This is a genomic window from Sphingopyxis sp. DBS4 (assembly GCF_024628865.1).
GTDB lineage: Bacteria > Pseudomonadota > Alphaproteobacteria > Sphingomonadales > Sphingomonadaceae > Sphingopyxis.
This window is the reverse complement of sequence record NZ_CP102384.1, coordinates 3,743,588-3,966,365: the sequence shown is the minus strand read 5'-3', so window position 1 is coordinate 3,966,365 and position 222,778 is coordinate 3,743,588. Positions and strand designations below refer to the sequence as shown.

Here is a 222,778-nt window from a genome sequence, read left to right as displayed (position 1 = left end):
ACATTGCTTTTGCCGGTGATGCTGCCGCCGACAAGGCCGATCCGAGCGATCGCGCCGCCGCCCTGCCAGCCGAACAGGCCGACAAAATAGGCCGAGGGCCGATTGATAGTAAGCCCGCTGATCACATGCCCCTGGCCATCGAACTGGCCGGTAAACCCGGTGTTGCCGTTGAGCCGGTTGCTCTCCCCATCGGTCCCCAGCGGCACGAACCCCGCGCCGCCGTTCCAATATGCGGTGCCCGCGGCGTCGATGTCGGCGCCCAGCGCGAAGCTGCCGGTCAGAAAGCCGTTGATCCCCTGCACGCCATAGATGTCGGTGAGCAGATAGGGGTCGGCGGCGGCGCCCGTGCCGCCGGTGGCGCGCAGGAAGGTCGCGCCGCCGGTCGCGACGCTGAAATCGCCGGCGGCGAAGGCGGGGAGCGCCGCGCCGACCTGCGACCAGTCGCCGGCGGCGAGGCGGAAGCGCGCGACCGACAGCGTGGCGCTGTCGGTGATCGCGCCCCCGGCGTCGAGCGTCAGCCCGCCCGCCGCGGCGTCGATCTCGCCGTTCAGCGCGATGTCGCCCGCGGCTTGCAGCGTCAGCGTCGCGCTCGACGTCCAGTCCAGCGGCGCGGCGAGCGTGATGTCGCCCGCCTGCCCGCCCGCCGATCCCGCCGCGCCGGTCGAGACGGTGACGTTGGCGAGCGCGAGCGCGTTCGTCAGCGTCGTGACGTTGATGACGCTGTCGGCGCCGGTTGGGGTGAAGCCATCGGGATTGCTGTCGGCCCCGCTGGAGATGGTGATGTTATAGGGATCGAGCAGCAGCGTGCCGAACGCCGCGCCGGTCAGGTCGGCGGCGCCGCGATAGTCGAGCAAGCCCGCCGACGACACCTCCGCCTCGCCGCCGCTTCCCTCGCGCGCGCCCCTGGCTGAGATCGCGCCCGCGAAGCGCGTCGCCTCGTCCGACCAGATGGTGACGTCGCCGCCGTCGCCGCTGCCGATCGCGTCGGCGCGGATGCGGGTCGCTGCGTCGATCTCGACCGTGCGCGCATGGGCCAGCGCGCCCCGGCCCTGCCGGTCGCCGCCGATGCGGACGCTGCCGCCGCCGCCCGCGCCCGATACGTCGATCGCCGCGCCGGTCAGGCGGATGTCGCCGCCGGTCAGCGTCACCGCGCCGTCGGTGCCGCCGACCCCGCGCGCCTCGATCACGCCGGTCAGGTTGACGATGTGCCGCGCGGCGTCGACCGCGCTCGCCGCCGACAGGATCACGCTGCCGCCGTCGGCGCTGATCCGCCCGGACATCGCGATCCCGCCCGCGTCCGCCGCCGGCAGCGCGACCTGCAAGAAACCGTCGCCCGCGAGGTCGAGCGTCGCGCGCGTCCCCGCGCCGAGCATCACCCGGCCCAGCGGCGCATGGATCAGCCCGCTGTTGTCGACCTCGCCGCCGATCAGCGCGGCATAGCCGCCGCGCACGATCGCGATCGTCCCGGCATTGGCGACGCGCCCGCCGCGCCCGGTGACGACGATGTCGCCTCGCATGAAATCATCGTCGCCGATATCGAGCGTCGAGGCGACGAACCCCGCCGCGCGGACGGTGCCGGTCGATGTGATCTGGATGCCGTTGGGGTTGATCAGAAACACCTGCCCATTGGCGTTCAGCGACCCGGCGATGGTCGAGGTCGTCTCGCCCGTCACGCGGTTGAGCAGAACCGAGCGCGCATCGGGTTGGCGGATGTCGACGCGATTGCCGTCGCCGATCGAAAAGCTCTGCCAGTTGATGATCGCGCGGTCACTCGACTGGGTGACCGTCATCGCGCCATCCGCCGGGGTGCCGATCGTCGCGCTGCCGCGGGCGACGCTGCCGCCGGTGGGCAGCGCCTGCGCCTGCGCCGCAACCGGGATCAGCGCGCTCGAGGCGAGCAGGAGAAGGGTGAGGGGACGGACGGCAGGGCGGATCATGGCGATGCTCCTCGCAATCGGATCAGAAATGCGTGACGATGGTGAAGTTGAAGCGGTCGCTGCCTCCCGCCCCCTCGATATGCGCGCGGCCCCATTCGAGGCCGATTGAATCGCCCGGCGACCCGTCCTGCGCGGCGCCCGCGAGGCGCAATCCGGCGCCGAAATCGCTCGCCCCGGTCTCGCGCCGTTCGAGCACGGTCGGCCGTTCGTAGCGCACGCCTCCCGCCGCTCCGAACAGATAGGGGGCGATGCTGAACCGCGCGTCGGCCAGGGCAAAGGGACGGGCGATCTCGGCGCGCACGACATAGCCGGCATCGCCCTGCAAGCGGCTCGACGGCAGCGACGACAGGCCGTCGGCCGCCGCGATGCCGATCTGTTCGGCGTTGATCAGCGGCTTACCGAACGCGGTCTGCGCGCGCGCGGCGAGCATGATCTGCACGCCGGTGCCGACCGGCTGAACCAGCGTCGCCTCGACCGTCAGCTTCCGAAAGCTGGCTTCGGCGCCCTGGCGCGACAGCGGGAGCAGCGCGGTCGCATCGGCGCGCGACCGCGCGCCCAGCCCGTCGATCCCGAACGAAACCTCCCCTCGCGCCGCCAGCCTGCCACTGCCCGGGGTTGCCGCGATCAGCGAGCCGTCCACCCGCAGGATGCGCAGGTCGTCGAGGGACAGCGGCAGGGGCAGCGGATCGATCACCGACACGCGCTCGCGCTGCGCCTCGAAAGATAGTCCGCCGCTTACGGTGAGCGCGCGCGTCCGCACAAACGGCCAGGCGATCCGCGCGCTGATCCGATTGAACCGGCTGCCCCTGCCCAGCAGGAAACTGCGATGACGCGGCGCGGTGCGCGCGTCGACGGCCTCCAGATTGAGCGTCAGCCCGTCGTTTCCGATCGGCAGAATCACGCCGCCTGCGAGCGCGCGGTTGCGCGGGGTCGGGTCGAGGATGCTGGTCTCGCGCCCCCCGTTGGGAAAGCCGCTCGCGCGCAGATAGATGGCCTCACCGAGGCCGAGCGCGCCATTGACGTCGAGCCCCAGCCCGATCGCGTAACGCCCGAGCGACGACGGCAATGTGTTGTCGACGGTCGTGAAGCCGGTGACGACGCGGTGGCGGGCCTCGATCACCAGCACGGTCCCGCCGCGCTGTTCGCCCGCGGCCAAGGCCGAATGCAGCGTGACCCCCGGCGTGTCGCCAGCCAGCAGCAAGCGCCGCTCGATCATCGGCAGCGTCACGTCCGTCCGCCCGACAAGCGGAGTGAGCAGTGCCGCCACGCGCTTTCGCACCAGCAGCGGCACCTGGTCGGTGTCGAGGCGCTCGATGAACCCCCGGATGACCACGAGCCGCAACGTCGCGCCATCGCGCAGGTCCTGCGCCGGCACCAGCACGCGGGTCAACATGTGGCCGGCGCGCGCCGCGCGCGCCTCCATCGCGCGCGCGGCGGCGAATATCTCCGCGACCTTGATCCGATGACCGACGAGCGCCGCGCGCAACGCTGCCGCTGCCTGCGGATCGTCCGCGCCTTCGACGGTAACGTCGCCCAGCGTCACCTCCAGCGCCTCAGCGCCCGGCGGCACGGCCACCCCCGGTCCCTCGGGCAGGGTAATTGGTTCGGCGGGCTGCACCGTCGGCGGCGCATAGGTCGGCGGCGTCACCTGACTTGCCGTCTGCGCAGCGGCCCCCTGCGGCATCGCGGCGGCCAGCGCGGTGAGCGCAAGCGGCCCCGCCCATCTCCGGGCTGCCGTCTCGCGGTCGCATCCGTCCAGCCGGTCCATGGTGTCGCCCCTCTTCTTCCGCGCTCCCGCCGGCGCCGGCCTATCATCGGGCCGAAGGGGACCGTTAGGCCGACAGTCTCACCGATTGGGCCAGGCGTCTCACGATCGATTGACCCATGGGGCGAACCACATTAGCGTTCCGGGCCAAGAGGGGATCGGGAGTGGGGCAGGACCATCGCTCGCACTGGCAGGACGCGCGTTTCACCGGCGTCTCCACCGACGCTGCGCCGATGACGGAGCGGTTCGATTTCTGGCACGCACTCTTCCCCGAAATCGACATGCGGCGCACCACCGACGATCGCGGCTATCGCGCCGCGGCGCTCGCCTGCACCGGCGACGACGGCATCGCCTTCACCGACCTGGTCTGTGCCCCCACCGCGTCGCGTTTCCAGGACGGGCGGCTCGACCATATGCAGCTTTGCGTCATCGCAGAGGGTCAGTTCGGCGTCACCCATGGGCAGGACGAGCGTCTGTGGCTCGGCCCGGGCACCGGGCTGCAACTGCTCGATTGCCATCGTGCGGCGCAGACCCATTCCGAAACAAGCTATCGCGCCTATCATATCACGCTGCCGCGTGCCGCCGTCTATCGCGCGATGGGCGGCGATCCGATCGCGGGGATCGGGGCGCTGCGCACCTTGCCCGACACGCCGCTTGCCTTGCTGCTCAAGGACCAGCTCGGTGCGCTTGCCCGCCACGGCCCCGACATGAGCGCCGCCGAAGCGGCGGCGGCGATGAAATTGCTCAGCGGCCTTGCCTTGACCTACCTCGAAGGGTTCAACCCGGCCACCAAGGATGACGGGCGGCGCATCGGCGATGCACATTTCGCCAGCGCCTGCCGGCTGATCGAGGCGCGGCGCGAGGAGGCGGGCCTGACCGCCGATGCCGTCGCGCGGGCGGTCGGCTGCTCACGCGCCAGCCTGTATCGCCTGTTCGAACAACGCGGCCTTTCGGTCGCGGATCACATCCGCGCGGTGCGGCTCAATCACGGCCGCGCCCTGCTGCGCGACCCGCGGCTCGGCATCGGGGACATCGCGCTACGCTGCGGCTATGACGATCTTTCCGCCTTCGGCAAGGCGTTCCGCCGCCGCTTCGGCATGACCCCGCGTGACTGGCGAATGGCCGCGCAATGATATTTCGGTGCTCGCCGCCATTTATGCCGCCCTTCACGGCTCGCTCGTGGGCCTTCTCGACTTCGCGAATGACAACCCAAGGCCCGATGCGAACCGAGTTATAATATCGGTGTCCCGCGTTCGCGGGAATGGCAAGAAGATGGGGAATCCGCTTTCAACCCCGAACCGTGTCGGGGTCTGTCGGTTCCTAGGCCGCCTTGCCGTGGAGCGTGTCCATGCTCACCGCGCTGCCGGCGTCGATCTCGGCCGCCTTGGCTTCGACCAGCCTGACGATATGCGCGATCATGTCGGCGTCCTCGACATGATGGTCGGTGACGCCCGAGAGATAGACCATATGCTTGCCGTTGCCGCCGCCGGTGATGCCGATATCGGTCTCGCGCGCCTCGCCGGGGCCGTTGACGACGCAGCCGAGGACCGAGAGCGACATCGGGGTCTTGATGTGCTGGAGCGCATCCTCGAGCGCCTGGACGGTGCGGATGACGTCGAAGCCCTGGCGCGCGCAGCTCGGGCACGAAACGACGCGGACGCCGCGGGTGCGGAGGCCGAGGGTCTTGAGGATCTCGTAGCCGACGCGGACTTCCTCTTCGGGTTCGGCCGAGAGCGAGACGCGGATCGTGTCGCCGATCCCGGCCCAGAGCAGGTTGCCGATGCCGAGCGCCGACTTGACGGTGCCGCCGATCAGCCCGCCCGCCTCGGTAATGCCGAGGTGCAGCGGGCAGTCGACCGCGTCGGCAAGCTGCATATAGGAGGCGACGGCAAGGAAGACGTCGCTCGCCTTCACCGCGACCTTATAGTCGTGGAAGTCGTGATCCTGGAGCAGCTTGATATGATCGAGCGCGCTTTCGACGAGCGCTTCGGGGCAGGGCTCGCCATATTTTTCGAGCAAATCCTTTTCGAGGCTGCCCGCGTTGACGCCGATGCGGATCGCGCAGCCGTTCGCCTTGGCGGCGCGCACCACCTCGCCGACGCGTTCCGACGAGCCGATGTTGCCGGGGTTGATGCGCAGGCACGCGGCCCCAGCGTCGGCGGCTTCGAGCGCGCGCTTGTAGTGGAAATGGATGTCGGCGATGATCGGGATACGCGCGGCGCGGACGATTGCCCCAAGCGCCGCGGTGCTGTCGGTATCGGGGCAGGAAACGCGGATCAGGTCGGCGCCCGCATCCTCGCAGCGGCGGATCTGGTCGATCGTCGCCACCGGATCGGCGGTCGGCGTGTTCGTCATCGTCTGCACCGTGATCGGCGCGCCGCCGCCGACGGGGACGGTGCCGACCATGATCTGGCGGCTGGTCCGCCGCGCGATGTCGCGCCAGGGGCGCAGGCCAGGATTGTGATCGCTCATCGATTCAGGCTCGATACCAAGGAAGAAACCGGGCGCTCTTTAGCCCTCCGGCGCCGACTTGGCAAAGCCAAGCGTGAAGCCGATGGCTGTTGCGCGAAAGACACAGGCCGTCCTTCAATCGCGACTTACACGCAATTTTCATTTGTGCGTTGCAACAACATCGGCAATTTTCCGCCCGTTCGTGGTATCGGGCCCGGTCAGAGGTATGGACATGCAGGGCAGGCGGGACGATCCGGTAGCCATCAACGAGGGGGATCAACCCATGAAGTTTCTCGGCAAAGCCTGTTTCGGCATGCTGCTCGCGGCATCGGCGATGTCGACTCCGGCCTTTGGGCAGGATGACGAAAACAAGGGCGGTCCGTTCACCCTGTCGGGCGGCGTCGATATCGTGTCCGACTATCGCTATCGCGGCATTTCGCTCTCGAACGAGAAGGTCGAGATCCAGCCCAGCCTGACGCTGACCCACGACAGCGGCTTCTATGTCGGCACATGGGGATCGGGGCTTCCGAACAGCCCGCTCTACGGCAAGTTCGAGCTCGATCTGATCGCGGGTTTTTCGACCGAGGTCGCGCCGGGGACGACGATCGACCTCAACACCACCTATTATGCCTATCCGGGGCATCATAACGGTGCGGGGCCCGCCGACTATGTCGAGTTCATCGGTTCGCTGTCGCACGATATCGGCCCGCTTTCGGCGACCGGGCTCGTCGCTTATGCCCCCAGCCAGAAATCGCTGGGAAGCGAGGACAACCTCTATCTGAACCTCGGCCTTGGCTTCGGGATTCCGAACACGCCGGTCACGCTGAATGCCGGGCTCGGCTATACCGACGGGTCGCTGGGCACCGCGGCGGCCGACGGCAATTATCTCGACTGGTCGATCGGCGCCTCCTACAGCGCCGGGCCCGCGACGCTGTCGGTTGCCTATATCGATACCGACATCAAAAAGACGGGCGTCAAGGCCGACGACACGCTTTACGATCCGACCGTGGTCTTCACGCTGGGCGTGGCTTTCTAAGCCCCCGGCAGGTCAGCGACCACGCGCTTGGGAGGGGGCGGCTTTCGGGGGAAGGCCGTCCCCTTTTTTATGGGCGGCGTTCGGACGAAAGCCATCCTCCCGCCTTCGCGGGAACGCGCAGATTTTTTCACCTAAATCCAGGCCGTTCGTCGTATCAAAATTTCAACCGCCGGGGCGTTCGCGCAACCTCCTGTTGCATAAAAGTCGCACGATGATGCCGATTTCGCGCAGGCGGCGCATTTTTCGTTTGTGCGACGCAGCAAATTCGACGACATATCGGGCACGCGAGATGTGACCGGCCCGAAAAAGAGGCTGGCGGTCGCGCGGCAGGCAGGGACGATCCGACAACCTTCAAGGGATCAGTCCATGAAAAATCTCTCCCGCGCATGCCTCGGCATGCTCTTCGCCGTTTCCCTGGCTCCCGCTGCGGCCCACGCTCAGGAAGAAGCGGCCTCCGAACCGATCACGATCACCGGCAGCGTGACCCTGGTCTCGGATTATCGTTTCCGCGGTTTCAGCCAGAGCAGCGAGGACCCCGCGATCCAGGGCGGAATCACCGTTACCCATGAGAGCGGGCTTTACGCCGGCACCTGGGCATCGAGCGTCAGTTTTGCGGGCAATACCGAAGTCGACCTCTTTGCCGGCTATAGCAAGGATGTCGGCGGCGTGACGGTCGACGGCGGCCTGCTCTACTATCTTTACCCCCAGCATGGCGGTTCGGGTGCCGATTTCTTCGAACCCTATCTGAACCTGTCGACCGATGTCGGCCCGGTGAACGCCAAAGTCGGCGTCAACTATGCATGGAAGCAGTCGGCGCTTGGCAACACCCAGGATCCGAGCCGTCCGATCGGGGCGAAATCGTCGGCCTTTTATCTGCACGGCGAACTGGCCGCCCAAATTCCCGATACGCCGTTCGCGCTGAACGCCCATGCCGGACAGGCGTGGAGCGATGCGTTCCCCGGCGGCTTCGACGGCAAGGTTTTCGACTGGTCGGTCGGCGCGACCGCCTCCTACAAGATGCTCACCTTCGGCATCAGCTATGTGAACACCGACGAACCGAAAGCGCTTGGCTACAAGAGCGCGATCGGCGCCGACGGAGCGGTGGTCTTTTCGCTCGGCGCGTCTTTCTGACGCCGGGCCGGGGCGGCATCCGGGGGGAAGCCGCCCCCTTCCCAACCAGCGCTAGGGTTTCGCGGCGGCGGGAGCGGCCAGCGCATCGCGCGCGCCGCGGAATCCCATATATTGTTCGGCGAGCATCCAGTCCTGCCGCGCGAGCTGCGGGTCCGACAGGCTGATCGCCTTCGCCTGGTCGAGCAGGCGTCCCGCCTTCGCCGCCGCGTCGCCGTCCAGCAGCGGATAGCTTTCGGCGAGCGCGCGGATTTCCCAGCCCGCCGGCACATGGCGATAGGTGTCGACATAGGTCTCGCCATTCGCGCGGGTGACCATGATGTCGGCCGAGAAATTGCTGTCGATCGGCGACAGCTTGTCGATCCCCGCGACGAAGCCCGCCGCGATGTCCTTTGCTTCGGTCTTGCTCACCTCGGGTAGCAGCGCGACCGTCGCCATCGCCGAGATCGAGGAAGCTTCGGTGCGCAGGCTGTTGTCGGGATAGTCGGCCCAGTTCACGCCGGTCTTGGGTCGCCGCCGCTTGAGCCATTCGACCGCGCGTTCGCGCGCGGCGCGCACTTTCGCGCGGAGCGCCGGGTCGCCGGTCAGCGCCGGGTCGAGCTCGCGCAGCGCGATGACCGCGAAGGCGGTGACATAGGCGGCGGCATTGTCGGGCCGGTTGGCGGCGTCCATCGCGCTCGACCACCAGCCTTCGCCATTCTGCGCCGCGAGCAGCGATTCCACCACCATCGCGGGCGGCGCCCGCTTGACCGCGCCATAGGCCTTGAGCGTCCAGAGCGAGACGATGGTGAAGGGCGCCCCCTCGACGGGCACACAGTGGCAGGGATCGCCGAAGAATTTCGCGACGTCGGCATCGAACCGCGCGAGTTCGCTCGCGCTGGGCGTGGTCTCGACCGCGATGAGCTGCGCGAGGCCCCAGAAGATCTTGCCGTTGGTCGACCCCTCGGTGTCGCGGAGCGCGCTGTCGACCGCGTTGGCGATGACCGGGGCGGCGGTATCGACCGACCGGTCGAGGCTCGCTTCGACCGCCGCCTTGTCGAAAGCGCCCGCGCTCGCGGCATAATACCAGCCGCCTCCGCCGATGACGGCGACCGCCAGAAGCGCGGCGCCGCCGAGCGCGAGCGGCGAAAAGCGTCGGCGCGGGGCGGCGGCGCGCGCCGCCGCGGCCGGGCGGGGCACCGCGGCGCCCTCGCGGCCGAGGCGGCGGTCGATGGCGGCGAGAACGCGCTGCCACGCGGGATGCGCTTCGCTGCCGCCGTCGAAGCCCGACAGGTCGAGGACGTTGACGTTGTAGAATTCGGCCGGCAGCGCCTCGGGGTCCATCTTTTCGAGCCCGATCGCGACGAGCGAGCCGCGGTCGAGGCCGATGCGGCTTTCGATGCGGACCCAGCGCCGCTGGATCGCGGCGGGGGTCCAGCAGCCGAGCACGACCTTCGCGCCCTTGACCGCGCGGTCGATGACGTCGGGAAATTCGGCGCCGGCGTCGATCCCCTCGGCATCGAAGAAGATATGATGGCCGCGCGCGAGCAGCAGGTCGCGCAGCCGCATCGCCTTGTCGGCGTCGGCGCGGCTGTAGCTGATGAAGATGTCGTAGGGGCGCTCGGGCGGCGCGTCGCTCGCTTCTGTCGTCATTGCTGCCCCGGCCTCGGCCCTGTCCCCATTTTCCTGCCGGTAGCGATAGCAGTCCCGCGAGGCTTGGCAAGCGCCGCGCGGCGAACGGTCAGCGCCAGCGCAGATTGCCGCGCGACAGATCGGCGAGGCTTTTCGCGCCCATCAGCTTCATGCCGCGCTCGATTTCGGCGCGCAGCAGGCCGACCGCGCGGCCGACGCCGTCCTCGCCCGCCGCCGCGAGCGCGTAGAGATAGAGGCGGCCGCCCGAACAGGCCTTCGCGCCGACCGACAGAGCTTTGAGCACATGGGTGCCGCGGGTGATGCCGCCGTCGCAGATCACTTCCAGCCGGTCGCCGACCGCATCGACGATCTCCGCGAGCGCGTCGAAGGGTGCGCGGCTGCCGTCGAGCTGGCGGCCGCCGTGGTTCGACACCATGATCGCGGTCGCGCCGATATCGGCCGCGCGCTTCGCATCCTCGACCGCGACGATGCCTTTCAGGCAGAAGGGGCCGTCCCATTGCTTGCGGATCGCCTCGGCGCGCTTCCAGTCGAGGCTCTGGTCGAGCATCGTGGTGAAATATTCGGCGACGGACTTCGGCACGCTCGAGCCCTCGGAGACGTGCGTCGCGAGGTTGGGGAGGCTGAATTTCTCGCGGCAAACGTAGTTCAGGCCCCAGCCGGGCTTGATCGCATAGCTCAGCATGTTGCTTGGCGTGAAGCGCGGCGGCGAGGTGAAGCCCGAGCGCAGGCAGCGCTCGCGGTTGCCGCCAACGATCGTGTCGACGGTGAGCGCGACGGCATCGAATTTGGCGTCGCGCGCCGCGTCGAGCATCGCCTTGTTGAGCCCTTCGTCGTGGTGGACGTAGAGCTGGAAGAGTTTCGGGCCGTCGGTCAGCGCGCCCGCTTCGGCGAGGCCGATCGTCGCGAGGCTGGAGATGCCGGCGACGGTGCCCGCGTTCGCCGCGGCGCGTAGCACCGCACGCTCGCCCTGCCAGTGGAAGAGGCGCTGGAGCGCGGTCGGCGAGAGAAAGAGCGGCATCGCGATCTCGCGCCCGAACAGCGTCGTCTTCATGTCGACATTCTCGACCCCGGCAAGGACGCGCGGGATGAGGTCGCATTGGTCGAAGGCGTCGCGGTTGCGGCGGCGGGTGATCTCATCGTCGGCGGCGCCGTCGATATAGTCGAACACCGGCCAGGGCAGGCGGCGCTTCGCCAGCGCGCGGAAATCGTCGATATTGTGGCAGTCGGTCAGGCGCACCCCATTCCCCCGTTCGTCCTGAGCTTGTCGAAGGACAGTCCTTCTTTGTCACCTATGAAGGAAAATACGGCCCTTCGACAAGCTCAGGGCGAACGGGAAGGGTTAAGGCGTCCCACCACCCGTCAGCCGTGCCAGCGCCCAGCGCGGCTCGATCGGCCGCGCGGCGTCCTGGACGTGTGCGGCTACGCGCGCGCCGATCGCGGGGGCGAGCGCGAAAGCGCGGCCCGCGGCGCCGCCGACGACCCAGACGCGGTCCTGTCCGGGCAGGCGGTCGAGCAACAGGTCGCCGGTCGATGTGCGGCAGTCGTGCGCCGCCGCGCTCGCGACCACGGGGGCGTCGGCCAGGCGCGGCAGGCGCGCGGCGATCCACTGGCGCGCGTCGGCGAGCGCGCGCGCTCCCGCATCGATGTCGGCGCGGCGATCGAAGCTGTCGGGGTCGACGCTGGCGTCGGGCGCGCTTTTCCAGACGCGCACCCCGACCCCCTCGACGTCGGGGAGCAGGTTGAAGCCATAGGCGCGGTCGACGAAGGCGGGCATCGCGGGCGGGCGGAACTGCGTATCGCCCTGACCGGCGCCGAAGTGGAAGACCTGCTGGCGCACCGCCGACAGGCGCGCGGGCGTCAATATCTGCGGGAACAGTTCGGTCAGCCAGGCGCCGGTCGCATAGACGAGATTCTGCGCGGTGCCGCCGTCGGGGAGCAGGTAGAGACCCTGTTTCTTGTCGCGCAGCGGCGCGGGCATCACGATGTCCTCGCATTCGATCTGCGCGTCGAGAATCGTTTCGAGCACCCCGCGGCGACCCGCGATCATCGCGCCTTTAGTGGCGTGCAACACCGCTTCCTCGGGATGCCAGGCGATCTGGGTGAAGCGGCTCCGCAGCCGCTCGCCGGTGGTGCGGTCGGCGCCGCGCGGCTCGGCGACGGCATCGCCCGCGGCGAGCGCGGTCACCGCCTCGCACGGGGTCAGGATCGGCAGGCTCGCGCTGTCGGACAGCCGCTCCCACGCGGTGCGGCTGTCGTCGATGAGCGCCGCGTAAAGCGCATCGCCGCCCTGCACCGGATCGAGCATCATCGACGGCAGGTTCGACGCGGCGCGGCCGTTGCCGGCGCCATAGGCGTCGAACAGCCGGACGCTGAGCCCCGCGCGGACGAGGTGCCACGCGGTCCACGCGCCGATCGCCCCCGCGCCGACCACCGCGACGTCGACATGCTGAACCCTGGGTCGCGCGGGCTTGCGCTTTTTCGACTTGCGTTCCTTGCGTTCGGTCGCGGCAGCCGCGGTTGCGATGGGCAGCGCGGCGAATCCGGCAAGGATGGCGCGGCGCGACGGATTGCTCATGACGGGCAATCCTCCACCCCCGATTCCCCGAGCGAAGCCGAGGGGCTTGTTCGAGCGGAGCGAGAAGCTGCACCGTCGCGGCCTCGACTTCGCTCGGCATAGCCCCTCGGCTTCGCTCGGGGAATCGGGGGATATTGCATTCTGCCTTTCCTCACCGGCCGGCGTCGGCGGCGCCCTGTTTCTTGTAATAGCGATAGCCGCCGATCCAGGTTTCGAGCGGGGTCATCTTGCGGATGTCGTCGGGGCTCGCGAGCAGCGGGTCGTCGGCGAGGATCACGAAATCGGCGCGCATTCCGGGCATCAGCGTGCCGAGCCGATCCTCGGCGAAGGCGGCGAAAGCTGCGGTGCGGGTGAAGCCGTCGAGTGCGGTCTCGCGGCTGACCGTCTCTTCGGGATGCCAGCCGCCGACCGGCTGGCCGTCGGCGCCGGTGCGCGAGATGGCGGCGGCGATGCCGGGGAAGGGGTTCGAGCTTTCGACCGGCACGTCGGACCCGAAGGCAAGGCGGACCCCCGCTTTCTCCATGCTGCGCCACGCATAAGCGCCCTTCAGCCGATCGGGGCCGAGCCGCGCCTCGGCCATCAGCCGGTCGGACGGCTGGTGGATCGGCTGCATCGAGGCGATCACCTTCATCTCGGCAAAGCGCGCGATGTCGGCGGGGTCGACGATCTGCGCATGTTCGATGCGCCAGCGGCGCTCGCCCGGCAGGTCGCGGGAGAGATCGGCGATCGCGTCGAGCGCTTCGGCATTGGCGGCGTCGCCGATCGCGTGGATCGCGACCTGGAACTTGTCCATCGAGGCGCGCACCATCTTGTTGCGAAGCTGCGCGGGGGTCAGCAGCGGCAGGCCCTTCTGCCCCGGCGCGTCGCTGTAGGGCGCCTTCAGCCACGCGCCGCGCGAGCCGAGCGCGCCGTCGAGATAGAGCTTCACCCCGACCATGCGCAGCTTGTCGTCGTAGAGCCAGGGGGTCGGCTCGCCGCCCGCGATCAGCGCCATATTGTCGACGTCGCGGCCATAGCTCAGGATACGGATCGCGAGCTGTTTCTTGTCGCCGGCGCGGCGATAGGCCTGCCAGTCCTGGATCGTCGTCCCCATGTCGGCGATGCCGGTGATGCCCTGCGACAGCAGTTTCTGCTGCGCGAGCAGGAAGGCGCGGTCGAGGTCGCGCGCGAGCGGCTTGGGCTTGGCGGCATCGACGAGCGCGACCGCGGCATCGACGAAGATTCCGCTCGGCTTGCCGCCCGCCATTTCGATCCGGCCGCCCTCGGGCGCCTTGGTCGTCGCGCTGATCTTCGCGGCGTTCATCGCCGCCGTGTTCGCCCAGCCGGCGTGACCGTCGACGCGTTCGAGCCACACCGGACGGTCGGGGACGGCGGCGTCGAGGTCGGCAGCGGTCGGGAAGCGGCCGAGCCCCCATTTCTCCTGATTCCAGCCCGACCCGATGATCCACGGCATTTCGGGGTTGTCGGCGGCATATTTGCGGATCGCCGCCTGCGCTTCGGCGAGGCTGGTCGTGTCCGAAAGGTCGAGGAGCATCAGCGAGAAGCCGAGCCCCATGACATGGCCGTGCGCGTCGATCAGCCCGGGGATGAGGGTGCGGCCCTTGCCGTCCTCCTTGAAATCGGGGCGTTCGGGGCGCTTGTCCTTGCGGTCGAGCAATTGCTTGACCTTGCCGTCGGTGCCGACGAGCAGGCCGGTGAAGCGCACGACCTTGCCGTCCTTGTCGAGGGTGATGCCGTTGACGTTATCGACGAGGGTGTCGGCATGGGCGGGGGCGGCGAGGAGGAAGGCGGCGAGCACCAGCAACCCCCTCCCGCTTGCGGGAGGGGCAGCGAGACTTGCGAGCTTGCTCGCTAGTCGCAGCGGGGTGGGCAGCAGGTTGCGGGCCGTAAGTGCCCACCCCGCTGCAACTAGGCCCGGCTGCGCCGGACCAAGTTTCGCTGCCCCTCCCGCTTGCGGGAGGGGATGGGTGTGTTCCCCACTCACTTCGGCAGCCTCGTCACGAGCGAACTCGTATCCTTGCGCCCGCCGCCGGCCTTCTGCACGTCAGCATAGAATTGATCGACGAGGCTCGCCACGGGAAGCGTCGCGCCGTTTACCCGCGCTTCGTCGAGCGCGAGGCCCAGATCCTTGCGCATCCAGTCGACCGCGAAGCCGAAATCGAACTCGTCCTTCGCCATCGTGCCCCAGCGGTTGAGCATCTGCCAGCTCGCCGCGGCGCCGCCCGATACCGCCTCGAACACCTTGTCGGTGTCGAGCTTCGACGCCTGCGCGAAGCGCACCGCCTCGGACAGCCCTTGGAGCACCCCGGCGATCGCGATCTGGTTGACCATCTTGGTCGTCTGCCCCGCGCCGGGGCCGCCGATGTGGGTGATGCGCGCTGCATAGGCGCGCATGATCGGCTCGGCGGCGTCGAACGCCGCCTGCGCGCCGCCGCACATCGCCGACAGCGTTCCCGCCTGCGCGCCCGACTCGCCGCCCGAGACGGGCGCGTCGACACAGAGCAGGCCCAGCCCCTCGGCCTCGACCGAAAGCTGGCGGGCGATGCGCGCCGAAACGGTGGTGTGGTCGATGAACAGCGCGCCTTTCCGCATCGCCCTGAAGGCACCGTCGCGGCCGAGCGTGACCTGCGCAAGGTCGTCGTCGTTGCCGACGCAGCTCAACACGACATCGGCGTCTTGCGCGGCCTCGGCGGGCGTCGCCGCCGCCGTGCCGCCATATTCGGCGACCCAGGCGTCGGCCTTGGCGCGGGTGCGGTTGTAGACGGTGAGGGCGTGCCCCGCCTTGACGAGATGCCCCGCCATCGGCCCGCCCATGACGCCGGTGCCGATGAAAGTGACGCGCAATTTCTGTTCGCTCATACCCGGTCCATAGCATTGTTTGCTTCGTGCGCCAGATGGGCTAGGGCGCCTATCGCTATGACCGATCAACTCACGCTGACCTCCGCCGCCGATTTTCCGGCGATCACATTGGACGATGTGCGCGCGGCGGCGGGGCGAATTAACGGGGCGGTCGTGCGGACGCCGACGCTGAAGTCGCAGACATTGTCCGAGATGGTCGGCGCCGACGTGTGGTTGAAGTTCGAGAATCTGCAATTCACCGCGGCGTACAAGGAACGCGGCGCGTTGAACGCGCTGCTGCTGCTCGACGACGAGGCCCGGGCGCGCGGCGTGATCGCGGCGTCGGCGGGCAATCACGCACAGGGGCTTGCCTATCACGGCAAGCGGCTCGGCGTGCCGGTCACCATCGTGATGCCGAGCACGACGCCGCAGGTGAAGGTGTCGCAGACCGCGAGCCACGGCGCGACGATCGTTCTCCATGGCGAGAAGTTCGACGACGCCTATGCCCATGCCCGCGAGCTGGAGGTCGAGCGCGGCCTGACTTTCGTCCATCCCTTTGACCATCCGCATGTCGCGGCGGGACAGGGGACGGTGGCGCTCGAAATGCTCGAGGACGTGCCCGAGCTCGACACGCTGATCGTGCCGATCGGCGGCGGCGGGCTGCTCAGCGGCATGGGCACCGCGGCGCGCGGGATCAAGAACGACATGCGCCTCGTCGGGGTGCAGGCCGAGCTGTATCCGTCGATGTATGCCGAACTCAACGGCGTCGACATGGCGTGCGAGGGCGACACGCTGGCCGAGGGCATCGCGGTCAAGGAACCGGGCGCCTATACGCGCAAGATTGTCGCCGAACTCAATGACGACATCGTGCTGGTGGCCGAGCGCCACCTCGAACGCGCGGTCAGCCTGCTGCTCCAGATCGAGAAGACGGTGGTCGAGGGCGCGGGCGCCGCGGGGCTCGCGGCGATGCTTGCGCACCCCGAGGAGTTTGCCGGGCGCAAGGTCGGACTCGTGCTCACCGGCGGCAATATCGACACGCGGCTGCTCGCGAACGTGCTGCTGCGCGACCTTGCACGCTCGGGCCGCATCGCGCGCCTGCGCATCCGGCTGCAGGACCGGCCCGGCGCGCTGTTCAAGGTGATGAAGCTGTTCGACGAGAAGCAGGTCAACATCATCGAAATCTATCACCAGCGCATCTTCACGACGCTGCCCGCCAAGGGGCTGATCACCGACATCGAATGCGAGGCGCGCGACCGCGAGCATCTCGACAGCCTCGTCGCCTCGTTGCGCGACGCGGGCTATATGGTGACGACCGTCGAGCTGGCATGAGGGAATATACGCACGAATTCGTCGCGACGCCTGAGAGCATCGACGAGCTCGGCCACGTCAACAATGCCGTCTGGGTCCAGTGGATTCAGCAGGTCGCGACCGGCCATTGGGACGCCGCCGCGCCGCAGAGCCACAAGGATGCCTATATCTGGGTCGTGGTGCGGCACGAGATCGATTATCTGCGCGCGCTCGGCCCCGGCGAGACGGTGACGGCGCGGACCTGGGTGGCCGACAAGCCGCAGGGCGCGAAGTTCGACCGCTTCATGGAATTCACCGGCGAGGGCGGCAAGGTGCATGTCCGCGCGCGCACGGTGTGGGCGCTGCTTGACAAGGCGAGCGGGCGGCCGCTGCGGGTCACCGACGCGGTGGTGGCGCCGTTTATCGGCTAGCTATTCCTCGGTGCGGATCAGGATCATCTCGCCGATCAGCGCGAAGAGGATGAACGGCCCCCAGGCGGCGAGGAAGGGCGAATAGGCGCCGAGGTCGCCCATCGCGAGCGCGAAATTGTCGGCGACGAAGTAGGCGAAGCCGAGCGCCATGCCGAGGATCGCGCGCACGAACAGCTTGCCCGAGCGCGCGAGGCCGAACGCCGCGACGGCGCCGAGCAGCGGCATCAATATCGCCGACAGCGGCCCCGAAATCTTGTGCCACAGCACGCCCTTCAGCGAATCGACCGGCCGTCCCGCGGCTTCCAGATCGGCGATGGCGGAGGCGAGCTGCGGGAAGGGGAGTTCGTCGCCGTCTACCTGCGCCAGCGTGAACTGGTCGGGACGCACGCCCTTCATCGCGATGACGGTGCCGAGCGGTTCGAGCGTGCCCGAGCGGCGGAGGAAACGCCGGGCATTGGTCAGTTCCCAGCCGCCCGCGACCGGACGCGCGCTGTCGGCCTTGAGCATCGACGACAGCACGCCCTGCGTCCGTTCATAGATGGTGATGGTCCGCAGGATGAGCACCGGTCCGCCGGTTTCGACCGTCGCGGCGTTGATCAGGTCGCTACCCTCGCGGACCCAGATGTTGGTGCGGATGCCGCTGTCCTTCGGCACCTTGGCATATTCGACCTTCTGCCAGGCGCTGAGCGTCGCGGTCGCGCGGGTGACGATGCGTTCGTTGAAGGCGAAGCTGATCCCCGCGACGAGCAGCGCGGCGAGGAACAGCGGCGCGAGCACCTGATGCGCCGACATCCCCGCCGCCTTCATCGCGATCACCTCGCTGTTCTGATTGAGCGTCATCAGCGTCAGGATCGTCCCGAGCAGGACCGAAAAGGGCAGGAATGTCTCGATGATCTGCGGCATCCGCATCCCGACATAGCGCCAGACGTCGCTGTCGCCGTTGCCCGCAACGGCCAGGATCTTGCCGCTTTCGCCGAGCAGGTCGAGCGTCTGCAGCACCAGCACCAGCGCGAACAGAATCGCGAAGGACCGGATCAGGAACATCCGCCCGACATAGATCGCCATCGTGCGCGACGGGAAAAAGTGAAACTGGTGCATCTGGTCCTAGGCCGTCTGTTGCTTGCGCTGGAAGATGCGGATCAGGCCGCGGATGCGCGCGCCGGCCTTGGCCGCGACGCGTTCGAGCGCGCCGATCGGCTGGCCGCCGGGGACGTGCGCGAGCGTATAATACATCCAGATCGCCAGCCCCGCGAACAGCAGGAAGGGAACCCACAGCGCGAGCAGCGGGTCGATGACGCCGCGCGCGCCGAGGTCTTCGGCATATTGGTTGATCTTGTGCTGGGTCACCAGCAGCACGATCGACAGGAAGACGCCGAGCGCCGAGGTCGATCGCTTGGGCGGTATGGCGAGCGCAATCGCGATCAGCGGGACGAGGAACATCGACATGACCTCGACGATGCGGAAATGGAAATTCGCCCGCGATTCGAGCCGCGTCTTGAGCGGCTCGCTCTTGTCCTTGCCGACGACGAACAGTTCAGGGATCGTGAGTTCGCGGTCGGCGCCGCCGCGCAGGCGGAAGGCCTCGATCTTCGGCAGCGGGATCGGCAGATCGTGATTGTCGAAGGTCAGGACGCGCGGCACCGCGAATTTGGGCGATTCGTGGATCAGCACGCCCTGCGACAGGCGCAGGATGATCGTGTTCGGATCGTCGGTCGCAAGGAACTGGCCGCGCGCGGCGGTCGCGGAGACGGTCTGCCCGTCCTTGTTCTCGCCGCGCACGAAAATGCCGCGCAGCGACTTGCCGTCGTTATAGCTTTCCTCGATCCTGAGCGTCATCCGCTGGCCGAGCTTGGTGAATTCGCCGACCTTGATCGACGCCCCGAGCGCGCCCGAGCGCAGATCGAACTGCAAGCCTTCATAGGCATAGCGCGCATAGGGCTGGATGAATCCGACGATTGCGAGGTTGAGCAAAGCGAGCGCGAAAGCAAAGACATAGGGGATGCGGAGCAGCCGCCCGAAGCTCATCCCGACGCCGCGCAGCACGTCGAGCTCGCTCGACGTCGCGAGGCGGCGAAAGGCGAGCAGGATGCCGAGCATAAGCCCGATCGGAATGCCGAGCGACAGATATTCGGGGATCAGATTGGCGAGCATCCGCCACACGACGCTGACCGGACCGCCCTCGGTCGCGACGAAATCGAAAAGGCGCAGCATCTTCTCGAGCACCAGCAGCATCGCCGAGAGGACGAGAGTGCCGAGCATGGGAAAGAAGATGAGCCGCGCGATGTAGCGATCGATGGCGGGTAGCTTATTCAAGTTTCGGTCGCCCCATCACCATGATTTGGCCGCAAATGTTTCCGATATGCCGATTCAAGGGCGACAGGGGCCCATACCAGCCTGGCTGGCATGGCTATAACCACTGGGAGCTATTGCGTCATGTCGAAATTTGTATCGACGTCCCTCTGTCTGGCTTTGCTGTTCGTCGCGGGAGCGGCGAATGCAGAGGGGCAGGTCATGTCGAACGACCTGTCGAAGTGCCGAAGCGGACCGTCCACGCTGGTCCAGATCAACGGATTGAAAGGCGGCACGGGCAAAGTGCGCGTGCAAAGCTATCGCGCGACCGCAGCCGACTGGCTCACCAAGGGCCGCTGGATCAACCGGATCGAAGTGCCCGTGCGCGCGGGGTCGATGACCGTGTGCGTGCCGCTTCCCGAAGCGGGCAGCTATGGCATCGCGGTGCGCCACGACGTCAACGGCAACGGCAAGACCGATCTGACCTCGGACGGCGGCGGCATGTCGAACAATCCGAGCATCAACATCTTCAACCTCGGCAAGCCGAGCTACAAGAAGACCGCCTTTGCGGTCGGCAACGCGCCGCGGACGATCACCATCACCATGAAATATATGTAGGGACGAATGGCGAGCGTCGCGCTTCTTTCCAATCCACGCTCGACGGGCAACCGGGCCCTGTTGCCGCGGGTGCGCGAATATTGCGCGGCGCACCCCGACATTTTCCATTACGAGGTCGAGGATGTCGACCAGATCGGCGAGGCGATCCGCACCATCGCGATGGTCTCCCCGCGCATCGTCGCGATCAACGGCGGCGACGGCACCGTCCAGGCGGCGCTGACCGAGCTCTATTCAGGCGGCCATTTCGGCGGCTCGCCGCCGCCGGTCGCGGTGCTGCCCAACGGCAAGACCAATTTGATCGCGCTCGACCTGGGCGCCGAGGGCGATCCGATCAAGGCGTTGCAACGCGTCGTCGAGCTGGTCCACGATGGCCGGCTCGAGGATCATGTCGTCGAGCGCCAGCTCATCGCGCTCGACCGTGACGGGGGTCGGCCGGTGCTCGGCATGTTCCTCGGCGGCGCCTATCTCGCCGACGTCATGCTCTATTGCCGCCATCGCATCTATCCGCTCGGGCTGCCGAACGGCGTGTCGCACGTCCTCGCCGCGATCCTCGGCCTGTTCGCGATGATCCTGGGGATCGGCGGCGGGCGCCTGCCGCCGAAGCCCGAACCGATGACGGTGTCGCTCGTCCGCCAGGGCGAGTTCCAGGGTAAATTCTCGCTGCTGATCGTCACGACGCTCGAAAAATTGCTGCTCAGCATCCGCACCGGCGACGGCCCCGGGCCGAATGGCCATATGAAGCTGCTCGCGACCGAAAGCAGCGTCGGGGCGCTGTTCCGGATGCTCGGCGCGACGTGGCGCGGGACGCTGGGGCAGAAGCCGCTCGACGGCGTGCATTTCCAGCAGGGTGACGAAATCCGCATCGAAGGCGAACGCTCGAATGTCATCCTCGACGGCGAGATTTTCGAGGCGACGGGCGGCAAGCCGATCATCCTGACCTCGACACAGCCGGTGCCTTTCCTGCGCCTTGCCGCCTGAGCCGGGCATTTCGGCAATGCGCGATTCCACCCATCCCGATTCCCCGAGCGAAGCCGAGGGGGCAGGCCGAGCGCAGTCGAGGCCCATGAGCGGTTCTCGCTTCGCTCGAACGAGCCCCTCGGCTTCGCTCGGGGAGCCGGACAGGCTGGCGCAACTCGTCCGCGAAGAATTGTCGCTCCCCGTCGATCCGCGCGTTGCCGCGATGGCGGCGGCGATCGCCGCCGACTATCCGGGCAGCGCGCGCGCGGTGCTTTTTTACGGGAGCTGCCTGCGCGAGCGCGAACTCGACGGGCTGATGCTCGATTTCTATCTGATCGTCTCCGACTATGGCGACGCCTATCCACGGCGCTGGCTGGCGCTCGCGAACCGGCTGATCCCGCCCAATGTCTTTCCGTTCCAGCACGGCGGACTGATCGCCAAATATGCGGTGCTGAGCGAAGCCGACTTCGACCGGCTGAACGGGCCGGAGACGCGCAATGTGTCGGTCTGGGCGCGCTTCGCGCAGCCGTCGCGGCTCGTCTGGGCGGTCGACGACACCGCGGCGGGGCGGGCCGTCGCGGCGGTGTCGCGCGCCGCGCCGACGCTGCTCGCCGCCGCGGGCTCGCGCGCCGGCGAGGAGCCGCTCGACTGGTGGCGCCGTGCTTTTTCACTGACCTATTCGGTCGAGCTGCGCGCCGAACGCGCGAACCGCGCGCAGTCGGTCGTCGATGCCGATCCCGGCCGCTATCGGCGCTTCAGCGAGCCGGTGATCGCCGCGATTTCCACCGGCGCACCGAGCGGCGGCTGGGCGCGCCGCCGCATCGAGGGCAAGCTGCTCAGCATCGTACGACTGGCGAAAGCGAGCCTCACCTATGCCGGCGGGATCGATTATCTGGCGTGGAAGATCAATCGCCACGCAGGTACGAAGATCGAGATCAAGCCCTGGCAGCGCCGCTGGCCGCTGCTCGCGGCGGTGACGCTGGTGCCGCGCCTGATGAAGAGCGGCGCTATCCGCTGAGCGGCGTGCCAAAGCCGCCTCCCTTTCCCGCTCGTGTCGAGCGAAGTCGAGACACCCATCGACCTTGCGCTGCCGCGATGGGTGTCTCGACTTCGCTCGACACGAACGGAATATGGATGTTGGTCCATAATCGCGCTGTAAACCCTTAAATCAGCCCGCCAGCCGCCGCCCCTCCGCCGGGGCATTGCTGCGCCGGATCGCCTGGTCGAGCGCGGTCAGGGTGAAGGGTTTGCGCAGCACGTCGTGGTCGCCGAATGCCTCGTCCTCGCTCGCATCGCCGGCGTAGCCGGTGACGAACAGCACCGGCAGGTCGGGCCAGCGCTGCTTCAGCCCGGCGATCATTTCGGGGCCGGTGAGTTCGGGCATCAGTACATCCGAGAGGATGAGGTCGAACCCGCCGTGCGTGTCGACGAGCGCCTCGGCGTCGAGCGGATTGCCGCATGCGACCGCCTTATGCCCCAGTTCCTCGACCGCATCGACCGTCGCTGCGAGGACGCGCTGGTCGTCCTCGACGACAAGGATGGTGAGCGCGTCGCCCGGCGCTGCCTCGTCGGCCGCCTCGTTCGCATTTGTCAGCGCCGCGCCTGCTTCCTCGGGCCGCGCGACGGGGAGGAGCATCGCGACGCTCGTCCCTTCGCCTTCGGTCGACGACACCTGCACCTCGCCGCCCGACTGGCGACAGAAGGCGAAGACCTGGCTCATGCCGAGGCCGGTGCCCTGGCCGGCGGGCTTGGTGGTGTAGAAGGGATCGAAGACGCGTTCGAGCACTTCGGGCGACATGCCGCAGCCGGTGTCGATGACCTGCACCGCCAGCGCCGCCGCTTCTTCCTCTTCATCGCGCAGCGTGCGGATCGTCAGCGAGCCATGGCCGTCCATCGCATCGCGCGCGTTGACCGCGAGATTGAGCAGCGCATTCTCGAACTGCTGGCGGTCGACCCAGCAGGCCAGGTCGGGTGCATGCAGATCGAGCGTCAGCGCGATGCGGTCGCCGATCGTCCGTTCGATCAGCTCGGCGAAGCTGGTGATGCACTCGTCGACCGGCATCATTTCGGGGCGCGCGGGTTCCGATCGCGCGAAGGTGAGCAGGCGGCGCGTCAGGTCGGCGGCGCGGTTGGCGCCGTCCATCGCATTGCTCAGGTGCCGTTGCGCCTTGTCGGGCGCGGTCGCGACGAGCCGCTGCGCGAGTTCGAGCCCGCCGACGACGACCGCGAGCATATTGTTGAAATCATGCGCAATGCCGCCGGTCAATTGGCCGACGGCTTCCATCTTCTGCGCCTGACGAAGCTGCGCCTCGGCCGCTTCGCGCTCGCCCATCTCGCTGCGCAGCGCGTCGTTGGCCTGCGCAAGCTCGGCGGTGCGCGCCTCGACCGCGGCCTCGAGCTGCATCGCGCGGTCGCTCTCGAACAAGGTTTCGCGCCGCGCCGCGCGGCGTTCGCCCTCGGCGCGGACGAGCGAGACGGTGGCGGCGATCGCGATCACCGCGGCGGCGGCGCCGAGCAGCGAAAAGAGCAGGATCGCCTGGTTGAGGCTGGCGCGGTCCGACGCCGCGACGCGATTGCGCTCGAACAATATCCGGCGCTCGTTGCGAATGAGGCTGGACAACAGCCGGTCGATGCGGATCAGCGCGGCGTCGTGGCCGGCGGCATTATATTTGGATATGGCGGCGACGGTCTGGCGATAATTGGCGCTGAGTGCGGCGTCGCCGAGCTGGGCGCCGCGCGCGTCGAGTTCGGCGGTCAGTTTGCGGACGAGCTCGGCCTGCTCAGGATTGTCGCGGACGTTGCGCTGGAGCAGCGTCAGATATTGCTGCGACAGCCCCCATTGCTGTTGATAGACGCGGCCATCCTCTTTCTGCAGCCCGACCGCGAAGCGACCGAGCGCGGCTTCGGCGCGGGCCAGTGCCGCGTCGAGGCTGCGCGTCTGCGAGATGATTTCCAGGCTGTGCGCCTGCCAGCCGAGCGAGCGGTCGTAATCGTCGTTGGCGCGGCTGAGCAGCAGGACGAGCGCCCCGACCACGCAGGTCAGGATCGCGCCCAGTCCGACGGTCAGCCAGAAGCGAAACCGCTCCCGCCGTTCCTCGGTTTCATCGTCCAGATCCCGCTCGAACACGCGTGCGTTCTACCGGACAAGCGGCGCGGGGCAAAGGTGCGAAGGACGCAGGCGCCGCGCGCCGGCTCGATTCGCCGCGAAAAGGAATCCGCTGGTCGGCGCGGGTGCCCGGCTCAGCCCAAAATCCCGGCGCGTCGGCCCGCGCGTTCGAAGCGGGCGAGAATCTCGCCGACCTGATCGCTCGAATGTTCGGCGCAGAGCGAGCAGCGCAGCAGGGTCATGCCCGCGGGAGTCGCCGGCGGGCGCGCGAGGTTGACGTAGAGGCCTTCCTCGAGCAGCGCTTCCCACATCATTGCGCCCTTTTCGAGGTCGGGCATGATGACGGCGATGATCGCCGACTGCGGCTCCTCGGTGCCGAGCGTGAAGCCCAGATCCTTGAGCCCCTTGTGCAGCGTCTTCGAATTTTCCCAAAGGTGCGCGCGCTTGTTCGATCCGTGCATCAGCTTGCGGATGCTCGTCGCGGCGGTCGCGACGACGCTCGGCGGCAGCGAGGCGGTGAAGACGTAAGGCCGGCAGACCAGCCGCATGATTTCGAACTTCGGATGGTTCGAGACGCAGAAGCCGCCGACGGTGCCGACGCTCTTCGAAAAGGTGCCGATGATGAAATCGACGTCGTCGATCACGCCCTGCGCCTCGGCGACGCCGCGGCCATGCTCGCCGATGAAGCCCATCGAATGCGCTTCGTCGACCAGCACCATCGCGCCATTTTCCTTGGCGATGCGGATCATGTCCTTCAGCGGCGCGACGTCGCCGAGCATCGAATAGACGCCCTCAAGCACGACGAGCTTGCCCGCCTCGGGCGGCAGGCGCTTCAGGCGCTTTTCCAAGGCTTCGATGTCGTTGTGGCGAAAGGCGACGATTTCGGCGTCGCCCATCTTGCAGCCGTCGTAGATCGAGGCGTGGCTGTCGATGTCGAGGATGACATAGTCGCCCTTGCCCGCGATCGTCGAGATGATGCCGAGGTTTGCCTGATAGCCGGTCGAGAAGACCATGGCATGATCCATGGCGTAAAACTCTTTCAGCGCGTCCTCGCACGCCTTGTGACCCTGATAGGTGCCGTTGAGGACGCGGCTGCCGGTCGTGCCGCTGCCGAAGCGGTCGAGCGCGTCCTTGCCCGCGGCGATGACGTCCTCGTCGAAGGTCATCCCCATATAATTATAGGTGCCGAGCAGGATCGTCTCGCGCCCGTTGCAGATCGCGACGGTGGGGGAGAGGACTTTCTCCATCACCAGGCTGAACGGATCGGTGACGCCGGTCGCGAGCAGATCTTCGCGCTGCTTGATCAGCGGGTCGAATTTGGAGAAGAGGTCGGTCATCGGCGGGTCAGCCCTGCAGCTTTTCGACCGCGGCGATCAACTGGCCGACAGTCTCGATCTCGGCCTGCTGGTTCATGCTGATGATGATGTCGAACGTGTCCTCGACCTCGGCGACGAAATCCATCACCGTCAGGCTGTCCCATTCAAGGTCGCCGGCAAAGGTCGTCGCGTCGGTAAGGTCGACGCCCTTCTTGTTGAAAGGGGTGATCAGGCCGTAAATCTGGTCCTTGAGGGCGGTGCTCATCGGGTGCGTCCCATATAGATAGAATGTTGCGCGCGGGAATGCCGCGATGCGTCCCGCATGGCAAGCGAATGCGGCGGGAATCGGGCAGCATCTTGCCGTTCCCGACGCTTCATGCCATCCCCGCAAAAGGTCGCGGACAGGGACGGGACTTATATGGACAGCGAAAAATCGGATGCGACGCCGGACCGGCCGGCGATTTCCTTCCCGCCCAATGCGGTGCATCTCGTGCGCACCAACCAGCAGATCACGATGCAATTGTCGCAGATGGCGGACCAAAAGGCGTCGATCCTGATGGGCGCGACCTTCGTCGTCTTCACGCTTGCGGTCGGACAGGCGCGCAGCGGCCCGGGGGCATTCGCGCTGCCGCTGACGGTGCTCGCGACCTTTTCGTTTCTCTCGGCGCTGCTCGCGATCTCGGCGGTGCTGCCGCGTGTCGGCAAGGCGCCGCCCGCCGTCTATCGCGACGGCAAGGATCACAGCAACATCCTCTTCTTCGGCCGCTTCGCGCAGATGGACGAGGATGAGTTCATCGACGCGGTCAAGGCGCGGATGCGGACCGAGGAGGACCTTTACGAGACGATCCTGCGCGATACCTATCAGAACGGCCTGATCCTCGCGCGGCGCAAATATCGGTTTCTGGCCTATGCCTATCGGCTGTTCGTGGTGGGGCTGACGCTGACCTTTCTCGCCTTCGCCTATGAGATGACGGCGATGTGGGTTGGGTAAAAGCCGCGTCATTGCGAGCGAAGCGAAGCAATCCAGAGCGGTTTACGCCACTCTGGATTGCTTCGCTTCGCTCGCAATGACGAAATGAGGGAGCGGCTGTTGCCTTTTTATCACCCCCGCCCCTGAAACCGCGCGCGGCGCTTCACCGCTATTGAACGCCGGAAACCCCGCGCCTATCCGGGCCGGCTATGCTGGAGCAGGCCCACCCCCTGACCGCGGCGCCGCCGCAGAATTTCCGCGCCGAATTTCGCGCGACGCTGGCGCTCGCCTGGCCGCTGGCGGCCGCGAACCTGCTCCAGATGCTCGTCTATGCGATCGACGTCATCTTCGTGGCGCGGCTTGGCGATGCGGCGCTCGCGGCGTCGTCGCTCGGCGTTTCGATCTATGGCCTCTTGCTGTGGACCGGCACCGGACTCGTCGGAGCGTCGGCGCCGCTGATCGCCGCCGAACTCGGGCGGCGCAAGCATAGCGTGCGCGAGGTGCGGCGCACCGTCCGCATGGCGCTGTGGCTCAGCCTGCTCGTCTCGCTCGTCTTCATGGGTGTCTGCGCGGCGGGCGGGCCGATCATGCGCGCGACGGGGCAGGAGCCCGAACTGACCCACCGTGCCGCCAGCTTCCTGCTGCTGCTCATGTGGTGCATGTTTCCGTCGATCGCGGCGAGCGTGCTGCGCATCTTCGTTTCCGCGCTCGGCCGGCCGACGATCGCGACCGCGATCACCTTCCTGGCGCTGTTCGTCAACGGGTTCGGCAATTGGGTATTGGTGTTCGGCCATCTCGGTATGCCCGCGCTCGGCCTCCACGGTTCGGCGCTGTCGAGCATCCTCACCAGCACCGCGATGCTGATCGCTTATGTCGTCGTGATCCAGAGCGACCGGCGGTTGCGGCGCTATCATCTGTTCGGCAACTGGTGGCGCAGCGAATGGAGCCGCTTCACCGAAATCCTGCGCATCGGCACGCCGATCGGGCTGACGATCCTCGCCGAGGCGGGGCTGTTCACCGGCGCGGCTTTCCTGATGGGGCGGATCGGCGAGGCGCAGCTTGCCGGGCATACGATCGCGCTCCAGATCGCGGCGCTTGCCTTTCAGATTCCGTTCGGGGTCGCGCAGGCGGCGACGATCCGCGTCGGGCTCGCATACGGCGCGGGCGACCGCCGCGGCATCGCGCTCGCGGGTCGCGCCTCGCTGGGGCTCGGCATCGGCTTCATGGCGCTCACCGCGCTGTCGATGTGGCTGTTTCCGAGTCTTTTCCTGTCGATCTATGTCGATGTCGGCGATCCGAAGAACGCGCTGCTCGTCGGCTTTGCGATGCAGTTCCTCGTCGTCGCCGCGGCCTTCCAGCTCTTCGACGGTGCGCAGACGGTCGCGGCGGGGGTGCTGCGCGGGCTGCAGGACACGCGCATCCCGATGCTGATCGCGGTCTGCGGCTATTGGCTCGCGGGCTATGGCACCGCCATCTACCTCGGCTTCTGGACGCCGATGGCGGGGGTCGGCGTGTGGATCGGCCTCGCGGTCGGGCTGGTCGTCGTCGCGGCGCTGCTGCTCACGCGGTGGCGGCTGCGGGGGCGGTTGGGGCTGTTGCCTTCATCGGCTGATCGCTGAGTTGTTTTGCTGCGGTCTTTACGCGGCTGATCAGCGCCTTGAACTCTTCACTCGTGATGGCTCGTAGCTGCCGTCCTGTGCAGTCCGGTAGCGCCGAGACATTGCGGAACACGAAATAGCTGTTGGAATCGCTGCTCAGTTCGGCAACCGCCAAGATAGAATGCACCATGTCGTTCCGGCACTCTACCAAAGCGCGAATTTCCGCGATCCGCTGTTTGGCCTTGATGGGATGACGAAATGAAGCCTTCTCTAAAGCGTTGAGCTTCTGGGTCAGCGATTGGGCGGCCGTTCCTTTTGCATCGTGATCGAGCTTCTTGCAGACAACCTCTTCGAGGCGGGCAAAGGCATCGAGCAAATCGCTTCGTAAACGCGCTCCGCGCTCCAGCAACTCCAGTTGGCTGGGCGGTTCAACGTCCTTGATGATAGGAACTTCGCACCCCATCTGGATGCCATAGCCGAGCAGGCGTAAAATTTTCGTTGGACTCCGCTTGACGCCCCACGGGGTGCGACCCATATGCCCGCCTGTTAGCACTCGCCCCGCGTGAGTGCTAAGTGACATCATTTGCACCTCTGGAGGGATATCCATGCAATTTCGTCCGCTGCACGACCGCGTGCTCGTCCGCCGTATCGAAGCCGAGGAAAAGACGGCCGGCGGCATCATCATCCCCGACACCGCCAAGGAAAAGCCGCAGGAAGGCGAAGTCGTCTCGGTCGGTTCGGGCACCCGCGCCGACGACGGCAAGGTCACCCCGCTCGACGTCAAGGCCGGTGACCGCATCCTGTTCGGCAAATGGTCGGGCACCGAAGTCAAGGTCGACGGCGAAGAGCTGCTGATCATGAAGGAATCGGACATCCTCGGCGTCATCGCCTGAGTCCATCCGTCGAATTGAGAGTGAAGTTGCGCAGTTTTCTGCGCCTTTGAAAGGAATGAGCCAATGGCTGCCAAGGACGTTAAATTTTCGCGCGACGCGCGCGAGCGCATCCTGAAGGGCGTCGACATCCTCGCCGACGCCGTCAAGGTCACGCTGGGCCCCAAGGGGCGCAACGTCGTGATCGACAAGAGCTTCGGCGCCCCCCGCATCACCAAGGACGGTGTGTCGGTCGCCAAGGAAATCGAGCTCAAGGACAAGTTCGAGAATATGGGTGCGCAGATGCTGCGCGAAGTCGCCAGCAAGGCGAACGACAAGGCCGGTGACGGCACCACCACCGCGACCGTTCTCGCCCAGGCGATCGTTCGCGAGGGCATGAAGTCGGTTGCCGCCGGCATGAACCCGATGGACCTCAAGCGCGGCATCGACCTCGCGGTCGGCAAGGTCGTCGCCGATCTCGCCGCGCGTTCGACCCCGGTCGCCGGCAATTCGGAAATCGCCCAGGTCGGCATCATCTCGGCCAACGGCGACACCGAAGTCGGCGAGAAGATCGCCGAAGCGATGGACAAGGTCGGCAAGGAAGGCGTGATCACCGTCGAGGAAGCCAAGGGCCTCGAGTTCGAACTCGACGTCGTCGAAGGCATGCAGTTCGACCGCGGCTACCTGTCGCCTTACTTCATTACCAACCCCGAAAAGATGACGGTCGAACTCGCCGATCCCTACATCCTGATCTTCGAGAAGAAGCTGTCGAACCTCCAGTCGATGCTTCCGATCCTCGAAGCCGTGGTGCAGTCGGGCCGTCCGCTGCTGATCATCGCCGAGGATATCGAAGGCGAAGCGCTCGCGACCCTCGTCGTCAACCGTCTGCGCGGCGGCCTGAAGGTCGCGGCCGTCAAGGCGCCGGGCTTCGGCGATCGCCGCAAGGCGATGCTGCAGGACATCGCGATCCTGACCGCCGGCGAAATGATCAGCGAAGACCTGGGCATCAAGCTCGAGTCGGTCACGCTGAACATGCTCGGTCAGGCGAAGCGCGTCACCATCGACAAGGACAACACCACCATCGTCGACGGTGCGGGTGAAGCCGAAGCGATCAAGGGCCGCGTCGAACAGATCCGCGCGCAGATCGAAACCACGACCAGCGACTATGACCGCGAAAAGCTGCAGGAACGTCTGGCGAAGCTCGCCGGCGGCGTTGCGGTGATCAAGGTCGGCGGCGCGACCGAGGTCGAGGTCAAGGAACGCAAGGACCGCGTCGACGACGCGCTGCACGCGACCCGCGCTGCGGTCGAGGAAGGCATCGTCCCCGGTGGCGGCACCGCGCTCCTCTACGCGACCAAGGCTCTCGATGGCCTCAAGGGCGCCAACGACGACCAGACCCGCGGCATCGACATCGTCCGCAAGGCGATCGAAGCGCCGCTGCGCCAGATCGCGGCCAACGCCGGCCACGATGGTGCGGTCGTCGCGGGCAATTTGCTGCGCGAAAACAACCAGGACCAGGGCTTCAACGCCGCGACCGACGTCTATGAAAATCTGAAGGCCGCCGGCGTCATCGACCCGACCAAGGTCGTGCGCACCGCGCTTCAGGACGCTGCGTCGGTGTCGGGCCTGCTGATCACTACCGAAGCGGCGGTCAGCGAGCTTCCCGAAGACAAGCCGGCGATGCCGATGGGCGGCGGCGGCATGGGCGGCATGGGCGGCATGGACTTCTAAGTCCGAACCGTTCGGCGCTCAGTCGAAGAAACGGGGCCGGGGGAGCGATCCTCCGGCCCTTTTCTTGCGCGTCGTGCCCCTGCGAAGGCAGGGGCCCATCATCTGCCGTTGCCCTCATAGCCGCCGGTCGCGGGGAAACGCGTCGTCCGGTGATGGGCCCCTGCCTTCGCAGGGGCACGGTGGCTCTCTCATTGCCAGTTCGTGCTGTCCGGCATAGCTAGACGCTATGAGTCTTCTTCTTGCCTTCGTTCTGCTCGCCGAACCGGCGGTCGCCGATCCCGTACCGCCGCCGGTCGAGCGCTGCGGCTATCGCGTCGTCCAAAGCTATCCGCACGACAGCGCGTCCTTCACCCAGGGCCTGTTCTGGGACGGCGGGCATCTTTACGAAGCCACTGGCCAATATGGCCATTCGCGCATCGCGCGGCTCGACCTCGAAACCGGCAAGGCGCTGGCCGAGACGAAGCTGCCCGACGATCAGTTCGGCGAGGGGATCACGCGCTGGGGCCATCAGATCATCGGTGTGACGTGGCAGAACGGCGTCGGCCATCGCTGGTCGATCAAGGATCTGAAACCGCTCGGCGATTTTGCCTATGATGGCGAAGGGTGGGGCGTCGCCATGGTCGGGGATCGCCTAGTGCTCAGCGATGGTTCGTCCGATCTTCGCTTCCTCGACCCCGCGACGATGAAGGAGCAAGGCCGCGTCACCGTCCGCTTCGGCGGCCGGCCATTGCGCATGATCAACGAGCTCGAAACGATCGACGGACAAATCTGGGCCAATATCTGGATGACCGACCTGATCGTCCGCATCGACCCCGCGAGCGGCGACGTCGTGTCGCTCGTCGACCTTTCGGGGCTGAAGGCGGATGCGGGGGCGCGCGGGTCCGACAGCGTGCTCAACGGCATCGCGTGGGACGCGAAGAAGAAGCGGCTGTTCGTCACCGGCAAATATTGGCCGAAGCTCTACGAGATCGCGCTCGCCGATTGCGGGTAGAGGGCAGATATATTGCGACCCTCATCCCCGCCTTCGTGGGAACGGCGCAGGTAGGAGGCGCCGGACGCCGCCAATCTTTTAGAGTGCTTTCAAGTCAGGTGGAACCAGCTGACGACTCGGAAAACACGGTAAGACAAGAATCTAGAGTGCCGGTTTTGATGCCATCAAAATCGGCACTCTAGAGCAGCACCCGCTCGCCCGTCTGTGCCGACTGCGCCGCCGCCTCGGCCAGCGCCAGCGCCGCGACGCCATCGCGAAAATCGACGAGCGGCGCGGCGCCGTCCAGAATGTCGGCGAAATGCTCGGCCTCGCGGGCGTAGGCAACGGCATAGCGATCGAGGAAGAAATTCTGGAAGCGATCGGCGGCGGCGCCCTTCTCGCCCCACGTCTCGACCGTCGTTTCGAGCTGGTTCTGCGCGCGGATCATGCCTTTCGATCCGAACGCCTCGATCCGCTGGTCGTAGCCATAGCCGCTGCGGCGGCTCGACGAGATCACGCAGAGGCGGCCCGATGCGGTGCGCAGGATCGTCTTCGCGGTATCGGCATCACCCGCCTCGCCGATCGCAGGGTCAACGAGCACCGAGGCGCTGGCGAAGACCTCGGTCACCTCTTCGCCGAGCAGCCAGCGCGCCATGTCGAAATCGTGGATCACCATGTCCTTGAAGATGCCGCCCGACACTTTGACATAATCGACCGGCGGTGGTGCGGGATCGTGGCTGATGATGTGCAGCGTTTCGAGCGCGCCGACCGCGCCGTCCGCCAGCCGCGCCTGCAGGGCCGCGAAATTCGGGTCGAAGCGGCGATTGAAGGCGAGGAAGAGCCGCGCTTTGAGCGCCGCGAACCGCGCCGCCGAATCGCGCGCGGCGGTCAGATCCTGATCGAGCGGCTTTTCGCAGAAGATCGCCTTGCCGGCCTCCGCGGCCGCGAGGCTGTAGGGCAGATGGGTGTCGGTCGAACTGGCGACGACGACGCCGGCGATGGTCGGATCAGCGAGGGCGTCCTCGATCGTCGAAACCTGTGCGCCATATTGGGCCGCAATCTCCGCCGCCGCCTCGGGAAAGGGATCGACGACCCGCGTCAGCCGCAGGCGCGGGTTGGCGGCGAGGTTCGCCGCATGGATTTTGCCGATCCTGCCGGCGCCGATCAGGGCGATGTCGTGCATATTATCCTCTTCCGGTTGAAACCATGTTCCATATCTATATCATATGGAACATATATTCCATAGCTTCGAACAAGCCGCAGGGCGACAGTTGCGTTACAAGTTTTGAACAGATATTCCGTTTTTCCGACCAACGGGGGAGAATGATTTTGACCGACGTCCCGACCGCCCCCGCCTCGGCGGAAGAATTGCGCGCCGAGATCGTGAGCCGATACGAGACGCTGAGCAAGCGGCTCAAGCAGATCGCGCGTTATATCCTCGACGAGCCCAACGACATCGCGCTCGAAACGCTTGCGGTGATCGCCGACCGCTGCGGCGTCCAGCCCTCGGCGATCGTGCGCTTCGCCAAAAGTTTCGGCTTCGAGGGCGCGAGTCAGATGCAGCGTCTGTTCCGCGACGGGCTGCTCAGCAACAATGCCGCGCTCGGCTATTCGGAGCGCGTCCGCCAGCTCGACCAGACGACCAGCGCGCAGGATGCGGAACCCGCGAATCTCCTCTCCGAATTCGTCGAGGGCAACAGCCTTGCGATCCAGAATCTGTTGCAGACGGTCAGCGGTGCCGACATGCGCGCGGCGGTCGACCTGTTGATGGCGGCCGACACCGTGCATGTCGCGGGGTTCCGCCGCTCGTTCCCCGTCGCGTCCTATATCGCCTATTCGCTGCTCCAGGCGGGCAAGCGCGCGGTGTTCATCGACGGAGTCGGGGGGCTGGGGCTGCAGCAGGTGCACGCGATGGGCCCCGACGACCTGCTGATCGCGATCAGCTTTCACCCCTATTCCGAAGAGACGATCGCGGTCGTCAACGCTGCCAAGGCGAGCGGCGGCCGCGTCCTCGCGATCAGCGACAGCCTAGTCAGCCCGGTCGCCAAGCCCGCCGAACATGTCCTGCAGATTCGCGAGGCGGAGGTGCGGAAATTCCGCTCGCTGTCGGCATCGATGTGTCTCGCGCAGGCGCTCGTCATCAATTTCGCCTTCGAAGCAACACGCGCCGACGGCAAGGCGCGCGAGGACGGACCGGCATAGCTATTTCATTGCCACCCCAACATGAAACATATGTTGCAAACATTCTAAAAGTGGAATAAGCGTTTCAGACCAAGGAAGGATGGTCTCGAAAGCGATGACGCAACAAGGGCAGGAACGGGGCGGAGAGGGCCGGCTGGATGTCGTCACGCTGGGGCGCGCGGGGATCGACCTATACGGCGAACAGATTGGCGGGCGGCTCGAGGATATGGCGAGCTTTGCCAAATATATCGGCGGCAGCCCGACCAACACCGCGGTCGGCGCCGCGCGCCTCGGCCTGCGCGCCGGGCTGATCACGCGTGTCGGCGCCGATCATTTCGGTCGCTTCATCGTCGAGGAGCTCGAACGCGAAGGGGTGTCGACGCGCGGCGTCCGCTCCGACCCCGACCGGCTGACCGCGCTCGTTTTCCTCGGTATCCGCGATCCCGATACCTTTCCGCTGATCTTCTACCGTGAGAATTGCGCCGACATGGCGCTGGCCGCCGACGATATCGACCCCGATTTCATCGCTTCGGCCGGCGCGCTGCTGATCAACGGCACGCACCTGTCGCAACCGGGCGTGTTCGCGGCGAGCCTCAAGGCGGCGACGCTGATGAAGGCGGCCGGCGGTCGCGTCGTTTTCGACATCGATTACCGGCCGGTGCTGTGGGGGCTCGCGGGCAAGGACAATGGCGAGGACCGCTTCGTCGCGGATAGCGGCGTGACCGAAGCGCTCCAGCGCGTACTGCCGCTCTGCGACCTGATCGTCGGCACCGAGGAGGAGATTCATATCCTTGGCGGCTCGACCGACACGCTCGCCGCGCTCCGTGCGATCCGCGCGAAGAGTGCGGCGCTGCTCGTCTGCAAGCGCGGCGCTGACGGCTGCATAGCCTTTCCCGGCGATATCCCCGCATCGCTCGACGCCGGGGTCGTCGGCCGCGGCTTTCCGATCGAGGTGTTCAACGTGCTCGGTGCGGGCGACGCTTTCATGGCCGGCTTCCTGCGCGGCTGGCTGAAGGACATGCCGCTCGAAAAATGCTGCGAGATCGCCAATGCGTGCGGTGCGCTCGTCGTGTCGCGGCACGGCTGCGCCCCGGCAATGGCGTCGTGGGACGAATTGCAGCATTTCCTCAGCCGCGAATGGCCGCACCGCTTGCGTGAAAGTGCCGAGCTCGAACAGCTCCACTGGTCGACCAACCGCCACGGCGAGCGCGATGAACTGACGGTCCTTGCGATCGATCACCGCAGCCAGTTCGACGATCTGCTCGCCGAACTCGGCGAAAGCGACGAGGCGCGGGTCCATCATTTCAAGAATCTGGCGCTCGAGGCGCTGCACCGCATGGGCGCGGGCGATCCCAATTACGGCGTGCTGCTCGATGGGCGCTTCGGTGCGCGCGCGCTCGAGGCGGCGGCCGATCATCCCTATTGGATCGGGCGGCCGATCGAGGTGCCGGGGTCGCGTCCGCTGCGCTTCGAAGGTTCGCCCGATGTCGGCATGACGCTGCGCGACTGGCCGACCAACCATGTCGTCAAATGCCTCGTCTTCTATCATCCGGACGATGATGCCGAGATGCGCGCGCGGCAGGACCGGCAGATAGCGCGGCTGTTCGACGCGTGTCGCCGCACGCGTCACGAATTTCTGCTCGAAATCATCGCCTCGAAACATGGGCCGGTCGACAGCGGCACGATCGCCTCGGTGATCGACCATATCTATTCGCTCGGCATCTATCCCGACTGGTGGAAGCTCGAACCGACGACCGATGCCGCCGCCTGGGCCGCGAGCGAGGCCGCGATCCTGCGCCACGATCCGCTGTGCCGCGGCATTGTTCTGCTCGGCCTGTCGGCGCCGCAGGACGAAGTGCTCGCGGGCATCGTCGCCGCCGCCGCCTTTCCGCTGGTCAAGGGCTTCGCGGTCGGCCGGACGATCTTCCACGACGTCGCGCAGCAATGGCTGACCGGCGCGATCGACGACGAGGCGGCGATTGCCGCGCTCGGCGCCAATCTGCGTGTTCTTGCCGATGGCTGGCGCGCGGCGCGCCGTGCTAAGGTGGCGGCATGAGCAGGACTGTCAGATTAACGATGGCGCAGGCGCTGTCGCGCTGGCTCGCGGCGCAGCGGGTCGAGATCGATGGCGTCGAACTGCCCTATTTCGCGGGCATGTGGGCGATCTTCGGCCATGGTAATGTCGCGGGGATGGGCGAAGCGCTCGCCGGGATGGAAGACACGCTTCCGACGTATCGCGCGCATAACGAACAGGGGATGGCGCACGCGGCGATCGCCTTTGCCAAGGCGAGCCGTCGTCGCCGCGCGATGGCGTGCACGACCTCGATCGGCCCCGGCGCGACCAACATGGTGACCGCGGCGGCACTCGCGCACGTCAACCGGCTGCCCGTGCTGTTCCTGCCCGGTGACGTCTATGCCAGTCGCCGTCCCGATCCCGTGCTCCAGCAGATCGAGGATTTTGCTGACGCGACGGTCAGCGCAAACGACTGCTTCCGCCCGGTCTCGCGCTATTTCGACCGTATCACGCGGCCCGAACAGATCATCGATGCGCTGCCGCGCGCGATGGGTGTGCTGACCGATCCGGCGCTGTGCGGGCCGGTGACGCTGGCGCTTTGTCAGGACGTGCAGGCCGAGGCTTATGACTATCCCGAGAGCTTCTTTGCTCCGCGCCTTTGGCGTCAGCGCCGTTCGCGCGCAGACCGCGCGGAATTTGACCGTCTCGTCGAAGCGGTCCGCACCGCAAAGGCGCCGCTGATCGTCGCGGGCGGCGGCGTGCTTTATTCCGGGGCTGAGGCGGTGCTGGCCGACCTCGCGGCGCAGACCGGCATCCCGGTCGCCGAGACGCAGGCGGGGAAGGGTGCGCTGGCGTGGGATCACCGCCAGGCGCTCGGCAGCATCGGCGTCACCGGGACGAGTGCGGCGAATGCCGCGGCCGAGGCCGCCGACCTGATTATCGGCGTCGGTACCCGGCTGCAGGATTTTACCACCGGATCGCGTACGCTCTTCGCGGGCAAGCGGCTGATCCAGGTCAACATCGCCGTGCCCGACGCGATCAAGCAGGGCGCCGAAGCGGTCGTCGGCGATGCGCGCGAAACGCTCGAAGCCCTGACCGAAGCGCTCGCCGATTGGCGGGTCGAGGCGGCATGGGGCGACGCGAACCGCGCTGCAGTTGCTGAATGGAACGCCGCATGGGACGCCGCGACCACGCCCGGTACCGCGCTGCCCTCCGACGCGCAGGTGATCGGCGCGGTGTGGCGGCAGGCGGGCGAGGACGCCACTGTTGTGTGCGCCGCGGGCGGGCTGCCCGGCGAACTCCACAAGCTTTGGCGGAGCCACCGCCCGGGCGGCTATCATGTCGAATATGGCTTTTCGTGCATGGGTTACGAGGTCGCAGGCGGACTTGGGGTCAAGATGGCCGACCCGGCGCGCGACGTCATCGTGATGGTCGGCGACGGCAGTTATCTGATGCTCAACTCCGAACTCGCAACCTCGGTGATGCTCGGGCACAAGATCATAGTCGTGCTGCTCGACAACCGCGGCTACGGCTGCATCAACCGGCTGCAGCAGGGAACGGGCGGGCGTCCGTTCAACAATCTGCTCGCCGACGCGGCGCATGCCGTGCTGCCTGAGATCGATTTCGCGGCCCATGCCCGTAGCCTCGGTGCGGGGGCCGAGAAGGTCGGCGGCCTCGCAGACCTCGACGCCGCGCTCGGCCGCGCCAAGGCGTCGGCCAAAAGCTACGTGATCGTCATCGACACCGATCCCGCGATCACCACCGAGGCGGGCGGCCATTGGTGGGACGTCGCCGTACCCGAAGTGTCGACGCGGGCCGAAGTGCAGGCCGCGCGGCGCGACTATGAACATCGAATTGACGGAGAGAGGCAATGACGATCCGCTGGGGCGTGAGCCCGATCGCCTGGTGCAACGACGACATGCGCGAACTGGGCGGTGATACGACGCTCGACGAACTGCTAACCGATGTTCGCGACATCGGCTTCGACGGGGTCGAGCTGGGCAATAAATTCCCGCGCGATCCCGAAACGCTCGCGCCGATCATGTCGAGCTATGGCCTCGACATCGTCAGCGGCTGGTATTCGTCGAATCTTCTGGTGCGCGACGCCGATGCCGAGATTGCGGCGCTGGCGAAGCATCTCGCGCTGCTCGAATATATGGATTCGAGCGTCTTCATCCTCGCCGAGACGTCGAACGCGGTCCACGGTGACCGCTATGGCAGCCGGCTCGACACGCATCCGGTGCTGCCCGCCGCCGACTGGAAGCAGTTCGGCGAGCGGTTGAACACCGTCGCGCGCTTCATCACCGATCGCGGACTGCGTTTCGCCTATCACCATCATCTCGGCACCCTCGTCGAGACGAAGGACGAGCTCGAGCGCTTCTTCGATGCGACCGGCGATCATGTCGGGCTGGTGCTCGACACGGGCCACGCGCTGTTCGGCGGGATCGAGCCGATCGACGTGATCAAGGCGCGCCCCGAGCGCGTCGCCCACGTCCATTGCAAGGATGTGCGGACCGCGAAATATGACGAATTTCTCGCGAATGGGACGAGCTTCCTCAATGGCGTCGTCGGCGGCATGTTCACCGCGCCCGGCGACGGCGACTATGATTATGCGCCCTTCATGCGCGCGCTCGCCGACATGGATTATTCGGGCTGGATCGTGATCGAGGCCGAACAGGACCCGGCGATTGCCAATCCGCGCGAATACAGCCAGCTCGGCCTCGACACGCTGAAGCGGCTCGCGCGCGAGGAGGCGCTGGTCTGATGTCGCTGCTCGTCCGCCCGCACGCCCCCGACGACGATGGCACGCTGCTCGACATCACGCCCGAAAGCGCGGGCTGGACATATGTCGGTTTCCGCGTTGTCCGGCTGGCCGCGGGTGCGCGTTACAATCATGTCGAGGACGGGCGCGAGGCGTGTCTCGTGATCCTGACCGGAACGGTGTCGGTCGATGCGGGCGGCGAGCATTTCGGCGATATCGGCGGGCGCGAGACGGTGTTCGATGGCGCCGCGACCTCGGTCTATGTCCCCGCCGGTCATCGCTATACGATAGGGGCGGCGTCCGATGCCGAAGTTGCGATCTGCACCGCGCCGGGAACCGGCGCCGGCGCGGTGCGGTTGATCCGCTCCGACGCGGTCGAGGTGCGCGGGCAGGGCACCAACACGCGCCACGTCCGCAACATCCTGTCCGATGCCGATGAGGCCGAAAGCCTGCTCGTCGTCGAGGTGATCACGCCCGGCGGCCACTGGTCGAGCTATCCGCCGCACAAGCACGACCGCGACGCCTTTCCCGAGGAGACCTTCCTCGAGGAAACCTATTACCACCGCCTGTCGCCGCCGCAGGGCTTCGCCTTCCAGCGCGTCTATACCGACGAACGCGACATCGACGAGACGATGGCGGTCGAGGACGGCGACGTCGTGATGGTGCCGCGCGGTTATCATCCGGTCGGCGCGCCGCACGGATATGATCTTTATTATCTGAACGTGATGGCGGGACCCCGGCGCAACTGGGTGTTCCGCAACGACCCCGCGCACGAGTGGATCGTGCGCCAGTAAGGAAGAGCGATGAGACAGATTGACCCCTTCATCGCCGGCGACGCCGCCGGCGGCGGTTCCGTGCGTGCGGGCGAGGTTTTCAACCCGAGCACGGGGCAGGTTCAGGCGCGCGTCGCCTTTTCGACCCCTGCCGATCTCGATCGCGCCGTCGCGACGGCAGCGGCCGCGCAGCCCGGCTGGGCGGCGACCAATCCGCAGCGCCGTTCGCGCGTGTTGTTCCGCTTCCGCGAACTGCTCGAGGCGAACATGCAGGACCTCGCCGAGCTGCTCGCGAGCGAGCATGGCAAGGTCGTCGCCGACGCAAGGGGCGACATCCTGCGCGGGCTGGAAGTCATCGAATTTTCGTGCGGCATCCCGCACGCGCTGAAGGGCGAATATACGCAGGGCGCGGGGCCGGGAATCGACGTCTATGCCATGCGGCAGGCGCTCGGCGTCGTCGCGGGCATCACCCCGTTCAATTTTCCCGCGATGATCCCGATGTGGATGTTCGGCCCCGCGATCGCGGCGGGCAACGCCTTCATCCTCAAGCCCAGCGAGCGCGATCCGTCGGTGCCGGTGCGCCTCGCCGAGCTGATGCGCGAGGCGGGGCTGCCCGAGGGGATCCTGCAAGTCGTCCATGGCGACAAGGAGATGGTCGACGCGATCCTCGACCATCCGGCGATCGCGGCGGTCAGCTTCGTCGGCTCGTCGGATATCGCGCACTATGTCTATGGGCGCGGCACCGCAGCGGGGAAGCGCGTGCAGGCGATGGGCGGCGCGAAGAACCACGGCATCGTCATGCCCGACGCCGACCTCGACCAGGTCGTCAGCGACCTTTGCGGCGCCGCTTTCGGTTCGGCGGGCGAGCGCTGCATGGCGCTGCCGGTCGTGGTGCCGGTGGGCGACAAGACCGCCGATGCGCTGCGCGAACGGCTGATCCCGGCGATCGCCGCGCTCAAGGTCGGGGTGTCGAGCGATCCCGACGCGCATTACGGCCCGGTCGTCAACGCCGCGCACAAGGCGCGCATCGAGCAATGGATCCAGGCCGGGGTCGACGAGGGCGCCGAGCTGGTCGTCGATGGCCGCGGGCTGGTGCTGCAAGGGCATGAGCAGGGCTTCTTCGTCGGCCCGACTTTGTTCGACCGGGTGACGACCGACATGCGCGCCTATCGCGAGGAAATTTTCGGCCCGGTGCTGCAGATCGTCCGCGCCCCCGATTTCGAAACGGCGCTGCGCCTGCCGAGCGATCATCAGTACGGCAATGGCGTCGCGATCTTCACGCGCAACGGCCACGCCGCGCGCGAATTCGCGCAGCGCGTCAACGTCGGCATGGTCGGCATCAACGTGCCGATCCCGGTGCCCGTCGCCTATCACAGCTTCGGCGGCTGGAAGCGCTCGGGGTTCGGCGATACCAACCAATATGGAATGGAAGGCGTGCGCTTCTGGACCAAGGTCAAGACAGTGACCCAGCGCTGGCCCGATGGCGGCGCCGGCGACAATGCGTTCCTTATTCCGACGTCATAGAGCTGATCGCTCGGGATTACTCATCCGTCATTGCGAGCGGAGCGAAGCAATCCAGAGCGGCTTGTCACACCCTGGATTGCCGCGTCGCTTCGCTCCTCGCAATGACGATTCATAGATATGAAACAAATCTTCCATTTTATTGAATAATGAAATAGTCTCGCAACAGAGGACTGGCAATGGCCGGCGAGGGAGAGAGGCGATGCTCAGATATTTCGCGACGGGGCCGGACCTGCCGGTCAGGACCGACGACGGCGTCGATGGCGCTTTCAAGAGCTATCGGATGCGGATCATCATGGCGATCACGCTCGCCTACGCCGTCAGCTATACCTGTCGGCTCGCGATCAACATCGTCAAGAAACCGCTGATCGATCAGGGCATCTTCACGCCGCTCGAACTCGGGATGATCGGCTCGGCGCTCTTCTACACCTATGCCGCGGGCAAACTGATCAACGGCTTCGTCGCCGATCACAGCAATGTGAAGCGGCTGTTCGCGGCGGGGATGATCCTGTCGGCGCTGTGCAATATTGCGATGGGCTTCTCGACGCTCTTCTGGGCGACGCTGCTGATCTGGGGCCTCAACGGCTGGTTCCAGAGCTATGGCGCGCCCGCCTGCGTCGTCGCGCTGGCGAGCTGGTTCTCGAACCGCGAGCGCGGGCGCTATTACGGCATCTGGTCAACTGCGCATTCGATCGGCGAGGGGCTGACCTTCGCCGCCGTCTCGGCGCTCGTCGCGTTCGGCGGCTGGCGCTGGGGCTTCTGGGGGCCGGGCGTCGCGGCGATTCTTGCGGGGATCGCCGCCTTTTACGCGATGGCCGACCGTCCGCGCGCGCTGGGCCTGCCGACCGTCGCCGACTGGCGGAACGATCATTATGCCCCGCCCGCCGAAGGCGCGCCCGAGCGCGGGGTGTTCGCGACCCAGCTTTCGATCCTCAAAATCCCGGCGGTCTGGATTCTCGCGCTGGCAAGCGCCGCCAACTATGTGACGCGCTACGCGATCAACAGCTGGGGCATCCTTTATCTCCAGGAAGCGCGGGGCTATTCGCTGGCGGAAGCGGGCGCGGTGCTCACCGCGAGTACGCTCGCGGGGGTCGCGGGGGCGGTCGCCTTTGGCTTCGTTTCCGATAAATTCTTCGGCGCGCGGCGTCCGCCAGCCAATCTGCTGTTCGGCGTCGTCGAGCTTGTCGGGCTGCTGCTGCTCTTCTTCGGCCCGAACAATCCGGCCGTCGTTCTGGTCGCGGTGATCCTGTTCGGGCTCGGCATGACCGGCCTTGTCACCTCGCTCGGCGGGCTGTTCGCGATCGATATCTGTCCGAAGCGCGTCGCGGGCGCCGCGCTCGGCCTCGTCGGCGTCTTCTCCTATCTCGGTGCCGCGATCCAGGAACAGGTGTCGGGGGCGCTGATCGACGCCAACATGCATATGGCGAACGGCGCGAACGTCTATGATTTCGGGCCGGTGATCTGGTTCTGGATCGGCAGTTCGGTGCTGGCGACGATCCTCGCCACGACGCTCTGGAACACGAAGCTGCGCGACTGAAGGACATGACGATGCATCGCCGCAATCTTCTGCGCGGGGGCGCCGCGCTTGCCTTTCTCGCTGCGTTGCCGCGCCGGCTTTATGCCGCCGCGATCGGCTATCCGCGGCTGCTCGATGGCCCGATGGTGGGTGCGACGACGCCGGAGAGCTTCTCCGTCTGGTCGCGCGCGAGCGGCGCCTTCGGGGTCGCGGTCGAATATGCGACACGCCGCGATTTCGCCGATGCGAAGACGACCGCGCCGGTCGCCGCGACGCAGGAGAATGATCTCTGCACCGCGATCGAAGTGAAAGGGCTTCGGCCCGACACCGACTATTATTACCGCATCAAGACCGACGGAATCGACGACCGGCACCAGCCGCTCGCTTTCCGCACCCGCACCGCGCCCGACCGCCCGCGCCCGATCCGCATCGCCTTCGGCTCGTGCGCGCGCGTCCAGCTCTACCCCGAGCAACCGGTGTTCGAAGCGGTCGCGGCGATGGAGCCCGACCTCTTCCTGTGGCTCGGTGACAATATCTACGCCGACAGCGACAGCGAGACCGCCTTTTCGGCGCTCTATTCGCGCCAGCGCAATGTGCCGGCGCTCGTCCCGCTGCTCCGTTCGGTGCCGCAACTCGCGATCTGGGACGATCATGATTTCGGCTATAATGATTCGGACCGCCGCAACGGCGCGAAGGCGATGACGCGCCGCCTGTTCGACCGCTGGTGGGCGAATCCGGCGTCGGGGCTGCCCGATACGCCGGGCATCTTCTTTCGCCACAGCTTCGGCCCCGTCGATATCTTCATGCTCGACGGGCGCTACCATCGCGACCCGCCGTCGGACCCCGACAGTCCGGCCAAGACGATGCTCGGCGCGGGACAAAAGGCGTGGCTGAAACGCGAACTCAAGGCATCGAAGGCGGCGTTCAAGATCCTCGCGTCGGGCACCGGCTGGACGCTCGCCGAAAAGGACGGCGATAGCTGGGCCGCCTACCTCCACGAGCGGAACGAGATCCTCGATTTTATCCGCGACGAAAGGATTGGCGGTTGCCTCGGTATTTCGGGCGACGTGCATCAGGGCGAACTCAACTGTGTGCCCTGGTCCGAGCAGGGCGGCTATGATTTCTACGATCTGGTGAGTTCGGGCCTTGCCCAATATCTCGCGCCGAAATTCGTCGATCAGCATCCCGAGGTGCGATTGCGTGCGCCGTGGGTGCGGAGCGCCAATTTCGGCCTGCTCGAGTTCAGCTTCGATCCCGAGCCGCGCGTCGAATTGAGCATTCGCGACGTGATCGGGGCTTCGGCGTCGGGCAAACCCGTCGTCCTGCGCGCCGCAGACCTCGTCAACGGCAAGCAGAGCTGGCGCGCAGCGATCGACCCGCATGAACTCGAACGCCGCGAGCGCGTGGAGCGCGGCGGCAGCTATTATGGAGGTGAATGAGAATGCGTTTCGAGATGGAGACGATCGCGCGCGACGAGTTCGAGGCGCTGAAGGCGCATCTGCCGTGCGCGACGCGGGAAGGCCTGTTCGAGACCTATCGGATCAGCCAGAATAGCTGGTACAAGCTGCGCGACGGTCAGCCGGTCAAGCGCAAGACGATCGAGCGGCTGCGCGAACGCTTTCATCAGGTCGCGGGCGGATGAGCGGCGCCCCCCTCCATATCGCGCTGATCGGCAGCGGCTTCATGGGCCGCGCCCATGCGCTCGCCTTCGCGGCGGCGGACCGGACCTTCGACCTGCCGCGTGCGCCGCGCGTCACGATCCTCGCCGACCGCGATCTGCCGACGGCGGCCGCTGCGGCTGCCTCGCTCGGTATCCCGCAGGCAAGCGGCGACTGGCGCGAGGCGATCGCCGACGCATCGATCGACATGGTCGCGATCGCCACCCCGAACCTGCTCCACGCCCCGATCGCGATCGCCGCGCTTCAGGCCGGCAAGGCGGTCTATTGCGAAAAGCCGCTGGCGACGACGATTGCGGAGTCCGAAGCGATGACCGCGGCCGCCGCAGCAACGGGGCGGCCGACCGCAGTCGGCTTCACCTATCTCTACAATCCGATGATCGTCCTCGCGCGCGACCTGATCGCCAGCGGCGAGATCGGCGAGGTGACCGCCTTTCGCGGTATCCATGCCGAGGATTTCATGGCGTCGGCCGACGCGCCGTTCAATTGGCGCTGCGAGCCCGAGCAAGCGGGCGGCGCGCTCGCCGACATCGGCAGCCATATCATCGCGATGGCGCAGCATCTGATCGGCGACATCGCGTCGGTGTCGGGCCGGCTGCATACCGCTTACCCGACGCGCCGCGACGCAGCGGGCACCGACCGCGCGGTGACGGTCGACGACCAGATGGACGCGGTCGTCGAATTTGCCGGCGGCGCGACCGGCACTCTCGCGGCGAGTTGGATCGCGAGCGGGCACAAGATGGGGCTGGCGTTCGAGGTCAGCGGCACGAAGGGCTCGATCGCCTTCACGCAGGAGCAGTTCAACGAACTGCAACTCTATCGTTCCGGGCCGGGCCGCACCAATGGCTTCACGACGATCTGCGCCGGGCCCGAGCATGGCGACTATGGCGCCTTCTGCCCCGCATCGGGCCATCAGATCGGCTACAATGATTTGAAGACGATCGAGGTCAAGGCCGCGGTCGAGGCCGCGGCGGGACTGCCGTCGGCGGCAAAGAGCTTCGCCGATGCGCTGGCGGTGGAGAAGGTCGCCGACGCGATCCGGCGGTCGCATCGCGAGGGGGGGTGGGTGAAGCCCTAAGGGGAAGCCGTAACGGAGAATTGGCGGATTTCGACCGAACTCCGTCATCCCGGCGAAGGCCGGGATCTCGCCAGTGCCTCGTGGCGATAGGGTGAGATCCCGGCCTTCGCCGGGATGACGGGAGTGGTTGGGCATCGTCCGCTCACCACCCCAAAGCCGCCTCCAAACCTAAACCCGTGTCAGCGCCGTCAGCAGTTCCTTGTGGATCGCCGGCGTTGAGGCCAGCACCGTGCCGTTCATCAGGTCAAGCGCGTTGCCGAGCGTGTCGGTGACGATTCCGCCCGCCTCGCGGACGATCGCAACCCCTGCGGCCATGTCCCAGGCGCTGACGCTCTGTTCCCAATAGGCGTCGTGTCGGCCGCAGGCGACCCACGCCATGTCGATCGCGCCCGCGCCAAGGCGGCGGATGCCAGTGACGCGCGGGGTCAGCCGCTCCATCTCGGCGTAAAATTGTTCGTGATCCGGCTTGGTCGCAAAGGGAATACCGACCCCGAGCACGGCCTCCTCGATCGTCGAGCGCGGCGAAATCCGGATGCGCTGCTCACCGAGCCAGGCGCCGCGGCCGGTTTCGGCCCAGAACAGCTCGGCCATTGCGGGAACGTAGGTGACGCCCGCAATCACCTCACCCTGTCGCGCCAGTGCAATATTCACAGCGAAGAGTGGGGATCCTGTCAGGAAGTTGGTCGTACCGTCCAGCGGATCGACCACCCACACATGGTCGGTGTCGCGACCGGGGGTCAATCCACCTTCCTCGCCGAGGAAGCCATAGTCGGGGGCATGGGCCATCAAGTGTTCGCGGACGGTCGCCTCGGCCTTGAGGTCGGCCTCGGTGAACATGTCGGCGGCGCCGGCCTTGCTGTGGATCGTCAGCGTGGCGATGCGCTCGCGGTCGGCGATCAATCCTTCGCCCGCGGCGTGAGCGGCGGCGATCATGGCGGAAATAAGGGATGACATCGGCATGGAATGAATATACGTTCTGTTTTATAAGAAAGATAGAAAAATTATTCTGAATTTGAGAGCGGGCCATCACATCCAGACGGCCGTCGCTTTTCCGGATGAATGAGGGAGGGTTGAGTGAAAACCAGTCTGTTTGCAATCGCCGCCGCGCTGACGGCCGTTCCCGCCGCCGCAGCGGCCCCCGATGACGCCGCGATCCCTGCCGTCGCCGCATCGGCGGAAACGCAGGCGACGCAAGGGTCGGGGGCCGATGGCGCCGCCGTGATCGCCGATCCCGGCGATCCGTCGCGCACGCTGATTCTCGCGGGCGCCGAATCGGCGGGAATCGAAGTTTTCGATTTGAAGGGACAGCGCGTCGCGACGCACAAGGTCGGCAATATCCGCGCGCTCGATCTTCGCGCCGACGCCGCGCCGGGCGGTGCGCCGTTGCTTGCCGCGCTCGACGGCAAGGCGAACGCGCCCAAGCTTTTCCGCGTCGGCGCCGGCGGCGTTCCGACCCCGCTGAGCCTGACCGGAATCAAACCCGATATGACGGTCGCGGGCCTCTGTTTCTCGCGCAGCCATCGCGACGGCACCCTCTATCTCTTCCTCGTCGGCGACAAGGGCGAGATCGAGCAATGGGGGCTTGCCGCCGACGCCTCGGGCGCGATGAGCGGTCGCATCGCGCGGCGCTGGTCGCTGGGATCGGAAATCGGCTATTGCGCCGCCGACGATCGCGGCGCGGTCTATGTCTCGCAGGAAGCCGTCGGCGTCTGGCGCTTCGCCGCCGAGCCCGAGGCCGAGATCAAGCCGGAAATCGTCGACATCGTCCGCCTCGGCCATATCACCGACGAAGCGAAGGGCGTCGCCATCGCCGCCGATGGACGGCTGCTCGTTTCGGATGCCAAGGCGAACCGCCTGAACATCTACGACCCCACCGACGACTATGCCTATCAGGGGTCGGTGACGCTGGCGGCGGGTGCCGACAAGGTCGAGGACGCGGGCAGCATCACGATCGCGGGTCCGGTCGTGGTCGTCGCCGACGACGACAATGCGCCCGAACAGCCCAATTTCAAGATCGCGAGCTGGCCGGCGCTGCTCGCCGCGGCAGGGCTTCCCGAACGGCCCGCCGCTCCGGCGCCCGCGACGATGCCGCTGGCGCTCGCCACGGTCGAGACCGCGCCGGTCGAAACCGGGGGGGACGCCGCCGACGATCCGGCGATCTGGATCAATCCCGCCGACCCCGCGCAAAGCGTGGTGATCGGGACGCAGAAACAGTCGGGGCTCTATGTCTATGGCCTCGACGGCAAGGTGCTCCAATATCTGCCCGACGGACGCATGAACAATGTCGACCTGCGCAGCGGTTTCCGTCTCGGCGGACGCGATGTCGCGCTGGTGACGGCAAGCAACCGCACGACGAAGGGCATATCGATCTATGCGCTCGACCCCGCGACGCGCCGGCTGACCGATGTCGCGGACGGGCTGCAGAATACCGGCTTTGAAGACCCCTATGGCCTGTGCATGTATCGCAGCGCGAAGACGAAAAAGACCTATGTCTTCGTCAACCAGACCGACGGCAAGATGCGCCAGTGGGAACTGGTCGCGACCCCCGCGGGCAAAGTGCGCGCGAAGCTGGTGCGCGACCTGCCCTTCGCGAGCCAGGTCGAAGGCTGCGTCGCCGATGATGAGACGGGGATGCTCTATACTGGCGAGGAAGATGTCGGCATCTGGCGCGAGGGCGCCGAACCGCGCGGCGGTCCCGCGCGCACGATGCTGGCGAAGATCACCGACAATCCGGCGCTCAAGGACGATATGGAGGGGATGGGCCTCTATGCGATGGCGGGCGGCAAGGGCTATCTGGTCGTCTCGAGCCAGGGCAACGACAGCTATGCGGTCTTCCGCCGCGAGGGCGACAACGCCTATGTCGGCTCGTTCCGCATCGGCGCCGACATGGCGGCGGGGATCGACGGTGTTTCCGAAACCGACGGCCTCGACGTCAGCAGCCTCGCGGCCGGTCCGAACTTCCCGCACGGCCTGATGGTCGCGCAGGACGGCCGCAACGTCTCGCCGCCCGAGAATCAGAATTTCAAGCTGGTGCCGTGGGAACGGGTGGCAAAGGCGCTCGGCCTCGATCTTTGATCGCATCTCGCCGTGCGCTCACGGGCGCGCAGCGGGCCAAAGCCGATCTTTCGTTCGACTGGTGACCCCTACGGGAATCGAACCCGTGTTTCAGCCGTGAGAGGGCCGCGTCCTGACCGCTAGACGAAGGGGCCTTATGGTCGGATGTCTAGATGGGCGAGCCGACCGCCCGCTACACCGTGGTGACCCCTACGGGACTCGAACCCGTGTTTTCGCCGTGAAAGGGCGACGTCCTAGACCGCTAGACGAAGGGGCCGTCAAACCGGTGAAGCGGCGCCTTAGACGGGCGTTTCCATGCGGTCAAGCGCCGATTGGCGCGGGAACGTCCGCCGGTTCCTGGAGTGTTTTCAAGTCAGGTGGAATCACCGGACGATTCGAAAAACACGGCAACACAAGAATCTGGAGTGCCGGTTTTGATTCCATCAAAACCGAACGCACTCTAGTCGGCCCAGGCGGCATCTTCGAGGTGAAGTTCGGCGGCGGGACGGCTGCCCCAGTCGTCGCGTTTCGCGCGCCCCGCGAGCCACAGCTTGCGCCCGCGCGCGTTCAGCAGCGATTGCCCCAGCTCGCTCTCGGCGCTGCGAAAGGCGATCGCCTTGAACCGCGCGCCATCGTCCCCCGCCACGATCAGCCGGACATGATCGGTGCCGACGATCCCCGATTCGACGACCCGCACCGGCCCCGTCGCGACGCGCGGCGCGGGCCAGCCGGCACCATAAGGCCCTGCGCTCTCGATCGCCTCGCACCACAGCGGATTGATCCCGCGCGGCGCCAGCACCGCGTCGATCAGCAGCGACCTGTCGCCGCTCGCGCGCTCGACGTCGGCGGCGAGCCGGTCATTGAGGAAGGCGCCGAGCGCATCGACCTTGCCCGCCTCGACGGTCAGTCCCGCCGCCATCGCATGGCCGCCACCCGCGACGAGCAACCCGGTCTCCTTCGCGGCGAGGATCGCGGCGCCAAGGTCGACGCCCGAGATCGAGCGCCCCGATCCCTTGCCGACGCCATCCTCGTCGACCGCGATGACGATTGCGGGGCGATGCAGCTTCTCTTTCAGGCGCCCGGCGACGATTCCGATCACGCCGGGATGCCAGCCTTGCCCGGCAACGATCGCGACGGGCGCGTTCGCGCACGACAGGCTCGCCGCCATCGCCTCATCGAGCACCGCCGCCTCGATCGCGCGGCGCTCTTCGTTCAGCCGACCCAACTCCTGCGCGATCTCTATCGCCTCCTGCGGATCGCTCGTGGTGAGCAGCCGCACGCCGAGGTCGGACTTGCCGACGCGTCCGCCCGCGTTGATCCGCGGGCCGAGCGCGAAACCCATGTCGCTCGCGGTCGGTGGCTTGGTCAGTCGCGCCGCGTCCATCAGCGCCGCCATGCCGATATTGCCGCGCCGTGCCATCACCTTGAGGCCCTGCGTGACAAGCGCACGATTGAAGCCGGTGAGCCGCGCGACGTCGGCAACGGTTCCGAGCGCGACGAGGTCGAGCAGGTCGATCAGGGCGGGCTCGGCGCGGCCGCCGAAATGCCCGCGCGCGCGCAATGTGCGGAGCAGCGCGGCGCCGAGCAGGAAGGCGACGCCGACCGCGGCGAGGTTGCCGTGGATCGCGGCTGCCGCTTCTTCGTCAAGGCGGTTCGGGTTCACGACCGCGAAGGCATCGGGAAGAATGGTCGCGCATTGGTGATGATCGACGACGATCACCTCGACTCCCGCAGCCTTCGCTTCGGCGATCGCGTCGAACGCCTGCGCGCCGCAATCGACCGTGACGACGAGCCGCGACCCCGCCTCGCCGATCTTCACCAGCGCGGCGCCCGACGGCCCATAGCCCTCCATCAGCCGGTCGGGGATATAGGCGCCGACCGGAACGTCGAGTGCGCGGAGCAGGCGGACGAGCAGCGCCGCCGAGGTGGCGCCGTCGACGTCGTAATCGCCGAAGATCGTCACCGCCTCTTGGCGCTCGACCGCATCGGCGAGCCGCGCGGCGGCGGCGTCCATGCCCTTGAACAGCGACGGGTTGGGCATGAAGCCGCGCAGGGTCGGTACGCGCTGGCGCTCCAGATCGTCGCGTTCGACCCCGCGCGCGAGCAGCAATTGGGTGACGAGATCGTCGGGGGCGAGGCTCTCCCCGTCCCTTTTGGCGTCTCCCATCTCTGCACTCGTCCGCCGCCAGTGCCACGGCTGACCGAGGATCGAGCGCGTGATCCCGAGCGCGGCGGTCATGCGCGCGCTCCGGCGGCGAGAATGCGCGCGCGCAGGTCCTTCGCTGTGCCGAGCGGGATGGCCGGAATCTCATGCGCGCCGAGCGCGCTTCCGCCCGGCACGCCGAAAACGAGCGTCGCGAGGCCGAGCGGGCGGAGGATGAAGTCGGTCTTGAGGTCGACGCTCTGCACCGAGGCGTGCGGGAGCAGCGTCGTCTTGGGCTTCCAGAAGCCGCTGCGGATCGCGACCATGTCGCCGGTATCGATCCATTGGTGAAAGCGCGCGCCGATCAAGGCAAAAGCCGCGATCAGCAGCGCCGCGATGATGGCGATCCAACCGATCGGCTGGCCGAAGAAGACCGCCAGGCTGCCGCCAATCGCCGCACAGGCGCCGCCGACAAGCCCGCCGAGCGCGATGATCCGGTGGCTGTGCGACCAGGGGCCACCGGGCGCGGGGCGATCGATCGCGACCTCGCCCAGCACCGGGTCGATCTCGGCGAGCGTGCCGAAGGGAATGATCTGATGGTCCTTTTCCTTCTCGCCGTCGCTCGCGAGACTTTGCAGGCGCAGCTCGTGCCAGCCGAAGCGCTGCCGCAGCCAGCCGGTGACGAGGATCGCCGCCTGCACGCGCTTCACCGGCACCGCGACGTCGGTCCGCGTCGTCAGGCCGCGCGTGCGACGCAGCGCGCGGGGCTCGCGTATCAGGCGGAAATTCCAGTTGGCGAACAGCATCGTCGCGATGCCGCTCGCGAAACCGATGAAGAGAAGCGAGATCGCGGCGCCGAGACCGGCGATCCAGCGATGCGCGAGCAGCCAGCTATCGAGGCCACAGCGTTCGGTCAGGTCGATCCAGTCGACGGGATTGAAGATGTTGAAGTCGAAAGGCAGCAGCCCGTCGAAAAACTGCATCGCGGCGCCGACGATCGCGAGCGCGGCGAGCGAGAAATTGAACAGGCCGGCGATCAGCAGCCGGCGCGGCCCCATCGCGAAGAGCAGCCGGTCTTCGGCAGGAACGGCCGCGGGCGCGTCGGGCGTCGCGACGGCCGCCGGGATGCTGCGGTGTGCGCGGATCGTCGCGCGCAGCGCTTCGGCGGCGTCGAGGCCGATCGCGTCGAGCGTCGCGTCATTCTCCTTGCCGCCGCCCGCGCCAGTCTCCAGTCCCACCTTGGCGATGCCGAGTGCGCGCGACACGAGCCCCTGCTCGATGCCGACGTCCTGGATGCGGTCGAAGGGGATCGTGCGGTGCTGGCGCGACAGCACGCCGCTTTCGATGACGATCTCGTCCGCGCCGACCGCGAAGCGGAAGCGCAGCCAGTGGAGCCAGGCGAAGACGAGCGAGACCGCGAGGAAGAGAAGCAGCGCGGGGGCGACATAGGCCCATTTGCCCGCGATCCCGATCGCCGCGAGCGCGGGAATGAAATTGAGCGTGCGCGGCCCGAGCTGAACGATCGACAGCGCGAGCGTCGCGGGATGAAGCCGCTGCCAGTGCGGCTCGGCGTCGTCGATTGCGCGCAGGGCGGCGGCGTCGCTCATGCGAAATCGGTCTGGATGTGGCGCCGGATCGTCTCGCGCATCGCGGCGGCGAGATCAGCGTGCAGGCCGGGTAACGTCACCATCGAGTTATGGGTGCCCGAGGTGTGGACGACGAGATGCGACAGGCCGAACAGGCGCTCGACCGGCCCCTGCCCGACGTCGATATGCTGGACGCGCACGAAGGGGACGATCGTGTCGGTGCGAAACAGCCAGCCGCGCGCGACGCGGAGCTGTCCCTCGCCGATCTTGAAGCCCCAGCGCGTGACGCGCCGCGCCGGAAAGCTGACGATCATGACGATCGCGATCAGCCACGCCGCGACGCTGAGCAGCCCGAACGGCCCGCCGATCCGCGGCATCACGAGGATATCGACGAGCGTCGCCACGACCGCGAGCGGCAGCAGAGTCAGCGCGGTTGTCACGCGCAGCACGTGCACGAAGGCTGGGTCGACCGGATCGAGCCCCTCGCGCGCGTTGAGTGCGTCGGGCGCGAAGGGGTCGGTGGGCGCTGCGGGGGTTTCGGTCATGCGTAGGTATTTAGGGGGATCGCCGCAGACTGAAACCTCTAATTCGGTCTCGGTCTCGGCCGAACTTTCAGCCATCCTCCTTCGTCATCCCCGCGAAGGCGGGGATCCAGCTATTTTCCTCCTCTTTGCGCCTTCGTTCCTTTGTGCGAGATCATGAAGTCTCGCACAAAGGCGCGAAGAAAGCAGGACCCCCGCCTTCGCGGGGGTGACGAAGACAGGGTCGGCCTCTTCTTCCTTCTTACGGCTCCACCACATGAAAGCGCGGGTCGGCGGGCGGATGGAGCGCGAACCACGACAGGAAGGCCATTTTGTCGCCGTCGATGCGGATCGCGCCCGACTGGAGCAGCGCCGGGAACTGCGCCTGCCCCAGCATTACATCGTCGAGTATCTTGCGGTCGATGGTGATGGTCGCGGTCGGCGCGGGGTCGGTCACGCCGTAGCGGGGAAACTCGACCCCGCCCTCGACGACCACCGCAACCGCTTCCTTGCTGTCGGGGAGCACGAACTGGAACGTCCCTTTCAGCGCCGCTCCCTTCGCGGCATCGAACCGCGTCGCAAGCGCATCGAAAAAGACGCCGGTCGGGATCGCGCTGACGAAGCTGCGGCTCTGCCCGTTGCTCGTCGACGCCGCGACCTCGGTACCGCGCAAAGTCGCGGCGGCGGCGAGGTAATAGTTGCGCCACGCGCCCGACTCCGCCTGATAGCCCATCTGGTCATAGGCCGAGGCGAGCGCATCGCGCGCCGCCTTGTTGGCGGGCTCGGCAAAGACGAGCTTGTTCAAGAGCTCGGCCGCCCAGCGATAATCGCCCGCCGCGAGCGCCGCCTGACCCGCCGCGAGCAGCTTGTCGGCACCGCCCGCGAGCGCGACATATTTGGGCGCCGACTGTTCGGGCGGCAGCGGGTTGAAATTGGCGGGATTGCCGTCCCACCAGCCGAAATAGCGCTGATAGGTCGCCTTCATGTCGTGATTGAGCGTGCCGTAATAGCCGCGCGTCGAGAAATCGCCCGCCTGCACCGGCGCCTCGGGCGTCTGGTCGGCGAGCTCGTGCAGTGTCGCGCCGCGATTGGCGAGAAAGAGCGTGCGGTCGTGGACATAGCGATAGGCGTCGCGCTGATGGGTGAGCAATTCGCTCACCTCGCCCGTCCCCCAGGTCGGCCAATGGTGCGATCCCATCGCGACCTCGGCGCTGCCGCCCCATTTGAGCAGCATCGCGTCGATCACCTTCGACCAGCGCAGCGCGTCGCGCACCTGCGCCCCGCGCAGGGTCAGGATATTGTGGAGATTGTGCGTCACCACCTCGGTGGTATGTAAGGCCTTATACGCAGGGATGTAGAAGACGCATTCGGCGGGCGCTTCGGTGCCGCCGGCGTCCATGAAGTCGAACGCCAGCCCGTCGATGGTCAGCGTGCCGCCCTTGTCGCTCAGCGTCTCGGTCGGCTCCATATAGCCGATCGTTCCCGACGACAGCTTGGGGCCGAGCCCGGTATCGACCTGTCCCGCCGGGCCGGGGGGCAGGATCGCGCCGAACATATAGAGCGCGCGCCGTCCCATCGCGGCGCCGGCGAGGACATTCTCCGCCGTTGCCTCCTCCGAAAAGCCGTGCGGCGCGATGATCCGGACCTTGCCCGCCTTGACGTCGGCCGCGTTGACGATCCCGCCGACGCCGCCGAAATGGTCGCTGTGGCTGTGGCTGAAGATCACCGCCTTGATCGGCCGCTTGCCTTCCTTTGCCTCGACCGTGTCGGCGAACAATTTCCATCCTGCGGCGGCGGCCTCTTCGGAGAGCAGTGGATCGACAACGATCCAGCCGCTCTTGCCGCGGATGATCGTCATCACCGAGATATCATAGCCGCGAAGCTGCCAGATCTTGCCCGGCACCACCTCGAACAGCCCATGAATCGCGTTGAGCCGCGCCTGCCGCCACAGGGAGGGGTTCACCGTGTCGGGCGCCTTGGTCTGATTGAGGAAATCATAGGGGCGACGGTCCCACACCGTCTTGCCGTCCTTGCCCAGGATCACCCCGCCCGGAATCTCGGCGAGCTTGCCGCGCATCACATTGGCCTCGTCGCGCGGGTCATCGAGCGGCAGGCGCTTCGCCAGTTCGGCCTGCGCGGAGCGGGTCGCCTCGCTCGCGGCGTCATGTGCGAAGGCGGTGGTGGGCAGGGCGGCGGTCAGCAGCAATAGGATCAGTCGGCGCATGTCTCTCTCCCCTGATGTCGTCCTGCTTGCGCCGCGCGCCGCGGCTTGGCAAGCGAAGGCCCTGCAGCGCGGGCAAGCGCAGCATAGAGGATCGGCCGATGGAAGAATGCAAACTTCTTGTCATTTGGCATAGTCGCACCGGCGGTAGCCATGCGCTTGCCGAAGCGGCCGTCGCGGGGGCGAAGGACGCGAGCCTCGTCGCGGCGGACGACGTCACCCCCGACTGCTTGCTCAAGGCGGGCGGCTATCTCTTCGTCGGACCCGAAAATCTCGCCGCGCTGTCGGGCGCGATGAAGGAGATGTTCGACCGCTGTTACTATCCCTGCCTCGGCCGGATCGAGGGGCGCCCTTATGCGACGATCATCTGCGCGGGCTCCGACGGGGAAAATGCCCAGCGCCAGCTCGACCGCATCGCGACCGGCTGGCGGTTGCGGCGCGTCGCCGATCCGGTGATCGTCAACACCGCCGCGCAGACACCGGAGGCGATATTGGCGCCGAAGACGATCCCGGCGGACCGCCTCGCCGAAGCGCGCGGCCTGGGCGCGGCGCTGGCGGAGGGACTGGCGGCGGGGATTTTCTGAAAGAGGCCGGGCCACTGTAGGGTCCGCTTTGGGGTGGAGAGCGGACACTCCCCACTTTCGTCATTCCCGCGAAAGTGGGAACCCAGTGTGGGGTTAGCCGACGCACGCTCTGGGTCCCCGCTTTCGCGGGGATGACAAAGTTAGGAGATGCCGGGCGTCCTCAATCGGTCGCTAGCGGCCGGACTGGCAGAGCCCGGTGGCTCTATTGCCCCTCTTCGCTCCCCAGCGAGGCGCGCTGCGAATCGAGGACGATGATACGTTGGCGCATCGCGTCGGCGACGCAGGCGGCGTCGCCGCAGGTGTCGCGCTGGCCGATGCGCCAGCCGCGCTGCTCGGCGGCGATCTGCTCGCGTAGCGGTCCCGCGGTGCGGTCGAGCTGCTTGTAGGCGCGGTTGAGTTCGCGATCGAGCGCGGCGAGCTCGTCGTCGCTGCAGATCAGCTTCTCGGCGCGCGTCGTGGCAAATTTGCAGTTGAAGCTCGGCGGAATCTTCGCTGTCGGCGTAGTTTCCACCGGTGCAGCGGGCGTCGTCGATGGTGGCGCCGCGGTGGCAGGGGCAGGCGCGGCCGGTGAAGCGGCCGCGGGCGCCGCCGCTGTCGCAAGCTCGGCCTTCTTTTCCTCGCCGCCGCGCAGGAACAGCATGGCGCCCAGCACCGCGACCAGAACGAGCAGCGCGCCGATCATCAGCGTCTTGGCCGACCCGCCCGAGGATGCGGCGGGTTCCGGCGCGGACGCCTGCGTCAGGATCGCGGCGTGAAGATTGTCGGCAGCGGCTGCAGCCGCCGGCGCTGCGACGGCGGGCTCCGTCCTGTCGGGAGCGAGGGTGCCGGCAAGCTGATGAGCTTTCGCCGCGATGCGCGCGATCGAATCGTCGCGCTTTTCCAGCCAGTCGATCCACTGCGCGCTCGCGAGATGATAGGCGAGGTCGTCGGGAACGATCTCCTCGAGCCGCAGCGGAATGATCGCCTTGTGCGCGCTGTCGGCGAGGATCAGCTCGCGCTTCACATGCGGACTCTTGTCCGACTGGCTGCAGAAGAGGAGGAGGACGCCCGCCGAATCGCGGATCGCCTGCAGGATCGCGGTGTCGAAGGCCTCGCCCGGCCCGACATCGCGTGGCGCGATCCAGCAATCGACGCCGTGGCGCGCGAGCGCCTTCTCGACGTGGAGCGCGACGTCATATTTGCTCGAATGATGGCTGACGAACAGCTTCGGACGCTTTGCTTCTTCCATTTCGCAGTCCCCTCATTCCAACCGTCGCCTTCGCGGGGCGACGGGGATTTGTCACCCCGCGCGGTGTTCGCCCTTGACCCAGCGCACGGTGCCCGACGAGGCGCGCATCACGACGCTTTCGGTGGTCAGCACGCCGCCGCGGCGATGCTTGACGCCGCGCAGCAGCGACCCGTCGGTGACCCCGGTCGCGGCGAAGATCACGTCGCCCTTGGCGAGGTCTTCGAGGTCGTAGACGCGGCCCAGATCCTCGATCCCCCATTTCTTCGCGCGCAGCCGCTCGTCGTCGTTGCGGAACAGCAGGCGGCCCTTGAACTGGCCGCCGACGCAGCGCAGCGCCGCGGCGGCGAGAACGCCCTCGGGCGCGCCGCCCGACCCCATATAGATGTCGACATTGGTGTCGGGATTGGTGGTCGCGATCACCCCGGCGACGTCGCCGTCGGGGATCAGCGCGACGCCGCAGCCGATGCTGCGCAGCTCGCTGATGATCGCTTCGTGGCGCGGCCGGTCGAGGACGCAGACGATGATGTCCTGCGGCGATACGCCCTTTTCGCGCGCGACCGCTTCGACATTCTCGCGCACGCTGTTGTCGAAATGGACGATGTCCGGCGAAAAGCCGGGACCAACCGCGAGCTTGTCCATATAGACGTCGGGGGCGTTGAGCAGGCAGCCCTCCTCGGCGATCGCGAGCACCGCGAGCGCGTTGGGGCCTGCCTTGGCGGTGATCGTCGTGCCTTCGAGCGGGTCGACCGCGATATCGATCTTGGGCCCCTTGCCCGGCGCGTTGCCGACCTTTTCGCCGATATAGAGCATCGGCGCCTCGTCGCGCTCGCCCTCACCGATGACGATGGTGCCGTCCATGTAGAGGGTGTTGAACGCATCGCGCATCGCCTCGACCGCGGCGGCGTCGGCGGCCTTTTCGTCGCCGCGCCCGATCAGCTTGGCGGCGGCGATCGCCGCGGCTTCGGTCACGCGCACCATTTCGAGCACGAGCACCCGGTCGAGGTTGCTGCCGCTGCTGTTCGTCATCGTCCTGACTCTCCGTCTTTACTTGTTCCGCCCCGTCGGCATGTTGGGCGCCATATGGCCCGCCGCCCCGCTTGTCGAGAATCCTTCGCCCGATTCGGAGCCGCTTTTGCGCTCTATTGCGTCATCGGCGTGGCCGCAGCGCCCGCGGCGGCGCAGTCCATCGGCCCGCCTGCACCGCGACCAGCCGATGCGGCCATCGCGCGGGCGAAGGAGATGACCGATCCGGTGCGGCGCTGCACGCCGTCGGACGACGGCTCGATCACCGTGTGCGGCAGCGACACCGAAAGGCACCGGCTGTCGCCCGAACTGCGTGCGATCGCCAACGAAGGCCGCGAGGCGCCGCCGAAGCTCCCGCGGGCCGAGGCCAAGGCGATGAGCCTCGACCGGCTACCCTATAACTGGATGCCGATCGGCGGCCGCTATCCGCGCGGCCCCGAATATAATCCGCTCTACGAAATGGCGAAACGCGCGACCGACCCCGAGAACGGCGTGCCGGCGCCGCCGGAGAATTAGAGCGCCAGGATCGGCATCCGCACCGGCGAGCCGACGACATGGTCCGACGCGGCGAGCGTAGCGAGCGCCGCCTCGATTGCGCGCGCCGGCCCCTCGTGGGTAACGAGGACGATGACGACGCCGTCATTTTCCCCGGAGCCGCGCTGGATGAAGCTTTCGATCGAGACGCCCGCATCGCGCATCGCGGTCGCGATCTCGGCGAGGACGCCGATGCGATCCTCGACGATCAGGCGGACATAATGTTTGCCGACGCGCGCGCCGGCGTCGGCGACCGGCGCCGCGTCGAGCGCGTCGACCGGCATCGCGAAGGCGGGGCCATATTCGTCGCGCGCGATGTCGATGATGTCGGCGACGATCGCCGATGCGGTCGGCCCCGCGCCCGCACCCGCGCCCTCGAAGAAGAGGCGGCCGACGAAATTCCCCTCGGCGACTACGGCGTTGAGCGCGCCGGGGACATAGGCGAGCGGATGGTCGGCGGGGACGAGGCACGGCTGGACATGCTGGTAAAGACCGGTTTCGTCGCGCTCGGCCATGCCGATCAGGCGGACGCGATGGCCGAGCGCTTCCGCCTCGCGGATATCGGCGGCGATCAGGTCGCGGATGCCCGCCGCCGTCACCGCGTCGATGTCGAGCTTCGTCCCGAAGCAGAGCGCGGCGAGGATCGACAATTTATGCGCGGCGTCGATCCCGTCGACGTCGAAAGTCGGGTCGGCCTCGGCATAGCCCTCCGCCTGCGCGGCGGCGAGGGCATCGGCGAAGCCCCAGCCATCGCGTTCCATCCGCGTCAGGATATAATTGCAGGTGCCGTTGAGAATGCCATAGACGCGTGCGATCTGATTCGCGGATGCGCCTTCGCGGATCGCCTTGATGACGGGGATGCCGCCCGCGACCGCGGCTTCATATTTGAGCGGCGTGTCCTTCGCCTCGGCGAGCTGCGCGAGGCCCAGCCCGTGATGCGCGATCATCGCCTTGTTCGCGGTGACCAGCGCCTTGCCGGCGCCGAGCGCGCGGCGCGCGAGGGTCAGCGCCGATCCGTCGGCGCCGCCGATCATCTCGACGACGACGTCGACATCGCCCGCTTCGACGAGCGCGTCCATATCGTCTTCCCAGCGATAGGGCGACAGGTCGACGCCGCGATCCTTGTGGCGATCGCGTGCCGACACGGCAACGATCTCGATCGGCCGGCCAGCGCGGCGCGCGATCAGCGCGCGGTTCGCCTCGAGCAGCCGCACGACGCCGCCGCCGACGACGCCGATCCCCGCGAGCGCGACGCGAAGCGGCGGGCGGGGCGCGGCGGGGGCAGGGGACGGCGACATCGGACACTCCATCGAGACGCGGGATGATCCGCAGGATGCGAGGCCCCCTATCGGCTTTTGGCGTGGAGGCAAGCCCGGACGAAGGTGGAGTCCATATGGTTCACGCGGAGACGCGGAGACGCGGAGAAGAAAAATGCGCGCAGCGGTGCCAAGATCGCAAGGTCAAAGAGGAAGGGTGGCGAAGCCGCCAATCTTCTTTCTCTCCGCGTCTCCGCGTGAACCAATAGCTCGCCCTTTTCCTCATTTGCGACGACCGTCTAATTCGCGGCCGGCGGCGTCCGCGTCCGAGTGCATTCGCCGAGCGCGCCGAGGACGACGGCATAATCCGCTGCCGCTTTCTTGCGGTCCTCGGGCGCGGTGCCGGCGAGCTTGCTGAGCGGCAATTGATGCGGCAGGCCGCAGGCAAGGCGATACCAGGCCAGCGTATCGCGCGCCGGAACCGCCGCCGACCCGTCGACGATCTCGCCGAACGCCGCGGCCCAGCGACGCGATCCGTCGGGGGCGGTCAGGATGGTCAGCGACACCGGCTCGCCGGTCTTCGTATCGAGAAACAATTGCGTCTCGCCTTCTCCCGGCAGCGTGCCGGGGACGTGGAAGCCGTTGGCGACGCCGGTGATCGCGGGCGGCGCGCCGGGCTTGACCAGCTCGGTCAGGATCGCGCGGAGCTGCGCCTCGGTCGCCGGATCCCACGGCAATTGTGCGTCGGGGGCGACGAGCTGGACGCTGCCGGTGTTCTTGGCGCCCGGCGCGGCGCCCGCGACGGGGCGGGCGAAGAGCAGGACCGGCTGCTTCTTTTTGAGCTTCACCGGCTTGCCCCTGGCGTCGAGCGGCAGGTCGACGAGATAGGAGATTCGCGCCGCGAGCGGACCCGCGCCGCGAATCAGGCTGACCACGTCGGCTTCGACATAGAATCGCGCCTGACCCGCTTTCAGCCCTGGCGCCCGCTCGGCTTTCAGCGGCGTTGCGCGAAAGATCCGGGCGTGGATCGCCATCGGCGCGATCGTCGCCAGATCGGCGATATCGGCATAGCTATAGGGTGAGGATGTTGCCGCCGGTGTCGGCGCCTGCATGGCAGAAGCGCTGATAAAACAGCCGCTTACAACAGAAAAACCCAAAGCGGCAGCCGGCAGGAGCGCGCGCATGATCGAACCACCTTCCATTGTTCGAGGCGCCGTACGGGCGCCAAAACCCCATCATGGGGAAGCGGACATTAACCGCTGATAAAGGGTTTGCGAACTTGTCGCCACCGCGATAGGACGAGCGACGAAGCGTCCGGCGACAACATAAAAGGCCGGCTGCGACGCCGCCGGGTCTGTGAAAGCGCATCGGAAATTATCCGAGCATTTGGCAACCGCACCCGTCGGTGATGGATTTGGTGTCAGGATGATCTAGCAAGGAGCGTCGTCCCTGAATGGCTTATGGTGATAATGTCGACCCTAAAAACAGGGTAGTGGCGATTGTCTTGGTGGGCTTGTTCACGGCTTTGCTGGGCTACGGCTTGGTAAATGGTCTGAACATCAGCATCGTCAAGAAGCTCGCCGAGAAATTGGACGTGGTGGACGTCGAAGAGCCGCCGCCGCCGGAGGAGCCCCCGCCGCCGCCGCCGCCGGATAACAAGCTGCCGCCGCCGCCGCCGGTGGTGACGCCGCCGTCGCCGATTCCGCCGCCGAACACGTCGAACCAGGTGTCGTCGGTGCCCGAGGCGCCCCCGCGTCCGCCGCTGCCGATCCCCCCGATCGCGGCTCCGCCGGCGCCTCCGCCGGCTCCGGACATGAGCGCGCCCGGCAAGCCGAAGGGCAATCCCGGCAACTGGGCCAGCCCCGACGACTATCCGGCGCGCGCGCTCCGCGAAGAGCGGCAGGGCACGACGGGTTTCCGCGTTTCCTATGACGCGGGCGGCAAGCCCACGGGCTGCGACGTCACCTCGTCGAGCGGCCATGCCGATCTCGACGATCTGACCTGTAAGCTGATCATGCGGCGTGCGCGCTTCTCGCCGGGCAAGGATCGCGCGGGCAATCCCTCTGGCGGGAGCTACAGCAGCCGCGTCAAGTGGCAGATCCCGAAGTGATCGGCTGCCCGGCCAGCCTCTATATTTTCAGTCTTTTCATACCGTTTTGAATATTTTGAGAGGGAATAACCACCATGTTTAACCTGATTGCAAACGCTGCCGCGGGCGCTGCGGCTCCGGCCCACGAAGCGGGGATGTCGCTCCTTCCCGCGTCGGTCTGCGTCGTGAAGGAAGGCCAGAACCCCTACGGCCTGCTGCCCGCCCTGTGCGAAGGCGGCATCGTGTCGCAGGTCACCTTCCTGGTCCTGCTGATCATGTTCGTCGGCACGCTCTATATCCTGTTCACCAAGCTGTTCGAACAGAATAAGGTGATCAACCAGGGCAAGGCGGTCGACGCGAACTTCTGGCGCGCCCCGACGCTCGCCGACGGCGTATCGAAGCTCGAAAAGAACAGCGCCTATCGCCAGGTCGTCGAAGACGGTCTGCGCGCCAACGAAGAGCATAACAAGCTGACCGATCCCGTCGAATCGCACGACTGGATGCACGGCACGCTCGAGCGTTCGCAGAACCACATCAACTCGAAGCTCAACGGCGGCCTCGCGTTCCTCGCGACCGTCGGCTCGACCGCGCCGTTCGTCGGTCTGTTCGGGACTGTTATCGGCATTCTGCGCGCCCTCGTGAAGATCGGCGCGTCGGGCCAGGCCTCGATCGACACCGTTGCCGGCCCGGTCGGTGAAGCGCTCATCATGACCGCCATCGGTCTGATCGTGGCGGTTCCCGCGGTGCTCGCGTTCAACTGGCTTCAGAGCCGCAACAAGTCGATCGCGCGTCGCCTGTCGACCTTCTCGAACGATGTGCTCGGCTCGATCATGTCGGGTGGCCAGGTGAAGCCGGCCGTGGTGGCTGCTCCGGCCAAGGCCGCTCCGGCTGCCGCGCCGAAGAAGGCGTAAGTCTGCGGGCCCCGCGTCGTCGCCCTCGGGCGGCGGCACGGGGCCGCTGGACGAAGCGGGCGCCAGGCGGCCTCCGCTTCGCTCCATGACAGTAATTTTGTGACAGGATGCTAATCCTATGGCGATGAGTGTAGGCGACAAGGGCGAAGATGCCCCGATGTCGGACATCAACACGACCCCGCTCGTGGACATCATGCTTGTGCTGCTCATCATCTTCCTCATCACGGTTCCCGTGGTGCTGAAGACGGTGGAGCTCAAGCTGCCCGACGTGGTCTTTGAGCCGACGACGACGAAGCCCGAAAACGTCAACCTGTCGGTCCGCTCGGCGGATACCGATGGCGATGGCTTGCCCAATGCCGACAGTTCGGCATGTGAAGTTTACTGGGGCCAGACGCCCGTCGATTCCAAGCAACTGCTCGATCTCGGGCAGAAGAAGCTCGAAAAGCTGATCGCGGATATCGGCGGCGTGCAGAATATCACCGAAGATAACTTCCCCGAAGTGCATATCCGCGGCGACGTCAACACGCCGTACCAGTGCATCGGCGGCGTGATCTATACGATGCAATATGCCGGTTTCCAGAAGATCGGGTTCATTTCCGAACCGGTTGCTGGCTCGGGCACGCTGGGCCGCCTGTAAGGGCGCCCGGCGAGAATGAAGGAATAGACCTCTATGTCTATGGCAGTTGGAGATCGGGACGAAAACGAACCGATGATGGACATGAACACGACGCCGCTGATCGACGTCATGCTCGTGCTCCTCATCATGTTCATCATCACCCTCCCGGTCCAGACCCACGCGGTGAAGATCGACTTGCCGGTTCCGACCGACGCGAAGAACAACGTCGATCCGGAAAAGAACAAGATCACCATCGATCCCGCGGGGACGATCGCGTGGAACGGTTCGCCGGTCGATCTGGCGCAGCTCGCGCAATTTCTGGAACAGACCAAGGCGCTGCCGGTCGAACCCGAATTGCAGGTTCAGCCCGATCCCTATGCGCGGTATATCACCGTCGATCGCGTGATGGCGGTCGTGAAGCGCAGCGGCGTCGGCAAGCTGGGCTTCGTCGGCAACGAACAATATGCGCGCGTCTTCTGATCCTTGATCCGAAGCGTAAGCTCAAGGAAGGGCCGCGAAGCGATTCGCGGCCCTTTCCTTTTGGGGTGATGGGGATGAAGTCCCGGTTTCGACCGGAAGCGGCCGCCCGGCCTCTCCTAACTTTGTCATCCCCGCGAAAGCGGGGACCCAGAGCGTGCGTCGGCTAACCCCACACTGGGTTCCCGCTTTCGCGGGAATGACGAAGGTGAGGAGGGGCAGCTCCCCCACCCCAACGCTGACACAGGGACTTTATCCCGGCGCAAGCTGCCTATACCAAGGCACGTGATGAACGGGCGCTTCCCATTTTCCTCCATGGCTCTGGCCCCGGCGCTGTTGCTGTCCGCCTGCGCCGGGGGCAATTTTCGCCCCGTCAGCGACGTGCCGGTGCGGATCGGCCCTGCCTATACGGTGCGCGGCGCCACCTATGTGCCCGCTGCGGCGCCCGGCTATGACGCGATCGGCACGGCGAGTTGGTACGGCAACGAATCGGGCAACCGCACCGCGAACGGCGAGCAGTTCCGGCCGGGCTGGATCACCGCCGCGCATACGACGCTTCCGCTCCCGACCTATGTCGAAGTGACCGCGCTCGACACCGGGCGGCGGATCATCGTGCGCGTCAACGATCGCGGGCCGTTTGCCGGCGGCGGGCGGATCATCGACCTGTCGCGCGGCGCCGCCGAACAGCTCGGCATCCGCGCGCAGGGCCACGCGCCGGTGCGCGTCCGCCGCGTCGAACCGGCTGAAAAAGACCGCAAGCGGCTGCGCGAAGGCAAGCCCGCCGCAGCGCTGCCGCCCGTCCCGCCGCAGGAGCTCAAAAGGCTGCGGATGCGGCTTTCGGCGGGCGGTCGCTGACGCCTTGGGCTTATCTGCTTGGAAGCGGCGGAATTTGCGGGCATCCTCGTGGGGGTCGCAGGGCGCGGTGCTCGCGCCGGATTCGCAAAAGAAATGGAGACGAGAGATGATCCTTGCTTCACGTCACGGACGCACGCTTGCGGCGGTGCTGGGCACGGCAGGCGCGCTGGCGCTCGCCGGCTGCGCGACCACGGGCGGCAAGCCGGTGCAGAAGCTTCCGGCGGCGGACGCCTCGGCCCAGCTGACCGATGCGCGCGGGGCCGATCGCGGCCGCGCCGATTTCTACAAGACCGACTCCGGCCTTCGCGTCGAACTCGTCGCGCGCGGCTTTGCTCCGGGCACCTATGGGATGCATATCCACGCCGTCGGGCAGTGCACACCGCCCGGTTTCACCAGCGCGGGTCCGCACTGGAACCCGACCGGCGCCCAGCACGGCCGCGACAACCCGATGGGCGCGCATCACGGCGATTTGCCGAATCTCGTGATCGAACCCGATGCGATCGGCCGTGCGACGCTGAACCTCGTCGGCACGCGGCTGACCGGCGAGGGCGGGCTGATCGACGCCGACGGCGCCGCTTTCGTCATCCACGCCGGTCCCGATGACATGAAGACCGACCCCGCCGGCAACAGCGGCGCACGCGTCGCCTGCGGTGTGATCGAGCTTCCCGCCGCCGAATGACGGCGACGCGGGCGGGTCAGACGGACTCGCCCGCGTCCCGCGCGCGCTCGACCACCGAAGCGGCCGCGATGGGGACGCTGCGATAGGCGACGAACAACGCGGCCAACCCGACCGGCACGATGACCAGCGTCGACAGCACCCCGGTCGCGAGATTGCCGGTCATCGCCGAGACCTGTCCCGCCATATAAGGCCCCAGTGCGAGCCCGACCAGCGTCGTCGCGAGGAAGAAGGTCGCGGTCGCGGTGCCGCGCATCCGCGGCAGCACCAGATCCTGCGTCGTCGCCGCCGCCGCGCCGAGCGCGCTCGACGCGAGCAGCCCCGCGAGCGCCGCGAAGAAGACGAAGCGGACGAAGTCGCCGCTCCCCGGGGTGGACGGGGTGGTGAAGGCGATGACGATCGGCAGGATCGGCGCGATCAGGCCGAAGATCACGACCAGGATACGCCCCGCCTCGTTCCGTTGTCGCAGCCAGTCGGACATCCGTCCGCCGAGGATCACCCCCAGAAAACCCGCGAGGGCGCCGCAGCCGCCGACCCACAGGCCGACGGTGCCTGCGTCCTCGCCCAGCACCTCGAGTGCATAGATCGGCGCGAACGCGCTCGACGCATAGGAGAGGAAGGCGACGGTGCCATAGCCGAGGATCGTTGCGAGAAAGGCCTTCGATTCCCAGATTAGCCCAAAGGTCGGGCGGTCGCGGCTTTTCAGCGAACTCGCCCAGGAAAAAACGGCATAATAGCCGAAGGCGACGCATACCCATTGCAGCGACGCGCCGGTGAGCGAAATCATCGCCGCCGCGACGAGCCCCAGAATCGCAATCGCGCCGGCGTTGATCAGAAAGGCCCGCGAACCGCGCAACGCTGCCGAGATCAGCGTGAACGGCGGAATGATCGCGAACAATTCCTCGAAAAAGCCTTTGAAGGGCGTCGGCGATGCCTGGGTCGGAATGCCGTCGACAAGACCGCGCACCGGCTCGCGCAGCGTCGCGACCCACGCCGCGAGCAACAGGCCGGGGATGCCGACCGCCATGAACGCCGCCTGCCAGCCGACGAGGCCGAAGGGGCCGCCGTCCGGCCAGGCCTCGTTCCAGCCCTCGACGATGAAGCCGCCGATCATCAGCGAGATGCCGCCGCCGAAATAGAGGCCGGCGGAATAAATGGCGAGCGCGGTTCCGCGCATATTCTTGGGAAACAGGTCGGAGATCAGCGAATAGGCCGAGGGGCCCGCGGTCGCCTCGCCGACCCCGACCCCCATTCGCGCCGCCGCGAGCTGATAGCGATTCGCGGCGAGCCCCGAGACCGCGGTCATCGCCGACCAGATCGCAAGCCCGACGGTCAGCAGCCGGACACGGTGCCAGGCATCGGCGAGGCGGCCGAGCGGAATGCCGAACAGCGCATAGAAGACCGCGAATGCCGTGCCGTAGAGAAAGCCGATGTCGGCATCGTCGAGCCCGAGGTCGCGCTTCAGGTCGGGCGCGAGGATCGTGATGATCTGCCGGTCGATGAAATTGAGGACATAGACGAGGAACAGGATGCCGAGCGCATACCAGGCATAGGGCGACGCCTTGGTCGGCGGGGTAATCGCGTCGTCGCTCGCGCTATTGCTATCGGCCATCTGGCAAGTCGCTCCCTCTTCTCTTATCGTTTGTGCCATGGCTAGCAGAGCCGGGAGAAGGCGCAAGTTGAAAGTCGGTTCACCTTTGCGCGCGAGGAGCGACATGCACGACGATCGAGGACAATCCCCTGCCATTCTTTTCCTTTGCCTCGGCAACATCTGCCGTTCGCCGCTGGCGGAGGGCGCAGCGCGCGCGGCCTTCGCCGACGCCGGGATCGACGCGACACTCGATTCGGCGGGCACCGGCGACTGGCACGTCGGCCATCCCCCCGACGCCCGCGCGCAGGCCGAGGCGCGGCGGCGCGGCGTCGATATCTCGGACCTGCGCGCGCGCCAGCTTTCGGCGGACGATTTCCGCCGCTTCGACCTGATCCTCGCCGCCGACGCGGCCAATCTGCGCGACGCGCGGGCGATCCGGCCCGCCGATGCGACCGCGACGCTGGCGCTGATGCTCGATCGCGTGCCCGGCCGCGCGGGCGAGAGCGTCGCCGATCCCTATTATGGCGACGACGGCGGCTTCGCGGCGACGTGGGACGACGTCAGCGCGGTCGCGTCGGCGCTCGTCGCCTCAGCCTCGAGCGGATAGCGCGCGACGGGGTGATAACGCGATCCGCCGTGGCCCATCTCGCTTTCATAGAGGGTGACATGGTCGAACAGGAACGGCGGGCTGGCGAGGTCGCTGCTCTGCGCGAGGAAGGGTGCGACCGGACCCGATGCGCGGTTCAACCGCGCGAGCGTGATATGCGGAACGAAGGCGCGTGTCTCGGGCGCGACCCCGACGCGCGCGAGCGCCTGGTCGACCTTGCGGTGCAGCGCCGCGAGCGGTGCGGGCGGCTCGACCCCGGCCCAGACCATGTGCGGCCGCCCCTGTCGCTCGAACAACCCGACCCCGGCGATGCGCGCGGGAATCGCGGGCGCGTGAAGGCCGCCGAGCGCCGCGGCGATGTCTTCGGCACGGTGCCGGTCGACCTCGCCGATGAAGCGCAGCGTCAGGTGAAGCTGCTCGTCGTCCTGCCAGCGCGCGCCCGAAATGCCGTGCATCGCGGCGATCAGCGCCGCGCGGATCGGACGGGGCGGGCGCAGCGCGACGAACAGGCGGTGAGTGGACATGGCGCGGACAGCATAAGCGGTCCGCGCGAGAAGAACCAGCGGGGGCCGGCCAGGGGAATATGGTGATGCGTGCAGAGGCGCGGCGATATTTGGTTCACGCGGAGACGCGGAGGATGACGGATATTGAATGAGCAATTTGCGTGTCCCCGCGAAGGCGGGGACCCATCTCCGACCGGTTCGATATGGCGCCGACCGGAGATGGACTCCCGCCTTCGCGGGAGTACACGGCTCTTTTTGATGAATCCTCCGCGTGACCCAAAACGTCTTCGATCTCCGCGCGCATTCTCCCGGCTTTCGCGCCGCGTTTCGCCGCCCAACCCGGTTTTGCTTGAAACACAGGCCGATTATACCGATATTGCCGCTACGGCTGGTATCGTCCGGCCGGTGATGGAGATTTGAAATGGCGAATTGGAACGACCCCAATATGGCGGCGTCCGGCTTCCCTGGCAGCGCGAGCGCGATGGATCAGGCCGTCGATGCTGGCCTGCGGTCGTACATGCTGTCGGTTTACAACTATATGGGCTCGGGCGTGCTGCTGACCGGCATCGTCGCGATGCTCGCCTATAATTCGGGCTTCACCCTGTCGCTGGTCGGCAGCCCGCTGATGTGGGTGGTGATGCTGGCGCCGCTGGCGTTCGTGCTGGTACTGAGCTTCGGGATCAACAAGCTGTCGACGACCGCCGCGCAGATGCTCTTCTGGGCTTATGCCGCGGTGATGGGCCTGTCGATGTCGACGATCTTCCTGGCCTTTACCCAGACCTCGATCGCCACGACCTTTTTCGCGACCGCGGCCGCCTTCCTCGGCCTCAGCCTCTATGGCTATACGACCAAGAAGGATTTGTCGGGTTTCGGCACCTTCCTGATCATGGGCGTCGTCGGCATCCTCGTCGCGCTGCTCATCAACATGTTCGTGCAGTCGGCGGCGCTGAACCTCGCGATCAGCATCATCGGCGTTCTGCTGTTCGCAGGCCTGACCGCCTATGACACGCAGAAGATCAAGAGCATGTATTTCTATGTCCGCGGGACCGACTTCGTCGGCAAGTCGGTGGTGATGGGCGCGCTGACGCTCTACCTCGACTTCGTCAACATGTTCACCTTCCTGCTCAACCTGCTCGGCAGCCGCGACTGAGCGGACGGACGGCAAGCAAAACAAGAGCCCGGCGGAGCGATTCGCCGGGCTTTTTCTTTGAGAGAGGGCCGACACCCTTGATCGCTGCGAGTGGATGGCCTGCCGCTTTCCGCCGAATGACCCCGAGGCAGCTTTTTCAAGAGGAATATGCGGATGAAACGCGCCTTGAAATGGATGGGCGGAATCGTCGCGATCATCCTGATCTCATTGGCGATAGTGCTATTCTGGCTCTTCTACAGCAATCAGGCGACGCCCGAATCCCGATTCCCACTCGATCTTGGCGAGTTGCGACGCGTCTCCGGCACGATTCCGGGTGCAGGGCCCGACCGTATCGAGATTGAGCGCCTGTCGCATACGATGGTGCCCAGGATCGCGATCGTTTCCGGGACGGGCTGGGGAAAAGTCGATATGGTGCGGGCCAGCTACCGCCTTGTGTTCCCGGATCGAACCATTCTCATCGACACCGCCAATTCGGCGGACCTGGCAAAGAGATTCAAGGCGGCCAGCTATGATTCTGCGGCATGGGAACGTCTGGTCCCGGCCATGGAAAGCGCATCCGCGATTGTCGTGACGCACGAACATGCCGATCATATCGGTGGCCTGCTCGAGAGTCCGCATCGCGATGCGCTCTTCGGCCGGGCCGTTCTGACCAGCGAGCAGGCGGCGGATGTGGCCGGCAGCCTACCGTTGCATTGGCCCGACCTTGCGGCGCTGAACTTTCATCCCCTCTCCTATGACCGGCTTCATGCGCTGGCGCCGGGCGTGGTTCTCATCAAGGCCCCGGGCCACACCAGCGGGTCGCAGATGGTATATGTCCGGCGCGCCGATGGCCGCGAATATCTGTTCACTGGCGATACGACCTCGCTTCTGGACAACGTCACGCTGAAACGAATCCGGTCGCGATATGTCACGGATTGGTATGGCGACCAGACCCACGACGATCGCCCGGCCGTGATGGCCCAGACGATAGCCATCCATGATTTGGCGCGGCAGAATCCGGATTTGATAATCGTGCCTGGCCACGACGGACGGCAAATGCTCCGCCTGATCCATGAAGGTCTTCTGACCCCCCGATTTACCCCTTGAGAGCATCTTGCTCCACTCGCCGCCGGGCTTTTTCTTTGGGCGCGGGTCGCAGTTTCAACCGCGATCGGACATCCTTGCTCTCGGCCAATGCGCGCAGAAAGCGCGGTCACGGGTCAAGCCCCGAGCGGCGAATGGCTGGAACTGCCCGATTGCCGACACGGGGTTAACAAGCCAGAATGCGCGGATGGCGGATACCGATCTCCTGTTCCGTTTGGCCGATGCCGCGGAGGAAGGCGGCAACTTCGATCTGGCGCGTGCTTCGTTCGAGCGCGGCGCGGATTTGGGAAGCGTCGAGTGCTTGACGCGCCTGGCCTATATCTACGACCAGGGCTTGGGGGTCGCGCCCGACAAGCCGCGAGCCATGAAGCTCTATCGGAGAGCATGGCGTCGAAGCCATTCATGCGTTGCGGCCAACAATATCGCCATTCTCTACAGAGAGGCAGGCAATAGACGTTTGACGTTCCGGTGGTTCCAGCGAGCCGCACAAGCCGGCGATGGAAGCGCGCAACTGGATTTGGCGAAATGCTATATCGACGGCGAGGGCGTAAGGGCCAATCCGTTCTTGGCATTACGGTGCCTTGTGTCAGCCGTGGGATCGACCTTCATTTCCGAGGATGAAAGGGACGAAGCGCGAAAATTGATCGCCGCGCTTGCTCCCCGGCTTGTTTGAACGGCAGTTTCTCATCTCATCGCCGTCCCCTTCGCCTCCGGCCTCTTGCCTTTGACCGCTCAGGCCGGGTTCGCCGCCTGCATCTCGGCGATCAGCGCATTGTCGATCGCCTTCGCGCGCTTGTAGCCTGCGCGCTCGCGCAAGGGGGCGACATAGGCCTCGAACGCCGGGCGCGAGGGGATGGTGCCGAACTGCAGGCCCCAGTCGATCTGGCTGCCGACATAGACGTCGGCGGCGCTGAAGCGATCGCCGGCGACGAACGCCTTGCCCGCGACCGCGCCTTCCAGCGCGTCGAGCACGGCGGGGAGCGAACCGAAGCCCGCCATCCGCTGCTGGTCGGCGTCGGGTTCGATGCCGAAGGATTTCGCGGTGATCGCCTGCTCGACCGGTCCCGCGGCAAAGAACATCCAGCGGTAATAATCGGCGCGGTCGGCTGCCGCCGGTGCGAGGCCCGCGGCCGGAAACGCATCGGCCAGATAGGCGCAGATCGCCGCGCATTCGGTGACGATGCGGCCATCGTGGACGATCGCTGGAACCTTGCCCATCGGATTGATCGCCAGATAGGCGGCGTCCTTCATCGACGTGCCATAGCCCAATATCTGCGTTTCATAGGGTGCGCCGACCTCTTCGAGCATCCAGCGGACGATCTGCCCGCGCGACATGGGGTTGGTATAGAAAATCAGCTCGTCGGCCATCACGGCTCTCCCAAGGTTGCGATTCGGATTGGAACATAACAGGAACGATAGCCTGCTTCCAGCACCCTTGTTTTGTCATGCCAGCAGGCTAAGGCAAGGCGATGAGCGACGAACGCATCTGGACCGCCGCCGTGCTGGTGATCGGCGACGAGATTCTCTCGGGCCGCACGCAGGACAAGAATGTGTCGCAAATCGCGACCTGGCTCGATGTGCAGGGGATTCGCCTCCGCGAAGTGCGCATCGTCCCCGATGTCGAGGCGGAGATCGTCGATGCGCTGAACGCGATCCGCGCGCGCTACGACTATGTCTTCACCACCGGCGGCATCGGCCCGACCCACGACGACATCACCGTCGACGCGGTCGCCAAGGCGCTCGGCGTCGGGGTCGTGATCCATCCACAGGCGCGCGCGATCCTCGAAGGCTATTACAGCAAGCGCGGCGGCGAGCTTACCGAGGCCCGGCTGCGCATGGCACGCGTGCCTGACGGCGCCGACCTGATCCCGAACCGCATGTCGGGCGCACCCGGCATTCGCATCGGCAATCTCTTCGTCATGGCGGGCGTGCCGCACATCACCGCGGGGATGCTCGACGCGCTGACCGGCGAGCTCGAGGGCGGGGCGCCGCTGATCGCGCATACGATCGGCGCCTGGGCCCCCGAAAGCGAGATCGCCGACCTGCTCCGCCTCGGCGAAAAGGAGCATCCGGGGGTCGCGATCGGCAGCTATCCCTTCTTCCGCGATGGGAAAGTCGGCGCAAATTTCGTCATCCGTTCGACCGACGGCGCCTCGGTCGCCGCCTGCGTGGCGATGCTGACCACCGGGTTCGAGGCGATCGGCTATGCGGTGACCGACGGCGGCATCTGATCGCTCGCCGGCACCGCGCGCGGCAGACGGCGGAGCATCGCAATCGCGAGCAGGCCAAAGATCGCCGCAACGATGAAGGCCGCGCCGGGGAAATGCACCGGCGCGCCTTTCGCGGTAAACCAGGCCATCGTCCCCGTGAGCAGGATCGGCGCCGCGAGCTGGCCGAGCCCCATCGCCATCGCCGAAATCCCCTGCACCTCGCCCTGCGTTTCGGAAGTTGCGCGGCGCGACATCATCGCCATCAGCGACGGCTGCACCGGCGCCTGCAGCGCGACGGGGATCAGCAGCAGGAAGGCGCCGATCGTCGAGGTGGTGAAGGCATAGCCGACATAGACCGCCACCGCGACGAGGATGCCGAAGGTCGCGGCGTCGCGCTCGCCGAAGCGCGCGACCATCGGCCCGACGACGAGCATCTGCCCCAGCGCGATCGCGACCCCGACCGCCGCCAGGCTGGCGCCGATCATCCCCGGCGTCCAGCCGAGCTGCGCGATGCAATAGAAGCTCCACGTCATCGGATAGACGAGGCTCGCGATCTGCCACAGCACCAGCACCGCCGCGACCCCACCCATGCCCGGCAGGCCGCGCAAGGTGCGGAAGGCGCCGAGCGGGTTGGCGCGCCGCCAGTCGAAGGCGCGGCGGCGCCCGGCGTCCAGCGTCTCGGGAAAGACGATCAGGCCGTAGAGCATGTTCGCCGCGGCGAGAATCGCTGCCGCGACGAACGGCGCGCGCGGGCTGAACTCGCCGAGGAAGCCGCCGATCGCCGGGCCGACGACGAAGCCGACCCCGAAGGCCGCGCCGACGAAGCCGAAGTTGCGCGCGCGTTCCTCGGGCCTGGTGATGTCGGCGATCGCCGCCTGCGCCGCGGCATAGCTGCCGCCGAAGATGCCCGACAGCGCCCGCGCGACGAACAGCCAGGGCAGCGTGCCGACGATGGTGAGCAGCACATAGTCTGCGGTGAGTCCGCCGAGCGAGAGCAGCAGCACTCGCCGCCGCCCGAAGCGGTCGGAGAGGTTGCCGAGCAGCGGCGAGGCGAGGAAGGTCGCGACCGCCATCACCAGCCCGATCCACGCGCCGACCTCGATCGCGTGGGGCAGGTCGATCCGCCCGACCTCCATCACGAGCTGCGGCAGCACCGGCATGATGATGCCGAAGCCGATCGCGTCGATGAAGATGGTGACGACGATGAAGGCGATGGTGCGCGCCGACGTCATTTGTGCTTTTCTCCGCCTGTCATTCGCGACCGATCCTTCCCCTGAGCGTTGCCCGATAGATGAAACTCGAAATCTCCGCCTCCCTAAATTACCGCCTTTCCGAGCCGGTCGACCTGATGCTGCAGATCGAGGCCGCGAATGGCGGCGGCCAGCATGTCGAAAGTGCGTCGCTCGACCTTGGCGCGCCCGAGGTCGTCGCGCGGGTTCGCGCGGGCGACGGCATCTGCGAGCCGATCTGGGTGCGCGCTTCGGGAATGCTGCGCGCCGCCTATCGCGCGACCGTCGCGATCGACCGCCCCGCCGTCGATGTGCGCACTCTGGCCGAAGTCCCGCTCCACCGCCTGCCCGCGGCGGCGGTCCCTTATCTCAACGAATCGCGCTATTGCCCGTCGAACAAGTTCCACGCCTTCGTCGAGCGGCGTTTCGGCGAACTTGCGGGCGGCGCGAAGGTCGCCGCGATGCGTGACTGGATCGAAAGCCGCTTCACTTACGTGGCGGGAACCAGCGATGCGGAGACCGGCGCACTCGACAGCTTCGTCGAGCGGCGTGGCGTGTGCCGCGACTATGCGCATGTCATGATCGCGCTCGCGCGTTCGGCGCATATCCCCGCGCGCATGGCGAGCGTCTATGCGCCCGGCGTGCAGCCGATGGATTTTCACGCGGTCGCCGAGGTCTATCTGGGCGGCGACTGGCACATGGTCGACGCAACCGGCATGTCGTGTCCCGCCGAAACCGCGCGCATCTGCGTCGGCCGCGACGCCGCCGATATCGCCTTCCTCACCGCCTATCGCGAGATCGAATTGGTCGAGCAGCAGGTGCGGGTGGAGCGCTATCCGGACTGATAGGGGCCGGCGTGGCAAAGCCACGCCGTCAGTCCCTGCTGCGAAAGTCTGGAGCGGGCGAAGGGATTCGAACCCTCGACCCCAACCTTGGCAAGAAATTACGACAACTACGCCAGAACTTCTTTTTCTACGCCAAGGCACTAAAAAGCAAGCTTTTGTTGACTTCAACCTGCGATATTCTATCCTCGACCTACCCTGCGAAGCGGTGAATTTCTATTACGTCCTTATTACTTTTCGAATCTGCCACCCTCGCGTAATATGATGGAGGAACTTGTGGCGCTTGCAAAGCTCAATAAGCGGACGGTCGATGCGCTGGCTGCACCAGCGACAGGCCAGGCATTTCTTTGGGATACCGAGATCAAGGGTTTCGGTGTCCGTGTCGGCGCAACCGGGACGAAAACCTTCGTCATCCAGTATATGAATGAGGAAGGCCGGGTTCGGCGAGTGAAGATCGGGCGCTTCGGCGTCATGACGGTTGAACAAGCCCGCGAGCTGGCGAAGATTCAGTTGGGCAAGGTCGCCTCTGGCGAAGATCCCGCAGAGGAGTCACGCCGGGTCCGGAAAGATCTTAATGTCGCCGAGATGTGCGAATGGTATCTCGTCGAAGCGCGGGCCGGCCGCATTCTTGGACGGAAGAACCGCCCGATCAAGAACACCTCGCTCAACATGGACGAGAGCCGCATCCGGACGCACATCATCCCGCTGATGGGCAAACGCCTCGTGCGAAAGCTGACGATCGCCGACGTCGAGGCCATGCAGAATGACATCGCCACCGGTCAGACACGAAAGCCTCCTTCGGGCGGGCGCGGCGGCCGCCCGACCGGCGGCGCCGGCGTTGCCGGGAGGAGCCTCGGCACCCTTCAGGCCATTCTCGGCCATGCAAAGCATAAGGGACTGATTGCGGAACATCCCACGAAGGGCGCGAAGAAGCTCGCGACAAAGAAAAAGACCCGGCGTCTCAGCATCGCCGAGATCGAGCTGCTTGGGCGCGCAATCGGCCGGGCCGAACTGGGTTCCGAGAACCCCGTTGCGCTCGCTATCGTGAGGACGCTCCTTCTGACCGGCTATCGGCGCGAAGAGGCGCAGGCGCTGCAGCGGCAGTGGGTCAACCCCATGGGCGGTTACGTCGCGTTCCCCGACACGAAGAGCGACGCGCAATATCGGGCGATCGGTCCCGAGGCGATCAAGATCGTCGTCGCTCAAACCGAAATTGCCGGCTGCCCCTACGTCTTTCCCGCGTCGAATGGCGAAGGCCCTTTTACCGCCGTCAGCGACTGCCTCGCCCGGCTATGCCGCTCGGCCGGCATCAAGGGTGTAACGCCGCATACGCTGCGCCACACCTTCGGGAGCATGGCTGGCGAACTCGGCTTCTCCGAGCTCACGATCCGCGCGATGCTCGGCCACGCGTCGCAAAGCGTGACGCAGGACTATGTACATATCGACGAAGCCGTGAAGCTGGCGGTAAGCCGGACCTCGGACGAGATCGCGAAACATCTCGAGACTGGCGTGCGGAAGGCGGCGCAGATGAAATTCGCCGCCTGATCAGGGCGGCGTCGCGCGCTCGCCCGGCGTTACAGCCGGCAACCGGAGGAAAACGGTCTGGTGGTCATACGTCCGCGTCATGCAGAAAACGATCGCCTCTAGCAGTTCCAGACAGTTTCCTTTTGGGCAGACATGAGGATGAGCGGATCACGAATTGCGCCCCATTGCGCTCCGTTTCGCTGTCAGATGCGGGTAGGCGCACGATATTTACAAAAGCATCTTGCAATACGCACAGATTCGTGACAGAAATCCCTTGTTGCTAAACGGGGACACTGCTCCATGGATATTCGCCGCACCATTCTCGACACCGTTCCGAAGGAACTGTGGATCGACCTCGAAGACCGTCACCGCGCTGAGGCGTTCAAAGCGCACGATGTCGTGAAGACGAACATCCCGCTGAACGCCAAGCGCAGCCGCGAGGTCGAAGGTCAGATCCGCTTCCGCCTGCAGGAGCAGGGCTATGAAGAGGTCGTCCAGCTTCATGGCGGCCACCTCGTCGAAGATGGCATCATGCCCGGCACCGATTTGCGCGTATATCAGCCCTTCGCCCGCTTTCAGGGTCCGAAGGTCGGGGTCATCCTCGGTTTTGCGGCGATGCCCGAACGGCGCAAGATGCCCGCGAAGAACATGTCGCGTGCCGCCGGCGTCACGTTGAACTGGCATCTTCAGCCGAGCATGTTCGACGATCCGAAGAGCTTGCGCGCGAATGATATCTTCGTTCTCTTTCTCACCGCTCGCGACCGCAACAAAGCCGGCATGATTGAGGAAATAGCGGTCGGCGTCATCGGCGCCGACTACAAGGACTTCATCTTTTACGAGTCGCTCGAAGACTTCTTGCGCGGCTACGGCGAAGACAGCGATGCTCCGGATGGCCCCGATGGTTCCGACGATCGCGGTGCCGAGGTCAAACTCCGCAAGACTCGCAAGCTGTTCTTGCCTCCGGAGAATCGTCCGGATAGCGACGCCGAGGACGGCTCGAACGAATAAGTCGGTCGCACCGACAAACGCTGATTTTTCTCCGCTTCGCACCCCTCAAAGGGTGCGAAGCCGCAAGGACTCCGGCCATGAGAATTGGTACTCTAGGGTTCATCCCGGCACGGCTGACCGAGATTCGTCATGCGCGGCGTATCCCGTCTCGCGCTGCGTTGGCGCGGCGCCTCAATTCGAGCGCCAGCACCGTGTCGCGATGGGAAGATGAGGATTCAGACCAGACCCCAGACCCGGCCGCGCTTCTTCAGCTCGCCGGCGAGATGCAGGTCCGTCCGGAATATTTCCTGCGCGAAACGTATGAGAGCGACCGACCGACCTTCTTGCGTTCGCTGTCGAGCACCCTTGTACGCGACCTCGCGTATCAGAAGGCCCAGATGCAGTGGCTGCACGAGGCCAGCTTTATCATCAGCCATTATGTCGACCTGCCGGAAGTCGACATTCCCGACGTATTGGCGGGTGCCGACTATACCCAGCTTCGCGATGCTGACATCGAACAGATCGCCCTCGACCTTCGCAAGCACTGGAACCTCGGCGAAGGACCGAGCGGCGACATGGTCACTTTGATGGAGCGCATCGGCATCGTCGTTGCGACGATACCGATGAATACGACCAAGCTTGATGGTCTTTGCAGTTGGTCCCCTATCGACGGCCGGCCGCATGTACTTCTTGCGACCGACAAGATGTCCTTCCCTCGCAGGCAGATGGACGCAGCTCACGAGCTAGCGCACGCCATCCTCCATAGAGCGGTGCCAGAAGAGGAGTTCGAGGCTAATCTCCGCGTAATCGAGCGGCAGGCCTTTCGGCTCGGCAGCGCCTTTCTCATGCCTTCGACAAGCTATCCCCATGAGGTCCGGCGCTGCTCGCTTGCTGTGTTGGCCAGCCTCAAGGAAAGGTGGCGGGTATCGATCAAGGCGCAGATCAAGCGCCTTTCGGATCTCGACATCATTCCCGAGGACTTGTCGCGGCAGCTTTACAAACTTTACTCGGCAAAAGGCTGGTCAAAAGGCGAACCGCTCGACCAGCACTGGCCAGTCCAGCAACCACGAGCGCTGCGTGACAGCCTCAACCTGATCGTCGACAACGGCGTTCGCAGCAAGGCTGACCTGCTGGCGACCGAGTTCACAATCTCGGCGACCGATGTCGAACTGCTTTGCGGCCTGTCGCCAGGATGGTTCGATCGCGATGCGGCTGAGGTTGTTACGCTGAAGCTCGCATCGTCCGATCGTGACGCTTCCCTGCGAGGTGAAGGTCAAGTCATCGCATTTCCGGACCGCCATCACCGCTGACGTTGAGAGGCTCAAGATAGCGCGAGAATATCTCCCACGGCGATAAGGGCCCAGCTTACAAGAGACTTTCAGCCGCCTAATGCCGCGCCCTCGCAAAACCGCGATCGGTCGCGACGAACCGTTCCAGCATCGGCGGTATGAGCCGTTCGATCGACAACGGCTCCGACAGGCCATTTTCCTTCGCATGTGCCGCAGCATAGTCGGCGAGATCGCGCGCAAGCTTGCCCGTGAGTTCAACAGTAGCCTTGACCGGCTTCTCCTCAACGATCGGCCCAAGTCGCAGCCGACTCATCGCCAATCCGCCTGCGGCTCGAGAATGAGGTCGCGGGTGACGATCACACGGAGCGCGAAACCCGGTCGGATGGTGAGCGTCGGACGCACCGCCAGTTCGCGCTCGACGATGCGGCGCCCGGCCTGGCTCGTGCTGTCCTGCATCCCGTAGCGGAGCGCCCGGGCGAGTTCGTCGTCGCCGCCGACGCTGAGCTCGCTCCCGACCCCGAGCAGGGTCGAGACGAGCGCGGCGCGAACCATCCGGCCCCAATGATTGTTCACCCGATCCTCCAGCCCCGACATGCCTGCGGCGTCGGCGCCGGGCTGCCGTTCGAGGCGGATCGATCGTCCGCCGGGCAAGATGAGGCGATCCCATGCGAGGAGCACCCGGCTCTGTCCCGCCGCGATCTCGCTGTCATATTCGCCGATCAACCGCGACCCTTGCGGGATGAGCAGGATACGCCCGGTCGGACTGTCATAGATGTTCTGCGTCACCTGCGCGCTGATCTGGCCCGGCAGGTCCGAGCGTATGCCCGTGATGAGCGCTGCCGGAATGACAGTCCCGGCCTGGACGACCAGCGCGGAACTCGGGGCGATCAGGCGCTCGCCACTTTCGAGGGGCCTTTTCGAACCCGACGCCAGAAACTGACGCCGCCCCTCATTGGCCGTGCGAGGCTCCGCCGCCTGTTCGGGTGCGGCCGCCTCGGCGGGCACAATATCTGTTGCTGCGGAACTTGCGGTTCCGCCCCCCAGAAAGAGCCGGCTCGTCTGGGCGCTCTCGCGCTCCTGCAGTGCCCGCTGCCGCGCCTGTTCGGCGGCCGCCACGCGCGGATCGGGAGGATTGCCCCCTTCCGCGCCGATCGGCGGGACGGGGATGGCTTCGCCGCTGCCCTGCGCCGCAACGATCGGCCGGCCGAGGTCGCCGGGGAGCGGCGGACCGAGCTTCGGCACGGCGCCATAATCGGCGGGCGCTCCGGTGACCGCATCGGGCCTCGCATTGTTGCTCGCTTCATAGAGTTCCTGCCGCTCGGCCGGGGCCGGGGTGCGCAGCGCCCACATGAGCGATGCCGCGATCGCGATGCCGCCGGCCCCGCCGATAACCGCCAGCGTTTTCCGCGACAGACGCATGACCCGCGGCGTCTCACCCGCCAAGCGGAACGCATCGGGGCTCGCAGGGGCGATCGGCGCAACCTCGGCCTCGGCGGGCACAGCTTCTGTGCCCGGCTGTTCGGGCGCCGTCACGACCGGCCTCGCGGGCGCGGCGTTTCGCGTTCGATCCGCACGGCCTTGGCGCCGCGCCCGCTCCCCAGCCGGAGTTCGGCGCGATCGAAAAGGCTGTCGACGATCATGTAACGGCCGTCGACCCGGTAGTTGAGCAGCTCCGCCGCGCCCTTCTCGCCGATCGCGAACAGCGGGGGCATGTCTGCGGTTGCGATCGCAGCGCCGAACTCGACGAAGAGCTGGCGCCCATCGTCGAAAACGCGCACCGGCCGCCAGGGGACCTTCGCGCCGGAGATGCGATAGGCAAAGCTCAACGCCGCGAAATCGATCCCGCCTGCAACCGGAGCGAGCCGCGCCTGTTCACTCTCGGCGGCGCGAAGCGCGATCAGCTCGTCCTGCGGATAGGACCAGGAGACCGCCGCCATAGCCGCGCACGGCGAGACGCGCCGCGACCGCCTCGGGCGGGTGGAAGAGGATGAGGTCGCCGACCGCGGGCTTGGCGCCGACATCGACGCGGTAGAAGCCGATCGGGACGCTCGGGCTCGCGTTCCAGATGAGGCGCGGTTGCGGCGCGAGCGCAGTCGCGGCGACGAACAGCGCCGCGAAGAGCGTAGCGCTCGCCGCGGTCGCGCGGAGCCAGCGGCGGTTCATGGCGCGATCGCCTGGCGCTGGAGCCAGGCCCGGTGCCGCTCCGGACCATAGGGCCGGAACGGCAGGCCGGCGGCGATGTGGCTGCCGATGTGGCGCCAATGATCCGGCGCCGTCTCGCACGGATCGAGCCCGGCGGCCTCGATCGCATCGATCGCCGAGAGCACCTGCTGGACCCTCGGCCACCAGCACCTCAACATAAATAGCCGCGCTGGAAGTTGGACGAGCATGGTAAGTCCGAATAGGCGCATAAGGTCTCCGTCGATTGCGAAGACGATGCTGAGCGTTGGAGACTATGTCCGATAGATGATATCAGGACATAATGAATTCACTATCCGACAAGAATGCTCCTTCGGTCTCGATCGAGGTGGAACGAGCCACATTCCATGCACGAAGCATCGGGGAGTGGCACCGGCACCCAGTAGTCCAACTGATATACCCGAGCAGGGGGGTCATGATATTGCACACCCGTGAGGGACAATGGGTCGTTCCGCCCCAGCAGGGCGTTTGGCTGCCCGCGGACCATGAGCATCGCGTCGAGACCTCGGGCGGTTTCGAGATGTACAGCATATATTGTTTCGGCAGCATTCTACGGAGGCTGCCGAAAGAAGCCGGGCTAACTTCCGTGAGCCCCTTGATGCGCGAGATCATTTTTGCGGCCGCAGGCACGGGCGCAGGGGCGCGTCAGCGGCATCTGGCCTTCCTCTTCGCCGACGAGATGGCGTTGAAAATATCGCCTGCCCTGACGATCCCGTCGGTCACAGCGCCCCGTATCGCGCAAATCGCCGCGGCACTCGATCGCAATCCCGGCGACCGGAGGAGCCTCGAAGCCTGGTCGGAGCAACTCCATATCTCGAGCCGAAGCCTTGCGCGGCTGTTCCAACGCGATACCGGAACAGGCTTTACCGCGTTTCGGAACCAGATTCGGCTCAAGGCCGCGCTCTTGCGGCTGGCGCAGGGCGAGGCGGTCACATCGATCGCGCTCGAACTCGGTTTTGGGACGGCGAGTAACTTTATCCGCTCGTTTCGCGAACTGACCGGTGTAACGCCGGCACGCTACTTTCCCGATCGCAAGCGGAATCGAGACAATTAGTCTCCCGCTCTCACCGAGAGTGGCTTGGCGCGCAAGTTTTTGCGCAATCGGCGCGTGACATTCTGTTTTACCTAGCTGGGAGTCGGCGAAGTTGTATAGACGACTTATGAACCCTTCGCTCACTCGAAAATCCCCCGCTTCAGAATCTCGGCCCCGCGAGGCAACCCGGCCGCCCGAAGAGACGGGAGGCGAGGTGATGCCCCGGTACGTCGCCATCAAGCAAAGCATTTGCGATGCAGTGCGGGACGGCCGCCTCAACCCAGGAGACCGGGTGCCGTCGGAAGCGGAGCTGGTTCAGCAGTTCGACGTTTCGCGGATGACCGCGAACCGCGCTCTACGCGAGTTGCAGGCGGCGGGCGTCGTCGTGCGGCGCGCCGGCAGCGGATCGTTCATCGCAGAGCCAAAGCCGATCGGCCAGATGATTGAAATCCGCAACATCGCCGAGGAAATCCGGGAGCGCGGTCATGCGTACCGCGCCCGCGTGATCCAGAACCGCGAAGAGCGCGCCAATGTAGAGACGGCGCCGCTGCTCGAGGTGTCCGTGGGCACGAAATTGTTCCATTCGATCATCGTCCATCACGAAGCCGAATTTCCGATACAGATAGAAGAGAGGTTCGTTCTCGCGTCGATCGCCCCCGACTATGGCACGCTCGACTTCACGCGGATGACACCAAATGAATATCTGACGCGCATTGCACCGCTCGAACGGGTCGAGCATCGCGTTTGCTCGACGATGCCCGACGAGCGGATGCGCGGCATGCTGGGATTGTCCGACGGCGAACCGGTGCTCCAGATGACGCGCCGGACTTGGAGCCGCTCGCGCCTTGTGTCGCATGCCTGGCTGACACACCCCGGAACACGCTTCGAGCTGTCAGCCGCCTTTTCGATCGACGATTGAGGCCGGTCAGCCGGTGCGGGTGACCACGACCGGCTTGCGGCGCCGGCGCAGCCAACGGAAGTCGGCTTTGCTGAAGCTTTTGAACAGCAGGTAGAAGCCGGTTCCCGACAGCCATAGTACACCGAAGGCGACGAAGATGATCAGCGGGTGGTTGAAGCTCGACCGGTTGATATAGTCCATATTGTGGAGCATCCAGAAGAAGTCCCATGTGCGCCAGGTATCGCCGCGCATCACGAGAAAGCGGGCGGTATCGAGCGAGACATAGGCGCTGCTGTTCTCGTCGTCCGCGAAATCGACGCGCCACATCGCCCCCTCATGATCGCGCGATTCGAGGTTCGGCTTGGCGATTACGCTCACCTCTCGGATCGGCGCCTCGTTCATCATGGAGGCGACTTCGCGCGCCATGGCCTCGTCGACCCGGATGTGCTCGCCGCTTGTCGCGTCGACGAGACGGACGCCTTTTGCGGAGCGCACTTCATAGACCGGCCGGGTTCCGAGATCGCGAAGGATCACGCCCGTGACAGGTTCGCCGCGCGGCAGGGCCGCCACGTCGAAATATTCCCCCGGTGGCAGTGGATGCGCATGCGACATCCCGCCGCCGTGCCCGCCGACCTTATCCTTGTCGAGCAGCGCCATCACCGATCCGCTGAGCGCCCAGAGCAGGAACTGGAGACCCAGGATCAGCCCGACCCATTTGTGGATGCGCCGGAAGAAGAGCGGCGTCAGTCGGATGCGTTTCATGCCTGCTTCCTCTTGCGGCGTTTGAAGGACCAGATCAGCAACCACGCCCCGCTGATCGCCATCGCGAAGACGCTCCAGGTCGCGACGCGGAGCAACGGGTTGTTGACGTCGGTCCGCTCATCATAGTCCATGATGTGGAGCATCCACGCGAAGTCGAACACGCGCCACAATGCGTGCCGGCGCGAGATAAGCTCACCGGTCGTCGGCGACAGATAGAGCGTCGGGCGGTTCCAGCCCTCGAACTCGACCTGCCAATAGGGCGGCTTGCGCGACTGCATTTCCTGTGGCGCTTCGGTCAACAGCCGCACCGACACGATCTTGCCGTCGCCGGTGTAGATGCGCCGCGCCTGCTCGCGGACCTGGGACTCGGTAAGCGCAGGCAGCGGCGCACCCGAGCGGGCATCGAACAGCCGCGCCCCTTCGGGAGTTTCAGCGCGCCAGACGGGGCGATCGAAGAACCGCTGCAAGCGAACCTCGGACGCACCGGGCGCGGCCGCAACGATCCGCGACGGCGGCGCGAGGCCCGCGAGGTCGAAGGGCTGAACCATCGGCGCGCGCACGAGATGGTCGCCATGGATGGTGTCGATATGCACGACCACCATGTAGAAGCCGGTCAGCGTCCAGAGCAGCGCCTGGACGCCGACCACCAAGGCCAGCCATTTATGCGTTCGCCGGACGAGCAGCGGCCAACGGATCGCCATATCGATTACCCTCAGAACGCGGTGCGGAAGCCGACGTAGAAACGCCGTCCGAGCAGGTCATAGGTCATCGTGTCGGTGTTCGCATCGGTGAAGCTCTGGATATAGGGCGCCTTGCGATCGAAAAGATTGTCGACACCGACCTGGAACCGGGTCTTCTCGTCGATTTCGAAAGCGACCTGGAGATTGTGGTAGAAGACATTCGGCGTGCTGTAGCCGATGTCGCCGGGGGCCGCATTGAAGTCGGTCGCCTTGCCGATCCACTGGGTCGACCAGGTCGCGCTGACCCCGTCCTTTTCAGCGGTCAGCACGCCATAGCCGCGCCATTTCGGATAGCCGCCATTGCCGCCGCCGATAAAGCCGTCGAAGTCGATCGGCGCGCCGCCGGGGAAAGGCAGGACCACATATTTGTTGAGATAGGTCACGTTGACGTCGAGCGAGACGTTCACGCTGCCGATGTCATTGTTGTAAACGAGACCCAGATCGAGGCCGTTCATTTCTTCGCGGCCCGTGTTGATCGGTTGCGCGGAGAGGAAGGTAACCTCGCCGGTCAACGGGCTGCGGGTAAAATCTTCGCAGAAGGGATGCGAAAGATTCTGGCTCGCATAACAAATGCTGAGCTTTGTCGAGCCCGGAATAGCACGGATCGCATCCTTGATCTTGATGTCGAACCAGTCGGCAGTGAGCGAGAGTCCCGGAACCAGTCCCTTCGGTGAAATCACCGTCCCGACGGTCCAGGTCGTCGAGCTTTCGGGTTTCAGATTCTCGTTGCCGCCGACCGTTGTCAGGATCGTTGTACCGAGCTGAACATAATTGGCCGGCACGCCCGACGCCTGACAATTGGCGATCAGTGTCGCATTGCCGCTGGTCGAATAGCGCGAGCAGGGGTCGGTGGTCGTCAGATTGCCCTCGGAGACGCCGCCGAACAATTCGGGGACGTTCGGAATGCGAAAGCCGGTGCCGTAGGTGCCGCGCAGGCGGAAGCTGTCATTGATGACCCAGTCGACGCTCCCCTTGTAGTTCCAGTCGCTGCCGAACAGGTCGTAGTTCGAGTAGCGAACCGCGCCGTCGAGGGTAAGCGACTGGAAGAAGGGTGTGTCGGCCAGAACGGGCACCGACAGTTCGAGATAGGCTTCCTTCGCCGTGCTCGTTCCGGAGATCGGATCCTGCTGGTTGGTGTTGGCAATACCGAGCACCGTCAGCGGATCGGGATCGCGCCAACCCTTTTCCTTGCGATAGACGACACCCGCCGCGAAGGAGACGGGGCCTGCGGGCAGCTTGAAGAGATCGCCGTTGATATCGGCGGTGACCGTCGCAAGCTCGTTGCCGCCGCGGTCGCGCGACGTGAACAGGATATAGTCGAGAACCTCCGGGGTCAGGTCGCCGAACCCGAGATAGTCGGCGCAGGGGATCGTGGCACCGGCAGCAAGACTGCACTTGGTCGTATCGAGGGAATTCGCCACTCGCTCGAGATTGGCGATGTTGGTCGAACCATCGACCGCGGTGTTGCGGCCGAAGGCGCCCGCGATTTCCCATCCCCAATCGTTAGAGAGCTTGCCGCGGAGGCCAAACGTACCCTGCCAGGTATCGGTTTCCTGGAAGAATTGGCGCGGGCCGGGCTCGGCGAGGCGGCGCTGGATGAGGACGATATTCTGCCCCGTCGGATTGGTGGGATTGCTCGCCGCGATCGAGAGGTTGCGCAGCGTTCCGGGCGTCGCGATCTGATTCGACTTGCGGAAGGTGTAAAGGAATTCGCCGAACGCCTCGATATTGTCAGTGATGTCATAGTCGGCGAAAAACGCCGTGCTCACGCGCTCGACCGGGCTCACCGCGTTGAGGAACGGGTTCGAGTTGAAGTTGTGCTTGGCAGCGCTGTACGGCTCGAAGAAGTTGCCGTTACCGCCCAGCACCTGATTGAAGTTGATCTGCTGGCCGTTCGGCAGCACCGCGCGGCCGCCGATCGTCGAGGCGCTGTTCACGCAGCTCAGCATGCCGGGCGTGGTTTCGGCAAGCGAGCAAGGCGCGCGCGTTGCCATATTGACCGCGCTCGTCTTCTGATAGGTGACCGCCGCCATGAAACCGCCGCGATCGTTGCGGACGCCCCACAGGAGGTCGGCGGTGAAGTCCGAGCCATCGCCCTTTTCGGTGATGCCTTGGCGCACGCTGAGGCCGAGGCCTTCATAGTCAGTGCGGGTCACGAGGTTGACCACGCCCGCCATCGCGTCGGCGCCATAGATCGCCGAGGCGCCGTCCTTGAGCACATCGGTGCGCGCGAGCGCCGCGACCGGGATCATGTTAAGATCGGGCGAGGAGTTCGCGCCGGTGCCGCCCGCGACGAGGCGGCGGCCGTTGAGCAGAACAAGCGTGCGCTTGATGCCGAGACCGCGCAGGTTCACCTGCGCCGTGCCATATCCATTGTTCGCCCAATAGGCGGAGGTCTGGTTGCCTGCGAAGCCGGCGTTGGCGGGAAGGCGCTGCAGCACCGTCTCGATATTGACGACGCCGGTGTTCTCGATCTGCTCGGCCGACACGACGGTCGCGGGGCCGACGCCCGCGAGATCCTGGCGACGAATGCGCGAGCCGGTCACGACGATGTCCGATCCGTTCGGAGCATCCTCCGCGGCGGGTGACTGCGTCGCAGCATCGCTCTGCGCGAGCGCTGGCGTTGCAAAGGTCGCGACCGCTGCGGCGCTGGCGAGCAAAATTGTCCTGGTCATCATAGCGAAACCCCCTGATGGTTGGCTGATTCCCCTCAGAGAGCATCAAATGTATATACAGGTCAATAGGAATTTATTGAATCATATCAATTGGTTATGAAGTAAATTCCGGGCGCACGATACCTACTAGATACGCACCCCAAAGCTCTACCCCTCATCAATTTTGAAATTTTTTCCGGCCTGAGCCTTTTCGCGCAAGGAGCCGGCGGGCCCCTCCCTCGGCTTGCTTATGAAATGACATGATTAAGTGGGTCGGCACAGCTTGGGGGCGCGACCGACTTGAGCCGCTCAATGCGAAAGTATCTGTTCGAGAAAGGTCCGTGCGCGTTCGCTTTTCGGCGCGGCGAAAAAATCTGCCGGCCTTGCGTCTTCGATGATCTGGCCCTGATCCATGAAAAGCATGCGATCGGCCGCCTCGCGCGCGAATCCCATTTCGTGCGTCACGCACACCATCGTCCGTCCTTCGCCGGCAAGGGACGTCATCACATCGAGTACCTCCTTGATCATCTCGGGATCGAGCGCCGATGTCGGCTCGTCGAAGAGAAGAATCCGGGGCTCCATCGCCAGAGCGCGGGCTATCGCGGCCCGCTGTTGCTGCCCTCCCGAGAGCTGCCCCGGATATTTGCCCGCCTGGTCGCCAATCCTCACCTTGTCCAAATAGGATATGGCGCGCGCCTCCGCCTCCGGAAGAGACAAGCCGCCGAGCAGGACGGGCGCGAGGGTGCAATTCTCCAGCACCGTCTTGTGCGGGAACAGATTGAACTGCTGAAAAACCATGCCAATGGCGCGGAGCGCCGCAACGGCCTCTCGCGACGCGTCGGTTATCCTGGTTCCCTCGATCAGGACGGCACCGGAGTCGGGCACCTCGAGCCTGTTCATGCAGCGAATGAGCGTCGATTTGCCGGAGCCTGAAGGGCCGCAAATCACGATCCGCTCGCGCGGGGCGATTTCGAGGTCGATCGAGCGGAGGGCATGATAGGCGCCATAATATTTGTCGACCTGCCGCAAGCTGACGGCCGCGTGGCCCGAGGCATCGGTCATGACGCCTGCCCCCGGCCGCGTATCGCCCGTACCCGCGCGAAGGCTGCGGCGAGGTCGGCGATCAGATCCTGCGGCGCTTCGAGGCCGGCGTGAATACGGATCAGCGCCCCATCTGCCTCGCCATTGGGAAAATCGCGGATCGGAGCGGGCCACGCCGGAACCGCGAGGCTTTCGAAGCCGCCCCAACTCGAACCGAGCTGGAACAGCGAGAATTCGTTGAAAAAGGCGCTGGTTTCCGGAGGGGTAAGACCATCGAGCTGAACACCGAACAATCCGGACGCTCCGGTGAAATCCCGCTTCCAGATCGCATGGCCGGGATCGGAAGGATGGGCCGGATAGCGGACCGCGACCACTTCGGGTTGCTGGGCGAACCATTCGATCAGCGTCGCCGCGGTACGCTGGTGGCGTTCAAGGCGGGCATCGAGCGTCCTGATGCCCCGGTGGACGAGATAGCAATTGTCGGGACTCGCGCAGTTGCCCCAGCGCGCCGCCGCATCCTTGAGCTGGCGGTAGACGGCATCGCTGGCGGCGGTCATCGTGCCGAGCAGACAGTCGGAGTGCCCCGAGAGATATTTGGTTGCCGAAGCAAGCGAGATGTCGACCCCATGGGCCAACGGTTTGAAGAAAAGCGGCGTCGCCCAGGTGTTGTCGAGAGCGGTCAATATGCCCCGGCTGCGTGCAACCGCCGTGATCGCGGGGACGTCGATCATATCGAATGTCTGCGAGCCCGGGGTCTCCATGTAGATGAGCCGGGTGTTGCTGCGGCACAGCCCGGCAATCTCCGCTCCGATATCGGGCCGGAAATATTCCACCTCGACCCCGAAGCGCGCGAGAACGTCGGTCAGAAACTTGCGGGTCGGCCCATAGACGCAATCCGCAACGAGCAGATGATCGCCCCCGGCCACGAAAGCCGTGAGGGCTAGCGCGATCGCGCTGGTTCCAGACGAGGTGATGACGGTGGCGCAGCCGCCTTCGAGTTCGCTGACGGCCTCGGCGAGCGCAAAGGTCGTTCGCGTTCCGTACAGGCCATAGATGACCTCATCGTAGAGACCCTGGTGCCGGTCCATATAGGCCTCGACGCTGCCGTAGATAATGGTGGAGGCTCGATCGACGGGCGGATTGATGAGGCCCCGCTGATCGCGCGGGCGGGGACCGCCGTGAACGGCACGCGTCGGGTCCTGCCAGGCGTGCCCTTTCGGGCTTGCCGGCTCCCCGGGCCATTTTCTGTCGTGATTATCCTGCATAGTTTAGTTTCCGTTCGATCTTCATGCTGAGCCGGGACAGGGAGAAACAGAGGAGGAAAAAGATTGTCCCGGTAAAAAGATAGGCTTCGGCGAAATAGGGTCGCCATTGCGCCTCGACGTAGGAGAGGCGGGTCGTCTGCAACAAATCGAAGACGCCGACGATGAGGACGAGCGTCGTGTTCTTGACCTCGCTGATCGAAGTGTTGACCAGCCCCGGCACGCTGACTTTCAGCGCCTGCGGCAACAGGATATGGCGCCGCGCCTGCCATTTGGTGAGGCCAAGAGCATGCGCGGCCTCGGCTTGCCCGACGGGAACCGCCAGCAGGCCGCCCCGGATGACCTCGGCCATATAGGCGGCAGTGAAGAATATGAGCGCGAGCTGGACGCGCGGCAGGCTGTCGATCGAGAGATAGGAGGGCACGAACAGCGGGAACAGGACCGCAGCGAGGAAGAGCACTCCGATCAGCGGCGTTCCGCGAACCAGCTCGATGAAGGCGACGCTCGGCCAGCGAATGCCGCGCCGCGCCGACCTGCGGCCGAACGCGAGGAGTATAGCCAATGGAAAAGCGCCGACCACCGCAAGGCTCGCGAGCAGCAATGTGACCGGCAGGCCGCTCCACTTCTCCATCGGGACATAGGAAAGGCCCGCGAATCCTCCTCGTAGCAGAAGTACCGCCACGGCGATTGCGCCGAGCCAGACAAGCCCGAGGCGGCTGCGCCAGAATCGCGGGACGAAGGAGAAGGCAAGGCATGAAAGCAGCGCGGCCGCCGCTGCTGCGGACCGCCACTGCTCGGCTTCGGGATAGGTGCCAAACAATATCAGCCGCGCATTTTCGCGGAGGAATGGCCAGCAAGCACCGCTGGCCAAACGGCAATCGGCCGCGCCCCCGGCGAAGGTCGCGTCGAACAGCAGCCACGAGAGCCCCTTGCCGGCGAAAGCCGCGGTCATGGCGAGGATCGCGATGGTGAGTATCGACTGGCGTCCTCCTCTGAACAGATTGCGCCGTATCCACGACGGCCAGGCGGTCGCCGAGCGCAGCGGAAAGGGTTCGAGGGGCGCCGACTGGATGCTCCGGCCGGGCTGCCCGGCGACGCTCCAGCCCAACTGGCGGGCATAGAGGCCGGTGACGAACGACAAGGATAGCGAAAGCAGCAGGAAGGTCGCGACGATCAGGCCGACGCCCTCGATCGCCTGCCCTGTCTGACTGATGACGGTATCGACCACCGAGACAAATTCGGGATATCCGATCGCGACCCCCAGGGAGCTGTTCTTGATCGTGTTGAGATGCCAGCTCGTCATCGGCGGTATGGCGATGCGCAGCGCTTGCGGCATCACGATCCGTCCCATTGTTTGCGCGGGCGACAGGCCGAGCGCTTTGGCGGCCTCGCTCTGCCCTGCGGGAACGGCGAGGATCGCGCCGCGGAATATCTCGGCCAGATAGGCCGAGGCATAGACCGAAAGGCTGGCGACCAGCGTCAGAAACTCCGTGGAGAGCGACAATCCGCCGACGGTTCCGAAGCGCCCCGCCCGCGGCAGATCGATCCCGCCCCACAGCAAGAGCGGCACCAGGGAGATGCCGGCGAAGGCCAGCGCAGTGCGCGTGCGAACGGCTCCTCGCCGCACGGCACCCAGCAGGATCGCACAGGCGACGATCGCGATGAGAAAGACCGGCCGTCCCGGATCGGCCAAGGAGAGCGCGGGGAGGTGCAATCCCCGATTATCGAGGTCGAACGGTCCGACGGCGCCCGGGCCGGGTCCGGGCAGACCGAACAGCAGCGCGGCGTACCAGACGAACATCTGGAGCAGCAGCGGAATATTGCGAACCAGCTCGATATAAAGGCCGGAGAGCCTCGCAAGCAGCCAGTTGGACGACAGGCGCGCCATGCAGACCGCGAGGCCGAGCAAGGTCGAGAAGATGATGCCGAGCGCCGATATCAGGAGCGTGTTGAGAAGACCCACCGCCAGCGCCGCGGCATAGGAATCGCCCGGCGCGTAAGCAATCAGCGTTTCGCCAATCGCGAAACCCGCCCGGTCGAACAGGAAACCGAACCCCGTCCGGATGTTTCGGTCCGCGAGATTGTCCGCCAATGTCGCAAACAGGCCGTAGGCGACCACAAGCCCGCCCGCGATCAGCAGCCAGGGTAACGCAGCGATGGCAAGCCGCCTGTGTTTATGAGTCATCGCATCGGCAACGGGTAGATCAGCCCGCCGTCCCGATAGAGCTTATTCTGTCCGCGTTCGACGCCGAGCGGCGTAATGTGCCGGTCGAAGATTTCGCCATAATTGCCGGTCGCCTCGATTGCCCGGTACGCCCAGTCATCGTCAAGGCCGAGCGACTTGCCGAATCCGGGCAAGCCGCCGAGCATCTTGCGCACTTCAGGGTCGCGCGAGGCCATCCGCATGCGCGCGGCATTCGCGCGGGTGACCCCCATTTCCTCGGCAGCGAAGAGCGCGTTCAGCACCCATTTGTTGATCTCGTACCATTGCTCGTCGTCGCTGCGCACGACTGGGCCGACCGGTTCTTTGGTGAGCCGCTCGGGCAGCACCACATAATCGTCGGGATGCGCGGTGTCGGCCAGGCGGATCACCGTCAGCGTGAAGGCATCGGTGGTCATTGCGTCGCACCGCCCGGCAAAGAAGGCGAGCTTGGCTTCCTCGGGATTCTCGAACACGACGGACTGGAAACGCAGCCCCTTGCGCTCGAAATATTCGGCGGTGTTGAGTTCGGAGGTCGTCCCCTTGGTGATGCAGATCGATGCGCCATCGAGATCCGTCGGAAGCCGCACACCCGATCGCCGGGGCACCAGGAAGCTCTGCCCGTCATAATACATGGTGCCGACGAAATTCACCCCGAGGTCGGTGTCGCGCGTCAGCGTCCATGTCGTCGTCCGCGACAGGACGTCGGCCTCGCCCGTCTGCACGATCGTGAAGCGCTTGTTCGAGGCGACCGGCATGAACCGGACCTTGCGGGCATCGCCGAGGACCGCAGCGGCGAGCGCCCGGCAGTAATCGACGAAGAAGCCCTGCCAGCGTCCGCGTTTGTCGAGATAGGACATGCCGAGCTGCCCCGTATGAATTGCGCAATTGAGCGTTCCGCGCGCGCGAATCCGCGCAAGCGTCGATCCCTTCGCCGCGGCGATTTCATGCCCACCGGTGCCGGCGGGCTCGCGGCCGCAGCCGCCGAGTAACAGGGCGCCTGCGGCGAGCAGCGCCGGTAACCAGCGGCGCGATGCGTGCGACCTATTCATAAACGAGGCTTTCAATGCTAGCGCCATAAGAAATAGCTATAGGGAGCGATGTCCGATGAACCTGCGTCACCTCGAAGCCTTCAGGGCCGTGATGCTCTCGGGATCGGTCACCCAGGCCGCGCAGTCGCTCAACCTGTCGCAACCCGCGGTGAGCAAGATGCTTGCCGAGCTCGAGCATCAGCTGGGCTTTCAGCTCTTCCTGCGTTCGCGCGGCAGCGCGCTCACCGTGACGCCCGAAGCCGACGCCTTTTTCTACGAAGTCGAGCGGAGCTTCTCGGGCATTGCGGCCCTGAAGCGGGTAGCGGAAGACATCCGCAACATGGCGACCGGCACGCTCCGGATCGCCGCCCTTCCGGCGCTCGCGGTCAGTTTCCTGCCGCGTGTGATCGCGGCCTTTCGCGAGACACATCCCGGCGTCACCGTTCAGCTCCAGACCCGCAGTTCCTCGACGGTGCGGCAATGGATGGCGAACCAGCAGTTCGACATCGGGCTCGCGACGCCGGCGCGCGAATTGCCCGGCATAAGGATGGAGCGCTTCCTGCGCTGCCCCGGCGCCTGCGTTCTCCCTGCCGGCCACCGCTTGGCCGTCAAGGACGTCATCCGGCCGGCCGATCTCGAGGGCGAGCCCTTCATTTCGCTCGCGCTCGAGGACGGCGTGCGTCACCGCATCGACCGCATTTTCGAGGACGCGGGCGTCCACCGCGAGATGGTCATCGAAACCCAATATGCGATGACCATCTGCGCGCTTGTCATGCAGGGGGTCGGATGTTCGATTCTCAACCCCGTGACCGCAGCGGATTATGCCGAGCGGGGCCTTACGGTCCGTGATTTCGCGCCGGAGGTCCATTTCGAATATATGCTCTTCACGCCGAAGTTGAGGCCGATGTCCCAAGTCGCTGCGGCCTTTATCGCGGTGCTCGAATCCCACCGCGACGCGATGTTCGGCTCCGACGCCAGCTGAAGACACAAGACGCCGCACGGCCCTCACGGCCACCGATCAGAAGGAGGCGGTCGCGCGGACGTACCAGAAGCCCCCGTTGAACCCCGTCGGCGCGAAGCGGAGATATCGGATCCCGTTGTTGATCTGGGATTGCCGCGCCTCGACGTCGGGGTAATTGTCGAAGATATTCTCGCCGCCGACCGCGAGCTTGAGCATGTCGCTAACCTTGTAGGACAGCTCGAGATCGACCAGCAGTTCGGCGCCGCCCGTCTGGTCGGCAGCCGGTGCGGCGCCATAGTCGGTCCATTTGCCATAATAGTTCGCGCGCGCGACGAAGCCGAAGCGCTCGCCCGCATAAGTGAAGGACGCATTGCCCTTCCACTTCGGAACGAAGCCCTCGAGTTCGAGCAGCCGCTCGCGGTCCGCAGTGATCACCGGCGAGGCCTTGATGACATCGGTTTTGGTATAGTTGCCGTTGAGGCCGAGCGTGGCCTTGCCGTCGCCGAGGTCGAAGCCCACGGTGAGCACCGCATCGACGCCCTGGGTGCGGCTGTCGAAGGAATTGGTGAAGAAGCTCACCTGCTGGAAGGAATCCCCACCGGGAATGCCAAGCGCCGCGAGCTGCGCACGCTGCGCCGGGGTGAGATTGAAATTGCCCGATACGGCGATCCGGTCTTCGACCTTGATGTTGAAATAGTCGAGCGTGAAGGTGATGCGATTGGAGGGCTTCACCACGATGCCGCCGGCGACGTTGAACGAATTCTCGGGCCGAAGCGGCGTCGCGCCGAAGAATTGCGCCACCGGATTGTTGGGCGCGATAATGCCTGCGGTCAGCGGCGCCCCGGTTATCGAGTCGATGTTGGTCTGGACCTGCGAGGCGTTCGACTGGCCCGGCGTCGGCGCCCGAAAGCCGGTGTTGACCGATCCGCGCACCGCGAAGACGTCCGAGAAATCATATCGCCCGTTGATCTTCCAGGTGAATTTCGAGCCGAAGTCCGAGTAATTCTCGTAGCGGCCGGCAAGGCCGAACTGGAGCGCGTCGGTGAGATTGCCTTCGAGCGACGTATAGGCGGCCCAGTTGCTGCGCGCGAACTCGCCCGCCTGGATGGGACTGAAGCCCGGGAAGCCGTTCGAGCCGACCGGCAGTCCGACGCGGTTTCCGGTATCGGGATCGATGACCGACGCGAAAGGACCAACCTGCCATGATGCGATGTCGCCGGCCGTGATCTCATATGTCTCGCGCCGATACTCGAGACCGCCTGCAAGCGTCAGCGGATCGGAGGTGCCGATCGCGATGGGGTAAGTGAGATCGAGATTGAAAGCGAGTTCGCGCTGCTCGAGCTGCCCCGGCTTGAAGGAGGTCGGCGACGCGAGGCCAAGCGACGGATTGACCGTATTTTCGATCCGGTAGGAAGCATGGTTCTGACCATAGGAAGCGCTGAGGTCATAGGTCAGGCCCGAGGAGAATTCGCCCTTGAGGCCGGCCGCCAGCGCCGCATCGGTCACCGTGGCACCGAAATCCGGGGTGAAACCGCCGGGAAAGAGCTGGCGGAAGCTGAACCGCTGTCCTCCGGGCGTATTGGTGAGCGGAATCGAGGTGGAAATGAAGCTGGCATCGGGGTTGCGGTAAAAGAAGGCCGTCGTGCCGCGGCTCCAGCTATAGTTGCCGAAGGTGTAGAATTCCATCTCGTCCGACAGTTCGATGCCGGCATTGACGAAGATGCGCGCCGCCTCGGATTCGGGATTTCCCCAGCGCTGCGCCGGGACCGGGACATCCTGAACGCCGGCATCGATGAGCGCCTGCGCGTCGGGACGCTGAATGCCGCGCGACGTCGTGCTGGCGTTCACATATTCGCCGCTGATGTTGACGAAACCGGCGTCGGTGAAGGGAAGCCCGACATTGCCCTGGACGAGGAAATCCTCGCCGTCGCCCTTATAGAATTGGCCATAGCGGGCGATCAGCAATCCGCCTTCGCGGTCGCGGCGCAGACCGAAATTGAGGACGCCGGCGATCGCATCCGATCCATAGAGCGCCGACGCGCCGTCACGCAGAACCTCGAGCTGGCCGATCGCGATCGACGGGATCGCCGAAAGATCGGGTCCCTGCGATCCCCGGATATAGGGAACATTGGTGAACTGGACCGTCGCGCCGCGATGGCGCCGCTTGCCATTCACGAGCACCAGCGTCTGGTCCGGCGGCAGGCCGCGCAGCGAGAAAGGCCGGGTAAAAACGGCGCCGTCGTTGCTGACGAGGCGCTGGACATTGAGCGACGGGACCTCGGTGCGCAGGAGATCATTCATGTCGGCCGTGCCCTTTTCGAGCAGTTCGGCACCGGTGATGATGTCGATCGGCTGAGCGGAATCGGCCGCCTTGAGATCGTTCCGCCGCGTACCCGTCACGACGATTTCGCCCTGCGACGCGCCTGGCCCCGGCGCCTCTTTGGCGTTATCCTGCGCGAAGGCGGCGGCGGCCGACATGCCTGCCAGGACGGCGATAATCGAGCCACTCGTGCGAAGCAATTTTCTCATGGTCCCCTCCCATTTGCGAAAGCTCTCGGCTTCGCCACCGAGCTATCTTCGCGGCCTTGGCATGACCAGAAATAATCACCACTCATCGCTATAAACGAGATGGTTATTCCATATGGTTATATCTCTCGCTGCGGCATCGAGCAGCGCCCGACCGCGCGGCATGCCGGGCGCGGCGATGCCGGACACTTCGCGCAGCTTGTCCTCGACCGCCCGGGCGACATGCCGCGTCGGCACATGCTCCTTATTTTTTGTCCATATCGTGCCCGGCATGAGGATCGGGTTCGGGTTCGACAGGTTTCGGCGCTTCCGGCGCGGCCTTTGCCCGCGGCGGCACAGCGGCCTTCGCGGCGGGTTCTTGCTTGGGGCGGGATTTCTCCGGAGGCATCGCTTCTTCGGTCGGCGCCGCCGGGGCAGACGCGGCGGGCGGCTCGTCCGCTACGGGCATGGTCTCGACCATTGCGGGCGGCTCACCGGCAGTGACCTCACTCTGTTCCGGTGTGACGTCGCTCTGCTGCGCGGGCTCAGTGCCGCATCCTGCCAGAGCAAATATCAGCGCGGCGGCGCTCGCTAGGGGAATGAATCTCGTCATATCTGTCTCCTCTTCGTGTCGGCAGGTCATGCGCGGAATTCAGAAACCTTGCCGTCGCTGCCGAATGCCATCACTTCGAATGCGTCCGCGCTTCCGTCCGGCATTTCCATTCCCGGAGAACCGCGCGGCATGCCGGGCACGGCGATTCCGCGAATGTCGCGTGGCTTGTCGTGGAGGAGTCTCGCAACATGCCGCATCGGCACATGACCCTCGATCGCATAGCCGCCGATCACGGCCGTGTGGCACGACGCCAGCTGGCCAGGCACACCATATCGCGTCTTTACGGCGGCCATGTCAGCGCGGTTCTCGACAGTCACATCATAACCGGCCTTGCGTGCGATATCCGCCCAAGCTTCGCAGCAGCCGCATTCGGGATCGCGATAAACGAGCATTCGCTTGGGGCTGGACGTCTCGGCGCCCGGCGCGGGCGCCGCGCCATTCTTATCGCTGGTCGCCGCCGGGCCCGAGGCAGAATTGCATGCCGCAAGCGCCATCCCCGATCCGACCGCAATCAGGCCGAAAAGATGACGGCGCGTCATCAGATTTTTCATGTCATTTCCTCGCGAGAATGGATTTCATCTGTTCGATTTCGGCCGCCTGCCCCGCGATGATGCCGCGGCAGAGTTCGCGTATCTCGGCATCTTTGAGAGAAGCCTGTTCACACATGAGGATCGCGCCCGAGTGATGCGGGATCATCGAACGCAAGAAGGCCGTGTCGCCGATCGTCGTCTGTGTCCGGATGAGCCCGAAGCTCCCGAAGAAGGCAACTGCCGATCCCAGCAGCAGGAACGTATTGAGACGTTTCGACGGGAACATGCCCGGCATTGCGACGATCATCAGCACGACCATCGGCGAGACCATCATCAGCGTCATGTAGAGCATGTTGAGATTATTGTAGAAGCTCGAGAGGCGGTCGATCATGACGAACATCACCAGATACATGATGACGCCGCTGACGATCGTCTGCAGCGCGAGGCTGCGATAGGCTGGTTTCACGGCATTTCTCCTCGACGTGTCGCCACCCCGCGAAACTTCTAGAACCAGGCCCGCACCCCCATCACGAAGCTGACGCCGCTCGCATCCTCGCCCGCGGCGCGGGCAAAACGCGCGGTATCGCCGACCTTGCGCGCCCATTCGACGCCGACATAAGGCGCGAATTCCTTCACGACCTCGTAACGCAGGCGAAGCCCGAGCTCGAAATCCGAAAGCCCCGAACCAACGCCGGTCTCGGGGACATCCTGGAGCGCAAAATTGACCTCCGCCATCGGCTGGAGGATCAGTTTCTGGGTGATGCGCTGGTCGTAATAGCCTTCGAGCCGGGCGAGCAGATCACCCTTGTTCGAAAGAAACAGCGCGCCCTCGACTTCGAACCAATAGGGGGCGAGCCCCTCGAAGCCGATCGTCGCATAGGTGCGGTCGGGGCCGGGCCCAAGATCCTGCCTGATACCCGCCTGCGCGTTGAAATAGGGTCCGATCGCCCGGCTGTAGAGCGCCTGTACCTCGGCGCTCTCGATGCCTTCGCCGAACACGCCCTCGCCTTCGCTCTTGATCGTCAGCCGGTTAATGTCGCCGCCGTACCAAGCCTCACCGTCCCAGCGGAACCCGTCGCGGCCCTTGCGCGCCTGATATTCGGCAAGGTTGAAGCTGATGAAAGCGATGGTCTGCGCACCATTCTCTTTCATCATGTCGTGGCGCGAATGCTCCATTTCGGCTTGGGGATAAATGCGATCGGCATACCAGTCGCCGGGAGGCGCAGGCGCGGTAGCATCGCCCGGCGGCAAATCGGTGCCGCTAGCGCTGCTCGTGGTCGCCATGCCTTCCATTCCCGCCATCGCGTCCGCAGATCCGCCCTTCGGGGTGCAATGGCCCATTTTGGCATGTTCGGGCGGGCAATCGGGATCGGACGGCTGCGGTGCGCCATGATCCATCGCACCCATGTCCGAAGCGCCCTTGCCTGGAGCTTCCGCCTCAGGCGTACAATGACCCATCGCCGCATGTTCGGGCGGGCAGCTTGAAGCCTCGGGTTCCATGTCCATGCCCTGCATGTTCCCATGGTCCATCTGCTCCATCGACCCTTCGGCGGGCGCTTCGGGCGCGGACTGCGCTACGGGTGCTGGCGTTGGCGAGGGAGCGGGTGTCGGCGCGGGCGCCGCACCATGCATCGAATGATCCATCGACTGCGCCGCGGCGGGCACAGCAAAGGCCAGCGGGGCGATACCCGCGAGGAGAAGCGCGACCCGGGTCATTCGCCGTCTCCCTTCGGACGGACGCTGACGACGCGCATCATCCCCGCGTGCATGTGATAGAGAAGGTGGCAATGGAACGCCCAGTCGCCGAGCGCGTCGGCGGTGAAATCGAAGCTCGCGATGCCGCCCGGCTGGACAAGCACCGTATGCTTGCGCGGCGACCGGTCGCCCTTGCCCGTCACCAGTTCGAAAAAATGGCCGTGGAGGTGGATGGGGTGGCTCATCATCGAATCGTTGATGAGGTTGATCCGCACGCGCTCTCCCTCGATGAAGGGGATGGGCTCGTGATAGTCGGACATCTTGATGCCGTCGAACGACCACATGAAGCGTTCCATATTGCCGGTCAGATGGATGTCGAGCGAGCGCGAGGCGGCGCGGGTATCGGGGTTGCGCTCGAGCGCGACAAGGTCATGGTAGGTCAGCACCTTGTGCCCGACATTCTCCAGTCCCTGCCCCGGCTCGCCCATGCGATCCATCGGCATCGGCGAGATCGTCTGAACGCTGGGATCGCGCTTGACCTGCGGCGCGACACTGAAGTCGCGCATGCTGTGCTGCATGCCTCCGCCAGATCCATGATCCATGCCCGCCATCGCGCCGCTTTCCCCCGCTGGCGTACAATGGCCCATCTTGGCATGTTCGGGAGGACAAGAAGGGTCGCTCGCCGGCATGGGCATGGCGCCCATATCGCCGCCCGAATGGTCCATACCCGCCATCGCGCCGCCCGACATGTCGCCCATGCCCATGTCCTTCATGGTCGCGAGCGGCCGTTCGCGGAGCGGCGGCACCTCGGCGACCATGCCAGCGCGCGGTGCGAGCGTCGCGCGTCCCATGCCCGAGCGGTCATTGGCCTCGGCAACGAGCGTATAAGCACGGTCCTCGACCGGGGTCACGATGACGTCATAGGTTTCGGCGACCGCGATCTGGAACTCGTCGATTTCGGTCGGCACGACATTGAGCCCATCAGCCTGGACGACGGTCATCCTGAGGCCCGGGATACGGACGTTGAAGATCGTCATCGCCGACGCATTGACGATGCGCAGGCGTACCCGCTCGCCGGGGCTGAAGAGCGCGGTCCAGTTGTCGCGCGGACCATGGCCGTTGACGAGGAAGGTGTAGGTCGAACCATTGACGTCGGCGACGTCGGTCGGGTCCATCCGCATCTTGCCCCAATCGATCCGCTCCTTGAGCGGTTGATCCTTGCCGGCAAGCAGGCCCGCCAGCGTCTGGCGCTGCATGTTGAAATGGCCGGGATTGACCTTGAGCTTGCGGAAGATCGCCTCGGGCGACAATTGACTGTGGTCGGACAGGACGACGACATGCTCGCGGTCGTAGCCGATCGGGTCGGCGCCCGCGGGATCGATGACGATCGGGCCATAATGGCCGAGCTGTTCCTGAAGCCCCGAATGGCTGTGATACCAATAGGTCCCCGATTGAACGACCGGGAATTCATAGACAAACTTCGAGCGCGGCTTGATCCCGGGGAAGCTGACGCCGGGCACGCCGTCCATCTGGAACGGCAGGATCAGGCCGTGCCAGTGAATCGAGCTGTCCTCGTCGAGATCGTTGACGACGGTGAGGCGCGCGTTTTGTCCCTCCTTCAGCCGGACGAGCGGCGCGGGCACGGTGCCGTTGATCCCGATCGCGCGACTGACCTTGCCGTCGATGCGCATCGTCTGGCGCGCGATGCGCAGCGTTATGTCATTGCCGGATACGGTCGGAAGCGGCGCGGTGATGCCGGACGACACCGGCTGGGCCCAGGCCGGGAACCATGCGGCCATCGCCGCAGCAGCCCCTCCACCCAAAGCTCCACTGACGAACCGACGCCTTTCCATCTGCATATTCTTTCCGACCGTTACTGACTGTTCCTAAAGCTATACGCAGGCGGCACGCCTGCCCCTCAATAAAAATGCCGGACGATGAGGAGATGCCGCCTGAACGAGCGGTCGAACCCTCAACCCTCGGCGCTCGCAGATGTTCCCGCGAGCAATTCCCGGAGCCTGGTCCGCGCTCGATAGAGGCGCGTTTCGACTGTTTTCTCGCTGACCCGCAAAATGACCGCTGTTTCGGCCTGGCTGACCTCGTCGACACCGCGGAGGAGCAACACTTCGCGCAAATTCTGCGGCAGCTGATCGATCGCCCCGCGAACCCTGGCGAGCTCTCGCCTGTCGGTCGCCGCGGAATCGGGCCCAGGACCATCGCTTGCTACGTGATGCGCATTTTCGAGCGGGAGCGCGCGGGAGAAAAAGGCGCGCACCTTTCGCCGTCGTGCCCAGTCGCGACATTTGTTGAGCGCGATACGGGCGATCCATGTGCGGAAGGGGCGTTCGCCATCATAGCGATCGAGCGCCGAAAAGCCGGAGACGAACGTCTCCTGCGTCAAATCCATCGCCTCGTCGGCATCGCCGATCTGCTTTACGATGAGCCGGTAGACGCCCGTTTTGTAACGGCGCAGCAACTCGCGATAGGCGTCTTCGCGGTGCGCGCGCGCAAAGGCCGCCAGATCCTGGTCGCTACATTGCGATAGGTCGGCGCTCACCGCGCATCGGCGGTCAGCGCCTTGACCACGCTTTTGTCGAACATTTCCGCTTGATCGGGGTTGAGAACCCCGCGCATCGCGAAGAGATGCTGGAGCGTTTCCTTCTGCAATGTCCCCATCACCTCATGCGTCTCGTCGATCGCCTCGGTGACGCGCGGTCCATAGCCATGCTCGGCTTCGATCGCCTGCGCGAGCCGGACATTGGCGGCGCGCATCTCGAGTTCGAGCGCCTGGCGGCGACCGGCGAAGTCGGCTTCGATCCGCTCGAGTTTCTTTTCCTGCTCCGGGGTCAGGTCGAGTTGGCCGTGGAGAAGCGCATGAAGTTCGGTTTCGCTGGCTTTGGGCGCATCGGCTACCAGACGGCCGATGAACACGCCGGCAATCGCCGCGGCGAAGGCAATGAGCCCCAAGAGAAGAAGACGGCGCGACGGCATCGCTACTGTACATCCAGCAAGGTGGAAGGCACCAATGCGCTAGGCGGGCCGAATGGGGTCAGGGGGCTTGCCGCGACCGCCGGCTGGGAAATCGCACTCCCCGCAAAGACACCGCCGCCGAGCGAGACAAAGGCCGCGAGCGCCATCAGGCGGCGCATCGCTACCGCTTCGCGCCGGCGGATCGCCAATGCGCCCATGATGCGATCATCGAGCGCATCGAGCGCTGCGGGCAGATCGATCCTGTTCAAAATGCGAAGCTCCTTATCCATCGATCGTCTCTTCAAACCTTTCCATCATTGTACATACGCGCCGAAGCGCCTCACCCCTCACACCAGAATATTATTCCGGAATATTTGAGGGCCATGCCGATATCCTGCGTATTAGCAGGACAGACACGCATTTGGAGGTGTTCATGTTCAAGTCTCTTCTCCCCTCTGCAGCGGCGGCTTTCGCTCTGCTTCTCATGCCGGCCACGGCAAGCGCGCACACCAAGCTCGTCAGCTCGACGCCCGCCGCCAATTCGACCGTTTCGAAGGTCACGTCGGTCAATCTTCAGTTCAACGAAAAGATCGTCGCCTCGACCCTCAAGACCGAGCTGGTCATGACCGGCATGCCCGGCATGGCCAATCATGCCCCGATGAAGGTGCCTTACTCGTCGATGATGGGCAAAGAGGGCAAGTCGGCGATGCTGATGCTCAAGCGGCCGCTGACAGCCGGAACCTACAAGGTCACATGGTCGGCGGCGGGCGCTGATACCCACCGCATGGGCAGCGAATTCAGCTTCACCGTAAAGTAAAAGACGGTGGGGGACCCCGTTCTGATCGGCATCAGGTTCGCACTTTATGCGGACCTGATGCTCATCGCCGGCCTTGCTGCGTTCCCGCTTTTTGCGCTGACACGGAGCGAACGCCTTGCGCCGCAGTCGATGATGGCCTCGATCTGGCGCGCAGAGCGATGGCTCTGCGCCGCCGGACTGCTTCTCTCCATCTTGGGGATGGGCGTGCTCGCGGCTTCGATGCAGGGTGTGGGGCTCCTCTCCCTGGAACTCCAGCCTTTTTGGGACCTTGTTCGCGAGACCGAGGTCGGCACAGCCTGGGTCTACCGGAGCGCAGCGCTGCTGCTCGCGCTGGGAGTCGCGATCTGGATGGTCCGCTGGCCGACAACTTCGGCCGCCGTACTCGCGGCCGCGGGCTCGGTGGCCGTCGCGAGTCTGGTCTGGTCCGGCCACGCCGGCGCGACCGAAGGCGCCGCAGGCACCGTGCACCGGATCAGCGACATCTTGCACCTGATTGCAGCGGCGGTCTGGATCGGCGCGATCGGCGCCTTCCTGATCCTGATCTCACCACGTCGTGTCCGCGAATGGCCGGGCGGACTCCAAATTGCGGCGCGGAGCCTCGATCAATTCTCGCGCGTCGGTACGATCTGCGTCCTCGTCATCGCCGCCACCGGCCTCGTCAACAGCCAGATGATCGTCGGCGCCGAGAATCTCGGCCGTTCCCTCGGCTCGCCCTATGGACAATTGCTTCTCGCCAAGCTTGCGCTGTTCGGACTGATGCTGGCGCTCGCGGCGGCGAACCGCTGGCGGCTGACCCCGGCGCTCGCGGCCGCCGTCCCGGGGACCGATACCGACAATGTCGACGCCGACCCCGACCTCGCGATTGCAGCCATGCGCAGAAGCCTCATCATCGAAGCGTCGGCCGCGCTCGCCATACTCGCGCTGGTTGCCTGGTTCGGTACGCTCGAACCCTTCGTCACCGCCGATCCGGTTTGACCCCAAGCACCGCCTCTTGGTCGGGTTCGATCATGCTCGGGACCGGCTGGGCGCTCATTGACGCGCGCATCGGGAGCAGCCGTCCCCATAACCATGTGGCGCACCAGATCAGCCTCGCCATCGAACGCGACCTCGAAATTTCCGGTGATGCCGACCTGATAGTTCCCGCCGGACACGCCATTGCGATAGCGTCGCATGTCCGGCACCGCCTCGGGCCGCCGGGCGCCCTCGTGCGGTCATTTTATCTCGACCCGCTTTTTCGTGCCGGCACCCGGCTGTCCGCCGGATCGGCGCCTGTCCTGTTGACGCCGATAGAGACAGCCGGACTAGGTGACATCGCAAGCGGCGCGGACGCGAAGCGCTGGGCGTCCGACTATCTCGACCGCTCGCAGGCGCGTCCGGTGGATGCCCGCCTGTCCGAAGTGCTCGCGGCCCCTGACGATTTGTCGACCGCGCGCGCCTTGGCCGACGTCGCCTGCCTTTCGCCCTCGCGCCTCCGCGAAATCGTCAGCCGCGACTTCGGCGTGCCTCCGGCCAAATTGCTGCAATGGCTCCAGCTTCAACGCGCCGTGCGGACGCTGGTCGGCGGCGGAGGTCTTGCCGACGCCGCGGCGGCGGGAGGCTTCGCCGATCAGTCGCACTTCACGCGCCGCTGCGCTCAATGGCTAGGCGTGACGCCTTCGGCCGGCCTTAGTGCCTTCGCGTTCGAAATCGTGCCCTGAGCCGGATGCGCCTCGCACCGCGTCGCCCCGGCGAAACATTCAAGACTGCCGCGCCTGTTTGCCCTTAAGCGTCTCGTCGAGACCGGCGATTGCGGCCGCAATCCGGCGGCAAGCCAAAGCGTCGAAAGGAGACGGCCATGCCCGACCCGAAACCCGTAGCAAGATCCTACACGCCAGCGGCAGGATATCACTTCCTGACGCCCTTTTATGATTTCGGCGTCGCGGTGACAACGCGCGAGCGCGTGTGGCGCGACCGTCTCGTTCGCCATATGGCGCTCGGCGAGGGTGACGTCATTCTCGATATCGGCTCGGGTACGGGAAATCTTGCGCTGGCGATCGCTCGCCATAGCCGGGACGTCCGCTATCTTGGTTTCGACCCCGACGAGGCAGCGACGCGAATTGCCCGAACGAAGACCGCGCAGATTGTTCCACCGCCGGAGTTTCGAGTTGGCTTTTTCGCGGCTTCGGCGATCGATGACTGGCCCCCGCCTGCCAAGATTGCGATCTGCCTCGTCCTTCATCAGGTCGGGCTTGAGGAAAAGGCACGTCTGCTACGCGAGGCCCGGCAGGTGCTCGCGCCGGGCGGCAAACTCTATGTTGCCGACTATGGGGAACAGCGCAGCCGCCTCATGCGGTTGTTGTTCCGCCTCACGATCCAGCAGCTCGACGGCGTCCAGGACACCCAGCCCAACGCCGATGGATTGCTCCCGGTGCTGATGAGAGAGGCAGGCTTTTGCGATGTTCGCGAGCTTGAGACGTTCCGCACGCCAACCGGTGCGATCGGGATCATCGAGGCCCGAAAGCCCGGGACCTGACGGCACGGGGCAAAGAAAATCCAAGGGATAACCGCTCTTCTTGCGTATCGATAGAAGCGGCTCCATTCTGGAACCGCCAGGAACGACGCCAACGGCGAACTCGACCGGTGGCGTTTGGACCGCCCCGCCGCGAGGCGGGCATCCGACACATACGGGAGCGGCGGCGATGCACGATCATCAGGGCGCAGAAAAAGGCAGCGGGAGCACGACTGATCCGGTCTGCGGCATGATGGTCGATCCGGCCACCACACCTCATATCGCGACGCATAGCGGCAAGCATCACTATTTCTGCAGCGCAGGCTGCCTCGCCAAATTCGAGGCCGATCCCGATCTTTATGCCGCAAAACGCGAGCCGGCCGCAGCCGATGCACCCGAAGGCGCCATCTGGACCTGCCCGATGCATCCCGAGATCCAGCGCGCCGGCCCCGGAAGCTGCCCGATCTGCGGCATGGCACTCGAGCCCGTCATGCCGACAGCATCGGGCGGCCCCAGCGAAGAATATCGCGATATGCGGCGGCGCTTCTGGATCGGGCTCCTTCTCGCACTCCCGGTGGTTGCGCTCGAAATGGGCGGCCATCTGACAGGCCTCCACCAATATGTCGGCCGCCAGACGAACAACTGGGTCCAGATGCTGCTCGCGACCCCCGTCGTTCTATGGGCGGGCTGGCCCTTCTTCGAGCGCGCCTGGCTCTCGATCCGCAACAAGAGCCTCAACATGTTCACCCTCATTGCGATGGGGACGGGCGTTGCCTGGGGCTACAGCATGATCGCGGCGATTCTCCCGCAAATCTTCCCGGCAGCCTTCCGCGCCGCCGATGGCTCGGTCGCGGTCTATTTCGAGGCCGCCGCGGTCATCACGGTGCTGGTGCTACTCGGGCAGGTGCTCGAACTCAGGGCCCGCGAGACGACGAGCGGCGCGATCCGCGCGCTCCTTGACCTGACACCGAAGCTCGCCCGGCGCGTCCGCAGCGATGGAAGCGACGAGGAGGTAGCGCTCGAGGAAGTCGCGGTCGGCGACATGCTGCGCATCCGTCCGGGCGAAAAAGTCCCCGTCGATGGCATCGTCGTAGAAGGCCGCGGCACGGTCGACGAATCGATGGTCACGGGCGAATCGATGCCGGTGACCAAGGCGGCCGGCGCGGCGCTGATCGGCGGAACGATCAACCAGACGGGCGGCCTGCTCATGCGCAGCGAGAAGGTCGGGCGCGACACGATGCTCGCGCGGATCGTACAAATGGTCGCCGACGCGCAGCGCAGCCGGGCGCCGATCCAGCGTCTCGCCGATACCGTTTCGGGCTGGTTCGTGCCCGGCGTCATCGTCGTCGCCATTGTCGCTTTCGTTGTTTGGTCGCTTCTGGGGCCCGCGCCCGCCATGGCCTATGGCCTTATCGCCGCCGTCTCGGTGCTCATCATCGCCTGTCCCTGCGCGCTCGGCCTCGCGACGCCAATGTCAATCATGGTCGGCGTGGGGCGCGGCGCCGAAGCCGGCGTGCTGATCAAAAATGCCGAGGCGCTTGAGCGGATGGAGAAGGTCGACACGCTCGTCGTCGATAAGACCGGGACGCTGACCGAAGGCAGACCCTCGGTCGTCGCCATCGAAGTCGCCGGCGGCTTCGAGGAGCAGGATCTGCTCCGGATTGCCGCGAGCCTCGAGCGCAGCAGCGAACATCCATTGGCGGCCGCGATCGTCAAGGCCGCCGAGGACCGGGGCCTCGCGCTGGTCGAGCCATCGGGGGTCGACCAGCCGGTCGGCAAGGGTATCGTCGGGGTCGTCGACGACAAGGCGATAGTCCTCGGCAATGCGAGCTTTCTTGAAGAATATGACGTCGATCTGGGCGCGCTCACCGAGGCAGCCGACCGCCTTCGCACAGACGGCGCGACGGCGATTTACATCGCGGTCAATGGCAAGGCGGCCGGGGTCATCGCCATCGCCGACCCCGTCAAGGAAACGACGGGCGACGCGCTCGCTGCGCTGCGCGAAGCCGGAATCAAGGTCATCATGCTCACCGGCGACAATCGCGTCACCGCCGAGGCGATCGCGCGGCGCCTCGGCATCGACGACGTCGAGGCCGATGTCCTCCCCGACCAGAAGAGCGCGGTCGTGCAGCGGCTGCGCGAAGAGGGCCGGATCGTCGCCATGGCCGGCGACGGGGTCAACGACGCCCCCGCGCTCGCCGCCGCCGACGTCGGCATCGCGATGGGCTCGGGAACCGATGTCGCCATCGAAAGCGCGGGTGTGACGCTACTGCGCGGCGACCTTCTGGGCATCGTGCGGGCGCGGCATCTCAGCCATGCGACGATGGCGAACATCCGTCAGAATCTCTTCTTCGCTTTCGCCTATAATGTCGCCGGGATTCCCGTCGCTGCGGGCGTGCTCTATCCGATTTTCGGACTATTGCTCTCGCCGGTCATTGCCGCCGCTGCAATGGCACTCTCGTCCGTCAGCGTCATTGCCAATTCTTTGCGGCTGCGCTTTGCCAGAATCTGATCGAAACCACGGGAGGCACTCGTGAAGTGTCGGCACAACAAGGGGAAATGATATGAGACGACTGACGATTACAGCAATCGCATTGGCCATGCTGGTGGCCGTCCCGGCTCAGGCGACCGAGCCTGCGGATTTTCAGGGCGCGGCGGCAGCGCTCGCGCAGTATAAATCGGCGATGGAGAAACTGGACCTGACCGGCGTCGAGGCCCTCTTTTCGCCAGACGCCCAGATATTCGAATCCGGCGGCGTTGAAGGGAATTTCGCCCACTATCGCGACCATCACCTGGGTCCCGAACTCAAGGAATTCAAATCCTTCACCTTCCGCAATTACAAGATTTCGGTTCGCGGCGAAGGAAATATCGCGATCGCAACCGAGACCTACAGCTTCTCGATTGTGCTCGCGAGCGGCGAGACCATCGAACGGGATGGCGTCGCTACGAGTGTCCTCAAACAGGACAACGGAAAGTGGCAGATCTTCAATCTCCACAGCTCCTCACGCAAGCCGAAGGTGCGACCGGCGGGTGGCAGCTGAGCGGGCAAAAAAGGGGCTAGTCCTCACGATCTCTCCGAACCCACACCTAGCAGGACGCATGAGCCCGAGCGGGTGTGGGCACCCTGAAATGGCTCGTCGCGGCAAGTACGGAAACGCCTGCCTCGTCTGTGACAAGGGCAAAGCTGTTGGGGTGCGTATCATCTGTTGAACAGCCGCCGCATTGCGTTCGGCTGCAAAGCTCAAGGCCTGTTATGCGGGAGATAGATAATGGAGCGATTTCGAACTTTCGATTTCCGAAAGCATATGCCGAGCGTGACGTTCACGCTGCTGGCGGTGGCCCTGATAGCGGGCGCGGGTGCGATCACCGTCTATCTCGGCCTATATAATATAGCGGCCGATGCCCCCCATAACCGGCTGACTTACAGCGTCATCGAAACATTCAGGGAGAAGTCCATCGCAGCGCGATCCGGATCGATCGCGGTGCCGGCAGATTTGGCGGCTCCGGCGCGGATCGCGTCGGGCGCAGGTCTCTATACCGAGATGTGCAGCGGCTGCCATCTCGCGCCCGGGATGGAAAAGACCGAAATGAGTCAAGGGCTGTATCCGCAAGCGCCCGTCTTGTTCAAAGGTTCGGAACGTTCGGCTGCGGAGCAATTCTGGATCATCAAGCATGGCATCAAGATGACCGCCATGCCGGCCTGGGGGAAAACGCATGATGATCGTCTCATCTGGGATATGGTCGCGTTTGTCCGAAAACTCCCTGGCCTGTCGCCGGCACAATATCAGGCTATTACGCAGAATGCGCCAATGGACCATGACGCGATGATGAAGGGCATGACAGAGGCGGAAGGCGCGAGTCAGAAACCAAGCGGAGCGGGCGAACACGCAGGGCACTGAGGTCGTCGACAATTATGCAGCGCCGGGCGTGAACGGGCTCGTTTCGACCTTCCATTCCCGCCCACCTTGCCGGTGGGACGGAAGGTTTCGCCTTTCGCTAAGGGCCGAATCGAGCGAACTGTCTTGGCCGGCAAGCCGCAGGTGGAAAACAGCAATTCGGAATGGATCAAGCGGGGGCTATAAACATGAAGCGCGACCTTGTTCGCGAACTGATCGAGCGCTGGCGCGGCGATTCCGGCTCGACCTATCAAAGCTGGTTCCTGTGGGAGGAGCGACTGAAGAATTTTCGGTCGATCAGAAGAGGCATCTCGCAGGTCGTCGCCGAAATTGAGGCCGGCACCTTCGGAGCGGCATATCGGGGCTCGTCATTGGAGATCATTGTTCATTCAATCGCCGAGCAACGACAGATTTTCAAAGGTGCGGATCATGCTTTCTTGTGGAAGCCCAAACTCCGAATCCCGGACATCTACGAGAACGCCGACAATCAACGAGCTTTTGGCAGACTTCTTCACCATTGCTCCTGTTGCGATACCGCCGAGGAGGTCGTCGCCGGGATCCTCGCAATCGATAGACAGAAGATCAAGGGGTTGGGTCCTGCGGTGGCCAACATTCTCTATTTTCTGCATCCCACTCTTGTGCCTCCGTTCAATACGGCAATCGTAAAGGGCTACAACGCGCTAACGGGTGCGAATGTGAAGCTTGGCAGTTGGGAGCATTTTCTCGCGATGCGCGCGGGCATTCTGGATCTCAACGATCGCTACCGGGATCTTCTTTCCAACGATTTGGGGGCGATAGGAGGGCTGCTGTTCGATATCGGATCGGGACGGTTTCCAGCCCCACCGCTCAGCGGTTCGAGCGAAAATGCGCGCGATTGGATGGCCTTGCTGAATGAAACGCGCTCACAGTCCGACAAGTTCGATAAGGGGCTTGCAAATCAGAAAGAGACCGACCGGACGCATAGCGAAGTCCAATCCTGGCTTCGGGACCTCGGGCTTGCACTTGGATATGACGTCTGGGTAGCGGCAAATGACCGGGGGCGCCTTCATGAGGGTGTGCCGCTCGGGTCTCGATGCCTCGATAGCTTGCCGCATGCCATCGCAACCGCTCAAGGAAGCGATGCCATAAGACTGATCGACATCTTATGGCTCGAGCAATCGACGGCTACGGTCGCGGCGGCATTCGAAGTGGAGCATTCGACATCCATTTATTCCGGAATTGTCCGCATGCTTGATCTCGCGCTGAGCAGCGAGAATCTTCATTTGTCGACGCCACTTTTCCTGGTTGCACCCGATGCGCGAGAAGCCGATGTCCGCGCTCAGCTCCGACGCCCGGCTTTCAGCCGGATCGGTGATCTCGACATTTCCTACCTGCCCTACGCCGAGCTCGAACAGAACAGGGTCGCCATTGCCCGCTTCGGTACGGGCCTGAAGGCGATCAAGGCGATCTCCCATCCATTGCCGTGAGGCAGCCGACGACGCGTAGGCCTCCGAAAGCAGTTGGTCTTTGCATCCTCGCGGCGTCACAGGGAAAGCCGGGCATCGAAATCGCGCGCGCTACCGACGTTCAGGATGGGACTAGCCCGTATCTGTTCGTGCCATCTTACTGCCCGGCTCATCGTGCCATCAGCAGGGCCGTTCAAGTAACGGCGCCGGTGAGAACAGGGACATATCATGTCCTGCGTTCAGAGGAAGTATTCCCCCCGGGCGCAAGCGCCCAGGGGGACCGACGACCGTAGGGGAGTCGCCGGGGGACCTCGCAGGACGAGGAACCTCAGAAAAAGTAGCGCAGCTGCAGTCCATACTGGCGCGGCTCGCCGTAGATGTAGAGCGGAAGAGTAGGGTTCGAGACACCCGTCGCGTCCGTCCCGATCGTACTATAGCTCACATAGCGCTCGTTGGTGAGATTTCGGCCATAAAGCGCAATTTCCCACGCTTCGCTCGCCGGCTGCCATGTGACACGCCCATTTATAAGGGTCGTGGCGTTTCCGGAAAAAAGCGGATTGTTGCTGGGCTTGAAAAAGACGCTGTCGCGCCAGGAGATATCGGTCCGTAATGTCAGCATTCCGCCGCCCAGGGAGGCCTTATATTCTCCGCCGAAAGTGATGTTCCACTTCGGCGCGTTCGGCAGCCGCTTGCCCTTGAGGCTTGCGCCGACGTCGTCAAAATAGACATCGTAGCGCGCATCGAGATAAGCGATCGTGGATGTAAGCGTCAGGCGATCGAACGGCCGTGCCATCAGTTCCGCTTCAACGCCCTTGATCGTCGCCTTGCCGGCGTTGGTGGTACTGGCAACGCCATTATTATACTCGACCACCTGAAGATTGGTGTAATCATAATAGAAGGCGGAAAAATTAGCTCGAAGCCGGCGATCGAGGAGCGTCGACTTCAGGCCGACTTCGTAGCTCCAGACATACTCCGGGAGGAAAGGCCGCCCGTCTCCCAGCTGGAATCCACCCGATTTGAACCCGCGGGTTGCCGACGCATAAGCCATGACGTCATCGGCAAGGTCGTAATCGATCCCAATTTTCGGAGTCCAGGCGGTCCAGGATGATTTGGGCTGACCGTGACGTGACCCCCAGCTTTCCTCCAGCTGAGATTAGAGCCGGGCGGTTGTTTTGCGCATCAGCGCGGTTGAAGCAATGGGCTGCGTAGCGGAGCCCGGAGGGCGTAGCGAAGCAGGCCATTGCTTATTCAGTTCAGCGGCGAACGCCGCCGGGGTTGCGTAGCCAAGGGACGAGTGTGGTCTCTCCCGGTTGTAATCCTCGACCCAGGCAGCGATCTCGACCCGAGCATGGGCAAGACTCATGAACAGGGTCTCATTCAGCAGCTCGTCGCGCATGCGACCGTTAAAGCTTTCCACGTAGCCGTTCTGCATCGGCTTGCCCGGGGCGATGTAATGCCACTCCACGCCGCTCTGGCCGCACCATGCGAGCACGGCATTGCTGGTGAGCTCGGTGCCATTATCGCTGACGATCATCCCCGGCTTGCCGCGCTGTGCGATCAGCTCGGTCAGCTCGCGCACGACACGGCGCCCCGAGATCGAGGTGTCGGGCACCGCTGCCAGGCACTCCCGGGTCACGTCATCGACCACGTTGAGAACGCGGAATCGCCTGCCCGACGCCATCTGGTCATGAACGAAGTCGAGGCTCCAGCGCTGGTTCGCCAGTGCCAGCACCGGAGCAGGTGCCCTCGTGCCGACAGCACGCTTGCGGCTGCGTCGCCGCCTCACCGCCAGACCTTCTTCCTTGTAGAGCCGCTGGGTCTTCTTCCGGTTGATCATCACGCCTTCCCGGCGCAGCAGGATATGCAAACGGCGATAGCCGAACCGTCGACGCTGGTTGGCCAGCCCGCGCAGCTTCTCGCGCAGAGCAGTGTCATCGTCCCGGGTGGAACGATAGCGCACGCTCTTGCGATCGGCATCGATGACACGGCACGCCCGCCGTTCGCTCATCCCGTGGCACGCCTGCAGATGAGCGACAGCTTCCCGCTTCGCGGCGGGCGTCAAAACTTTTTTGCCAGAAGATCCTTCAACGCAGCCTGGTCCAGCATTGCATCGGCCAGAAGCCGCTTGAGCCTGGCGTTCTCGCTCTCGAGCTCTCGCAGGCGCCGGGCCTCGGATACCTCTAGGCCGCCATACTTGGCCTTCCAGTTATAGATCGTCGCTTCAGACACACCGTGCCGCCGGGCGAGATCAGCGGTCTTCGCGCCCGCTTCTGCCTCCTTCAGCACCCCAATGATCTGCTCTTCTGAAAACCTTGCACGCTTCATCGTCTGTCCTTCCTTCAGGCCAGACTCTAATCGTTCGTGGAGGAAAATCAGGGGGTCACGTCAACCGGCATCGACCTGATTTCCGTTCAGCAGGACACGATATCCGAAATCCTTTTTTTCGTATGAGTATCGAAGCCCTCCGGTCAATCGCAGGCGGTCGATGAGTTCGTAGCTTGCTTGTCCGAAGAGCGCGAATGCATTCGTCGTATTGTTTTCCGGGATCGCGAGCCGACGACCCGGTTCGATGATCCGTATTTCGTCGTTGCCCTTTTCATTCAGATAGAATGCTCCGACGATCCAGCGCAGCTTGTCCGCATCGTTGTTGAGAAGTTGGAACTCTTGCGTGAAACTGCGGGAACGTTCGTAAAATTCGATATCGCGGAGGAAGAGGTCAGTCGAGTCAACGTCGAGCGCCTGGACGACCTTGCTCTTGCGCAGCGCCGTAATCGAGCGGAGCGTGACCGGGCCGCCGTCCCAGTTCATGGTCGAGGACACGCCCCAGGCATCGACATCGTAACGCGGCAGGCGGTCGAGTGCGGCCTCTTTGTCATTGGCCGGGATCGTCGCCCCCGCATCGACGAAGCCTTGCGGATAAAAGGGCCGAACAGACCGCGCGCCGGTCTCGCGATCACGGCTGGCATCCGCCCGCAACACGATCTCAAGACGGTCGCTCGCGTCAATCGCAAGCGTCAGTCGTCCAGCGAGATTATCTTCGTTTTGGTATCGCCGTCCCGAGACGACGTCGCGGTAGATGCCGTCGCGCTGGTTGGCAAGCAAGGTGAGGCGGCCTCGGACGCCCGCTCCAAGCGGTCCAGAAATCGTGCCGCTCAGCGAGCGCTTCTCGTAATTTCCGACGGTGAGCCCCAGCGCGCCAGTCAAATCCTCCGTAGGCATTTTGGAAATGATGTTGAGTGTGCCGCCGGCGGAGTTGCGACCGAAGAGAACGCCTTGCGGTCCGCGCAGCACCTCGATGCGTTCGACGTCGAACAAATCCTGATAGCTTGTGGTCGGGCGCGAGATGTAGACGCCGTCATAATGGACTGTCGTGCTGGGGTCGGTCGCAACGCCGAACGCCGAGGTGCCAATTCCACGAATATTGATGATCGCCATGGAATCGTTGGTGATCGACACGCCCGGCACAAAAAATTGGAGGTCTTCGACGTTTGATATGCCCGTTGCCGTAAGCGCCTCGCCGGTCATCGCTGTCACCGAGACGGGAACGGACTGCAGATTTTCCTCGCGCTTCTCCGCCGTTACGATGATCTCGGCGAGGCCGTCCGACTGGGCTTCCTGAGCCTGCGCGGGAAACGCGACCGCCACCGCAATCGCCGCCATCGAGCTTCGCTGCATTGCGCGCTTCGTCGACGAATAACAGTATAATTTGTTCATTATGCTTCCCCTGTTTCGAAGAACTGCCCTTTCGCGCAGCCCAAATGAGTTTCGGGGAAGTCGAGGACAAAAACATGCATGCCCGGAAACCGCTGCTTACGGCTTCCGAGTTCAAGCACCCAACATCCCCTACTGACATTGATTACGCACCAGAACGACTCATCCCTCAAAAATGGTTCGGGCGACGTAAAACCATTGGAATTGGGCTCCCCGATTTGTTCAGATCGCCAGGATGAAGTTGATCCGGAACGCCCAAAGGCTCCTACCTTCATCCAGAAGCGGCGCTTTTCGCTTCTGCCCCTCGTCGGAGCCTTGGTCGGCGCCGTGCACGTGACGCAATCGCTCGCTTGACCCTATGGTCAGGTCTTCCCCGTGGAAGCCTATTTGTTCGCTCTGATGCCGGTCCTAGCCGCGGAGATTCGATGGCGCCTGACCCAGGCACTTCGGACGGCCGTCGCAACTCCGGACGCGGCAGCGGCGAGACCTGCGGCTGCGATCCGCGCTAGCCTTCTGCTCGATGTCGCAGCCGGAATTACCATCCCATCGCTTGTAGCCGGGATGCTGGAACCATTTGCGACCGATTGACACCAGTTGGGAGGTGAGACCGGCCGTCAGCACCATCCGCCGCCAAGGCCAGTCGGGCTAGACCTGCTCGAACGCCGCTATGATCGGGCAGTGGAGCGTGTCGGCGGCAGCGCATTGGCGCGACAGGCCCATGAGCGCGCGCCGCGCCGCATCGAGTTCGGCGATCGTCTTTTCGATCGCCGCGATGCGCGCATCGGCCAGTTCGCGCGCTCGCGCGCGATCGCTCGACGCGTCGAGTTCGAGCAGTTCGGCGATCTCGGTGAGCGTAAATCCCGCTGCTTGTGCCGATTTGATGAAGCGCAGACGGCGCAGAACCGCCTCGTCGTAACGCCGGACTCGGCCTTCCGACGGGGCGCTGGCCGACTGAGGCGGAACGGGCAACAGGCCGCGGCGTTGGTAATAGCGGATCGTCTCGACATTGACGCCGCCCTGCCGGGCAAGCTGGCCGATGGTCATGTCACGCAAGGCCTTGACTCCGTACTATGGTACGGAGCCTATATAGCGGGAAGCGATCGGGAATCAAGAAAGGCGAATCGATGAATATGCAGGTTCAGCGCGCGAACGAAAGCGCGCCAGCGCACACTGGTGCGGCGGTTTCGGGCAAGCCGCGGGCGACCATCTATCGCATGGTGATGGAGCAGCATATCTGCCCCTATGGCCTGAAGGCGCTGCATCTGTTGCGCAGCCGCGGCTATGACGTCGAGGATGTCTGGCTGACGACCCGCGAGGAAACCGACGCATTCAAGGCGAAACATGGCGTCGCGACGACGCCGCAGACCTTCATCGAAGGCGAGCGGATCGGCGGTCTTGACGATCTGAGGCGCCATCTCGGTCTGAAAGTCCGCGATCCTAAGGCGCTTACCTATAAGCCCGTCATCGCGCTCTTCTCTATCACCGCGCTGATGGCGCTGGCCGCCAGCCAAGCGGTGTCGGGCACGCCCTTCACAATCCGTGCCGCCGAATGGTTTATCGGGTTCAGCATGGCGTTGCTTGCCTTCCTCAAGCTCCGCGACATCGAGAGCTTCTCGAGCATGTTCCTGAACTATGACTTGCTCGCCAAACGCTGGGTACCCTATGCTACCATCTATCCCTTTGCGGAGGGTCTTGCCGGCATCCTGATGATTTCTGGCGCGCTGAACTGGATATCGATTCCGGTGGCGCTGTTCATCGGGATCATCGGCGCCGTGTCGGTGTTCAAGGCGGTGTATATCGACAAGCGCGAACTCAAATGCGCCTGCGTCGGCGGCGACAGCAATGTGCCGCTGGGTTTCATCTCACTGACCGAAAATCTGATGATGATCGCCATGGCGCTGTGGATGCTGGTCGCGCCCGCCGCCATGACAATGGGCCATTCTTAACGGGTCCGGCGTAACCACGACGGGACAGTCGGCGAACAAGTGAGCGGGATCTCCACCCCGGTTTAGATTGACGCCAAGTTTGACAAGGATCATGCTTCGACCGTGAAACGCTGGCTCACCTTTCTACTTCTTGTCGGAGCCTTACTCGGCCTTCTGGCGCAGGAGACCGCATTCGCCTCGGCGCCCGCGCTCCCGTCGGCCGAGACGGCGTTCGCGGCGGCGATGAGCGACGAATGCGCGGAGATGATGGGGATTAAAAAATCCCAGAAGAGCGCTCCGTGCAAGGGCCTCACGCTCGACTGCATCGCCAAGATGGGCTGCGCGCTACCGCCCGCCGTCGTCTCTCCGGCTACCCCCCTTGCCGAAAAGACATTTGTCGCCGGCTCTTTCGATCCGCTTCCTGTCCGGCGCCTCGCCGGAAGAACATTCGGCCCCGAACCCGACCCGCCCCTATTTCTTGCCTGAATTGCCGACGCGCACCGGCTCGTCCCGGCGCGCGGTTTCACGCTTTTCAATCAAGGAATTCAACATGAAACCGTTTTTTGCCGTTGCCGCGCTCGCGGCAGCAACGCTTGCCGCTCCCGTCCTCGCCCAAGAACCGTCCGGCGGCCATCATGAATGGCAGACCCGCCAGGTGCCAGGGCCGAACAAGTCCAATACCACCTCGCGAGTCCGCGTCTGGGTCAAGGACAAGCCGGGACAGATGGCGCATTGCGACTGCGACATGATGAAGGTGAGTCCGGCGGACTGCATGAAGAATATGTCCGGCGACCAAAGGATGCCCCCGCAAGGGTAACGGTCTTTCTTCCCCGGCGTACAGACGCCGGGGAGGCTTTCGCCCAGTCCACAGCAGGGGGACATCATGCGCCCATATTTTACGGCAGCCTTGCTTGCGCTGCCCTCGGCTCTTCACGCCGAGCCGATGACGCTCGATTCGGCGCTCAGCCGAGCAGCATCGGAGGCACCCGAACTGCAAAGCCGCGAAGCGGGCGTCGACGCCGCCCAATCGGCGGCGATCGCCGCCGACCGGCTGCCCGACCCGAAACTCAATATCGTCCTCCAGGATTTCCCGGTGACCGGACCCGACGCGGGCCGGTTCAATCGCGACGATTTCACGATGCAGGTCATCGGCGTCAGCCAGGATTTTCCGAACCCCGCCAAACGCCGCGCGCGCGCGACCCGCGCGCAGGCCGACATTGGAATCGCCCGCGCCGACGAAGCGGTCACCGCGCAGGACATCAGGCTCGCGACCGCGCTCGCCTGGGTCGATCTCTATTATGCCAAGAAGGAGCTGAAGGAACTCGACCTGCTCGATAGCGGCCTCGAGGACCTTCAATCGACCGTGACGGCGCGGCTTGCCAGCGGTGCGGCGCGCCCGGCGCAGGCGCTCGAACCCGATCAGCTTCGCGCCGCGATCAACGATCGCCGCAGCGCGCTCGCCGCCGAGATCGCCCGCGCCCGCGCGCAGCTCGCCCGCTTCACCGGCGACCCCGCCGCCGACACGCTCGGCGACTTGCCGCCGCAGTCGATCGACGAACAAGGATTGCGCGCCGGCATCGACGCCCTGCCAAAGCTCAGAGCACTCGATGCCCGCGCCCTCGCCGCCGACGCCGAGACCGGTCTCGCACGCGCCGACAAGCGACCCGACTGGAGCGTCAACGCGGCCTATGGGCGCCGCGAGCCCAATTACGGTGATCTCGTCACGGTCGGGGTCACCGTCGACCTGCCCTTCTTCTCGAAAAAGCGGCAGGACCCCAAGATCGCCGCGCGCGCCAGCGAGGCGATGCGCGCCCGGCTCGACCGCGAGGCTGCCAAGCGCGACATCGCGGCAGCGCTCGACGCCGATCTCGCCGATCACCGCATGCATCATGAGCAGCTCGCCAATGCACGTACGCGGCTCGTGCCGCTCGCGAAGAAGCGCGCCGAGCTCGATCTTGCAAGCTACGCCGCCGGAAAGCTCGACCTCGGGACCGCGCTCCTGTCGACTCTCGCGCTTGCCGAGGCCGAAGTCGATGCGCTGGCGCGCGAAGCCGAGGTCGCGCGCGACGCGATCCGGATCAATTATATTTATGGGGAGGCAGGTCGATGACCGATGCAACATCAGCGGCGCGCTGGCGCGTCGCAATCCTGGCCACGGTGCTGATCGCGGGCGGCGGCGGTTATTGGTTGGGACAGAGCGGCAAGAGCGATGCACCAACCGAGACGGCAAGCGGCGGGCGCAAGATCCTCTACTATTATGATCCGATGTTCCCGAACCAGAAGTTCGACAAGCCCGGCAAGTCGCCCTTCATGGACATGCAGCTCGAGCCCAAATATGCCGACGAGGGTGGCGGCGCGGCGCCCGGCGTGTCGATTGACCCGTCGGCGCGTCAGAGCCTCGGCATAAGAGTGGTCGCGGCCGAAATGGGGAGCCTTGCCGCAACCTTCGACGTCAACGGCAGTATCGATTTCAACCAGCGCGATGTCGCGATCGTCCAGGCGCGCTCGGGCGGCTTCGTCGAACGCGTCTATCGCCTCGCGCCTGGCGATGTCATCGGCGCCGGTGCGCCGATCGCCGAATTGCAATTGCCTGAATGGGGCAGCGCCCAGACCGAATATCTGAGCGTCAAGAAGCTCGGCAAACCTGAACTCACGGCGGCCGCGCGGCAGCGGCTGCGGCTGATGGGCATGCCCGAAGGCGTGATCGCCGAGGTCGACCGGAGCGGACGGACCGGCGGCAGACTGACGGTGCGCGCGCCGATCGGCGGCGTGGTCCAGACGCTCAATGCCCGTGCAGGCGTGACTCTCGCCTCGGGGCAGACACTTGCCGAAATCTCGGGACTTGGAACGGTGTGGCTCAATGCCGCGCTCCCCGAAGCGCAGGCCGGACTGGTGAAGATCGGCCAACCTGCCACCGCGAACCTCACCGCCTTTCCCGGCGAGGCTTTTACCGGGCGGGTCGTCGCGATCCTGCCGACCGCAGCGGCGGACAGCCGGACGCTGACAGTGCGCATCGAGCTCGCCAACCGCGGCGGTCGCCTACGCCCCGGCATGTTCGCCGTCGTCGCGCTCGGCGGGGACGCCAAGCCAACGCTGCTGGTGCCAAGCGAAGCGGTGATCCGCACCGGCACGCGCAGCATCGTGATGCTCGAGAAGGGCGACGGACGCTACCATCCCGCCGAAGTGGTCGCCGGACGCGAAGGCGGCGGCAAGACCGAGATATTGCGAGGGCTCGCCCCCGGCGAGAAGGTCGTCGCGTCGGGCCAGTTCCTGCTCGATTCCGAGGCGAGCCTGACCGGTCTCACGGTTCGTCCGCTGGAGCCAGCGCAATGATCGCACGCATTATTCGCGCCTCGGTCGCGGCGCGCGGGCTTGTCGTCGCTTCGGCGCTGATCCTGACCTTGCTCGGGATCGCCGCGGTGCGCACGACTCCGGTCGACGCCCTGCCCGACCTGTCGGACGTCCAGGTCATCGTCCGCACCAGCTATGCGGGACAGGCACCGCGGATCGTCGAGGACCAGGTCACCTATCCGATCACGACGACTATGCTCTCGGTGCCGGGCGCGCGCGTGGTGCGCGGCTACAGCTTCGTCGGCGACAGCTTCGTCTATGTCCTGTTCGACGACGGCACCGATCCCTATTGGGCGCGCAGCCGCGTGCTCGAATATCTGAGCCAGGTGCAAAGCCGTCTCCCCGAGGGCGCGCGCGCGAGCATCGGTCCCGACGCGACCGGGGTTGGCTGGATCTATGAATATGCGCTCGTCGACAAAAGCGGCCGCCACGATCTTGCCGAACTCCGCAGTCTTCAGGACTGGTTCCTCCGCTTCGAGCTTAAATCGGTTCCCGGCGTCGCCGAGGTCGCGAGCATCGGCGGCATGGTGCGCCAGTATCAGATCATCGTCGATCCGCAGAAGCTCGCCGCGTTCGGGGTGACTGCAACCGACGTCGCCGACGCCCTCAAGCGCGCCAACCAGGAAAGCGGCGGCGGCTCCCTAGAACTCGCTGAGGCTGAATATATCGTCCGCGCGAGCGGCTATCTGGAGTCGCTCGACGACTTCCGCGCCGTCCCGATCCGCACCGCCGCGGGCGGACTCCCGGTAACGGTCGGCGATGTCGCGACGGTGCAGATCGGTCCCGACACAAGGCGGGGCATCGCCGAACTCAACGGCGAGGGCGAAGTCGCGGGCGGCGTGATCGTCATGCGCGAGGGCAAGAATGCCCGCGAAGTCATCGACGGCGTGCGCACCAAGCTCGCCGAGCTCAAGCGCAGCCTGCCGCCCGGGGTCGAGATCATCACCACTTATGACCGCTCGGGGTTGATCGACCGCGCGGTCGACAATCTTACCTCGAAGCTCGTCGAAGAGTTCATCATCGTCGGGCTCGTCTGCGCGCTCTTCCTCTGGCACGCGCGCTCGGCACTGGTCGCGATCCTGACGCTGCCGCTCGGCATCCTCATCGCCTTCATCGTGATGCGGCTGCAGGGACTCAACGCCAATATATTGTCGCTCGGCGGCATCGCCATCGCGGTCGGTGCGATGGTCGACGCTGCGGTGGTGATGATCGAAAATGCCCATAAGCATCTCGAACATTGGGAGCGCGATCATCCGGGCGAGGAACTGAAAGGCGCCGAACGCTGGCGCGTCATCACCGACGCCGCCGCCGAGGTTGGGCCCGCCCTCTTCCTCAGCCTCCTCATCATCACCTTCTCCTTCCTCCCCATCTTCACGCTCGAAGGCCAGGAGGGACGGCTCTTCTCGCCGCTCGCCTTCACCAAAACCTATGCGATGGCGGCCGCCGCGATCCTCTCGATCACGCTCATCCCGGTGCTGATGGGCTGGCTGATCCGCGGTAAGATACCCGCCGAACAGAGTAATCCGGTCAACCGCTGGCTGACCCGCATCTATCGCCCGGCACTCGACTGGGTGCTCGAACGGCCGAAAAAAGCGCTCGTGATCGCCGGCCTCGTCTTCGCCACCAGCCTGTGGCCGATGACCCAGATCGGCGGCGAGTTCATGCCGCAGATGCACGAAGGCGACCTCCTTTACATGCCCTCGGCGCTACCCGGCATCTCGGCCGCAAGGGCATCGAGCCTGCTCCAGCAGACGGACCGACTGATCAAGACCGTGCCCGAGGTCGAGAGCGTGTTCGGCAAGGCGGGGCGGGCCGACAGCGCGACCGACCCCGCGCCGCTCGAGATGTTCGAGACGACGATCCGCTTCAAGCCGAAGGACCGTTGGCGCCCCGGCATGACCGAGGAGAAATTGATCGAGGAGCTCGACGCGCGGGTCCGGGTTCCGGGGCTCGCCAATTTCTGGATTCCCCCGATCCGCAATCGCATCGACATGCTTGCGACCGGGATCAAGAGCCCGGTCGGCATCAAGGTCGCGGGCTCGGATCTTGCCGGGATCGATCGCACCGCCAAGCGCATCGAAGCGGTCGTCAAGACCGTACCCGGCGTAGCGTCGGCGCTGGCCGAGCGGCTGACTGGTGGGCGCTATATCGATGTCGACATCGATCGCGCCGCCGCAGCACGCTACGGCCTCAATGTCGCCGACGTGCAAGCGATCGTCTCGGGCGCGATCGGCGGCGAGACGATCGGCCAGACGGTCGAGGGGCTCGCCCGCTATCCGATCAGCGTCCGCTACCCGCGCGAGCTGCGCGACAGTATCGGCGAGCTCGCGAGCCTTCCGGTCCTGACGCCGTCGCGCCAGCAGATCACGCTCGGCACGGTGGCCAGAGTCAAGGTCAGCGACGGGCCGCCGATGCTGCGCAGCGAGAATGGCCGCCCGGTGACCTGGATCTACGTCGACAGCCGCGGCCGCGATTTGCAGGGCCTCGTGCAGGACATCCAGCGGGCGATCGCGCGCGATGTCGATCTGCCGCCCGGCGTCAGCGTTTCCTACACCGGGCAGTTCGAGTTCCTCGTTCGTGCGACCGAGCGGATGAAGGTCGTCGTGCCGGTCACGCTCGCGATCATCTTCCTGCTGCTCTACCTGACCTTCCGCCGCTGGGACGAGGCGCTGCTCATCATGGCGACCCTGCCCTTTGCGCTCACCGGCGGGCTCTGGCTCCTCTATCTGCTTGGCTATAACCAGTCGGTCGCGAGCGCGGTCGGGTTCATCGCGCTTGCGGGCGTTGCCGCCGAGTTCGGGGTCGTCATGCTCATCTATCTCAAGCATGCGCTCGCCGATCGCAGCGACGGCCACATATTGGCCGCGGTTCGCGAAGGCGCGCTGCTCCGCGTCCGCCCGAAGGCGATGACCGTTGCGGTTATCCTCGCGGGCCTGTTCCCGATCCTCGTCGGGACCGGCACCGGCTCCGAAGTGATGAGCCGCATCGCCGCGCCGATGATCGGCGGCATGCTCACCGCGCCGCTGCTGTCGATGCTTATCATTCCCGCCGCCTATCTGCTGATGCGAAGGCGTGCGGCTCATCCCGTCCAACCCGAAGGAGAAACGACATGAATAAACTCACTGCGATTACGCTCAGCCTTGCGCTCGGCGCTGGACTTGTCGCCTGCGGCAAGCAAGGCGAAGCACCGAAGACGGAAGAAAAGGCCGCGATGGCCGATGACACAGGGACCATGGCGGCCCCGGCCGAAACGAAGCATGGCAAGGGCACGGCGACCGTGACCGCGATCGATACGGCAAAAGGCCAGGTCACGCTCGATCATGGCGCGATCGCCGAACTCGAATGGCCGCCGATGACGATGGGTTTTGCGGCGAAACCCGAGCTGCTGAAGGACATCAAGGTCGGCGACAAGGTCGCGTTCGAGCTCAATTGGGACGGCAAGGCCGGGACGATCACCAAGCTCGACAAGGCGCCGTAACGCGCCGCCATTGCGCGCGGTGGCCCTAGTTGCCGCGCGCAATGGCTGCTTTGGGGCGCTGGCGGAAGACGGCTGTACTCGAACCTAGTCGGACAGCGCCTCCAGAAGCGGGCAGCCCCCGGCATCGCCGGCGCCGCACGCCTCGACAAGATCGCCCAAGACAGCGGCCATCCGGTCGAGGTCGGCGCGCTTGGCGAGGACGTCGGCAAGCTGGCTCTCGGCCATATGGCGCGCCTGATCGCAGCTATGGCCGCCGCCTTCGGCAAGAAGGAGCAAAGTCCGGACCGTATCGAGGGGAAACCCCAGTTCGCGCGCGCGGCGCACAAATGCAAGGCGCCGCACACCAGCTGAATCATAACGGCGAAATCGCCCGTACCGGACCGGCGCGGGCAGAATGCCGATGCGCTCATAATAGCGGATCGTCTCGATATTGCAGCCGGTAAGCCGAGAAAGCTCGCCGATGGGGATGGTGCTTGAGGGGGCCATTGCGATTCCGCTTGCATCTGTAGTCACTACAGATGGTAGACTTGCCGCTACCGCGAAACAAGGAGTTTGAATTTGGCTGGAGATGCAAGGCGTCCAAAAGGATTTGGGGCCATTTCGCTGGCGCTTGGCGGGATCGCATCGGGCTTTCTCGCAGCCACCTGCTGCGCCCTCCCCATGCTGCTGGCCTCGGCGGGGCTCGGGTCCGCCTGGCTCGTCGGCATAGCGGTCCCGGCCGCGCCCTACCGGCTCTGGTTCGTCGCATTCGGCGCAATTTCGCTCGTCGCCGGTGGCGTCCTGCTGGCGCGCCAGCAGATGCGCGCGGCGCGCTGCGGCGCCGATGGCCTGTGCGTGCCCGCGTCGCTGCGCTTTGTGACCCTGATCGGACTGCTCCTCGCCGCCGTCCTCCTCTGGCTCGGCTATCGCTATGCTTGATCCCTCGCCGGTCCTGCAATCGACGCTGACGTGTCCGCTCTGCGGTCAAATCGCCGACGAAATCATGCCCACCGATGCGTGTCAGTATTTCTACGACTGCAAGGGATGCGGCGCGCTGCTCAAGCCGCTGCCAGGAGACTGCTGTGTCTTCTGTTCCTATGGCACGGTACCCTGCCCGCCAATACAGGTTGACGGCGGCAAGGGCAGTTGCTGCGGCTGAGCCGCAAGCCGCCGACAGTCCCGATAGCGCGGCGGCTAGGCATTTCCGGCGGCGATGGCCTCGATGACCCGGCAATCCGACACCGGCCCGCCATCGCAGAGCTGGACGATACGGGCAAGTTCAGCACGGAGCCGCGCCATCCGTTCCAGCTTTTCATCGACATCGAGCAGGTGACGCGCCGCAACTGCGCGGATTTCGGCGCAGTCCTGCCCCGGCCCCAAGGCCAGCGCCGTCAACGACCGGATTTCATCGATCGAAAAGCCGAGGCCGCGGGCATTGCGGATGAATGCGAGGCGCCCGACATCCTCATCCCCGTAGGTGCGCCGGCCAGAGGCTGTGCGCGCTGCGCAAGGCAGCAATCCGATATCCTCATAGAAGCGGATCGTGTTTACCTTGGTGCCGGTGCGTTTCGCCAGGCCGCCGATCGGCAGCCGCGTGTCGCGCGCCATCTCCCTTCCTCTCAGTCTCGTTTCGATTTCAGCTTGCTTCTACAGTTACTGTAGAATGTAGAACAGGGGAATGAGCAACGACAGCAATTGCGGCTGCACGGGCGACACCGTCAGGGCCGAACGCGATCCCGCCTATCGAAGGGCCTTGTGGATCGTCGTAATTCTCAATCTCGGCTTCGGCGCGATCGAGATCGTCGGCGGGTTCATCGCCAACAGCCAGGCGCTGAAAGCCGACTCGCTCGACTTTATCGGCGACGGCACGATCACGTTGGCCGGCCTCGTCGCGATAGGCTGGACTGCGCTCGCCCGCACGCGTATCGCCTTAACCCAAGGCCTGTTCCTGCTGTCGCTTGGCATAGGGGTCATCGGCGTCGCGCTGTGGCGTGCCCTGACCGCGGTTCCGCCCGAAGCCGAGCTGATGGGCGGCATCGGCGCCGCCGCCCTCCTCGTCAACCTCACCTCGGCCGCGGTCCTCTCGCGGTTCCGCGAAGGCGACGCCAATGTCCGGGCGGTGTGGCTGTTCAGCCGCAACGACGCGATCGCCAATGTGGCGGTGATCATCGCCGCCGGCCTCGTCGCATGGACCGGGCAAGCCTGGCCCGACCTTGCAGTCGCCGCCATCATTGCCACGCTTTTCCTGCATTCGGCCTATGAGATTCTACGCAGCGCGCGGACCGAATTGCGCGAACTGTCGACTGTGCCCGGACAATAGGGCCAATGCCCCCCGCCCGCCGCTTTCTCTCTCTGCTGATCGCGCTCGCTGCAATCTGCGGCCTCGTCGTGCCGACGGCACAGGCCCGCACTGATGCCGGCGAAGTCCAGACCATCTGGCGCCTGCTGGACTATGTTGCGGTCGACTATGGTGGAGCGGTCTCGAATGGCGCGGTGACGAGCACGGTCGAATATGCCGAGATGACCGAGTTTTCCGCCACCGTTCGCAAGGGGATCGAAGCGCTTCCGGTATCCCCGGCGCGGGCTCGCCTTGTCAGTGAAGCGGGACAACTCCAGACGGCGATCGCATCGAAGGCGGACCCCGGCAAGGTGGCTGGCCAGGCGCGCGGACTCGCGGCGGACCTCCTCGCCGCCTACCCTGTGCCCCTCGCGCCGCGCAACGCTCCAGATCCCCGGCGCGGAGCCCAAGTCTATCTGGAAAATTGCGCCAGCTGTCACGGCGCGCGCGGCGATGGCAATGGACCTCAGGCCAAGGGGCTCGACCCGGCACCTATCGATTTCACCGACGCCGGACGCGCTCGCAAGCGCAGTCTGTTCGCGCTCTATCAGGTGATAGGACAGGGGCTCGAAGGCACGTCCATGCCCAGTTTTGCCCATTTGCCCTCCGACGACCGCTGGGCGGTAGCAGCCTATGCCGGTGGATTTGCCTTTCGCGACGTCGCAGCCGGCCGGCGTGTCTGGAACCAGACCCCTGCGGCGCGCGAACTGGTCCCCGACCTGCAAGCCTTCACGAGTCTCAGCCCGGAAGTGCTTGGTCGTGGGCTGGGATCGGAGCAGGCCGACGCGCTTACCGCCTATTTGCGCTCAGATCCCCAAGCATTGACAACCGCTTCGCCCGCGACGCTTGCGGTTGCCCGTGACAAATTGGCGCAAAGCCTTGCCGCGTACCGCAAGGGAAATCGGAGCGAGGCAGAGCGTCTCGCGCTGTCCGCCTATCTCGACGGTTTCGAACCGATTGAGCCGATCCTGACGACGCGCGATTCCGCCCTTATGGCGCAAATCGAATCCGCGATGTCCGATTATCGCGTGTCCATCGCGCGAGGTGTGCCGGTCGATGCGGTCGCGGGTAAAGCCGCCGCAGTCGAAACCCTTTTCGCCGATGCCGAAGCTGCACTGTCTCCCGATGCAGCCAGCGACGCATCGACCTTTGTCGGGGCGCTTACCATCTTGCTGCGCGAGGGTCTCGAAGCGCTTCTGATCATCGTGGCGATGATCGCTTTCTTACGAAAGGCCGAACGGCCTGAGGTCCTACCCTATGTCCATGGCGGCTGGATCGCAGCCCTGGCAGCCGGCGGCGCAACCTGGGCAGTCGCGACCTATGCAATCTCGATCAGCGGAGCGAACCGCGAGTTGACAGAGGGATTTGGCTCGCTTTTCGCCGCAGTCGTTCTCGTCTGGGTCGGCATCTGGATGCACGGAAAGTCACATGCGGAGAGCTGGCAGCGCTATATTCGCGAAGCGATGGGCAAAGCGCTTTCACGTCGCTCGGCCTGGTTCCTGTTCGGGCTCGCTTTCCTCGTGGTCTATCGGGAAGTCTTTGAGACCATCCTGTTTTTCGCAGCTCTCGCCGCGCAAGGAAGCCGCAGCGCGATCGCCGCCGGAGCCGGAACCGCAGTGGTGATCCTGGCAGCAATCGCATGGGTCATGCTTCGTTACAGCCGGGTCCTGCCGATCGGAAGATTTTTCGCTTACAGCTCTTCGCTCATCGCTATCCTCGCGGTTGTCCTGGCCGGCAAGGGCGCGGGCGCGCTACAGGAAGCCGGCCTCCTCGGCATCACCCCGCTAGCTCATTTTCCCCGCTTCCCGGCGATGGGGATATTTCCTTCGCTCGAACCGTTGTTGCTCCAGCTTCTCGCGCTTGCAATCCTCTGGATCGGCTATCGTTACAACAGTCGGCAACATCGCCGCATCGAGACAGCGCCCGGTCGATGAGGGGAATCATCACGGGGTCGGCGCACTCCTCCTTGGCCGTAAGACGGCTTCCGAAAAGAGCCTCCGAGCCAGAGTGCTTACCCGGCGCCCGTTACGCACACGAGTTAGGCCTGCTATTGCGACCCGATGCCCGAAACGTCCAACTGGAACGGCCGACTTAGCCTCGGCGACTATCATGCTCTCTGGTCGGGTTCGGTTGGCGATGCCGCCGCGCACCGCCATTTTGCGGCGCAGGCAGTGTTTTGTGCCGAGCCGCTTACCGTGGTCGATGCTGATGGCGCGCGCCTGTCGGGGCGTTGCTTGCTCATCGAACCCGATACCGTGCACCGGCTGCTCCCCGCGCCCACGGCTGAATTATGGTTCGTCGAGCCGACAGTGGTCTTCGGTCCGCCGGTAGATCTGAAAGACCGGCTGATCTGCTCCGATCCGATTCATGTCGCGCTGCCGGGACAGCGGTCCTTCTGGAAAAACTGGCTCACGCGAGGCGCCCGACCCCCGCTCGATCCGCGCATCACCCGCGCCGCCGCCTCGATTGACCGCCTGATCCCCATGGGCTCTGTCCGTCTCGCGGCTGTGGCGGAGGAGAGCCGCCTTTCGCTCGGCCGCTTCCGGCATCTCTTTGCCGCCGAGATCGGCATGCCCTTCCAGCGCTTTGTGCTCTGGCGAAGGTTGATTATCGCCTTCGACGAATTGGGAATGCGCCGCAGCGCGACCGAGGCCGCACACATGGCAGGGTTCAGCGACAGCGCGCATTTCGCCCGCACGATCAAGGCGATGTTCGGTATCCGGGCAAGCGACCTTTTCATCGAATCATAGCCTCTCCGTTCAAGCCGGTGCGTGATCGCGCCTGGTAGAGGCGCATCATGTCAGACGCACACAGAGACTTCGTCCCGGCACTCGGCAAGAGCGGATCGCTCGACCGCTACGATGCCGCCATAGCCCTCATGACCAGAGAGAAAAGATGGCGAAGCGACTTGCTGCGCTTCGCCGAACCGCGGCCGGGCGAGCGGATCGTCGATATCGGGTGCGGCACGGGAACCTTTGCGATCGCCCTCAAGCAGGCGGCGCCGGAGAGCATCGTTCTGGCGGTCGATCCCGACCCCGCCGTGCTGGAAATCGCGCGCGCCAAGGCTGAGGTTGCCGATGCCGAGATTCGATGGTTCGAGGCTATGGGCGACGAGCTGGACGGCATCGACGCACTCCGGCAATGCGACAAGATCGTATCGAGCCTGGTCCTTCACCAGTGCCCGATGGCCGTTAAGGAAGCGATTGCCGCGCAGATGTTCAGGCTCCTGAGGCCGGGCGGGACCCTTTTCATAGCCGACTATGGCGAGCAGCGCTCGCTGCTGATGCGCATGCTTTTTCGACAGATCCAGCTGCTCGACGGGTTCGAATATACCGAACCCAACGCTAAGGGCTGCGTCCCGGTGATCCTTAAAGCCGCGGGTTTCGAGGCGGTCGAAGAGATGAGAGTCATCCCGACGCCGACCGGCTCGATTTCAATCTATGGGGCGAAGCGGTAGTTTCTCGCCCGGCCCGCGCGGTCGCGGCTAGCCGCGCCAGTGACGCCCGCGGTGATGGTGGTGCATCCGGCGCTTCTGATAGCGCCGCTCGTAGCGGTCCCGCCGTTCATAGCGGCGATCATGGCCGCGGTAGTAGGGATCGTAGCCACGATAGCCACGATCATAGCCATAATTGGGCACGCCGTGGCGTGAGGAACGATAGTCGCGGTCATGACCACGTGGCGCGTCATGTCCGCGGCTATATCCCCCGCGATCGCCATGGTGCTGGGCAAGCGCTGTTCCGGGGAGCGCGAAGGCGAGCATCGCGGCCGCGATCGTCATCAGTTTTCGCATGTCAGTCTCTCCTTTTCGTGGCGTTCAAAATCCCCCTTCATGTTTGAATGCGCTGTGAATATTGGCTCCGATGCTGCCGATCGGACGGTGACCCGGCGTCTCCATGCGACAGGCCGATGGCGGGAGAGACAGTATCGCGCCGCATGGTGGGCACCCGTCCCGCGTGGACGAAGCGGGACGGGTGCGGGCCCTCATTTGCCCTTTGCCGCTACCGCGGCCTGGACTCGGGCCTCGACCTGTTCGGGGCTCGGCTGGACGAGCATCTCGCCATTGACGAAGAAGGTCGGCGTGCCCCGGACGCCGACCGCACGCGCGTCGGCGATGTCCTGCTCCATCCAGGCCATCGCATCGGTTGTCGGCATCGCGCGCGCCTTCGCGACATTGAGGCCGGCCTTCTCGGCGGCCGCCCAGGCACCGTCCATCTTGCCGTCGTGCCATTCGGGCTGCGCTTCGAGCAGGGCGGCCGTCACCGGCTCGAGCTTGCCCTGGACGCGGGCGGCTTCGAGGATCACGATCGCCTCGGCCGAGCCGGGGTGCAGCGGCAGGTAGCGCATAACGAGACGCACATCCTTGGGATATTTGGCAACGATGCCCTTCACCGTGGGATAGAAGGCGCGGCAGGCCTCGCACGACGGGTCGAAAAATTCGACGATGGTGACCGGGGCATTTTTCGGTCCGATGATCGGCGAATGCGGACGAATGAGGCTGTCGACCGGCCCCGCCACGACCTTCTTCGTGGGTTCGCCCTCGGCGGTTCCGCTGTAGAGCATCGCGCCGCCGGTGAAGGCGAGTGCCGAGAGGACAAGCGTGGCAACGACACCGATACGTCTGTTCATGATTTCAGTCTCCTTTGGAAGTTGAGCAAGAGGATAAGGATGAGCGCAAACGCGGCCAGCGACAGGAGGGGCAGCGGCACGCCTCCGATTGCCATGCTCTCTCCCGAGCATGACGGGCCGCCGGTACAGGGGACGATCTGGGCCGGAATGACGCCGACGTAGAGCAGGCTGTGATAGAAAGCGACGAGACCGCCGCCGAAAGCCAGCGCCAGCCCATAAGGAACGACGGCGCGGTCCGACATGAACGCCGCGATGCCGAGAATGATCGCGAGCGGAAACATGAAAGCGCGCTGGAACCAGCAGAGATCGCACGGCGCCTGGCCCATGACCTCACCGACGAAGAGGACAGCTAGGCTCGACAGGAGGGCAATTGCCCAGGCCGCGCCGAGCGGACGCCATTTGTGCGGCGCGAGCATCGGAAAGCTCGTCATCGCCGACCACCTTTGAACTTCGACTTGGGCCGCCGCGGCGGCGATTGCGGCTTGCTGTACTTGGACTTGAGGTAGCTGAGCAGGATGCCGTCGATCGATGCGAGCATCCTTTGAAAGCTCGTCTGGATGCCGGGAAGCCGGAGCCAGGCAAAAGGTCCGCGGCAGCGATAGCGATGGAGGAATTTGGTCCCTTCCGGCGTCCGGGTCAGGATATAGCTCTCCTCGAACTGGAGGATGAAGCTCGGCTTTACGTCGAGAATCAGTTCCTCGCCGGAGCGCGCGGAAAGGACCGTCGCGGAGACTTCGAGAAACTTGGGCTTGTTGGGATCCATTCGCATCGAATAGCGGATCGCGATCGGGTCCTCGGCAAGCCGCTCGATCCGGACATAGGGATTCCAGATCCGGTGGTTCTCGAAATCGCCGAGGACCGCCCATATCTGTTCCGGACTATAGGGGAGGTCATGCTCCCGCTCGAACTCCATCAACTTCACTCCTCTATCGATCGGCCGCCGGGCTTTGCCCCGCGCCGATGTCGGTGACGCCCGCAGGCGATGGGTCGGCGTGCGCGCCGCCGGTCGTGAACCAGCGGCGCAGGCGCGGGGCCATCCGGCGCTCGAAGCCCGCCGCAAGGCTGAAGGACGCCGGTACGATCAGCAGCGTCAGCATCGTCGAAAGGATGAGACCGCCGATCACCGTGACCGCCATCGGCGCGCGCCATGCACCGTCGCCGGTGAGCGACAGCGCGGTCGGGATCATGCCCGCGACCATCGCGACCGTGGTCATCAGGATCGGCTGCGCGCGCTTGTGCCCCGCGTCGACGATCGCCTCGTCGCGCGGCACGCCGGACGCCATTTCCTCGATCGCAAAATCGACGAGCAGAATGCTGTTCTTGCCGACGATACCGAGCAGCATCAGCACCCCGATGAAGACGGGGAGCGACAGCGGATAGCCGGTCAAGAGCAACGCGATCGCACCGCCGAGCGGGGCGAGCAGCAGCGAACCCATGTTGACGAAGGGCGGGATGATCTTGCGATAGAGCAGGATCAGAACGGCGAGCACGAGGAAGATGCCCGACACCACCGCGATTGCGAAGTTACGCAGCATCTCGGCCTGCCATTTGGCGCTGCCGAGCACGAGCCGCGTGACGCCGGCGGGAAGCTGCTTGAGCGCGGGCAGCGCCTCGACTTTTTCCATCGCCTGACCCGTCACCAGACCCGGGGCGAGGTCGGCCCCGATGGTGAGCTGGCGCACCTGATTGGTGCGATTGATCTGGGTCGGGCCGGCGCCAAAGCCGATCTCAGCGACGACCGAGAGCGGCACCGTTCCGCCGTTGCGGGTCGGGACCGGCATATTGCGGAGCGTATCGAGCCGCTCGCGCGCGGTTTCCGCGAGCGCGACGCGAACCGGGATTTGCCGATCGGATAGCGAGAATTTCGCGCTGTTCTGGTCAATCTCACCAAGCGTCGCGACGCGGATCGACTGGCTGAGGGCCTGTGTCGTCACCCCGAGCTGCGCGGCGAGCGCAAAGCGCGGGCGAATGACGATCTCGGGGCGCTGAAGATTGCCCTCGACGCGCGGCGAGCGGATTTCCTTCACCTTGGCCATTTCGGCAAGCAGCCGGTTGCCGACATCTTCAAGCTTCTTCGGGTCGTCGCTGCCGAGTGTGATCGAGATGTCGCGGCTGCTGCCGCCACCGCCGCCATGCTGCGACTGGAAGTTGATGCGCGCATCGGGAACCGCAGCCAGCCGCGGCGCGCGGTCCTTTTCGAACTCGGTCGAGGTGAGTTCGCGGTCCTTGCGCAATTTCAGATAGACCGTCGCCGTGCCGACATCGATCCGCGACAAGGCGGATTCGACGAGCGGGTCGCGCTTCATGAGATCGGTCACCTCGTCGGCCACTGCCTCGGTTTGTTCGAGCGTTGCACCCGGAGCGAGCTGGATTGCGACGCGGCTCGTGTCGGAATCGATCGACGGCTGGAAGGTCATCGGGAGCAGCGAGAAGCTGAAGATGGTCGCGAAGAGCGCGAGTACCCCGATACCGACGACCCAGAGCCGGTGATCCTTGATGTAGGCGAGCCATTTCCAGCGATCGCCTCGGGCGCGGGCCGCATCGGCGGCCCTGGCATCGAGGCTCCAGCGCAGCACGCGCATATAGGTGTCGATCAGCGGGCCTTCGCCATGCTTCTGCGGACCCTGCGCGGAGAGAAAATAAGCGGCGAGCATCGGCGTGATCATGCGCGCGACCGCGAGGCTCATCAGCACCGCCGCGACGACGGTCAGCCCGAAATTCTTGAAATATTGTCCGGCGACCCCCGGCATCAGCCCGACGGGCAGGAAGACCGCGACGATCGTCATGGTGGTCGCGAGCACGGCCAGGCCAATCTCGTCGGCGGCGTCGATCGAGGCCTGGTAAGCGGATTTGCCCATCCGCATGTGGCGGACGATATTCTCGATCTCGACGATCGCGTCGTCGACGAGGACGCCGGCGACAAGGCTGAGCGCGAGCAGGGTCATCATGTTGAGCGAGAAGCCCATCAGGTCCATGAAGAGGAAGGTCGGGACCGCCGAGAGCGGGATTGCGAGCGCCGAGATAAGGGTCGCGCGCCAGTCGCGCAGGAACAGGAAGACGACGATGACCGCGAGGATCGCGCCCTCGACCATCGCGTTGATCGCCGAATGATATTGGCCCTTGGTATATTCGATATCGCTGAACAGCTCGGTGAACTTGATCTTGGGGTTTTCCTTCTCGAGCTTGCGCAACTCCTCGACCGCCGCGTCATAGACGGTGACGTCGGAGGCGCCCTTCGCGCGCTCGAACCCGAAGGTCAGCACCTGCCGTCCGTCCTGCTTCGAGACCGAGCGCTGCTCGGCGTAGAGGTCCTTGACCTCGGCGATGTCCGCGAGGCGCACGGTGCGGTTGGTGCCGACCGAGATCAGGGTTTCGCCGAGCGCGTTCGCGCTACTGGCATTGCCGAGGATGCGCACCGCCTGTTCCGATCCAGCGACCTCCATCCGGCCGCCCGCGGCGTTGACGTTGAGCTGGACGAGCTGGGTGTTCACCGCGGCGGCAGTCAGGCCGTAAGCGCGCATGCGTTCGGGGTTGAGGATGACGCGGATTTCGCGGCTGACGCCGCCCCGTCGATAGGCGTCGCCCATGCCGGGGACGGCAATCAGCCGCTTGGCGACGACATTATCGACATACCAGCTCAATTCCTCGAGCGTCATGTCGGTGGCCGAAGCCGACCAATAAGCCAGCGTATTGCCCGAGGTCGACAGGCGGATGACCTGCGGTTCGAGGATGCCGTTCGGCAGGTTGCTCCTTATCTGGGTGATCTTGTCGCGGATATCGGTGACCGCCCGGTCGATCGGCGTCCCGATCGCGAACTGGACGAAGGTCTGCGACTGGCCCTCGGTGACGGTCGAGTTGAGCTCGTCGATCCCCTCGATCGTGCGCACCGCCGCTTCGACGCGCTGGGTGACCTGCGTTTCGAGTTCGGTGGGTGCGGCGCCCGGCTGCGCGATGATGACGATCGCGCCCGGAAAATCGATGTCGGGATCGCTTTGGACCCCCATCATGAGGAAGGAGACGATCCCCGCGACCGTCAGGCCGAAGAACATGACGAGCGGCGGGATCGGGTTCCGGATGGACCAGGCCGAGATATTCTTGAAGTTCATCCGCTCTCCCCTTTCCGGTCTCGCCTCGCCGCCGCGTTGGCCTCTCAGGCCGCGCTGCGGTCGCGATAGGCGAGGAGCCGTAGCGCGTTGGCGACCACGACCAGTGTCGAGCCCTCATGCGCGGCCACCGCGGGGCCGATGCCCAGCCCGAGGATGGTTGCCGGCACGAGCACGACCACGACGCCGAGGCTCACTACGAGATTCTGGCGGATGATCCGCCGCGTCTGCCGGCTGAGCCCGATGGCGAAGGGCAGATGGGCAAGATCGTCGGCCATGAGCGCGACATCGGCGGTTTCGAGGGCGACGTCCGACCCAGCGGCGCCCATGGCGATGCCGACGGTTGCGCTCGCCATCGCGGGCGCGTCATTGACCCCGTCGCCCACCATGGCCACCGGCTGCTCGGCCTTGAGATCGCGAATGGCGTCGACCTTCTGATCGGGCATCAGGTCGCCCCAGGCCTCGTCGATCCCGACTTCGGCGGCGATCGACTCGGCGACCTTCTGGTGATCGCCCGAGATCATGATCATACGTCTGATCCCGAGCTCGCGGAGCCTAGCGATCGCCGTGCGCGCCGCTTCGCGCGGCGTGTCCATCAGACCGATCGCGCCCAGATCGCGGTCGCCCATACGGACCACCATCGTCGTGCGGCCCTGTTCGCGAAGGCCGGCAATCGCCGTCGCCACTTCGTCGCCGATCGGCGCGATGCCGTCGGTCCCGAACATCTCCACCTTTCCGATCTGGACAGTCTCGCCTTCGACCTTCGCGGTAACGCCGCGCCCCGTGAGGCTGTTGAGGTCGTCCGCCACCGGCACGCGCGCCGAGGTCAGCATGGCCTCGCCATCGCGCGCGATCGCGGCGGCAAGCGGATGGTCGCTGAGCCGCTCGACCGCGACGGCGATGCGAAGCAACTCTTCCTTGGGCACGCCGGTAGCGGGCACGACATCGGTGATGCGCGGCTTGCCCTCGGTCAATGTACCCGTCTTGTCGAAGGCGAGCGCGGTCAGCGATCCCAGATTCTCGAGAGGCCCGCCGCCTTTCACGAGCACCCCGCCGCGCGCGGCGCGCGCGACGCCCGAAAGCACAGCGCTCGGCGTCGCGATCGCGAGCGCGCATGGGCTTGCCGCGACGAGGACCGCCATTGCGCGGTAGAAGCTGTCGCGGAAAGGCTCATCGACGACGACCCAGGCGAAGAGCAGGACGAACACGAGGGCGAGCACGCTCGGCACGAAAATGCGCTCGAACTTGTCGGTGAAGCGCTGGGTCGGCGACTTCTGCGTTTCCGCCTCGCTCACCATCTTGACGACCTTGGCGAGCGTGGTGTCGGCGGCAAGCCGCGTGACCGCGATCTCGATCGCGCCATAGCCGTTGATGGTGCCCGCAAAGACACGATATTTCGCATCGAGCCCATCGGGCTTGGCGGCGGCCAGCACCCGGTCCGCCACCGGTTCCTTGTCGACGGGCACGCTTTCGCCGGTGACGGGCGCCTGATTGACCGCGGTGCGGCCCACTGTCACGAATCCGTCGGCCGGGAGCCGCTCGTTGGGCTTGACGACGACGGTGTCGCCGATCTGCAGCAGTTCGACCGACACTTCGCGCGTGCTGCCGTCGGCGCTCTTTACGATCGCGGTCTGCGGCGCGAGTTCGGCGAGCGCCTCGATAGCGCGCTTGGCTCGTCCCATGGCATAATGTTCGAGGGCGTGACCAAGGCTGAAGAGGAAGAGCAGCAGCGCGCCTTCGGCCCATGCCCCTAGCGCCGCCGCGCCCGCTGCGGCAACGAGCATGAGCGTGTCGATCTCGAAGCGCTTGAGCCTCAGATTTTCGATCGCTTCGCGGACGGTGAACCAGCAGCCGAAGCCATAGGCCGCGAGATAGAAGCCGAAGCTGACCCATTCGGGAGCGACGCCCGATTTCTCGATGGCGAAGCCGATGCCGAGGACGAGGCCGCAGAGGAGCGCAAAGATCAGCTCGGTGCGCTCACCGAATATTCCGCCATGATCATGACCATGATCATGATCATCCGATCCCTTGTGGCCATGTTTATGGTCCGGCCCATGGGCATGATCGGGGCCGTGATCATGGCCATCGTCACCATGGATGTGGCCTTCTTGGGCCGGGACAGCCGCGGCGACGGCGGCCGATTTCCGGGTAACGCCCATATCCAAAAGTATCTTTCTGATCGTCTCGATGGAGGTTTCCGAGCGCTCGAACTCGGCGCGCAACGTCCCCGCCGCGCCGACTTCGGCCTCGATCACGCCGGGAATTTCGCGAAGGCGCAGCCCGATCGTCCGCGCACGCCGGGCGTGGCCGACACCTTCGAGATCGTTCCAGAAGAGATGCTGATATCGACCGGTGAGTACGGCGCCGGCGCTGCGCGCCAGCTGGCGCACCCGTTCGAGCGGGAGTATGTCCGGCCGATAGTGAATGCAGAGCTGCGGCGGCGAACCGTCGCTTGAGCGAACAACATGGACCTTGTCGACGCCGTCACGTCCTTCGAGTTCGCTCGTGAGGCGCGCGACGCAGCGGTCGGCGGTATCGGCGACCTCGGGAAGGAGAAGCGGAATATCGAGCCGCAACTGGTCACTCATGATGCCATCCTTTTCTCTTGGCGATCGGCATTGCGATCGGGGCGCATGTTAAACGCACGGCAGGATGAGGTGCGGGAGCCTCTGCGGGATGCGACCCGGCTCCCGCACCTCCCTTACCGCCGGAGATCCCTGCCCGTGGTGAGGGGGGCGAATGAGAGGGGCCTCCGACGGCCAGGTTTCGAAACTAAAATCATGCGCGCCGTCCGCTCGGCCGCGCGTAGCGGGACTGGACGGTGGTGCGGCGGAAATGCTTTTCGAGCGCTGCGTTCGAGCGGCGCAGGAAAACCGAGCAGGCACGGCGCAGAAAGGGATAGCCGAGCCAGGAGAAGAACCCGCGGCAGTCGAGCCGGTGGGTCACCTCGACACCCTGACCGAGCTTTTCGAGCCGGTAGCTTTCCTCGATGACGAGCAGACCGCGCAGGCCCGTCCGCCATGAAAAACCCGAGAGCCAGTCGAGACCGGTGATCCGGCCCTCGGCCGACAGCTCGGGGCCTCGCGGCCCGCGCGGGGAGTAGACATAGTCCAGTCGCTCTTCATCACCGGGGCGATCGGTGAAGCGGAGCGTCGGATGCCAGTCACCGTACCGCTCGATGTCGACGATCAGCCGCCATACCCGCCCGATCGGGACCGGCAGGCGGAGCGAGGAGCCTACCGAAAACATCGGCCGCCCCCTCGCTCCGGCAAGCTGGTCCGCGACGCAGGCCGGGGACCTGCGCCGCGGTGGAAACCGGCAATTTGCCGGTCAGCTCTGGACATCGGGAGGCTCCGCGGCGGATTTCCCGCCGAGGATGTCGACCGCTTCGAGCGTGATTAGCCCGACGTCCGGTATTTCGGTCAGCTGCGCCGCAAAGTCGCGGAGCCGCTGCTCCTCGTCGATGATCTCGATCACGACCGCCCGGTCATTCTCCAGCGCATGCTTGCGATGGAGATGCGCCGAGCGTCCGAAACCGAGGACCGCTTCGAGGACGGTCACCCCCGCCAGCTTTTGCTGGCGGGCGAGTTCGGCAATGAACTCGAAGACACGTTGATCGCCGAAGAAGGCAGACTCGTCGGTATAGACGCGCAAGAGCTTGGACGCTTTTTGCATGATCCTCTCCTATTCAGTGACCGGCGTGCCGGCCGGTTCGGATTTGCGTTTCATGAAACCGGGCTGCCAGTTCGACCCGAGTAAGACCTTGGCGATCGCGGGCAGGACGAGAAGCGTCAGGATAGTCGCCGCGATGAGGCCGCCGATGACGGTGGTCGCGAGCGGCTTCTGCACTTCGGCGCCGGTTCCGGTCGCGATCGCCATCGGCACGAAGCCGATCGCGGGCACGAAACCGGTCATGATCACCGCGCGCATCTTCTCGGTCATGCCCTCACGGATTGCCTCCGTGAGCGGGACGTCATTCTCGAGCCGTTCTCGGATCGCCGTCATCACGACGAGACCGTTGAGCACCGCAACACCTGCGAGACAGATGAAGCCCACCGCCGCAGACACGGAGAAGTTGATCCCGGTAAGCGCCAGCGTGAATACCCCGCCCGCGAGACCCAGAGGGACCGCGAGGAACACGGCGGTTGCGCGGCCGAAGGTGCCGAGCGCCATGTAGAGCAGGATGAAAATGCCCGCGAAGCAGAGCGGCACCACGATGGAGAGCCGCTTCGATGCGGCCTGCAGGCTTTCGAACTGCCCGCCCCATTCGAGATAGTAGCCCGCCGGGAGCTTCACATTAGCGATCTTCGCCTGCGCTTCTGCCACGAAGGACCCCGCGTCGCGGCCTTCGAGGTTCACCTGCACGACGACGCGCCGCTTGCCATTCTCGCGGCTGATCTGGTTGAGCCCTTCGGTCAGCCGGATCTGCGCCACCTGCGCGAGCGGTATCTGCCCGCGATTGCCGCCTTCCGAGGGAAGGAGGACAGGAAGCGCGCGGATGTCGTCGAGATTGACGCGGGTGGCATCGGGCACGCGCACGGTGATGTCGAACCGGCGGTCGCCTTCATAAAGCAGGCCGGATTCGCGGCCGCCGAGTGCGGCCGACACCGTGTCGGCGACTTCCTGCACCGACAGGCCGTAGCGCGCGATCGCATTGCGATCGAGCTTCACGTCGAGCGTCGGAGCGCCACCGACCTGGTCGGCCTTGACGCTACCCGCACCCGGAATGCCCTGGAGCACGCGCACCATCTCGTTCGCGGCGAGCGACATCTTGTCGAGGTCGTCCCCGTAGAGTTTGATGGCGACGTCTCCGCGCACACCCGCGATCAGTTCGTTGAAACGAAGCTGGATCGGCTGACTAACCTCGTAAAGCTGGCCGAGCTGGCCCCCGGCGGCCTTCTCGATGCGCTCAACGACATCGGCCTTCGAATTGACGTCCGCCGGCCACTGGTCCTGCGGTTTCAGGATCACGAAGCCGTCCGAGATGTTTGGCGGCATCGGGTCGGTCGCCACCTCGGCTGTACCCGTTTTCGAGAACATCAGCTCGACTTCGGGCAGGCTTGAGATCGCCGTCTCGACGTTGCGCTGCATAGCCAATGACTGTTCGAGGCTCACTGAAGGCACGCGCGTCGAGGCGAGCGCCATATTCTTCTCGTCGAGCTGCGGAATGAATTCCGAGCCCAGCAGTCCGAAGGCCGGGATGGCAAGGACGAAGAAGGCAAAGCCGCCGGCGATGAAAGCCCAAGGCTTTGCGAGCGCCTTATCGAGCAGCGGGAGATAGCGCTCCTTCGACTTGCGGATTGCCCAGACTTCCTTCTCGGCAACCTTGCCGCGGATCATCAGCGCGACGAGCGCCGGGACCAGCGTGATGGCAAGGATGAAGGCGGCGACGAGCGCGAGCATGATGGTGATGGCCATCGGCGAGAAGGTCTTGCCCTCGACGCCCGTGAACATCAGCAGCGGCGCGAAGGCGAGCAGGATGATCGCCTGCCCGAAGACGGTCGGCTTGATCATCTCCTGGCTGGCACGCATCGTCTCCTCGAGGCGCTCGCGAAGGTTGAGCAATCTCCCTTCATGTTCCTGCCGGTGCGCCAGTCTGGCGAGGCAGTTTTCGATGATGATCACCGCCCCGTCGACGATCAGACCGAAGTCGAGCGCGCCGAGGCTCATCAGGTTGCCCGGAACCCGGAAGGCGTTCATTCCCATCGCCATCATCAGGAAGGAGAAGGGGATAACGAGCACCGCGATGATCGCGGCACGCCAGTTGCCGAGCAGGAAGAAGAGCGCGGCCGCCACGAGCAGCGCGCCTTCGGTCAGGTTCTTTTCAACCGTCCCGACGGTGGCGTTCACCAGCTTGGCGCGGTCGAGCACCACCTTCACTTCGACGCCGGGCGGCAGGGTTTTCGACACCTGCGCAATCTTCGCCGATACATCCTCCGCAACAGTGCGGCTGTTCTGCCCGATCAGCATGAGCACTGTGCCGATGACCGCCTCCTTGCCGTTCATGCTGCCCGCACCGGTTCTGAGGTCGCCGCCGATTTTCACATTGGCGAGCTGTCCGACCGTGACGGGCACGCCGCCGCGCGTCGCGACGACGGCGTTGCGGATTTCGTCGACCGAGCGCACGCGCGCATCGACGCGCACGAGATAGGCTTCGCCTGCCCGATTGTAGTAGTTGGCACCGACCGCGAGGTTGGCGCGTTCCAGGGCTTCGCCAAGTTCGCTATAGGAAATACCGTAGCTGGTGAGGCGGGTCGGATCGGGCTCGACCACGAAGGTCTTGGCATAGCCGCCGATCGAATCGACGCCGGCGACGCCGCCGACAGACTTGAGCTGCGGGCTGACGATCCAGTCCTGAACCGTGCGAAGATAGCCCGATTTGGCGATCTCGTCGGTGAGGATATCGCCCTCGGGGGTCAGGTAGCTGCCGTCCGGCTGCCAGCCGGGTTGGCCCGCGACCTTCTTGGCGCCCTTCCCGTCGGGGTTCTTGTAGCCCACGGTGTACATGACGACCTCGCCGAGACCCGTCGTCACGGGACCGATCTGCGGCTGGGCCCCATCGGGAAGATTCTCGCCCGCCTGGAGAAGCCGTTCGCCCACCTGCTGGCGCGCGAAATAGAGGTCGGTTTCATCAGTGAAGATTGCCGTCACCTGGCTGAATCCGTTGCGCGAGATCGAGCGTGTCGTCTCGAGCCCCGGAATGCCGGCGAGCGAGATTTCGATCGGGTAGGTTACGAGCTTCTCGATTTCGACCGGCGAAAGACGCGGATCGATCGTGTTGATTTGCACCTGCTTGTTGGTGATGTCGGGAACCGCGTCGATCGGCAGCTTGGTCAGCTGCCATACGCCGAGCCCGGCTATCACGAGGAAGAGAAAGAGTACCGCCCAGCGCGCGCGGACGGATAGCGCCATCAGTTTCGCGATCACGGTTTATTCCTCCTCGCCCGCGCCCTTGCCGAGTTCGGCCTTGAGCAGGAATGCGTTCTTGGTCGCGACGATCTGGCCCGGCTTCAGCCCGGAGAGGATTTCGACACGGCCCGCGCTGCGCTGGCCGACGGTGACCTGCTGCGCGCGGAAGCCGTCCTTCGTGCGGACGAACACAACGTCGCGCCCTTCGAGCGTCTGGAGCGCTTCGTCGGCGATCACGATCCGTGCCGGCCCACCGGTTTCGGCGCCGCGGCCCGGAAGCAGACGCACCCGGACTGCAAGGCCCGGCTGCAGCGCTCCGGGCACATCGAGCACGGCAGTCGCCGATCGCGTGTCGCCGGAAAGTCCGGGGGTAACAGCCCGCACACGGGCATCGATCGTCCGCCCGTCGGGAAGTTCGATGATCGCGCGGTCTCCGGGCGAGAGCCGCTGTGCATCGGCCGGACCGACTGCGGCCTCGATCTGCACCTTGCTGGGATCGGCAACGCGGAACAATTCGGTTTCGGGCTGGACGAAGGCGCCCAGACTGGCGTTCTCCGCCGTAATCCGCCCTGATATCGGGCTGGCCACGATTACGCTGCTGCCATCGCGCGTAACCTGCGCGGCGCTCGCTGCGGCACGCGCGCGTTGCGCCTCCGCTGCGGCGGCCGCCGCTTCGGCTTGCGCCTGCTCGTAATCGACCCGCGCCGACACCTTTTGATCGAACAGCGTCTTCTCGCGATGGAGATTCTTCTGCGCAAGGGTCGAGCGCGCATCGGCGGCAATCCGTTCGGCCGCGATCTGGGCCGCGTCGCGGCTCTGCACGATCGCGATCGTCTCGCCGGCGCTGACCGGATCGCCTAACCGCTTGAAGAGGCGTGTGACCGCACCGCCCGCGCGGGCGGTGACGATCGCCTCGCCGCTCGGTGCGGCGGTAACGGTCGCTTGCGAGATGATTTCCGAACCGAGTCCGCCGGCGCCGATCGTCTCGACGCCGATCTCGGCGGCCTTGATCGCATCGGGCGCGATGGCGAGGCTGCTCGGAAGGGCTTCGCTCGCCGCTTCCTTTTCGCCTTCGGCCGCCGGTGCGGCGGCCGGGTCGGCGGTGCAACGTGCAACGCCGAAGCCCGTGACGGCGGCGAGTATCATGGCGCCCGCGACAGTGCCGAGGAGACGCTTGTCCTTGGTGATCATATTCTATCTCCGCTGTTGATGCGGTTCGCGCGCCGACCGGCGGCGCACCCCTGTTGACTTGGAAGAACGGCAGCGAATGCGCCCCCGTCCACTGGAAGGCTCGGCGCGCTCATGGCTGATGATCCGCATCGCCGTCGGCGGCGGCCTGGCGCGAGAGGATGGCGCGGGCTTCGGCCCGGGCCTGGCGCGCCGCGATCAGCTCGGCCTGCGTTGCCGCATAAGCCTGCTGCGCGTCGATATATTCGACGAGCGATGACTTGCCGGCGCGGTAGCTGAGTTCGGCGAGCCGGACACCTTCGCGCGCCTGCTCGATGCCGCTGCCCTCAAGCGCCGCGAGGCGAGCTTGGGCGGCGTCGAGTTCGGCCTGGGCGTTGGCGATTTTCGCCTCGGCGTTGACGACCGCATTCTCCCGCCGCGCGATGGCGGCAGCAACGTCGGACTTGGCGGCCGAGATGTTGCCGCGGTTGCGATCGAAGATCGGGAGCGGCACCGAGACATTCGCAATGAGCGCGCGATCACCTGTATCGCGAAGCTGCCGCACCCCGAAGCCAACCGATGGGTCGAGGCGACCGTCGGCGTGCTGCCCCTGGAGGCGAGCTTCGGCGATGAGGCGGTCGGTCTCGGCAAGCCGCACGTCGAGCGTGGCCAGCGAGTCAACCGAGGCAGGCATCACCCACAGGTCGCCTTCGACCAGTTCGGCCGGAGCAACCGAGCTGCCGAGAAGCGCTGCCAGCGAACGGCGCGCCGTCCGTTCCTCGGCCTCGGCGGTGCGCAGTTCGGCGGTTGCCTGGACCAGCGCCGCGTTGGCACGGAAGGCCCGCAGCGGCGGCTCGTTCCCGGTGTCGACCATTGCCTGCGCCACGCGGACGAGTTCGCGAGCGCGCGCTTCATTCTCGCGCGCGAGCGCCAGACTGTCGCGGGCCGCGAGCGCGGTCGCGAACTGGTTACGAACCTCGAGCGCGAGATCTGCGCGGGCAATCTCAAGCCGATATTGCGCGGCCAGAAACTCGGCGTCGGCGAGCGTCATGCGCGCGCGGCGGCGCCCGCCGATATCGAGACGCTGATTGACCGAGACCGTCGTTTCGAGACCATTCAGACCCGAGTAGGGGCCAGTGCCTGCAAAATTCTCGACATCGACGTTAAGGATGGGGTTGAAGCGATAGCCCGCCTGACGCTGGCGACCGCGCGCGGCCTCCACTTCGGCTTCGGCGGCAACCACGCGCGGCGAGCGCGCGTCGGCCTCCTCCATCGCCTGGGCGAGGGACAATCGAGCGGGAAGCGGGCCGGTACGCACGGCCTCGCCTGCGGAAGAAGGCGGTCCCACCAGCTCCGTCGCTGCCGACTGGGCAGCGGCGGGCGCGGAATTTGCGCCTGCAACGAGCGCCACGATACTCGCGGCGACAACTATGGATTTCATGAAAAGGAGACTCCTGACGTTTCCAGGGAGAAGCGCACGCGAAGGGCGCGCGCAGACCTAGAGCGTCAGGCGATTGGAGGGCGGAACGTCCCGATGTAGGCGACGGGCGGCAAGGCGGCCGTCAGGATGCGCGTATGCGCTTCAGGGGCAGGCGTTTCGGTCGCTGCCGAAAGCGTTTCCGCCGGGACGCCCGAATGGTGGCCATGGCAACCATGAGCGGCGGCAGGCACCTGCTGCTTTTCGCCGGGCGACGATTTTTTCTTGTCGGGCTCGGCGCTTTCGGTAGCCGGCGCACTCACGCAGCCCGCTTCGATCGCCGCGACAAAAAGGCTCGCCTCGGCCCGATCCTCGGTCGCATGCGCGAGCGATCCTGCAACCGTTCCGGATGCAAGGAGAAAGGTCAGCAAGAGGAGGATTACCCGTCGCATTGGAACCGGCCCCTAGCATCGAAATAGCGCGATGAAAAGTAGAAGATTTTCAATCAACTTCGGCGGCACTATTCGAACCCCCGAAAGGATGCTGTAATGTTATCTCATGATTGCAACCAAGGCGTGTATCCGTCTTAGAAATACTTATTACACCGCCTAGAGGAACAGGATATCCGTCGAACAACCGGGCGTTAAGCACAATAGTGCTACGATTGTCTTTCAATCTTAGTTCCGGCCTTACGCTATTGCTTCTATCCTTTTTTGTACTGGCCCGCGCACGGGCGGCGGGATTCGTGCCGGACAGGTCGGTAAATCGGAAATCTCGCATTGAGGCGGCGAACGGCAACATGAGGGCTTGACCCTGTATCTACTACAGGGTGCAAAAGCCTTCCCTGGACAAAAATGGGGACCCTGCATGATGACATCGACTGAAAAACCGCTGACCCGGGCCATCGTCGCGCCGCTCCTGCGCGACCAATGTCGCCTGTTCCGCGAATCAAGACGATTCGGCGATGAAGCCGCCGCGTGGCGGGCGCTGGAATGGGAGCATATCTTGAGCCAGCCCTATATGGGCCCGCATCTGGCCTCGCACTGGCACATGTTCCGCTATGCGATCGAACTCGGCGATAGCCGCGAAGCCGCCGGTCAGGCGATGCGGTTCCTGCTCGTCCCGCTCGGCTCGCTGACCGGCCGGCTCCCGGCCGGGAACAATGGACGCGCGCACGTGAGCGCCTTCGATCCGATGCCGCTGCCGGAGGGCCTGGCGGTACTGATCGAGGCGGCCCGGTCGGCGACCGAACGCGACGCCCGAAAGGGCTGATCCGGTTTTGGACTTCCGGAACAAGCCATTCGCTGTTAGGGGCGCGCGCATGTCCGGCGCTCCCCTTCGGCTGTTCCTTGTGTTAATCCTGCTTCTCAGCGGGCTCCACAATGCTGCACCGGCGATGGCGGGCATGACGCACCATGCGACGGATTCGCATCTGTCCCACCATGCGGAACCGGGCCATGCGTCGGGCAAGGACACGCAAAAAGGTCAGCAGGATGCCGACCTCCACGGCAGCCACCATAATTGCCCGGTCGCATCCGACCAGGCCCTTGCGGGCCATGACGATCTATCCTGCTTTTCCGGCGGCCTGCACTTCGCGCTGCCCGCCACGCGCCTCGCTTCGCGCGCCCTCGCGCCTCCCCTGAACCCGCCCCTCGCCTGAACGACGCCTGCCGCGCAGCCCTTCCCGGCCTGCGCTCAGCCGAACCGTTCAGGAGTGATCATTCATGCATATTCATATGCGCGCCGCCCTGTTGGCCGGGGCTGCGCTGCTGGCGGGGTCCGTATGGGCTCAGCCGCTAACGCTCGACCAGGCGGTCGAGCGGGCCATCGCTGCATCGCCAGAGCTCAGAGCGGGTGAAGCGGGGGTCGACGCCGCGCGTGCCGACCAGCTGCAAGCCCGCGTTCGTCCCAATCCGACCGTCTCGGTCGATATGGACAATGGCGTCGGCACGGGCAGCTATGGCCTGTTCCGACAGTCAGAACTGACCGTCACCTATCCGAAAGGCCAGCACCCAAGCGGTCGACCCAGAGGCGGCCGTCCGGATTGAGCATGATCTCGACGACTTGCGGGTCGGCAAGCCAACCGGCGATCGCCGCTCCGAATGCGGTCTGCAACATGCGCGCGCTGCGATTTCGCGCTTCGAGCCGGATCGGTTCTGCAGCCATGAGAGGACCCCGTTTCGCGGCGCCGGACCGGAGTGTCCGTGCGACGGGGCCGAGTAAGAGACGCAGGGATTGCCCCAATTCAACAAGCTTTTGAGCGCGTCGCACCGTGGCGTTGAAAGACAGGCTATGGCGTAGGCGCCGTCATCGCGGGAGAGCGGCCGCGCCCCCGCGAATCACTCCCGGGGCTTGTGCCGGAGGCGATTTTGACAAGAGTGTGAACATGAGTGATTCGAGGTCGCACACATTTGAGGACGCCGAACGCTGGGCGCGCCTCACTGACAAGCAGCGGGCCTGCCTCGATCTCCTGATCGAGCGACAGACCTCGAAGCAGATTGCGCGGCAGCTCGGAATCGCCAAGCCCACCGTCGATCTCCGGCTGACCAAGGCGCGCGACATATTGGGGACGGCGAACCGCGACGAGACCGCGATCGTCTATGCCCGCCTCAAACAGACCTATGATCGGATCACATGCGATCCGATCGACCTTCCGCCGCCGCCTGCGCTCGTGCCATCCCACTTCCCGGACGGAGGCCCGGCCGACGCGATGGCGCTGAACGACAGTGTCCTGGCGGCGGACGGGCCGATGGAGGCCAGCCCGCCGTTCAGGGATTTCTGGAGGCATGACCATGCCCGGACAAGGCGAGCGCTGATCATGGCGGCCATGCTGGTCGCACTGGTCCTGCTCATCTTATCGGGGCTCGCCATCGCCCAGGCGCTGACGACGCTGATCTCCGGCTGATCCCTTTCCCTTGTGCCCAAGCAATCGCCGGATCGCCCCCGCTTTCCGGAAAAGGAGAAGTCATGTCCAAAGAAACCAGTTTTGCAGCAGCTCGTCTCGAGCGCGACGTCCCGGCTGCGGAAGGCAGAGTCGACGATGCCCTCATCGCGGTGTCCTCGCTGATGACAAGTGTCGTGACCGCACGCCGCGATACCATCGGGGTGCCGGCCACCAGCGGCCATGCAACGATCCGGCGGCTCGCGAAGGCACAGATGGCGCTGGTCGATGTGAGCGGTGACATCCTTCGCGTCCATGGCGATCTCGTGCAAATCGGACGCGAGACGGCGGGCTATGACCTTCATGAATGCCCGGCGATCGCCGGTGCGGTTTCCGAGCCTCTTCCGGCGGCCGCCTGACCCCGATTGACCCGGAGCAATCAGCATGAAAGGTTCGGGCGATGCGCATGGCATTTTTCCTCGCTTTCTTGCTGGTTGCTCTTGGCTATGCCGCCTGGCGCGGGGGCGGACCCGAACGCGCGATGGCCGCGATCGCGCTGACCATGGTGGGAGCGGACAAGATGCTCCACGCTTTCGTACCGGTCGAATTCGCATCGCTGGACACGGGCCATCTCGCGATCGACCTGTTCGGCGCGACCGCAACCACCCTGCTCGCGCTTTTTGCGCATCGCTTCTGGCCCATGTGCGTCGCGGTGCTCCATATACTCCCGCTCCTCGCGCACACGAGCCGGTTCCTCGATGTGGAGATTCATCCGGCGGCTTATCTGACGATGCAGGTCGCGACCTCGTGGCTGGTTCCGCCGATCCTCATCCTCGCAACCTGGCGGCACCAGCGACGCCTGGCGCGCGGCGACAGCGAGCCGTCCTGGTACATCTCGTCGCGTCGATCGATCCCGAGAACAGCCAATCGATAGCCGAAACGCTACTTGCCGAGTTTCATAGTCTCGATCGCATCTGGTCGCGGTCACCCGAGGCGCTGGCGCGAATTCTCGGCAAGCAGAGTCCGGTCATAGGCCTTCTGCTTGCCGCGCGCGAGGCCGGCCTCGAAGCCATGCGCGCCGAATTGCTCGGTCGCGTGATCGAACCCTCCAGCCCAAAACTGATCGAATATTTCAAGACCTCGATGGGCGCGCTGCCCGAGGAAATTCTTCGCGTGCTGTTTCTGGACGCGTCGCGCCGGCTCGTCGCCGACGAGCAAATGCAGCATGGCTCGGTTCGGCAGCTGGCACTTTATCCGCGCACGATTTTCCGGCGCGCGCTCGAGCTGGATGCGGCAGCTATCCTGCTGGTCCATAATCATCCAAGCGGTGACCCGACCCCGAGCGACAGCGATAGCCGCGATCGACGACAAGATCCTTGCCGTCGTCGGCGACGCCGCGCACAAGGATGTGAATGTGCGGATTGTCGGTGTTCCAATGATCGACCGCGATCCAGTCGAGGCGCGTCTCGAGATCCTTTGCCATGTCGGCCATGAGGTCGCGGGTGAAGCGCCTGAGGTCGCCGATTTCCCCGGCATCTTCCGGACTGACGATGAAACGGAAATGATGACGATCATCCTCGCAGCGCGATGCGAAGCCGGCGCGGTCGGCTGCGTCCCCCTCCGCGTCGAACATCGAGGCGTCGCGGCCGTCGCGGGTGACGCCGTCGCGTTCGAGATATTGGATATGGCGCGCGAGCGGCGCCGAGCGGAAGCGCTGCCCCTTGTGGCGCACGATCCGCGCCTTGACGACGACGCAGCGGCCGTCGGCACGGAAGCGCACTCGCGCGAGCGCGCGGCGGCCGCGGCCATGATGCCCGGTGCCACCGCCGGACCCCGGCGGACGGCGCGCGAAACCCTTGCGCGCCATGGAGCGGCGCACCTGCCCCGCAAGGCTCCGCCCCCGGCGTGACGCCCCGGCCCCGCGGTCCCGCACCCTTCCCGGCCGGATCTTGAACTCACCGTCGTCACCGCTCACGGCAGGCCTGCCATATTCCAAGCCGCTGAATTTTCTTCGTAATGTTCGACATCATATGGCCAGGCAATTGCGAGCCATATGGATTTCCCGCTGATTTGCGCGCCCCTTCGACCAAGCGGCTGGCAGCCCTTTTATCTCGCCATACTTCCCTTCCATCCCAGCCAATCCCGTCCCTCCTTGCCGGCTTTAGGCGCGCGTTTCGGCCGGAAGTCCGCGCCGTCCGGACGCAAAAGCGTCGGCGCGGCCCGGTCCCGCATTATAGGCCGCGAGCATCAGCGACACATCGCGGTAGCGATCCCACATCGCGCGCAGATAGGCCGCGCCCGCAAGGATGTTCGAGCGCACATCGAACGGGTCGGCGCCCAGTCCGTGGCGCGCCGACAACATCGCCCAGGTCGCAGGCATGATCTGCATGAGCCCCATCGCACCGGCGTGCGAGACGGCGCGCGCGTTGCCCCGGCTTTCGGCATGCATGACGCGCCAGATCCAGCGTTCGGGGATAGCGGCGGTTCATAATTCGATCGCCCGGCGGCGTAGCCATGCCGCATGGCGCTCGGCGCTATAGGGACGAAAGGGCATCCCGGCTGCGAGACGGTCGGCGACATGACGCCAGTGATCGGGGGATGCATCGCACGGATCACCGAATAGCCTTTGACGGTTTCGATGAGGACGATGATGGTCATCATCGTGCGGGCAAGGTTCCAGCCGAGCGATTGGGCAGTGGAAAGCGGCATGGGTCAAGCTCCTGTCGTTGGGAGCGGGCCATTCCCGCTCGACAGTCGCCCCGCCGGTCGGGGACAGGCCGCAATCACCGCGAGCGAAGCTGCGGCCGCACGCGGAGCGTAGCGGACCCTTTACGGGTTGATTGAAGGAGGCCTGGCTTCGCACCCAGGGATCAGCGGCATTCGAGCGGGATGGCCCGCTCCCCGTGGGCAGCGCCATGCCGAACCTGACAAGCCATGCGGAATTTCCCACAGTCTGACTTACAGAAACGTCATAATGCCAATTAAGGCTTACGTGTAAGCCATCAACTTGACTTTTGTGCCGATTGCAGCCTAGAAGGTCGAAAGGATGGTCGATGGCCGACGAGACGACAAAAAAGATCCCGCGCAGCTATTCGCGCTACACCCGCGAGGCTGTGCGCCTGCTGGGCGGGCTCATTCGCGCCCGGCGGATCGAACGGCGGCTGAGCGTCGAAGACCTCGCGACGCGCAGCGGCGTGTCGCGCGACATGATGCGCCGTATCGAGCAGGGCGACCCGCGCTGCGCCATCGGCCTCGTCTTCGAGGCGGCCGCGATCGTCGGGGTCGCGCTGTTCGACAGCGACCGGGACCGTCTCGCTGGACATCTCGTCGAGCAGGAAACGAAGCTGCGCCTGCTTCCCAAGGCCGTTCACAAGCCGCGATCCGAGGTGAAGGATGACTTCTGACGTCGCGCCTGCCGGCGAAGCCTTCGTCTGGATATGGCTGCCCGGGGCAACCGAGCCGGTCGTCGCGGGCAGGCTCGCGCGCGCGCGCGATAGCCGGCTCACCTTCAACTATGGCCAAAGCTATCTGGCCCGCGCGGATGCCATCGCGATCTACGAGCCCGAATTGCCGCTGCGCGCCGGCCTGATCGAGCCGGCGAGCAAGATGCAGTTGCCAGGCGCGATCCGCGACGGGTCGCCCGATGCGTGGGGCCGGCGCGTCATCATCAACCGGATCGGCGGGCGCGACGAGGGTGAGCTGGCTCCAGCCGAACTCGACGAATTGACCTATCTCCTCGAATCCGGCTCCGACCGCATCGGCATGCTCGATTTCCAGGCGTCGGCCACCGACTATGTAGCGCGCCAGCGGCAGAATGCGACGCTCGCCGAACTGATGGAGTCGGCCGAGCGCGTCGAGCGGGGCGTGCCGCTCAGCCGAGGCAAGGGCGTGCCGCTCAGTCGCAGCAGGCGCCCTTGCCCCCGATCTGGATCGGCGGGCATCGCGTGGTTCCATAGGAGCAGAATACGCAGCAGTCGCCGGGCTCGGGCTTCAGCACCGCGCCGCAGCCCCTGCAGTCATAGAAGAACTGACAGGCGTCGGTCGGCATCGTTTCCGTCTCGCGATGGCCGCACAGCGGACAGGTGATCGTCGAACGAAGTTCGGGGCCGGCATCAGACATAATGGTAGCCCGCCCACAGCAGCGCCGCGCCAAGCAGGAGGCCGGCAAGTGTCAGGATACGCACCCAGCGGGGCGTGCAGGCTCCGCCGGGGCCACAGCGCGCGGCCGCCCGCTGCTGGCGGAAGAGCAGGAAGGCGCCGAGAATGAGGCAGGCCGCCCCGACCAGGAGAAGCGGCGTGCGATAAGGCATGGCGACCATCGCGATGCCGCCGAGCCATGCGGCTCCGATGCCCGCGGAAGCCAGAAGGAAGGGCAGCGCGCAACAGGACGCGACGCCGAAAGCCGCGGCGATGCCGGCTAAGGTGAACGCGCCGGCGTCGATACCCTTGGGTCGATTCTGCATTGGGATCGGTTCCTTGTGCGGTGTGAGGGAACGCCGTAGCATCTGTAGCAGCTACAGACTCAAGAGGTATTTTTGCGATGGCCTCAACCGGCGCGATGCAGATCGGCGAACTCTCGCGCCGCACAGGCTGCAACATCGAAACGATCCGCTATTATGAGCGGATCGGCGTCCTCGACGTTCCGCTCCGGCGCGGTCGCTACCGCAGCTATGGCGAGGAGGATGTAGGGCGCCTCGGCTTCGTGCGCCGGGCCCGTGAGCTTGGCTTCACCCTCGACGAGGTGCGGGCGCTGCTCGAGCTCGCGACTGGAGGCCAGGCTGCCTGCGCCGAGGTGCGCGACGTCGCCGCGTCGCACCTTGCGGATGTGCGCGCGAAGATCGCCGATCTCAAGCGGATGGAGCGTGTCCTCGCCGCTTCGGTACGGGCTTGCGAGGCCGGAGCCGATCCCGCCTGTCCGCTGCTCCAGACGCTTCGCGCCGGAATACCGTGCGGCTGATCGTCCGGATGACGCCCGTGTGACGACGAACCACAGGCTCCGCTACCAAGGGTTCAAGGAATCGCGCAAATCATCCTCATATCTTGGGATACGCGCAGTCCACCGAAAATGATCTGATTCCCGGCACCAAACAGCCGAGGAATCATCATGATCGACACGACCCCGCGGGCGCCTGCCGCGCCCGGGAATGCGGCGCTGCGCGCCATGTTCGCCGCGCGCAAAAGCGTCTTTATCGACCTGCTCAAATGGGACCTGCCGGTGCTCGCCGGCCAATATGAGCTCGACGAGTTCGACACGCCGGCGGCGCGCTACCTCATTCTTCTCGATGCCGATGGCCGTCACCGCGCATCGGCGCGGCTACTCCCGACCGAGGGCGCGCATCTTCTCGGTGAGCATTATACCCATCTGTGCGCGGGCGAGGTGCCGCGCGGCCCCACCGTGTGCGAGATCAGCCGCTTCTGCCTCGACCGGGACCAGGACGCAGCATCGCGCCGCGCCGCGCGCGACCAGCTGGTGACCGCCTTGGCGGACCATGCGCTGCGCGAAGGCATCACCGATTATACCGGCGTCGCCGACTTATGCTGGTTCGATCAGGTCCGGGAGTTCGGCTGGCGATGCGAGGCGCTCGGGCCGAAGGCCGCGGATCCGGGCGGGCGTTTGATGGCGCTGCACATCCATATCGACGCGCATGTGCTGGACGACCTCAAGCGCGGCGGCGTCTATGCGCCGCTCTCGCTCCGCCTCGCCGACGACGATGGGGAGGCGGAAGCATGACCGGTCTTGCGTTCGATGATCTTGCCCGGGAACTGCGCCGGACGGGATATTGCATCGTCCCCGACCTGATTCCCCCGGACGCGATTGCGGCGCTCGACGCCGATCTCGATCCGGTCTTCGCCGCGACACCATTCGGGCGCGGTGATTTCTATGGTCATCGCACCAAAAGATTCGGTGCGCTGATGAAGCGCTCGGCCTGGGCGCAGGCTCTGGCACTCGAGCCGACGATCCTCGCGGCGGTTGAAGCCATTCTCGGCGAGGCTTGTGAGAGCATCCAGCTCAATGTCGCGCAGGCCATCGAAATCCATCCAGGTGAAATCCGCCAATTTCCGCACCGCGACCATGACATGTGGGCGGGAGAAAAAGGCGCGCATGAGTATCTGGTCAATATCATCTGGCCGCTCACCCCCTTCACCGCGGACAATGGCGCCACCCACATCTATCCGTATAGCCATGGCGCGGACGGCATGGCGAAGACGGATCCCGGCGAGCCGATCATCGCGGCGTGCGAGCCGGGCGCGGCGATCTGCTTTCTGGGCTCGACCGCACATGGCGCCGGCGCCAATAAGCCTAGTCGAAGATGACGACCTTGCGCGCGGCGGGATCAAATGTCTCGATTACGACCGCTTCATCCTCGACGGCCGGCGGCGAGCATTCGAGAATCTTCACCTTGGCCGAAAGCACTTCGGCGTAGGCTGCGGGGCAACAAAGGATGAACTCCGTGCCGTTTCCATAAATGCTGCCCCAGTCGACGTACATGGTGCTCCAACCATGCCGCCGTTCCCATTCGATCTGTCGGGGTTCGCCTCGTTCGGACCGCCCAGGATAGGGTTCGGTTGACAATATATGGACTCGCGCGTCGGGATCGAACCAGCAATGATCGTGATCCGCGACCGGCGGACGACTGTCATACTCGTGCGTCGGATAGCATCTGCGGGCGCTTGAGGGTTTGAGGCCGGTTGCGTCCATGAACTGCAGCGCACGGGCAATCCGGCCGATATACCATTGGGTTTCATTGGCGTGGCGCTGCTGGCCCGTCCGTTCGAGAAAGACCGAGTCTTCGACTTTGCAGGCGCCCAGATAGCCCGTCAGATGGTGACGCCGCACCAACTCGGTCAGTGGCACACGCAATTTGAGATCGATTTGCGCGGTGCCGCTTTCCCTTGTTTCATAGCCCCACCAGTTCTGACGAACCGTGACATTGTGGAGCATGGATCGGCTAGGAAGTTTCCGCTTCGCATCGACATAGCCTTGGAACCCGCCGGCACATGCCGCGAGGTCGAGCGCATCGTGCCGCGGGACCGATTGCTCCGCCTGGATTTGCTTGGCGAGCGATTTCAGCCCGGCGAGGGTGGAATATTGAAACATCATCGCAGGTCTCCGTGGGCTTCGGACCGGCGTCGCCTGCTACCGCCCCCAAAGCCACGAAATGCGATGGGTCAGTGATCAAAACAGTGCCATTGTGGCTTCGCAAATGCAGGCGGCAGGCCCCTGTTGAAGGCCTACGAGAAATCTGGCGTAGCGCTGATGACAAGTCAATCGGCAAGAAGGCGGACTGGGAGCTTGAGCCCTCTTGCATCGAGCGGGCCACCCCTGCACCTCTCGGCAGTAGCAACGCGCCGAGAGACGGAGAATATGGGATGAAGACATTTCTGCGGCGGCTCTTTGGAATGGAAACGCAAAGCGAACTGCCCACGCGCCCAAAGACAACGGGTCTTCGCATGCAGAAGTTTGGGCACGACCTCGTCCGGATCGAGTCGATCGGGTTCTTCGGTCATCATGCCGCATCCCCCAATGGAGATTTTCACCTGATTTGGGCGGACCGAAATCCTGAAGGTACGGTAGGTGGATACCGCCACGAAGGCCATGGTTCCTGGTCCCTGCTTCACGGCGATGAAATTGTCGCAACGGGACGGCTCGAGCGTCCCACGGATGGAAAGACCGCGAACAATGGCAGCTTCATCATCCACGACCGCTTGTTCGGCGATGGCCTCAAGGGTCGGTTCGTAGCCTTCGGGGCCGACGGTGCAAAGCTGGTCGAAAAGGAACTGACCGCCAATCTGATAAGCAACGGCCTGTCGGACGATGGACGCATCGCTATTTGTCAGACCGCAAATGCCCCCGGCAGCACCGACAGTTGCCGCTACATTCTTTTCGATCTCGAACAGGGCGATGAAATCGCCCGCTGGGAGGTCGAGACAGGTTGGGCGGACGGTTATGAATTCGATACGACCAGTCGCCACGTCTACTTGTTACGGACGAACGCCGGCCGTGTCGGCTATGACTTCGACGGGGCTATGCTCGACCGCAAGGGCTGGCAGACCGAGCGCATCGGCGCTGGCGATCTTCATGTCATTCGTATGGTCCTCGCGTCAGAAGAGCCAATGGATCGCGGGATGCGAGAGGCACTTTTGGCCGGCTTGCATGTCGCGGCGCAAGGTTCTGAGCGCACGCTGCAAGCGCATGCTTTGCGGCTCTTGGGCGAATGGCACGAACAGGAAGGCGCGATCCAGGAGGCGGTGGACGCTTATGGGAAGGCGTTGAGCATCGATGCCCGAATCGGCGTTGCTCGAAAGCTCGAAAAGCTTCGAAAATCTCTGCCGTAATCTTGAAAGTGGCGCACCCGACAGGATTCGAACCTGTGACCTTCGCCTTCGGAGGGCGACACTCTATCCAGCTGAGCTACGGGTGCTTCGCGGCGGTGCCTAGCCGGTCGAACGGCCATTGGTCAACGGATTCGATGCAGGATGGTCAGACTGCTCGGTTCGCGACTGCGCCACTCTGCCGTAGCCCTTCGTACTCTATGATACTACGCAGTATGCTTACGTCATGCTTACGTGAAGCGATTTCACCAGACTGGTTCGCTGCAAAGACGCCAAATTTTATAAGAAGATCAATGGTTTATGAAGAACTTGAAGCGCGATTTAGGGGCTTGACCTCTGCCTTCGGAGGGCAGCGCTCTATCCAGCTGAGCTACGGGTGCCGGTAGAGCGCGGCCTCTAGCAAGCCAACGGCGCGCCAGCAATGGCCTATCGACCGCGGCGCGCGGATATGCGAAGCGGGCGATGAAGCGGAGGGATCGCATGGCGACCGAACAGAGCTGGCCGATGGCAGCCGACCTTTATGGTGAAATGCACCTTGAGGCAGCGCCGCCCGCAAAGCGGCGCTGGCGCGATTATCTGCCCGGCACGCTCGTCACCGCGATCGCGGCGCTCGCCGCGGCGTGGCTCGCCGACCATTATGCCGCGCCGCTGGTGCTGATGGGGCTGCTCATCGGCCTCGCGATGAGCTTCCTGTCGCAGGACCGGCGCACCCACGCCGGGCTCGACCTGATGTCGCAGACCGCGCTGCGCGTCGGGATCGTCCTCGTCGGGGCGCGGATCACGGCCGAACAGCTCGCCGAACTGGGACCGCTGCCCTTCGCGCTGCTGATCGTCATCATGCTCGCGGTCATCCTGATCACCGTCGCCAGCGCATCGCTGTTCCGACAGGACCGCCACGCCGCGCTGCTCGCGGGCGGCGCGACCGCGATCTGCGGCGCGTCGGCCGCGCTCGCGCTCTATTCGCTGATCGGCGACAAGCGCGTCGATCAGGCGCGCTTCACCATGACGCTCGTCGGGATCACCGTCGCAAGCGCGCTCGCGATGACGCTCTATCCCATCCTCGCGACCGAACTGCACCTGTCCGACACGCAGGCGGGATTCCTGATCGGCGCGTCGATCCACGACGTCGCGCAGGCGATCGGCGGCGGCTTTTCCTTCTCGCCGCAGGCGGGCGAGGTCGCGACGATCGTCAAGCTGACCCGCGTCGCACTGCTCGCACCGATGCTGATGCTCGTCGGCCTGTGGCTGGCGCGCGCCGACGGCGACGCGACCGAAAAGCGGCGCATTCCGCTGCGCCTGCCCTGGTTCATCCTCGGCTTCCTCGCGCTCGCGGCAGTCAATTCGCTCGTCGCGCTGCCCAAGCCCGCGGTCCATGGCGCGAACATCGCCGCACAGGCGCTGCTGCTGCTGGCGATCGTCGCCACTGCGATGAAGGCACGCCTCCACCTGCTCCTCGATCAGGGATGGCGCAGCTTTGCGCCGATCATCGTCGCCACCCTGACGAGCTTCCTGCTGTCCCTGGCGGCCGTCGAATTGATGTGACGCCCAAGCGGCGCGACGTCACATCAAGCTCTTGTTTTATCAGCCCTTTGGTAGCGACCAGCTCACCGTGAGCTGCGTCGCGCGGCGCGGGATGTCGAGCTTTGCCTCGCTGAAATTCACCTTTTCATTGGGCGGCAGCGTGCGGACCGGCGGCTTGATCGTCCAGCTATAGACGATCGTCCCCTGCGCATCGCGCAGTTCGGCGAGGATCGGCGGGACGCGCTGTTCGCGGTCGGTCGGGTTGATGATGACCCCCGACGCGGCGAAATAGATGGTGCCGTCGGGCAGCTCGCGATGGTCCTGGTTCGGCGGCAGCTCGATGACGAGGTCGGGCTCGTCGGCCATGCCGGGAATGCCGAGCCCCTGCGCCCAGCCCGGCAGGCCGAACCAGTAGAGCGCGCCGGTCGCGGCAAGCATCAGCGCCGCGGCGCTGCCCGCGATCCAGGTCCAGCGCTTCGCCGGGTTGCGGCGCGGGCGGCGAAAGGGCAGCGGCGCGTCCTCGGCAGGCGGGACCACCACCTGCGGTTCGGGAACGGCAAAGGCTTCGGGAGGCGGCGGGGGCGCCGGTTCGGCAACAGGCTCGTCGGGCAGGGGCGCGGCGACCGGCTCCGGTGCCGGCGCGGCGGATACGGGTTCGGGCGCCGATACCGGCTCGGGCGCGGCGGGCACCACAACGGGTGCGGCGGGTGCAGCGGGCTCCTGGAACCAGCTATGACGACAATTGGCGCAGCGCACGGTGCGCCCCGTGGCACCTATCGCCGTATCGGGCACGACGTAGCGCGTATGGCAGGACGGACAGGCGAGGATCATGGAGCCCCTCTAAACACGCCGATTCGCGCGTTGCAAGCACCGTGTCGCGCTTCGCGCTTTACGTCGGTGGACAGCCGTGTAACAGGCAACGCCATGAGCGCCGCCGCTTCCACGCCCCGCGCCCCGCGAAAGGCGCCCGATCGCGCCCGGATGGCGTCATGACGCCGCCGCCCCGTACCGGCGGCGCGATGGTCGAATTCAACGGCGTCGGGCTGCGCTATGGCCCCGATGCCGAGGTTTTGAGCGACATCAGCTTCAACCTTCAGCCCGGCAGTTTCTATTTTCTGACGGGCGCCTCGGGTGCGGGCAAGACGTCGCTTTTGAAGATGCTCTATCTTGCGCAGCGGCCGAGCCGCGGCCTCATCCGCCTGTTCGGCGAGGATCTGGTAACCATGCCGCGCCATCGCCTGCCCGGCTTTCGCCGCCGCATCGGCGTCGTTTTCCAGGATTTCCGGCTGATTCCGCATTTGAGCGCACGCGACAATATCGCGCTGCCGCTGCGCATCGCGGGGGTCGGCGAAGAGGATCTGGCGGGGCCGGTCGGCGAGATGCTGAGCTGGATCGGACTCGGCGAGCGTGCGGAAGCCTTTCCGCCGACGCTGTCGGGCGGCGAGCAGCAGCGCGTCGCGATCGCGCGCGCGGTGATCGCGCGGCCGCAATTGCTCGTCGCCGACGAGCCGACGGGCAACGTCGATCCCGAAATGGCAGGGCGCTTGCTCGGATTGTTCGAGGCGCTCAACCGCCTCGGCACCACCGTCGTCGTCGCGACCCACGACATCCACCTGATCAGCCGGATCGAGAATGCGCAGATGATGCGGCTCGAAAAGGGGCGGCTGTCCGATCCCACCGGCGCCCTGCGCTATCCGCCGAATCGATCGTGATGATTATCCCGCGCGTCCCCGTCCAGCATCGCCGCCTGCTTCCCGATCGTCGCCTGTCGGGGCCGACGCCGTGGGTCATCGCGATCCTGATGCTGCTGACCCTGCTCGCCGCCGCCGCCGGAATCGGGCTCGCGCGATCGGCGAACGCGATCGGCGCCGCGATCGCCGGGCGCGTGACGGTGCAGATCGTCACCGCCAATCCGGTCACCCGCGCCGAGCAGGCGGCGGCGCTGCGCCGCGCGGCGGCGGGACAATCCTTCGTGCGATCGGCGCGCGCGGTCGAGCCCGCCGAGCTTCGCGCGACACTTGGCCAATGGTTCGGCAGCACAGAAGGTGACGACCCGGTGCTGAACTCGCTGCCGCTGCCCGCGCTGGTCGACATCGATTTCGTCGGCGAGGACCGCGCCGCGCCCATGCGCCAGCTCCGCGCGCTCGTCGCGCGCGAGGCGCCGGGCGCGCGGATCATCCCGCACGCCGAATGGCTCGGCCCCGTCGCGCGGCTGATTCGCTCGCTCGCGTGGGTCGCGGGCGCGCTCGTCCTGCTGATGACCGCGGCGAGCGCGGCGGTGGTGATCATGACCGCCCGCGCCGCGCTCGGCACCCATTATGCGACGATCGAGATGCTGCACATGATCGGCGCGACCGACCAGCAGATCGTCCGCCTGTTTCAGCGGCGGATCGCGATCGACACCGCCTACGGCATTGCCCTCGGTACCGCGGTCGCCGCAGCGATCCTGCTGCTGATCGGCTGGGAATGGTCGGGGGTCACCGCTGGGCTCGCCGCGACCGCGTCGCTCGGGCTTTGGGGCTGGGCGCTCTTGCTGGCGCTGCCGCTATTGGCTATCGCGCTCGCGGCGTTGACCGCGCGGCAGACCCTGCTCGCCGCGCTTCAGAAGATATTATGATCAAACGGCTGATTTCTATTCTGTTTCTGGCTTGGGTGCTGGGCTTCGCCTGGTTCGCCCTGCTGCTGCCGCTGCCCGCGCCGCCGCAGAAGACTGACGCGATCGTCGTGCTGACCGGCGGTCCGGGACGCATCGATCGCGGGCTCGAAATGCTCGAAAAGGGCGAAGCGAAGCGCCTGTTGATCAGCGGCGTCGCGCGCGAGGTGAAGCCCAAGGAGCTCGCCGCAGAATATAAGCGGCCGCAGAAATTGTTCGACTGCTGCATCGCGCTGGGGTTCGAGGCCGAGGATACCCGCTCGAACGCGACCGAGGTCGCGGCCTGGGTTGCGCGGCGCAACTACAGGAGCATCCGCCTGATCACCACCGACTGGCACATGCGCCGCGCGCAATATGAGCTCGGTCGCGCACTCGGCGCCAAGGTAACGATCCTGCCCGACGCGGTGCGGAGCCATCCGAGCTTCGCGACGCTGTTCCGCGAATATCACAAGTATCTCGCCGGGCTGGCGGGCGGCCTGCTCGGGCTCTAGAAGTCGCGCCGATGCGCTATACCATCGCCCTCATCCGCTCGCTCCTCTTCTGGCTGCTGTTCGTCCTGATGAGCAGCTTCAGCTCGATCGGCGCGGTCATCTCGCTGCCGATTTCGCACCATGCGACGATTTGGTTCGTGCGCATCTGGGGCCAGTTCCACCGGTTGATCTGCCGCTTCGTGCTGGGTCAGCGAATCGTGATCGAGGGCGAGATGCCCGACATTCCGGTGCTCTATGTCTTCAAGCATGAGGGCGCGTTCGAAACGATTGAGCAGCCGATGCTGTTCAAACATCCCGCGGTTTTCGCCAAGGAGCAGCTTTTCTCGATCCCCGTCTGGGGGCAGGCAGCGCGCTTTTACGGCCTGATCCCCGTCGACCGCGAGGGCGGCGGCAAGGCGATGCGCGCGATGCTCGCTGCCGCCAAGGCGGCGCTCGCCGTCGGCCGGCCGCTTGTGCTGTTCGCCGAAGGGACGCGCGTTCCGCACGGGAAGGCGCCGCCGCTGCGGTCAGGCTTCGCGGGCGTCTATCGGATGCTCGGCGTGCCGGTGATCCCGGTCGCGGTGAACAGCGGCATCGCCTATCCGCCGCGGCGCTGGGTCAAATGGCCGGGGATAATCACCTACCGGGTCGGCGAGACGATCCCCGCGGGCCTGCCGCGCGAGGACGCCGAGGAGCGCGTGTGGCGCGCGATCAATGCGCTCAATCCGCCCGAGGCGTTGCTGGCGGGCGGAGCAGACCAACCTTAACCGTTCGTATCGAGCGAAGTCGAGATGCCCATCGGCGTGGCGCTATCTCGCTGGATGTCTCGACTTCGACCAAAGATCGAAGTTTATCCTGAGCGCCTGCAAGGCAGTCGAAGGGCTCGACACGAACGGGAATTGAAGTGGCGTCTAATGTTTCCGCCCGAAATCGGGGGCAGCATCGTCCTGCCCCTGCTCAATGATCGAGCGGCGGATTGCCCGCGTCCGCGTGAACCAGTCCTCCAGCTTGCCGCCGTCGCCGCGCCGGATCGCCTGCTGAAGCACGGTCAGATCCTCGTTGAAGCGCTGCAAGGTTTCGAGCACCGCCTCCTTGTTGGCGAGAAAGACATCGCGCCACATCACCGGGTCGCTCGCAGCGATGCGGGTGAAGTCGCGAAAGCCGCCCGCCGAATATTTGATCACCTCGCTCTCGGTCACTTCCTCGAGCTCGCTCGCGGTGCCGACGATCGTATAGGCGATGAGGTGCGGCAGATGGCTGGTTACCGCGAGCACCCGGTCGTGATGCGCGGCCTCCATCGTCTCGACCTTCGCGCCGAGCGCCTGCCAGAAGCCGGTCACCGCCGCCACGCCGTCGCCGGGCGCGTTCGCGGGCGGGGTGACGATGCACCAGCGCCCCTCGAACAGGCTCGCGAAGCCAGCAGCAGGGCCGCTGTTCTCGGTCCCCGCTACGGGGTGTGCCGGGATGACGAGATGGTCGGGAAGCGCCCTGGCGAGCGCGTCGGCGACACCCCTTTTCGACGAACCGACATCGGAAATAATCGCATCGGCGCGCAGCCCCGGCGCGAGCGCCGCCGCTACCTCGGCCATGCATCCGACCGGCACCGCGAGGATCACGAGGTCGGCATACGCAACCGCCGCCGCCGGATCGTCAGCGACCGCGTCGCAGAAGCCGAGCGCGCGCGCCGCGGCGCGAACATCGGCGCTGGCGTCGTGACCGGTCACCGTCACCTGCGGCAGCCGCTCCTTCACCGCGCGCGCGATCGACGAGCCGATCAGGCCGAGCCCGACGATCGTCACATGGCCTATGGCGCGCGCCATCAACCCGCCAGCGCCGCGCGAATCGCCGCGGCAAGCCCGCGCGTCTCGTCCTCGGTGCCGATCGTCATGCGCAGCGCCTGCGGAATCCCCTGCCCCGGCAGCCAGCGGACGATATAGCCCGCGTCCATCAGCCGGTTATAGACCGTTTCTGCGTTCACCTCGCCCTCGAACAGCACGAGCAGGAAGTTGGTCGCCGAGGGCACGACGCGAACGCCGTGATTGCCGAGCGCCTCGAGCTCGCCCGCCAGCCACGCGCGCCATACCGCATTATGCTCGCGGCTGGCGTTCACGAAATCATCATCGCCGAGGGCGGCGACCGCGGCTGCCTGTCCCGCGCGCGTGACGTTGAACGGCAAGCGGATTCGGTGCAGCGCCGAAATCACCTCGGCGGCGGCATAGCCCCAGCCGATCCGCTCGGCGGCAAGACCGTGTATCTTCGAAAAGGTGCGCGTGACGAAAACGTTGGACTGGGTCTTCGCCAGTTCGAGCCCGCCATCGTCCTCGGCCTCCGACAGATATTCGGAATAGGCCTGGTCGATCACGAACAGGACGTTCTTCGGCAGCCCGGCGTAGAGCCGCGCCACCTCTTCCCTCGTCGCGAGAGTGCCGGTTGGATTGTTCGGATTGGCGAGATAGACGACGCGCGTCCTATCGGTCACCGCGGCGAGCAGCGCGTCGACGTCGGTCGCATAATCGCGGTCGTCGGCCTCAACCGGCGTCGCGCCGACGCGCCGCGCCGCGATCTCGTATACCGCGAAGCCATAGCGGACATAAAGGATCTCGTCGCCCGCCCCCGCATAGGTGCCCGCAGCGAGGTGAAGCAGTTCGTCCGACCCGTTGCCGCAGATGACGCGCGCCGGGTCGAGGCCGTATTTCGCCGCGATCGTCTCGCGCAGCACCGCCGCGCCGGGATCGGGATAGCGCGACAGCGCGTCGACAGCGCCCTGCGCCGCGGCGAACGCCTCGCGCGCCTTCGCGCCGGTGCCGAGCGGATTCTCGTTCGCGCTGAGTTTGATCAACGGCCGGCCGTCGGCGCCCGCCGACTTGCCCGGAACATAGGGGGCGATGCCGCTGATCCACGGCTTCGGGGTGAGGGTCGCGCTGCTGTCGGTCATGCCGCGCCGTTTAGCGGCTCTGGCCCCCAAGTCCAGCATCTCCTCCAGCACGTTGACAGCCTCCGTGCGCGCGCTTAGCTCCGCGCTACCGATGGCGAGCCTTCTCCACCAGATCCGGCACCAGAGCGTGACGATTCCCACGCCGCTGCCGCTCGACAGCGGGCAGACGCTCCCATCAGTGACGATCGCCTATGAAAGCTATGGCACGCTCGACGCCGCGCGGTCGAACGCGGTGCTCGTTTGCCATGCGCTGACCGGCGACCAATATGTCGCGAGCGACCATCCGGCGACGGGCAAGCCCGGCTGGTGGGCGCGCATGGTGGGACCGGGCAAGCCGGTCGATACCGACCGCTATTTCGTCATCTGCGCCAATGTCCTCGGCAGTTGCATGGGGACGAGCGGCCCCGCGACCCCCGATCCCGCGACCGGCACGCCGCTCGGCATGAAATTCCCGGTCATCACCGTCGGCGACATGGTGCGCGCGCAGGCGATGCTGCTCGACCAACTCGGCATCGATCGGCTGCATGCCGTCATCGGCGGGTCGATGGGCGGAATGCAGACGCTCGCCTGGGCGACCGCTTACCCCGATCGCCTCGCCTCGGCGATCGTGATCGCCAGCGCGGCGCGGCATTCGGCGCAGAATATTGCGTTCCACGAGGTCGGCCGCCAGGCGATCATGGCCGATCCCGATTGGCAGGACGGCGATTATTACGACAAATATTGCACGCCGACCAAGGGCCTCGCGGTCGCGCGGATGGCGGCGCACATCACCTATCTCTCCGAAGCGGGGCTGACCGAGAAATTCGGCCGCCGCCTGCAGGCGCGCGACATCAAGAGCTTCGGCTTCGACGCCGATTTCCAGGTCGAATCCTATCTGCGGCACCAGGGGCTCGCCTTCACCGACCGCTTCGACGCCAACGCCTATCTCTACATCACCCGCGCGATGGATTATTTCGACCTCGCCGAGCCGCACGAGGGCCAACTCGCGGGTGCCTTCGCCCGCGCCAGGGACGTGCGCTTCACGCTCGTCAGCTTCGACACCGACTGGCTCTATCCGACCAGCGAATCGCGCCGCATCGTCCAGGCGCTGCAGAGCGTCGGCGCGGCGGCGAGCTTCGTCGAACTGTCGGCGCCCTTCGGCCACGACAGCTTCCTCCTCGACGTCCCCGCGCTCGACCGCCTCGTCGCGGGCGCGCTCCGGGCGGAGCGCTGACGCCATGACGTTGCGCCCCGATCTTGCGATCATCGCCGGCGCGGTACCCGCGGGCGCGCGCGTCCTCGACGTCGGCTGCGGCGACGGCACGCTGATTGCGGCGCTGCGCGACGCGGGCGTCGATGCGCGCGGGCTGGAGATCGACCCCGCCAACGTCACCGCCGCGATCGCGCGCGGCCAGTCGGTGGTGCAGGGCGACGCGAATCGCGACCTCGCCGACTATCCCGCGGGCGGCTTCGACTATGCGATCCTGTCGCAGACGCTCCAGACGACCGAGCGCCCCGACCGCATCGTCGACGAACTGCTCCGCATCGCGCCGCGCGCCTTCGTCAGCTTCCCCAATTTCGCGCACTGGCGGGTGCGGCTCGCGCTGCTGTGGAACGGGCGGATGCCGGTGACGCGGCTGCTGCCCGTCGCCTGGTATGAAACGCCGAACATCCACCATGTCACGGTCAGCGATTTTCGCGATCTCGTTCGCGACAAGGGGATTCGCGTCGAACAGGCCTGGTATCTGTCGGGCGACCGCCCGACGAGCGACGCCGCCGCAAGCTGGCGCGCCGAACATGCGATCTTTTTGATTTCGCGGCGCTAAGCCGCGTTCGCCCGCCCCGTGGCGGCTTGCGGCCGGGAAAGCGTCCCTCCGCATATCACAACTTCGTCATTCCCGCGAAAGCGGGAACCCAGGGTGGGATCAGCCCACGCACGCTCTGGGTTCCCGCTTTCGCGGGAATGACGAAAGTTGGAAAGGGCCGCCCTCCACACCGAAGCCGCCGCAACGACCGATCAATCCTTCTTCTTCAACCCGTTCGCGAGCATGTCGTTCGCAATCCGCGCGACCTCGCCGATGTCGGCGCTCTCGTCCCACAGGCCGTAGCGCATGCCGAGGAAGACGTTCATCCCGGCGATCGCCCAGGCGTGGACCTCGCTTGCGTCCGCGCGGATCTCGCCGCGCGCCGCGCCCGATTCGAGCCGCTGGCGCATGCGCTCGACCGTGGTTTCATAGTGGCGCCGATAGCTGGCGTAATCGACGAATTCGGCCTCGTCGATGATACGATAGATTTCCTTATGCTCGCGTACGAAGCCGAGGAAGGACAGCAGGCCGATGCGCTCGGCGTCGATCTCGTCGGGCGCCGCCTGCACCTCGGGGGTCACATGGTCGCGGAGCAATTCGCTCATGTGGCGGACCAGCGCCCGGAAGATTTCCTCCTTGGAATCGAAATAAGTGTAGAAACTGCCGAGCGCGGTGCCGGCGCGGCGGGTGATGCCGCTGATCGACGCATCGTGGAAACCGCGCTCGCCGAATTCGACCGCCGCCGCGTCGAGCAGCTTGCGCAGGGTGCGGCGCCCGCGCTCGGTGCGCGGCGTCTTGTCGCGGCTTTCGCCCTCGGCGGCCTCCGGCACTGACTGCGGCTGATCCATGCGCCTTCCCGTCTCCCCTCGCACGCTGCGCCCTCTGCATCGTGGCATTTCGGCACCACTGGCAAGCAAAAAGCGACGGCTGCATATTCCAAGTTGAAACTTGGTTCATGTTTCATTATAGCACGACCCGCGGCTTGGCAAGACCGGGCCCAAGAATTCAAAAGCGGGGCGATCGTTCGCCCGTGACCTGGGAGATGATCATGCGTCCGTTCGCTCACCGATTCCGCCACACCGCCCTCGCGACCAGCGCGCTCGGCCTGCTCGTCATCGCACCGCCGGCCTTTGCGCAGGAAGACGGCGCGAGCGCCGGCGGCGAGGATATCGTCGTGACCGCGCGGCGCACCGAGGAGCGGCTGGAGACGGTGCCGGTGTCGGTATCGGCCTTTTCCGAACGCGCGCTCGACCGCATTCAGGCGGGCGACACGACCGGCTTGCAGGGCGCGGTTCCCAATCTGAACATCGTGCAGGGGCGCGGCTCGTCGAATGCGACGAACATCTATATCCGCGGTATCGGTCAGCCCGACGCGCTCCAGACCTTCGACCCGGCGGTCGGCGTCTATGTCGACGATGTCTATTACAGCCGCATCCGCGGCACCCAGCTCGACCTGCTCGATCTCGAGCGCGTCGAGGTGCTCCGCGGGCCGCAGGGCACGCTCTATGGCAAGAACACCATCGGCGGCGCGCTGAAGGTCGTGACGCGCAAGCCCGACCAGAATTTCCGCGGCGGCGTCTCGATGGCCTATGGCTCCTATGACCAGTTCGAGGTGAAGGCCTCGGCCTCGGGTCCGGTGTCGGATACGCTCGCCGCCGGTTTCGCGGTGATGCATGCGCGCCGCGACGGCTATGTCGAGGACCGGGTGCTCGACCGCGACTATAACGACAAGAACACGCTCGCCGCGCGCGGCGCGATCGCCTTCACGCCCAGCGCCGATTTCCGCCTCGACGTCTCGGTCGACTATTCGCGCGACGACGCCGCGATGACCGTCGGCCAGCCGCTCAACTCGCTGACCTACCTGCTCGGCGGCACCGCGCTGGCGCTGCCCGCGAACCCCGATCCCAAGGCCTATGATTTCACGGGACGCACGACGCCCGGCCTGCCCAACTCCACCAAGCTGCGCCATTGGGGCACCAACGCGACGGCGACCTGGGACATCGCCGACAATCTGGCGCTGAAATCGATCACCGCCTATCGCCGCCTGACGACCGACGACTATATCGACATCGATGCGACCGAACTCGAGATGGGCGACGTCTTCGTCGGCGTCCATCAAAAGCAGTTCAGCCAGGAATTGCAGCTCGCCTATACCGGCGACCGGGTGCAGGCGGTGGGCGGCCTCTATTATCTCAGGGAAGACATCGACTCGCATCAGGAGGCCTATGCCGACGATCTGCTCGGCCCGCTGTTCGGCAACCCCACTTTCCTGCGGACGATCGACGACACGCTGACGACCAAAAGCTATGCCGCTTATGCCAACGTCAGCTTTGCGGTGACCGATGCGCTGCGCCTCTCGGGCGGGCTTCGCTATACCGACGAAAAGAAGGATTACTGGCGCACCACCTCGACCTTTTCGAGCCTTCCGCTGTTCACCAGCGTTGCGCCTTATGTCTTCGCGCGCCAGCAGAGCTGGGACGACTGGTCGCCGATGGCGTCGATCGACTATCGCTTCAGCGACAATCTGATGTTCTACGCGCGCGCGGCGAAGGGCTTCAAATCGGGCGGCTTCAACGGCCGCGCAAACAGCCTCGCCGAATCGACCGCTTACGCGCCCGAGAAAGTCTGGTCGTACGAAGCCGGGTTCAAGGGGCGGGTGAACGATATCGCGCGCTTCAGCATCGCGGTCTTCCACAATGACTATAAGGATTTCCAGGCCCGCGTGTCGGGGGTCGATACCGATCCGAACACCGGATTGCCGCTGCCCGTGCTCAGCGTCCTCAACGCCGGCAAGCTGCAGATCCGCGGCGCCGAGCTCGAACTCGCGCTGACTCCTGTCACCGGCCTGCTGCTCGACACCCAGATCGGCTATCTCGACGCCGAATATAAGCAGTTCAACGACGCCCGCTTCCCGAACGGCAGCCGCGCGTTCCAGCGTCCCGCCTTCGCGCCGAAATGGACGATGCGCTTCGGCGCGCAATATGAGGCCGATCTCGGCGGTTCGGGCTTCCTGACGATCGGCGGCCAGACCCGCTACCGCTCGACCACCGCGCTCGCGGTCGACAACACGATCATCGGCACGACCGCCGAAATCGCCGGCCTGTTCCAAAAGGGCTATTGGCTGCACGATGCCCGGATCGTCTGGGAAGACAGCGACCGCAAATTCAGCCTCGGCCTTTATGGCCAGAATCTGTCGGACAAGAATTACAAGACCGACGGGCAGGAATTTTCGAGCATCGGCAGCATCCGGACCGCTTATTACGGCGCGCCGCGCACCTTCACCGTGCGCGCCGGGGTCAAATTCTGACCCGCCGCTCTTTCGGAAAAAAAGGGGGGAAAGGGGCGTCCGCCGCGGCGCCCCTTTTTCCATGCGGCGCCTTTCTATGCAGGTAGAGGCGGCGCCCCTGTTGCGGCGACCATGCGCTCGCCGTCGATGACGATGGGGCTGGCAACGCCGTCGATCGACGCGCCTTCGGGGCGAAAGCGCATGCCGCGTGCGATCACCTGCGGGTCGGCGAAGACGCCGGCGAGATCGTTGATCGGACCCGCCGGCACCCCCTCGGCCTCGAGCGCGAGCGACAGCGGCTGCGCGTCCCATGTCGCGATCTTCGCCGCGAGCAGCGGGATCAGTTCGGCGCGGTTCGCGAGCCGCGCGGCATTGGTCGCGAAGCGCGGATCGCCGCCCCATTCGGGCACGCCCAGGATCGCGCAAAGCTTTCGATACTGGCCGTCGTTGCCGACCGCGATCACAAGCTGACCATCGGCGGTGGCAAAGACCTGATAGGGCACGACGTTGACATGGGCATTGCCCATCCGCTTGGGCACCACCCCGCTCGCGAGATAATTGGCGGCCTGGTTCGCGAGTACCGCGACCTGCGAATCGAGCAGCGCCATGTCGACATGCGCGCCCGTGCCCGTGACGTCACGACGCCGCAGCGCCGCGAGGATCGCGACGGTCGCATACATGCCGGTGAAGATGTCGGCATAGGCGATCCCCGCCTTTTGCGGCGCGCCGTCGGGTTCGCCGGTCAGCGACATGAAGCCGCTCATCGCCTGGACGATATAGTCGTAGCCCGCGCGGTGCGCATAGGGCCCGGTCTGCCCGAAGCCGGTGATCGAACAGACGATCAGCCGCGGGAAATCGGCGCGCAGCCGCGCCGGATCGAGGCCATATTTGACCAGCCCGCCGACCTTGTAATTCTCGATCACGACATCGGCATCGGCGAGCAGCGCGCGCACCTCGGCCTGCCCCGCGGCGCTCGCGATGTCGATCGCGACGCTGCGCTTGCCGCGGTTGCAGCTATGATAATAGGCCGCACCGAGACTGGCGCCGTTGGCATCCGTCACAAAGGGCGGACCCCATTCGCGCGTGTCGTCGCCGCCGCCGGGCCGCTCGACCTTGATCACCTCGGCGCCGAGGTCGGCGAGCAACTGCCCGCTCCACGGCCCGGCGAGCACGCGCGCGAGTTCGACGACGCGCAGGCCTTGCAAAGGCTTCATCTCAGGCGAAAGCGCTGATGCCGGTAATCGCGCGGCCGAGGATCAGCGCATGGACGTCGTGCGTGCCTTCATAGGTGTTCACCGTCTCGAGGTTCACCGCGTGACGGATGACGTGATAGTCGGCCGAAATGCCGTTGCCGCCGTGCATATCGCGCGCAACGCGCGCGATATCGAGCGCCTTGCCGCAATTGTTGCGCTTGAGCAGGCTGATCGCATCGGGAATCAGCCGGCCGTCGTCGATCAGCCGCCCGACGCGGAGCGCGGTCTGCAAGCCCATGGCGATTTCGGTGAGCATGTTCGCGAGCTTCAACTGCACGATCTGGTTCGCCGCGAGCGGGCGCCCGAACTGCTTGCGTTCGAGCGTATAATTGCGCGCCGCCTCGTAGCAGAATTCGGCCGCGCCCATCGCGCCCCAGCCGATGCCGTAGCGCGCGCGGTTGAGGCAGCCGAACGGTCCCTTGAGTCCCGAAACGTGCGGCAGCAACGCATCCTCGCCGACCTCGACCCCGTCCATGACGATCTCGCCGGTGATCGAGGCGCGCAAGCTGACCTTGCCCTCGATCTTCGGCGCCGACAGGCCCTTCATGCCTTTTTCGAGTACAAAGCCGCGGATCGCACCGTCGTGCGCGTCGGATTTCGCCCAGACGACGAACACGTCGGCGATCGGTGCGTTGGTGATCCACATCTTCGCGCCCTTGAGGCGATAGCCGCCTTCGATCTTCTCGGCGCGGGTGCGCATTCCGCCGGGGTCGCTGCCCGCGTCGGGCTCGGTCAGGCCGAAGCAGCCGACGAGCTCGCCCGAGGTCAGGCCGGGCAGATATTTGCGCTTCTGCTCCTCGCTGCCATAGGCGTTGATTGGATGGATCACGAGCGAGCTCTGCACCGAGCAGGCCGAGCGATAGCCCGAATCGATCCGCTCGACCTCGCGCGCGATCAGGCCGTAGCTGACGTAATTCAGACCCGCGCCGCCATATTCGGGATCGATCGTCGCGCCGAGCAGCCCGAGCTGGCCCATTTCGCGCATGATCTCGCGGTCGAAGCGCTCTTCGAGAAAGGCCGAGGTGACGCGCGGCAGCAGCTCGCCCTCGGCATAGGCACGCGCGGCGCCCTGGATCATCCGCTCCTCTTCGCTGAGCTGGTCGGCGAGCTGAAGGGGGTCGAACGGATCGAGCGTTTCGATGCGCTGCGGATCGGCGAGGGCCATGGGTCGCGCTTTCTGTTGGACGCGGCCCCATCGGAGGACGCGTTACGGGGTGGTCGTGCCCGACGAGCGAGCCGCGGTGACGGCGGGACCGTCGCGCGGCTCCAATATCGCCGCGGTCTCGATCAGGTCAAGCGCGCGCCGCGCCTCATTGTAGCGGCGCGCATCGATCAGCCACTCGCTCGCGGCGGCCGCGCCGGGCATCGCCTCGACCTCGACGATCGCCTTGTCCGCCATGCCGCTGGTCAGATAGCGGCGCGCGCGATCGAGCCGTTCGGTCGCGCGCGGCGATTGCGTGCCCGCGGGCCGCACCACGAACAATTCGCCGAGCTCGCGTTTGAGGCCCGTCCACAGACTGCCCTTGTCGCCGTTGCGCCCGACAAGTTCGGGCGCGATCGCGTCGAGGTCGGCGCGAAGCTGCTCGAGCGTCACCGGCTCGCGCGAGGTTTCGATGATCGTCTTCACCGCATTGGGCTGATCGTCGCCGAAGCGGAGGCGAAGCTGCGCCTCGAGATAGCCGAGCGAGAGTCCGCGATCGAGCGCCCGGCGCACCGCGAAGGCAACGAGCAGCCCCTCGGCGCGCGAGGCATTGCCCGAGGCCGATTCGGCCTGGAGGGTGATACGCGAGAGGCGCTGTTCGAGCTCGGCGACGCGCGCGGCGAGCGCATCGGCGCCATCAATGGGCGCGACGACCACGGGCTGCGCAGCTGGCGCGCTGTTCATGCTGTTCGCGCTATCGGTTACCGCCTTCAGCACGCCGCCGGGCGTTGGGGTATCGACCACGCGGGTCGCCGGTGCCACGTCGTTGGACAGCCAGCGGCTCATCGCCCAGCCGCCGCCGACGATGCCGACGATCAGCAGAACGACCGCAGCGATGACGAGCGCGCGCAACGAAAGCCTTTTCACCGGGGCTGCACTGTCGGCCAGCGGAGCCCGTTCGCTGCTGTCGATTGTCATGTGTCTCTTTCGAACGACCCTGTCAGCGGCCCTTGTGGCACAAAGCGGGTGCTTCTGCCAACATCGCCGCGTCAGCGGGACTGGCGGCGGCCGCCTTTTTGCTCCATCCCTCGCCCGCGGCGGACGCGGCGGCGGCGCTGATCGCCAGCAAGGTCAAATGCTTACGCTCGCTTCCGATCAGTTCGGCAATCCGCGCCGCGCCGCGCGCGGAATGTGCCATCAGCACCGCCGGCGCGGCGACGAGCGCGTCCCAGCCGGGCGGCGGCGAGGTCGGATCGACCGCATAGACCGGAAGCGGGGCGATCGCGATTCCCGCAGCATCGAAGGTCGAGCGGTCGCGCCCGCAAAGCCAGAGCAGTCGCGCAGGCCCTTGTGGCGCCATGGCGTCGACGAGCCCCTGCCCGTCGCCGGGCCCGGTGACAGCGACGGTCAGCCCCGCGGCGCGCGCGGCCGCCGCCGTTGCCTCGCCCACCGCCCAGACTGGCAGCACCGCCAGCGCCGCCAAACCCGCTCCGCCGAGCCGAGCTGCCTGCGCGCTCGTTAGCAGCAGCGCGTCGAACGCGGCGGGGTCGGGCGGCGACCAGGCCAGCGCGCGCGCCGCGAACAGCGGCATATGGCGTGCATCGAGGCCAGCAGCTTGCGCCCGCGCGACGGTCGCCGCGCCGCCGGGGTCGGCGCGCGTGACAACGAGCGGCAGATCGCCGATCATGCCGTGAACAGACGTCGCACCGCTTCGGGCGCGTCCCCGAGCAGCCGGTGCGCGAGCGCCTCGGCGTCGGCTTCGCCGGTCACGATCGCATGGCCCGCGACATGCTCCGCGCCGTCCTCCGAATAGATTTCGACGTCGAGTCGCAGGCTGCCGTCTTCCCGCCAGTGTGCGTGCGCGGCGACGGGCGAGCGGCAATCGCCGCCGAGCGCAGCAAGCAAGGCGCGTTCGGCCATCACCGCTCGGTGCGTCGGGCCATGATCGACCGCCGCCAGCAGCGCCAGCGTCGCGGCATCGTCGGCGCGCGCCTCGATGCCGATCGCGCCCTGCGACGCCGCCGGAAGCAGCAGGCCGATCGGTTGCGCCCGCCCGATATCGTGCATCGCGAGCCGTTCGAGCCCGGCCGCGGCGAGCAAGGTCGCATCGGCGTCGCCGGCGGCGAGCTTGGCAAGCCGCGTCTGGACATTGCCGCGCAGCAGCACCGGGACGAGATCGGGGCGGATGCGCTTTACCTGCGCGGCGCGACGCGGGCTGCTCGTTCCCAGTCGTGCGCCGCGCGGCAGGTCGGCAATCGTCGTCGCCTCCACCCCCTCGCGCAGCACCAGCCGGTCGCGCGGGTCGGCGCGTTCGAGCATCGCCCCCAATGCAAAGCGCGGATCGCGCAGCGTCTCGACATCCTTCAGGCTATGCACCGCCATATCGATCGCCCCGGCATCGAGCGCCGCGTCGAGTTCGCGCGTCCACAGCGCCTTGCCGCCGACCTCGGCCAGTGCGCGGTCCTGAATGCGATCGCCGGTGGCGGTCATCGGCACGATTTCGAGCGCTTCGGGCGCCAGATCATGCGCTTTTGCCAGCGCGGCGGCCGCCAGATGCGCCTGTGCCATCGCCAGCGGCGAGGCGCGGGTGCCGATGCGGAGCGGGTTTGCGGGGGTGGGAAGCGGGATCGAGGCCATGCGCGCCTGCTAGGGCTTTGCAGGGACAAAGGGAAGAAGAGGGATTCGCGCAGATGCCGCAGAGCGCGCAGAGAAGAAAGAAAGGTAGTTCACGCGGAGACGCCGAGACGCGGAGAAGGCCGCGCTCCACCGCGAAGCGGCCTTCCATCTCCGACGCGGCTCCGAAACGCGACGTCCTTGGGCAAGAGGCCTGTCGGCCCGATATTCTTTCTTCTCCGCGTCTCCGCGTCTCCGCGCGAACAAAATCTCTGCGGTCTCTGCGCGAATCTCCTCCGACACCGCCGCTTGCCCCCCGCCCCTGCGCGCCTGTATGGGCGCATCCTATATGCCTCTCATCCTCGGCCTCGAATCGAGCTGCGACGAAACCGCAGCGGCGCTCGTCGACAGCGAACGGCGCATTCTCGCGCACCGCGTCGCAGGGCAGGAGGCCGAACATCAGCCCTATGGCGGCGTCGTTCCGGAAATCGCGGCGCGCGCGCATGTCGACCGGCTCGCGCCGCTCGTCGAGGGCGTGCTTGCCGATGCGGGCATGTCGCTCGCCGATGTCGACGCGGTGGCCGCGACCGCGGGGCCGGGGCTGATCGGCGGGGTGATGGTCGGGCTCGTTACGGGCAAGGCGCTCGCGCATGCGGCGGGCAAGCCGCTGATCGCGGTCAACCATCTCGAAGGTCATGCGCTGAGCCCGCGACTCGCCGACCCCGATCTGCAATTTCCCTATCTGCTGCTGCTCGTCTCGGGCGGTCATTGCCAATTGCTGCGCGTCGAGGGCGTCGGCGCCTATCGCCGCCTTGCGACGACGATCGACGACGCCGCAGGCGAAGCCTTCGACAAGACCGCGAAGCTGCTGGGCCTCGGCTATCCCGGCGGCCCGGCGGTCGAGCGCGTCGCCAAGGACGGCGATCCGCGTGCGGTGCCGCTCCCGCGCCCACTCGTCGGCAGCGCCGAGCCGCATTTCTCCTTCGCCGGGCTGAAGAGCGCGGTCGCGCGGGCCGCCGCTTCGGGCGAGCATGGCGTCGCCGACCTCGCCGCCTCCTTCCAGCAGGCGGTGGTCGACTGCCTCGTCGATCGCAGCCGCATCGCGCTCGCCGCCTGCCCCGATGCCACGGCTTTCGTCGTCGCGGGCGGGGTGGCTGCGAACGGCGCGATTCGCGGCGCGCTGACCGATCTCGCCGCGCACTTCGACAAGCCCTTCGTCGCGCCGCCGCTGTGGCTCTGCACCGACAATGGCGCGATGATCGCCTGGGCGGGCGCCGAGCGTTTCGCGGCGGGGCTGACCGACCCGCTCGACACCGCGGCGAGACCGCGCTGGCCGCTCGACCCCGAAGCCGAGGCGGTGCGTGGCGCCGGAGTGAAAGCATGACGTCATATCATCGTTTCGGGGTGGTCGGCGGCGGCGCCTGGGGCACCGCGCTCGCGCAACTGCTGGCCGCCGAGGGCGCGCCGGTGCGCCTCTGGGCGCGCGAGGAAGAGGTGGTCGCGGCGATCAATGCCGAACATCGTAACCCGCTTTTCCTGCCCGACGCCAAGCTGTCGCCTTCGCTCGCCGCGACCGGCGCGCTCGCGGATCTTGCGGCATGCGACGCGCTGCTCGTCGTCGTCCCGGTGCCCTTTCTGCGCGCGGTGCTGGCCGACCTGCCCGCCGGCGATGCGCCGCTGATCTTTTGCAGCAAGGGCATGGAGGCGGGGAGCTTCGCTTTCCCGATCGACATCGCGCGCGATATCTGTCCCGGCCGACCGCTGGCGGTGCTGTCGGGTCCGACCTTCGCGCACGAAGTCGCCGCCGGCCTGCCCACCGCGATCACCCTCGCCGCCGCGGACGCCGCGACCGCCGAAGCGCTGGCGCAGGCGCTCGCCCGCCCGCATTTCCGCCCTTACGTGTCGACCGACATGATCGGCGCCGAGATCGGCGGCGCGGTCAAGAATATCCTCGCGATCGCCTGCGGCATCGTCGACGGCGCCGGGCTGGGGCTCAACGCGCGCGCGGCGCTGATCAGCCGCGGCTTCGCCGAGATGACGCGCTTCGGCCTGGCGCGCGGCGCCGAGGCCGAAACGCTCGCGGGGCTGGCCGGGCTCGGCGACCTCGTGCTCACCTGCACCTCGTCCAACTCGCGCAATTTCGCGCTGGGGCAAGGGCTCGGGCGCGGCGCCGAGGCGGCCGCACTGATGGCCGACCGCCGCACCGTCGCCGAAGGCGCGTTCAGCGCCCCGGTGATCGCCGCCGCCGCCCGCGCCGACGGGATCGAGATGCCGATCACCGACGCGGTCGCGCGGCTCGTTGCTGGCGAGATTCGCGCGGGCGAGGCCATTCAGGCTCTGCTCAGCCGCCCGCTCCGATCCGAGGGGCGATGACCAGCCTATCGCAATTGCCTGCCTCCCCCACCCGCGCTAGACTGATGGACGGGGAACAGCAGAAGGGGCGCAGGGCTTGAGCCAGACGGACAGCGCAGCCGCGCGCAGCCCCGCATCCGCCGAGTCTGCGCTGCCCCCGGAGCAGGCCGACGCCGACACCGCCGCGCTCGCCAAGGGCGGGCGCACCAATTTCCTCGGCTTCATCATGCGCCTCGTCGCGCGCCTGCCCTTTCTCTATTTCGCGGGGCGCTGGTACGGACCCGAAGCGGTCGGGCGCTTCGCCTTTGCGGTGCTCGTCATCGAGCTCGTCGCGCAGCTTGCGACGCTCGGCCTCAAGCGCGGTCTTGCCGAGCAATTGAGCGCCGAGGGGGCCGATCATCGCCACGTCGTGTGGGACGGCATGTTCGTCGCCTTCCTCGCCTCGGCGATCGGATCAGCAATCCTGCTGTTGCTGCCGCAGATCATGTTTCCGGCGGGGGACATCGACAGCACCGATCGCTGGATGGCGCTGCTCGTCTTCGCGATCGCGGGCACCGACGTCGCGCTCGCCGCCTGCGCCTATCGTTTCGACATCGGCGCGACGGTGCGCGCGCGGGCCATCGTCGAGCCGTGGGTGATCAGCATCGCTGCCGCCGGTTTCTGGTTCGTATCGCCGCGCGACGGGCTGATGCTCTCCTATGCGGCGGCGATGGTCGGTGCCTTTCTGACTGCGCTGATCCCGATGATCCGCCACTATGGCGGTCCCGGCGTCTGGCGGCCGCAGCCGTCGCACCTGATCATGGTCGCGCGCCGCAACGCGCCGCTCGCCGCCGCCGACGCGATCGAATGGGGGACGCGCCGTCTCGACCTGTTCATCCTCGGCCAGTTCACTTCGCCGACGATCTACGGCATCTATTATATGGCGCAACAGGTCGCGTCGCTGCCGCAAAAGCTCAAGACCAGTTTCGAACCGATCCTCGGCCCGGTGATCACGCGCAACCTCGCCGAGCATAAATTCGCCGCCGTCGCCGCGCAGGTCAGCCAGGTGGGTTTCTGGATCATCGCCGCGCAGGCGGGGATCGCGCTTGCGCTCGGCATTCCGGGCGAGGCGGTAATGGGCCTCGTCGGTCCGCAGTTCGTCGGCGGCGCGGGGGCGCTCGCCTTCCTGCTCGCGGCCGAGGTCGTCGCGGCGACCGCCGTGGTCAGCGAAGCCGCGCTCGTCTATGTCGCGCGCCACCGCAACCTGCTCATCAGCCTCGCGACGCTCGCGCTGCAGGCGGTGCTCAGCGTCGCGCTGATCCTCGTCGCGCGGTCGATGGGGCTCGACCCGATCACTTATGCCGCGGCGGTCGCGCTGGCGCTGATGCTCGCGCTCGGTTTCGCCTCGCTGGTCAAGGCGCGGCTGCTCGCGCATGTCCTCGGCGCGCCGGTGAACAGCCTGCGCTGGGCGCTCGTCTGGGCGACGGCGGGCGCCGCGGTGCTCGGCTGGGGAGCGACAAAGCTTCCCGAATGGGCCGAGTTGCTCGTCGGCGTTCCCGTCATCCTCGGCATTTACGCCTGGCTGATCTGGACGCGCGGCTTTGGCCCCGCCGACCGCGCACTGTTCCGCAAACATCCGGAGGCGGCGGAACCCGCCGCCTGATGGTCACTTCTTCGGCTGTGTCCCCGCGAAGGCGGGGACCCATCTCCGGCCGGTTCCATCTTGCACCAACCGGAGATGGACCCCCGCCTTCGCGGGGAACATGATCATGATATGCGGAGGATCAGCTCAGCCGTTCGGCGATTTTCGCCTCGAGGTCGGTTTGCGCACGCGGGCCGACCTGTGCGATGATCTCGCGCGCGCAGACCGCGCCCATCGTCAGGCAGTCGGCGATGCTGCGTCCCTGCGCCTGTCCCGACAGGAAACCGGCGGCGAACAGGTCGCCCGCGCCGGTGGTGTCGACGACATGATCGATCGGCTCGGCCGTAACCGCGGTGCGCTCGCCGTTCGTCACCGCGACGGCGCCCTTTTCGCTGCGCGTCACGACGAGCAGCGGCACACCGGCCGCGACGCTCGCCAGCGCGGTCTCGAAATCCGCCTCCTGCGCGAGTTCGAGCAGTTCCGCCTCGTTCGCGAACAGGATGTCGATTTCGCGCGCCGCGATCATGCGCCGGAAATCCTCGCCGTGCGCCGCGATGACGAAGGTGTCGGACAGGGTGAAAGCGACGCGGCGGCCCGCCGCACGCGCCAGCCCGATCGCTTCGGCCATTGCCGCGCGCGAAGCGTCGGCATTCCACAAATAGCCTTCGAGATAAAGGATGTCGGCATCGGCGATCAGCGCCGGGGCGAGCGATTCGCGGCCCAGATTCTGCGACGCGCCGAGAAAGGTGTTCATCGTCCGCTGCCCGTCGGGCGTGACGAAGATCAGGCAGCGCGCGGTTGGGTCGCCTTCGGCGAGCGGCGGCGTCTCGAAGGCGACGCCCAGCGACGTCAGGTCGTGGGTGAAGACCTGGCCGAGCTGGTCGTCGGCGACCTGGCCGATGAAGGCGCAGCGCCGGCCGAGCGCCGCCATCCCGGCGAGGGTGTTCGCCGCCGAGCCGCCCGACATCTCGACCGCGGGGCCCATCGCCGCATAGAGCCGCGCCGCTTCCCCGGCGTCGATCAGCCGCATCGACCCTTTGGCCAGCCCCTCGGCCTCGATCAGCGCGTCGTCGGCGCGGGCAATCACGTCGACGATCGCGTTGCCAATCGCAACGACATCGAAACGGGCGGTGGCGGCCATGAAAATTCCTGTTCTGTAGGGAAAGCTGCGCGCGCCTTTACGGGGCGCGGAACGCCAAGGCAAGCGCGACGCTTGACGCGTGGCCTGTCGCCGCGCCATCCCCGGCGCATGGCCCGCGCCGTCCACGCCCTGCTACTCGCGCTCCGTGACCTGCCGCATCCGCGCGTGTTGCGAGTGCTGGCGGCCAGCCTCGCGCTGACGCTGCTGATTTTCGTCGTCACCGGCGGTGCGATCTTCTTCGCCGCGCGCTGGGCGCTCGATCATTGGAATTGGCTCGACGGCGCCACGCTCGACATGGCGGGCGTGCTCGTCGTGCTGCTGTTGATCGCGGCAAGCTGGTTGCTGTTCCGCGCGGTCGCGATCCTTGTCGTCGGCCTGTTCGCCGACGGCATCGTCGCCGATGTCGAGGGGCGCCACTATCCCGCCGCCGCGGCGCGCGCGGTACCGGTCAGCTTCGCCCGGAGCCTGCGCCTCGGCCTCGCCTCGGTCGGCCGGCTGATCGCGGTGAACCTGGTCGCGCTGCCGCTCTATATATCCCTGCTGTTCACCGCGGTCGGCGCGCCTCTGCTCGCCTTCGTCCTCAATGCGGCGCTGCTCGGCCGCGATCTCGAAGCGATGATTCTCGCGCGCCACCCGAATCGGCCGCGTCTCGGTCGCGCCACGCGCTGGTCGCTCGGCGCACTGTCCGCCGCAAGCTTTCTGGTGCCCGTCGCCAATCTGTTGGCCCCCATCGTCGGCGCAGCTATGGCCGTTCATCTGTTGCATCTGCGGGATGGGGAAGAATGACGAGACATATCAGGCTGATCGCCGTCGCGATGCTCGCCGCCACGCTTGGCGGCTGCGCTGCGACCGCCGTGCCGCGCCCGGCCCAGCCCACCGCGCGGCCCGCGCCGCCGCCGACGGCGCCGCGCATCACCCAGAACAACAGCCTGGTCGGGCATGACGCCAGTGCCGCGCTGTCGCTGTTCGGCAAGCCGCGGCTCGACGTCAAGGAAGGCATGGGCCGCAAGCTGCAATTCGCCGGGTCGCCCTGCATCCTCGATATCTATTATTACGCGCCAAAGCAGGGCGCCGAGCCGGTCGCCACCTATGTCGACGCGCGCACCCCCGATGGGCGCGACGCCAATGTCGACAGCTGCATCACGGCGTTGCGGCGATAGGGGACTGCGTCATGGCGTCAGTTCGGCGAGCGCCCATGCCGCCGCGTCGGCGACCATCGGCGATTCGTCGCCGGTCAGTTCTTCCAGCCGCCGGGCAAACGTCCTATCGCCGCTGTTTCCCGCCGCGATCGCCGCGTTGCGCACCATGCGGTTGCGGCCGATGCGCTTGATCGGCGACCCTGCAAACACCTGACGAAAGCCCGCATCGTCGAGCGCGAGCAGGTCGGCGAGCGACGGCGCCGCCAGTTCGGCGCGCGGCAGGAAGGCGCGGTGGCGCGCGGCGGTATCGGCGAACTTGTTCCACGGGCAGACCGCAAGGCAATCGTCGCAGCCATAGATGCGATTGCCGATCGCGCGGCGCAGCTCGACCGGGATCGGTCCGTCATGCTCGATGGTGAGATAGGAGATGCAGCGCCGCGCATCGACGCGGTAGGGCGCGGGAAAGGCCTGCGTCGGGCAGGCGTCCTGGCACGCGGTGCAACTGCCGCAACGATCGCGCGCACCGGCCGACGGCACGAGGTCGAGCGTCGTGTAGATTGCCCCCAGGAACAGCCAGCTGCCATGTTCGCGGCTGACCATATTGCTGTGCTTGCCCTGCCAGCCGAGCCCGGCGGCGGCGGCGAGCGGCTTTTCCATCACCGGCGCGGTGTCGACGAACACCTTGACCTCGGCCCCCGGCGCCTCGGCGACGAGCCAGCGCGCGACCGCCTTCAGCGACCGCTTGACGACGTCATGATAATCGGCGCCCTGCGCATAGACCGAAATGCGGCCGCGATCGGGGACGCCCGCCAGCGCTAGCGGATCCTGCGCGGGCGCATAGCTCATGCCGAGCGCGATCACCGAGCGGACCTCGGGCCACAACCCCTGCGGCGACCCGCGCTGCGCGGCGCGACTTTCCATCCAGATCATGTCGCCGTGGCACCCCTCAGTAAGCCACTGGTTCAGCCGCGCCGCGGTTTCAGGGGCGGCGTCGGCGCGCGCGATCCCGAACGCCGCAAAGCCATGCTCGCGCGCCACGGCTTCCAATCGCTCCTCCAGCGTGTCGTCAAGGGGGGGCAAGGCTTCGGCAACCATTGGCGCTCTATACGCGACCGTCGCCTTCGTGCCATAGTCCGGTGAAACCGCATGTCAGGGACCAGCATTTGACCGAGTATAGCGTCGAGGCGACCGGCCTCACCAAATATTTCGACAGCTTCAAGGCAGTCGACCATGTGTCGCTGCAAGTTCCCGCGGGATGCATTTACGGCGTGCTCGGCCCCAATGGCGCGGGCAAGACGACCAGCCTGCGCATGATGCTGGGTATCGTCGATCCCGACGAGGGAACGAGCCGGCTGCTCGGCGGCCACCGGCCGCAGGCGGTGCGCCACCGCATCGGCTATCTTCCCGAGGAGCGCGGGCTTTATCCCGGGATGAAGGCGCGCGAGGCGATCGCCTTCATGGGCGCGCTGCGCGGGCTCGACTGGTCCGAAGGGCGGCGGCGCGCCGCGACCTTCATGACCGAACTCGGGCTCGAGCGCGTGATCGACGAGAAAATCCGCAAGATGTCGAAGGGCATGGCGCAGATGGTTCAGCTCATCGGATCGATCGTTCATGCACCCGACCTGATCGTTCTCGACGAGCCTTTTTCGGGGCTCGACCCGGTCAATCAGGAGCGGCTCGAAACGCTCGTCCGGCGCGAACAGGGGCGCGGCGCGACGATCCTCTTTTCGACCCATGTCATGGCCCATGCCGAGCGCCTCTGCGACCGGCTGGCGATCATCGCGCGTTCGGCCCGCCGCTTCGAGGGAACGGTCGACGACGCGCGCGCGCTGCTGCCGATGCAGGTGCGCTATACCCCGCGCGACGGCAGCGACACGGTCGCCGCGCTGCTTCCCGCCGGCGCCGAACGCCGCGGCGAAGCCTGGCATTTCGCGATCGAGGACAGCGCGGTCGAGCCTTTGCTCGCGCGCATCACCGCCGGCGGCCACGGCGTCGCGGGCCTGTCGATCGCGCGTCCGGCGCTGCACGACGCTTTCGTCCACATCGTCCGCCAGGTCGACGCCAGTTTCGACGGCGACCCCGAAGAAGGCGCGATCGAGGAGGACGCGGCATGACTCCTTTCCTTCGCAATCTGCTCGTCATCGCGCGCCGCGACTTTCTGGCGATCGTCGCGACGCCGACCTTCCTGCTCTTCCTGCTCGCGCCTTTGTTCATGGTCGGCATGGCGCTGGCGGGGGGCATGGGGGCCTCGCAGCTCGCCGACAGCGCGCGCGGCGCGGGCCGCATCGTCGTCATCGCCGATGCCGCCGACGTCGAGGCGCTGCGCGCCGCCGACAAGAATCTGCGCGCCGCGATGCCGCGCGAACCGGCGACGCTCGAAGTCCGTCTCGCGAGCGCGGCGCTCGATCCCGTCGCGGTGGCGCGCGAGAAAGGCAGCGACACTTATGCGGTAATGAGCGGCCCGCTGACCGCGCCGCATATCGTCGAGCGCGAGGCGGGAAGCAGCGCCGGCCGCTATCTCGCACTGATCGCGGGCGACGCGGTGCGTGGCCGCGCCGCCGGCGCGCCACCGCCGATCACGCCGCATTTCGAGGCGCTCACTCGCGGCGGGACAAGCATCGCGGCGCAGCAGTCGCTGGGATTCGGCGCGGTGTTCATCATCTTCCTCGTCACCCTGCTGCTCGCCGGCCAGACGGTGAGTTCGCTCGCCGAGGAGAAAGGCAACAAGGTGATCGAGATTCTCGCCGCCGCGGTGCCGCTCGAAAGCGTGTTCCTCGGCAAGCTGCTCGGTTTTCTCGGCGTCGCGATCCTGTTCATCGCCTTCTGGCTCGTCGTTGCGCTCGTCGGCGGTTTCGTCGCGGCGACCCTGCTCGATCCCGCCGCCATCGCCGCCGCGGGCAAGCCCGCCGCCGCACTCGCGGTCGCCCCGGCGAGCGGCTGGCCGTTCTTCATCGGGGTCGGCTTTGCCTATTTCGTCATGGCCTTCCTGCTTTTGGGCGCGGTGTTCCTCGGCGTCGGAGCGCAGGCGGGGACGGTGCGCGAGATTCAGATGCTCAGCCTGCCGATCACCATCTTTCAGGTCGGCATGTTCAGCCTGTCGGCCGCCGCAGCGAGCGCGCCGGGCTCGCGCCTCGCGACCTTCGCGCAGATATTCCCCTTCTCCTCGCCCTTCGCGATGGCGGCGCGGGCCGCGACCGACGAAGGCCACGGCATCCACCTGCTCGCGCTCGGCTGGCAAGCGATCTGGGTCGCGCTGGTGGTCTATCTGTCGGTTCGCCTCTTTCGCGCAGGCGTGCTGAGCGGCGGCAGCGGCTGGAAATTCTGGAAGCGGAAGCGGGCCTGAGCATCTGGGATCGGCGAAGGCGGCTAGCAACCGATTGCGGACATAAGCAGCATCGTCACCCCGGACTTGATCCGGGGTCCATTCACGCAGCGCCGAGAGAATGGATTCCGGATCAAGTCCGGGGTGACGAAGATGGGGGATGTCGTCTTCACTCCAAAGCCGACGAGGCCCCGCATTGACAAAGCTGTAAATAGTGGCATTCTGCAACGGAATCGGCCGCACGAGACGGCCCCGAGAGGAGTGCTCCCATGGCTACCGTGATTCGCCAAGACCCCGACATCGCCGATCCCCTCGACGTCAGCCGCGCCGAATTGTGGCGCGAGGATCGCTGGCAGGAACCGATGCGGCAGCTCCGCGCCGAATCGCCGATCCATTATTGCGAGGATTCGAAATTCGGCCCCTATTGGTCGGTGACGACCTACAAGCCGATCCAGCATATCGAGGCGCTGCCCAAGATATTCTCGTCGAGCTGGGAATATGGCGGGATCACCGTCGCCGGCGACGGGATCGAGCATCTGCAGGAAGGCGATGTGCCGATGCCGATGTTCATCGCGATGGACCCGCCGCAGCATACCGCGCAGCGCCGCACCGTCGCCCCCGCCTTCGGCCCGTCCGAGATCGAGCGGATGCGCGCCGACACGCAAGCGCGCACCGCGGCGCTGATCGACACGCTGCCGGTCGGCAAGCCCTTCGACTGGGTCGAGAAAGTGTCGATCGAGCTGACCACCGACATGCTCGCGATCCTCTTCGATTTTCCGTGGGAGGACCGCCACAATCTGACCCGCTGGTCCGACGCGCTCGGCGACATCGAAAGCTTCAACACCGTCGAGGAGCGCCACGCCCGCCTCGCCACCGCGTTCGAGATGGGCGGCGCCTTCAAGCAATTGTGGGATCGCAAGGCGCAGAACCCCGGCACCCATGACCTGATTTCGATCATGCTCCAGTCCGACGCGATGAAGCATATGAGCGAGAATGAGTTCATGGGGAATCTCATCCTGCTCATCGTCGGCGGCAACGACACGACGCGCAATTCGATGTCGGCCTATGCCTATGGCCTCCACTGCTTCCCCGAGGAGCGCGCGAAGCTGGAGGCGAACCACGATCCCGACCTCGCGGTCAACGCGATGCACGAGATCATCCGCTGGCAGACCCCTCTCGCGCACATGCGGCGCACCGCGCTCGAGGATACCGAACTGTTCGGCCACCAGATCAGGAAGCGCGACAAGCTCGCCCTCTGGTATGCGTCGGCAAACCGCGACGAGGAGATTTTCCCCGATGGCGACCGGATCATCGTCGACCGCGAGAATGCTCGCCGCCACCTCGCCTTCGGCTATGGCATCCACCGTTGCGTCGGCGCGCGCGTCGCCGAGCTGCAGCTCACGACGCTGATCTCCGAAATGCAGAAGCGGCGCCTGCGCGTGAACGTGCTGGCCGAGCCCGAGCGCGTCAACGCCTGTTTCGTCCACGGCTATCGCCACATGCAGGTCGAGCTGGAGCAATATTGACGCGATATTGACTTGGGACCGTAACCGGGCGCAGATTCGGTGCGAACAAGAGGGCATGAGGACGCCCGACATGATCGAACGCCGCTATCTTCTTTCCGGTCTCGCACTCGGCGGCGCGATGATCGCCGCGCCGATGCTGTTCGCCAAGCCCGGCAAGCGCCCGCTCGCCGAACCCGGCTGGCGATTGTCCGACGCCGAATGGCAAAAGCGGCTGACCGCGATGCAATATAAGGTGCTGCGCCAGGCGGCGACCGAGCGCGCTTTCACCAACCCGCTCAACAACGAGCATCGCGCCGGGATTTTCGCCTGCGCCGGCTGCGCGCTGCCGCTCTATTCGAGCAAGACCAAGTTCGAGAGCGGCACCGGTTGGCCGAGTTTCTGGGCGCCGCTGAAAGGTGCGGTGGCGACCTCGACCGACCATGAGATCGGCGTGGCGCGCACCGAAGTCCATTGCCGCCGCTGCGGCGGGCACCTCGGTCATGTCTTCGACGACGGGCCGAAACCGACCGGCAAACGCTATTGCATGAACGGCGCCGCGCTGCGCTTCACCCCCGCCTGATCAATCCACCGGCCTGACCCGCCACACCGCAAGGCCGCTGTCGCCGGGCAAGGCCACGCGTTCGAGCCAGCCGGGCGGCGTTCCGGCATAGAGGCGCGCCGCGAGCGACGCCTTGCTCACGCGGCGATATTGCGAAAAATCGTCGGCGCCTGGGCAATAGACGATCAGCGTCGCCTTCTGCTTGCGCACCAGCGCCTCGGCCTTTGCCGGATCGCCGATGAATATGCGCAGCGTATCCGCCATCGCCTCGCGGTTGCGGTGATGCGGCGTCGCCACCACCGAATGATGCGTCCAGAAGATCAAAGGCGCGCCGAGATCGATCGGGGTCAGCAGCACCGTCGCGGGCAGGCGGTCGAGCGCAGCGACGGTCGCGGGATCGATGCAGGTCCGCTCCGCGACGCTTTTCTGGATCTCTTTCCGGTCGGCCTTGACCGCCGGAAAGGCGAGGCCGGCGATCGCCACGACCGCTATGCCGCCCAGCAGCGGCAGCGTCAGCGCCGCCGCCGCCGACACGGCAACGCGCGGCACCGGGGCGGTGATCGACCGCGCGCGCGTCCAGATGCGCAGCCCCAGCCAGGCAGAGCCTGGCAGCGCGAACAGTTGCGCGGTGCCCGCGGCGCGCAGCACAAGCAGCGACAGCGCCGCTGCGGCGAACAGCGCGGCGATGACGGTCGCCCAGTTCCGCCGGTCGTCGGCGCGCTCGCAGGACCGCCACGCAAGCCATGACCCGACCAGGCCGACGAGCGACGGGGCGATGACGAGCAGCATGGTGGTCGCCGACGAGGCCCACACCGGCTGGCCTTCGAGAACGTTGCGATACCAATATTGGACGACGATCGGGTCGAGCGTCGCGAACGGCCCCGCGGCGCACAGCGGCTCGACCGCCACCAGCGTTCCGGCGGCGAGCGCCGCCGCGCCGCCGAGCGCGGCGAAGCGGATCGAGCGCCGCGCCGGAGCGGCCCGGCCGATCGCGAAAATCGCGGCGGCGGCAACCGCAAAGGCGGCGATATAGGGCGCCGACAACGAATCGCACCAATGGCCCGCGAGCCCGGCGGGGCCGCGCGTCAGAAACTGGAAGAAAGCCGCCCCCCCCGCGAGCCCGCCCATATAGCCGGCGAGCCGCGCCCGATCGTCGGCGCGCGCATGCAGCGCCCAGCGCAGCGCGGCGAGCGCCGCGAAGAGCGCGGCGATGGGCAACCCCTCGATCGAGATGGCGAGCAGCGCCGCGGCGCTCAACCCGGCGATCACTCCCGCGCGGCCGCTCGCGGGCCGCAGCGCCTGTCCCATGATCAGCATCGCGAAGAAAATCTGCCAGCCATGATGATCGACCCTGAGCGGGCGAAGCTGGATCACGATGAAAGCGGCCGCGACGAGATAGAGCGGCACGACATAGGCAATCCGGCGGTCGGACAAATGCCGATAGCCGCGCACGCACGCGACACTGAGCGCCGCGCCGAGCAGCGGCGGCCACAGGGTCATCACCACCTGCTCGGCCAGCGGCTGGCCGAGCAGCGGCTTCAAAAGCAGAATTCCGAATGCCAGCGGCGCGTCGACGATGCGCGACCAGTGCATCAGCACGCCGCCGCCAGCGGGATTGACGCGATATTGGGTGAGATCCCACCAGCCCTGTCCGGCAAGCAGGTCGCGGACCTGCGCCATTCGCATCGCATCGTCGGTGTCGCTGAGTTCGAGCGTCGCGATCGCATGCCAGCGCGCAACGATCGCGATCAGACTCATCGCCGCCCAGACGATCAGCGCGATCCGGACCGGCGTCAGCCAGGAGCTGAAGCCTTTGTCCGCCGCCTTGGATGCGGGCGGCGCCGCGTCGGTCATGCCACGGCGGCCCGGAAAACGATGTGGCGGCGCAGCAGATAGGTCGCCTGGAAACTGACGACGATCGCCGCCAGCTTCGCCAGCCGCGGATCGAGCCCGAGCGCGGTGCCGACACCGACGATCGCGGTCGTAAGCGCCAGCCCGATCAGCGCCGATCCGATGAACAGCAGTTTCTGCCGATGCCGCTCCCCGGTGCCGCGCGCCGCCGCGCCGTCGGCGAAAACGAGCCGGCTCGAAACGAGCCAGTGGACAAGGATGCCGGCGCAATAGCCGATCGCAGACGCGATCATCGGCGTCAGCCCGGCGCCCATCAGCAGCAGGAACAGCCCGGCATCGCTGCCGAGCGCCAGGCCGCTGGCGAGCAGATAGTTCAGCCAGCGCGCTTCGCCGCGTCGAACCAGGTCGATCAGGCGGATGACGGGGTTCCGCATCGCTTCGACGCCCTCGGCCATGGCTCAGGCCGCCTTGGCGACGCGGGTAGGAACCTCGCGAACCGACGCAAGCGCCGCCTGCTCGCCCTCGCTGCCGCTTTCGTGATATTCGGCGTCCTCGTTGACACCCCAAATGTCATAGATCCGCTGGCCGGCGACGATGTTGCGCACCGTCAGCATCGCGGTCATCATCGCATGATCCTGGTTGTTGTAGCGGTGCATCCCGTTGCGCCCGACCATGTGCAGGCTCGGATAGCGCGTTTCGAGTTCCCCGCGCATCGTCGCGACATGCGCGGCATAATCGTCGTCATAGACCGGATAGGCCTTTTCCTGCCGCACCACCGCGCCGCCGACGACATCGTTCGGATCGCAGAGGCCGAGGATCGCCATTTCCTTCGTCGCCAGCGCGACCAGATCCGCGTCGCTCGATGACCAGAGCCCGTCGCCCTCGAAGCAGAAATATTCGAGGCCGACGCAGGCGATCGCCGGATCGGGCACCATTTCGGGCGACCAGCTGCGGAAATTCTGCACCCGGCCGACCTGCACCTTGCTGTCGTGGATATAGATCCAGTTGTCGGGAAACAGATCCTCCGAGCGGATCTTGAGCGCGACGGTCAGGAAGTCGCGATAATTGAGTTTCGGCGCCGCGGTGAGCGCACAGGCGGGCAGCGGATGGATGCGCGCCGCGAGTTCGCGCATCGGTGCCGAGCTGATTACATGCGCGGCGTCGATCACGACATCGCCGTCGGGCCCGTTCGCGGTCAGCCGCCAGCGGCCGCTGACCTGATCCTGCGTGAGCTGCTTGAAACCATGTCCCATCAGCACATGGTTGCCGCCCGCCACGACCTTGTCGCGCGCCGCCTCCCACATCATCCCCGGCCCGAGCCGCGGATAGCGGAAGGTTTCGAGCAGGGTCTTGGTCGCCATGCCGTCGTTCGGCGCCTTGTTGAGCCCGAGGCTGCGCTTCAGCCCGTCGAGCACCGCGGCGCCGAGCGAGAGCCCCTTGATGCGTTGCGCCGCCCAGTCGGCCGACATTTCGTCGCACGGCATCCCCCACACCTTTTCGGTATAGGTCTTGAAGAAGATCGAATAGAGTTTCCGCCCGAACTGGTTGATCGTCCAGTCCTCGAAACTGCGTACCCGGCGGTTCGGCAGCAGCTTGGCCTTGGCATAGCTTGCCATGCACAGGGTCGAGCGGATGATGCCGAGGTTCCACAGCGCCTCGAACGCGCGCAGCGGATAGGAGTAGAATTTGCCCTCATAATAAATGCGGCTCATCCGCGGGCGCTGGATGAAATCGTCGGGCAATATCTCGTTCCACAGATCGACGACTTCCTGGCTTTTCGAGAAAAAGCGGTGGCCGCCGATGTCGAAGCGGAAGCCCTCATGTTCGACGGTGCGGCTGATGCCGCCGACATAGACAGGATCTTTTTCGATCACCGTCACCTTGTACCCCTGCCTGGTCAGCAGATAGGCGGCGGTCAGCCCCGCCGGGCCGGCACCGACAATGGCAACGTCGGCGCTCGTCGGCCGGTTGTTCGACATTTGGGCATTGGTCACTGGAATAGTCCCCCACAGGCAAGTTCCATCGCTGTGCCCAAACATGGCTAAGAAGTGGTTAATCCGAAGGAGAAGTCGCCCCGGCAGCCCGGAAATTCAGATGTCGCCGGCCTTTCGGCGGATCGTCCGCATCCAGCGCTGGCGCAGCGCCGCGGGCCGTTCGCCGTGGCGATCGTCGAGGAAAGTTGCGGCGGCGACGCGATCGGCGCGGAAATGCCGGAAATCGCCGCGCAGCTCGCACCAGGCGGCCAGCGTCCGCCGGTCGTTGAAATAGCCGATGACGATCGGCCAGATCACCCGCTCGCTCGCCGCCCCGCTTTCGTCGCGATAGGCAAGCCGGATCTTGCGCCCTTCGCGGATCCACCGCCGCGTGCGGGCGATGTCGATGCCGTCGGCGAGCTGAGCGTGCGGCCGACCGGTGCCCGTCGTCGGTTCGGCCAGAATCGGGCGCAGCTCGTCGGGTATCGCGGCGGCAATCTTGGCGATCAGGTCGCGCGCGGCGTTGGCGAGCGCCGGATCGCCGCGCCCCGCGACCCATTGCGCGCCGAGCACCGCCGCCTCGATCTCGTCGGCGGTCAGCATCAGCGGCGGCATGTCATATCCCGCGCCGAGAACATAGCCGAACCCGGCCTCGCCCTGGATCGGCACGCGCTGACCGATCAGGTCGGCGACGTCGCGATAGACGGTGCGCACCGACACCTCGAGCTCTCCCGCCATTTCGCGCGCGGTGACCGGGCGCGACGAGCGGCGCAGCAACTGGATGATCTGGAACAGCCGGTCGGCTCGCCGCACGATTCGGACCTCCCCATTTCCTGCTGACAATATGCTGTCAGTAGACCTGTCCTACAGATGCTGCGCGGCGGACGGCAAGCCCGGCCGCCATCTTCAAAGGAGATTTTCGATGATCACTCTCTATCACGCGCCGCAAAGCCGCTCGACGCGCATCATCGGCCTGCTCGAAGAACTCGGCGAGCCCTATGCGATCCATCCGGTGTCGATCTTCCGCCCGATGACCGGAGAGGGTAAGGGCGATCCCGCCAATCCGCATCCCGACAAGCGGGTTCCGGCGATCGAGCATGACGGCCAGCTTCTCGCCGAATCGGTCGCGATTGTCCTCTATCTCTGCGACGGTTTCGCCGAAAAGGGTCTCGCACCGCAGCCCGGCGATGCCCGCCGCGGCGCCTATCTGACCTGGCTCGCCTGGTATGCGGCCGAGCTCGAACCCGCGATGTTCGCGGGATTCGCGGGCGAACTCGACGCCTCGCCGCTCAAGCGGCGTGCCTATGACGCCGTGCTGCACCGCGTCGAAACCGCGCTCACCCGCGGTCCCTATCTGCTCGGCGATGCCTATTCGGCCGCCGATTTTCTCGTCGCCAGCGCGCTCGCCTTCGGCCGCAGCGTCTTTCCCGAGAGCGATGCGATCGACGCCTATATCGCGCGCTGCAACGAACGGCCGGCGATCCGGCGCGGCCAGGCGCTCGACACGGCGTCGGGCGTGCAGCGCCTCGCCGCCTGATCGCGCGGCTCGGCGCGACGAAACGCCCACCGCGAAGGTCGAACCGAGCGAGACGGGCCGCCGGTTCAGCGGGGCGCCAGCTTCGCATCCTAGGATGGCATCGGGACCGAAACAGTTGGAACGAACCATGATCTGGATGAAGAAACTGGCGCTCACCGCGCTGATCGGCGTCAGCGCCGTCGCCGCCCTGCCGGCCGAGGCCGACGCCCGCGACCGGCATCACCGCCATTACAGCTATCGCGACCGCGACCATGATCGCTATCGCGATTATCGGCGGGATTATCGCCGCGACTATCGGCGCAGCCATTATCGCGACCGCTCTTATTGCCGCCGCGGCAGCGGGACGACCGGGCTGATCGTCGGCGGGGCCGCCGGCGCGCTCCTCGGCCGCGAAGTCGACCGCTACGGCGACCGCACGCCGGGGACGATCATCGGCGGCGCGGCAGGCGCGCTGATCGGGCGCGAAATCGGCCGCGGCGGCCGCTGCTAGGACGCGGTCACGACGGCCCGCCGGTGTCCTCCGCCGGCGGACCGCGGGCGCTGTTGCCTTCGCCGGACGCCGTCGCCCCGGCCGCCAGCGCCCGCTCGATCGGCCTCAGCGCCACGGTGCCAAGCTTGACGCGCGGCGCCGCCTTGCCGGGCGCGGCACCGATCGCCAGCGCGGGATCGAGACGCAACGCCGTCGCGGACGCCTTTGCCGGACGGACCGTGTAGCGACCGTAAGCCACGCTTTCGAAAAGATAATAGCCGTCGAACTCGGTCAGCGTCGTCGCGCGCACGCGCCCCTCGGCATCGACGAGTTCGAGCGCGAGCCCTTCGATCGGATTGCCGCCGGCGCGGATCATCACCCCCTCGATCTCGCCCGCCGCGGTCATCGGCAGCAGGACGCGCGTCGCGACCCCGGGACGCGGCGTGACGACGACGCCGGGCAGCGCGGGCTGGACATAGGGATCGGGCAGGCTGCCCGCGTCGATGCCGATCATCACCGGGCGAAAGGGTTCGAGCCCGTCGATCGTCGCCCGACCGCTCGCGTCGGTCGATGTTTCGACCAGCGCGTTGCCGGCAGTCAGCGGCACACCCTTCAGCGCCGCCTCGCCCGGCTGGCGGATGCCGTCGCCATTGTCGTCCATGAAAATTTCGGCGCTCACCTGGCCGCGCCCGCCGAGTTTCTCGCTCGATATACGCCAGCCGCCGCCCGCGGGCTTCGGCCCGAAGCTGAAGGCGAGCGACAGCGACGCCGCGACCGAGCCATCGGTCGCTACTTCGCCGAAACCGCTAAGCTGCAACGTCTTGAAACGGCGCGTATATCCTAGCCCCGCGCGGCCACGCGCGAGCCCCTGGTCATAGCCGAACTCGGCGCGCCATTCGGCGTCACCCTTCCCCGCCCATTCGCCGACGACGGCAAACCGCGTGTCGGCCTCCTGCCCCGACAAGGCGAAGCGCGCCTCGCCGCGCAGGCGGACGCGCCCGATCCGGGCGTTGGCGAGCAAGGTCGCGGTCAGATTGTCGGGTGGGTCGGACCCGCCGGGCGCTTTCGTGTGACTCCAGTCGATCTGTCCGGTGAAGGTCAGCGCGCGGAAGCTCAGTGACGTGCGGCCCGATGCCTGCAGGTTCGACGCGCCAGAGGCACGGTCGATTTGCGCGAGGTCGACATGCAGCGGCACCACCGTCCGCCCGAGCTTGACCGCCTGATCGACCGAGAGCGAATAAAGCCCGGTAATTCCGCCGACGAAGCGGTCGGAAACGAAGCCGTCCCAACCGCGCATCGCATCGGCGCGGACATTGGTTTCGCCGAACGCCGCAAGCCAGCTTGCGCGCAGCGCTTTCCCCCCGTCATCGGAGTAGCTTCCCGCGACCTCGAGCAGCGACGGGCCGATCGAGCGGCGCACCGCCGCCTCGCCATAAGTGCGGCGGATGTTCTCGATCATCAGGCTGTGAAAATAGGCCGCGATCGAGGTGCGCGTATCGAGCCCCCGCTCGATCCCGGCGGTGCCGCGCCAGCCGCGCCGGAACGCACCGCCGTGCCGGGCGAATTCGATCAGGTCGGTATCTTCCTGCGCGACGCCCGCCCAGTACCAGGTCTGCTGCGGCGGAATCGAGTCGATCCCGACCTGCAACTGCCTGATTTCGCGCCTGATCTGGCCTTGCGGCCCGTATAGCACGATCTCGAAGCGGTTCGCGCCATATTGCAGCGGGACGTCGAGGAACTCGTAGCGGCCGTCGCCGTTCGGACTCGTGAAGGCGAGCAATTGCCCGTTGCGATAGAGTTCGGCATCCCACCCGGCAGGGAGGTCGCCGCGAAAGCTCGTCTTGTCGAAGCTGTCGGGGCGCTCGACCGGACGGTTGGTGATCACTGCGCCGCGCCCGGGCGCGCTCTGCGCGACCAGTCCCGTCGACAGCAGACTGACGTCGCCGACCGCATAATGCGTCGCGTGCAGCGGGCCGAGCAGCCGCCCCTCGGGATCGGTGCGATAGAGGCGCATCCGCAAACTGTCGGGAACGCCCTTGTCGTCCGACGACAGCCGCGCGTCGAAACTCTGCCCGAGCGCTTCACCCGCGGCGAAAATCTCGTAGCGCGCCTGCGCATAGGAGCCGCCCTTCCGGTCCGACACCGCTCCCGCCGAGGCGACGACGTCGACCGACGGCGTCGCCCACGCCTGATAGGGTCGCGTCGCCTGCGGCAGGCTCGCAAGGTCGAACGACGCTTGCGGACGCAGCCCCGCCGCGCGCGCACGCCGCTCGGCCGCGAGCTGAAAGGGCAGCTTTTCCTTGGCGTCGATCCGCAGCACCGCGTTTGACAGGTCGGCGGTGATCGGCACGCCGAGCCATTGGTTGAGCCGGTCCAGATCGACGCACCAGCCCGCCGACGTGTCGCGGATCGCGGTCGCGCCGATCGTGTAGCTCTGGCTGCCGACGCGCACCTGCCCCACCTCGCGGTCGATAAGCAAGGTGCGGCGCTCGTCGAACACCCAGCCGGTTGCGCGGCGCAACTTCCTGTCGACGCGCACCGCGAGGTCGAGCGCGAGCACCATATCGCCCAGGTCGACGCAAATCCCCTGCGGCGTCTGATACCCGCGCACCCCGTCGCCGAGCCGATACTGGCCCGAGCGCAGGTCGAACAGCCAGCGGTCGTCCTCGTTCGGCCGCCAATCGTCGGCGGTGACGGAGACGGGCTTTTCTTCAAAAGCCGCCGCACCGGCCGGGGCAAGCCCGACCAGCGTCAACCCGGCGGCAAGCACCGGAAGCCATCGCAGGAGCGCCGCGCGGAGCATCGCCCGCCCGCGGTCTTCGCGCGAATCCCTGCCCTATTTCACTACCCGGTCGGCCTCGGCGATCGTGCCGCCGCCGATGTCGCGATCCTCGCTGTAGCGGATATGCACCGGCCCCTTGAGCTTAGCGGCGAGTTCGGGCGGAACGCGCAGCGACACCCTGCGTTCGCCGACCTCGGGATAGACCGCGATTCCCCGCGCGAGCAGCAGCGGTTCCGCGACCCCCGCCCGCGTCACCTCGATATCGCCATAGACCGAACGGTCGCCGCTCCGCGCCAGGTCGAACTCGAACGCCGGCCCATCCTTCGTCGCACCGACCCGGGCGTCGCCGATCGTCGCGGTCGCGCCGAGGTCGCCGACGCGGACGATGATCGGGATGGTGATGCCATAGATCGGTGTCAGCGCGATCGACACGCCGGCCGGCGCGGGCCTCGCGGAATCGGCCGCGACCGCGGGCGCCGCGTCGGGCACCGCGCGGAACAGCATGTGGGCGCGATATTCGCCCGGCGCGAGCCCTTCGGGCAGGCGCACCCCGACTCGGATCACCTGCGGCTGGTTCGGCGGCAGCGTCACGCGGCGCGGGCTGAAGGCGATCATGTCGAGCGCGGCGCGCTCGGCGGGCGTCACATCGGTCTCGTCGATCTCGTCGAGCCCGCCCGCGGCCGTCATCCGCTTGATTTCCAGGCTGATGCGATAGGTCGCGGGTTCGCTGCCGATATTGTTGAGCACCACTTCGGTGCCGCGCGATCCGTCGAGAATGACCCGCGTCGGCGCGACGAGCAGGTCGCCCCCAGCCAAAGCGGGCGGCGCAGCGGTGCCGAGCGCAGCCGCCGAGAACAGGCAAAAGCCCTTGATAAAGCGCAACATAGACACGATCCCCACAATCGTTACGGAGCGGCGGCCGCCGCTCCTTTGGTTGGTCGCATCCCTGTTGCGCCATCATGGTTGATATTTCGCTAACCATGATGGCTGGCCGGACCGGGGCCGCGCGCACAAAAAGGGCTCCGGAGACCGGCGCTCCGAAGCCCTTTTGTCGGCTGGCGAGCCCTCAAGGCTCGCCGGCCCCCACCCGATTACTGGTAGTTGGCGGTGACGGTGAACGTCCCGACATAGCTGCCCGCCGCCTGGTTGGCGCCGACGCTGAGTGCGCCGCCGACCGAGAAGCTGTTGCCCGACGCGGCGAGCGTCATCGAGGTCGCCGACGAGGTCAGCGTAGCTGTCATGCTGTTGGCGCCCGAGCTCAGCGACACCGTCGACGGAACGCTGATGGTGACGGCCTGGCCGGTCGTGCCGCCGAGGTTGAAGCCCGCGGCCGAGGTCGTGCCGATGCAGGTCAGGCCGCTGCCGCAGCTCACGGCGCCGGCGGTCGAAACCGTGACGGTCGAAGCGGCGGTGCCGCTGACGATCGTCGCGAAATCGAGGTCGGTGCTGTTGGCGATCGTCAGCGGCGCGAGAATCTTGGCCTTGGCCGTCGCCGTGGCCGTCGCGGCGTGCGCCGCCGAGGCGTTCATCGCAAAAGCAGCAATCGCGGCGCCGACGAGGGCGCGCTTCATTCCAGTGGTGCGCATAGATTTGGTCCCTTGAACAGTCGAAAATCGAATGGAAATCCCACCCCATTCGCCGACCCCTTTAGCGGGTCACCCGTTCAGGCTTTGCGCAACAAGCATGGTTAACAGCGCATATACGAATAGCCCGCATTGCACGAAGCAAGCGAGCGAAAACAAGGCCTTGAGCCATGATTGGGTCGATCGTGGAGATCGCCTTCGGCCTGTTAACGGCCCGCCGCGGGACAGATTAAGCGCGCAGCGAAAAAAGGATCGCGCGAATCGGCCGGTGTCAGATGCCCTCGCCGCTCAGCCGCTGGCAGATCATGTCGAGCTGGTCGAGCGACGCGAATTTGAGCGTCAGCGCCCCCTTGCCGCCGCCGGCATAGTGGATCGCGACGCCAATCCCCAGCAGTTCGGACAGATGGCGCTCGACCGCGACGATGTCGGGATCGCGGCCGCCGTCGAGGCTCTTATATTCGAGCGGCGCCCTGTTGCAGCCTCCGCCCTTGCCTTCGCGCACCAGCGCCTCGACCGCGCGGACCGACAGGCCCTCCTTGACGATCCGGCGCGCGATCTCCTCGGCCCCGTCGGCGCCGATCAGCGCGCGGGCGTGGCCCATCGACAGCGCGCCGTCACCGACCAGATCCTGCACCCCTTGCGGCAGATCGAGCAGACGCATCAGATTCGCGACATGGCTGCGCGACTTGCCGACCAGCTTCGCCAGCGCTTCCTGGCTGTGGCCGAAATCGTCGATCAGGCGGCGATAGGCGGCCGCTTCCTCGATCGCATTGAGATCCTGGCGCTGAATATTCTCGACCAGCGCAATCTCATAGGTCGCAGCGTCGTCAAGCTCGCGAACGAGCGCGGGAACCTGATGCAGCCCCGCGCGCTGCGCCGCCCGCCAGCGGCGTTCGCCGGCAACGAGCTGATAGCCATGTCCATCCGGGGCGTGGCGAATGATGATCGGCTGCAACAACCCGCGCGCGCCGATCGAATCGGCGAGCTCGGCGATCGCCGCTTCGTCGAAATGGCGGCGCGGCTGGTTCGGCAGCGGGCGAATCGACGCGACCGCCACATGCTGGACCGCGTCGCCCGCCACCGGCGCCGCCTTCGCCGCCGCGCCGGGCGAAGCGAGCACCGGCGCCTCGACCGCCGCATCGCCGAACAGCGCGTTCAGCCCGCGTCCCAGGCCCGAGGGCCGCTTTCGTGGCGCCTGCCCGCCTATTTCCTTTTCATTATCAGACATTTAAGCGGCCTTGCGAATATCGGGCAGGCGGTCGATCAGCTCGCGCGCGAGCGCGATATAGGCCGCCGACCCGGCGCAGCGATGGTCATAGATCAGCGCCGGCAACCCATGGCTCGGCGCTTCGGACAGGCGGACATTGCGCGGGATCACCGTCTCGAACACCACCGGGCCCAGCACCTCGCGAACATCGTCCGATACCTGGTCGGTCAACCGGTTACGGCGATCGAACATGGTGAGCGCGACCCCGAGAATGAACAATTGCGGATTGAAGCGCCCGCGCACGCGCTCGACCGTCGTCAGCAACTGGCTGAGCCCCTCGAGCGCGAAAAATTCGCATTGGAGCGGCACGAGCAAGGATTCGGCCGCGATCAGCGCATTGAGCGTCAGCATGCCGAGCGACGGCGGACAGTCGATCAGGCAGATATCCCACTGCCCCGCTTCGGCGCCCGACAGCGCCTGTTGCAGACGATGCAGGCGATCGGCGAACTCGATAAGCTCGATCTCGGCGCCCGACAGGTCAACGGTAGCGGGAACGATGTCGAGCCGCGGCACCGCGGTCGGCACCGCGCATTCGGCGACCGTCGCCTCGGCACGCAGCAGATCGTAGCTCGAAAATTCGCGCTGCGCCTGCGTGATGCCGAGCCCGGTCGAGGCGTTGCCCTGCGGATCAAGGTCGATGATCAGCGTCCGCCACCCGGTCGCCGCGAGCGCGGTCGCCAGATTGATCGCGGTCGTCGTCTTGCCGACCCCCCCCTTCTGGTTCGCCACGGCAATGCGGATCATCATTTCCCTCTTTGCTCTGCGCCGATGCGACCTTCGCCGACCAAAATCCTGCTCTCCGCATCGGTGCGGCTCTGTTCCACGTGAAACATTCTCTGCCATGGCTGCGGCAACAATGCCAGTTCCTTAACCGCGTTTCGTCCCTTTGGCAGCAGCCAGCGCGTCGATTCGGTGGAAAAACGCGTGGACAAGGCAATCAGCCGATCGAGCGGCGCGAAAGCGCGAGCGCTGATCGTTGCCGCCGGCTGCGTCTCGACGCGTTCGAGCGGCGCTTCGACTACCTCGACATGCGTCAGATCGAGGTCGGCCGCGACCCCGCGCAAAAACTCACACCGCCGCCGCCGCGATTCAATGAGCAGCATCGGCCGCGGGCTCAGAATCGCCACCACCAGTCCGGGCAATCCCGGTCCGCTCCCCAGGTCAATCCAGAGCCCATCGCGCTTCGCATCGAGCGCCAGCAATTGCGCGCTGTCCGCGATATGGCGCACCCACAGACTCGGGATCGTCGAGGCCGCGATCAGATTCTGTCGCTCATTCTCCGCGATGAGCATCGCGGCAAAGCGATCGAGCTGATCCCATTGCCGCGCGGTCGGGGCCAAGGCGTGGCCGATCCAACCCCGCGCCTGCTCCTCGCTCGACAACACCTCGTTCACCATCATCCCTCTCATCCGATCGAATCCCGCGAAAGCGGGCCAGCTCTCTTTCTTCTTCGCGCCTTTGCGTGGCATTTTTATAGATTCACGCAAAGGCGCAAAGACATGCCCCAGCCCCAAAAGCCGGTTCCAAAATATCTCACACAAGGACACAAAGATGCCGCTCTGACTTTCACCTTCGCGAAGATATTGACCGGCCTTTATCAAGTAGGGCGCTTCGCGCGATGCCTTCACCAATCGCCGCGAGCCCGACCGTCCCTCTTCGTGTCTTTGTGTGAGACAATCAAAACCCTGGAAACGGCTATGCCGCGCGCCGCCGCCCATGCACCATGATCGCGGTCAGCGCCGCCGGGGTCACCCCGTCGATCCGCGCCGCCTGTCCCAATGTCTCGGGCCGGGCCTTCGAGAGCCGCTCGACCATCTCGCGCGACAGCCCGCCGATCGCGCCGTAATCGAGCGCCGGATCGAGCACGATCGCCTCGTTCGCCGCGAGCGCGCGCAGTTCGGCATCCTGCCGCGCAATATAGGGCGCATAATGCGCATCTTCGGCCAGTTCCGACAGGATCGCCGCGTCGATCGCAGCGAGTTCGGGCGCAAGAGCCTTGAGCGATTCGAGCGTGACGTCCGGAAAACGCAACAGGTCGATACGCCGCCGTGCGACCCCATCGCCCGGAATCGCGAGGCCGATCGCGGCATAGTCCGCCGATGCCACCGGCGCCGCGAGCAGGGCCTGCGCCTCCGCCCGCTCGGCCATTCGCGCCTCGAAAAGCGCCGCCGTCGCGGGCCGCACGAGCCCCAGCGCGATCCCTTTCGGGGTCAGCCGCGTCGCAGCATTGTCGGCGCGCAGGCGCAGGCGATACTCCGCACGCGCAGTAAGCATTCGATAGGGCTCGGTCACGCCCTGCAACACCAGATCGTCGATCATCACCCCGATATAGGATTCAGAGCGGTCTAGGATCATCGGCACACGGCCCTGAACGCCGAGCGCCGCATTGGCGCCCGCGACCAACCCCTGCGCGGCGGCCTCCTCATAGCCGGTCGTGCCGTTGATCTGCCCCGCGCAGTATAGCCCACCGATGGCGCGGACCTGCAGCCCCCGATCGAGCGCACGCGGATCGATATGGTCATATTCGACCGCATAACCGGGCACCGTCATCTCGACCTTTTCCAGCCCTGCCATCGTGCGCAGCATCGCGAGCTGGACATCGGCGGGAAGCGAGGTCGAAACGCCGTTGGGATAGACGAGCGGCGAATCGAGTCCTTCGGGCTCCAGAAACACCTGATGTCCGTCGCGGTCGGCGAAGCGATGGATTTTGTCCTCGATCGACGGGCAATAGCGCGGCCCGGCGGCGCCGATCGCGCCGGTGAACAGCGGCGAGCGGTCGAGATTCGCGGCGATGATCGCGTGCGCCGCGGGGTTGGTGCGCGTAATCGCGCAGAATATCTGCGGCACACTTCGAGCGCTGTTCCACGTGGAACAGGTCCAGTTCGCCCCTTCGGCGCTGTCCGACGGCTGCTCCTCAAGCCGCGCCCAATTGATCGTCCGCCCGTCGAGGCGGGGCGGCGTCCCGGTCTTGAGCCGCGCCATCGGCAAGTCAGCGGCGCGAAGCTGCTCGGCGAGACGATGGGCACCGGCCTCGCCGATGCGGCCGCCTTCCATTCGCTCTTCGCCACGGAAGAGCCGCCCGCCAAGAAACGTTCCCGTCGCAAGCACCACTGCCTCGGCCGCCAGGCGCGTGCCGTCGCCAAGCTCGAGTCCCTTGATGCGTGCGCCGTTCGGCGACAGCATCAGCGCGGCAGCTTCGCCCGCGATGACGCGAATCCCTTCCTCTGCCGCGAGCAAGGTCTGGATCGCTTCGCGATAGAGTTTGCGGTCGGCCTGAATGCGCGGCCCCTGCACCGCCGCGCCCTTCGACGCGTTGAGCATCCGGTAATGGATCGCCGCGGCATCGGCGGCGCGCGCCATCCAGCCGTCGAGCGCATCGACCTCTCGCATCAAGTGACCCTTGCCGAGTCCGCCGATCGCGGGATTGCACGACATCGTGCCGATCAGCGCGGGATCGAAACTGACGAGCGCGACGCGTGCACCAAGCCGCGCCGCCGCTGCGGCCGCCTCGGTCCCGGCATGTCCACCGCCGACGACGATAACATCGGATTTCGTTTCATTCTGCATGATCGCGGCGCCCATAACCCAAAGCCGCCTCCAAATCCATCGGCGCGTAGCGCCCAATATTATCTCACGCAAAGGCGCGAAGGCGCGAAGGCGCGAAGAACACGGTCCTCATCTTTGCGCCTTCGCGCCTTTGCGTGAGATAATTTCTTCCGGAATCCCAACAATCTCACACAAAGACACAAAGAGGGCGCGCCCTATCGCACGGTCGCGCCCTCTTTGTGTCTTTGTGTGAAAAAAACGGGGCTTCGCCCAGCCTCGCGATGAAGCTTGTTCCACGTGGAACATCATTTTCCGATGCAGAAGCGTCCGAACAATGCGTCGAGCATATCCTCGACTCCCGCGCGCCCGGTGATACGGTCGAGCGCGGTCGCCGCAAGTCGCAGTCGCTCGGCGATCAGGATCATATCCTCGGCCTCGCGCGTGTCCGCTTCGATCGAAAGCCACTCCTTCGCCTCGGCAAGCGCGGCGCGCTGGCGCTGGCGCAGCGCTGCTTCGCCCTCACGCGGCAGCAGGGTGCGCGCCATCGCGACGATAGCGGCGTGGAGCCGGTCCATCCCCTCCCCCGTCGCCGCCGACAGGATCAGATCGCAACGCGCCGCCCGAGCCTCATCCGCCGCATCGCCGCGCCAGCGGTCGGCCTGCGCTGCGACCAATATGGTGCGTGGATGCGCGGGCGCGAGCGCCGGCGGTCCGAGCCAGAGCAGGATATCGGCCGCTTCGACCGCCGCCTTCGCGCGGTCGATTCCGATCGCCTCGACATCATCGGCACTTTCGGCGCGAATGCCGGCGGTATCCGAAAAGCGCATCACGATCCCGTCGAGCGCGAGCGGGGTTTCGATTACGTCGCGCGTCGTGCCCGCGACCGGCGACACGATCGCGAGTTCACGCTGAGCCAAAGCATTGATAAGTGTCGATTTACCGGCGTTTGGTGGCCCCGCGATAACGACCGACAGGCCTTCGGCGATCACCTCCGCCGCAGGGCGCCGCAACCAGTCGCCGAGTTCGGCGGCAAGATCCGCCATTCCGTCCACCAGTCGCCGCGTGGCTCCGTCATATACGTCGACATCATCTTCATCGGCAAAATTGAGCTCAGCCTCCGCACCCGCCATCAGCGCGAGCAGCCGCTCCTGCCAGGCGGCAACCGCGCGCGAGACGTGGCCGCTCGCCATGCCGAGCGCCTGCACGCGCTGGCTCTCGGTCTCGGCCGCGAGCAGATCGGCGAGTCCCTCGGCCTCGGCGAGGTCGATCCGACCGCTCAGAAAGGCGCGGCGCGTGAACTCGCCCGGCTCGGCGCGGCGCAGTCCCGGCAATGCGCCAAGCGCCGCTTCGACCGCCGCAACCACCGCGCGACCGCCGTGCAGATGCAGTTCGGCCAGATCCTCGCCCGTCGCGGTCGCCGGTCCCGGAAACCACAGCAGAAGCGCGCGGTCGAGCGGCGCCCCCGCAGCATCTCTCAGCTCGGCCAGCGAAGCGCGGCGCGGCGTGGGCAATCGTCCGGCCAGCGCTTCGAGCGCCGGCCCCGCTGCCGACCCGCTGATGCGCACGACGGCGATCGCCGCCGGCGGCACCCCGCTCGACAACGCAAAAATCGTATCGCTTACAAGGCTTTGGTTCAGCTCTTGCGTCCCTTGGCGGATTTGTCGTCGTCGCCCTTGTCGGACGCTTTCGACGCACCGCCCATCAATCCGCCGCCGAATTGGCCGAGCAGCGACTGGACCAGTCCCAGCCCGCTTTCGCCCATCGGCACCCAGCTCTTGACCATCGTCTGCACCATGTCGGGGGTGATCCCCTTCGCCATCAGTTCCTTGACCCGCGACAGATAGATGTCGTGGAGCGGCTCGAGGTCGGGAAGCCCGAACAGCCGACGCGCCTCTTCGGGCGTGCAATCGATCTCGATATTGAACTTCATCGCTTGGCCTTCCCCTTCGGCGCTTGAGCCGCGCCCGTTGGCCCGCTAGCTTCGCGCTTTCCCCGCCAAGAAGCAAGAGACAGGAGAGCTCCCCGATGTCCGCCCCTTCCCCGACGAACACCACCATCGCCGCGCTCGACGGCGAAGGCGCGATTCCCGCCTATGTCGCGCGCCCCGACGCCGATTCGTCGCGCGCGATCATCGTCATTCCCGAAATCTTCGGCGTGAATGCCGGAATTCGCGAGAAATGCGACGATTGGGCGGCACAGGGCTATCTGGCGGTTGCACCCGATATCTTCTGGCGCTTTGCCCCCGGCATCGAGCTCGACCCCGATATCGAGACCGAAATGAACGAGGCGCTTGGCTATTTCGGCCAGTTCGATGCCGACAAGGGCGTGAAGGACATCGAGGCTGTCATCCGTTGGGCCCGCGGTCAGGGCGCGAACAAGGTCGGCGCGGTCGGCTTCTGCCTCGGCGGCAAGCTCGCCTATATGACCGCGGCGCGCACCGACATCGACGCATCGGTCGGCTATTATGGGGTGATGATCGACCAGATGCTGGGTGAAAGCCATGCGATTGCGCATCCGCTCGTGCTCCATATCCCGACGAGCGATCATTTCGTCAGCCCCGAAGCGCAGGCGAAGATGCACGAAGGCCTCGACCCGAACCCGAAGGTCACGCTCTACGACTATGACGGGCTCGACCATGGGTTCGCCGCAACCCATGGCAATCGGCGCAACGAGGAAGCGGCACAACTCGCCGACGGCCGCACCCGCGCCTTCTTCGCCGAGCAGCTCGCATGAGCGCGCATGAGGGTCTCGCCGCCTGGCACGCCTATATGGCGGGTGGCGGCGATCCCGAGGCGCTGAAGGCCCTGCTCGCCAAGGATGCGGTGTTTCACTCGCCCGTCGTACACACACCGCAGGAAGGGCGCGACAAGGTCTTCGCCTATCTCCACGCGGCGAGCCATGCGCTCGGCGGCGACGATTTCCGCTATCTGCGCGAGATCGTCGAAGGCGATCAGGCGATGCTGGAGTTCCAGACCGAACTCGACGGCATCCAGATCAACGGCGTCGACATCATCCGCTGGAATCGCGAAGGAAAGATAAAAGATTTCAAAGTGATGGTCCGACCGCTCAAGGCGATCAACAAGGTGTGGGAAAAGATGGCGGCGATGCTCGCGGCGCAGGCCGGCTGATTCCTATACGCCGATGCTCCGCTGGATCGCCTTTCCCGTCCTGATCGCGCTCGCCGCCGCGGCGGCCTGGTGGCCGCCCGCGCGCTGGACGCTGGTGGCCTGGGTGCCGCTTCTCCTTCTCGCCCTCTATGACGCGGTGCAGCGCAAGCACAGCCTGCGCCGCAACTATCCGCTGATCGCGCGCATCCGCTGGCTGTTCGAAGCGCTGCGACCCTTTCTCTATTCCTATATCGTCGAAAGCCCGCTCGAGGGCCGCCCCTTCGCGCGCACCGAGCGCGACCTTGTCTATGCGCGGGCCAAGGGCGATCTCGACGCGCATCCTTTCGGCACCGAACTCGACGTCTATTCGGACGAATATGAGTGGATGAGCCACAGCATCGCGCCGAAGCACGACCATGACCGCACGCAGCGGGTGACGGTCGGTGGCGCGCAATGTTCGCGGCCCTATGACGCCGCGCTGCTCAACATCTCGGCGATGAGCTTCGGCTCACTAGGCGCCAATGCGATCGAGGCGCTCAACCTCGGCGCCAAGCTCGGCAATTTCTACCACGACACGGGCGAAGGCGGCTTCAGCCCCTATCACGCCAAATATGGCGGCGATATCGTGTGGGAGCTCGGCAGCGGCTATTTCGGCTGCCGCGACGAGGCCGGCCGCTTCGACCCCGCGCGCTTTCGCGACCGCGCACAGAGCGAGCAGGTCAGGATGATCGAGATCAAGCTCAGTCAGGGCGCGAAACCGGGGCATGGCGGGGTGTTGCCCGGCCCCAAGGTCAGCGCCGAGATCGCGGCGACGCGCGGCGTCCCCGAAGGGCAGGATTGTATTTCCCCCGCCGCGCATTCGGCCTTCGCGACCCCGATCGAGATGATCGAATGGGCCGCGAAGCTGCGCGAGCTTTCGGGCGGCAAACCTGTCGGCATCAAGCTCTGCGTCGGCCAGCCGCACGAAATCTATGCCGTCATGAAGGCGATGATCGAAACCGGAATCCGCCTCGATTACATCGTCGTCGACGGCGCCGAGGGCGGGACCGGCGCGGCGCCGGTCGAATTTTCCAACCGCGTCGGGATGCCGCTCCGCGAAGGGCTGATCTTCGTGCGCAACGCGCTCGTCGGCTGCGGGCTCAAGGAAGAGATAAAGCTCGCCGCGTCGGGCAAGGTGCATTCGGGGGCGGGGCTTGCGACCAACTGCGCGCTCGGCGCCGACTGGTCGAACGCCGCGCGCGCCTTCATGTTCACGCTCGGCTGCGTCCAATCGCTCAAATGCCACACCGACAAATGCCCGACCGGCATCGCGACGCAGGATCCCGGGCGCCAGCGCGGACTGGTGGTCGAGGACAAGGCCGAGCGCGTGCGCCGTTTCCAGGCCGCGACGGTGTCGGCGCTATGGGACCTGAGCTGCGCGATGGGGCTCGACAATCCGTGGGCGATCCGGCCGCACCACCTCCACGAACGGCTCAATTCGGCACGCTCGGATTCGATCGACCGCATCTATAAATTCTACGATCGCGGGGTGCTGCTCGCCGATCCCGATTCGGTGTCGAGCGCTCGCTATTGGGCGATGGCGCGCGCGAACAGTTTCCGCGCGGCGCTTTAGATCAAGCTCAATTCGGCCAGCTCACGATAGAGTTCGGGCGGCAGGTCGGCGATCCCGTCGTCGTCATCGATCCCCTTCGGGGCATCGGCGTCGGTCAGATAGCGCCAGCCCTGATGCGCGCGCTTCGGCTGCGGGTGGATGCGTTCGAGCAGCCCTTTGCAGACGATGTCGATCCGCCCGTCGTCGCGATCGTCGAAGCGCAATATCTCGACCCGGCCGACGAGCGTATGGCGGACGATGAAATGCAGCTTGCCGCCGATCAGCTCGTCGGCGCGCTTCGGCTTGAACCGCGTCGTGAAGCGAACCTCCCCTGTCTCGCTGCGCGCGGAAATCCGCGCGGCGAGCGAGGGATAGTCGGGGCATCCCACGGCGACGCGGGTCATGTGGAGCTGGGACATGACCATCAGATCGGGTCTCTGGGTCGAGAGTTCAACCGGTCCGGGGGCTCAGATAATAATCGCCCCGGCCCAGCGGATTGACCGGAAGCTGGAGCAGCATCGCCGGTGAGATGAGGACGGCGATCAAGGCCTTCATCCCGAAGAGCGCGGCACAAGGGGTAAGAACGACGGCGACCGACCCCATAGTCGCCAGCGCCAGGCGTCCGACCGCGCGCCGCATATGGCCGCCGGGCTGGCTCTCGGGAACCGCCAGCATCTCGGCAAGGATCTCTGAGGCATCCTCATATTGCCATGCCGGCACGGTCAGCCGGAAACCGCCGATCGCAATGATGTCGGGCGAAACGCTCGTATAATATTCACCGCCGACATGAACGATGATCCCGGCGGCATCGAGCATCGCTGCGACGGTCAGCGCCTCGCCTCGCGCCAATATCCGGGCAATCGGTACCATCGCATCATCTGCCATGGAGCCGTCATGCGGCGCGATAGAGACGCTGTCCAGCACAGCGCCCGATCAGCCGCCGATAAAGCTCATGAAATGCGGATGGACGTCGTGCCAACCCTCCCAGATCATCTTGCCCGCCACATAGACGATCACCGCGAGGCCGACCCAGGCGATCCAGCGATAGCGCTCGATATATTTGGCGATGATATTCGCCGCGACGCCCATCATCGCGACCGCGAAGATCAGCCCGACGATCAGGATGCCCGGATGCTCGCGCGCCGCGCCGGCGACCGCGAGGACATTGTCGAGACTCATCGAGACGTCGGCGACCGCGACGCCCCACGCTGCGGCGACAAAGCTCTTGGCGGGCTTCAGACCTGAATCCTCGTCGCCCTCGACCTCGGGCGAGCCCGCCGATTCGCCGTGCCCGCCGCGCAGGTCGCGCCACATGCGCCACGCGACCCAGAGCAGCAGCAGCCCGCCCGCGAGCACCAGCCCGACGATGCCGAGCAACTGCTGAACGACGAGCGCGAAGCCGATGCGCAGGACAAGCGCAGCACCGACGCCGATCAGGATCACCTTGCGGCGCTGATCGGCGGGCAGGCCCGCAGCGAGCGCTCCGACGACGATCGCATTGTCGCCCGCGAGCACAAGATCGATCAGCAGCACCTGGATGAAGGCCGCAAAGGCCGCGGGTTCGGTGATGTTCGAGAAATCATGGACGATCGCGTCCCATATTCCCGCCGAAGGCGCCGCACCCGCAGCAAAATTCATCAATTCCACGATCATTTCAGCGCACCCATCCGAACAAATGGCCAAGTCCGATCACCGGATCGACCCAGCCGTCGTAAATCATCTTCAGCGCCACATAGAGGATCACGACCAGCCCGACCCAGGCGATCCAGTGATAACGCTGCAGCAGCTTGGCGACATAATTGGCGGCCAGCCCCATGACGATCACCGTGAAGGTCATGCCGACGAACAGCAAGGCCGGATTTTCCCGCGCGATCGACGCGACGAGCAGGACGTTGTCGATGCTCATCGACAGGTCGGCGATCGCAATCGAAACCGCCGCCTTGAAAAAGGTCTGCTTCGCCGGTTCGCCCTCTATTTCCGGGGTTTCGGGATCGTCGACCGGACCGGCGGCGGGCGCGGGCCGTATCTCGCGATACATATTATAGGCGACCCAGAGCAGCAGCAGCCCGCCCGCGAACACGAGGCCGGTGATCTTGAGAAGCTGCGTCGCGATCGTCGCGAAAGTGACCAGGAAAACGAGCGCCATGCCGACGCCGAGCATCAGCACCCGCTTGCGTTCGCGTTCGGGAAGCCGTCCGGCGATCGTCCCCATGATCAGCACGTTGTCGCCTGCCATGGTGAGGTCGCCGATGATGATCTGCCCGAGCAGCACGAGCCCCGAGACGGTGAAGATCGCCGAAAAATCCATCAGAGCGGCTCTCCATAATAGCTGACCGCGGGAACCGGATCATAAAAGGGATGCAGCAGCGCGCGCCATCGCTCGTACCTGTCCGAACGCCGGAACCCCTCGCGATGATCCGCGACCGCGCGCCAGTGCGCGACCAGCAGATAGGGTTGGCCGGCGTCGAGCGGCGGACGGATTTCGAGCCCGAGGAAACCCGGCGAAGCCTCTATCAGCGGCCGCGCCTCGGCGACGGCCGCCTCGAATGCAGCTTCGAACCCCGGTCGAACCGGCAGCAAGGCAAGTTCGACCACCGCCACGCGCGCGGACTTACTGGTTCATCGAATCGAAGAAATCTTCGTTCGTCTTGCTGTCCTTGATCTTGTCGAGCAGGAATTCCATCGCATCGACGGTCCCCATCTGCATGAGGATGCGGCGGAGCACCCACATCTTCGAAAGCTTGCCCTTCTCGACGAGCAATTCTTCCTTGCGGGTGCCGGACTTGCCCACGTCGAGCGACGGGAAGATGCGCTTGTCGGCAACCTTGCGGTCGAGGACGATTTCGCTGTTACCCGTGCCCTTGAATTCTTCGAAGATCACTTCGTCCATGCGGCTGCCGGTATCGATCAGCGCGGTCGCGATGATCGAGAGCGAGCCGCCTTCCTCAATGTTGCGCGCGGCGCCGAAGAAACGCTTCGGGCGCTGGAGCGCGTTGGCATCGACGCCGCCGGTCAGCACCTTGCCCGACGACGGCACGACGGTGTTGTAGGCGCGGCCGAGACGCGTGATCGAGTCGAGCAGGATGACGACATCCTTCTTGTGCTCGACGAGGCGCTTCGCCTTTTCGATCACCATTTCGGCGACCTGGACGTGGCGCGTCGCGGGCTCGTCGAAGGTCGAGGAGACGACCTCGCCCTTCACGCTGCGCTGCATGTCGGTGACTTCCTCGGGCCGTTCATCGACGAGGAGGACGATCAGATAGACCTCGGGATGATTGTCGGTGATCGCCTTGGCGATATTCTGCAGCAGCACGGTCTTGCCGGTGCGCGGCGGCGCGACGATCAGCGCGCGCTGGCCCTTGCCCTGCGGACTGACGAGGTCGATGACCCGCGCCGACTTGTCCTTCACGGTCGGATCGACCGTGTCGAGCGACAATTTCTGGTTCGGATAGAGCGGGGTGAGGTTGTCGAAATTGACGCGGTGGCGCACCGCCTCGGGATCGTCGAAATTGACGCTGATCAGCCTGGTCAGCGCGAAATAGCGTTCGCCGTCGCGCGGCGCACGAATCTCGCCCTCGACGGTGTCGCCGGTGCGCAGGCCATATTTGCGAACCTGGTTCGGCGAGACATAGATGTCGTCGGGCCCGGCGAGATAATTGGCGTCGGAGGAACGGAGGAAGCCGAAGCTGTCGGGCAGGACTTCGATCGTCCCCGATCCGATGATTTCCTCACCCTCTTCGGCGAGTTCCTTGAGGATCGAGAACATCAGATCCTGCTTGCGCAGCGTCGAGGCGCCCTCGACGCCCAGTTCCTCGGCCATTTCGACGAGCTGGGCGGGCGATTTGGTCTTGAGTTCTTTAAGATGCATGGATGGATTCCAGGATGAGATTCAGGAGAAATAATCTTTGTTTTCAGTGCATCCGCAGGGATGCCTATCCGGCCGGGGGACGGCCGTTTGCGATAGCTTCGGCGCGGGAAGCACCGTCCGCGTGGAAAGCGGGATTGATCGGCCCCTATAACCCGCTTTTGCGCAAGTCAATCGCGGCTGCGTCGGGGCGGCGGCTCAGAACGGTCGCACGACCACCAGTATGACGATGATCGCCGCGGCGATCCCCGGCACCTCGTTGAGGAGGCGCAGTTTTTTCTCGGTCAGCGGGCGCTCGCCGCGGCGCAGTTTCTTGAAATAGCCGATCAGCCAGCCATGATAGCCCGAGAGCAGGATGACGAGCAGCAATTTGGCGTGGAACCAGCCCTCGCGCCAAACATCGCCGTTGAAGGCGAGCATCAGCCCGAACACCCAGACGAGGATGATCGACGGGTTGAGGATGATCTTGCGGAGGCGATCCTCGCGCAGGGTCCACTTCTTGTCCTCGTCCGACCCGACCGCGCACTGGTGATGATAGACGAAGAAGCGCGGCATCATGAACAGCCCCGCCATCAGGAAGATGACGAAAATCACATGCGCGGCTTTGACCCAAAGCATCGTTACCCCCAGAAAACCTGCCATAAGTCCCGCCTACCCACGGACGCGCCGGATCAGATGTTCGACATGGGCTATGGGCGTGTCGGGCACGATGCCATGGCCGAGATTGAAGATATGGGGGCGATCGGGGAAAGCCGCAAGGATGCGGTCGATCGCGGTGTCGAGCACCTCGCCCCCCGCGACGAGCGCGAGCGGGTCGAGATTGCCCTGCACTGGCAGATGCGGCGGCAGCACGGCATCGGCCCAGGCGGGATCGACCGTCTCGTCGAGTCCGATCGCATCGACGCCGGTCTCGTTCGCATAGGATGCGAGCTTGCCGCCCGCCCCCTTCGGAAATCCAATGACCGGCGTGTCGGGATGAAGCGCCTTCAGCCGGCGCACGATCTCGGCATTGGGGGCGATGACCCAGCGCTCGAACTGCGCGGGGCTGAGGCTGCCCGCCCAGCTGTCGAAAAGCTGGACCGCCTCGACGCCCTGCTCGATCTGCCCCGAAAGATAGGTGACGCTCAAATCGACGATCGCCTCGACGATCGCGTCGAACGCGGCCGGATCGCCGAACGCCATGCGCCGCGCCGCGGCCTGGTCCTTCGACCCCTGCCCCGCCACCATATAGGTCGCGACGGTCCACGGACTGCCGGCAAAGCCGAGGAAGCTCGTTTCGGGCGGCAGTGCCCCCGCCACGCGCGCGACGGTGCGATACACCGGGTCGAGCCGCTGCGGCATCGCCTCAAGCGCTGCGAGCGCGCTATCGACGAGCGGCGGCGCAAGCCGCGGACCTTCGCCCGCCTCGAACCACAGATGCTGCCCGAGCGCGTGCGGGACGACGAGAATGTCGGAAAAGAGGATCGCGCCGTCGAAGCCGAAGCGGCGGATCGGCTGCAAGGTGACCTCGGCCGCTGCCTCGCTGTCGTAGCAGAGTTCGAGGAAGCCCCCCTTGGTTTCCCGGAGCGCGCGATATTCGGGGAGATAACGCCCCGCCTGGCGCATCAGCCACAGTGCGGGCCGCTCCTGCCGCACCCCGCGCAGCGTTGCCAGCAAGCTCTTCGACGACGCCTTCACGCGGTCCCTCTTTCTCTCTTCATATATATTTAAAGATGATTGTGGTGGTTTGTTGGCCGGCGGATTGCGGGGCTTTAGGCGCGGGCGTCGCTTTTGCCAACATATTGACTCTGCGCGTCACGGGTAACGTCACGGAGTCGCCAGCGGCTTTCCTCCTAATTCACAGCCTGTGGATAAATTCCATCGCTTGTGGACAAGGGATGGAGCGGAATCGGCAACGTCGGGGATGAATCCCGTGTGCCGATCTTGTCCCGGCGGTTATGCCGAGGCTTATCCACAGGGCCGTTCGGGGAGCGATGCGAGCAAAGCCCGGCTTGCCTTTTCCTTCGCCGCTGCGAAATATGGGCCATGGACCGGCTCCACCTGCACCTCATATCCGATTCCACCGGCGAAACGCTCGAAAATATCGCCAAGGCGGCGATCGCGCAGTTCGACGATGTCGAGGTCGTCCGCCATTTCTGGCCGATGGTGCGATCCGAATCGCATCTCGACCGGATCATCGCCGAGGTGCAGGCCAGCCCCGGCATGATCCTGTTCACCCTGGTCAACGGCGAGCTGCGCGCCAGCCTCGAACGGCGCGCGGAGGCGCTGAACCTGCCGCTCGTCCCCGCGCTCGACGCGGTCACTGATGCGCTGTCGCGAATGCTGGGGCAGGAAGCGAAGGCGCGCCCCGGCCGCCAGCATGTGCTCGATGCTGCCTATTTCGCACGCGTCGAGGCGATTCAGTTCACCGTCGCGCACGACGACGGCATCGGCTGGGAGAATTGGGAGCAGGCCGACATATTGCTCGCCGGGGTATCGCGCACCTCGAAAACCCCGACGAGCATCTATCTCGCCAACCGCGGCTACAAGACCGCGAACATCCCGATCGTCCCCGAATCGCCGCCGCCCGACGCGCTCTACAATCTGAAGCGCCCGCTCGTCGTTGGACTGACCACCGGGCTCGACCGGCTGGTGCAGGTACGGCGCAACCGCCTTCTCTCGCTCAATCAGGCGCCCGAAACCGCCTATGTCGACGACGAAAGGGTCAAGGCCGAGATCGCCTATGCCCGGCGCATGTTCGCTGACAACGGCTGGCCGGTAATCGACGTCACGCGCCGCTCGATCGAGGAGACCGCCGCCGCGGTGATCAAGCTGGTCGAGGATCGCGGCACGGCATGACCCAGCTTCTTCTCGCCTCGCAGAGCAGCGGCCGCGCCGCGATGCTCCGTGCCGCCGGGCTCAGCTTCGAGACGACGGCGGCGCATGTCGACGAGGAGGCGCTGACCACTTCGCTGCTCGCGGCGGGGCAGACGCCGCGCAATATCGCCGACGCGCTCGCCGAAGCGAAGGCGGTCAAGATTTCGTCGCGGCTTCCCGGCGTCACCGTGATCGGCGCCGACACCACGCTGGCGCTGGGTGACGGGTCGATGCTGACGAAACCCGCGGACCCCGCAGAGGCCGCCGATCATCTTCGCCGCATGGCCGGAACGCGCCACCGCTTGTTCAGCGCCGTGGTCGCCGCGCGCGACGGCGCGCCCATCTGGCGCGCGGTGGGTGAGGCAAAGCTGTGGATGCGCCCCTTGTCGGACGCCTTCATCGCCGACTATGTCGCGCGCCACTGGGACAGCATCCGCTGGACCGTCGGCTGCTATGAGATAGAGGGGGCGGGCGTGCAACTATTCGACCGGGTCGAGGGCGATCCCTGGACGATCATCGGTATGCCGATGCTGCCGCTGATGGCATGGCTGCGCGCCACCGGAATCGCACCGCAATGAGCGCGCCCTATGCCGAAGTGATCGGCGATCCGATCGCCCAGTCGAAATCACCGCTGATCCACGGTTTCTGGCTGAAGGCGCTCGGGCTTCCTGGCGATTACCGTCGCCGGCATGTGACGCCCGACGATCTGGCCGCCTATATCGGCGAGCGCCGCGCCGACGCCGGCTGGCGCGGCTGCAACGTGACCATCCCGCACAAGGTCGCGGTGATGGATCTCGTGGATGATCCGGGCAATATCCGCGGCACCATCGGCGCGATGAACACGATCGTGCGTCAGCCCGACGGCGCGCTGATCGGCACCAATACCGACGCTGCGGGCTTTTATGCGCCGCTCGCCGAGCTCGACCTTCAAGGCGCGCCGGTCGTGGTCGTCGGGGCGGGCGGTGCCGCCCGGGCGGTCCTGTTCGCGCTCGCCCGCGCGGGTGTGGGCCCCGTGACGATCCTGAACCGCTCGCCGCTGAAAGCGATGGGACTGCTCGCGACCTTCGGGCTGAAGGGCGATGTCGCCCCGCTCGATGCATCGCTCCCGCCGGCCGCATTGCTCGTCAATGCGAGCAGCCTCGGCATGACCGGCCAGCCGCCGCTCGACCTCGACCTGGCGCCGCTTCCCGACGACGCCATCGTCTACGACCTCGTTTACGCGCCGCTCCAGACCGGCCTCTTGAAGGCCGCCGCGGCGCGCGGGCTCGACACCGTCGATGGGCTCGACATGCTGATCGGTCAGGCCGCGCTCGCCTTCGAACTGTTCTTCGGTGCGCCGCCCCCCGAGGGCCGTGACGAGGAATTGCGCGCGCTGCTGACCGCATGACGCATCACCCGCGCCCCGCCTCGCGGCTCCGCCGTCCGTTCATCCTCGGCCTCACCGGCTCGATCGGCATGGGCAAGTCGACGGCGGCGACGATGTTCGAGCGCGAAGGCATCCCCGTCTTCGACGCCGATGCCGAAGTGCATCGGCTGCAAGGGCCCGGCGGCGCCCTGGTCGCCGCGATCGAGGCGCGCTTTCCCGGCACCACCGGGCCGGCCGGCGTCGACCGGCAGAAACTCGGCGCGCGGGTGCTCGGCAACACCCACGAACTCGCCGCGCTCGAGGCGATCATTCATCCGGCGGTCGGCAAGGCGCAGAAACGTTTTCTCGCGCGCCACCGCGCCCGCGACCTGATCGTTCTCGACATTCCGCTGCTCTTCGAAAAGGGCGGCTGGCGCCGCGTCGGCGCGATCGCCGTCGTCTCCGCGCCGGCGTGGATGCAGCGAAAGCGCGTGATGCGCCGCCCCGGAATGACCGCCGCCAAGCTGAAGGCGATCCGGCGCCTTCAGGTGCCCGACCGCGTCAAGCGCGCGCGCGCCGATTTCGTGATCGAAACGGGCCGCCCCAAAAGCGAGACGCACCGTCAAATCCGCGCCATCGCCTCTTGTTTCCGCGCCCGATAGGGGCAATATTGATTCGAAGATGCGTGAGATAATCTTCGATACGGAAACTACGGGACTCGACCCCAGAGCGGGGCATAGGTTGGTCGAAATCGGCTGCATCGAACTGATCGACCGCCGCGAATCGGGCCGGACCTTTCACGCCTATTTTCATCCCGAACGCGACATGCCGGCCGAGGCCGAGGCGGTGCATGGCCTGTCGATCCAGTTCCTGTCCGACAAGCCGCTGTTTGCGACCCGCGTCGACGAGCTGATCGACTTTCTCGGCGACGCGCCGATGGTCGCGCACAATGCCGCTTTCGACTTCGGCTTCATCAATGCCGAGCTCGCGCGCGCCGGACGTCCCGCGCTCGACATGGCGCGCATGTGCTGCACCGTACAGATGGCGCGCAAGCTCCATCCGGGCGCCAAGCACAGCCTCGACGCGCTCTGCACGCGCTACGGCATCGACCGCAGCCACCGCGTCAAGCATGGCGCGCTGCTCGACGCCGAACTGCTCGCGCATCTTTATATCGAAATGACCGGCGGGCGGCAGATCGGCCTCGGCCTGGCGGCGGAAACCGCGCCGGCCGCGCATGCCGCCGCCGATCCCGTTCGCGTCGCCGCGCCGCCGCGCGCCTTTCGCGAACCGCGCGCTCATGCCGCCAGCGCGGCCGAACTGGCGCGCCATGCCGAATTCGTTGCCAAGCTCACAGGACCGCTGTGGCACGATAGTCCGTGACGGCGGCCCCGGCCGCCGCCGCGATTCTGGAAGGAGAAGAAAAATGGAAATCCGCGTCTCTGGACACCAGATCGAAACCGGCGAAGCGCTCCAGGCGCATGTGTCGGACCGGATGAACGCGATTGCCGACAAATATTTCTCCCGCGCGCTCGGCGCGCACGCGACCTTCGGCAAGGGGCCGCACGACAGTTTCCAGTGCGATATCGTCGCGCATGTGATGCAGGGGCTCGTGCTCAAGGGGCACGGCCAGGCGCAGGACGCGCATGTCGCCTTCGAGGCCGCCGCCGAGCGCATCGAAAAACAGCTTCGACGCTATATGCGACGATTGAAGGACCGCGGAAACCTCAACGGCCAATCCGCCGCGTCGATCGACGATTTCGTGGAAAATGCGAGCTATGTCGTGTTCGACGGCGGTGCCGAGGAGGATGAGGCCGGCGACGCCCCGGCGATCATCGCCGAAACGCGCGTCGATATCCCGACCAGCAGCGTGTCCGACGCGGTGATGATGCTCGACCTTCGCAACACCAACGCGCTCTTGTTCGTCAACAGCAAGACCGGGTCGCACAATATGGTCTATCGCCGCGACGACGGCACGATCGGTTGGGTCGAGCCGCGCCAGGGATAGAAGCTCCGGACAATAGGACTGGATTTTCTCCGCCATCCGGCCTAAGGGCCGCGCCCATTGATACCCGGATGGCGGGGCCTGCCACACGACCGATCCCATGATCGTTTGCCAACAGGATGAACCGGGCGGCGCCCGGCGGATATGATTTGACCAAAGCGATGAACCTATCTTCCCTTCTCTATCCCGCGACCGTGCGCGCGCATGTCCAGCTCGATTCGAAAAAGGCGCTGTTCCCGCTCGTCGGTGATCTTGCCGCGCGCTCGCTCGGCCTCGACGCCGGCGAAGTCAGCGAAGCCTTGCTCGAGCGCGAGCGCCTCGGCTCGACCGGCTTCGGACGTGGCATTGCCTTGCCGCACGCGAAGATGGCCGACCTCACCGGGGTGCGCGGCCTGTTCCTGCAACTGGCCCGGCCGATCGATTTCCAGGCGGTCGACGGCCTGCCGGTCGACCTGCTGTTCGTGCTGCTCTCGCCGCTCGACGCGGGCGCCGATCATCTGAAGGCGCTCGCGGGCGTTTCGCGGATGCTCCGCAACGACAGCATCGCCGAACGGCTGCGCGGCGCGAAAAGCGACGAGGCGCTCTATGCGATGCTCGTCGATGCCGAAACGCGCGACGCGGCCTAGACGCGCGACCGTTTCCGTGGCTCGGCTCAAGAGTCGCTTTCTCGTCGACCTCCTCATCCGCCGCACCGAAGCGGCCGGCGGTTTCGCGGCGATCCTCGCGCGGGGGGACGAAACCTCGGGGATCATCCTCGTCCAATGCAGCGATCGCGGCGAGCCCGGACCGCTGCTTGAACGCCGCTTTTCGCAGGACGGACACCATATCTGGCAGGCCGTGGGCCCCGATGACCCAAAAGATGGTGAAGCCCGCGCAAACTATCAGGAACGGCGGCGAAAGGCCGATCCCGACCTGTGGATCGTCGAACTGGATATCGCAGATGCGCCACAACTCGTCGCGGAGTGGGCCGCGTTAACTTGACTCTGTTGCGGCGCACAATAACTGGCGCCCATTCCATAACGCGTAGGTCGTTCCGTGGGTTGCCCTGCCTTGGCAAGGGCCCCGAAAAACGGTTCGGACACGCAGTCGGAGGATGGCCGCAGGCGGCATAGAGCCAGATAGTGCTCACCCGCCTGTCTTGAGGTTTCGGTCCATCAGCCGCCCTTTTGACGGATTATATGAGTCGCATTTTGAACGCCGCCAGCGTGGCTGCCGTCGGCATGACGGCCACCGCGATGCTGCTGCTGGCCGAACCGGGCTTCGCGAGCGATCTCGCGACCAGCGCGAATCTTCCCGCCATCACCCTGCCGGGCGCCGATGCGCCGCAGAGCGGCCCGGCGGATGCAGCGACGACAAGCGAACAGCCGGTCGTGACGCTTCCCCAAAATCCCCTTTCCGAAAGCAGGGACGAGTCCGCGGCCGAGCCGAAGCCGACGCTGGATGTCGACTCGCTCGCCGAACTCGTCGCCGCGACCGACCGTCCGGCCGACATCGATCCCGAACTCCGCTGCCTTGCCGGTGCCGTCTATTTCGAATCGCGCGGCGAATCGCTGGCGGGCCAGCTCGCGGTCGCGCATGTCGTGATCAACCGCGCCAAGTCGGGCCGCTTTCCCAAGAGCCTGTGCGGCGTCGTCCACCAGCCGAGCCAGTTCAGCTTCGTGCGCGGCGGCAAGATGCCGGCGATCCGCAACGCGGCCCAGTGGAACAACGCCGTCGCCATCGCGCAGATCGCGCGCGACGGAAGCTGGAAGACCCAGGCGCCGGGCGCCCTTTTCTTCCACGCGCGCTATGTCTCGCCGGGCTGGCGCAAGACGCGCATCGCGTCGATCGACAATCACATCTTCTATCGTTGATTCCTTGAACGGGGCGCGACCCGCATCCCGTTCATTGCCAGGCCATTTTTTGTGGCGCATGATGCGCAGATGATGCGTCATCTTTCCGTCGCCCTGCTCGGTGCAGCGGCGCTTGCGCTCGGCGGCTGCGCGACTGCGGTCCCGCCCGTCGAAGTCACCCGCTTCCATAACGCCGTTCCCGGCTGGGCGCCGGGAACGCGCTACGCGGTTGCGACGGCGCCACTCGACGGCGCGGCGGCTGCTATGCCCTCGCTCGAATGGAACAGCTACCGTGCTGCGGTCGATCAGCAGCTCCAGCGGCAGGGACTCGTCGCGGCGGGCAGCAACGAAAAGGCGCCTTTGCTCGTTCGTATCGCGTTCGAGCGCAGCGAGCCGCCGCCTGCTGCCCGCCGCTCGCCCGTGTCGGTGGGGGTCGGCGGTTCGACCGGCAGCTATGGATCGGGGGTCGGACTCGGGCTCGGGATCAATCTCGGCGGCGGGCCGAAGCGCATGGCCGATCTCCAGTTGTCGGTACGCATCGACGATGCCGCGACCGGACAGGCGATCTGGGAAGGCCGCGCGCTGACCGCGGTGCCGGTGAAGGCGCCCGCCGCGCAGCCGTCGCTCGCCGCCGCAAAATTGGCCGAAGCTCTATTCAAGGACTTTCCCGGCGAATCGGGACGCACTATCAGCGTCCCATGACTATCAGCATCAACGCCGCGTTCGACAGCGGCAATATCGTCGTGGACAGCGTCGAGGGCACTTCGGCGCGTCTTTCCATCCGCAAGGATCGCGAATCCGATTTCTATCAATGGTTTCACTTTCGCGTCGCCTGCAGCGCCGGCGACCCGCTGGAACTGGCAATCACCGGCCTGGCGAACTCGGCCTATCCCGACGGCTGGCCCGGCTATGCCGCCGCCGCGAGCTATGACCGCGAGCATTGGTTCCGCCTCGACACCAGCTATGATGCCGGCACGCTGACGGTCCGCCATACCGCCGAAGGACCGCTGCTCTGGATCGCCTATTTCGCACCCTATTCGATGGAGCGCCACCATGATCTGGTCGCGACGATCGCCGAATGCGAGGGGGTGACCTATCGCTGCCTCGGCACCAGCCTGGAGGGCCAGCCGATCGACTGCCTCGAAATGGGCAGCGGCGATACGCAGGTCTGGCTCTATGCGCGCCAGCATCCGGGCGAATCGATGGCCGAATGGTGGATGGAAGGCGCGCTCGAAAAGCTCACCGATCCCGCTGATCCTCATGCGCGGTCGCTGCTGGGCAAATGCCGTTTCCATATCGTTCCGAACATGAATCCCGACGGGTCGCGGCGCGGCCATCTGCGCACCAACTATGCCGGGGTGAACCTCAACCGCGAATGGGACAATCCGACCGCCGAGCGCAGCCCCGAAGTGCTGTGCGTGCGGAATGCTATGGACGAAAGCGGCGTCGACTGGGCGATGGACGTCCATGGCGACGAGGCGATCCCCGCGGTCTTCCTCGCGGGTTTTGAAGGCATTCCGTCACTGACGGATGCGCAGACCGCAAAATATCGGGCGTTTCAGACCGCGCTTGCCGCGAATACCCCCGATTTTCAGGTCGAGCTCGGCTATGAATTTTCGGCGCCGGGCCAGGCGAATCTCAGCATGTCGACGACTCAGCTTGCCGAGCGTTTCGGTGCGGTGTCGATGACGCTCGAAATGCCGTTCAAGGATAATCGCGACCTGCCGGATCCGGTGCAGGGCTGGTCGCCCGAACGTTCGAAGCTGCTCGCGCACGCCTGTCTCCAGACGCTCGACCAGATGCTGTGAGCGATGCCTGGCGGATCGTCGAGGATGATCTGTCGGGCGCTCCGATCCGCGCGCTGCTGGAACGGCATTTCGCGGGGATGCTAGCCAATTCGCCGGCCGGAAGCTGTCACTTCCTCGATTTCGACGGTCTGCGCGCGGGCGGCGTGACCTTCTGGTCGATCCACAAGGAGGGGATACTGGCGGGTTGCGGCGCGCTCAAGATGCTGGATGGCGCGCATGGCGAAATCAAGTCGATGCGCACCGCCGACGCTTTCCTTCGTCAGGGCGTCGCCGCGCGGATGCTCGGCCATATCATCGCCGAAGCGCGGGCGCGCGGCGCCGAGCGGCTCAGCCTCGAAACCGGATCGGGCGCAGCCTTCGAACCCGCGCTGGCGCTCTATCGGCGTCACGGTTTCGAGGATTGCGAGCCCTTCGCCGACTATCGGCCGGACCCGTTTAGCCGCTTCATGACCCGGCGGCTCTGATCGTAAGCAGCGGATACCCATCCGGCCCTCGTATTTTTACGCGATCGCCAAAAGAAAACGGGGTCCGGGAGAGGGAGCCGGACCCCGTTCTGATGCCCCGAAGGGCAAGACTCAAAAGGCTCAGGCGGCCTTCTTGTCCTCGATCACCGACGGCGTGACGCCGCCGATCGCGATCTTGTGCGGCTTCATCGCCTCGGGCACTTCGCGCACCAGGTCGATGATAAGCAGGCCGTCGGCGAGATCGGCCTTGTCGACCCGCACGAAGTCGGCGAGCTGGAAGCGGCGCTCGAACGCGCGCGTCGCGATGCCGCTGTAGAGGAGCTGGCGGCCCTCGCCTTCCTTCGCCGGCGCCTTGCGGCCGCTGACGGTCAGCATGTTCTGCTGCGCGGTGATGTCGATCTCGTCATTCTTGAAGCCCGCGACCGCGACCGTGATGCGGAAATGGTCGTCGGCGATCTTCTCGATATCGAAGGGCGGATAATTGTCCGCGGAACCGCTCGATTCGAGGAAATCGAACAGTCGGTCGAAGCCGACGGTCGAACGGCGATAGGGGGTCCAGTCGAAGCTGTTACGCATGGGTCATTCCTTCCTGTCAAAGCGAAGCAAAGGGACCGCGGCCCGAATCATGCGACGCGCCGCGATCGCCGTCCGGCCCCGTATCGGCGGCCGGATGCCCTCCATCTGGTAACGGATGAAACCATTTCAAGGGGGCGATTGGCGTTCGGCGAAAACCCGCGCTAAGGGGGCGGCGAATCCCCTCCAGCCGAAGGACAGACCATGCCGCAGCTCATCCTCATCCGCCACGGCCAGTCGCAGTGGAATCTCGAAAACCGCTTCACCGGCTGGTGGGATGTCGACGTCACCGAAAAGGGCGCGGCCGAGGCATGGGCGGCGGGCGAATTGATGAAGGCAAAGGGCATCGCGCCCGACGTCGGCTTCGCCTCGGTCCAGACGCGCGCGATCAAGACGCTGAATCTGGCGCTCGAGGCGATGGGCCGCCTCTGGCTGCCGGTGACCAAGGACTGGCGCCTCAACGAGCGGCATTACGGCGGCCTCACCGGGCTCGACAAGGCCGAGACCGCGGCGAAGCACGGCGACGAGCAAGTGAAGATCTGGCGCCGCAGCTTCGACACCCCGCCCCCGCCGCTCGCCGCCGATTCGCCTTACGATCTGTCGAAGGACCCGCGCTACGCGGGCATCGCGATCCCGTCGACCGAGAGCCTCAAGGACACGATCGCCCGCGTCCTGCCCTATTATGAAAGCGCGATCGCGCCCGAGCTCAAGGCCGGCAAGACGGTGCTGATCTCGGCGCACGGCAACAGCCTGCGCGCGCTGGTCAAGCATCTGTCGGGCATTTCGGATGCCGACATCACAGGGCTGGAGATCCCGACCGGCCAGCCGATCGTCTATGACCTGAGCGATGACCTGACGGCGCGCGAACGCTATTATCTGAGCGAGCGGTAATTCACTCCGTCATTGCGAGCGTAGCGAAGCAATCCAGAGCGGCTTGTCACGCGCTGGATACTCCTCGCAATGACGAGGTGTTTGGTGCGACGTCAGTCGCGCAGCAGTTCGTTGATGCCGGTCTTCGCACGCGTCTGCGCGTCGACGCGCTTGACGATCACCGCGCAATAGAGCGACGGGCCCGGCGTCCCGTCGGGGAGCGGCTTGCCCGGCAACGATCCGGGGACGACGACGGCATAGGGCGGCACTTCGCCGATGAAGACCTCGCCGGTCGCGCGGTCGACGATCTTGGTCGAGGCACCGAGATAGACGCCCATCGACAGCACCGCGCCCTCGCGCACGATCACCCCTTCGGCGACTTCGGCGCGCGCGCCGATGAAGGCGCCGTCCTCGATCACCACCGGCCCCGCCTGCAATGGCTCGAGCACGCCGCCGATTCCGGCGCCGCCCGACAGATGGACGCCCGCGCCGATCTGCGCGCAGCTTCCTACGGTGGCCCAGGCATCGACCATCGACCCCTCGCCGACATAGGCGCCGATGTTGACGAAGCTCGGCATCAGCACCGCGCCCTTGCTGATATAGGCGCCGCGGCGGACGATCGAACCGGGCACCGCGCGGAAACCCGCGTCCCGAAAGCGGTTCTCGCCCCAGCCGGCGAATTTTGACGGCACCTTGTCCCACCAGGTCGCACCGCCCGGCCCGCCCTCGACGATCTCCATGTCGTTGAGGCGGAACGACAGCAGCACTGCTTTCTTGAGCCACTGGTTGACCTGCCACGCACCGCCCGCGTCCCGTTCGGCGACGCGGAAGCTGCCGTCGTCGAGCCCGGCGATCGCGGTTTCGACCGCCTCGCGCACCGCGCCGGTCGTCGTCAGCCCAAGCGTGTCGCGCGCGTCCCAGGCGGCTTCGATCGTCGTTTGCAGGTCGGTCATGAAAGTCCCCAAGGTAAAGGAAGGTCGTCGAGCCAATCGGCGATGTCGTTGACGTGAAAGTCGACATGGCCCGTCAGGTGGTCGCGATGGCCGCTTTCGCTGCCATTGTCCAGCCAGACGGTCGTCATGCCGAGCGCTTTGGCGGGGGTCAGGTTGCGCGCCATATCCTCGACGAACAGGCTCTTCGCGGGATCGACGCCGAGATGGTCGATCATCGCGGCATAGGCCCCCGCGTCGGGCTTGGGCGTGTAGCGCGTGACGCGGATGTCGCAGATGCCGTCGAACAGGTCGGCGATCCCACGCGCTTCGAGCACGCGCGCGGCATAGTCGGCGTCGGCATTGGTGAAGACCAGCCTTCGCCCCGGCAGCCGTTCGAGGCCTGCGCGCAACCGCGTGTCGATCGTCAGCCGGTCGAGCGCGATATCGTGGACGCCGACCAGAAAAGCCTCGGGATCGACGCCGTGATGCCGCATCAACCCCGCCATCGTCGTGCCATGGTCGTGGAAATACTGCTTCTGTACCCGCCGCGCCTCGACCGCATCGACATCGAGCAGCCGCATGATGAAAGCGCCCATGCGCGCGTCGATCAGATCGAACAGCTTCGCCGACGGCGGATAAAGCGTGTTGTCGAGATCGAAGATCCAATTGTCGATATGGTCGATCGGCACGGTCATGGTGATCGGCCGCATAAGGGCCGGGCGGCGCGGCGGCAAGGCGGATGCTTTACTTTGCGGCAACGGCTTTGGGTCTAAACCGGAAAATGCTATGATCATGAGGGGATAGGGGAGACGGGCGATGATGGAGAGCGTGCGGCGCCGTTCGGTCCGGGAGATTGCCCGGCGACCTCTGCCGCTGCTTCTGAGCGTCGCTGCCCTGTCGCTCGCCGGTTGCGGCGGCGGTGGAGCGCGGCCGTCGCCGACCCCTGCGCCGCCGCCTGCCCCTACTCCCGCTCCGACTCCTACCCCTGCTCCGGCGCCCACGCCGACTCCCACGCCGCCGCCGACCGGCAATTTCAACACCGCCGAGACGCGGCGCTCGGACGGGGTGAATTTCCACGGTGCGATCACCGCCTATCAGGCGGGCGCGACCGGGCAGGGCATATTGGCGGGGGTGATCGACGACGGGATCGACGAGAACAGCCCCGAATTTGCCGGGCGCATTTCGCCCGCCTCGGCTGACGTCGCCGGATCGCGCGGCATCGATGCCGAGGGAACGCACGGAACCAACGTTGCGCAGGTGCTGCTCGGCGGCAAGAATGATGCCGGCACCTTCGGCATCGCCTTCAACGCCGGCCTGCTCGTGCTGCGCGCCGACCGGCCGGGAAGCTGTGCGACCGAGGATCCCGATGACGACGAAAGCGGTTGCCGTTTCGGCGACAGCGCGATCGCGGCGGGGCTCGACCGCGCGATCAGCGCCGGCGCGCGCGTCGTCAACATCTCGCTGGGCGGCGAAGACCCGCCCGGCGCGGCGCTGCGCGCCGCAGTGGCGCGCGCGACCGCGGCGGGGATCATCGTCGTCCTCTCGGCCGGCAACGAAGGCGACACGACCGCGAACGGCAATGATCCGAACAATCCCGAGCTTTTCGCGCAGGGCCTGCGCGATGCCGGCGGCGGACTGGTGATTATCGCGGGATCGGTCGACGACCAGGGCGTGATCTCCAGCTTCAGCAACCGCGCCGGCGGCTATGCCGGATCCTATCTCGCGGCACTCGGCGAGGATGTGTGCTGCGCCTATAAGGACGGCGTGCTCGAGACCGAGGGCAATTTCGTCTTCGTTCTCAGCGGTACCAGCTTTGCCGCGCCGCAGATCGCGGGCGCCGTCGCGCTGATCGCGCAGGCCTTTCCCAATCTGACCAGCCAGCAGATCGTGCAATTGCTTTACCAGTCGGCACGCGATGCGGGGGCGGCGGGCGACGATGCCGTGTTCGGGCAGGGCATTCTCGATATTGCGCGGGCCTTTCAGCCGATGGGCGCGACGACCCTAGCGGGAACGTCGAGCGCGGTGCGGCTCGATACCGCGCTCGGCCTGCTCGGCGGCCCGATGGGCGATGCGGGCGGCATGGGCGCGGCGACCGCCGTCGGACTGGTCACCGACGGATATGGCCGCGCCTTCAATGTCGATTTCGGCCGGTCGCTGATGCCCCGGCGCCCCGATTTCAAATTGTCGGGCGCGATCGGCGGCCTCGTGCGCCAACAAAGCGCCGCGTCGGACGCGCTGGCGCTTTCGATCCTGACCGCGCCCGGCAGCGATGCGCCGGCGGGGCTGTCGTACCGCGATGCGCGGCAGGCGCGCACGATCGCGGCATCGATGATTGCGCGTCTGGACGATCGGACGCGGATCGGCTTTGCTGCGGGGCGCAGCCTCAGCGGTTTGGTTGCGGGCGAACGCGGCGAATCGAACCACGCGATGCTGATCGGCGACGCGGCTCAGGAGGGTCTCGGCTTCGCGGCGAGCCCCGGCGCCGGGCTGCTGCTTCGCCGCGATCTCGGCCATGGACAAAGGCTCAGCCTCACCGCCGAAAACGGCTGGGTGTCGGGATCGCGCTGGCAGGACGATCCGCTGCTCCGCTATCGTTCGGGCCGCGACAGCCGCTACCAGCGGCTGGGGGCGGCGTGGGACGGGCGCTTCGGCCGCGTCCGCGCGATGCTGGGGGGAAGCTGGATCCGCGAATCGGACAGCCTTCTCGGCGCGCGCCTTGGCCCCGTTTTCGGCGCCGGTGGCGTGGCCAGCCTCGTCGGCGACGCCAGCCTCGGGCTCGATCTCGACGGCGGCTGGAGCCTGTCGGGGGCGTGGCGCCAGATGTGGACGCGGCCCGATCGCGGCGGGTTGATCGCCGGCGGCACGCTCCGCTCGGCCGCCTTTTCGTTCGACATCGCCAAGGCGGGGCTGTTCGGGACCGGCGATCGCGCCGCGCTGCGTTTCGCGCAGCCGCTGCGCGTTACCCATGGCGGCCTCGATCTGATGCTGCCCGTCGCCTATGATTACGACACCGGCGCCGCCACCTTTGGGCGGCGCACCTATAATCTGGCGCCGACCGGCCGCGAACTGGTGATCGAGGCGAGCTACGCGCTGTCGCTGTTCGGCGGCGATATCATCGCCAACACATGGTGGCGCCGGGATCCGGGTCACATCGCGGCGCTGCCCGACGATAAGGGCGCGGCGCTCCGCTTCGCGATGGGGTTCTAAAGCGTGGCGCGCAGCGCGAGCCAGCGATCACGCTTCGCCGCAAGGCCGATCGTGTGCGCGGCGCTGCTCGACGGCAGGTCGACGATCGCGATGCCTTCGAGCGGCGGCAGTTGGCGTCGGCCGATCGCCGCCGCCTTGCCGCCGTTGAACGCGATCATGCGGAGCGCGGGCAGATCGGCGACCAGCGCGGCGAGGTCGTGCGGCTCGGCTTCGCGGATCAGCGAATCGCTGCTCGTGCGCCGTTCGGCGCT

General features: G+C 65.9%; 222 protein-coding genes, 3 tRNA genes and 6 pseudogenes (2 of these 231 cut by a window edge). 115 read left to right on the top strand and 116 right to left on the bottom strand.

Annotation, left to right across the window (positions count from 1 at the left end):
* Together NP825_RS19135 and NP825_RS19130 are read right to left on the bottom strand one after the other, a co-directional pair.
* A protein-coding gene (locus NP825_RS19135; RefSeq protein WP_257546612.1) for an MBG domain-containing protein crosses the window boundary here: on the bottom strand, positions 1–1,937 show its beginning. 5,083 nt of this gene lie to the left of the window's left edge; only the first 1,937 of its 7,020 coding nucleotides appear in the window; its start codon is at positions 1,935–1,937; the stop codon falls past the left edge of the window.
* Between the two features lie 22 nt (positions 1,938–1,959).
* Positions 1,960–3,705 carry a ShlB/FhaC/HecB family hemolysin secretion/activation protein gene (locus NP825_RS19130; RefSeq protein ID WP_257546610.1) on the bottom strand — a complete coding sequence of 582 codons (1,746 nt, stop codon included), beginning with the start codon at positions 3,703–3,705 and terminating at the stop codon, positions 1,960–1,962.
* Between the two features lie 161 nt (positions 3,706–3,866).
* Here NP825_RS19130 and NP825_RS19125 point away from each other — a divergent pair, with 161 nt between their 5' ends.
* The gene (locus NP825_RS19125) at positions 3,867–4,835 is read left to right on the top strand and encodes an AraC family transcriptional regulator (protein ID WP_257546608.1); all 969 of its coding nucleotides are present in this window, start codon (positions 3,867–3,869) and stop codon (positions 4,833–4,835) included.
* Positions 4,836–5,022: 187 nt separating this feature from the next.
* On the opposite strand, the gene ispG is transcribed toward NP825_RS19125, so the two are convergent.
* Positions 5,023–6,174, bottom strand: coding sequence for a flavodoxin-dependent (E)-4-hydroxy-3-methylbut-2-enyl-diphosphate synthase (gene ispG / locus NP825_RS19120; protein ID WP_257546606.1), 1,152 nt, complete (start codon positions 6,172–6,174; stop codon positions 5,023–5,025).
* A gap of 262 nt (positions 6,175–6,436) precedes the next feature.
* Between ispG and NP825_RS19115 the strand changes: the two genes are divergently transcribed.
* Both NP825_RS19115 and NP825_RS19110 read left to right on the top strand, forming a co-directional pair.
* Complete coding sequence (locus tag NP825_RS19115; RefSeq protein ID WP_257546604.1) at positions 6,437–7,189, top strand: TorF family putative porin; 753 nt, start codon at positions 6,437–6,439, stop codon at positions 7,187–7,189.
* 366 nt (positions 7,190–7,555) lie between these two features.
* Positions 7,556–8,320, top strand: a complete 765-nt coding sequence (locus NP825_RS19110; RefSeq protein ID WP_257546602.1) for a TorF family putative porin — start codon at positions 7,556–7,558, stop codon at positions 8,318–8,320.
* Between the two features lie 51 nt (positions 8,321–8,371).
* Here the strand turns inward: NP825_RS19110 and NP825_RS19105 are convergent, their stop codons facing one another.
* From NP825_RS19105 to NP825_RS19085, 5 genes are all read right to left on the bottom strand, one after another.
* A complete protein-coding gene (locus NP825_RS19105; RefSeq protein ID WP_257546600.1) occupies positions 8,372–9,949 on the bottom strand; it encodes a toll/interleukin-1 receptor domain-containing protein in 1,578 nt (525 codons plus the stop codon).
* 88 nt (positions 9,950–10,037) lie between these two features.
* The gene (locus tag NP825_RS19100; RefSeq protein WP_257546598.1) at positions 10,038–11,186 is read right to left on the bottom strand and encodes an alpha-hydroxy acid oxidase; all 1,149 of its coding nucleotides are present in this window, start codon (positions 11,184–11,186) and stop codon (positions 10,038–10,040) included.
* Between the two features lie 102 nt (positions 11,187–11,288).
* Entirely contained in the window at positions 11,289–12,524 is a 1,236-nt protein-coding gene (locus tag NP825_RS19095) for an FAD-binding oxidoreductase (RefSeq protein ID WP_257546596.1), read from the bottom strand.
* Between the two features lie 151 nt (positions 12,525–12,675).
* Entirely contained in the window at positions 12,676–14,328 is a 1,653-nt protein-coding gene (locus NP825_RS19090) for an amidohydrolase (protein WP_374046509.1), read from the bottom strand.
* 176 nt (positions 14,329–14,504) lie between these two features.
* Positions 14,505–15,383 (bottom strand): NAD(P)-dependent oxidoreductase, encoded by an 879-nt coding sequence (locus tag NP825_RS19085; RefSeq protein WP_257546591.1) that lies wholly within the window; start codon positions 15,381–15,383, stop codon positions 14,505–14,507.
* Between the two features lie 57 nt (positions 15,384–15,440).
* Here NP825_RS19085 and NP825_RS19080 point away from each other — a divergent pair, with 57 nt between their 5' ends.
* Complete coding sequence (locus tag NP825_RS19080; RefSeq protein ID WP_257546589.1) at positions 15,441–16,691, top strand: threonine ammonia-lyase; 1,251 nt, start codon at positions 15,441–15,443, stop codon at positions 16,689–16,691.
* Positions 16,688–17,080 carry a thioesterase family protein gene (locus tag NP825_RS19075; protein WP_257546587.1) on the top strand — a complete coding sequence of 131 codons (393 nt, stop codon included), beginning with the start codon at positions 16,688–16,690 and terminating at the stop codon, positions 17,078–17,080. The genes NP825_RS19080 and NP825_RS19075 overlap by 4 nt, the downstream gene beginning before the upstream one ends.
* Here NP825_RS19075 and lptG read toward each other — a convergent pair whose 3' ends face one another.
* Together lptG and lptF are read right to left on the bottom strand one after the other, a co-directional pair.
* Complete coding sequence (lptG, locus tag NP825_RS19070; protein ID WP_257546585.1) at positions 17,081–18,178, bottom strand: LPS export ABC transporter permease LptG; 1,098 nt, start codon at positions 18,176–18,178, stop codon at positions 17,081–17,083.
* A 6-nt stretch (positions 18,179–18,184) separates the two neighbouring features.
* Positions 18,185–19,393, bottom strand: coding sequence for an LPS export ABC transporter permease LptF (gene lptF, locus NP825_RS19065; protein WP_257546583.1), 1,209 nt, complete (start codon positions 19,391–19,393; stop codon positions 18,185–18,187).
* Between the two features lie 120 nt (positions 19,394–19,513).
* Here lptF and NP825_RS19060 point away from each other — a divergent pair, with 120 nt between their 5' ends.
* From NP825_RS19060 to NP825_RS19050, 3 genes are all read left to right on the top strand, one after another.
* The gene (locus NP825_RS19060) at positions 19,514–19,987 is read left to right on the top strand and encodes a DUF2141 domain-containing protein (protein WP_257546581.1); all 474 of its coding nucleotides are present in this window, start codon (positions 19,514–19,516) and stop codon (positions 19,985–19,987) included.
* Between the two features lie 6 nt (positions 19,988–19,993).
* Positions 19,994–20,965 carry a diacylglycerol kinase family protein gene (locus NP825_RS19055; RefSeq protein WP_257546578.1) on the top strand — a complete coding sequence of 324 codons (972 nt, stop codon included), beginning with the start codon at positions 19,994–19,996 and terminating at the stop codon, positions 20,963–20,965.
* 85 nt (positions 20,966–21,050) lie between these two features.
* On the top strand, positions 21,051–21,962 hold the full coding sequence (locus NP825_RS19050) for a hypothetical protein (RefSeq protein ID WP_257546576.1): 912 nt from the start codon (positions 21,051–21,053) through the stop codon (positions 21,960–21,962).
* Positions 21,963–22,112: 150 nt separating this feature from the next.
* On the opposite strand, the gene NP825_RS19045 is transcribed toward NP825_RS19050, so the two are convergent.
* The 3 genes from NP825_RS19045 to NP825_RS19035 form a co-directional block, all read right to left on the bottom strand.
* On the bottom strand, positions 22,113–24,071 hold the full coding sequence (locus NP825_RS19045; RefSeq protein ID WP_257546574.1) for an ATP-binding protein: 1,959 nt from the start codon (positions 24,069–24,071) through the stop codon (positions 22,113–22,115).
* Between the two features lie 113 nt (positions 24,072–24,184).
* On the bottom strand, positions 24,185–25,387 hold the full coding sequence (locus tag NP825_RS19040) for an aminotransferase class I/II-fold pyridoxal phosphate-dependent enzyme (RefSeq protein ID WP_257546572.1): 1,203 nt from the start codon (positions 25,385–25,387) through the stop codon (positions 24,185–24,187).
* A gap of 7 nt (positions 25,388–25,394) precedes the next feature.
* Complete coding sequence (locus tag NP825_RS19035) at positions 25,395–25,631, bottom strand: acyl carrier protein (RefSeq protein WP_257546570.1); 237 nt, start codon at positions 25,629–25,631, stop codon at positions 25,395–25,397.
* A gap of 153 nt (positions 25,632–25,784) precedes the next feature.
* Between NP825_RS19035 and NP825_RS19030 the strand changes: the two genes are divergently transcribed.
* Positions 25,785–26,357 (top strand): Pycsar system effector family protein, encoded by a 573-nt coding sequence (locus tag NP825_RS19030; RefSeq protein WP_257546568.1) that lies wholly within the window; start codon positions 25,785–25,787, stop codon positions 26,355–26,357.
* A gap of 188 nt (positions 26,358–26,545) precedes the next feature.
* The gene (locus NP825_RS19025) at positions 26,546–27,955 is read left to right on the top strand and encodes an MATE family efflux transporter (protein ID WP_257546566.1); all 1,410 of its coding nucleotides are present in this window, start codon (positions 26,546–26,548) and stop codon (positions 27,953–27,955) included.
* Here the strand turns inward: NP825_RS19025 and NP825_RS19020 are convergent.
* Entirely contained in the window at positions 27,897–28,469 is a 573-nt protein-coding gene (locus NP825_RS19020) for a hypothetical protein (RefSeq protein ID WP_257546564.1), read from the bottom strand. The genes NP825_RS19025 and NP825_RS19020 overlap by 59 nt on opposite strands.
* Positions 28,470–28,539: 70 nt before the next feature.
* Here NP825_RS19020 and groES point away from each other — a divergent pair, with 70 nt between their 5' ends.
* From groES to NP825_RS19005, 3 genes are all read left to right on the top strand, one after another.
* Positions 28,540–28,827, top strand: a complete 288-nt coding sequence (groES, locus tag NP825_RS19015; protein ID WP_037554105.1) for a co-chaperone GroES — start codon at positions 28,540–28,542, stop codon at positions 28,825–28,827.
* Between the two features lie 63 nt (positions 28,828–28,890).
* On the top strand, positions 28,891–30,534 hold the full coding sequence (gene groL, locus NP825_RS19010; protein WP_257546558.1) for a chaperonin GroEL: 1,644 nt from the start codon (positions 28,891–28,893) through the stop codon (positions 30,532–30,534).
* Between the two features lie 226 nt (positions 30,535–30,760).
* The gene (locus NP825_RS19005) at positions 30,761–31,525 is read left to right on the top strand and encodes a glutaminyl-peptide cyclotransferase (RefSeq protein WP_257546556.1); all 765 of its coding nucleotides are present in this window, start codon (positions 30,761–30,763) and stop codon (positions 31,523–31,525) included.
* 178 nt (positions 31,526–31,703) lie between these two features.
* Here NP825_RS19005 and iolG read toward each other — a convergent pair whose 3' ends face one another.
* Positions 31,704–32,687 carry an inositol 2-dehydrogenase gene (iolG, locus tag NP825_RS19000; protein ID WP_257546554.1) on the bottom strand — a complete coding sequence of 328 codons (984 nt, stop codon included), beginning with the start codon at positions 32,685–32,687 and terminating at the stop codon, positions 31,704–31,706.
* A 146-nt stretch (positions 32,688–32,833) separates the two neighbouring features.
* Here iolG and NP825_RS18995 point away from each other — a divergent pair, with 146 nt between their 5' ends.
* From NP825_RS18995 to NP825_RS18950, 10 genes are all read left to right on the top strand, one after another.
* A complete protein-coding gene (locus NP825_RS18995) occupies positions 32,834–33,706 on the top strand; it encodes a MurR/RpiR family transcriptional regulator (RefSeq protein WP_257546552.1) in 873 nt (290 codons plus the stop codon).
* Between the two features lie 94 nt (positions 33,707–33,800).
* A complete protein-coding gene (iolC, locus tag NP825_RS18990; RefSeq protein ID WP_257546550.1) occupies positions 33,801–35,741 on the top strand; it encodes a 5-dehydro-2-deoxygluconokinase in 1,941 nt (646 codons plus the stop codon).
* Positions 35,738–37,573 carry a 3D-(3,5/4)-trihydroxycyclohexane-1,2-dione acylhydrolase (decyclizing) gene (iolD, locus tag NP825_RS18985; RefSeq protein WP_257546548.1) on the top strand — a complete coding sequence of 612 codons (1,836 nt, stop codon included), beginning with the start codon at positions 35,738–35,740 and terminating at the stop codon, positions 37,571–37,573. Before iolC ends, iolD begins: the two co-directional genes overlap by 4 nt.
* A complete protein-coding gene (gene iolE / locus NP825_RS18980; protein WP_257546545.1) occupies positions 37,570–38,463 on the top strand; it encodes a myo-inosose-2 dehydratase in 894 nt (297 codons plus the stop codon). The genes iolD and iolE overlap by 4 nt, the downstream gene beginning before the upstream one ends.
* Positions 38,463–39,254, top strand: a complete 792-nt coding sequence (gene iolB, locus NP825_RS18975; RefSeq protein ID WP_257546543.1) for a 5-deoxy-glucuronate isomerase — start codon at positions 38,463–38,465, stop codon at positions 39,252–39,254. The genes iolE and iolB overlap by 1 nt, the downstream gene beginning before the upstream one ends.
* Before the next feature lie 9 nt (positions 39,255–39,263).
* Entirely contained in the window at positions 39,264–40,757 is a 1,494-nt protein-coding gene (locus tag NP825_RS18970; protein WP_257546541.1) for a CoA-acylating methylmalonate-semialdehyde dehydrogenase, read from the top strand.
* A 199-nt stretch (positions 40,758–40,956) separates the two neighbouring features.
* Positions 40,957–42,291, top strand: coding sequence for an MFS transporter (locus NP825_RS18965; protein ID WP_257546539.1), 1,335 nt, complete (start codon positions 40,957–40,959; stop codon positions 42,289–42,291).
* Positions 42,292–42,302: 11 nt separating this feature from the next.
* Positions 42,303–43,709 carry an alkaline phosphatase gene (locus tag NP825_RS18960; RefSeq protein WP_257546537.1) on the top strand — a complete coding sequence of 469 codons (1,407 nt, stop codon included), beginning with the start codon at positions 42,303–42,305 and terminating at the stop codon, positions 43,707–43,709.
* A 2-nt stretch (positions 43,710–43,711) separates the two neighbouring features.
* Positions 43,712–43,912 (top strand): hypothetical protein, encoded by a 201-nt coding sequence (locus tag NP825_RS18955; RefSeq protein ID WP_257546535.1) that lies wholly within the window; start codon positions 43,712–43,714, stop codon positions 43,910–43,912.
* Positions 43,909–45,024, top strand: a complete 1,116-nt coding sequence (locus tag NP825_RS18950; RefSeq protein WP_257546532.1) for a Gfo/Idh/MocA family protein — start codon at positions 43,909–43,911, stop codon at positions 45,022–45,024. The genes NP825_RS18955 and NP825_RS18950 overlap by 4 nt, the downstream gene beginning before the upstream one ends.
* A 168-nt stretch (positions 45,025–45,192) precedes the next feature.
* Here the strand turns inward: NP825_RS18950 and NP825_RS18945 are convergent, their stop codons facing one another.
* Positions 45,193–45,978, bottom strand: coding sequence for an inositol monophosphatase family protein (locus NP825_RS18945; RefSeq protein WP_257546530.1), 786 nt, complete (start codon positions 45,976–45,978; stop codon positions 45,193–45,195).
* 120 nt (positions 45,979–46,098) lie between these two features.
* On the opposite strand from NP825_RS18945, the gene NP825_RS18940 reads away from it, so the two are divergent.
* Positions 46,099–48,099, top strand: coding sequence for a phytase (locus NP825_RS18940; RefSeq protein ID WP_257546528.1), 2,001 nt, complete (start codon positions 46,099–46,101; stop codon positions 48,097–48,099).
* A 59-nt stretch (positions 48,100–48,158) separates the two neighbouring features.
* Here the strand turns inward: NP825_RS18940 and NP825_RS18935 are convergent.
* The 6 genes from NP825_RS18935 to NP825_RS18910 all read right to left on the bottom strand — a co-directional run bounded on the left by NP825_RS18935 (position 48,159) and on the right by NP825_RS18910 (position 54,552).
* Positions 48,159–48,233, bottom strand: a tRNA-Glu gene (locus NP825_RS18935).
* Positions 48,234–48,279: 46 nt separating this feature from the next.
* Positions 48,280–48,355: transfer RNA gene (locus tag NP825_RS18930), tRNA-Glu, on the bottom strand.
* A gap of 183 nt (positions 48,356–48,538) precedes the next feature.
* Positions 48,539–50,317, bottom strand: a complete 1,779-nt coding sequence (gene recJ / locus NP825_RS18925) for a single-stranded-DNA-specific exonuclease RecJ (protein WP_257546526.1) — start codon at positions 50,315–50,317, stop codon at positions 48,539–48,541.
* Complete coding sequence (locus tag NP825_RS18920; protein WP_257546524.1) at positions 50,314–51,828, bottom strand: PH domain-containing protein; 1,515 nt, start codon at positions 51,826–51,828, stop codon at positions 50,314–50,316. Before NP825_RS18920 ends, recJ begins: the two co-directional genes overlap by 4 nt.
* Entirely contained in the window at positions 51,825–52,352 is a 528-nt protein-coding gene (locus NP825_RS18915; protein ID WP_257546521.1) for a PH domain-containing protein, read from the bottom strand. Before NP825_RS18915 ends, NP825_RS18920 begins: the two co-directional genes overlap by 4 nt.
* A gap of 238 nt (positions 52,353–52,590) precedes the next feature.
* Positions 52,591–54,552, bottom strand: coding sequence for an alkyl/aryl-sulfatase (locus NP825_RS18910; RefSeq protein ID WP_257546519.1), 1,962 nt, complete (start codon positions 54,550–54,552; stop codon positions 52,591–52,593).
* 98 nt (positions 54,553–54,650) lie between these two features.
* Between NP825_RS18910 and NP825_RS18905 the strand changes: the two genes are divergently transcribed.
* Complete coding sequence (locus NP825_RS18905; RefSeq protein WP_257546517.1) at positions 54,651–55,133, top strand: flavodoxin family protein; 483 nt, start codon at positions 54,651–54,653, stop codon at positions 55,131–55,133.
* Positions 55,134–55,335: 202 nt separating this feature from the next.
* On the opposite strand, the gene NP825_RS18900 is transcribed toward NP825_RS18905, so the two are convergent.
* Both NP825_RS18900 and glpX read right to left on the bottom strand, forming a co-directional pair.
* A complete protein-coding gene (locus tag NP825_RS18900; RefSeq protein WP_257546515.1) occupies positions 55,336–56,361 on the bottom strand; it encodes a TIR domain-containing protein in 1,026 nt (341 codons plus the stop codon).
* Positions 56,362–56,412: 51 nt separating this feature from the next.
* Positions 56,413–57,387 (bottom strand): class II fructose-bisphosphatase, encoded by a 975-nt coding sequence (glpX, locus tag NP825_RS18895; protein WP_257546513.1) that lies wholly within the window; start codon positions 57,385–57,387, stop codon positions 56,413–56,415.
* A gap of 129 nt (positions 57,388–57,516) precedes the next feature.
* Between glpX and NP825_RS18890 the strand changes: the two genes are divergently transcribed.
* On the top strand, positions 57,517–57,900 hold the full coding sequence (locus NP825_RS18890; RefSeq protein WP_257546511.1) for a hypothetical protein: 384 nt from the start codon (positions 57,517–57,519) through the stop codon (positions 57,898–57,900).
* Here the strand turns inward: NP825_RS18890 and NP825_RS18885 are convergent.
* Both NP825_RS18885 and NP825_RS18880 read right to left on the bottom strand, forming a co-directional pair.
* A complete protein-coding gene (locus NP825_RS18885; protein WP_257546509.1) occupies positions 57,897–59,216 on the bottom strand; it encodes a homoserine dehydrogenase in 1,320 nt (439 codons plus the stop codon). The two genes, NP825_RS18890 and NP825_RS18885, sit on opposite strands and share 4 nt — an antisense overlap.
* Positions 59,217–59,473: 257 nt before the next feature.
* The gene (locus tag NP825_RS18880) at positions 59,474–60,286 is read right to left on the bottom strand and encodes a hypothetical protein (RefSeq protein ID WP_257546507.1); all 813 of its coding nucleotides are present in this window, start codon (positions 60,284–60,286) and stop codon (positions 59,474–59,476) included.
* A gap of 341 nt (positions 60,287–60,627) precedes the next feature.
* On the opposite strand from NP825_RS18880, the gene NP825_RS18875 reads away from it, so the two are divergent.
* The 6 genes from NP825_RS18875 to NP825_RS18850 all read left to right on the top strand — a co-directional run bounded on the left by NP825_RS18875 (position 60,628) and on the right by NP825_RS18850 (position 64,801).
* Positions 60,628–61,284: an energy transducer TonB gene (locus NP825_RS18875; RefSeq protein WP_257546505.1), complete on the top strand. Its 657-nt coding sequence runs from the start codon at positions 60,628–60,630 to the stop codon at positions 61,282–61,284.
* 134 nt (positions 61,285–61,418) lie between these two features.
* The gene (locus tag NP825_RS18870; protein WP_257551551.1) at positions 61,419–62,174 is read left to right on the top strand and encodes a MotA/TolQ/ExbB proton channel family protein; all 756 of its coding nucleotides are present in this window, start codon (positions 61,419–61,421) and stop codon (positions 62,172–62,174) included.
* Positions 62,175–62,292: 118 nt separating this feature from the next.
* The gene (locus tag NP825_RS18865) at positions 62,293–62,811 is read left to right on the top strand and encodes a biopolymer transporter ExbD (RefSeq protein ID WP_257546503.1); all 519 of its coding nucleotides are present in this window, start codon (positions 62,293–62,295) and stop codon (positions 62,809–62,811) included.
* A 33-nt stretch (positions 62,812–62,844) separates the two neighbouring features.
* Positions 62,845–63,270 carry a biopolymer transporter ExbD gene (locus NP825_RS18860; RefSeq protein WP_257546501.1) on the top strand — a complete coding sequence of 142 codons (426 nt, stop codon included), beginning with the start codon at positions 62,845–62,847 and terminating at the stop codon, positions 63,268–63,270.
* Positions 63,271–63,582: 312 nt separating this feature from the next.
* Positions 63,583–64,122 (top strand): septal ring lytic transglycosylase RlpA family protein, encoded by a 540-nt coding sequence (locus tag NP825_RS18855; RefSeq protein WP_306997704.1) that lies wholly within the window; start codon positions 63,583–63,585, stop codon positions 64,120–64,122.
* A 106-nt stretch (positions 64,123–64,228) separates the two neighbouring features.
* Positions 64,229–64,801, top strand: a complete 573-nt coding sequence (locus NP825_RS18850) for a superoxide dismutase family protein (RefSeq protein WP_257546497.1) — start codon at positions 64,229–64,231, stop codon at positions 64,799–64,801.
* A gap of 16 nt (positions 64,802–64,817) precedes the next feature.
* Here the strand turns inward: NP825_RS18850 and NP825_RS18845 are convergent, their stop codons facing one another.
* Complete coding sequence (locus tag NP825_RS18845) at positions 64,818–66,410, bottom strand: MFS transporter (RefSeq protein WP_257546495.1); 1,593 nt, start codon at positions 66,408–66,410, stop codon at positions 64,818–64,820.
* A gap of 103 nt (positions 66,411–66,513) precedes the next feature.
* On the opposite strand from NP825_RS18845, the gene NP825_RS18840 reads away from it, so the two are divergent.
* Positions 66,514–66,996 carry a low molecular weight protein-tyrosine-phosphatase gene (locus NP825_RS18840; RefSeq protein ID WP_257546493.1) on the top strand — a complete coding sequence of 161 codons (483 nt, stop codon included), beginning with the start codon at positions 66,514–66,516 and terminating at the stop codon, positions 66,994–66,996.
* Here the strand turns inward: NP825_RS18840 and thpR are convergent.
* The gene (thpR, locus tag NP825_RS18835) at positions 66,909–67,520 is read right to left on the bottom strand and encodes an RNA 2',3'-cyclic phosphodiesterase (protein ID WP_257546491.1); all 612 of its coding nucleotides are present in this window, start codon (positions 67,518–67,520) and stop codon (positions 66,909–66,911) included. The two genes, NP825_RS18840 and thpR, sit on opposite strands and share 88 nt — an antisense overlap.
* A 400-nt stretch (positions 67,521–67,920) precedes the next feature.
* Here thpR and NP825_RS18830 point away from each other — a divergent pair, with 400 nt between their 5' ends.
* The 3 genes from NP825_RS18830 (at position 67,921) to NP825_RS18820 (ending at position 70,405) form a co-directional block, all read left to right on the top strand.
* The gene (locus NP825_RS18830) at positions 67,921–68,649 is read left to right on the top strand and encodes a Bax inhibitor-1/YccA family protein (RefSeq protein WP_257546489.1); all 729 of its coding nucleotides are present in this window, start codon (positions 67,921–67,923) and stop codon (positions 68,647–68,649) included.
* Between the two features lie 153 nt (positions 68,650–68,802).
* Positions 68,803–69,735 (top strand): MBL fold metallo-hydrolase, encoded by a 933-nt coding sequence (locus tag NP825_RS18825; protein ID WP_257546487.1) that lies wholly within the window; start codon positions 68,803–68,805, stop codon positions 69,733–69,735.
* A 184-nt stretch (positions 69,736–69,919) separates the two neighbouring features.
* Entirely contained in the window at positions 69,920–70,405 is a 486-nt protein-coding gene (locus NP825_RS18820; protein WP_257546485.1) for a tetratricopeptide repeat protein, read from the top strand.
* 59 nt (positions 70,406–70,464) lie between these two features.
* On the opposite strand, the gene NP825_RS18815 is transcribed toward NP825_RS18820, so the two are convergent.
* Positions 70,465–71,100 (bottom strand): glutathione S-transferase family protein, encoded by a 636-nt coding sequence (locus NP825_RS18815; protein WP_257546483.1) that lies wholly within the window; start codon positions 71,098–71,100, stop codon positions 70,465–70,467.
* 101 nt (positions 71,101–71,201) lie between these two features.
* On the opposite strand from NP825_RS18815, the gene NP825_RS18810 reads away from it, so the two are divergent.
* Positions 71,202–71,963: a competence/damage-inducible protein A gene (locus NP825_RS18810; RefSeq protein ID WP_257546481.1), complete on the top strand. Its 762-nt coding sequence runs from the start codon at positions 71,202–71,204 to the stop codon at positions 71,961–71,963.
* Here NP825_RS18810 and NP825_RS18805 read toward each other — a convergent pair.
* Complete coding sequence (locus NP825_RS18805; protein ID WP_257546479.1) at positions 71,936–73,174, bottom strand: MFS transporter; 1,239 nt, start codon at positions 73,172–73,174, stop codon at positions 71,936–71,938. The genes NP825_RS18810 and NP825_RS18805 overlap by 28 nt on opposite strands.
* Positions 73,175–73,233: 59 nt before the next feature.
* Between NP825_RS18805 and NP825_RS18800 the strand changes: the two genes are divergently transcribed.
* The 3 genes from NP825_RS18800 to NP825_RS18790 all read left to right on the top strand — a co-directional run bounded on the left by NP825_RS18800 (position 73,234) and on the right by NP825_RS18790 (position 75,558).
* A complete protein-coding gene (locus NP825_RS18800) occupies positions 73,234–74,016 on the top strand; it encodes a transglutaminase family protein (protein WP_257546477.1) in 783 nt (260 codons plus the stop codon).
* Between the two features lie 11 nt (positions 74,017–74,027).
* On the top strand, positions 74,028–74,225 hold the full coding sequence (locus NP825_RS18795) for a hypothetical protein (RefSeq protein WP_257546475.1): 198 nt from the start codon (positions 74,028–74,030) through the stop codon (positions 74,223–74,225).
* A 64-nt stretch (positions 74,226–74,289) separates the two neighbouring features.
* Entirely contained in the window at positions 74,290–75,558 is a 1,269-nt protein-coding gene (locus NP825_RS18790) for a site-specific integrase (RefSeq protein ID WP_257551548.1), read from the top strand.
* A 207-nt stretch (positions 75,559–75,765) separates the two neighbouring features.
* Here the strand turns inward: NP825_RS18790 and NP825_RS18785 are convergent, their stop codons facing one another.
* Entirely contained in the window at positions 75,766–76,041 is a 276-nt protein-coding gene (locus NP825_RS18785) for a hypothetical protein (RefSeq protein WP_167922268.1), read from the bottom strand.
* 27 nt (positions 76,042–76,068) lie between these two features.
* Here NP825_RS18785 and NP825_RS18780 point away from each other — a divergent pair, with 27 nt between their 5' ends.
* The gene (locus tag NP825_RS18780) at positions 76,069–76,545 is read left to right on the top strand and encodes a hypothetical protein (RefSeq protein ID WP_167922267.1); all 477 of its coding nucleotides are present in this window, start codon (positions 76,069–76,071) and stop codon (positions 76,543–76,545) included.
* A 77-nt stretch (positions 76,546–76,622) separates the two neighbouring features.
* Positions 76,623–77,834, top strand: a complete 1,212-nt coding sequence (locus NP825_RS18775; protein WP_257546470.1) for an XRE family transcriptional regulator — start codon at positions 76,623–76,625, stop codon at positions 77,832–77,834.
* Positions 77,835–77,910: 76 nt separating this feature from the next.
* Here the strand turns inward: NP825_RS18775 and NP825_RS18770 are convergent, their stop codons facing one another.
* Genes NP825_RS18770 through NP825_RS18750 form a run of 5 tightly spaced genes read right to left on the bottom strand, consistent with a single transcriptional unit; the run spans position 77,911 to position 80,173 of the window.
* Positions 77,911–78,126: a DUF2274 domain-containing protein gene (locus NP825_RS18770; RefSeq protein WP_167922266.1), complete on the bottom strand. Its 216-nt coding sequence runs from the start codon at positions 78,124–78,126 to the stop codon at positions 77,911–77,913.
* On the bottom strand, positions 78,123–79,346 hold the full coding sequence (locus NP825_RS18765; protein WP_257546465.1) for a TrbI/VirB10 family protein: 1,224 nt from the start codon (positions 79,344–79,346) through the stop codon (positions 78,123–78,125). Before NP825_RS18765 ends, NP825_RS18770 begins: the two co-directional genes overlap by 4 nt.
* Positions 79,343–79,750 (bottom strand): TrbG/VirB9 family P-type conjugative transfer protein, encoded by a 408-nt coding sequence (locus tag NP825_RS18760; RefSeq protein ID WP_306997665.1) that lies wholly within the window; start codon positions 79,748–79,750, stop codon positions 79,343–79,345. The genes NP825_RS18765 and NP825_RS18760 overlap by 4 nt, the downstream gene beginning before the upstream one ends.
* Entirely contained in the window at positions 79,686–79,976 is a 291-nt protein-coding gene (locus NP825_RS18755) for a hypothetical protein (protein WP_257546463.1), read from the bottom strand. Before NP825_RS18755 ends, NP825_RS18760 begins: the two co-directional genes overlap by 65 nt.
* A complete protein-coding gene (locus tag NP825_RS18750) occupies positions 79,973–80,173 on the bottom strand; it encodes a DUF2840 domain-containing protein (protein ID WP_374046508.1) in 201 nt (66 codons plus the stop codon). The genes NP825_RS18755 and NP825_RS18750 overlap by 4 nt, the downstream gene beginning before the upstream one ends.
* A 122-nt stretch (positions 80,174–80,295) precedes the next feature.
* On the opposite strand from NP825_RS18750, the pseudogene NP825_RS23670 reads away from it, so the two are divergent.
* The 3 genes and pseudogenes from NP825_RS23670 to hutC form a co-directional block, all read left to right on the top strand.
* Positions 80,296–80,592, top strand: a pseudogene (locus NP825_RS23670) (AraC family ligand binding domain-containing protein); the annotation flags it as partial.
* Positions 80,593–80,610: 18 nt separating this feature from the next.
* On the top strand, positions 80,611–81,066 hold the full coding sequence (locus tag NP825_RS18745; RefSeq protein ID WP_052181954.1) for a helix-turn-helix transcriptional regulator: 456 nt from the start codon (positions 80,611–80,613) through the stop codon (positions 81,064–81,066).
* Positions 81,067–81,262: 196 nt separating this feature from the next.
* The gene (hutC, locus tag NP825_RS18740) at positions 81,263–81,964 is read left to right on the top strand and encodes a histidine utilization repressor (RefSeq protein ID WP_052181953.1); all 702 of its coding nucleotides are present in this window, start codon (positions 81,263–81,265) and stop codon (positions 81,962–81,964) included.
* Between the two features lie 6 nt (positions 81,965–81,970).
* Here the strand turns inward: hutC and NP825_RS18735 are convergent, their stop codons facing one another.
* From NP825_RS18735 to NP825_RS18705, 7 genes are all read right to left on the bottom strand, one after another.
* Complete coding sequence (locus NP825_RS18735) at positions 81,971–82,705, bottom strand: PepSY domain-containing protein (RefSeq protein ID WP_037553306.1); 735 nt, start codon at positions 82,703–82,705, stop codon at positions 81,971–81,973.
* Positions 82,702–83,406: a PepSY domain-containing protein gene (locus NP825_RS18730; RefSeq protein ID WP_011542692.1), complete on the bottom strand. Its 705-nt coding sequence runs from the start codon at positions 83,404–83,406 to the stop codon at positions 82,702–82,704. The genes NP825_RS18735 and NP825_RS18730 overlap by 4 nt, the downstream gene beginning before the upstream one ends.
* Positions 83,407–83,417: 11 nt before the next feature.
* Entirely contained in the window at positions 83,418–86,123 is a 2,706-nt protein-coding gene (locus NP825_RS18725; protein ID WP_037553305.1) for a TonB-dependent receptor domain-containing protein, read from the bottom strand.
* Between the two features lie 285 nt (positions 86,124–86,408).
* Complete coding sequence (locus tag NP825_RS18720) at positions 86,409–87,161, bottom strand: amino acid ABC transporter ATP-binding protein (RefSeq protein ID WP_037553304.1); 753 nt, start codon at positions 87,159–87,161, stop codon at positions 86,409–86,411.
* A complete protein-coding gene (gene metC / locus NP825_RS18715; RefSeq protein ID WP_037553302.1) occupies positions 87,158–88,405 on the bottom strand; it encodes a cystathionine beta-lyase in 1,248 nt (415 codons plus the stop codon). The genes NP825_RS18720 and metC overlap by 4 nt, the downstream gene beginning before the upstream one ends.
* Positions 88,395–90,587: an ABC transporter permease subunit gene (locus tag NP825_RS18710; protein ID WP_223181174.1), complete on the bottom strand. Its 2,193-nt coding sequence runs from the start codon at positions 90,585–90,587 to the stop codon at positions 88,395–88,397. Before NP825_RS18710 ends, metC begins: the two co-directional genes overlap by 11 nt.
* On the bottom strand, positions 90,584–91,654 hold the full coding sequence (locus NP825_RS18705) for an amino acid ABC transporter substrate-binding protein (protein WP_003046368.1): 1,071 nt from the start codon (positions 91,652–91,654) through the stop codon (positions 90,584–90,586). The genes NP825_RS18710 and NP825_RS18705 overlap by 4 nt, the downstream gene beginning before the upstream one ends.
* 55 nt (positions 91,655–91,709) lie before the next feature.
* Between NP825_RS18705 and NP825_RS18700 the strand changes: the two genes are divergently transcribed.
* Positions 91,710–92,615, top strand: coding sequence for a LysR substrate-binding domain-containing protein (locus NP825_RS18700; protein ID WP_003046376.1), 906 nt, complete (start codon positions 91,710–91,712; stop codon positions 92,613–92,615).
* A gap of 36 nt (positions 92,616–92,651) precedes the next feature.
* Here NP825_RS18700 and NP825_RS18695 read toward each other — a convergent pair whose 3' ends face one another.
* The 10 genes from NP825_RS18695 to NP825_RS18650 all read right to left on the bottom strand — a co-directional run bounded on the left by NP825_RS18695 (position 92,652) and on the right by NP825_RS18650 (position 101,197).
* The gene (locus NP825_RS18695) at positions 92,652–95,123 is read right to left on the bottom strand and encodes a TonB-dependent siderophore receptor (protein WP_003046379.1); all 2,472 of its coding nucleotides are present in this window, start codon (positions 95,121–95,123) and stop codon (positions 92,652–92,654) included.
* Positions 95,124–95,198: 75 nt separating this feature from the next.
* Complete coding sequence (locus NP825_RS18690) at positions 95,199–95,393, bottom strand: DUF411 domain-containing protein (RefSeq protein ID WP_058806627.1); 195 nt, start codon at positions 95,391–95,393, stop codon at positions 95,199–95,201.
* Positions 95,365–95,712: a hypothetical protein gene (locus NP825_RS18685; RefSeq protein ID WP_003046382.1), complete on the bottom strand. Its 348-nt coding sequence runs from the start codon at positions 95,710–95,712 to the stop codon at positions 95,365–95,367. Before NP825_RS18685 ends, NP825_RS18690 begins: the two co-directional genes overlap by 29 nt.
* Before the next feature lie 26 nt (positions 95,713–95,738).
* Entirely contained in the window at positions 95,739–96,206 is a 468-nt protein-coding gene (locus tag NP825_RS18680; protein WP_223181175.1) for a DUF411 domain-containing protein, read from the bottom strand.
* Between the two features lie 58 nt (positions 96,207–96,264).
* A complete protein-coding gene (locus NP825_RS18675) occupies positions 96,265–96,654 on the bottom strand; it encodes a DUF305 domain-containing protein (protein WP_223181178.1) in 390 nt (129 codons plus the stop codon).
* A 92-nt stretch (positions 96,655–96,746) separates the two neighbouring features.
* Positions 96,747–97,958, bottom strand: coding sequence for a copper resistance protein B (locus tag NP825_RS18670; protein ID WP_003046391.1), 1,212 nt, complete (start codon positions 97,956–97,958; stop codon positions 96,747–96,749).
* Positions 97,955–99,790, bottom strand: a complete 1,836-nt coding sequence (locus tag NP825_RS18665; RefSeq protein ID WP_374046507.1) for a copper resistance system multicopper oxidase — start codon at positions 99,788–99,790, stop codon at positions 97,955–97,957. The genes NP825_RS18670 and NP825_RS18665 overlap by 4 nt, the downstream gene beginning before the upstream one ends.
* Before the next feature lie 119 nt (positions 99,791–99,909).
* A complete protein-coding gene (locus NP825_RS18660) occupies positions 99,910–100,494 on the bottom strand; it encodes an RNA polymerase sigma factor (protein WP_003046398.1) in 585 nt (194 codons plus the stop codon).
* Positions 100,491–100,928, bottom strand: coding sequence for a periplasmic heavy metal sensor (locus NP825_RS18655; RefSeq protein WP_003046401.1), 438 nt, complete (start codon positions 100,926–100,928; stop codon positions 100,491–100,493). The genes NP825_RS18660 and NP825_RS18655 overlap by 4 nt, the downstream gene beginning before the upstream one ends.
* 2 nt (positions 100,929–100,930) lie before the next feature.
* Positions 100,931–101,197 (bottom strand): hypothetical protein, encoded by a 267-nt coding sequence (locus NP825_RS18650; RefSeq protein WP_003046403.1) that lies wholly within the window; start codon positions 101,195–101,197, stop codon positions 100,931–100,933.
* A gap of 143 nt (positions 101,198–101,340) precedes the next feature.
* On the opposite strand from NP825_RS18650, the gene copC reads away from it, so the two are divergent.
* From copC to NP825_RS18610, 8 genes are all read left to right on the top strand, one after another.
* Positions 101,341–101,724: a copper homeostasis periplasmic binding protein CopC gene (gene copC / locus NP825_RS18645; protein ID WP_011542702.1), complete on the top strand. Its 384-nt coding sequence runs from the start codon at positions 101,341–101,343 to the stop codon at positions 101,722–101,724.
* A 6-nt stretch (positions 101,725–101,730) separates the two neighbouring features.
* Positions 101,731–102,699 carry a copper homeostasis membrane protein CopD gene (copD, locus tag NP825_RS18640; RefSeq protein ID WP_003046408.1) on the top strand — a complete coding sequence of 323 codons (969 nt, stop codon included), beginning with the start codon at positions 101,731–101,733 and terminating at the stop codon, positions 102,697–102,699.
* Between the two features lie 32 nt (positions 102,700–102,731).
* Positions 102,732–103,421 (top strand): AraC family transcriptional regulator, encoded by a 690-nt coding sequence (locus NP825_RS18635; RefSeq protein ID WP_003046411.1) that lies wholly within the window; start codon positions 102,732–102,734, stop codon positions 103,419–103,421.
* A 137-nt stretch (positions 103,422–103,558) separates the two neighbouring features.
* Positions 103,559–104,236: a class I SAM-dependent methyltransferase gene (locus NP825_RS18630; RefSeq protein ID WP_003046415.1), complete on the top strand. Its 678-nt coding sequence runs from the start codon at positions 103,559–103,561 to the stop codon at positions 104,234–104,236.
* Positions 104,237–104,402: 166 nt separating this feature from the next.
* Positions 104,403–106,724 carry a heavy metal translocating P-type ATPase gene (locus NP825_RS18625; protein WP_037553293.1) on the top strand — a complete coding sequence of 774 codons (2,322 nt, stop codon included), beginning with the start codon at positions 104,403–104,405 and terminating at the stop codon, positions 106,722–106,724.
* Positions 106,725–106,776: 52 nt separating this feature from the next.
* Entirely contained in the window at positions 106,777–107,253 is a 477-nt protein-coding gene (locus NP825_RS18620; protein WP_037553291.1) for a DUF4440 domain-containing protein, read from the top strand.
* Positions 107,254–107,517: 264 nt separating this feature from the next.
* Positions 107,518–108,111, top strand: coding sequence for a cytochrome c (locus NP825_RS18615; protein WP_223181176.1), 594 nt, complete (start codon positions 107,518–107,520; stop codon positions 108,109–108,111).
* A 185-nt stretch (positions 108,112–108,296) separates the two neighbouring features.
* A complete protein-coding gene (locus NP825_RS18610; protein ID WP_037553287.1) occupies positions 108,297–109,574 on the top strand; it encodes a hypothetical protein in 1,278 nt (425 codons plus the stop codon).
* Between the two features lie 307 nt (positions 109,575–109,881).
* Here NP825_RS18610 and NP825_RS18605 read toward each other — a convergent pair whose 3' ends face one another.
* From NP825_RS18605 to NP825_RS18590, 4 genes are all read right to left on the bottom strand, one after another.
* Positions 109,882–110,700, bottom strand: coding sequence for a TonB-dependent receptor (locus tag NP825_RS18605; RefSeq protein WP_257551544.1), 819 nt, complete (start codon positions 110,698–110,700; stop codon positions 109,882–109,884).
* A 6-nt stretch (positions 110,701–110,706) separates the two neighbouring features.
* Positions 110,707–111,878 (bottom strand): IS3 family transposase gene (locus NP825_RS18600; protein WP_257543877.1). Its coding sequence is split into 2 segments (ribosomal slippage): positions 110,707–111,626 and positions 111,626–111,878, totalling 1,173 coding nucleotides; the frame shifts between segments, so codons are not numbered across the junction.
* Positions 111,879–111,938: 60 nt separating this feature from the next.
* A complete protein-coding gene (locus NP825_RS18595; RefSeq protein WP_257546420.1) occupies positions 111,939–113,213 on the bottom strand; it encodes a TonB-dependent receptor in 1,275 nt (424 codons plus the stop codon).
* Between the two features lie 696 nt (positions 113,214–113,909).
* The gene (locus NP825_RS18590; protein WP_003046425.1) at positions 113,910–114,308 is read right to left on the bottom strand and encodes a MerR family transcriptional regulator; all 399 of its coding nucleotides are present in this window, start codon (positions 114,306–114,308) and stop codon (positions 113,910–113,912) included.
* Positions 114,309–114,388: 80 nt separating this feature from the next.
* Between NP825_RS18590 and NP825_RS18585 the strand changes: the two genes are divergently transcribed.
* From NP825_RS18585 to NP825_RS18560, 6 genes are all read left to right on the top strand, one after another.
* Complete coding sequence (locus NP825_RS18585) at positions 114,389–115,210, top strand: MauE/DoxX family redox-associated membrane protein (protein ID WP_003046430.1); 822 nt, start codon at positions 114,389–114,391, stop codon at positions 115,208–115,210.
* Between the two features lie 373 nt (positions 115,211–115,583).
* Positions 115,584–116,006, top strand: coding sequence for a hypothetical protein (locus NP825_RS18580; RefSeq protein ID WP_231292908.1), 423 nt, complete (start codon positions 115,584–115,586; stop codon positions 116,004–116,006).
* 66 nt (positions 116,007–116,072) lie between these two features.
* The gene (locus NP825_RS18575) at positions 116,073–117,299 is read left to right on the top strand and encodes a TolC family protein (protein ID WP_003046442.1); all 1,227 of its coding nucleotides are present in this window, start codon (positions 116,073–116,075) and stop codon (positions 117,297–117,299) included.
* The gene (locus NP825_RS18570; RefSeq protein ID WP_003046445.1) at positions 117,296–118,522 is read left to right on the top strand and encodes an efflux RND transporter periplasmic adaptor subunit; all 1,227 of its coding nucleotides are present in this window, start codon (positions 117,296–117,298) and stop codon (positions 118,520–118,522) included. The genes NP825_RS18575 and NP825_RS18570 overlap by 4 nt, the downstream gene beginning before the upstream one ends.
* Positions 118,519–121,653, top strand: a complete 3,135-nt coding sequence (locus NP825_RS18565; protein ID WP_037553279.1) for an efflux RND transporter permease subunit — start codon at positions 118,519–118,521, stop codon at positions 121,651–121,653. Before NP825_RS18570 ends, NP825_RS18565 begins: the two co-directional genes overlap by 4 nt.
* Positions 121,650–122,018 (top strand): copper-binding protein, encoded by a 369-nt coding sequence (locus tag NP825_RS18560; protein ID WP_003046451.1) that lies wholly within the window; start codon positions 121,650–121,652, stop codon positions 122,016–122,018. The genes NP825_RS18565 and NP825_RS18560 overlap by 4 nt, the downstream gene beginning before the upstream one ends.
* A gap of 84 nt (positions 122,019–122,102) precedes the next feature.
* Here NP825_RS18560 and NP825_RS18555 read toward each other — a convergent pair whose 3' ends face one another.
* On the bottom strand, positions 122,103–122,504 hold the full coding sequence (locus NP825_RS18555) for a helix-turn-helix domain-containing protein (protein WP_003046453.1): 402 nt from the start codon (positions 122,502–122,504) through the stop codon (positions 122,103–122,105).
* A gap of 72 nt (positions 122,505–122,576) precedes the next feature.
* On the opposite strand from NP825_RS18555, the gene NP825_RS18550 reads away from it, so the two are divergent.
* Positions 122,577–122,936, top strand: a complete 360-nt coding sequence (locus tag NP825_RS18550) for a mercuric ion transport protein, MerT (protein ID WP_051066412.1) — start codon at positions 122,577–122,579, stop codon at positions 122,934–122,936.
* Positions 122,929–123,156, top strand: a complete 228-nt coding sequence (locus NP825_RS23600; RefSeq protein ID WP_081611194.1) for a GDCCVxC domain-containing (seleno)protein — start codon at positions 122,929–122,931, stop codon at positions 123,154–123,156. The genes NP825_RS18550 and NP825_RS23600 overlap by 8 nt, the downstream gene beginning before the upstream one ends.
* A gap of 35 nt (positions 123,157–123,191) precedes the next feature.
* Here the strand turns inward: NP825_RS23600 and NP825_RS18545 are convergent, their stop codons facing one another.
* Positions 123,192–123,605, bottom strand: a complete 414-nt coding sequence (locus tag NP825_RS18545) for a helix-turn-helix domain-containing protein (protein ID WP_003046458.1) — start codon at positions 123,603–123,605, stop codon at positions 123,192–123,194.
* Between the two features lie 70 nt (positions 123,606–123,675).
* On the opposite strand from NP825_RS18545, the gene NP825_RS18540 reads away from it, so the two are divergent.
* From NP825_RS18540 to NP825_RS18525, 4 genes are all read left to right on the top strand, one after another.
* Positions 123,676–124,317, top strand: coding sequence for a cation transporter (locus NP825_RS18540; protein WP_003046460.1), 642 nt, complete (start codon positions 123,676–123,678; stop codon positions 124,315–124,317).
* A gap of 5 nt (positions 124,318–124,322) precedes the next feature.
* Positions 124,323–126,269, top strand: a complete 1,947-nt coding sequence (locus NP825_RS18535) for a cytochrome c/FTR1 family iron permease (protein WP_003046463.1) — start codon at positions 124,323–124,325, stop codon at positions 126,267–126,269.
* 300 nt (positions 126,270–126,569) lie between these two features.
* A complete protein-coding gene (locus NP825_RS18530; protein WP_161786522.1) occupies positions 126,570–127,085 on the top strand; it encodes an AraC family transcriptional regulator in 516 nt (171 codons plus the stop codon).
* A gap of 47 nt (positions 127,086–127,132) precedes the next feature.
* Positions 127,133–127,792 (top strand): class I SAM-dependent methyltransferase, encoded by a 660-nt coding sequence (locus NP825_RS18525; RefSeq protein ID WP_037553277.1) that lies wholly within the window; start codon positions 127,133–127,135, stop codon positions 127,790–127,792.
* 27 nt (positions 127,793–127,819) lie between these two features.
* Here the strand turns inward: NP825_RS18525 and NP825_RS18520 are convergent, their stop codons facing one another.
* The 12 genes from NP825_RS18520 to NP825_RS18465 all read right to left on the bottom strand — a co-directional run bounded on the left by NP825_RS18520 (position 127,820) and on the right by NP825_RS18465 (position 143,009).
* Positions 127,820–128,125, bottom strand: a complete 306-nt coding sequence (locus tag NP825_RS18520) for a hypothetical protein (RefSeq protein ID WP_003046472.1) — start codon at positions 128,123–128,125, stop codon at positions 127,820–127,822.
* 191 nt (positions 128,126–128,316) lie between these two features.
* Positions 128,317–128,961 carry a DsbA family protein gene (locus NP825_RS18515; RefSeq protein WP_257546387.1) on the bottom strand — a complete coding sequence of 215 codons (645 nt, stop codon included), beginning with the start codon at positions 128,959–128,961 and terminating at the stop codon, positions 128,317–128,319.
* Positions 128,958–129,392: a disulfide bond formation protein B gene (locus NP825_RS18510; RefSeq protein WP_171013492.1), complete on the bottom strand. Its 435-nt coding sequence runs from the start codon at positions 129,390–129,392 to the stop codon at positions 128,958–128,960. The genes NP825_RS18515 and NP825_RS18510 overlap by 4 nt, the downstream gene beginning before the upstream one ends.
* On the bottom strand, positions 129,389–129,874 hold the full coding sequence (locus NP825_RS18505) for an SRPBCC family protein (protein ID WP_053555675.1): 486 nt from the start codon (positions 129,872–129,874) through the stop codon (positions 129,389–129,391). Before NP825_RS18505 ends, NP825_RS18510 begins: the two co-directional genes overlap by 4 nt.
* A gap of 13 nt (positions 129,875–129,887) precedes the next feature.
* Positions 129,888–133,067: an efflux RND transporter permease subunit gene (locus tag NP825_RS18500; RefSeq protein WP_053555676.1), complete on the bottom strand. Its 3,180-nt coding sequence runs from the start codon at positions 133,065–133,067 to the stop codon at positions 129,888–129,890.
* A 44-nt stretch (positions 133,068–133,111) separates the two neighbouring features.
* Entirely contained in the window at positions 133,112–135,652 is a 2,541-nt protein-coding gene (locus NP825_RS18495) for a heavy metal translocating P-type ATPase (RefSeq protein WP_053555677.1), read from the bottom strand.
* Positions 135,653–135,842: 190 nt separating this feature from the next.
* Positions 135,843–136,313: an SRPBCC family protein gene (locus NP825_RS18490; protein WP_053555678.1), complete on the bottom strand. Its 471-nt coding sequence runs from the start codon at positions 136,311–136,313 to the stop codon at positions 135,843–135,845.
* Between the two features lie 81 nt (positions 136,314–136,394).
* Positions 136,395–136,739: a DUF190 domain-containing protein gene (locus NP825_RS18485; protein WP_053555679.1), complete on the bottom strand. Its 345-nt coding sequence runs from the start codon at positions 136,737–136,739 to the stop codon at positions 136,395–136,397.
* Between the two features lie 9 nt (positions 136,740–136,748).
* On the bottom strand, positions 136,749–139,991 hold the full coding sequence (locus NP825_RS18480) for an efflux RND transporter permease subunit (RefSeq protein WP_053555680.1): 3,243 nt from the start codon (positions 139,989–139,991) through the stop codon (positions 136,749–136,751).
* Positions 139,992–139,994: 3 nt separating this feature from the next.
* Positions 139,995–141,164, bottom strand: a complete 1,170-nt coding sequence (locus NP825_RS18475) for an efflux RND transporter periplasmic adaptor subunit (RefSeq protein WP_053555681.1) — start codon at positions 141,162–141,164, stop codon at positions 139,995–139,997.
* Positions 141,165–141,273: 109 nt separating this feature from the next.
* Positions 141,274–142,581, bottom strand: a complete 1,308-nt coding sequence (locus tag NP825_RS18470) for a TolC family protein (RefSeq protein WP_257546371.1) — start codon at positions 142,579–142,581, stop codon at positions 141,274–141,276.
* Between the two features lie 65 nt (positions 142,582–142,646).
* Positions 142,647–143,009, bottom strand: a complete 363-nt coding sequence (locus NP825_RS18465; RefSeq protein ID WP_053555682.1) for a hypothetical protein — start codon at positions 143,007–143,009, stop codon at positions 142,647–142,649.
* Positions 143,010–143,424: 415 nt separating this feature from the next.
* Here NP825_RS18465 and NP825_RS18460 point away from each other — a divergent pair, with 415 nt between their 5' ends.
* The 3 genes from NP825_RS18460 to NP825_RS18450 all read left to right on the top strand — a co-directional run bounded on the left by NP825_RS18460 (position 143,425) and on the right by NP825_RS18450 (position 144,605).
* Entirely contained in the window at positions 143,425–143,829 is a 405-nt protein-coding gene (locus tag NP825_RS18460; RefSeq protein ID WP_257546369.1) for a DUF3703 domain-containing protein, read from the top strand.
* 49 nt (positions 143,830–143,878) lie between these two features.
* Complete coding sequence (locus tag NP825_RS18455) at positions 143,879–144,217, top strand: hypothetical protein (RefSeq protein ID WP_053555683.1); 339 nt, start codon at positions 143,879–143,881, stop codon at positions 144,215–144,217.
* Between the two features lie 64 nt (positions 144,218–144,281).
* Positions 144,282–144,605, top strand: a complete 324-nt coding sequence (locus NP825_RS18450; RefSeq protein ID WP_306997601.1) for a TolC family protein — start codon at positions 144,282–144,284, stop codon at positions 144,603–144,605.
* Here the strand turns inward: NP825_RS18450 and NP825_RS18445 are convergent.
* A pseudogene (locus tag NP825_RS18445) lies at positions 144,553–144,723 on the bottom strand (P-type conjugative transfer ATPase TrbB); the annotation flags it as partial. The gene NP825_RS18450 and the pseudogene NP825_RS18445 sit on opposite strands and share 53 nt — an antisense overlap.
* Positions 144,724–144,943: 220 nt before the next feature.
* Here NP825_RS18445 and NP825_RS18440 point away from each other — a divergent pair.
* From NP825_RS18440 to NP825_RS18430, 3 genes are all read left to right on the top strand, one after another.
* Positions 144,944–145,462 carry a LuxR C-terminal-related transcriptional regulator gene (locus NP825_RS18440; protein ID WP_058818141.1) on the top strand — a complete coding sequence of 173 codons (519 nt, stop codon included), beginning with the start codon at positions 144,944–144,946 and terminating at the stop codon, positions 145,460–145,462.
* A gap of 62 nt (positions 145,463–145,524) precedes the next feature.
* Positions 145,525–145,857: a hypothetical protein gene (locus NP825_RS18435; RefSeq protein WP_058818142.1), complete on the top strand. Its 333-nt coding sequence runs from the start codon at positions 145,525–145,527 to the stop codon at positions 145,855–145,857.
* A gap of 41 nt (positions 145,858–145,898) precedes the next feature.
* Positions 145,899–146,372 carry a hypothetical protein gene (locus tag NP825_RS18430; protein WP_058818143.1) on the top strand — a complete coding sequence of 158 codons (474 nt, stop codon included), beginning with the start codon at positions 145,899–145,901 and terminating at the stop codon, positions 146,370–146,372.
* Between the two features lie 50 nt (positions 146,373–146,422).
* On the opposite strand, the gene NP825_RS18425 is transcribed toward NP825_RS18430, so the two are convergent.
* Complete coding sequence (locus tag NP825_RS18425) at positions 146,423–146,665, bottom strand: hypothetical protein (RefSeq protein ID WP_257546357.1); 243 nt, start codon at positions 146,663–146,665, stop codon at positions 146,423–146,425.
* Between NP825_RS18425 and NP825_RS23665 the strand changes: the two are divergent.
* Positions 146,603–146,734 (top strand): annotated as a pseudogene (locus NP825_RS23665) (JAB domain-containing protein); the annotation flags it as partial. The gene NP825_RS18425 and the pseudogene NP825_RS23665 sit on opposite strands and share 63 nt — an antisense overlap.
* 1 nt (position 146,735) lies before the next feature.
* Here the strand turns inward: NP825_RS23665 and NP825_RS18420 are convergent.
* The 3 genes and pseudogenes from NP825_RS18420 to NP825_RS23595 form a co-directional block, all read right to left on the bottom strand.
* Positions 146,736–147,305: a relaxase/mobilization nuclease domain-containing protein gene (locus tag NP825_RS18420; RefSeq protein WP_257546355.1), complete on the bottom strand. Its 570-nt coding sequence runs from the start codon at positions 147,303–147,305 to the stop codon at positions 146,736–146,738.
* Positions 147,306–147,602: 297 nt separating this feature from the next.
* Positions 147,603–147,914 (bottom strand): annotated as a pseudogene (locus NP825_RS18415) (lytic transglycosylase domain-containing protein); the annotation flags it as partial.
* 9 nt (positions 147,915–147,923) lie between these two features.
* A pseudogene (locus NP825_RS23595) lies at positions 147,924–148,052 on the bottom strand (DUF2840 domain-containing protein); the annotation flags it as partial.
* A 439-nt stretch (positions 148,053–148,491) separates the two neighbouring features.
* On the opposite strand from NP825_RS23595, the gene NP825_RS18410 reads away from it, so the two are divergent.
* On the top strand, positions 148,492–148,842 hold the full coding sequence (locus tag NP825_RS18410; RefSeq protein WP_053555714.1) for a helix-turn-helix domain-containing protein: 351 nt from the start codon (positions 148,492–148,494) through the stop codon (positions 148,840–148,842).
* Positions 148,832–149,200, top strand: a pseudogene (locus tag NP825_RS23590) (HipA N-terminal domain-containing protein); the annotation flags it as partial. The gene NP825_RS18410 and the pseudogene NP825_RS23590, both read left to right, overlap by 11 nt.
* A gap of 133 nt (positions 149,201–149,333) precedes the next feature.
* On the opposite strand, the gene NP825_RS23585 reads toward NP825_RS23590, so the two are convergent.
* Both NP825_RS23585 and NP825_RS18400 read right to left on the bottom strand, forming a co-directional pair.
* Positions 149,334–149,558 carry a GDCCVxC domain-containing (seleno)protein gene (locus NP825_RS23585; RefSeq protein WP_287406914.1) on the bottom strand — a complete coding sequence of 75 codons (225 nt, stop codon included), beginning with the start codon at positions 149,556–149,558 and terminating at the stop codon, positions 149,334–149,336.
* A complete protein-coding gene (locus tag NP825_RS18400; RefSeq protein WP_257546346.1) occupies positions 149,551–149,901 on the bottom strand; it encodes a mercuric transporter MerT family protein in 351 nt (116 codons plus the stop codon). The genes NP825_RS23585 and NP825_RS18400 overlap by 8 nt, the downstream gene beginning before the upstream one ends.
* Positions 149,902–149,978: 77 nt before the next feature.
* Here NP825_RS18400 and NP825_RS18395 point away from each other — a divergent pair, with 77 nt between their 5' ends.
* The 3 genes from NP825_RS18395 (at position 149,979) to NP825_RS18385 (ending at position 151,753) form a co-directional block, all read left to right on the top strand.
* Complete coding sequence (locus tag NP825_RS18395; protein ID WP_257546343.1) at positions 149,979–150,395, top strand: helix-turn-helix domain-containing protein; 417 nt, start codon at positions 149,979–149,981, stop codon at positions 150,393–150,395.
* 147 nt (positions 150,396–150,542) lie between these two features.
* Positions 150,543–151,169, top strand: coding sequence for an acyl-homoserine-lactone synthase (locus NP825_RS18390; protein ID WP_257546341.1), 627 nt, complete (start codon positions 150,543–150,545; stop codon positions 151,167–151,169).
* A complete protein-coding gene (locus tag NP825_RS18385) occupies positions 151,166–151,753 on the top strand; it encodes a phytanoyl-CoA dioxygenase family protein (protein WP_306997593.1) in 588 nt (195 codons plus the stop codon). The genes NP825_RS18390 and NP825_RS18385 overlap by 4 nt, the downstream gene beginning before the upstream one ends.
* Here NP825_RS18385 and NP825_RS18380 read toward each other — a convergent pair.
* Positions 151,740–152,540, bottom strand: coding sequence for a hypothetical protein (locus NP825_RS18380; RefSeq protein ID WP_156878261.1), 801 nt, complete (start codon positions 152,538–152,540; stop codon positions 151,740–151,742). The genes NP825_RS18385 and NP825_RS18380 overlap by 14 nt on opposite strands.
* 269 nt (positions 152,541–152,809) lie before the next feature.
* Here NP825_RS18380 and NP825_RS18375 point away from each other — a divergent pair, with 269 nt between their 5' ends.
* Positions 152,810–153,775, top strand: a complete 966-nt coding sequence (locus NP825_RS18375; protein ID WP_077031326.1) for a hypothetical protein — start codon at positions 152,810–152,812, stop codon at positions 153,773–153,775.
* 9 nt (positions 153,776–153,784) lie between these two features.
* Here NP825_RS18375 and NP825_RS18370 read toward each other — a convergent pair.
* Positions 153,785–153,861: transfer RNA gene (locus NP825_RS18370), tRNA-Arg, on the bottom strand.
* 391 nt (positions 153,862–154,252) lie between these two features.
* Here NP825_RS18370 and NP825_RS18365 point away from each other — a divergent pair.
* Complete coding sequence (locus NP825_RS18365; RefSeq protein ID WP_257546334.1) at positions 154,253–155,314, top strand: YeiH family protein; 1,062 nt, start codon at positions 154,253–154,255, stop codon at positions 155,312–155,314.
* A 39-nt stretch (positions 155,315–155,353) separates the two neighbouring features.
* Here the strand turns inward: NP825_RS18365 and NP825_RS18360 are convergent, their stop codons facing one another.
* Entirely contained in the window at positions 155,354–156,124 is a 771-nt protein-coding gene (locus tag NP825_RS18360; protein WP_257546331.1) for a zinc-ribbon domain-containing protein, read from the bottom strand.
* Positions 156,125–156,282: 158 nt separating this feature from the next.
* Between NP825_RS18360 and ftsE the strand changes: the two genes are divergently transcribed.
* The 4 genes from ftsE to NP825_RS18340 are packed head-to-tail and all read left to right on the top strand — an operon-like array spanning position 156,283 to position 159,183.
* The gene (gene ftsE / locus NP825_RS18355) at positions 156,283–157,005 is read left to right on the top strand and encodes a cell division ATP-binding protein FtsE (RefSeq protein ID WP_257546329.1); all 723 of its coding nucleotides are present in this window, start codon (positions 156,283–156,285) and stop codon (positions 157,003–157,005) included.
* A complete protein-coding gene (locus tag NP825_RS18350) occupies positions 157,005–157,910 on the top strand; it encodes an ABC transporter permease (protein ID WP_257551537.1) in 906 nt (301 codons plus the stop codon). The genes ftsE and NP825_RS18350 overlap by 1 nt, the downstream gene beginning before the upstream one ends.
* Positions 157,907–158,437: a YdcF family protein gene (locus NP825_RS18345; protein WP_257546327.1), complete on the top strand. Its 531-nt coding sequence runs from the start codon at positions 157,907–157,909 to the stop codon at positions 158,435–158,437. The genes NP825_RS18350 and NP825_RS18345 overlap by 4 nt, the downstream gene beginning before the upstream one ends.
* Before the next feature lie 11 nt (positions 158,438–158,448).
* On the top strand, positions 158,449–159,183 hold the full coding sequence (locus NP825_RS18340) for a 1-acyl-sn-glycerol-3-phosphate acyltransferase (protein ID WP_257546325.1): 735 nt from the start codon (positions 158,449–158,451) through the stop codon (positions 159,181–159,183).
* A gap of 144 nt (positions 159,184–159,327) precedes the next feature.
* Here the strand turns inward: NP825_RS18340 and NP825_RS18335 are convergent, their stop codons facing one another.
* Complete coding sequence (locus NP825_RS18335) at positions 159,328–160,236, bottom strand: prephenate/arogenate dehydrogenase family protein (protein ID WP_257546323.1); 909 nt, start codon at positions 160,234–160,236, stop codon at positions 159,328–159,330.
* Entirely contained in the window at positions 160,236–161,351 is a 1,116-nt protein-coding gene (gene hisC / locus NP825_RS18330; RefSeq protein WP_257546320.1) for a histidinol-phosphate transaminase, read from the bottom strand. Before hisC ends, NP825_RS18335 begins: the two co-directional genes overlap by 1 nt.
* A 91-nt stretch (positions 161,352–161,442) precedes the next feature.
* Between hisC and NP825_RS18325 the strand changes: the two genes are divergently transcribed.
* Positions 161,443–162,564: a homoserine O-acetyltransferase gene (locus tag NP825_RS18325; protein WP_257546318.1), complete on the top strand. Its 1,122-nt coding sequence runs from the start codon at positions 161,443–161,445 to the stop codon at positions 162,562–162,564.
* A 4-nt stretch (positions 162,565–162,568) separates the two neighbouring features.
* Positions 162,569–163,156, top strand: a complete 588-nt coding sequence (metW, locus tag NP825_RS18320) for a methionine biosynthesis protein MetW (RefSeq protein WP_257546316.1) — start codon at positions 162,569–162,571, stop codon at positions 163,154–163,156.
* A gap of 191 nt (positions 163,157–163,347) precedes the next feature.
* On the opposite strand, the gene NP825_RS18315 is transcribed toward metW, so the two are convergent.
* Positions 163,348–163,983: a TetR/AcrR family transcriptional regulator gene (locus tag NP825_RS18315; protein WP_257546314.1), complete on the bottom strand. Its 636-nt coding sequence runs from the start codon at positions 163,981–163,983 to the stop codon at positions 163,348–163,350.
* Between the two features lie 200 nt (positions 163,984–164,183).
* Between NP825_RS18315 and NP825_RS18310 the strand changes: the two genes are divergently transcribed.
* Entirely contained in the window at positions 164,184–166,442 is a 2,259-nt protein-coding gene (locus NP825_RS18310) for a TonB-dependent receptor (protein ID WP_257546312.1), read from the top strand.
* Between the two features lie 74 nt (positions 166,443–166,516).
* Here NP825_RS18310 and NP825_RS18305 read toward each other — a convergent pair whose 3' ends face one another.
* The 5 genes from NP825_RS18305 to hemC are packed head-to-tail and all read right to left on the bottom strand — an operon-like array spanning position 166,517 to position 171,452.
* Positions 166,517–167,635 carry a CaiB/BaiF CoA-transferase family protein gene (locus NP825_RS18305; protein WP_257546310.1) on the bottom strand — a complete coding sequence of 373 codons (1,119 nt, stop codon included), beginning with the start codon at positions 167,633–167,635 and terminating at the stop codon, positions 166,517–166,519.
* Position 167,636: 1 nt separating this feature from the next.
* Positions 167,637–168,839 carry an acyl-CoA dehydrogenase gene (locus NP825_RS18300; protein WP_257546308.1) on the bottom strand — a complete coding sequence of 401 codons (1,203 nt, stop codon included), beginning with the start codon at positions 168,837–168,839 and terminating at the stop codon, positions 167,637–167,639.
* A 42-nt stretch (positions 168,840–168,881) separates the two neighbouring features.
* Positions 168,882–169,793 carry an MICOS complex subunit MIC60 gene (locus tag NP825_RS18295; RefSeq protein WP_257546306.1) on the bottom strand — a complete coding sequence of 304 codons (912 nt, stop codon included), beginning with the start codon at positions 169,791–169,793 and terminating at the stop codon, positions 168,882–168,884.
* A 22-nt stretch (positions 169,794–169,815) separates the two neighbouring features.
* Positions 169,816–170,502: a uroporphyrinogen-III synthase gene (locus tag NP825_RS18290; protein ID WP_257546303.1), complete on the bottom strand. Its 687-nt coding sequence runs from the start codon at positions 170,500–170,502 to the stop codon at positions 169,816–169,818.
* Complete coding sequence (hemC, locus tag NP825_RS18285; RefSeq protein ID WP_257546301.1) at positions 170,499–171,452, bottom strand: hydroxymethylbilane synthase; 954 nt, start codon at positions 171,450–171,452, stop codon at positions 170,499–170,501. The genes NP825_RS18290 and hemC overlap by 4 nt, the downstream gene beginning before the upstream one ends.
* Positions 171,453–171,777: 325 nt before the next feature.
* Between hemC and tsaD the strand changes: the two genes are divergently transcribed.
* From tsaD to NP825_RS18270, 3 genes are all read left to right on the top strand, one after another.
* A complete protein-coding gene (gene tsaD, locus NP825_RS18280) occupies positions 171,778–172,812 on the top strand; it encodes a tRNA (adenosine(37)-N6)-threonylcarbamoyltransferase complex transferase subunit TsaD (protein ID WP_257546298.1) in 1,035 nt (344 codons plus the stop codon).
* A complete protein-coding gene (locus NP825_RS18275) occupies positions 172,809–173,801 on the top strand; it encodes an NAD(P)H-dependent glycerol-3-phosphate dehydrogenase (protein WP_257546296.1) in 993 nt (330 codons plus the stop codon). The genes tsaD and NP825_RS18275 overlap by 4 nt, the downstream gene beginning before the upstream one ends.
* A gap of 76 nt (positions 173,802–173,877) precedes the next feature.
* Positions 173,878–175,422, top strand: a complete 1,545-nt coding sequence (locus tag NP825_RS18270; protein WP_257546294.1) for a lipopolysaccharide biosynthesis protein — start codon at positions 173,878–173,880, stop codon at positions 175,420–175,422.
* Positions 175,423–175,543: 121 nt separating this feature from the next.
* Here the strand turns inward: NP825_RS18270 and NP825_RS18265 are convergent, their stop codons facing one another.
* A complete protein-coding gene (locus NP825_RS18265) occupies positions 175,544–176,542 on the bottom strand; it encodes an adenosine kinase (protein ID WP_257546292.1) in 999 nt (332 codons plus the stop codon).
* A 108-nt stretch (positions 176,543–176,650) separates the two neighbouring features.
* On the opposite strand from NP825_RS18265, the gene NP825_RS18260 reads away from it, so the two are divergent.
* Both NP825_RS18260 and NP825_RS18255 read left to right on the top strand, forming a co-directional pair.
* Entirely contained in the window at positions 176,651–177,328 is a 678-nt protein-coding gene (locus NP825_RS18260) for an EI24 domain-containing protein (RefSeq protein ID WP_257546290.1), read from the top strand.
* Positions 177,325–177,702, top strand: a complete 378-nt coding sequence (locus NP825_RS18255; protein WP_257546288.1) for a hypothetical protein — start codon at positions 177,325–177,327, stop codon at positions 177,700–177,702. Before NP825_RS18260 ends, NP825_RS18255 begins: the two co-directional genes overlap by 4 nt.
* A gap of 9 nt (positions 177,703–177,711) precedes the next feature.
* On the opposite strand, the gene queG is transcribed toward NP825_RS18255, so the two are convergent.
* Complete coding sequence (gene queG / locus NP825_RS18250; protein WP_257546286.1) at positions 177,712–178,776, bottom strand: tRNA epoxyqueuosine(34) reductase QueG; 1,065 nt, start codon at positions 178,774–178,776, stop codon at positions 177,712–177,714.
* 68 nt (positions 178,777–178,844) lie between these two features.
* On the opposite strand from queG, the gene NP825_RS18245 reads away from it, so the two are divergent.
* The 4 genes from NP825_RS18245 to msrB all read left to right on the top strand — a co-directional run bounded on the left by NP825_RS18245 (position 178,845) and on the right by msrB (position 183,088).
* Complete coding sequence (locus tag NP825_RS18245) at positions 178,845–179,795, top strand: ABC transporter ATP-binding protein (protein ID WP_257546283.1); 951 nt, start codon at positions 178,845–178,847, stop codon at positions 179,793–179,795.
* Complete coding sequence (locus NP825_RS18240; protein ID WP_257546281.1) at positions 179,792–181,024, top strand: ABC transporter permease; 1,233 nt, start codon at positions 179,792–179,794, stop codon at positions 181,022–181,024. Before NP825_RS18245 ends, NP825_RS18240 begins: the two co-directional genes overlap by 4 nt.
* 248 nt (positions 181,025–181,272) lie before the next feature.
* On the top strand, positions 181,273–182,529 hold the full coding sequence (locus NP825_RS18235) for a cytochrome P450 (RefSeq protein ID WP_257546279.1): 1,257 nt from the start codon (positions 181,273–181,275) through the stop codon (positions 182,527–182,529).
* 70 nt (positions 182,530–182,599) lie between these two features.
* On the top strand, positions 182,600–183,088 hold the full coding sequence (gene msrB, locus NP825_RS18230) for a peptide-methionine (R)-S-oxide reductase MsrB (RefSeq protein ID WP_257546277.1): 489 nt from the start codon (positions 182,600–182,602) through the stop codon (positions 183,086–183,088).
* Here msrB and NP825_RS18225 read toward each other — a convergent pair whose 3' ends face one another.
* The 4 genes from NP825_RS18225 to NP825_RS18210 form a co-directional block, all read right to left on the bottom strand.
* The gene (locus NP825_RS18225; protein ID WP_257546275.1) at positions 183,089–184,921 is read right to left on the bottom strand and encodes a hypothetical protein; all 1,833 of its coding nucleotides are present in this window, start codon (positions 184,919–184,921) and stop codon (positions 183,089–183,091) included. It lies immediately after the preceding gene.
* Positions 184,918–185,373, bottom strand: coding sequence for a GtrA family protein (locus tag NP825_RS18220; RefSeq protein WP_257546273.1), 456 nt, complete (start codon positions 185,371–185,373; stop codon positions 184,918–184,920). Before NP825_RS18220 ends, NP825_RS18225 begins: the two co-directional genes overlap by 4 nt.
* 3 nt (positions 185,374–185,376) lie before the next feature.
* Entirely contained in the window at positions 185,377–186,897 is a 1,521-nt protein-coding gene (locus NP825_RS18215; protein WP_257551535.1) for an NAD(P)/FAD-dependent oxidoreductase, read from the bottom strand.
* Positions 186,898–187,008: 111 nt separating this feature from the next.
* A complete protein-coding gene (locus tag NP825_RS18210) occupies positions 187,009–187,704 on the bottom strand; it encodes a YafY family protein (RefSeq protein ID WP_257546271.1) in 696 nt (231 codons plus the stop codon).
* 109 nt (positions 187,705–187,813) lie between these two features.
* On the opposite strand from NP825_RS18210, the gene NP825_RS18205 reads away from it, so the two are divergent.
* Both NP825_RS18205 and NP825_RS18200 read left to right on the top strand, forming a co-directional pair.
* The gene (locus NP825_RS18205; protein ID WP_257546269.1) at positions 187,814–188,428 is read left to right on the top strand and encodes a glutathione S-transferase family protein; all 615 of its coding nucleotides are present in this window, start codon (positions 187,814–187,816) and stop codon (positions 188,426–188,428) included.
* Between the two features lie 127 nt (positions 188,429–188,555).
* On the top strand, positions 188,556–188,918 hold the full coding sequence (locus NP825_RS18200) for a glycine zipper 2TM domain-containing protein (protein ID WP_374046506.1): 363 nt from the start codon (positions 188,556–188,558) through the stop codon (positions 188,916–188,918).
* Between the two features lie 7 nt (positions 188,919–188,925).
* On the opposite strand, the gene NP825_RS18195 is transcribed toward NP825_RS18200, so the two are convergent.
* The 9 genes from NP825_RS18195 to NP825_RS18155 all read right to left on the bottom strand — a co-directional run bounded on the left by NP825_RS18195 (position 188,926) and on the right by NP825_RS18155 (position 200,005).
* The gene (locus NP825_RS18195; RefSeq protein WP_257546267.1) at positions 188,926–191,700 is read right to left on the bottom strand and encodes a collagen binding domain-containing protein; all 2,775 of its coding nucleotides are present in this window, start codon (positions 191,698–191,700) and stop codon (positions 188,926–188,928) included.
* A gap of 33 nt (positions 191,701–191,733) precedes the next feature.
* On the bottom strand, positions 191,734–192,564 hold the full coding sequence (locus NP825_RS18190; protein ID WP_257546264.1) for a molecular chaperone: 831 nt from the start codon (positions 192,562–192,564) through the stop codon (positions 191,734–191,736).
* Positions 192,565–192,770: 206 nt separating this feature from the next.
* Positions 192,771–193,265: a DUF4402 domain-containing protein gene (locus NP825_RS18185; RefSeq protein ID WP_257546262.1), complete on the bottom strand. Its 495-nt coding sequence runs from the start codon at positions 193,263–193,265 to the stop codon at positions 192,771–192,773.
* Positions 193,266–193,533: 268 nt separating this feature from the next.
* A complete protein-coding gene (locus NP825_RS18180) occupies positions 193,534–194,490 on the bottom strand; it encodes a ParB/RepB/Spo0J family partition protein (protein WP_257546260.1) in 957 nt (318 codons plus the stop codon).
* Positions 194,491–195,273, bottom strand: a complete 783-nt coding sequence (locus NP825_RS18175; RefSeq protein ID WP_306997573.1) for a ParA family protein — start codon at positions 195,271–195,273, stop codon at positions 194,491–194,493. It abuts the gene before it with no gap.
* A complete protein-coding gene (rsmG, locus tag NP825_RS18170; protein ID WP_306997570.1) occupies positions 195,273–196,157 on the bottom strand; it encodes a 16S rRNA (guanine(527)-N(7))-methyltransferase RsmG in 885 nt (294 codons plus the stop codon). Before rsmG ends, NP825_RS18175 begins: the two co-directional genes overlap by 1 nt.
* 67 nt (positions 196,158–196,224) lie before the next feature.
* A complete protein-coding gene (mnmG, locus tag NP825_RS18165; protein WP_257546256.1) occupies positions 196,225–198,096 on the bottom strand; it encodes a tRNA uridine-5-carboxymethylaminomethyl(34) synthesis enzyme MnmG in 1,872 nt (623 codons plus the stop codon).
* Between the two features lie 284 nt (positions 198,097–198,380).
* Positions 198,381–199,685 (bottom strand): tRNA uridine-5-carboxymethylaminomethyl(34) synthesis GTPase MnmE, encoded by a 1,305-nt coding sequence (mnmE, locus tag NP825_RS18160; protein WP_257551529.1) that lies wholly within the window; start codon positions 199,683–199,685, stop codon positions 198,381–198,383.
* A gap of 23 nt (positions 199,686–199,708) precedes the next feature.
* Positions 199,709–200,005, bottom strand: coding sequence for a DUF6489 family protein (locus tag NP825_RS18155; protein ID WP_257546254.1), 297 nt, complete (start codon positions 200,003–200,005; stop codon positions 199,709–199,711).
* 95 nt (positions 200,006–200,100) lie between these two features.
* Between NP825_RS18155 and NP825_RS18150 the strand changes: the two genes are divergently transcribed.
* From NP825_RS18150 to NP825_RS18140, 3 genes are read left to right on the top strand one after another with little or no spacing between them, the layout of a single operon-like run.
* Positions 200,101–200,808: a dienelactone hydrolase family protein gene (locus tag NP825_RS18150; RefSeq protein ID WP_257546252.1), complete on the top strand. Its 708-nt coding sequence runs from the start codon at positions 200,101–200,103 to the stop codon at positions 200,806–200,808.
* Positions 200,805–201,203: a nuclear transport factor 2 family protein gene (locus NP825_RS18145; RefSeq protein ID WP_257546250.1), complete on the top strand. Its 399-nt coding sequence runs from the start codon at positions 200,805–200,807 to the stop codon at positions 201,201–201,203. Before NP825_RS18150 ends, NP825_RS18145 begins: the two co-directional genes overlap by 4 nt.
* Positions 201,204–201,216: 13 nt before the next feature.
* Positions 201,217–202,794, top strand: coding sequence for an FMN-binding glutamate synthase family protein (locus NP825_RS18140; protein ID WP_257546248.1), 1,578 nt, complete (start codon positions 201,217–201,219; stop codon positions 202,792–202,794).
* Here NP825_RS18140 and NP825_RS18135 read toward each other — a convergent pair.
* The 8 genes from NP825_RS18135 to hemE all read right to left on the bottom strand — a co-directional run bounded on the left by NP825_RS18135 (position 202,791) and on the right by hemE (position 208,315).
* Complete coding sequence (locus tag NP825_RS18135) at positions 202,791–203,192, bottom strand: DUF1489 domain-containing protein (protein ID WP_257546246.1); 402 nt, start codon at positions 203,190–203,192, stop codon at positions 202,791–202,793. The genes NP825_RS18140 and NP825_RS18135 overlap by 4 nt on opposite strands.
* 31 nt (positions 203,193–203,223) lie before the next feature.
* Entirely contained in the window at positions 203,224–203,658 is a 435-nt protein-coding gene (locus NP825_RS18130; protein ID WP_257546244.1) for a hypothetical protein, read from the bottom strand.
* 48 nt (positions 203,659–203,706) lie between these two features.
* Entirely contained in the window at positions 203,707–204,426 is a 720-nt protein-coding gene (locus NP825_RS18125; RefSeq protein WP_257546241.1) for a YjbE family putative metal transport protein, read from the bottom strand.
* Between the two features lies 1 nt (position 204,427).
* Positions 204,428–205,081, bottom strand: a complete 654-nt coding sequence (locus NP825_RS18120) for a YjbE family putative metal transport protein (protein WP_257546239.1) — start codon at positions 205,079–205,081, stop codon at positions 204,428–204,430.
* On the bottom strand, positions 205,081–205,374 hold the full coding sequence (locus NP825_RS18115) for an antibiotic biosynthesis monooxygenase (RefSeq protein ID WP_257546237.1): 294 nt from the start codon (positions 205,372–205,374) through the stop codon (positions 205,081–205,083). The genes NP825_RS18120 and NP825_RS18115 overlap by 1 nt, the downstream gene beginning before the upstream one ends.
* A 10-nt stretch (positions 205,375–205,384) precedes the next feature.
* On the bottom strand, positions 205,385–206,641 hold the full coding sequence (gene rho, locus NP825_RS18110) for a transcription termination factor Rho (RefSeq protein ID WP_257546235.1): 1,257 nt from the start codon (positions 206,639–206,641) through the stop codon (positions 205,385–205,387).
* A gap of 195 nt (positions 206,642–206,836) precedes the next feature.
* Entirely contained in the window at positions 206,837–207,280 is a 444-nt protein-coding gene (locus NP825_RS18105; protein ID WP_257546233.1) for a CopD family protein, read from the bottom strand.
* A gap of 9 nt (positions 207,281–207,289) precedes the next feature.
* The gene (gene hemE, locus NP825_RS18100) at positions 207,290–208,315 is read right to left on the bottom strand and encodes a uroporphyrinogen decarboxylase (RefSeq protein ID WP_257546230.1); all 1,026 of its coding nucleotides are present in this window, start codon (positions 208,313–208,315) and stop codon (positions 207,290–207,292) included.
* A 348-nt stretch (positions 208,316–208,663) separates the two neighbouring features.
* Between hemE and NP825_RS18095 the strand changes: the two genes are divergently transcribed.
* The 12 genes from NP825_RS18095 to NP825_RS18040 all read left to right on the top strand — a co-directional run bounded on the left by NP825_RS18095 (position 208,664) and on the right by NP825_RS18040 (position 216,945).
* On the top strand, positions 208,664–209,476 hold the full coding sequence (locus NP825_RS18095; RefSeq protein WP_257546227.1) for a pyruvate, water dikinase regulatory protein: 813 nt from the start codon (positions 208,664–208,666) through the stop codon (positions 209,474–209,476).
* The gene (locus NP825_RS18090) at positions 209,473–210,072 is read left to right on the top strand and encodes a Maf family protein (RefSeq protein WP_257546225.1); all 600 of its coding nucleotides are present in this window, start codon (positions 209,473–209,475) and stop codon (positions 210,070–210,072) included. Before NP825_RS18095 ends, NP825_RS18090 begins: the two co-directional genes overlap by 4 nt.
* Positions 210,039–210,881, top strand: coding sequence for a shikimate dehydrogenase (gene aroE, locus NP825_RS18085; protein WP_257546223.1), 843 nt, complete (start codon positions 210,039–210,041; stop codon positions 210,879–210,881). Before NP825_RS18090 ends, aroE begins: the two co-directional genes overlap by 34 nt.
* Positions 210,878–211,501, top strand: coding sequence for a dephospho-CoA kinase (gene coaE, locus NP825_RS18080; protein ID WP_257546221.1), 624 nt, complete (start codon positions 210,878–210,880; stop codon positions 211,499–211,501). Before aroE ends, coaE begins: the two co-directional genes overlap by 4 nt.
* 19 nt (positions 211,502–211,520) lie before the next feature.
* Positions 211,521–212,219 (top strand): DNA polymerase III subunit epsilon, encoded by a 699-nt coding sequence (dnaQ, locus tag NP825_RS18075; RefSeq protein WP_257546219.1) that lies wholly within the window; start codon positions 211,521–211,523, stop codon positions 212,217–212,219.
* Positions 212,220–212,262: 43 nt separating this feature from the next.
* Positions 212,263–212,844, top strand: coding sequence for a ribosome hibernation-promoting factor, HPF/YfiA family (hpf, locus tag NP825_RS18070; protein ID WP_257546217.1), 582 nt, complete (start codon positions 212,263–212,265; stop codon positions 212,842–212,844).
* A 158-nt stretch (positions 212,845–213,002) separates the two neighbouring features.
* Complete coding sequence (locus NP825_RS18065) at positions 213,003–213,467, top strand: PTS sugar transporter subunit IIA (RefSeq protein ID WP_257546215.1); 465 nt, start codon at positions 213,003–213,005, stop codon at positions 213,465–213,467.
* A 16-nt stretch (positions 213,468–213,483) separates the two neighbouring features.
* On the top strand, positions 213,484–213,822 hold the full coding sequence (locus tag NP825_RS18060; RefSeq protein WP_257546213.1) for a DUF1491 family protein: 339 nt from the start codon (positions 213,484–213,486) through the stop codon (positions 213,820–213,822).
* Between the two features lie 197 nt (positions 213,823–214,019).
* Complete coding sequence (locus tag NP825_RS18055) at positions 214,020–214,694, top strand: cell wall hydrolase (RefSeq protein ID WP_257546211.1); 675 nt, start codon at positions 214,020–214,022, stop codon at positions 214,692–214,694.
* Between the two features lie 69 nt (positions 214,695–214,763).
* Positions 214,764–215,375, top strand: coding sequence for a DUF4136 domain-containing protein (locus NP825_RS18050; RefSeq protein WP_257546209.1), 612 nt, complete (start codon positions 214,764–214,766; stop codon positions 215,373–215,375).
* On the top strand, positions 215,372–216,481 hold the full coding sequence (locus NP825_RS18045; RefSeq protein WP_257546207.1) for a M14-type cytosolic carboxypeptidase: 1,110 nt from the start codon (positions 215,372–215,374) through the stop codon (positions 216,479–216,481). The genes NP825_RS18050 and NP825_RS18045 overlap by 4 nt, the downstream gene beginning before the upstream one ends.
* Positions 216,478–216,945: a GNAT family N-acetyltransferase gene (locus NP825_RS18040; protein WP_257546205.1), complete on the top strand. Its 468-nt coding sequence runs from the start codon at positions 216,478–216,480 to the stop codon at positions 216,943–216,945. The genes NP825_RS18045 and NP825_RS18040 overlap by 4 nt, the downstream gene beginning before the upstream one ends.
* A gap of 120 nt (positions 216,946–217,065) precedes the next feature.
* Here the strand turns inward: NP825_RS18040 and NP825_RS18035 are convergent, their stop codons facing one another.
* Positions 217,066–217,521 (bottom strand): Hsp20 family protein, encoded by a 456-nt coding sequence (locus NP825_RS18035; protein ID WP_257546203.1) that lies wholly within the window; start codon positions 217,519–217,521, stop codon positions 217,066–217,068.
* Positions 217,522–217,722: 201 nt separating this feature from the next.
* Between NP825_RS18035 and gpmA the strand changes: the two genes are divergently transcribed.
* Positions 217,723–218,409 (top strand): 2,3-diphosphoglycerate-dependent phosphoglycerate mutase, encoded by a 687-nt coding sequence (gene gpmA / locus NP825_RS18030; RefSeq protein ID WP_257546201.1) that lies wholly within the window; start codon positions 217,723–217,725, stop codon positions 218,407–218,409.
* 92 nt (positions 218,410–218,501) lie between these two features.
* Here the strand turns inward: gpmA and dapD are convergent, their stop codons facing one another.
* Both dapD and NP825_RS18020 read right to left on the bottom strand, forming a co-directional pair.
* Positions 218,502–219,341, bottom strand: a complete 840-nt coding sequence (dapD, locus tag NP825_RS18025; protein ID WP_257546199.1) for a 2,3,4,5-tetrahydropyridine-2,6-dicarboxylate N-succinyltransferase — start codon at positions 219,339–219,341, stop codon at positions 218,502–218,504.
* Complete coding sequence (locus tag NP825_RS18020; RefSeq protein WP_374046571.1) at positions 219,338–220,015, bottom strand: pyrimidine 5'-nucleotidase; 678 nt, start codon at positions 220,013–220,015, stop codon at positions 219,338–219,340. The genes dapD and NP825_RS18020 overlap by 4 nt, the downstream gene beginning before the upstream one ends.
* 121 nt (positions 220,016–220,136) lie before the next feature.
* Between NP825_RS18020 and NP825_RS18015 the strand changes: the two genes are divergently transcribed.
* Positions 220,137–222,527, top strand: a complete 2,391-nt coding sequence (locus NP825_RS18015; protein ID WP_257546195.1) for a S8 family peptidase — start codon at positions 220,137–220,139, stop codon at positions 222,525–222,527.
* Here the strand turns inward: NP825_RS18015 and NP825_RS18010 are convergent.
* A protein-coding gene (locus tag NP825_RS18010) for a DNA-deoxyinosine glycosylase (RefSeq protein WP_257546193.1) crosses the window boundary here: on the bottom strand, positions 222,524–222,778 show its 3' portion. Its footprint extends 240 nt past the window's final position; 255 of the gene's 495 nt are visible here — the last part of the coding sequence; its start codon lies beyond the right edge, outside the window — the gene reads right to left on this strand; it ends in the stop codon at positions 222,524–222,526. The genes NP825_RS18015 and NP825_RS18010 overlap by 4 nt on opposite strands.

Excerpts from the sequence above, each read along its gene's own strand:
- NP825_RS19130 (WP_257546610.1), bottom strand. The coding sequence starts at position 3,705 with ATGGACCGGCTGGACGGATGCGACCGCGAGACGGCAGCCCGGAGATGG.
- ispG (WP_257546606.1), bottom strand. The coding sequence starts at position 6,174 with ATGAGCGATCACAATCCTGGCCTGCGCCCCTGGCGCGACATCGCGCGG.
- NP825_RS19115 (WP_257546604.1), top strand. The coding sequence starts at position 6,437 with ATGAAGTTTCTCGGCAAAGCCTGTTTCGGCATGCTGCTCGCGGCATCG.
- NP825_RS19110 (WP_257546602.1), top strand. The coding sequence starts at position 7,556 with ATGAAAAATCTCTCCCGCGCATGCCTCGGCATGCTCTTCGCCGTTTCC.
- NP825_RS19105 (WP_257546600.1), bottom strand. The coding sequence starts at position 9,949 with ATGACGACAGAAGCGAGCGACGCGCCGCCCGAGCGCCCCTACGACATC.
- NP825_RS19095 (WP_257546596.1), bottom strand. The coding sequence starts at position 12,524 with ATGAGCAATCCGTCGCGCCGCGCCATCCTTGCCGGATTCGCCGCGCTG.
- NP825_RS19085 (WP_257546591.1), bottom strand. The coding sequence starts at position 15,383 with ATGAGCGAACAGAAATTGCGCGTCACTTTCATCGGCACCGGCGTCATG.
- NP825_RS19080 (WP_257546589.1), top strand. The coding sequence starts at position 15,441 with ATGACCGATCAACTCACGCTGACCTCCGCCGCCGATTTTCCGGCGATC.
- NP825_RS19075 (WP_257546587.1), top strand. The coding sequence starts at position 16,688 with ATGAGGGAATATACGCACGAATTCGTCGCGACGCCTGAGAGCATCGAC.
- lptG (WP_257546585.1), bottom strand. The coding sequence starts at position 18,178 with ATGCACCAGTTTCACTTTTTCCCGTCGCGCACGATGGCGATCTATGTC.
- NP825_RS19060 (WP_257546581.1), top strand. The coding sequence starts at position 19,514 with ATGTCGAAATTTGTATCGACGTCCCTCTGTCTGGCTTTGCTGTTCGTC.
- NP825_RS19055 (WP_257546578.1), top strand. The coding sequence starts at position 19,994 with ATGGCGAGCGTCGCGCTTCTTTCCAATCCACGCTCGACGGGCAACCGG.
- NP825_RS19050 (WP_257546576.1), top strand. The coding sequence starts at position 21,051 with ATGAGCGGTTCTCGCTTCGCTCGAACGAGCCCCTCGGCTTCGCTCGGG.
- NP825_RS19040 (WP_257546572.1), bottom strand. The coding sequence starts at position 25,387 with ATGACCGACCTCTTCTCCAAATTCGACCCGCTGATCAAGCAGCGCGAA.
- NP825_RS19035 (WP_257546570.1), bottom strand. The coding sequence starts at position 25,631 with ATGAGCACCGCCCTCAAGGACCAGATTTACGGCCTGATCACCCCTTTC.
- NP825_RS19030 (WP_257546568.1), top strand. The coding sequence starts at position 25,785 with ATGGACAGCGAAAAATCGGATGCGACGCCGGACCGGCCGGCGATTTCC.
- NP825_RS19025 (WP_257546566.1), top strand. The coding sequence starts at position 26,546 with ATGCTGGAGCAGGCCCACCCCCTGACCGCGGCGCCGCCGCAGAATTTC.
- NP825_RS19020 (WP_257546564.1), bottom strand. The coding sequence starts at position 28,469 with ATGGGTCGCACCCCGTGGGGCGTCAAGCGGAGTCCAACGAAAATTTTA.
- groES (WP_037554105.1), top strand. The coding sequence starts at position 28,540 with ATGCAATTTCGTCCGCTGCACGACCGCGTGCTCGTCCGCCGTATCGAA.
- groL (WP_257546558.1), top strand. The coding sequence starts at position 28,891 with ATGGCTGCCAAGGACGTTAAATTTTCGCGCGACGCGCGCGAGCGCATC.
- NP825_RS19005 (WP_257546556.1), top strand. The coding sequence starts at position 30,761 with ATGAGTCTTCTTCTTGCCTTCGTTCTGCTCGCCGAACCGGCGGTCGCC.
- iolG (WP_257546554.1), bottom strand. The coding sequence starts at position 32,687 with ATGCACGACATCGCCCTGATCGGCGCCGGCAGGATCGGCAAAATCCAT.
- iolC (WP_257546550.1), top strand. The coding sequence starts at position 33,801 with ATGACGCAACAAGGGCAGGAACGGGGCGGAGAGGGCCGGCTGGATGTC.
- iolD (WP_257546548.1), top strand. The coding sequence starts at position 35,738 with ATGAGCAGGACTGTCAGATTAACGATGGCGCAGGCGCTGTCGCGCTGG.
- iolE (WP_257546545.1), top strand. The coding sequence starts at position 37,570 with ATGACGATCCGCTGGGGCGTGAGCCCGATCGCCTGGTGCAACGACGAC.
- iolB (WP_257546543.1), top strand. The coding sequence starts at position 38,463 with ATGTCGCTGCTCGTCCGCCCGCACGCCCCCGACGACGATGGCACGCTG.
- NP825_RS18970 (WP_257546541.1), top strand. The coding sequence starts at position 39,264 with ATGAGACAGATTGACCCCTTCATCGCCGGCGACGCCGCCGGCGGCGGT.
- NP825_RS18965 (WP_257546539.1), top strand. The coding sequence starts at position 40,957 with ATGCTCAGATATTTCGCGACGGGGCCGGACCTGCCGGTCAGGACCGAC.
- NP825_RS18960 (WP_257546537.1), top strand. The coding sequence starts at position 42,303 with ATGCATCGCCGCAATCTTCTGCGCGGGGGCGCCGCGCTTGCCTTTCTC.
- NP825_RS18955 (WP_257546535.1), top strand. The coding sequence starts at position 43,712 with ATGCGTTTCGAGATGGAGACGATCGCGCGCGACGAGTTCGAGGCGCTG.
- NP825_RS18950 (WP_257546532.1), top strand. The coding sequence starts at position 43,909 with ATGAGCGGCGCCCCCCTCCATATCGCGCTGATCGGCAGCGGCTTCATG.
- NP825_RS18945 (WP_257546530.1), bottom strand. The coding sequence starts at position 45,978 with ATGTCATCCCTTATTTCCGCCATGATCGCCGCCGCTCACGCCGCGGGC.
- recJ (WP_257546526.1), bottom strand. The coding sequence starts at position 50,317 with ATGACCGCCGCGCTCGGGATCACGCGCTCGATCCTCGGTCAGCCGTGG.
- NP825_RS18920 (WP_257546524.1), bottom strand. The coding sequence starts at position 51,828 with ATGAGCGACGCCGCCGCCCTGCGCGCAATCGACGACGCCGAGCCGCAC.
- NP825_RS18915 (WP_257546521.1), bottom strand. The coding sequence starts at position 52,352 with ATGACCGAAACCCCCGCAGCGCCCACCGACCCCTTCGCGCCCGACGCA.
- NP825_RS18910 (WP_257546519.1), bottom strand. The coding sequence starts at position 54,552 with ATGCGCCGACTGATCCTATTGCTGCTGACCGCCGCCCTGCCCACCACC.
- NP825_RS18905 (WP_257546517.1), top strand. The coding sequence starts at position 54,651 with ATGGAAGAATGCAAACTTCTTGTCATTTGGCATAGTCGCACCGGCGGT.
- NP825_RS18900 (WP_257546515.1), bottom strand. The coding sequence starts at position 56,361 with ATGGAAGAAGCAAAGCGTCCGAAGCTGTTCGTCAGCCATCATTCGAGC.
- glpX (WP_257546513.1), bottom strand. The coding sequence starts at position 57,387 with ATGACGAACAGCAGCGGCAGCAACCTCGACCGGGTGCTCGTGCTCGAA.
- NP825_RS18885 (WP_257546509.1), bottom strand. The coding sequence starts at position 59,216 with ATGTCGCCGTCCCCTGCCCCCGCCGCGCCCCGCCCGCCGCTTCGCGTC.
- NP825_RS18880 (WP_257546507.1), bottom strand. The coding sequence starts at position 60,286 with ATGCAGGCGCCGACACCGGCGGCAACATCCTCACCCTATAGCTATGCC.
- NP825_RS18875 (WP_257546505.1), top strand. The coding sequence starts at position 60,628 with ATGGCTTATGGTGATAATGTCGACCCTAAAAACAGGGTAGTGGCGATT.
- NP825_RS18870 (WP_257551551.1), top strand. The coding sequence starts at position 61,419 with ATGTCGCTCCTTCCCGCGTCGGTCTGCGTCGTGAAGGAAGGCCAGAAC.
- NP825_RS18865 (WP_257546503.1), top strand. The coding sequence starts at position 62,293 with ATGGCGATGAGTGTAGGCGACAAGGGCGAAGATGCCCCGATGTCGGAC.
- NP825_RS18860 (WP_257546501.1), top strand. The coding sequence starts at position 62,845 with ATGTCTATGGCAGTTGGAGATCGGGACGAAAACGAACCGATGATGGAC.
- NP825_RS18855 (WP_306997704.1), top strand. The coding sequence starts at position 63,583 with ATGGCTCTGGCCCCGGCGCTGTTGCTGTCCGCCTGCGCCGGGGGCAAT.
- NP825_RS18850 (WP_257546497.1), top strand. The coding sequence starts at position 64,229 with ATGATCCTTGCTTCACGTCACGGACGCACGCTTGCGGCGGTGCTGGGC.
- NP825_RS18845 (WP_257546495.1), bottom strand. The coding sequence starts at position 66,410 with ATGGCCGATAGCAATAGCGCGAGCGACGACGCGATTACCCCGCCGACC.
- NP825_RS18840 (WP_257546493.1), top strand. The coding sequence starts at position 66,514 with ATGCACGACGATCGAGGACAATCCCCTGCCATTCTTTTCCTTTGCCTC.
- thpR (WP_257546491.1), bottom strand. The coding sequence starts at position 67,520 with ATGTCCACTCACCGCCTGTTCGTCGCGCTGCGCCCGCCCCGTCCGATC.
- NP825_RS18830 (WP_257546489.1), top strand. The coding sequence starts at position 67,921 with ATGGCGAATTGGAACGACCCCAATATGGCGGCGTCCGGCTTCCCTGGC.
- NP825_RS18825 (WP_257546487.1), top strand. The coding sequence starts at position 68,803 with ATGAAACGCGCCTTGAAATGGATGGGCGGAATCGTCGCGATCATCCTG.
- NP825_RS18820 (WP_257546485.1), top strand. The coding sequence starts at position 69,920 with ATGGCGGATACCGATCTCCTGTTCCGTTTGGCCGATGCCGCGGAGGAA.
- NP825_RS18815 (WP_257546483.1), bottom strand. The coding sequence starts at position 71,100 with ATGGCCGACGAGCTGATTTTCTATACCAACCCCATGTCGCGCGGGCAG.
- NP825_RS18810 (WP_257546481.1), top strand. The coding sequence starts at position 71,202 with ATGAGCGACGAACGCATCTGGACCGCCGCCGTGCTGGTGATCGGCGAC.
- NP825_RS18805 (WP_257546479.1), bottom strand. The coding sequence starts at position 73,174 with ATGACGTCGGCGCGCACCATCGCCTTCATCGTCGTCACCATCTTCATC.
- NP825_RS18800 (WP_257546477.1), top strand. The coding sequence starts at position 73,234 with ATGAAACTCGAAATCTCCGCCTCCCTAAATTACCGCCTTTCCGAGCCG.
- NP825_RS18785 (WP_167922268.1), bottom strand. The coding sequence starts at position 76,041 with ATGAAGCTGGACGACCTCTTCATAGCCCTGCTCCTGCAGGCGGAAGCG.
- NP825_RS18780 (WP_167922267.1), top strand. The coding sequence starts at position 76,069 with ATGCCCGGCACCGATTTGCGCGTATATCAGCCCTTCGCCCGCTTTCAG.
- NP825_RS18775 (WP_257546470.1), top strand. The coding sequence starts at position 76,623 with ATGAGAATTGGTACTCTAGGGTTCATCCCGGCACGGCTGACCGAGATT.
- NP825_RS18770 (WP_167922266.1), bottom strand. The coding sequence starts at position 78,126 with ATGAGTCGGCTGCGACTTGGGCCGATCGTTGAGGAGAAGCCGGTCAAG.
- NP825_RS18760 (WP_306997665.1), bottom strand. The coding sequence starts at position 79,750 with ATGGCGGCGGTCTCCTGGTCCTATCCGCAGGACGAGCTGATCGCGCTT.
- NP825_RS18755 (WP_257546463.1), bottom strand. The coding sequence starts at position 79,976 with ATGAACCGCCGCTGGCTCCGCGCGACCGCGGCGAGCGCTACGCTCTTC.
- NP825_RS18750 (WP_374046508.1), bottom strand. The coding sequence starts at position 80,173 with ATGTTGAGGTGCTGGTGGCCGAGGGTCCAGCAGGTGCTCTCGGCGATC.
- NP825_RS18745 (WP_052181954.1), top strand. The coding sequence starts at position 80,611 with ATGCGCGAGATCATTTTTGCGGCCGCAGGCACGGGCGCAGGGGCGCGT.
- hutC (WP_052181953.1), top strand. The coding sequence starts at position 81,263 with ATGCCCCGGTACGTCGCCATCAAGCAAAGCATTTGCGATGCAGTGCGG.
- NP825_RS18735 (WP_037553306.1), bottom strand. The coding sequence starts at position 82,705 with ATGAAACGCATCCGACTGACGCCGCTCTTCTTCCGGCGCATCCACAAA.
- NP825_RS18730 (WP_011542692.1), bottom strand. The coding sequence starts at position 83,406 with ATGGCGATCCGTTGGCCGCTGCTCGTCCGGCGAACGCATAAATGGCTG.
- NP825_RS18725 (WP_037553305.1), bottom strand. The coding sequence starts at position 86,123 with ATGATGACCAGGACAATTTTGCTCGCCAGCGCCGCAGCGGTCGCGACC.
- NP825_RS18720 (WP_037553304.1), bottom strand. The coding sequence starts at position 87,161 with ATGACCGATGCCTCGGGCCACGCGGCCGTCAGCTTGCGGCAGGTCGAC.
- metC (WP_037553302.1), bottom strand. The coding sequence starts at position 88,405 with ATGCAGGATAATCACGACAGAAAATGGCCCGGGGAGCCGGCAAGCCCG.
- NP825_RS18710 (WP_223181174.1), bottom strand. The coding sequence starts at position 90,587 with ATGACTCATAAACACAGGCGGCTTGCCATCGCTGCGTTACCCTGGCTG.
- NP825_RS18705 (WP_003046368.1), bottom strand. The coding sequence starts at position 91,654 with ATGAATAGGTCGCACGCATCGCGCCGCTGGTTACCGGCGCTGCTCGCC.
- NP825_RS18700 (WP_003046376.1), top strand. The coding sequence starts at position 91,710 with ATGAACCTGCGTCACCTCGAAGCCTTCAGGGCCGTGATGCTCTCGGGA.
- NP825_RS18695 (WP_003046379.1), bottom strand. The coding sequence starts at position 95,123 with ATGAGAAAATTGCTTCGCACGAGTGGCTCGATTATCGCCGTCCTGGCA.
- NP825_RS18690 (WP_058806627.1), bottom strand. The coding sequence starts at position 95,393 with ATGCCGGGCACGATATGGACAAAAAATAAGGAGCATGTGCCGACGCGG.
- NP825_RS18685 (WP_003046382.1), bottom strand. The coding sequence starts at position 95,712 with ATGACGAGATTCATTCCCCTAGCGAGCGCCGCCGCGCTGATATTTGCT.
- NP825_RS18680 (WP_223181175.1), bottom strand. The coding sequence starts at position 96,206 with ATGGCGCTTGCGGCATGCAATTCTGCCTCGGGCCCGGCGGCGACCAGC.
- NP825_RS18675 (WP_223181178.1), bottom strand. The coding sequence starts at position 96,654 with ATGTATCTGGTGATGTTCGTCATGATCGACCGCCTCTCGAGCTTCTAC.
- NP825_RS18670 (WP_003046391.1), bottom strand. The coding sequence starts at position 97,958 with ATGACCCGGGTCGCGCTTCTCCTCGCGGGTATCGCCCCGCTGGCCTTT.
- NP825_RS18665 (WP_374046507.1), bottom strand. The coding sequence starts at position 99,790 with ATGGAAAGGCGTCGGTTCGTCAGTGGAGCTTTGGGTGGAGGGGCTGCT.
- NP825_RS18655 (WP_003046401.1), bottom strand. The coding sequence starts at position 100,928 with ATGCCGTCGCGCCGTCTTCTTCTCTTGGGGCTCATTGCCTTCGCCGCG.
- NP825_RS18650 (WP_003046403.1), bottom strand. The coding sequence starts at position 101,197 with ATGGATAAGGAGCTTCGCATTTTGAACAGGATCGATCTGCCCGCAGCG.
- copC (WP_011542702.1), top strand. The coding sequence starts at position 101,341 with ATGTTCAAGTCTCTTCTCCCCTCTGCAGCGGCGGCTTTCGCTCTGCTT.
- NP825_RS18635 (WP_003046411.1), top strand. The coding sequence starts at position 102,732 with ATGCTCGGGACCGGCTGGGCGCTCATTGACGCGCGCATCGGGAGCAGC.
- NP825_RS18630 (WP_003046415.1), top strand. The coding sequence starts at position 103,559 with ATGCCCGACCCGAAACCCGTAGCAAGATCCTACACGCCAGCGGCAGGA.
- NP825_RS18625 (WP_037553293.1), top strand. The coding sequence starts at position 104,403 with ATGCACGATCATCAGGGCGCAGAAAAAGGCAGCGGGAGCACGACTGAT.
- NP825_RS18620 (WP_037553291.1), top strand. The coding sequence starts at position 106,777 with ATGAGACGACTGACGATTACAGCAATCGCATTGGCCATGCTGGTGGCC.
- NP825_RS18615 (WP_223181176.1), top strand. The coding sequence starts at position 107,518 with ATGCCGAGCGTGACGTTCACGCTGCTGGCGGTGGCCCTGATAGCGGGC.
- NP825_RS18610 (WP_037553287.1), top strand. The coding sequence starts at position 108,297 with ATGAAGCGCGACCTTGTTCGCGAACTGATCGAGCGCTGGCGCGGCGAT.
- NP825_RS18595 (WP_257546420.1), bottom strand. The coding sequence starts at position 113,213 with ATGGCGGCGATTGCGGTGGCGGTCGCGTTTCCCGCGCAGGCTCAGGAA.
- NP825_RS18590 (WP_003046425.1), bottom strand. The coding sequence starts at position 114,308 with ATGACCATCGGCCAGCTTGCCCGGCAGGGCGGCGTCAATGTCGAGACG.
- NP825_RS18585 (WP_003046430.1), top strand. The coding sequence starts at position 114,389 with ATGAATATGCAGGTTCAGCGCGCGAACGAAAGCGCGCCAGCGCACACT.
- NP825_RS18575 (WP_003046442.1), top strand. The coding sequence starts at position 116,073 with ATGCGCCCATATTTTACGGCAGCCTTGCTTGCGCTGCCCTCGGCTCTT.
- NP825_RS18570 (WP_003046445.1), top strand. The coding sequence starts at position 117,296 with ATGACCGATGCAACATCAGCGGCGCGCTGGCGCGTCGCAATCCTGGCC.
- NP825_RS18565 (WP_037553279.1), top strand. The coding sequence starts at position 118,519 with ATGATCGCACGCATTATTCGCGCCTCGGTCGCGGCGCGCGGGCTTGTC.
- NP825_RS18560 (WP_003046451.1), top strand. The coding sequence starts at position 121,650 with ATGAATAAACTCACTGCGATTACGCTCAGCCTTGCGCTCGGCGCTGGA.
- NP825_RS18555 (WP_003046453.1), bottom strand. The coding sequence starts at position 122,504 with ATGGCCCCCTCAAGCACCATCCCCATCGGCGAGCTTTCTCGGCTTACC.
- NP825_RS23600 (WP_081611194.1), top strand. The coding sequence starts at position 122,929 with ATGCTTGATCCCTCGCCGGTCCTGCAATCGACGCTGACGTGTCCGCTC.
- NP825_RS18545 (WP_003046458.1), bottom strand. The coding sequence starts at position 123,605 with ATGGCGCGCGACACGCGGCTGCCGATCGGCGGCCTGGCGAAACGCACC.
- NP825_RS18540 (WP_003046460.1), top strand. The coding sequence starts at position 123,676 with ATGAGCAACGACAGCAATTGCGGCTGCACGGGCGACACCGTCAGGGCC.
- NP825_RS18535 (WP_003046463.1), top strand. The coding sequence starts at position 124,323 with ATGCCCCCCGCCCGCCGCTTTCTCTCTCTGCTGATCGCGCTCGCTGCA.
- NP825_RS18525 (WP_037553277.1), top strand. The coding sequence starts at position 127,133 with ATGTCAGACGCACACAGAGACTTCGTCCCGGCACTCGGCAAGAGCGGA.
- NP825_RS18520 (WP_003046472.1), bottom strand. The coding sequence starts at position 128,125 with ATGCGAAAACTGATGACGATCGCGGCCGCGATGCTCGCCTTCGCGCTC.
- NP825_RS18515 (WP_257546387.1), bottom strand. The coding sequence starts at position 128,961 with ATGAACAGACGTATCGGTGTCGTTGCCACGCTTGTCCTCTCGGCACTC.
- NP825_RS18510 (WP_171013492.1), bottom strand. The coding sequence starts at position 129,392 with ATGACGAGCTTTCCGATGCTCGCGCCGCACAAATGGCGTCCGCTCGGC.
- NP825_RS18505 (WP_053555675.1), bottom strand. The coding sequence starts at position 129,874 with ATGGAGTTCGAGCGGGAGCATGACCTCCCCTATAGTCCGGAACAGATA.
- NP825_RS18500 (WP_053555676.1), bottom strand. The coding sequence starts at position 133,067 with ATGAACTTCAAGAATATCTCGGCCTGGTCCATCCGGAACCCGATCCCG.
- NP825_RS18495 (WP_053555677.1), bottom strand. The coding sequence starts at position 135,652 with ATGAGTGACCAGTTGCGGCTCGATATTCCGCTTCTCCTTCCCGAGGTC.
- NP825_RS18490 (WP_053555678.1), bottom strand. The coding sequence starts at position 136,313 with ATGTTTTCGGTAGGCTCCTCGCTCCGCCTGCCGGTCCCGATCGGGCGG.
- NP825_RS18485 (WP_053555679.1), bottom strand. The coding sequence starts at position 136,739 with ATGCAAAAAGCGTCCAAGCTCTTGCGCGTCTATACCGACGAGTCTGCC.
- NP825_RS18475 (WP_053555681.1), bottom strand. The coding sequence starts at position 141,164 with ATGATCACCAAGGACAAGCGTCTCCTCGGCACTGTCGCGGGCGCCATG.
- NP825_RS18470 (WP_257546371.1), bottom strand. The coding sequence starts at position 142,581 with ATGAAATCCATAGTTGTCGCCGCGAGTATCGTGGCGCTCGTTGCAGGC.
- NP825_RS18465 (WP_053555682.1), bottom strand. The coding sequence starts at position 143,009 with ATGCGACGGGTAATCCTCCTCTTGCTGACCTTTCTCCTTGCATCCGGA.
- NP825_RS18460 (WP_257546369.1), top strand. The coding sequence starts at position 143,425 with ATGATGACATCGACTGAAAAACCGCTGACCCGGGCCATCGTCGCGCCG.
- NP825_RS18455 (WP_053555683.1), top strand. The coding sequence starts at position 143,879 with ATGTCCGGCGCTCCCCTTCGGCTGTTCCTTGTGTTAATCCTGCTTCTC.
- NP825_RS18450 (WP_306997601.1), top strand. The coding sequence starts at position 144,282 with ATGCATATTCATATGCGCGCCGCCCTGTTGGCCGGGGCTGCGCTGCTG.
- NP825_RS18440 (WP_058818141.1), top strand. The coding sequence starts at position 144,944 with ATGAGTGATTCGAGGTCGCACACATTTGAGGACGCCGAACGCTGGGCG.
- NP825_RS18435 (WP_058818142.1), top strand. The coding sequence starts at position 145,525 with ATGTCCAAAGAAACCAGTTTTGCAGCAGCTCGTCTCGAGCGCGACGTC.
- NP825_RS18430 (WP_058818143.1), top strand. The coding sequence starts at position 145,899 with ATGCGCATGGCATTTTTCCTCGCTTTCTTGCTGGTTGCTCTTGGCTAT.
- NP825_RS18425 (WP_257546357.1), bottom strand. The coding sequence starts at position 146,665 with ATGCTGCATTTGCTCGTCGGCGACGAGCCGGCGCGACGCGTCCAGAAA.
- NP825_RS18420 (WP_257546355.1), bottom strand. The coding sequence starts at position 147,305 with ATGGCGCGCAAGGGTTTCGCGCGCCGTCCGCCGGGGTCCGGCGGTGGC.
- NP825_RS18410 (WP_053555714.1), top strand. The coding sequence starts at position 148,492 with ATGGCCGACGAGACGACAAAAAAGATCCCGCGCAGCTATTCGCGCTAC.
- NP825_RS23585 (WP_287406914.1), bottom strand. The coding sequence starts at position 149,558 with ATGTCTGATGCCGGCCCCGAACTTCGTTCGACGATCACCTGTCCGCTG.
- NP825_RS18400 (WP_257546346.1), bottom strand. The coding sequence starts at position 149,901 with ATGCAGAATCGACCCAAGGGTATCGACGCCGGCGCGTTCACCTTAGCC.
- NP825_RS18395 (WP_257546343.1), top strand. The coding sequence starts at position 149,979 with ATGGCCTCAACCGGCGCGATGCAGATCGGCGAACTCTCGCGCCGCACA.
- NP825_RS18390 (WP_257546341.1), top strand. The coding sequence starts at position 150,543 with ATGATCGACACGACCCCGCGGGCGCCTGCCGCGCCCGGGAATGCGGCG.
- NP825_RS18385 (WP_306997593.1), top strand. The coding sequence starts at position 151,166 with ATGACCGGTCTTGCGTTCGATGATCTTGCCCGGGAACTGCGCCGGACG.
- NP825_RS18380 (WP_156878261.1), bottom strand. The coding sequence starts at position 152,540 with ATGATGTTTCAATATTCCACCCTCGCCGGGCTGAAATCGCTCGCCAAG.
- NP825_RS18375 (WP_077031326.1), top strand. The coding sequence starts at position 152,810 with ATGAAGACATTTCTGCGGCGGCTCTTTGGAATGGAAACGCAAAGCGAA.
- NP825_RS18365 (WP_257546334.1), top strand. The coding sequence starts at position 154,253 with ATGGCGACCGAACAGAGCTGGCCGATGGCAGCCGACCTTTATGGTGAA.
- NP825_RS18360 (WP_257546331.1), bottom strand. The coding sequence starts at position 156,124 with ATGATCCTCGCCTGTCCGTCCTGCCATACGCGCTACGTCGTGCCCGAT.
- ftsE (WP_257546329.1), top strand. The coding sequence starts at position 156,283 with ATGACGCCGCCGCCCCGTACCGGCGGCGCGATGGTCGAATTCAACGGC.
- NP825_RS18350 (WP_257551537.1), top strand. The coding sequence starts at position 157,005 with ATGATTATCCCGCGCGTCCCCGTCCAGCATCGCCGCCTGCTTCCCGAT.
- NP825_RS18345 (WP_257546327.1), top strand. The coding sequence starts at position 157,907 with ATGATCAAACGGCTGATTTCTATTCTGTTTCTGGCTTGGGTGCTGGGC.
- NP825_RS18340 (WP_257546325.1), top strand. The coding sequence starts at position 158,449 with ATGCGCTATACCATCGCCCTCATCCGCTCGCTCCTCTTCTGGCTGCTG.
- NP825_RS18335 (WP_257546323.1), bottom strand. The coding sequence starts at position 160,236 with ATGGCGCGCGCCATAGGCCATGTGACGATCGTCGGGCTCGGCCTGATC.
- hisC (WP_257546320.1), bottom strand. The coding sequence starts at position 161,351 with ATGACCGACAGCAGCGCGACCCTCACCCCGAAGCCGTGGATCAGCGGC.
- NP825_RS18325 (WP_257546318.1), top strand. The coding sequence starts at position 161,443 with ATGGCGAGCCTTCTCCACCAGATCCGGCACCAGAGCGTGACGATTCCC.
- metW (WP_257546316.1), top strand. The coding sequence starts at position 162,569 with ATGACGTTGCGCCCCGATCTTGCGATCATCGCCGGCGCGGTACCCGCG.
- NP825_RS18315 (WP_257546314.1), bottom strand. The coding sequence starts at position 163,983 with ATGGATCAGCCGCAGTCAGTGCCGGAGGCCGCCGAGGGCGAAAGCCGC.
- NP825_RS18310 (WP_257546312.1), top strand. The coding sequence starts at position 164,184 with ATGCGTCCGTTCGCTCACCGATTCCGCCACACCGCCCTCGCGACCAGC.
- NP825_RS18305 (WP_257546310.1), bottom strand. The coding sequence starts at position 167,635 with ATGAAGCCTTTGCAAGGCCTGCGCGTCGTCGAACTCGCGCGCGTGCTC.
- NP825_RS18300 (WP_257546308.1), bottom strand. The coding sequence starts at position 168,839 with ATGGCCCTCGCCGATCCGCAGCGCATCGAAACGCTCGATCCGTTCGAC.
- NP825_RS18295 (WP_257546306.1), bottom strand. The coding sequence starts at position 169,793 with ATGACAATCGACAGCAGCGAACGGGCTCCGCTGGCCGACAGTGCAGCC.
- NP825_RS18290 (WP_257546303.1), bottom strand. The coding sequence starts at position 170,502 with ATGATCGGCGATCTGCCGCTCGTTGTCACGCGCGCCGACCCCGGCGGC.
- hemC (WP_257546301.1), bottom strand. The coding sequence starts at position 171,452 with ATGGCCTCGATCCCGCTTCCCACCCCCGCAAACCCGCTCCGCATCGGC.
- tsaD (WP_257546298.1), top strand. The coding sequence starts at position 171,778 with ATGCCTCTCATCCTCGGCCTCGAATCGAGCTGCGACGAAACCGCAGCG.
- NP825_RS18275 (WP_257546296.1), top strand. The coding sequence starts at position 172,809 with ATGACGTCATATCATCGTTTCGGGGTGGTCGGCGGCGGCGCCTGGGGC.
- NP825_RS18265 (WP_257546292.1), bottom strand. The coding sequence starts at position 176,542 with ATGGCCGCCACCGCCCGTTTCGATGTCGTTGCGATTGGCAACGCGATC.
- NP825_RS18260 (WP_257546290.1), top strand. The coding sequence starts at position 176,651 with ATGGCCCGCGCCGTCCACGCCCTGCTACTCGCGCTCCGTGACCTGCCG.
- NP825_RS18255 (WP_257546288.1), top strand. The coding sequence starts at position 177,325 with ATGACGAGACATATCAGGCTGATCGCCGTCGCGATGCTCGCCGCCACG.
- queG (WP_257546286.1), bottom strand. The coding sequence starts at position 178,776 with ATGGTTGCCGAAGCCTTGCCCCCCCTTGACGACACGCTGGAGGAGCGA.
- NP825_RS18240 (WP_257546281.1), top strand. The coding sequence starts at position 179,792 with ATGACTCCTTTCCTTCGCAATCTGCTCGTCATCGCGCGCCGCGACTTT.
- NP825_RS18235 (WP_257546279.1), top strand. The coding sequence starts at position 181,273 with ATGGCTACCGTGATTCGCCAAGACCCCGACATCGCCGATCCCCTCGAC.
- msrB (WP_257546277.1), top strand. The coding sequence starts at position 182,600 with ATGATCGAACGCCGCTATCTTCTTTCCGGTCTCGCACTCGGCGGCGCG.
- NP825_RS18225 (WP_257546275.1), bottom strand. The coding sequence starts at position 184,921 with ATGACCGACGCGGCGCCGCCCGCATCCAAGGCGGCGGACAAAGGCTTC.
- NP825_RS18220 (WP_257546273.1), bottom strand. The coding sequence starts at position 185,373 with ATGGCCGAGGGCGTCGAAGCGATGCGGAACCCCGTCATCCGCCTGATC.
- NP825_RS18215 (WP_257551535.1), bottom strand. The coding sequence starts at position 186,897 with ATGTCGAACAACCGGCCGACGAGCGCCGACGTTGCCATTGTCGGTGCC.
- NP825_RS18205 (WP_257546269.1), top strand. The coding sequence starts at position 187,814 with ATGATCACTCTCTATCACGCGCCGCAAAGCCGCTCGACGCGCATCATC.
- NP825_RS18200 (WP_374046506.1), top strand. The coding sequence starts at position 188,556 with ATGATCTGGATGAAGAAACTGGCGCTCACCGCGCTGATCGGCGTCAGC.
- NP825_RS18195 (WP_257546267.1), bottom strand. The coding sequence starts at position 191,700 with ATGCTCCGCGCGGCGCTCCTGCGATGGCTTCCGGTGCTTGCCGCCGGG.
- NP825_RS18190 (WP_257546264.1), bottom strand. The coding sequence starts at position 192,564 with ATGTTGCGCTTTATCAAGGGCTTTTGCCTGTTCTCGGCGGCTGCGCTC.
- NP825_RS18185 (WP_257546262.1), bottom strand. The coding sequence starts at position 193,265 with ATGCGCACCACTGGAATGAAGCGCGCCCTCGTCGGCGCCGCGATTGCT.
- NP825_RS18180 (WP_257546260.1), bottom strand. The coding sequence starts at position 194,490 with ATGTCTGATAATGAAAAGGAAATAGGCGGGCAGGCGCCACGAAAGCGG.
- NP825_RS18175 (WP_306997573.1), bottom strand. The coding sequence starts at position 195,273 with ATGATCCGCATTGCCGTGGCGAACCAGAAGGGGGGGGTCGGCAAGACG.
- mnmG (WP_257546256.1), bottom strand. The coding sequence starts at position 198,096 with ATGCAGAATGAAACGAAATCCGATGTTATCGTCGTCGGCGGTGGACAT.
- NP825_RS18155 (WP_257546254.1), bottom strand. The coding sequence starts at position 200,005 with ATGAAGTTCAATATCGAGATCGATTGCACGCCCGAAGAGGCGCGTCGG.
- NP825_RS18150 (WP_257546252.1), top strand. The coding sequence starts at position 200,101 with ATGTCCGCCCCTTCCCCGACGAACACCACCATCGCCGCGCTCGACGGC.
- NP825_RS18145 (WP_257546250.1), top strand. The coding sequence starts at position 200,805 with ATGAGCGCGCATGAGGGTCTCGCCGCCTGGCACGCCTATATGGCGGGT.
- NP825_RS18140 (WP_257546248.1), top strand. The coding sequence starts at position 201,217 with ATGCTCCGCTGGATCGCCTTTCCCGTCCTGATCGCGCTCGCCGCCGCG.
- NP825_RS18135 (WP_257546246.1), bottom strand. The coding sequence starts at position 203,192 with ATGTCCCAGCTCCACATGACCCGCGTCGCCGTGGGATGCCCCGACTAT.
- NP825_RS18130 (WP_257546244.1), bottom strand. The coding sequence starts at position 203,658 with ATGGCAGATGATGCGATGGTACCGATTGCCCGGATATTGGCGCGAGGC.
- NP825_RS18125 (WP_257546241.1), bottom strand. The coding sequence starts at position 204,426 with ATGATCGTGGAATTGATGAATTTTGCTGCGGGTGCGGCGCCTTCGGCG.
- NP825_RS18120 (WP_257546239.1), bottom strand. The coding sequence starts at position 205,081 with ATGGATTTTTCGGCGATCTTCACCGTCTCGGGGCTCGTGCTGCTCGGG.
- rho (WP_257546235.1), bottom strand. The coding sequence starts at position 206,641 with ATGCATCTTAAAGAACTCAAGACCAAATCGCCCGCCCAGCTCGTCGAA.
- NP825_RS18105 (WP_257546233.1), bottom strand. The coding sequence starts at position 207,280 with ATGGCAGGTTTTCTGGGGGTAACGATGCTTTGGGTCAAAGCCGCGCAT.
- NP825_RS18095 (WP_257546227.1), top strand. The coding sequence starts at position 208,664 with ATGGACCGGCTCCACCTGCACCTCATATCCGATTCCACCGGCGAAACG.
- NP825_RS18090 (WP_257546225.1), top strand. The coding sequence starts at position 209,473 with ATGACCCAGCTTCTTCTCGCCTCGCAGAGCAGCGGCCGCGCCGCGATG.
- aroE (WP_257546223.1), top strand. The coding sequence starts at position 210,039 with ATGGCTGCGCGCCACCGGAATCGCACCGCAATGAGCGCGCCCTATGCC.
- coaE (WP_257546221.1), top strand. The coding sequence starts at position 210,878 with ATGACGCATCACCCGCGCCCCGCCTCGCGGCTCCGCCGTCCGTTCATC.
- dnaQ (WP_257546219.1), top strand. The coding sequence starts at position 211,521 with ATGCGTGAGATAATCTTCGATACGGAAACTACGGGACTCGACCCCAGA.
- hpf (WP_257546217.1), top strand. The coding sequence starts at position 212,263 with ATGGAAATCCGCGTCTCTGGACACCAGATCGAAACCGGCGAAGCGCTC.
- NP825_RS18065 (WP_257546215.1), top strand. The coding sequence starts at position 213,003 with ATGAACCTATCTTCCCTTCTCTATCCCGCGACCGTGCGCGCGCATGTC.
- NP825_RS18055 (WP_257546211.1), top strand. The coding sequence starts at position 214,020 with ATGAGTCGCATTTTGAACGCCGCCAGCGTGGCTGCCGTCGGCATGACG.
- NP825_RS18050 (WP_257546209.1), top strand. The coding sequence starts at position 214,764 with ATGATGCGTCATCTTTCCGTCGCCCTGCTCGGTGCAGCGGCGCTTGCG.
- NP825_RS18045 (WP_257546207.1), top strand. The coding sequence starts at position 215,372 with ATGACTATCAGCATCAACGCCGCGTTCGACAGCGGCAATATCGTCGTG.
- NP825_RS18035 (WP_257546203.1), bottom strand. The coding sequence starts at position 217,521 with ATGCGTAACAGCTTCGACTGGACCCCCTATCGCCGTTCGACCGTCGGC.
- gpmA (WP_257546201.1), top strand. The coding sequence starts at position 217,723 with ATGCCGCAGCTCATCCTCATCCGCCACGGCCAGTCGCAGTGGAATCTC.
- dapD (WP_257546199.1), bottom strand. The coding sequence starts at position 219,341 with ATGACCGACCTGCAAACGACGATCGAAGCCGCCTGGGACGCGCGCGAC.
- NP825_RS18020 (WP_374046571.1), bottom strand. The coding sequence starts at position 220,015 with ATGACCGTGCCGATCGACCATATCGACAATTGGATCTTCGATCTCGAC.
- NP825_RS18015 (WP_257546195.1), top strand. The coding sequence starts at position 220,137 with ATGATGGAGAGCGTGCGGCGCCGTTCGGTCCGGGAGATTGCCCGGCGA.